Source organism: Flavobacterium tyrosinilyticum, from assembly GCF_023656565.1.
GTDB lineage: Bacteria > Bacteroidota > Bacteroidia > Flavobacteriales > Flavobacteriaceae > Flavobacterium > Flavobacterium tyrosinilyticum.
Genome location: NZ_JAMOKG010000002.1, coordinates 51,656 through 253,518, shown reverse-complemented (window position 1 = coordinate 253,518; position 201,863 = coordinate 51,656). Strand labels below are relative to the sequence as shown.

Annotated in this window: 169 protein-coding genes, 2 tRNA genes and 1 pseudogene; 119 read left to right on the top strand and 53 right to left on the bottom strand. The window is 33.6% G+C overall.

Annotation, left to right across the window (positions count from 1 at the left end; translation table 11 throughout):
• The first annotated feature begins 228 nt into the window (after positions 1 to 228).
• The 12 genes from NCC77_RS08810 to NCC77_RS08755 all read left to right on the top strand — a co-directional run bounded on the left by NCC77_RS08810 (position 229) and on the right by NCC77_RS08755 (position 11,325).
• Complete coding sequence (locus NCC77_RS08810) at positions 229 to 2,448, top strand: RelA/SpoT family protein (protein ID WP_248725963.1); 2,220 nt, start codon at positions 229 to 231, stop codon at positions 2,446 to 2,448.
• A 21-nt stretch (positions 2,449 to 2,469) separates the two neighbouring features.
• A complete protein-coding gene (locus NCC77_RS08805; protein ID WP_250835239.1) occupies positions 2,470 to 3,012 on the top strand; it encodes a hypothetical protein in 543 nt (180 codons plus the stop codon).
• Positions 3,013 to 3,195: 183 nt separating this feature from the next.
• Positions 3,196 to 3,660 (top strand): Fur family transcriptional regulator, encoded by a 465-nt coding sequence (locus tag NCC77_RS08800; protein WP_250835238.1) that lies wholly within the window; start codon positions 3,196 to 3,198, stop codon positions 3,658 to 3,660.
• Between the two features lie 97 nt (positions 3,661 to 3,757).
• Positions 3,758 to 5,029, top strand: coding sequence for an adenylosuccinate synthase (locus tag NCC77_RS08795; protein ID WP_095931407.1), 1,272 nt, complete (start codon positions 3,758 to 3,760; stop codon positions 5,027 to 5,029).
• Positions 5,030 to 5,085: 56 nt separating this feature from the next.
• The gene (locus NCC77_RS08790; protein ID WP_250835237.1) at positions 5,086 to 5,670 is read left to right on the top strand and encodes an NUDIX domain-containing protein; all 585 of its coding nucleotides are present in this window, start codon (positions 5,086 to 5,088) and stop codon (positions 5,668 to 5,670) included.
• A gap of 200 nt (positions 5,671 to 5,870) precedes the next feature.
• A complete protein-coding gene (locus tag NCC77_RS08785) occupies positions 5,871 to 6,080 on the top strand; it encodes a hypothetical protein (RefSeq protein WP_250835236.1) in 210 nt (69 codons plus the stop codon).
• A gap of 20 nt (positions 6,081 to 6,100) precedes the next feature.
• Positions 6,101 to 6,907, top strand: a complete 807-nt coding sequence (locus NCC77_RS08780) for a DUF4261 domain-containing protein (protein ID WP_250835235.1) — start codon at positions 6,101 to 6,103, stop codon at positions 6,905 to 6,907.
• 152 nt (positions 6,908 to 7,059) lie between these two features.
• Positions 7,060 to 7,944 (top strand): L,D-transpeptidase, encoded by an 885-nt coding sequence (locus NCC77_RS08775; protein ID WP_250835234.1) that lies wholly within the window; start codon positions 7,060 to 7,062, stop codon positions 7,942 to 7,944.
• Positions 7,945 to 8,202: 258 nt separating this feature from the next.
• Complete coding sequence (locus tag NCC77_RS08770; RefSeq protein ID WP_250835233.1) at positions 8,203 to 8,793, top strand: TetR/AcrR family transcriptional regulator; 591 nt, start codon at positions 8,203 to 8,205, stop codon at positions 8,791 to 8,793.
• Between the two features lie 56 nt (positions 8,794 to 8,849).
• On the top strand, positions 8,850 to 9,989 hold the full coding sequence (locus tag NCC77_RS08765; RefSeq protein WP_250835232.1) for an FAD-dependent oxidoreductase: 1,140 nt from the start codon (positions 8,850 to 8,852) through the stop codon (positions 9,987 to 9,989).
• 60 nt (positions 9,990 to 10,049) lie between these two features.
• Positions 10,050 to 10,421 carry a hypothetical protein gene (locus tag NCC77_RS08760; RefSeq protein ID WP_250835231.1) on the top strand — a complete coding sequence of 124 codons (372 nt, stop codon included), beginning with the start codon at positions 10,050 to 10,052 and terminating at the stop codon, positions 10,419 to 10,421.
• Between the two features lie 67 nt (positions 10,422 to 10,488).
• Entirely contained in the window at positions 10,489 to 11,325 is an 837-nt protein-coding gene (locus NCC77_RS08755) for a hypothetical protein (protein WP_250835230.1), read from the top strand.
• 58 nt (positions 11,326 to 11,383) lie between these two features.
• Here NCC77_RS08755 and guaB read toward each other — a convergent pair whose 3' ends face one another.
• From guaB to NCC77_RS08735, 4 genes are all read right to left on the bottom strand, one after another.
• A complete protein-coding gene (gene guaB / locus NCC77_RS08750) occupies positions 11,384 to 12,856 on the bottom strand; it encodes an IMP dehydrogenase (protein WP_250835229.1) in 1,473 nt (490 codons plus the stop codon).
• A gap of 205 nt (positions 12,857 to 13,061) precedes the next feature.
• A complete protein-coding gene (locus tag NCC77_RS08745; protein WP_250835228.1) occupies positions 13,062 to 14,456 on the bottom strand; it encodes a DUF5723 family protein in 1,395 nt (464 codons plus the stop codon).
• Positions 14,453 to 15,004 carry a hypothetical protein gene (locus NCC77_RS08740; protein ID WP_250835227.1) on the bottom strand — a complete coding sequence of 184 codons (552 nt, stop codon included), beginning with the start codon at positions 15,002 to 15,004 and terminating at the stop codon, positions 14,453 to 14,455. Before NCC77_RS08740 ends, NCC77_RS08745 begins: the two co-directional genes overlap by 4 nt.
• A gap of 77 nt (positions 15,005 to 15,081) precedes the next feature.
• Positions 15,082 to 15,948 carry a hydroxymethylglutaryl-CoA lyase gene (locus NCC77_RS08735; protein ID WP_095931395.1) on the bottom strand — a complete coding sequence of 289 codons (867 nt, stop codon included), beginning with the start codon at positions 15,946 to 15,948 and terminating at the stop codon, positions 15,082 to 15,084.
• A 211-nt stretch (positions 15,949 to 16,159) separates the two neighbouring features.
• On the opposite strand from NCC77_RS08735, the gene NCC77_RS08730 reads away from it, so the two are divergent.
• Together NCC77_RS08730 and NCC77_RS08725 are read left to right on the top strand one after the other, a co-directional pair.
• Complete coding sequence (locus NCC77_RS08730; protein ID WP_250835226.1) at positions 16,160 to 16,774, top strand: hypothetical protein; 615 nt, start codon at positions 16,160 to 16,162, stop codon at positions 16,772 to 16,774.
• Positions 16,771 to 17,487: a DUF3307 domain-containing protein gene (locus tag NCC77_RS08725; protein ID WP_250835225.1), complete on the top strand. Its 717-nt coding sequence runs from the start codon at positions 16,771 to 16,773 to the stop codon at positions 17,485 to 17,487. The genes NCC77_RS08730 and NCC77_RS08725 overlap by 4 nt, the downstream gene beginning before the upstream one ends.
• On the opposite strand, the gene NCC77_RS08720 is transcribed toward NCC77_RS08725, so the two are convergent.
• On the bottom strand, positions 17,473 to 18,507 hold the full coding sequence (locus NCC77_RS08720) for a quinone-dependent dihydroorotate dehydrogenase (protein ID WP_250835224.1): 1,035 nt from the start codon (positions 18,505 to 18,507) through the stop codon (positions 17,473 to 17,475). The two genes, NCC77_RS08725 and NCC77_RS08720, sit on opposite strands and share 15 nt — an antisense overlap.
• A 245-nt stretch (positions 18,508 to 18,752) precedes the next feature.
• Between NCC77_RS08720 and NCC77_RS08715 the strand changes: the two genes are divergently transcribed.
• The 5 genes from NCC77_RS08715 (at position 18,753) to NCC77_RS08695 (ending at position 24,247) form a co-directional block, all read left to right on the top strand.
• Positions 18,753 to 19,973, top strand: coding sequence for an OprO/OprP family phosphate-selective porin (locus tag NCC77_RS08715; protein ID WP_250835223.1), 1,221 nt, complete (start codon positions 18,753 to 18,755; stop codon positions 19,971 to 19,973).
• 72 nt (positions 19,974 to 20,045) lie between these two features.
• Complete coding sequence (locus tag NCC77_RS08710; RefSeq protein ID WP_250835222.1) at positions 20,046 to 21,035, top strand: DUF6515 family protein; 990 nt, start codon at positions 20,046 to 20,048, stop codon at positions 21,033 to 21,035.
• A gap of 98 nt (positions 21,036 to 21,133) precedes the next feature.
• Positions 21,134 to 22,264 (top strand): formylglycine-generating enzyme family protein, encoded by a 1,131-nt coding sequence (locus NCC77_RS08705; protein ID WP_250835221.1) that lies wholly within the window; start codon positions 21,134 to 21,136, stop codon positions 22,262 to 22,264.
• Positions 22,265 to 22,380: 116 nt separating this feature from the next.
• Positions 22,381 to 23,658, top strand: a complete 1,278-nt coding sequence (gene pepT, locus NCC77_RS08700; protein WP_250835220.1) for a peptidase T — start codon at positions 22,381 to 22,383, stop codon at positions 23,656 to 23,658.
• A 1-nt stretch (position 23,659) separates the two neighbouring features.
• Positions 23,660 to 24,247: a YdeI/OmpD-associated family protein gene (locus NCC77_RS08695; RefSeq protein WP_250835219.1), complete on the top strand. Its 588-nt coding sequence runs from the start codon at positions 23,660 to 23,662 to the stop codon at positions 24,245 to 24,247.
• 332 nt (positions 24,248 to 24,579) lie between these two features.
• Here the strand turns inward: NCC77_RS08695 and yajC are convergent, their stop codons facing one another.
• The 3 genes from yajC to NCC77_RS08680 form a co-directional block, all read right to left on the bottom strand.
• A complete protein-coding gene (yajC, locus tag NCC77_RS08690) occupies positions 24,580 to 24,855 on the bottom strand; it encodes a preprotein translocase subunit YajC (protein WP_053471036.1) in 276 nt (91 codons plus the stop codon).
• A 139-nt stretch (positions 24,856 to 24,994) separates the two neighbouring features.
• Positions 24,995 to 25,906 carry a transcription antitermination factor NusB gene (gene nusB / locus NCC77_RS08685; protein ID WP_250835218.1) on the bottom strand — a complete coding sequence of 304 codons (912 nt, stop codon included), beginning with the start codon at positions 25,904 to 25,906 and terminating at the stop codon, positions 24,995 to 24,997.
• Positions 25,907 to 26,143: 237 nt separating this feature from the next.
• The gene (locus NCC77_RS08680) at positions 26,144 to 27,250 is read right to left on the bottom strand and encodes a Glu/Leu/Phe/Val family dehydrogenase (RefSeq protein ID WP_284705088.1); all 1,107 of its coding nucleotides are present in this window, start codon (positions 27,248 to 27,250) and stop codon (positions 26,144 to 26,146) included.
• A 203-nt stretch (positions 27,251 to 27,453) separates the two neighbouring features.
• Here NCC77_RS08680 and NCC77_RS08675 point away from each other — a divergent pair, with 203 nt between their 5' ends.
• The 4 genes from NCC77_RS08675 (at position 27,454) to NCC77_RS08660 (ending at position 31,217) form a co-directional block, all read left to right on the top strand.
• Positions 27,454 to 29,232: an ABC transporter ATP-binding protein gene (locus tag NCC77_RS08675; RefSeq protein ID WP_250835217.1), complete on the top strand. Its 1,779-nt coding sequence runs from the start codon at positions 27,454 to 27,456 to the stop codon at positions 29,230 to 29,232.
• Between the two features lie 68 nt (positions 29,233 to 29,300).
• On the top strand, positions 29,301 to 29,669 hold the full coding sequence (locus NCC77_RS08670) for a PUR family DNA/RNA-binding protein (RefSeq protein WP_095931384.1): 369 nt from the start codon (positions 29,301 to 29,303) through the stop codon (positions 29,667 to 29,669).
• A gap of 154 nt (positions 29,670 to 29,823) precedes the next feature.
• On the top strand, positions 29,824 to 30,648 hold the full coding sequence (locus tag NCC77_RS08665; RefSeq protein ID WP_250835216.1) for an alpha/beta hydrolase: 825 nt from the start codon (positions 29,824 to 29,826) through the stop codon (positions 30,646 to 30,648).
• A gap of 23 nt (positions 30,649 to 30,671) precedes the next feature.
• Complete coding sequence (locus tag NCC77_RS08660) at positions 30,672 to 31,217, top strand: RBBP9/YdeN family alpha/beta hydrolase (RefSeq protein WP_250835215.1); 546 nt, start codon at positions 30,672 to 30,674, stop codon at positions 31,215 to 31,217.
• 226 nt (positions 31,218 to 31,443) lie between these two features.
• On the opposite strand, the gene NCC77_RS08655 is transcribed toward NCC77_RS08660, so the two are convergent.
• Positions 31,444 to 31,779, bottom strand: coding sequence for a tRNA-binding protein (locus tag NCC77_RS08655; protein WP_202000200.1), 336 nt, complete (start codon positions 31,777 to 31,779; stop codon positions 31,444 to 31,446).
• Positions 31,780 to 31,909: 130 nt separating this feature from the next.
• Here NCC77_RS08655 and NCC77_RS08650 point away from each other — a divergent pair, with 130 nt between their 5' ends.
• The 3 genes from NCC77_RS08650 (at position 31,910) to NCC77_RS08640 (ending at position 34,254) form a co-directional block, all read left to right on the top strand.
• Positions 31,910 to 32,803, top strand: a complete 894-nt coding sequence (locus NCC77_RS08650) for an alpha/beta fold hydrolase (protein WP_250835214.1) — start codon at positions 31,910 to 31,912, stop codon at positions 32,801 to 32,803.
• Positions 32,804 to 32,930: 127 nt separating this feature from the next.
• On the top strand, positions 32,931 to 33,485 hold the full coding sequence (locus tag NCC77_RS08645; protein ID WP_250835213.1) for a thioredoxin family protein: 555 nt from the start codon (positions 32,931 to 32,933) through the stop codon (positions 33,483 to 33,485).
• 373 nt (positions 33,486 to 33,858) lie between these two features.
• On the top strand, positions 33,859 to 34,254 hold the full coding sequence (locus tag NCC77_RS08640; RefSeq protein WP_095931379.1) for a GreA/GreB family elongation factor: 396 nt from the start codon (positions 33,859 to 33,861) through the stop codon (positions 34,252 to 34,254).
• A 106-nt stretch (positions 34,255 to 34,360) separates the two neighbouring features.
• Here the strand turns inward: NCC77_RS08640 and NCC77_RS08635 are convergent, their stop codons facing one another.
• From NCC77_RS08635 to NCC77_RS08600, 8 genes are all read right to left on the bottom strand, one after another.
• A complete protein-coding gene (locus tag NCC77_RS08635; protein ID WP_250835212.1) occupies positions 34,361 to 34,666 on the bottom strand; it encodes a cytochrome c in 306 nt (101 codons plus the stop codon).
• A 103-nt stretch (positions 34,667 to 34,769) separates the two neighbouring features.
• Positions 34,770 to 35,702, bottom strand: coding sequence for a peptidylprolyl isomerase (locus NCC77_RS08630; protein ID WP_250835211.1), 933 nt, complete (start codon positions 35,700 to 35,702; stop codon positions 34,770 to 34,772).
• 42 nt (positions 35,703 to 35,744) lie between these two features.
• On the bottom strand, positions 35,745 to 36,899 hold the full coding sequence (locus tag NCC77_RS08625) for an MFS transporter (protein ID WP_250835210.1): 1,155 nt from the start codon (positions 36,897 to 36,899) through the stop codon (positions 35,745 to 35,747).
• Between the two features lie 142 nt (positions 36,900 to 37,041).
• Positions 37,042 to 37,392: a cupin domain-containing protein gene (locus tag NCC77_RS08620; RefSeq protein ID WP_250836252.1), complete on the bottom strand. Its 351-nt coding sequence runs from the start codon at positions 37,390 to 37,392 to the stop codon at positions 37,042 to 37,044.
• Positions 37,393 to 37,402: 10 nt separating this feature from the next.
• Entirely contained in the window at positions 37,403 to 38,308 is a 906-nt protein-coding gene (locus NCC77_RS08615; protein ID WP_250835209.1) for an archaemetzincin family Zn-dependent metalloprotease, read from the bottom strand.
• An 11-nt stretch (positions 38,309 to 38,319) separates the two neighbouring features.
• Entirely contained in the window at positions 38,320 to 39,192 is an 873-nt protein-coding gene (locus NCC77_RS08610) for a sugar phosphate isomerase/epimerase family protein (RefSeq protein ID WP_250835208.1), read from the bottom strand.
• A 31-nt stretch (positions 39,193 to 39,223) separates the two neighbouring features.
• A complete protein-coding gene (locus NCC77_RS08605) occupies positions 39,224 to 39,760 on the bottom strand; it encodes an NADPH-dependent FMN reductase (RefSeq protein ID WP_250835207.1) in 537 nt (178 codons plus the stop codon).
• 68 nt (positions 39,761 to 39,828) lie between these two features.
• Entirely contained in the window at positions 39,829 to 40,167 is a 339-nt protein-coding gene (locus NCC77_RS08600) for a hypothetical protein (RefSeq protein WP_250835206.1), read from the bottom strand.
• Between the two features lie 197 nt (positions 40,168 to 40,364).
• On the opposite strand from NCC77_RS08600, the gene trmD reads away from it, so the two are divergent.
• Positions 40,365 to 41,045: a tRNA (guanosine(37)-N1)-methyltransferase TrmD gene (gene trmD, locus NCC77_RS08595; RefSeq protein ID WP_250835205.1), complete on the top strand. Its 681-nt coding sequence runs from the start codon at positions 40,365 to 40,367 to the stop codon at positions 41,043 to 41,045.
• 77 nt (positions 41,046 to 41,122) lie between these two features.
• On the opposite strand, the gene NCC77_RS08590 is transcribed toward trmD, so the two are convergent.
• Positions 41,123 to 41,863 (bottom strand): hypothetical protein, encoded by a 741-nt coding sequence (locus NCC77_RS08590; RefSeq protein WP_250835204.1) that lies wholly within the window; start codon positions 41,861 to 41,863, stop codon positions 41,123 to 41,125.
• A 256-nt stretch (positions 41,864 to 42,119) separates the two neighbouring features.
• Here NCC77_RS08590 and rplS point away from each other — a divergent pair, with 256 nt between their 5' ends.
• From rplS to NCC77_RS08510, 16 genes are all read left to right on the top strand, one after another.
• On the top strand, positions 42,120 to 42,470 hold the full coding sequence (gene rplS / locus NCC77_RS08585) for a 50S ribosomal protein L19 (protein ID WP_144214894.1): 351 nt from the start codon (positions 42,120 to 42,122) through the stop codon (positions 42,468 to 42,470).
• A 280-nt stretch (positions 42,471 to 42,750) separates the two neighbouring features.
• Positions 42,751 to 44,970 (top strand): NADP-dependent isocitrate dehydrogenase, encoded by a 2,220-nt coding sequence (locus NCC77_RS08580; protein ID WP_250835203.1) that lies wholly within the window; start codon positions 42,751 to 42,753, stop codon positions 44,968 to 44,970.
• Between the two features lie 143 nt (positions 44,971 to 45,113).
• Positions 45,114 to 47,495, top strand: coding sequence for a TonB-dependent receptor (locus NCC77_RS08575; RefSeq protein WP_250835202.1), 2,382 nt, complete (start codon positions 45,114 to 45,116; stop codon positions 47,493 to 47,495).
• A gap of 31 nt (positions 47,496 to 47,526) precedes the next feature.
• On the top strand, positions 47,527 to 48,348 hold the full coding sequence (locus NCC77_RS08570) for a DUF4249 domain-containing protein (protein WP_250835201.1): 822 nt from the start codon (positions 47,527 to 47,529) through the stop codon (positions 48,346 to 48,348).
• A gap of 2 nt (positions 48,349 to 48,350) precedes the next feature.
• Positions 48,351 to 48,833 (top strand): GyrI-like domain-containing protein, encoded by a 483-nt coding sequence (locus NCC77_RS08565; RefSeq protein ID WP_250835200.1) that lies wholly within the window; start codon positions 48,351 to 48,353, stop codon positions 48,831 to 48,833.
• Positions 48,834 to 48,855: 22 nt separating this feature from the next.
• Positions 48,856 to 49,434 (top strand): hypothetical protein, encoded by a 579-nt coding sequence (locus tag NCC77_RS08560; RefSeq protein ID WP_250835199.1) that lies wholly within the window; start codon positions 48,856 to 48,858, stop codon positions 49,432 to 49,434.
• A 13-nt stretch (positions 49,435 to 49,447) separates the two neighbouring features.
• Positions 49,448 to 49,894 carry a DinB family protein gene (locus NCC77_RS08555; RefSeq protein WP_250835198.1) on the top strand — a complete coding sequence of 149 codons (447 nt, stop codon included), beginning with the start codon at positions 49,448 to 49,450 and terminating at the stop codon, positions 49,892 to 49,894.
• A gap of 110 nt (positions 49,895 to 50,004) precedes the next feature.
• A complete protein-coding gene (locus NCC77_RS08550; RefSeq protein WP_095931363.1) occupies positions 50,005 to 50,667 on the top strand; it encodes a thiamine diphosphokinase in 663 nt (220 codons plus the stop codon).
• A 213-nt stretch (positions 50,668 to 50,880) separates the two neighbouring features.
• Positions 50,881 to 51,831, top strand: a complete 951-nt coding sequence (rlmF, locus tag NCC77_RS08545) for a 23S rRNA (adenine(1618)-N(6))-methyltransferase RlmF (RefSeq protein ID WP_250835197.1) — start codon at positions 50,881 to 50,883, stop codon at positions 51,829 to 51,831.
• An 80-nt stretch (positions 51,832 to 51,911) separates the two neighbouring features.
• Positions 51,912 to 52,148 (top strand): uroporphyrinogen decarboxylase, encoded by a 237-nt coding sequence (locus tag NCC77_RS08540; protein WP_111365373.1) that lies wholly within the window; start codon positions 51,912 to 51,914, stop codon positions 52,146 to 52,148.
• Between the two features lie 82 nt (positions 52,149 to 52,230).
• On the top strand, positions 52,231 to 53,172 hold the full coding sequence (locus NCC77_RS08535) for an alpha/beta fold hydrolase (RefSeq protein ID WP_250835196.1): 942 nt from the start codon (positions 52,231 to 52,233) through the stop codon (positions 53,170 to 53,172).
• Between the two features lie 156 nt (positions 53,173 to 53,328).
• Positions 53,329 to 55,320, top strand: coding sequence for an excinuclease ABC subunit UvrB (uvrB, locus tag NCC77_RS08530; protein ID WP_250835195.1), 1,992 nt, complete (start codon positions 53,329 to 53,331; stop codon positions 55,318 to 55,320).
• Positions 55,321 to 55,435: 115 nt separating this feature from the next.
• Positions 55,436 to 56,665: a hypothetical protein gene (locus tag NCC77_RS08525; protein ID WP_250835194.1), complete on the top strand. Its 1,230-nt coding sequence runs from the start codon at positions 55,436 to 55,438 to the stop codon at positions 56,663 to 56,665.
• Between the two features lie 41 nt (positions 56,666 to 56,706).
• Positions 56,707 to 57,717 carry a dipeptide epimerase gene (locus NCC77_RS08520; RefSeq protein ID WP_250835193.1) on the top strand — a complete coding sequence of 337 codons (1,011 nt, stop codon included), beginning with the start codon at positions 56,707 to 56,709 and terminating at the stop codon, positions 57,715 to 57,717.
• Between the two features lies 1 nt (position 57,718).
• A complete protein-coding gene (locus NCC77_RS08515) occupies positions 57,719 to 58,753 on the top strand; it encodes an aminotransferase class I/II-fold pyridoxal phosphate-dependent enzyme (protein WP_250835192.1) in 1,035 nt (344 codons plus the stop codon).
• A 96-nt stretch (positions 58,754 to 58,849) separates the two neighbouring features.
• A complete protein-coding gene (locus NCC77_RS08510; protein ID WP_250835191.1) occupies positions 58,850 to 59,317 on the top strand; it encodes a DUF1456 family protein in 468 nt (155 codons plus the stop codon).
• A 307-nt stretch (positions 59,318 to 59,624) separates the two neighbouring features.
• Here NCC77_RS08510 and NCC77_RS08505 read toward each other — a convergent pair whose 3' ends face one another.
• Together NCC77_RS08505 and NCC77_RS08500 are read right to left on the bottom strand one after the other, a co-directional pair.
• A complete protein-coding gene (locus NCC77_RS08505) occupies positions 59,625 to 60,338 on the bottom strand; it encodes a LytR/AlgR family response regulator transcription factor (RefSeq protein ID WP_250835190.1) in 714 nt (237 codons plus the stop codon).
• 3 nt (positions 60,339 to 60,341) lie between these two features.
• On the bottom strand, positions 60,342 to 61,382 hold the full coding sequence (locus NCC77_RS08500) for a sensor histidine kinase (RefSeq protein WP_250835189.1): 1,041 nt from the start codon (positions 61,380 to 61,382) through the stop codon (positions 60,342 to 60,344).
• A 221-nt stretch (positions 61,383 to 61,603) separates the two neighbouring features.
• On the opposite strand from NCC77_RS08500, the gene NCC77_RS08495 reads away from it, so the two are divergent.
• Both NCC77_RS08495 and NCC77_RS08490 read left to right on the top strand, forming a co-directional pair.
• The gene (locus NCC77_RS08495) at positions 61,604 to 62,401 is read left to right on the top strand and encodes a DUF5694 domain-containing protein (protein ID WP_250835188.1); all 798 of its coding nucleotides are present in this window, start codon (positions 61,604 to 61,606) and stop codon (positions 62,399 to 62,401) included.
• An 81-nt stretch (positions 62,402 to 62,482) separates the two neighbouring features.
• Complete coding sequence (locus NCC77_RS08490; RefSeq protein ID WP_250835187.1) at positions 62,483 to 63,280, top strand: DUF5694 domain-containing protein; 798 nt, start codon at positions 62,483 to 62,485, stop codon at positions 63,278 to 63,280.
• 224 nt (positions 63,281 to 63,504) lie between these two features.
• Here the strand turns inward: NCC77_RS08490 and sucC are convergent, their stop codons facing one another.
• Positions 63,505 to 64,698, bottom strand: a complete 1,194-nt coding sequence (sucC, locus tag NCC77_RS08485) for an ADP-forming succinate--CoA ligase subunit beta (protein WP_066035083.1) — start codon at positions 64,696 to 64,698, stop codon at positions 63,505 to 63,507.
• A gap of 416 nt (positions 64,699 to 65,114) precedes the next feature.
• On the opposite strand from sucC, the gene gltB reads away from it, so the two are divergent.
• The 18 genes and pseudogenes from gltB to NCC77_RS08395 all read left to right on the top strand — a co-directional run bounded on the left by gltB (position 65,115) and on the right by NCC77_RS08395 (position 84,272).
• Positions 65,115 to 69,632, top strand: coding sequence for a glutamate synthase large subunit (gene gltB, locus NCC77_RS08480; RefSeq protein WP_250835186.1), 4,518 nt, complete (start codon positions 65,115 to 65,117; stop codon positions 69,630 to 69,632).
• Positions 69,633 to 69,804: 172 nt separating this feature from the next.
• Entirely contained in the window at positions 69,805 to 71,259 is a 1,455-nt protein-coding gene (locus NCC77_RS08475) for a glutamate synthase subunit beta (protein WP_012024227.1), read from the top strand.
• Between the two features lie 627 nt (positions 71,260 to 71,886).
• Positions 71,887 to 73,113: pseudogene (gene lysA, locus NCC77_RS08470) on the top strand (diaminopimelate decarboxylase); the annotation flags it as partial.
• A gap of 258 nt (positions 73,114 to 73,371) precedes the next feature.
• Entirely contained in the window at positions 73,372 to 73,686 is a 315-nt protein-coding gene (locus NCC77_RS08465; RefSeq protein ID WP_250835184.1) for a GIY-YIG nuclease family protein, read from the top strand.
• A 274-nt stretch (positions 73,687 to 73,960) separates the two neighbouring features.
• Positions 73,961 to 74,470 (top strand): hypothetical protein, encoded by a 510-nt coding sequence (locus NCC77_RS08460; RefSeq protein WP_250835183.1) that lies wholly within the window; start codon positions 73,961 to 73,963, stop codon positions 74,468 to 74,470.
• Between the two features lie 65 nt (positions 74,471 to 74,535).
• Positions 74,536 to 74,928 (top strand): helix-turn-helix domain-containing protein, encoded by a 393-nt coding sequence (locus tag NCC77_RS08455; RefSeq protein ID WP_250835182.1) that lies wholly within the window; start codon positions 74,536 to 74,538, stop codon positions 74,926 to 74,928.
• Between the two features lie 911 nt (positions 74,929 to 75,839).
• Entirely contained in the window at positions 75,840 to 76,292 is a 453-nt protein-coding gene (locus tag NCC77_RS08450; protein WP_250835181.1) for a hypothetical protein, read from the top strand.
• A 268-nt stretch (positions 76,293 to 76,560) separates the two neighbouring features.
• Positions 76,561 to 76,926, top strand: coding sequence for a hypothetical protein (locus tag NCC77_RS08445; protein WP_095931341.1), 366 nt, complete (start codon positions 76,561 to 76,563; stop codon positions 76,924 to 76,926).
• 217 nt (positions 76,927 to 77,143) lie between these two features.
• Positions 77,144 to 78,304, top strand: a complete 1,161-nt coding sequence (locus NCC77_RS08440; RefSeq protein WP_250835180.1) for an acetyltransferase domain-containing protein — start codon at positions 77,144 to 77,146, stop codon at positions 78,302 to 78,304.
• A 123-nt stretch (positions 78,305 to 78,427) separates the two neighbouring features.
• Positions 78,428 to 78,991, top strand: a complete 564-nt coding sequence (locus NCC77_RS08435; RefSeq protein ID WP_250835179.1) for a hypothetical protein — start codon at positions 78,428 to 78,430, stop codon at positions 78,989 to 78,991.
• Between the two features lie 32 nt (positions 78,992 to 79,023).
• Positions 79,024 to 79,491: a DUF1572 domain-containing protein gene (locus NCC77_RS08430; RefSeq protein WP_250835178.1), complete on the top strand. Its 468-nt coding sequence runs from the start codon at positions 79,024 to 79,026 to the stop codon at positions 79,489 to 79,491.
• A 94-nt stretch (positions 79,492 to 79,585) separates the two neighbouring features.
• Positions 79,586 to 79,981, top strand: a complete 396-nt coding sequence (locus NCC77_RS08425; RefSeq protein ID WP_250835177.1) for a hypothetical protein — start codon at positions 79,586 to 79,588, stop codon at positions 79,979 to 79,981.
• A 10-nt stretch (positions 79,982 to 79,991) separates the two neighbouring features.
• Positions 79,992 to 80,357 (top strand): hypothetical protein, encoded by a 366-nt coding sequence (locus NCC77_RS08420; RefSeq protein WP_250835176.1) that lies wholly within the window; start codon positions 79,992 to 79,994, stop codon positions 80,355 to 80,357.
• 241 nt (positions 80,358 to 80,598) lie between these two features.
• Positions 80,599 to 81,786, top strand: coding sequence for a hypothetical protein (locus tag NCC77_RS08415; RefSeq protein ID WP_250835175.1), 1,188 nt, complete (start codon positions 80,599 to 80,601; stop codon positions 81,784 to 81,786).
• A gap of 155 nt (positions 81,787 to 81,941) precedes the next feature.
• Positions 81,942 to 82,268, top strand: coding sequence for an ArsR/SmtB family transcription factor (locus NCC77_RS08410; RefSeq protein WP_250835174.1), 327 nt, complete (start codon positions 81,942 to 81,944; stop codon positions 82,266 to 82,268).
• Positions 82,258 to 82,755, top strand: coding sequence for an SRPBCC family protein (locus NCC77_RS08405; RefSeq protein WP_250835173.1), 498 nt, complete (start codon positions 82,258 to 82,260; stop codon positions 82,753 to 82,755). The genes NCC77_RS08410 and NCC77_RS08405 overlap by 11 nt, the downstream gene beginning before the upstream one ends.
• A 47-nt stretch (positions 82,756 to 82,802) precedes the next feature.
• On the top strand, positions 82,803 to 83,306 hold the full coding sequence (locus NCC77_RS08400; RefSeq protein WP_250835172.1) for an SRPBCC family protein: 504 nt from the start codon (positions 82,803 to 82,805) through the stop codon (positions 83,304 to 83,306).
• A gap of 96 nt (positions 83,307 to 83,402) precedes the next feature.
• Positions 83,403 to 84,272: an alpha/beta hydrolase gene (locus tag NCC77_RS08395; protein WP_250835171.1), complete on the top strand. Its 870-nt coding sequence runs from the start codon at positions 83,403 to 83,405 to the stop codon at positions 84,270 to 84,272.
• 77 nt (positions 84,273 to 84,349) lie between these two features.
• On the opposite strand, the gene NCC77_RS08390 is transcribed toward NCC77_RS08395, so the two are convergent.
• Complete coding sequence (locus NCC77_RS08390; protein ID WP_250835170.1) at positions 84,350 to 85,885, bottom strand: YifB family Mg chelatase-like AAA ATPase; 1,536 nt, start codon at positions 85,883 to 85,885, stop codon at positions 84,350 to 84,352.
• Positions 85,886 to 86,031: 146 nt separating this feature from the next.
• Here NCC77_RS08390 and NCC77_RS08385 point away from each other — a divergent pair, with 146 nt between their 5' ends.
• Positions 86,032 to 86,730, top strand: a complete 699-nt coding sequence (locus tag NCC77_RS08385) for a DUF1963 domain-containing protein (protein ID WP_250835169.1) — start codon at positions 86,032 to 86,034, stop codon at positions 86,728 to 86,730.
• Here the strand turns inward: NCC77_RS08385 and NCC77_RS08380 are convergent, their stop codons facing one another.
• Positions 86,731 to 87,693, bottom strand: a complete 963-nt coding sequence (locus NCC77_RS08380; protein ID WP_250835168.1) for a Gfo/Idh/MocA family protein — start codon at positions 87,691 to 87,693, stop codon at positions 86,731 to 86,733.
• A 315-nt stretch (positions 87,694 to 88,008) separates the two neighbouring features.
• Between NCC77_RS08380 and NCC77_RS08375 the strand changes: the two genes are divergently transcribed.
• Positions 88,009 to 89,325, top strand: a complete 1,317-nt coding sequence (locus NCC77_RS08375) for an ammonium transporter (protein ID WP_095931329.1) — start codon at positions 88,009 to 88,011, stop codon at positions 89,323 to 89,325.
• Positions 89,326 to 89,509: 184 nt separating this feature from the next.
• Here NCC77_RS08375 and NCC77_RS08370 read toward each other — a convergent pair whose 3' ends face one another.
• The 3 genes from NCC77_RS08370 to NCC77_RS08360 all read right to left on the bottom strand — a co-directional run bounded on the left by NCC77_RS08370 (position 89,510) and on the right by NCC77_RS08360 (position 94,429).
• Positions 89,510 to 91,591, bottom strand: coding sequence for a protein-disulfide reductase DsbD family protein (locus NCC77_RS08370; protein WP_250835167.1), 2,082 nt, complete (start codon positions 91,589 to 91,591; stop codon positions 89,510 to 89,512).
• Positions 91,591 to 92,901 carry a tRNA lysidine(34) synthetase TilS gene (gene tilS / locus NCC77_RS08365; RefSeq protein WP_250835166.1) on the bottom strand — a complete coding sequence of 437 codons (1,311 nt, stop codon included), beginning with the start codon at positions 92,899 to 92,901 and terminating at the stop codon, positions 91,591 to 91,593. Before tilS ends, NCC77_RS08370 begins: the two co-directional genes overlap by 1 nt.
• A gap of 241 nt (positions 92,902 to 93,142) precedes the next feature.
• Positions 93,143 to 94,429, bottom strand: coding sequence for an anthranilate synthase component I family protein (locus NCC77_RS08360; protein WP_250835165.1), 1,287 nt, complete (start codon positions 94,427 to 94,429; stop codon positions 93,143 to 93,145).
• Between the two features lie 299 nt (positions 94,430 to 94,728).
• On the opposite strand from NCC77_RS08360, the gene NCC77_RS08355 reads away from it, so the two are divergent.
• Positions 94,729 to 95,103, top strand: a complete 375-nt coding sequence (locus NCC77_RS08355; protein WP_095931855.1) for a DoxX family membrane protein — start codon at positions 94,729 to 94,731, stop codon at positions 95,101 to 95,103.
• A gap of 55 nt (positions 95,104 to 95,158) precedes the next feature.
• Here the strand turns inward: NCC77_RS08355 and NCC77_RS08350 are convergent, their stop codons facing one another.
• Positions 95,159 to 95,701 (bottom strand): lipocalin family protein, encoded by a 543-nt coding sequence (locus NCC77_RS08350; protein WP_250835164.1) that lies wholly within the window; start codon positions 95,699 to 95,701, stop codon positions 95,159 to 95,161.
• A 180-nt stretch (positions 95,702 to 95,881) separates the two neighbouring features.
• On the opposite strand from NCC77_RS08350, the gene NCC77_RS08345 reads away from it, so the two are divergent.
• Positions 95,882 to 96,535, top strand: a complete 654-nt coding sequence (locus NCC77_RS08345; RefSeq protein ID WP_250835163.1) for a hypothetical protein — start codon at positions 95,882 to 95,884, stop codon at positions 96,533 to 96,535.
• Between the two features lie 58 nt (positions 96,536 to 96,593).
• Here NCC77_RS08345 and lpdA read toward each other — a convergent pair whose 3' ends face one another.
• From lpdA to NCC77_RS08330, 3 genes are all read right to left on the bottom strand, one after another.
• Positions 96,594 to 97,997, bottom strand: coding sequence for a dihydrolipoyl dehydrogenase (lpdA, locus tag NCC77_RS08340; RefSeq protein ID WP_250835162.1), 1,404 nt, complete (start codon positions 97,995 to 97,997; stop codon positions 96,594 to 96,596).
• A 696-nt stretch (positions 97,998 to 98,693) separates the two neighbouring features.
• The gene (locus NCC77_RS08335; protein WP_250835161.1) at positions 98,694 to 98,939 is read right to left on the bottom strand and encodes a hypothetical protein; all 246 of its coding nucleotides are present in this window, start codon (positions 98,937 to 98,939) and stop codon (positions 98,694 to 98,696) included.
• A gap of 140 nt (positions 98,940 to 99,079) precedes the next feature.
• Complete coding sequence (locus NCC77_RS08330) at positions 99,080 to 99,538, bottom strand: Lrp/AsnC family transcriptional regulator (protein WP_095931859.1); 459 nt, start codon at positions 99,536 to 99,538, stop codon at positions 99,080 to 99,082.
• 409 nt (positions 99,539 to 99,947) lie between these two features.
• Between NCC77_RS08330 and NCC77_RS08325 the strand changes: the two genes are divergently transcribed.
• Positions 99,948 to 101,192 (top strand): aminotransferase class I/II-fold pyridoxal phosphate-dependent enzyme, encoded by a 1,245-nt coding sequence (locus NCC77_RS08325; RefSeq protein WP_250835160.1) that lies wholly within the window; start codon positions 99,948 to 99,950, stop codon positions 101,190 to 101,192.
• Between the two features lie 238 nt (positions 101,193 to 101,430).
• On the opposite strand, the gene NCC77_RS08320 is transcribed toward NCC77_RS08325, so the two are convergent.
• Together NCC77_RS08320 and NCC77_RS08315 are read right to left on the bottom strand one after the other, a co-directional pair.
• Positions 101,431 to 102,525: a DUF695 domain-containing protein gene (locus tag NCC77_RS08320; protein WP_250835159.1), complete on the bottom strand. Its 1,095-nt coding sequence runs from the start codon at positions 102,523 to 102,525 to the stop codon at positions 101,431 to 101,433.
• Positions 102,526 to 102,816: 291 nt separating this feature from the next.
• Positions 102,817 to 104,751 carry an amino acid permease gene (locus NCC77_RS08315; protein WP_250835158.1) on the bottom strand — a complete coding sequence of 645 codons (1,935 nt, stop codon included), beginning with the start codon at positions 104,749 to 104,751 and terminating at the stop codon, positions 102,817 to 102,819.
• Between the two features lie 386 nt (positions 104,752 to 105,137).
• On the opposite strand from NCC77_RS08315, the gene NCC77_RS08310 reads away from it, so the two are divergent.
• Entirely contained in the window at positions 105,138 to 106,298 is a 1,161-nt protein-coding gene (locus NCC77_RS08310) for a Gfo/Idh/MocA family protein (RefSeq protein ID WP_250835157.1), read from the top strand.
• Positions 106,299 to 106,530: 232 nt separating this feature from the next.
• Here NCC77_RS08310 and NCC77_RS08305 read toward each other — a convergent pair whose 3' ends face one another.
• Positions 106,531 to 109,437, bottom strand: a complete 2,907-nt coding sequence (locus tag NCC77_RS08305) for an FAD-binding and (Fe-S)-binding domain-containing protein (protein ID WP_250835156.1) — start codon at positions 109,435 to 109,437, stop codon at positions 106,531 to 106,533.
• Between the two features lie 522 nt (positions 109,438 to 109,959).
• Between NCC77_RS08305 and NCC77_RS08300 the strand changes: the two genes are divergently transcribed.
• Both NCC77_RS08300 and NCC77_RS08295 read left to right on the top strand, forming a co-directional pair.
• Positions 109,960 to 110,562 (top strand): hypothetical protein, encoded by a 603-nt coding sequence (locus tag NCC77_RS08300; RefSeq protein WP_250835155.1) that lies wholly within the window; start codon positions 109,960 to 109,962, stop codon positions 110,560 to 110,562.
• A 357-nt stretch (positions 110,563 to 110,919) separates the two neighbouring features.
• A complete protein-coding gene (locus NCC77_RS08295) occupies positions 110,920 to 111,279 on the top strand; it encodes a hypothetical protein (RefSeq protein WP_250835154.1) in 360 nt (119 codons plus the stop codon).
• 4 nt (positions 111,280 to 111,283) lie between these two features.
• On the opposite strand, the gene NCC77_RS08290 is transcribed toward NCC77_RS08295, so the two are convergent.
• A complete protein-coding gene (locus tag NCC77_RS08290; RefSeq protein ID WP_250835153.1) occupies positions 111,284 to 111,724 on the bottom strand; it encodes a DUF6896 domain-containing protein in 441 nt (146 codons plus the stop codon).
• Between the two features lie 244 nt (positions 111,725 to 111,968).
• Between NCC77_RS08290 and NCC77_RS08285 the strand changes: the two genes are divergently transcribed.
• Together NCC77_RS08285 and NCC77_RS08280 are read left to right on the top strand one after the other, a co-directional pair.
• A complete protein-coding gene (locus NCC77_RS08285; RefSeq protein WP_250835152.1) occupies positions 111,969 to 112,313 on the top strand; it encodes a hypothetical protein in 345 nt (114 codons plus the stop codon).
• A 195-nt stretch (positions 112,314 to 112,508) separates the two neighbouring features.
• Entirely contained in the window at positions 112,509 to 112,742 is a 234-nt protein-coding gene (locus NCC77_RS08280; RefSeq protein ID WP_250835151.1) for a hypothetical protein, read from the top strand.
• Positions 112,743 to 112,805: 63 nt separating this feature from the next.
• Here NCC77_RS08280 and NCC77_RS08275 read toward each other — a convergent pair whose 3' ends face one another.
• From NCC77_RS08275 to NCC77_RS08265, 3 genes are read right to left on the bottom strand one after another with little or no spacing between them, the layout of a single operon-like run.
• Positions 112,806 to 113,999: a WG repeat-containing protein gene (locus tag NCC77_RS08275; protein ID WP_250835150.1), complete on the bottom strand. Its 1,194-nt coding sequence runs from the start codon at positions 113,997 to 113,999 to the stop codon at positions 112,806 to 112,808.
• 46 nt (positions 114,000 to 114,045) lie between these two features.
• The gene (locus tag NCC77_RS08270) at positions 114,046 to 115,002 is read right to left on the bottom strand and encodes a DUF3137 domain-containing protein (RefSeq protein ID WP_250835149.1); all 957 of its coding nucleotides are present in this window, start codon (positions 115,000 to 115,002) and stop codon (positions 114,046 to 114,048) included.
• Positions 115,002 to 115,559, bottom strand: coding sequence for a LemA family protein (locus tag NCC77_RS08265; protein ID WP_250835148.1), 558 nt, complete (start codon positions 115,557 to 115,559; stop codon positions 115,002 to 115,004). The genes NCC77_RS08270 and NCC77_RS08265 overlap by 1 nt, the downstream gene beginning before the upstream one ends.
• 208 nt (positions 115,560 to 115,767) lie before the next feature.
• On the opposite strand from NCC77_RS08265, the gene NCC77_RS08260 reads away from it, so the two are divergent.
• From NCC77_RS08260 to NCC77_RS08175, 18 genes are all read left to right on the top strand, one after another.
• The gene (locus NCC77_RS08260; protein ID WP_250835147.1) at positions 115,768 to 116,976 is read left to right on the top strand and encodes an anhydro-N-acetylmuramic acid kinase; all 1,209 of its coding nucleotides are present in this window, start codon (positions 115,768 to 115,770) and stop codon (positions 116,974 to 116,976) included.
• Positions 116,977 to 117,220: 244 nt separating this feature from the next.
• Positions 117,221 to 118,792, top strand: coding sequence for a glycoside hydrolase family 10-like protein (locus NCC77_RS08255; protein WP_250835146.1), 1,572 nt, complete (start codon positions 117,221 to 117,223; stop codon positions 118,790 to 118,792).
• Positions 118,779 to 120,050: an MFS transporter gene (locus tag NCC77_RS08250; RefSeq protein WP_250835145.1), complete on the top strand. Its 1,272-nt coding sequence runs from the start codon at positions 118,779 to 118,781 to the stop codon at positions 120,048 to 120,050. The genes NCC77_RS08255 and NCC77_RS08250 overlap by 14 nt, the downstream gene beginning before the upstream one ends.
• 21 nt (positions 120,051 to 120,071) lie before the next feature.
• Positions 120,072 to 120,413 (top strand): hypothetical protein, encoded by a 342-nt coding sequence (locus NCC77_RS08245; protein ID WP_095931751.1) that lies wholly within the window; start codon positions 120,072 to 120,074, stop codon positions 120,411 to 120,413.
• A gap of 189 nt (positions 120,414 to 120,602) precedes the next feature.
• Complete coding sequence (locus NCC77_RS08240; protein ID WP_250835144.1) at positions 120,603 to 121,052, top strand: GNAT family N-acetyltransferase; 450 nt, start codon at positions 120,603 to 120,605, stop codon at positions 121,050 to 121,052.
• Between the two features lie 2 nt (positions 121,053 to 121,054).
• Positions 121,055 to 122,668: a glycoside hydrolase family 3 protein gene (locus tag NCC77_RS08235; protein ID WP_250835143.1), complete on the top strand. Its 1,614-nt coding sequence runs from the start codon at positions 121,055 to 121,057 to the stop codon at positions 122,666 to 122,668.
• A 123-nt stretch (positions 122,669 to 122,791) separates the two neighbouring features.
• A complete protein-coding gene (locus NCC77_RS08230; protein ID WP_012024184.1) occupies positions 122,792 to 123,430 on the top strand; it encodes a peroxiredoxin in 639 nt (212 codons plus the stop codon).
• Between the two features lie 162 nt (positions 123,431 to 123,592).
• Positions 123,593 to 123,901: a thioredoxin family protein gene (locus NCC77_RS08225; RefSeq protein WP_007805605.1), complete on the top strand. Its 309-nt coding sequence runs from the start codon at positions 123,593 to 123,595 to the stop codon at positions 123,899 to 123,901.
• Between the two features lie 109 nt (positions 123,902 to 124,010).
• On the top strand, positions 124,011 to 124,268 hold the full coding sequence (locus tag NCC77_RS08220; RefSeq protein WP_008462029.1) for a DUF6952 family protein: 258 nt from the start codon (positions 124,011 to 124,013) through the stop codon (positions 124,266 to 124,268).
• A 692-nt stretch (positions 124,269 to 124,960) separates the two neighbouring features.
• Complete coding sequence (tpx, locus tag NCC77_RS08215) at positions 124,961 to 125,458, top strand: thiol peroxidase (RefSeq protein WP_095931755.1); 498 nt, start codon at positions 124,961 to 124,963, stop codon at positions 125,456 to 125,458.
• A 13-nt stretch (positions 125,459 to 125,471) separates the two neighbouring features.
• A complete protein-coding gene (locus NCC77_RS08210) occupies positions 125,472 to 125,846 on the top strand; it encodes a diacylglycerol kinase (protein WP_250835142.1) in 375 nt (124 codons plus the stop codon).
• Between the two features lie 18 nt (positions 125,847 to 125,864).
• A complete protein-coding gene (locus NCC77_RS08205) occupies positions 125,865 to 128,318 on the top strand; it encodes a DNA translocase FtsK (protein ID WP_250835141.1) in 2,454 nt (817 codons plus the stop codon).
• Positions 128,319 to 128,391: 73 nt separating this feature from the next.
• Positions 128,392 to 129,018, top strand: a complete 627-nt coding sequence (gene lolA1, locus NCC77_RS08200; protein WP_490019314.1) for an outer membrane lipoprotein periplasmic chaperone LolA1 — start codon at positions 128,392 to 128,394, stop codon at positions 129,016 to 129,018.
• Between the two features lie 8 nt (positions 129,019 to 129,026).
• The gene (locus NCC77_RS08195) at positions 129,027 to 130,481 is read left to right on the top strand and encodes an LptF/LptG family permease (protein ID WP_250835139.1); all 1,455 of its coding nucleotides are present in this window, start codon (positions 129,027 to 129,029) and stop codon (positions 130,479 to 130,481) included.
• A 2-nt stretch (positions 130,482 to 130,483) separates the two neighbouring features.
• On the top strand, positions 130,484 to 131,617 hold the full coding sequence (gene ribB / locus NCC77_RS08190) for a 3,4-dihydroxy-2-butanone-4-phosphate synthase (RefSeq protein WP_172426962.1): 1,134 nt from the start codon (positions 130,484 to 130,486) through the stop codon (positions 131,615 to 131,617).
• A gap of 1 nt (position 131,618) precedes the next feature.
• Positions 131,619 to 132,017, top strand: a complete 399-nt coding sequence (locus NCC77_RS08185) for an acyl-CoA thioesterase (protein ID WP_125721663.1) — start codon at positions 131,619 to 131,621, stop codon at positions 132,015 to 132,017.
• A 152-nt stretch (positions 132,018 to 132,169) separates the two neighbouring features.
• A tRNA-Ser gene (locus NCC77_RS08180) sits at positions 132,170 to 132,254 on the top strand.
• Positions 132,255 to 132,482: 228 nt separating this feature from the next.
• Entirely contained in the window at positions 132,483 to 133,550 is a 1,068-nt protein-coding gene (locus NCC77_RS08175; RefSeq protein ID WP_250835138.1) for a DUF4291 family protein, read from the top strand.
• Between the two features lie 28 nt (positions 133,551 to 133,578).
• On the opposite strand, the gene NCC77_RS08170 is transcribed toward NCC77_RS08175, so the two are convergent.
• On the bottom strand, positions 133,579 to 133,776 hold the full coding sequence (locus NCC77_RS08170) for a YqaE/Pmp3 family membrane protein (protein ID WP_250836251.1): 198 nt from the start codon (positions 133,774 to 133,776) through the stop codon (positions 133,579 to 133,581).
• A gap of 285 nt (positions 133,777 to 134,061) precedes the next feature.
• On the opposite strand from NCC77_RS08170, the gene NCC77_RS08165 reads away from it, so the two are divergent.
• Positions 134,062 to 134,149: transfer RNA gene (locus tag NCC77_RS08165), tRNA-Ser, on the top strand.
• Positions 134,150 to 134,294: 145 nt separating this feature from the next.
• On the opposite strand, the gene NCC77_RS08160 is transcribed toward NCC77_RS08165, so the two are convergent.
• The 8 genes from NCC77_RS08160 to NCC77_RS08125 all read right to left on the bottom strand — a co-directional run bounded on the left by NCC77_RS08160 (position 134,295) and on the right by NCC77_RS08125 (position 149,702).
• Entirely contained in the window at positions 134,295 to 135,194 is a 900-nt protein-coding gene (locus NCC77_RS08160) for an ROK family protein (RefSeq protein ID WP_250835137.1), read from the bottom strand.
• 22 nt (positions 135,195 to 135,216) lie between these two features.
• A complete protein-coding gene (locus NCC77_RS08155; protein ID WP_250835136.1) occupies positions 135,217 to 136,680 on the bottom strand; it encodes a glycoside hydrolase family 125 protein in 1,464 nt (487 codons plus the stop codon).
• A gap of 6 nt (positions 136,681 to 136,686) precedes the next feature.
• Positions 136,687 to 138,966, bottom strand: a complete 2,280-nt coding sequence (locus NCC77_RS08150) for a GH92 family glycosyl hydrolase (protein ID WP_250835135.1) — start codon at positions 138,964 to 138,966, stop codon at positions 136,687 to 136,689.
• A gap of 140 nt (positions 138,967 to 139,106) precedes the next feature.
• Positions 139,107 to 141,368, bottom strand: a complete 2,262-nt coding sequence (locus NCC77_RS08145; RefSeq protein WP_250835134.1) for a GH92 family glycosyl hydrolase — start codon at positions 141,366 to 141,368, stop codon at positions 139,107 to 139,109.
• A 100-nt stretch (positions 141,369 to 141,468) separates the two neighbouring features.
• Positions 141,469 to 143,460, bottom strand: a complete 1,992-nt coding sequence (locus NCC77_RS08140; protein ID WP_250835133.1) for a beta-mannosidase — start codon at positions 143,458 to 143,460, stop codon at positions 141,469 to 141,471.
• A 435-nt stretch (positions 143,461 to 143,895) separates the two neighbouring features.
• Complete coding sequence (locus NCC77_RS08135) at positions 143,896 to 145,410, bottom strand: SusD/RagB family nutrient-binding outer membrane lipoprotein (protein ID WP_250835132.1); 1,515 nt, start codon at positions 145,408 to 145,410, stop codon at positions 143,896 to 143,898.
• 11 nt (positions 145,411 to 145,421) lie between these two features.
• Positions 145,422 to 148,514: a SusC/RagA family TonB-linked outer membrane protein gene (locus tag NCC77_RS08130; RefSeq protein ID WP_250835131.1), complete on the bottom strand. Its 3,093-nt coding sequence runs from the start codon at positions 148,512 to 148,514 to the stop codon at positions 145,422 to 145,424.
• A 177-nt stretch (positions 148,515 to 148,691) separates the two neighbouring features.
• Positions 148,692 to 149,702, bottom strand: coding sequence for a LacI family DNA-binding transcriptional regulator (locus NCC77_RS08125; RefSeq protein ID WP_250835130.1), 1,011 nt, complete (start codon positions 149,700 to 149,702; stop codon positions 148,692 to 148,694).
• Between the two features lie 391 nt (positions 149,703 to 150,093).
• On the opposite strand from NCC77_RS08125, the gene NCC77_RS08120 reads away from it, so the two are divergent.
• On the top strand, positions 150,094 to 151,698 hold the full coding sequence (locus tag NCC77_RS08120) for a class I SAM-dependent methyltransferase (protein ID WP_250835129.1): 1,605 nt from the start codon (positions 150,094 to 150,096) through the stop codon (positions 151,696 to 151,698).
• Between the two features lie 180 nt (positions 151,699 to 151,878).
• On the opposite strand, the gene NCC77_RS08115 is transcribed toward NCC77_RS08120, so the two are convergent.
• The 5 genes from NCC77_RS08115 to NCC77_RS08095 all read right to left on the bottom strand — a co-directional run bounded on the left by NCC77_RS08115 (position 151,879) and on the right by NCC77_RS08095 (position 160,545).
• Positions 151,879 to 153,696 (bottom strand): alkaline phosphatase, encoded by a 1,818-nt coding sequence (locus tag NCC77_RS08115; protein WP_250835128.1) that lies wholly within the window; start codon positions 153,694 to 153,696, stop codon positions 151,879 to 151,881.
• A 250-nt stretch (positions 153,697 to 153,946) separates the two neighbouring features.
• The gene (locus tag NCC77_RS08110; protein WP_250835127.1) at positions 153,947 to 155,482 is read right to left on the bottom strand and encodes a RagB/SusD family nutrient uptake outer membrane protein; all 1,536 of its coding nucleotides are present in this window, start codon (positions 155,480 to 155,482) and stop codon (positions 153,947 to 153,949) included.
• 19 nt (positions 155,483 to 155,501) lie between these two features.
• Positions 155,502 to 158,882 (bottom strand): TonB-dependent receptor, encoded by a 3,381-nt coding sequence (locus NCC77_RS08105; protein WP_250835126.1) that lies wholly within the window; start codon positions 158,880 to 158,882, stop codon positions 155,502 to 155,504.
• A 71-nt stretch (positions 158,883 to 158,953) separates the two neighbouring features.
• Positions 158,954 to 159,874 carry a FecR family protein gene (locus NCC77_RS08100; RefSeq protein ID WP_250835125.1) on the bottom strand — a complete coding sequence of 307 codons (921 nt, stop codon included), beginning with the start codon at positions 159,872 to 159,874 and terminating at the stop codon, positions 158,954 to 158,956.
• A 113-nt stretch (positions 159,875 to 159,987) separates the two neighbouring features.
• Positions 159,988 to 160,545 (bottom strand): RNA polymerase sigma-70 factor, encoded by a 558-nt coding sequence (locus tag NCC77_RS08095; protein WP_095931264.1) that lies wholly within the window; start codon positions 160,543 to 160,545, stop codon positions 159,988 to 159,990.
• Positions 160,546 to 161,065: 520 nt separating this feature from the next.
• Between NCC77_RS08095 and NCC77_RS08090 the strand changes: the two genes are divergently transcribed.
• Positions 161,066 to 164,308 (top strand): YCF48-related protein, encoded by a 3,243-nt coding sequence (locus tag NCC77_RS08090; protein WP_250835124.1) that lies wholly within the window; start codon positions 161,066 to 161,068, stop codon positions 164,306 to 164,308.
• Positions 164,309 to 164,530: 222 nt separating this feature from the next.
• Positions 164,531 to 165,454 carry a bifunctional helix-turn-helix transcriptional regulator/GNAT family N-acetyltransferase gene (locus NCC77_RS08085; RefSeq protein WP_250835123.1) on the top strand — a complete coding sequence of 308 codons (924 nt, stop codon included), beginning with the start codon at positions 164,531 to 164,533 and terminating at the stop codon, positions 165,452 to 165,454.
• Positions 165,455 to 165,570: 116 nt separating this feature from the next.
• Here the strand turns inward: NCC77_RS08085 and NCC77_RS08080 are convergent, their stop codons facing one another.
• A complete protein-coding gene (locus NCC77_RS08080) occupies positions 165,571 to 166,254 on the bottom strand; it encodes a S24 family peptidase (protein WP_250835122.1) in 684 nt (227 codons plus the stop codon).
• Positions 166,255 to 166,563: 309 nt separating this feature from the next.
• Between NCC77_RS08080 and NCC77_RS22960 the strand changes: the two genes are divergently transcribed.
• The 4 genes from NCC77_RS22960 (at position 166,564) to NCC77_RS08065 (ending at position 168,022) form a co-directional block, all read left to right on the top strand.
• Complete coding sequence (locus NCC77_RS22960) at positions 166,564 to 166,698, top strand: hypothetical protein (RefSeq protein ID WP_256385529.1); 135 nt, start codon at positions 166,564 to 166,566, stop codon at positions 166,696 to 166,698.
• A complete protein-coding gene (locus NCC77_RS08075; RefSeq protein WP_250835121.1) occupies positions 166,695 to 166,970 on the top strand; it encodes a hypothetical protein in 276 nt (91 codons plus the stop codon). The genes NCC77_RS22960 and NCC77_RS08075 overlap by 4 nt, the downstream gene beginning before the upstream one ends.
• Before the next feature lie 12 nt (positions 166,971 to 166,982).
• Positions 166,983 to 167,699 (top strand): DUF3164 family protein, encoded by a 717-nt coding sequence (locus tag NCC77_RS08070; RefSeq protein WP_250835120.1) that lies wholly within the window; start codon positions 166,983 to 166,985, stop codon positions 167,697 to 167,699.
• A 122-nt stretch (positions 167,700 to 167,821) separates the two neighbouring features.
• The gene (locus NCC77_RS08065) at positions 167,822 to 168,022 is read left to right on the top strand and encodes a hypothetical protein (protein ID WP_250835119.1); all 201 of its coding nucleotides are present in this window, start codon (positions 167,822 to 167,824) and stop codon (positions 168,020 to 168,022) included.
• Positions 168,023 to 168,030: 8 nt separating this feature from the next.
• Here the strand turns inward: NCC77_RS08065 and NCC77_RS08060 are convergent, their stop codons facing one another.
• Positions 168,031 to 168,300, bottom strand: coding sequence for a hypothetical protein (locus tag NCC77_RS08060; RefSeq protein ID WP_250835118.1), 270 nt, complete (start codon positions 168,298 to 168,300; stop codon positions 168,031 to 168,033).
• Between the two features lie 129 nt (positions 168,301 to 168,429).
• Between NCC77_RS08060 and NCC77_RS08055 the strand changes: the two genes are divergently transcribed.
• The 20 genes from NCC77_RS08055 to NCC77_RS07960 form a co-directional block, all read left to right on the top strand.
• A complete protein-coding gene (locus tag NCC77_RS08055) occupies positions 168,430 to 168,675 on the top strand; it encodes a hypothetical protein (RefSeq protein WP_057119678.1) in 246 nt (81 codons plus the stop codon).
• 320 nt (positions 168,676 to 168,995) lie between these two features.
• Positions 168,996 to 169,283 (top strand): methyl-accepting chemotaxis protein, encoded by a 288-nt coding sequence (locus tag NCC77_RS08050; RefSeq protein ID WP_095931269.1) that lies wholly within the window; start codon positions 168,996 to 168,998, stop codon positions 169,281 to 169,283.
• Positions 169,280 to 169,732, top strand: coding sequence for a CHAP domain-containing protein (locus NCC77_RS08045; RefSeq protein WP_250835117.1), 453 nt, complete (start codon positions 169,280 to 169,282; stop codon positions 169,730 to 169,732). The genes NCC77_RS08050 and NCC77_RS08045 overlap by 4 nt, the downstream gene beginning before the upstream one ends.
• Positions 169,733 to 169,760: 28 nt before the next feature.
• Positions 169,761 to 170,261 (top strand): hypothetical protein, encoded by a 501-nt coding sequence (locus NCC77_RS08040; RefSeq protein WP_250835116.1) that lies wholly within the window; start codon positions 169,761 to 169,763, stop codon positions 170,259 to 170,261.
• Positions 170,262 to 170,481: 220 nt separating this feature from the next.
• On the top strand, positions 170,482 to 172,686 hold the full coding sequence (locus NCC77_RS08035) for a hypothetical protein (protein ID WP_250835115.1): 2,205 nt from the start codon (positions 170,482 to 170,484) through the stop codon (positions 172,684 to 172,686).
• A gap of 2 nt (positions 172,687 to 172,688) precedes the next feature.
• The gene (locus NCC77_RS08030) at positions 172,689 to 175,865 is read left to right on the top strand and encodes a hypothetical protein (RefSeq protein ID WP_250835114.1); all 3,177 of its coding nucleotides are present in this window, start codon (positions 172,689 to 172,691) and stop codon (positions 175,863 to 175,865) included.
• Between the two features lie 2 nt (positions 175,866 to 175,867).
• Positions 175,868 to 176,542, top strand: a complete 675-nt coding sequence (locus NCC77_RS08025; RefSeq protein ID WP_250835113.1) for a hypothetical protein — start codon at positions 175,868 to 175,870, stop codon at positions 176,540 to 176,542.
• 396 nt (positions 176,543 to 176,938) lie between these two features.
• A complete protein-coding gene (locus NCC77_RS08020; RefSeq protein ID WP_250835112.1) occupies positions 176,939 to 178,672 on the top strand; it encodes a hypothetical protein in 1,734 nt (577 codons plus the stop codon).
• Positions 178,673 to 179,151: 479 nt separating this feature from the next.
• A complete protein-coding gene (locus tag NCC77_RS08015) occupies positions 179,152 to 186,585 on the top strand; it encodes a hypothetical protein (protein ID WP_250835111.1) in 7,434 nt (2,477 codons plus the stop codon).
• A gap of 16 nt (positions 186,586 to 186,601) precedes the next feature.
• Positions 186,602 to 192,454 carry a vWA domain-containing protein gene (locus NCC77_RS08010; RefSeq protein ID WP_250835110.1) on the top strand — a complete coding sequence of 1,951 codons (5,853 nt, stop codon included), beginning with the start codon at positions 186,602 to 186,604 and terminating at the stop codon, positions 192,452 to 192,454.
• 89 nt (positions 192,455 to 192,543) lie between these two features.
• Positions 192,544 to 193,698 carry a DUF8818 domain-containing protein gene (locus NCC77_RS08005; RefSeq protein WP_250835109.1) on the top strand — a complete coding sequence of 385 codons (1,155 nt, stop codon included), beginning with the start codon at positions 192,544 to 192,546 and terminating at the stop codon, positions 193,696 to 193,698.
• A 26-nt stretch (positions 193,699 to 193,724) separates the two neighbouring features.
• Positions 193,725 to 194,093 carry a tail fiber assembly protein gene (locus tag NCC77_RS08000; protein WP_250835108.1) on the top strand — a complete coding sequence of 123 codons (369 nt, stop codon included), beginning with the start codon at positions 193,725 to 193,727 and terminating at the stop codon, positions 194,091 to 194,093.
• Between the two features lie 65 nt (positions 194,094 to 194,158).
• Positions 194,159 to 195,031, top strand: coding sequence for a DUF5977 domain-containing protein (locus tag NCC77_RS07995; protein ID WP_250835107.1), 873 nt, complete (start codon positions 194,159 to 194,161; stop codon positions 195,029 to 195,031).
• A 3-nt stretch (positions 195,032 to 195,034) separates the two neighbouring features.
• The gene (locus NCC77_RS07990) at positions 195,035 to 196,180 is read left to right on the top strand and encodes a DUF5977 domain-containing protein (RefSeq protein WP_250835106.1); all 1,146 of its coding nucleotides are present in this window, start codon (positions 195,035 to 195,037) and stop codon (positions 196,178 to 196,180) included.
• Between the two features lie 10 nt (positions 196,181 to 196,190).
• Positions 196,191 to 196,532 carry an SET domain-containing protein-lysine N-methyltransferase gene (locus NCC77_RS07985; RefSeq protein ID WP_250835105.1) on the top strand — a complete coding sequence of 114 codons (342 nt, stop codon included), beginning with the start codon at positions 196,191 to 196,193 and terminating at the stop codon, positions 196,530 to 196,532.
• A 20-nt stretch (positions 196,533 to 196,552) separates the two neighbouring features.
• Positions 196,553 to 198,415, top strand: coding sequence for a hypothetical protein (locus NCC77_RS07980; RefSeq protein ID WP_250835104.1), 1,863 nt, complete (start codon positions 196,553 to 196,555; stop codon positions 198,413 to 198,415).
• Between the two features lie 29 nt (positions 198,416 to 198,444).
• Entirely contained in the window at positions 198,445 to 198,906 is a 462-nt protein-coding gene (locus NCC77_RS07975; protein ID WP_250835103.1) for a hypothetical protein, read from the top strand.
• Between the two features lie 2 nt (positions 198,907 to 198,908).
• Positions 198,909 to 200,537: a fibronectin type III domain-containing protein gene (locus NCC77_RS07970; RefSeq protein WP_250835102.1), complete on the top strand. Its 1,629-nt coding sequence runs from the start codon at positions 198,909 to 198,911 to the stop codon at positions 200,535 to 200,537.
• A 62-nt stretch (positions 200,538 to 200,599) separates the two neighbouring features.
• The gene (locus NCC77_RS07965; protein WP_250835101.1) at positions 200,600 to 201,067 is read left to right on the top strand and encodes a hypothetical protein; all 468 of its coding nucleotides are present in this window, start codon (positions 200,600 to 200,602) and stop codon (positions 201,065 to 201,067) included.
• Between the two features lie 2 nt (positions 201,068 to 201,069).
• A partial coding sequence (locus NCC77_RS07960) for a leucine-rich repeat protein (protein WP_250835100.1) occupies positions 201,070 to 201,863 on the top strand: 794 nt, incomplete at its 3' end.

Here is a 201,863-nt window from a genome sequence, read left to right as displayed (position 1 = left end):
TTCTAAAAGTCGCTTTGCTCCTTTTTGGAATTTGGGATTTAAAAATTGTAATTTATTTTTAATCCCCTTTCGGCTGTCAGGCTGAGCGAAGTCGAAGCCCTTTTTTACAGACAAAAAACCAAAAATTGCACCTTCAAAAATCTAAAAACTTCACTCTAAAATCTACAATCATATAGCCTTGCGTATGTTCAAACTAATTCTTATTTTTAGTACTTGAACTATGCCGTTATGACAGAAATAGATATTGAAAAAGAAAACAAAGCTATTGCGCAGGAATACAAGGAATTACTTCGAATAAGTTACCAAACTTTAAGCCCAACAGACAAAAAATTAATTCGAAAAGCTTTTGATGTTGCCGTTGATGCCCACAAAGAACAGAGACGTAAATCGGGCGAAGCGTATATCTTTCATCCTATTGCAGTTGCAAAAATTGTTGCTTCAGAAATTGGTCTGGGAGCGACCTCTATCGCCGCGGCTTTATTACACGATGTTGTTGAAGATACTCCTGTAACTGTTGATGAAATAGAACGTCTCTTCAATCCGAAAGTAGCACAGCTTGTTGAAGGTTTAACAAAGATCTCATTAGTTCAAAAAGATTTGAACGCTTCCATGCAAGCTGAGAATTTCAGAAAAATGATTTTGACATTAAACGATGATGTTCGTGTAATTTTGATCAAATTGGCCGATCGTTTGCATAATATGCAAACCATGGATTCAATGGCGGAATACAAACAAACCAAAATCGCTTCTGAAACTCTATATATTTATGCTCCTTTAGCCCACCGTTTGGGACTTTATAACATTAAAACCAAACTTGAAGATTTAGGATTAAAATACACAGAACCGGCAGTTTACAATGACATTGTAAGCAAGATTCGTGAAACAAAAGAAGAACAAGATGCTTATATCAAAGATATTTCAGATGTTTTAAAGAAATCTTTAGATAGCGAAGGTGTAGACTATATCATCAAAGGAAGACCAAAATCTATTTATTCTATACGTCGAAAAATGCGTGCGCAAAACGTAACTTTTGACGAAGTTTATGATAAGTTCGCCCTTAGAATTGTATACAAAGCCGATCCGCATGAAGAAAAATTCATTGCCTGGAAAATATATTCTATCGTAACAGATCATTATCGCCCTAGCCCTAGCCGTTTGCGCGACTGGATTTCATCACCAAAATCAACTGGTTATGAAGCGCTTCACATTACTGTAATGGGACCAAAAGGACGTTGGGTTGAAGTTCAGGTTCGAAGCGAACGTATGGACGAAATCGCTGAAAAAGGTTACGCAGCACATTACAAATACAAAAACGGCGCAACAGAAGAAAGCGGTCTGGATACTTGGCTGAATCTTCTTCGCGAAGCGTTGGAAAATCCGGAAACCAATGCGGTTGATTTTGTGGAAGATTTCAAAATGAATCTGTATTCTAAAGAAATCTTTGTCTTTACTCCAAAAGGAGAAATCAAATCGTTGCCAAAAGGCGCGACTTCTCTTGATTTTGCTTTCAGCATTCACTCTGAAATCGGAATTAAAACTCGCGGAACTCGTGTAAACGGACGACTGGTTCCATTAAACTACGAATTAAAAAGTGGTGATCAGGTTGAAGTAATTACTTCTCCAAACCAAAAACCAACGGTAAACTGGCTAGAATATGTAACGACTTCGAGAGCTAAAAATAAAATTAAAAACGTTCTTAACGAGAACACTAAAAAGATTGCAGAAGAAGGAAAAGAATTACTTGTTAGAAAATTAAAACATCTAAAAGTTACATTTAACGAACAGGTAACAAACGAGTTAGTTAACTTCTTTAAACTAAAAACAAGTTTAGATTTATTTTATAGAGTTGGAATTGGCGCAATCGAAAATCAGCAGTTAAAAGATTATGCGGCACAGAAAAGCAATTCGTTTATCAATTTCTTTAAAAATAAAATTAAACGAACGAAAGATACCGCAGATGAGGATATTCACAAACCAGTCATTAGCAGTAACTATGACATGCTGGTTTTTGGAACCGAACATGATAAGTTAGACTATAAACTTTCGCAATGCTGTAACCCAATTCCTGGTGATGATGTCTTTGGTTTTGTTACCATCAACGAAGGAATAAAAGTGCATAAAAAAGACTGTCCGAACGCGATTGGAATGCAGTCGAATTACGCCTACAGAATTATGAGTGCCAAGTGGATTGATTCTTCGCAAGAGGAATTCAAAGCCATTATCAATATTACAGGAATGGATGTTTTAGGACTTACCAACCAATTGACAAAGGTAATTTCAAACAATATGAGCGTAAATATTCAAAGTATTTCGCTTAGTACCGATGCTGGAATTTTCCACGGACAAGTTGCCGTAATTGTTAAAAACAATACGATTTTGAAAAAAATGATTAGCGCCATCAAGAAAATTGACGGAGTTGATAAGGTTACTAGAGAGTATAGAACTTAAACTAATTCATAAACATTAATCATGGAAAATAAATCCTTAGAAATTCCTAAAATAGAATTTGATGAAAATGGAGAGCTTTTAATTACGGCATCTGAATCTTCATCAAAAGACGATTTTGATTTTTTTCAAGGAAAATCTGTTATTCGCAACAGAAAATTAAAATCCAGATTGACGAATTGCGATGAGTGGATTGAATTTCCTTCGACACAGGAAATGTACAAGATTTTAAATGGAATTGGAAACATTGATAATTTTCTAGCCACTTTTGATGGAGAACCTTTTGAAGGCATGACAGTAAGGTTATTTAATCCGATAACAAAATTGTGGAGCATATACTGGTCAGATTCTACTACGGGAACATTAGACAAACCTGTAGTTGGTTCTTTTGAAAATAAAGTGGGGCATTTTTTTTCTAAAGATGTTTTTGACGAAAAACCAGTTATTCAAGTATTCCGATGGGATGCTCGAGACGAAAAGAATCCTGTCTGGAGCCAAGCAATGTCTGATGACAAAGGAAAAACTTGGGAATGGAACTGGTATATGTATATGTCGAAATCAAGTTAACCATTGTTAGTTTTTTCATAAATTAAAAAAATTATGTTAATTAAGCTAAATTAACCTTTGAAAATATTTTTAACGTAAAAGCCTGTATTTAGTGCATTATAACTAATCAAAAACAAGTTTAAACGTTAAACTTTAAACCCGAAACTTTTATTCATTAAAAATAAAAAATTATCTTTGCCGGATATGACACTTATTTCAACTGACAACACTAAGAATCAAGAAATTGTAAAAAATGTTTTTACACTATATCTTGAACAAAAAGGGCATCGCAAAACTCCTGAGCGTTATGCTATACTTCAGGAAATTTACGATAGCGAGGAGCATTTTGATATAGAGAACCTTTACATCAAAATGAAAAACAAAAACTATCGTGTGAGTAGAGCTACTTTATACAACACGATCGAGTTATTGTTGGACTGCGCTTTGGTTAGAAAACATCAATTTGGACAAAATCAAGCTTACTACGAAAAATCATATTTTGATAAACAGCACGATCATATCATTATGACAGATTCTGGTGAGGTAATCGAATTTTGTGACCCAAGAATTCAAACCATCAAAAAGACTATCGAAGAAATTTTTGATATTGAAATCACAAATCACTCGCTTTATTTCTACGGAAACAAAAAGCAAAGCTCAAATTCATAGTCTTTAATATTAGACTTTTCAAAAAAATTAAAAAAAAGAAAATTAACTACATAATCAGTAGGGCAACTTAGATTGTCTCAACGCAAATTAAAACAGAATGACCGTAGATTTATTACTAGGATTACAATGGGGAGATGAAGGTAAAGGAAAAATTGTTGATGTACTTACCTCAAATTACGATATTATTGCACGTTTCCAAGGAGGACCAAATGCAGGACATACTCTAGAATTTGACGGAATTAAACACGTACTAAGAACAATTCCTTCTGGAATTTTTCATAAAAACTCGGTAAATATCATCGGAAATGGTGTTGTAATTGATCCAGTAGTTTTTCAAAAAGAAATTGAAGGTTTAGAAAAATTCAACCTTGATATCAAAAAGAAATTAATCATTTCTAGAAAAGCGCACTTAATTTTACCAACTCACCGTTTGCTTGACGCTGCTTCTGAAGCTTCTAAAGGAAAAGCAAAAATTGGTTCTACTCTTAAAGGAATTGGACCAACTTACATGGACAAAACGGGTAGAAATGGTTTACGTGTTGGAGATATCGAACTAGAAGATTTTAAAGAGCGTTACAGAGCTTTAGCTGACAAACATGAAGCAATGATTGCTTTTTATGATGTTGCTATTCAATATAATTTAGCTGAATTAGAAAAAGAATTCTTTGAAGCTATTGAAGAATTAAAAAAATTAGATTTCATTGACAGTGAAGAATACATGCACCAAGCTCAAAAAGCTGGAAAATCTATTCTTTGCGAAGGTGCTCAAGGATCTTTATTGGATGTTGATTTCGGAACTTATCCTTTCGTAACTTCATCAAACACTACTGCTGCTGGAGCTTGTACTGGTTTAGGAATTGCTCCTAACAAAATCAAAGAAGTATACGGAATTTTCAAAGCTTATGTTACACGTGTAGGTAGCGGACCTTTCCCTACTGAACTTTTTGACGAAGTGGGTGCTACAATGGCAAAAGTGGGTAACGAATTTGGTTCTGTAACAGGAAGACAAAGACGTTGCGGATGGCTAGACCTTGTTGCTTTAAAATATGCCGTTCAAGTTAACGGAGTTACTCAGTTAATGATGATGAAAGGTGATGTACTTTCTGGTTTCGAAACTTTAAAAGTTTGTACGGAATACAACTACAAAGGACAAAACATTTCTCACTTTCCTTACAACATTGAACCAGAAAACGTTACTCCGGTTTACAAAGAGTTTAAAGGATGGAAACAAGATTTAACTGGATTGACAACTTACGATCAATTACCTATTGAGCTAAAAGAATATATTGAGTTTATTGAAAAAGAAATCGAAGTGCCAATCAAAATTGTATCGGTTGGACCAGACAGAAAGCAAACAATAACAAAATAACATATTTAAACGCTCTGATAATCAGGGCGTTTTTTTTTATGAAATAATTTTTCCAAATGAGAAAGAATCCAGAAATCGAAATAACAGATACCAAATTACTCTCAGACAATTGGTACATATTAAACAAAGTAACTTTTAACTACAAAAAGGAAAACGAAAAAACAGAATCACATATTCGTGAAGTTTATGATCGCGGAAATGGTGCTGGGATATTATTATACAATACTGCCAAGAAAACAGTTGTACTAACGAGACAATTTCGTTTACCAACTTACCTTAACGGAAATAAAACGGGAATGATGATTGAGGTTTGCGCAGGACTTTTAGACAAAGACAATGCCGAACAAGCTATTATTCGCGAAACGGAAGAAGAAACAGGATATCGTTTAACAAAAGTTCAAAAAGTAATCGAAACCTATATGTCTCCAGGATCTGTAACAGAAATTTTATATCTTTTTGTGGGAGAATATGACGAAAATATGAAGGTAAGTTCTGGTGGCGGATTGGATGCTGAACAGGAAAACATAGAAGTTTTAGAATTTACTTTTGATGAAGCTTATGCCATGATCGAATCTGGGGAAATTTCAGATGCTAAAACGATTATGTTATTGCAATACGCTAAAATAAAAGGATTAATTTAATTTTTTTGAGTATTTTAGATTAACCAAACAGTCTAAAATGCTCAAATTTAAAATAGTATTCTTTTTCTGCTTTCCGATTTTATTATTCTCTCAAAAAGAAAAATTATCGGTTGAAAAACTAAAACAAAATCTTACCGTTTTTAGAGAAATAAGGGAAAAAGCCAATTCAGGACTTTATAAATACAGAACAAAGCAGCAGATTGACTCCTATCGAATACGAATTACCGAACACCAAAATCAAAACGCAGTTTTCTATTGTAAATCTAGAACAAGATGTTCCTAAAAAAGCAAATCAAATTTTTGGAAGAGGAATAATTCCGGATCATGAAATTTTACAGACTTTTGAGGATTTTATGAAAAATAGAGATACTCAATTGGAATATACTTTAAAACTAATCGAACAAAAATAACTTAACCTAAAACCTAAATCATGGGATTATTTGACCTATTCAAGAAAAAAGAAACTCCGCAGAAAGACGAAACTCCTCAAAAAGATGAAAAAGGAATCTTACTTGCAATGCCTTTGTTTAATAACAACGAAAGTTACAGTATAGACCTTGTAATTGATAACCTGAAAAATTTCTGGGGATTATCTATTGTCAATTTTTCAGGAAATGATACTTCGGCTGTTTTTAAATTGGATAATGAATTAGTAGCTGTAGCTTATGTTCCGGCGCAAATTCCTGGCGAAGAACTTTCAACAACTATTCAATATGCATACAATTGGCATACTGCAGGAGAAGATTTAAAAGACTACACGGGACATGCAATCGTTTCTGTTATGTCTTCTCAGGGAAGTCAAGTAGAACGATATACCCTTTTAAGTAAATTATTATGTTCAATTCTTGCTACTTCAAATTCAATAGGCATTTATCAAGCAAAACAAACCCTTTTGATACCTAGAGATCAATATTTAGAAAACATTCCTGATTTACAGCAAGGAAAATCTCCTGTTCAAGTATGGATTTATATTGGCATCAAAACCTCCGAGCAAGGAAACTACATATATACTTATGGATTGCCAGAATTTGAAAAACAAGAAATGGAAGTCTTACAGTCGCCTATGGAACTGCCAGAACTTTTTAATTTCTTTACTAGCATTATTTCATACGTTATTAATAGCGATGTTATATTGAGAAACGGAGAAACTTTAGGATATACCGAAGACCAGAAAATAAAAATTACAGCTTCGAAAGGATTTTTTGTCGAAGGGGAAACGTTAAGATTAGAAATATAGTTTCTTCAACTACAAAATCTAAAAGACAATTTAGTTATACGAGTTCTTCTCTTTCATCAATTTAAAATGAAAATCCCGAAACCTATTCCAAAAATTATGTAACCCTTTTCAGCTATCATAATCATAACTTTATATTCATAAAAATACGACCTATGAAAAAGTTATATTACACAGCAAACGCGATACTTTTATTAATGTTAATCTTATTAGGTTCTTGCAAAAAAACCGATACGATAACATTGACTGAAAACAAAAAAGAGAAAAAGAAAGTAATTGAATATAAAAAACCAGAAACCGTTTCTTACCAAGTTGAAAAAACAAAAGAATGGCTGAAGCTCAATGAAGCTGATAGTTCAAAAATGGATATTGTCTATGCTTTAAACAGAACAGATAAAGCTAATTTCAAAAAGCTGGATTCTGTTGTTATTCCAGCCGATTTCAGCGGGGATTTGGTTTATTATCTTCCCTTCCCTATTCATGTTTCGGCTTTAGAGGAGGTTTCAAAAATTATTCTTTTTTCGTATCCAACTCAAACTTTTGCGGCTTATGAAAATGGTGAATTAGTTAGAACAGGGCCAACAAATATGGGAAGAAAAAAAGATCCTACTCCAACAGGATTATTTTTTACAAATTGGAAGGCAGAAAAAACAACTAGCACTTTTAATGACGAATGGGATTTAAAGTGGAATTTTAATATTGAAAACAAATTAGGAGTTGGCTTTCACGAATATGATTTGCCTGGATATCCTGCTTCTCATTCTTGTTTGAGATTATTAGAAAAAGATGCTAAATACCTTTACAAATTTGCTGACGAATGGATTCTGAAAGACAAAGAAAATGTAAAAGTAAAAGGTACGCCTGTAATCGTTTTTGGAAGTTATAATTTTGATGGACCAAAACCGTGGCTTCAATTGGCATCAGATCCAGAAGCTTTAAATATCTCTCAAGGCGATATTGAAAATACTGTAAAACCATATTTAAAAGAAATCTTAGAAAATCAAAACCTAAGAGAAGCCGATCCCTCAAAAACTTTATAAAATATACTATAAATAAAAGAATCAGCTGAAATGATACATTATCGTTTCAGCTTTTTTTTGTTTGCTTTTAAACGTAAAATTTAACTAAAGCCCTTCTCTTTGTCCTTTCTTAAACCTCCAGCTAAAGCTGGAGGCAATTCATACTTTCAAGTCTTTGAACCTCTGCCTCTTTGCACCTTAGCATCTCAAAAAAAAAACTCATAAATAAGCGATCGTTCATTTATTATTTGTATCTTTGCATCATAATTAGTTAGAATTATGAGAACTAGAGATACAAATAAAGAAGAAACTGTAAAGCAAAAAGCAATAGAAATGATCGTCGCACAAGGTGTAGAAGGCTTTGGAATGAATCGTCTGGCTAAAGAATGCGGCGTTTCTGTAGCAACACTTTACATTTATTATTCGGATAAAGAAGATCTGATTCGCAAAATTGGAATTGAAATCGGTCAAAATTTCTTTGAAAAGATGTTTGATGGTTTTGCTACAAATATGTCTTTTAGAGAAGGATTACGAAATCAATGGGAAAATCGTATTTATTTCAATCTAAATTTTCCACTACAAACTACCTGTTTTGAACTTTTAAGACATTCTACTCACGGCGATGCAATCCTACAAGAAGTAACAGGAAAGTACAAGCAAATGATGACTGAATTTATGGTTTTGGCAATTGAGCGAAAAGAGCTCATTTCTGTCCCTTATGAAGTATTTTGGAGTATTGCTTACGGCTCACTTTATTCTCTTTTAGAATTTCATAGAGATGGAAAATCAATGTCTGGAAAATCTTTCGTTCTTAATGAAAAGATTAAAAATGAAGCTTTTAATCTTGTTCTAAAAGCATTAACTCCCTGATTAAAATTCAATAGCAATATCAATAACAGATTTAAACACAATATAATTTCAATAAAATGAAAACTTCAATTATAGAAAATAAAAAAATTGCCATTATTGGCGGTGGGCCTGTTGGACTAACCACTGCAAGAATTTTACAAATTAATGGTGCAGATGTTACGGTTTACGAAAGAGACATTAATGCACAAGCAAGAACATCTGGAGGAACTTTGGACATTCATTCTGATTCTGGTCAATATGCGATTCAGAAAGCGGGTTTAATGGAGGAATTTAAAAAATACGCACGACCAACTGGAGAAAAAATGGCTGACATGAACGGAAATATTACTTCTGACGAAATGCCTGATGAAACTAATGCTTTTTCACGCCCAGAAATTGATCGAAATGATCTTCGAAAAATTATGCTGGAGAATCTAACCGAAAATACTGTAGTTTGGGATAGCCAACTAATTAATATTGAAAAACTTGAAGACCAATATGTTTTAGAATTCAAAAATGGCACAACAGCAACTGCCGATTTTGTAATCGTTGCAAATGGTGGAAGATCGAACGCTAGAAAATTTGTGAGCGATCAAGAACCTCAACTTTCTGGAACTTATATTATTCAAGGAGAAATTGTGAATCCTGATCAAGATTATCCAGAATTTAAACCAAAATACGGAAACGGAAATGTGATGGCAATGGGAGAACACAAAATGTTTTACACCCATACCATGCGCGACGGTTCTGTTCATTTTGGAGTTTCTTTTAAAGCCGATGAAGATTGGGTTTCGAACCACGGGATTAATTTTGAAGATGATCAATCTGTGATTTCTTTTTTGAATGAAACTTTTGAAAATTGGGGAGATGATTACAAAAAATTCTTTGCCGCTTCTACGGAATTTTCTGGTTTGCCTTTAAGATTGTTTTCTTTGGAAGAATCTTGGAAAGAACATTCAAACCTTACACTTGTTGGCGACGCAGCACATTTAATGCCTCCATTTGCAGGCGAAGGTGTAAATATGGGCTTGTTTGATGCTTTCCATTTAACCCAAAATTTAACCAACGGAAAATTTAAAACAATAGATGAAGCAATCGCTGATTACGAGAAAAAAATGTTCGGTTATGCATTAGAAGCACAACGCATGACAAAGAAAATGGAAGATTTACTGCATTCGGATATTGTGGCTGAAGATATTTTGAATAGTAGGTTTTAGTAATTACAAAAAAATGAGTTTTTTCAATATCTTTAAAAAATTAAAACTACAAATAAGATTATGGAGTCAAAACAATCGCTTGATATTTTTGGAGAATTTTTAGTTAAAAATCTAAGAGATAAAGGAATTGGAAATGCTGAAACTCTTTTAAACAATAAATCTAAATCACCATCAAACTTAAAAATACAAAGTGAGATTGGTCAATTTAATCAATCCCAAAAAGATCTAATCAAAGAAATCGTAATTAAAAGCATAGATGTTGCAATTCATGATTTTCTTTTTTCATTACAAGAATTGGCTGATTTTGAAAACAATATTCAAATATCTGTAAATGCCAAAAATATTGTTGACCTTAGCGATGGTATTCATGGAGAATCTTATTCAGAAAATGGATGGAACGCTAAATTTAGTAAGTACGGAGCAAAAGAATAAAATGATAAGTTGTTTTAAATTCTTACTTTCGTTTTAGACAAGTGGAAAATCCACATTAAAAACAATTATGAAACAATTATTCTTCCTTCTTTTTATTTGCACAACGGCGTTAAGTTATAGCCAATCTAATCAAATTTTAGATTTTAAAATACGATTCTCACCTCAAACTATTTACAATCAGACAATGACAAATTCAGCTTCATATGAACTTACTTATGAAGGATCTGAAGAATTATTAAACACATTAAAATCTAGTGGAGTTAAAAATCCGACAATAACCAATTCGACCGTTGATATGGAATCTGTTTTTAAAACAGGAAAAGCTAATGCAGACGGAAGTTTCCCTGTTGTAATTAAGTATCTAAAATCTTTAGACAATAAAGGAAACACTATTATTCCGAATGGGACTTTAATCTACGGAAAAGGATCAATTACTGCTTTGCCAAAATTGGATTCTATTGTTGCAAAAGGTATTGATGACATCTCCAAAAACACCTTTTTTGAAATTGCAAAAAGCTCTTTTTCTCAACTTGCATTACCAGAAAAGAAATTAAAAGTTGGCGAAGCATTTTCTCAAGAAAGCCCACTTAATATTCCGATTGGACCACTTAACATAGATATGTCAGTTACCACAATCTATAGACTAACCAGTATTTTCGACAAAAATGCTTATTTTGATATCAATCAGATTTATACTGCAAATGTTTCATCAGAAAAATTAAATAATATCATTGTTTCAGGAATCGGAACAGGAAAAATGACTTATGATATTCCTAATTATTTTACAAGTGAAAGCTCCATAGACATGAAACTGATGTTTGATCTGAAACAAGATGAATTTAATATCAAATTAAACTCGTCCACAAGTATTAAACAAACTGCCAAAATAAGTAAATACAAATAAAAACAAAAGGCGTAAGAATTAAATCTTACGCCTTTTGTTTTATATGAAACCTCAGAAATTATCTAGAATAATTTGGAGCTTCTTTTGTAATAGTTACGTTATGTGGATGGCTTTCAGTGATTCCGCTAGAAGTGATTCTAACAAAACGTCCAGATTCTTGTAAAGTTGGAATATCTTTAGAACCACAGTATCCCATACCTGCACGAAGACCTCCAATAAACTGAAGCATGCTTTCGTTTAATTCTCCTTTGTAAGGAACACGTCCAACGATTCCTTCTGGAACTAATTTTTTAACGTCGTCCTCAACATCTTGGAAATAACGATCTTTAGAACCTGTTTGCATTGCTTCAACAGAACCCATTCCGCGGTAAGATTTGAATTTTCTTCCTTCAAAAATGATAGTTTCTCCTGGAGATTCTTTTGTTCCTGCAAGTAATGAACCCAACATTACACAGTCGGCACCTGCAGCGATTGCTTTAGGAATATCTCCTGTATAACGAATTCCACCATCAGCAATAACTGGAACTCCAGTTCCTTTAATTGCCGCAGCAACTTCTAAAACTGCCGAGAATTGAGGAAAACCAACACCTGCAACGATACGAGTTGTACAGATAGAACCAGGTCCGATTCCAACTTTTACTCCATCAGCACCATTTTCTACTAAATATTTAGCAGCTTCTGGCGTTGCAATGTTTCCAACAATTACATCTATTTGAGGGAATTTTGATTTTACTTCTTTCAGTACATTCACCACACCTTCTGTATGTCCGTGAGCTGTATCTATAATGATTGCATCTACACCTGCAGCAACCAAAGCTTCTGCTCTTAAAACAGCATCTCCAGTAACTCCAATTGCAGCAGCAACTCTTAAACGACCAAAACTATCTTTATTAGCGATTGGTTTTTGAGTCAATTTTGTAATATCTCTGAAAGTAATTAAACCAACTAATTCGTTTTTATCGTTTACAACTGGTAATTTTTCGATTTTATGACCTTGTAAAACTACTTCTGCCTGCTCAAGTGAAGTTCCTTCAGACACCGTTACTAAGTTTTGGCTTGTCATAACCTCAGCGATTGGTCTCGCACCGTTTTTCTCAAAACGTAAATCGCGGTTTGTAACAATACCTTTTAAGATTTTGTTTTCGTCAACGATTGGAATACCACCGATTCCGAATTCTTTCATGGCATTTTTTGCATCAGCAATTGTAGAGTTGGTTGGTAATGTTACCGGATCGATAATCATACCTGCTTCTGCACGTTTTACTTTTCGAACTTTTCCTGCTTGTTGTTCGATAGTCATATTTTTATGTAAAACACCTATTCCGCCTTCTTGCGCCATAGCAATTGCCATTGCGCTTTCTGTTACTGTATCCATAGCAGCAGATACAATTGGAACGTTTAATGTAATGTTTCTTGAAAATTTTGATTTAATGCTCACTTCGCGAGGAAGCACATTCGAGTAGTTAGGTACTAATAATACATCGTCGTAAGTTAAACCTTCGCCGATAATCTTGGAGTTGTGTGCTATCATGGTGCAATTTCTAGTTGAATTGCGTGCAAATATAGTGAATAAATTGGAAACTTGAATACTAACTTATTCATAAAATTGACTTTACACGAAAAACCTTACGGTTTTAAAATTTCAATAATTAAATTCCAAATTCCAAAGCTTAACCTAAATTCTAATACTCCATAGTTTGTATGTTGGAATTTGGAATTTAAAAAATTGAAATTTTCTATTCTTTATCTTGAAAAACAAAATTGATTCCGAGTTGGAAGGCGGCACTGCTGGCTTTAGAAATATCTTTATATTCTAAAACATTATTGACCAGAGCATAAATATTTACCGGACCAATTGTTCCAGCAAGTCCTAATCCGACATTTTTATTTGAAAAAGTATCTAAGGCGTAAGTTGCTTTAAAATCTAATTTTTTAAAAATATTTCTTCTATAAAAAGCGGTTATCGCAAACAAAGGTGTTCGAGGGGCAGACATTGCAAAAACTTGTATTCCTGTCGCATTTTTATAATATTTATTGACTTTTCCATGACAATTGCATTCGTCATCTGGACGCGCTTCTCCAAATGAATATTCGATAGAAGAATAAAGTTTTGTTGGGCGCCAAGTGGTGTATTTATTATAAAGCGTATCTCTTGGTATTGCTTTGTCAAATTCGTCAAAAACATTCTCAGGGTCATCTGTACCCATAAAATCCGGATTTGCACCATTGTAACGGTAAATTCCTTTATAGGTAAGTGTTTCGATATCTTTGGTCTGTCTCACAAAACCCAAATCTATAACACTTGCGGTAAATTGTAAATTGTCTTTTATATAATAGGTAATTCCAGCATCTATTCCAAAACCTAGACTTCCGTTAAAAAAGGTATTATTGGCAATATCACGAACTACATTTCCTTCGTATTCATCTTTTGTAAAACGAGAAAGACCAGATGTTTTTAATTCTAAATTGGAAGAAATGACCTGACTGTACAAGTTTGGTGTTCCTGGCTCCTCGCCTGTATAAATGTAGCCTGAGTTTTTTGTAGAAGTTGCATTTGCACCGCTTGAGTAGATTTTAGCGCGACCTCCGTAAACAAATTTGTCATTGAGTTTTTTATGAAAACCAACATGAAAAACAGAAAGCACTTCGGCTTTCATGCTTAAATCGCCTAGATTAAATGATTTTCCGATATAATCTCGATTTCCGTTTAAAGCTAGTAAAGCAAGATCTTTGGGAACAAACATAAAGAAGTCGAATTCTTGATATAATCCAAATGAAATATAAGAACGGCTTTCTCTGCCTCCAATTCTAAATCCGCCAGAAAATATTTCCAATTGCTGATTGGTTACTACTTTATCTCTGCTGGAAGATTTATTTACAACATCTCTAACCTTTTGATTAAAATCGACTCCATCATCTGAAAACAGATCATAGGCTGAGAAACTGCTAGATCCGACATTAGCTGAAATTCCAGACAAAACGGGAAATCCAAAATAGTACTTATACGAAACATCTGCTCCTGGATTTACAAGCGAAGACTGCGGAATTGAAGTAAAATTATACAGCAATTCTCTGTTTTGAGCAAAACAGAAAAGATGAAAAAACAAGCAAAGTAGTAGCGCCTTTCTCATTCGATTACTAAATAAGCCGTTGCACTTGATCTTAATTTTAAGTTTCCTTCACTCTGGCTATTTAATGGAGGCCCTGAGGCAATTACTACCACAAAACCAATTTTTTGAGTTTGTTTTAAAAGATCCAATCGAGCATTTTCAAAAACTTCTGTAGGATATTTTATAACATTTGGTGTTCCTTTATAAGACGGAACAGTAAAAGATATGGTTTGCAAAACCTCATTTTGATCATTAAGCAAAAGCATATTGAGAACGAAAGCACGATTTATGTTATTTTCGACTTCAAAATCAAACTCTGCTTTTTTAAGACGTTCATTAAAAAATTTCTCTTTAAAAACATCAAAGTCCCTAACATCTGGATAGACATTAGTTCCTCCATCGTCTATAAGTCTATTGGCCTGAATATTAAAATACGCTAGGTTAGCTACAAAAACAGGCTCTATCTTAAAATCGTTTACCTGATCGAAATTCAAATCGCTTGAACAGGAGAACAATAAAAAGACTGAAAATAGTATACTTGAAATCTTACTTAGCGAATTTGACCCCATGATAATAGTTATAGCAATACTAAATGTAACGCATTATACAAACAATCATTATCTAAGGTAAGAAAAATAACTATTTTTTAATGAAACTTTCCAAACAATTTTGAAGCTTCATTGTATGCGCTTTCAAAACTAAGAGAATTGAGTCCGGTTATTTTTTTATTGGCAGTAAAATAGGAAACCAGTTTTTCTGTTGGCATATTTCCTGTTAGTTTATCGGTTGCCATTGGGCAGCCTCCGAAACCTTGAATAGCTCCGTCAAAACGAATACAGCCTGCTTTTGCCGCGGCATCGATTTTTTCGAACCAGCTTTCTGGCGTGGTATGAAGATGCGCTCCAAACTCAATTTCAGGATATTTCGGAATTAAATCTGAAAACAAATACGTAATTACTTCTGGCGTAGAAGTTCCAACAGTATCAGAAAGCGATAAAATTTTTACACCCATTGCTGCCAGTTTTTCGGTCCATTCTGCTACAATTTCAACATTCCACGGATCTCCATATGGATTTCCGAAGCCCATGGAAAGATAGGTCACTACTTCTTTATTTTTCTTATCGGCAACTTCCAGAATTTCTTCTAAGGTAACTAAAGATTCTGCAATAGTTTTATGCGTATTACGCATCTGAAAGTTCTCAGAAATAGAAAAAGGAAAGCCCAAATATTGAATCTGCTCATAATTGGCTGCCGTTATCGCTCCTTGAGTATTAGCAATAATAGAAAGCAGTTTACTTGTTGTTTGAGACAAATCTAACTGCTCTAGAACCTCTGCAGTATCTTGCATTTGTGGAATAGCTTTTGGAGAAACAAAACTCCCAAAATCGATTGTATCAAAGCCAACTCGTAACAAAGCTTGTATGTAAGTAACTTTATTTTTTGTCGGAATAAAAGCCTTAATGCCTTGCATGGCATCTCTAGGGCATTCGATAATTTTGATTTCTTTACTCAAAGCGTATTCTTTTGTAAAGGCTAAGTTAGTTTCTTTTTTGATTATATAAAAGAGATTTTTATTTGAAGTCTATTATTACAAAATAGCATCATATTTTCAAATATTACCAAAAAGCGTAATAATTTAAATTATTACCGAAAAACGTAATAACAAATCTTATTACGTATATTTGTAATAGAAAATTTATAATTTTTTTACTTATATTTGAGTTATGACTAGTGTAATTACAGGGGACATAATTGGTTCAAGACAACAAGAATCTCAGCATTGGGTTGAGGATTTAAAGAAGATCTTGGCTCCATTTGGCAAAACTCCAAATCAGTGGGAAGTATATCGAGGCGACGAATTTCAAATTGAAGTCAGTAATCCCGAAGACGCTTTGTTAACCGCTATTTTGGTAAAAGCGCATTTAAGAGCCATAAAATCTGATGCCCGAATGAGTATTGGTTTTGGAGATAAAACACACAATGTCGAAAGAATATCAGAAAGCAACGGTTCTGCGTTTATTAATTCTGGAGAACTTTTTGAAACCTTAAAAAAACAGAAAGTAAATCTAGCCCTGCGAACAGGAGATTTAGATTTTGATGAAAAACTGAATTTAATGTTGCAACTGACTTTGACTTTTATGGACAGCTGGCTGGTACAATCTGCAGAATTTGTTGCCGCTGCTATTGAAAACCCAACTTTATCGCAAGAAGAATTAGGACAAAAATTAGGCATTAACCAAGCTGCTGTGAGCCGAAGACAAAAAAGAGCTCAGTTTGATTTGGTTATGAATTTAGATCGCTATTTTAGAAAACAAATAAAACAATATTCAGCCTCATGATTTTATTTATAAAACTGTTTCTTGCTCATTTATTAGGAGATTTTATCTGGCAGCCCAATTCTTGGGTAGCCGACAAAGAACTCAAAAAACATAAAAGTGTTTATTTGTATATTCATATTTTACTGCACGGAGTTTTAGCAGCGGTTTTAGTGGGCGAAATCGGCTTTATACCTTATGCTGTTTTAATTGCTGTGACGCACGGGATTGTAGATTTAATCAAATTAAATTTTCAAAAAAAGAAAACCAAACGAACGTGGTTTGTGGTTGATCAAATTGCGCATATTCTCATTTTAATTGGTGTTGCTCTTTTGTACGAAAATAAAACGATAATCCATTTTTGGCAGAATAATGAATTCTGGATTCTGCTTACAGGAATTTTATTGCTAACCAAACCCTCCTCTATTTTTATAAAAACTATCATTTCAATATGGGCTCCAGAAAGCAGAAACAGCCATCAGGACAATTCTCTCATAGCTGCCGGAAATTATATTGGTATTTTAGAACGCTTATTTGTTTTCGGATTTATCTTAACCGGACATTTTGAAGCGATCGGTTTTCTGCTTGCTGCTAAATCTATTTTTAGGTTCGGTGATTTAAAAGAAGCCAAAGACCGAAAACTTACAGAATACGTAATGATCGGAACTTTAATCAGTTTTGGTATTGCAATAATAGCTGGTCTTTTAGTCCAAGCGCTACTTTTACAACTGCCCTAAAAGCTTTTTGTTGATTGCTTTTATCAAAGCTGGACCTTCGTAAATAAAGCCAGTGTACAACTGCACTAAACTTGCACCTGCATTTAGTTTTTCAATTGCATCATCTGCAGAATGAATTCCTCCTACTCCAATAATTGGGAATGCTTTATTGCTTTTTTCAGATAGAAAACGAATCACTTCTGTAGAACGTTTCGTTAATGGTTTTCCAGATAAACCTCCTGTTTCTGTTTGGTTTCCAGATTGTAAACCATCTCTAGAAATTGTTGTGTTTGTTGCAATAACACCAGCAATTTGCGTTGTTTTTACAATATCAATAATATCTAATAATTGCTCATCTGTTAAGTCTGGAGCTATTTTTAAAAGAATTGGCTTTACTTTTTGAGTACTTGTTTTTTGTTTTTCGACATTTCTATTTTGTAAAGTCTGCAATAAAGCTGTCAAAGGCTCTTTGTCTTGTAAAGCTCTTAGGTTTGGTGTGTTTGGAGAACTTACATTCACCACAAAATAATCTACATGATTAAAAAGCGCATCAAAACAAATGATATAATCCTTAACGGCATCTTCGTTATCGGTTACTTTATTTTTTCCAATATTTCCACCAATTAAAACACCAGTATTCTTTTTCAAGCGTTCTACCGCTTCTAGAACACCGCCGTTATTAAATCCCATTCGGTTAATAATCGCTTGGTCTTCTTTTAAACGGAACAAACGTTTCTTCGGATTTCCTTCTTGTCCAACTGGCGTTACAGTTCCGATTTCGATAAAACCAAAACCAAAATCACCAAGTTCTTTGTATAGTTTTGCATCTTTATCAAAACCTGCCGCAAGTCCAACCGGATTTTTGAATTTAATTCCGAAGACTTCTCTTTCTAATCGAGCATCTTTTACCTCATAAATTGATCTTATAATCGCCGAAACTCCAGGGATTTTTGAAATGAATTTTACAAAAGAAAAAGTAAAATAATGCACTTTTTCAGGATCAAAACAAAAAAGTATCGGACGAATTATCAATTTATACATAAGAGTTGTGTTGTTGTTATTTTGGCTGCAAATTTAGATATTATAGTTTAAAAAGGTGTGTTTTTATAAAAACAAATAATTTCCTTTTTGTTTCAATTCTTCTATTTACAAATTAATCATTCTGCTTTTTCATGTTGCAAGTTATAATTTGAAACCAGTTCAAGCTTATCAATAATCAACTCTCGTTCATTTATTATTTAATTTTGAGATACTTAACAAAATCTTTTATACAAACCATCACACTTATGTATAAAGAAAAAATCGTAAATCTAAAATTTAAAAACGTCCTTTTAGCTCTGCTATTAGCAATTAGCTATAAAGGACTTTCGCAACAAGAAAAAGATACTACAAAACTAATGAATGTTCGGTATGGCAGTAAAGGAATTGAATTAGAAACCCGAGATAAAAAGTTCTTATTTCAACTACAAAGCCGATTCCAATTTCGTTTCTCCACTCCTTACGATACAGATCCTTTAACTTATGACGATTACAGTCAAGATGCTAAAACAACTTTCAAAATAAATCGTGCCAGATTAAAAATTGGCGGTCATGCTTTTGAACCTTGGCTGAAATATTATTGGGAATATGAATTGAGTCAGTCCAACTTACTTGACTTTAGAATAATGATTGAAAAGTGGGATTGGCTGAGTTTTAAAATTGGACAATGGAAAACAGAATTTACCCGCGAACGTTTCATAAGCAGTGGCGAGCAGCAAATGGTTGAGCGATCTTTAATTAATCGTCCCTTTACTGTAGACAGACAATTGGGAGTTGAAGTCTACGGACACTTAAAAGGAGCTGGAATTGCCGATTTTAATTATTGGGCCGCAGCTTTAACAGGAACAGGACGCGGAAGCACGTCTAATGACGATAATCATTTAATGTATTTTGGAAGAGCACAATGGAATTTTCTAGGAAGATTTCTAGATTTTGAAGGCTGTGATTTAGAATTTCACGAAAAACTCACTCCGATTATAGCCTTTTCAGCCATAACAAACCGAAGTCCTTACACCCGTTTTTCTCAAGCAGGAGGAGGTTCTCTCGACGGATTTGAAAATGGTTTACCGGGACAATACAGAGTCAATCAATGGAATTTTGAAACTGCTTTTATGTATCGTGGTTTTTCCTGGCAGAGCGAATGGCATACCAAAGAAATTATTGACAAGATAAATAATGATGACACAACCATAATGAAAGGATATTACGTTCAGGCCGGATATTTTTTTCATAATGTTTTCGAATGGTGGCCAAAACACTTAGAAATGGCTGGTCGTCATGCAGCTTATAGACCCGATAATTCGATAAGAGAAAATAGACAGGACGAATCTACTTTGGCTTTCAACTGGTTTTTTAAAGGACATAAAAACAAATTGACCTCAGAGGTGAGTTATTTTACTTTTCAAGACAAAACGCTTTCCTTACAGCAAGGATGGCGATTTAGAATACAATGGGATATCTCATTATAAATCAAACTTTTAATCCATTAATTCAAAACGGACATTTTTTTTCATAACTTTAAATCACATAAATTACTGAATATGAAAAGTATATCGAAAACAGTAAAAAAACTGGCACTTGTAATGTGTTTAACTGGAGCATTTTTCTTTATTTCAATTGACAGTTTAGCACAGCGTCACCGTGGTGGCGGTGGAGGCGGATTCAACAGAGGCGGCGGTGCAGTACAAAGTCGTCCGGCAAGACCTGCTACGCAATCTAGACCAAATGTGACAAGACCTAGCACAACAAGGCCAGCGGCAACAACTAGACCAGCAACGGTTAGACCTGGGGCAAATAACTCAGGAACTCAAATAACCAGACCGTCAAACAATTCTAATAGAAACAACACTATAAACAGAAATAACACTGTAAACAGAAACAATGTCGGTAACAGAAATACAAACATAAGTGGCAATACAGTCAATAGAAACAGAAATAACGTCAATATTAATGTTAACAATAGCGTTCATGTTCGCAATAATCGAAATACAGTAGTTCGTCCAGGATATAGACCATATACACGCCCGCCTTATGTGTATGGCGGTTATAGATACAACTGTTATCATCCGTATTATCCGCGTCCCTATGTGCCTTTTTATTGGGGACCTGTTTGGCATCCGTGGGGATTTTTTGTTGCAACTCTAGCAACTACAGCGATCATTGTCAGTGTAGAAAATCAGAAATACCACTACGATCAAGGAGTTTGGTATACCTCGACAAATGGCGGTTATACTGCTGTACCTGCACCAGTCGGCGGCACTGTAAATAACATTCCAAGCGGAGCAGAAACGGTTAATACCGGAACGGTAAATAATTACTATTATGGCGGAACGTATTATGAAAAAGATGGAGAAAAATATACTGTCGTTGCCCCTACTGCCGGAACAATAGTAGAGAAACTGCCAGAAGGCGGAGAAGAAGTGACCATAGGAGATGTAAAATATGTAAAATTTGGAGAAACCTACTATCAACCCGTACAAGTTGATGGTAAAGACAAATACGAAGTCGTTCAAGTTGAAAAAGATACTTAATTTTATTAATTCTATAAAATTACTATACTATAAAAGTAATTTTACCTAATTTTATGCCCACTATTGATAACCATTATAAGCTCAAAAATAAATAAACCATGAAAAACAAAACCTTTTGGATTTTTGCGTTACTCACATTATCCATTATTTCAATTGCTTACAGTTATACCAGATTTACAACTAAAGCTGAAACAACAGCAGCAGAATGTCATGAAATTCCAAGTAATGTTGAATCTGAATTTAAACCAACTGTCGAAAATAAATTTAAACCTGCAGAAAAAGCACCAAAAGGTATGGTTTGGATTCCTGGTGGCGAATTTTCTATGGGAACTAATGTTGAAGACGAAAGTCTTTGCAGCATTAAAGGCGTAACGAAAGATGCAGCTCCAATTCATAGAGTTTATCTTGATGGGTATTATATGGATGAAACGGAAGTAACCAATGAAGAATTCGAAAAATTTGTAAAAGCCACAGGATATGTAACTGTTGCCGAACAAAAACCAACAAAAGAAGAATTTCCATCAGCAAGCGAAGAAGATTTAGTGACAGGTTCTGTGGTCTTCACTCCTACACCCTCCGCAGTTAATTTGAATAATTTCTTGCAATGGTGGCGTTATGAACCAGGTGCAGATTGGAGACACCCTGAAGGCCCGCAAAGCAACATTATAGGAAAAGAAAAATACCCTGTTGTTCACGTGGTTTATGAAGATGCTCAAGCTTACGCAAAATGGGCCGGAAAAAGACTTCCAACAGAAGCTGAATGGGAATTTGCAGCAAGAGGCGGTAAAACTGGAAATTTATATGCTTGGGGAAATGATTTAAAACCTAAAGGAAAATTTCAAGCTAATATTTATCAAGGACATTTTCCAATAAAAGATGGCGATACAGGAGAAGATGGTTTCAAAGGAATTGCTCCAACAAAACAGTACGCTCCAAATGCATATGGTTTGTATGATATTGCTGGAAATGTATGGGAATGGGTACACGATTGGTATAGTGTAGATTATTACAAATCATTAGCAGAAAGCGGGAAAGTAACAAAAAATCCGCAAGGTCCAGACGCTTATTATGATCCAAACGATCCTACTGAAATAAAACGCGTTCACCGTGGCGGTTCGTTCTTATGTACAGATCAATATTGCACGCGATACATGGTTGGAACAAGAGGAAAAGGCGAAATCAGATCTGCTGCAAACCACGTTGGTTTTAGATGCGTAAAAAGCAAATAACAAGCTCAAATAACAAAAAGGGATTCAATTTAGAATCCCTTTTTTAATAATTCAGATATTGAAAGCTAAATTTCTTAGCAGAAAAATTTTTCTATATTTGCTAAAAATTCAAAAAAATGCAACATATCATAGATCGCTTTATCAGTTATGTAACGATTGATACGGAATCAGATCCAAATTCACAAACAACACCAAGTACGCAAAAACAATGGAATCTTGCCAATAAATTAGTTGACGAACTAAAAGCAATTGGACTTGAAGATGTAACAATTGATGACAAAGCTTATATCATGGCGACGTTGCCAAGTAATGTTGATCATGAAGTACCAACCATTGGTTTTGTTTCTCACTTTGACACTTCTCCAGATTTTAGCGGAGCGAATGTAAAACCTCAGATTGTTGAAAATTACGACGGAAAAGATATCGTATTGAATGCTGAGAAAAACATTATTTTATCTCCAAACTACTTTAAAGATCTATTATTATATAAAGGGCAAACGATCATTACGACTGACGGAACAACTTTATTAGGAGCTGATGATAAAGCTGGAATTACAGAAATTGTTTCGGCAATGGAATATCTTATTCAGCATCCAGAAATTAAACACGGAAAAATCAGAATCGGCTTTACTCCAGATGAAGAAATTGGCCGTGGTGCTCATCATTTTGATGTAGAAAAATTCGGAGCACAATGGGCTTACACAATGGACGGAAGTCAGATTGGGGAATTAGAATACGAAAATTTTAACGCTGCGGGAGCTAAAATTACTTTTAAAGGAAAAAGCGTTCACCCAGGTTACGCTAAAGGAAAAATGATCAATTCTATGCTTTTGGCAAATGATTTCATTAACGAACTTCCAAAGGGCGAAACTCCTCAGGAAACCAAAGGTTATGAAGGTTTCTTCCATGTACATCACATCAAAGGAAACATTGAAGAGACAGTTTTAGAATTGATTATTCGTGATCACAACAGAAAGAAATTCGAAAAAAGAAAAGAATTGATTCATAAATTGGTGAAACAATTCAATAAAAAATTCGCAAAGAAATTTGGCGAAGACATTGTAATTGCTGAAGTTAAAGATCAATATTACAATATGAAAGAAAAGGTTCTTCCTGTAAAACATATTGTAGATATTGCCGAAAAAGCGATGAGAGAATTAAACATCAAGCCGATCATTAAACCAATTCGTGGCGGAACAGACGGTTCTCAATTGTCTTTTATGGGATTACCTTGTCCGAACATCTTTGCTGGTGGACATAACTTTCACGGAAAATACGAATATGTTCCTGCAGAAAGCATTCAGAAAGCGACTGATGTAATTGTGAAAATTGCCGAGCTGACAGCTATTCCAGGAATTTTTGATACAACAGAAAAATCTAAAAGAAAAAGATAAAGTGGAACCGAATTCTGATAAAAAACACGTTTGGGATAAAGTCAATCAATGGGAAGAAGAACTTCTTTTTCTGAAATCGATTATTGATAAAACTGAGCTGGTTGAAACCATAAAATGGGGAGGACCTATTTATGTTTACAACAAAAAAAATGTTATCGGAATTGGAGGTTTTAAAAATTATTTTGCAATTTGGTTTTTAAATGGCGTATTTCTGAAAGATGAGAAAAAGAGATTAATCAATGCTCAAGAAGACAAAACAAAATCGATGCGCCAATGGCGTTTTACTTCTAAAGATGAAGTAAACGAAAAAGAAGTCTTAGAATACATTCAAGAAGCAATTGAAAACGAAAAGCAAGGAAAAGTAATAAAACCTTCTAAAAAAGAAGCTATAATCTCTGAACTTTTAGAAAACGAAATGACTCAAAATCCAGCTTTAAAGGAGGCATTTGCAAAATTTTCTCCATACAAGCAATATGAGTTTTTAGAATATATTGAAACGGCAAAACAGGAAAAAACAAAGCTTTCGAGAATAGAAAAAGTGATTCCGATGATTTTGGCGAATGTTGGATTGAATGATAAATATCGATAAATAAATTTCAATTTAGAAAATTCCAAATTCCAAACTATACGAGACTAAACCTTTGTCAAAGTTTAAAACTTTGACAAAGGTTTTTTCATAATAGAAAACACATCATCTTGCAAACATAGCCCCTGGTTTTAACCACGGGACGCAATCATTATCACAATCCGTTTCCCGTGGTTAAAACCACGGGCTATGTTTGCTTACAATCAATTAAAATCTTTGCGGAGCTACTTGCGAAGATTTCTCCCTTCGGTCGAAATGACAAAAATGGGTTCAAAAAAATCCCAAACTCCATATTTGGAATTTGGGATTTTAAATATTGTAATTTTTTAAAAAAATTAAGCTTTTTTATTCAAAGCAGCGCTCAATTCAAGAGAAATTGCAGAACGCTCTAATTTTAATTTTCCTGACATAGTTTCGATTACAACAGTAGTTTCTGCTAATTCAGCGATTTTACCGTGGAAACCACTTTTTGTTACTATTTTGTCACCTACTTTTAGGCTGCTTTCAAATTCTTTTTCGTTTTTAGCTCTTTTTTGTTGTGGTCTAATCATGAAGAAATAGATTACCACGAACATCAAAAGGAATGGCGCAAATTGAGTTAATTGTCCCATAATTTAAATTTGTTTTTGATTTATATTTAATATTTTTTTTTAGCTCTTCGACTTCGCTCAGAGAGACAAAGCAGTTGGAATTTGGACTCGAGCGATAGCGAATAGGCGAAGCAATTTAAAAAATTGATTATTTTAAATCTTACATCAAGCCTCTTCCCGCTTTTATCATCTTTTTATTGGCAGTAAGCTCTTTAACAAGATTATCTAAAATTCCGTTGATAAAAATACTACTTTTTGGTGTAGAATACTCTTTCGCAATTTCTAAATATTCGTTAAGAGTTACTTTTACTGGAATTGAAGGGAATTTTATAAACTCGCAAATTGCCATTTTCAAGATAATAGTATCGATTTCAGCAATACGATCACTGTCCCAATTTGGTGTTTTATCTTCATATTCTTTTGCAAATGCCGTTTCGTTTAGAATTGTTCTTCTAAATAAATCTTTTGCAAAATCCTTATCCTCAACATCTTTATACAATTTAGGCACTCTAAAATCGTCCGGATCTTCCGTTTTAATTGCTTTCAACTGCTTCACAATATGAGTATTTACAACAGGAATATCATCAACCCAAGTCAATTTATCATCTTCTAAGTACTCATATAATTTTTCATTTGGAACAATAACATTTTCAAACAAATCAATAATAAATTGTCTGTCTTCTTCAAACGTATTTACGTTATTGCTCATATATTTTTGGTAGATATCGCTTGCTTTAACATCATTTAAAAGCAAAATAATATAATCATCGTTTAATGACCAGTTATTGATTTTACGATTTTCTAAAGCGATACTAAGAGAATTGCTTTCAGCTAGAAGTTGAAAAATTTTATTCTTTACAAATTTTTCATTCGGATTACGTTCTGCGGCAGTTGCCAGGTGTTTTTTGCTTGACAGATGCAAATAGACAGCTTCTTTTTTGCAAATTTCTATCAATGAAGAAAGCATTATAAGATATAAGTCCTGAATATTATCAATGCTGTAGAAAAGAAATTTCTCTTCTTTTTCCATGTTATCAGAACCGCTTTGGTGCATTGCATAAATGGATTGCATTACTTTAACGCGTATGTGTCTTCTATTTACCACCTTGTAAGAACATTTAAAAATTAGTCTGCAAAAGTATAACTTTTGATACGTATTTTAAAATTAATTCGTAAAAAAGTAGTTGTTTCCGTGGTCTTTTTTATTTAGTTTTCACTCGCAGTCGCAGTTTTCAGTATTTAGCAAAAACAAAAAATCTCAGTTTCCAGTAAATCTGAAAACTGAGACTGAGACTGTAAACTTAAAAAATTACTTAGAAGCGTTCTCGATTCTTCTTTGATCGATACGATTTTGAGCAATAGTAAGAGCCGCTTTATGCGTTGTTATTCCGTTTTTAGCAGCGAAATCAATAATTTCTAAAGTTGTATTGTAGATATTCTCTGTTTTAGTCATGATTTCAGCTTTACCATAGTTAGCTAATTCAGCATAAACATTGATAATTCCACCCGCATTGATTAAGAAATCTGGAGCATATAAAATCCCTCTTTCTTGTAATCTTGCCCCGTGAACATTCTCATCGGCTAATTGATTGTTGGCAGCACCAGCAATCACTTTTGCTTTAATTTTATCTACTGTATTATCATTGATTGTTGCTCCCATCGCACATGGCGCGTAGATATCAACATCTGCAGTATATAAATCTTCACCAGTATAAATTGTTGCATTGTATTTTGAAGCAACTTGGAATAATTTCTCTTCGTTGATATCAGAAATAGTTACCTGCGCTCCTTCTTTAGTTAAATACTCAACCAAAGTTTCACCAACGTGTCCAATTCCTTGTACCAAAACTTTTTTACCCTCTAAAACATCAGTTCCAAACTGGCTTTTAGCGGCAGCTTTCATACCCAAATAGACACCGTAAGCTGTAATTGGAGAAGGATTTCCAGAACCACCTCTTTCTTCAGAAATACCAGTAACGTAAGGCGTTACATCTCTTACAGTATCCATGTCTTTCGTTTCCATTCCGACATCTTCTGCTGTAATATATCTTCCGCTTAATGAGTGAACAAACTCTCCAAACTTACGCATTAACTCAGGAGTTTTTTGCGTTTTAGCATCACCAATAATAACTGCTTTACCACCACCAATATTCAGTCCAGTAATAGCCGATTTAAAAGTCATACCTCTCGAAAGGCGTAAAACGTCATTTAAAGCTTCCCATTCTGTGTTGTAATTCCACATTCTGGTTCCTCCCAAAGCTGGTCCCATAACCGAATTATGAATACCAATAATTGCTTTTAAACCTGTATCTTTGTCATTGCAAAATACAATTTGTTCGTGATCGTCAAAAGATAACTGTCCAAAAACAGGATCCATTTTTTGAAGTTCCTTTCCAGTTGCGAAAGTTGCATCCATAGCGCTAGTATAAATTAGTTAAAATTATGAATTCGTCAAAAAGACTTCTCAAACATAATTAAAAAATACACATGTGCTAATTTTTTATCTTTAAAATAACAATATTACAATATAATTGTTTTGATTAAATCGCAAATTATTATAATTTTCTTTAATAATAATTCTTAAAAACAAATCAATTCAATATTAGATTTCTTAAAAAAATGAAAGAATTAAGCTATTTAAATAAATATTTCATTAAATATAAATACAGTTTCTCTGCAGGTATTTTAATAACCATAATCGCACAAATATTTTCTTTATTTACACCAAAACTTATTAGTAAGTCTTTAAATGCTATTGAAAATTTTGATAAACTTTCTGTTGCAGAGCAAAACTCCGAAGCTGTAATCGCCAGTTTCCGTCAGGATCTCATTCATAATGTGCTACTTATCATCGGAACTACGATTGTTGCAGGTTTTCTAACGTTCCTAATGCGCCAGACTTTGATCGTAATGTCACGACATATTGAATTTGATTTAAAAAATGAAGTTTTCAGACAATACGAGAATCTTTCGCAGAATTTCTACAAACAAAATAGAACGGGAGATTTAATGAACCGTATTAGCGAAGATGTTTCCAAAGTTCGTATGTATGTTGGGCCCGCAGTAATGTATACTATTAATACATTTATTCGTTTTGCAATCGTTATAATATATATGTATAATGTATCGCCACTTCTTACTTTATATACTATATTGCCTTTGCCAATTCTTTCATATTGCATTTTCAAGTTAAGCTCTGAAATCAATAAAAGAAGTACCACTTTCCAACAATACCTTTCTAAAGTTTCCAGTTTTACTCAGGAAATTTTTTCAGGAATTCGCGTAATAAAAGCCTATTCGTTAGAAAATCAACATCAAAACAATATGGTTGATTTGGCTGAAGAAAGCAAACGTAAAAGTTTAAGTCTTGCAAGAGTACAATCTTTATTTGGACCTTTAATGATTGCCCTTATCGGAATCAGTAATTTGGTTGTAATCTATTTTGGAGGTGTAATGTATATTAATGGAAGCATTTCTAATATTGGGACAATTGCAGAATTTATCTTATATGTAAATATGCTGACTTGGCCTGTTGCCTCTTTAGGATGGGTTTCTTCTATGGTTCAGGAAGCAGAAGCCTCTCAAAAACGTTTGAATGAATTTTTGAAAATTGAACCAGAAATCAAAAACAACAACGAAAACGAATCAGAAATTCACGGAAATATTACTTTCGAAAATGTTTCTTTTACTTATCAGGACACTAATATTGAAGCATTGAAAAATGTTTCTTTTACAGTAAAAAAAGGAGAAACATTGGCAATCCTCGGAAAAACAGGTTCTGGAAAATCGACTATTCTTTCTTTGATTTCGAGACTATATGATGTAACCGAAGGTGAAGTTAAAATTGATGAAAACGAAATCAGCACTTTAAACTTAAATGATCTTCGCAACAACATCGGAATCGTGCCTCAAGATGCTTTCTTATTTTCTGATACGATTAAAAACAATATCAAATTCGGAAACCAAAATGCAACTGATGATGAAGTAATCGAAGCTGCTAAAAACGCGGTGGTTCACGACAATATTATCGCCTTTAACAAACAGTACGACACCGTTTTAGGCGAAAGAGGAATCACGCTTTCGGGCGGACAAAAACAGCGTGTTTCTATTGCTAGAGCGATCATTAAAAACCCTGCAATCTTACTTTTTGACGATTGTTTGTCGGCTGTCGATACCGAAACCGAAGAAATGATTTTGAATAATTTATTTGAAATTTCTAAAGATAAAACCACTATAATTGTAAGTCATCGAGTTTCATCTGCAAAGAATGCAGACAAAATTATCATATTAGAAAATGGTAGGATAATTCAACAAGGCTCTCATAATCAATTAATAAATCAAGAAGGATACTATTCGGCGTTATATTTAAAACAACTTTCGGAAAAAGAATTACTTTAATTGTTGCGTAATAGATAATTTTTTATGATTTTTGAGTACTATTAATTCCAAAAATGATAGAACGTATTATGAGAGAAAATGACATGTTAGAAAAAGAAGAGATTTTTTCTAAAGTATTACGAGCAGGAAGAAGAACTTATTTCTTTGATGTGAGAGCTACCAAAGCTGATGATTATTACATTACTATTACCGAAAGCAAAAAATTTACTGAGGAAGATGGTTCTTTTCACTTCAAAAAACACAAAATTTACTTATACAAAGAAGATTTTAGTGCTTTTGCCGAAATATTAGAGGAAATGACTTCTTATGTTTTAAACCACAAAGGCGAAGAAGTAATTTCTGAAAGACACCAAAAAGACTTTAAAAAAGAATACAGTTCTGAAAAAACTGAAAGTCAAAGATCTAGTTTTACAGATATTGATTTTGACGATATTTAGTCAAAATCATCTACATAAAGTAGGAGTCCAATTTGTTCTGCATTTTGGACTTTTTTTATATATTTAGTTTTCTTATAAAGTTAAAAGTTATTAGGTTAAGAGTTAAACGTCATAACTTACACCTCATAACTTATAACATTCAACTTCCATAAAAATGAAAAAATTAATTCTTCTTTTAAGTTTCATCTTCTTCGGAATTTCTCTTTCTGCACAGAATATAGAATATGAAACGAAAAACAACATTCAATATTATAATGCATCGGTAAATAAATCAGACAAATATATCAACGAAAGATGTGTGCTAGATATTTACTATCCAAAAAATAAAACCGGATTTGCTACAATCGTTTGGTTTCACGGCGGCGGATTAACTGGCGGAAACAAAGAAATTCCTGAAGCTTTAAAAAATAAAGGCTTTGCTATTATTGGAGTTAATTATAGGCTTTCGCCAAAAGCAAAAGCTGCAAAAGCCATTGAAGATGCAGCTGCAGCAGTTGCATGGGCTTTTAACAATATTGCTAATTATGGAGGCGACAAAACAAAGATTTTTGTCTCTGGACATTCTGCTGGAGCTTATCTCGGTTTGATGATTGGGTTAGATAAAAAATGGCTTGAAAAGGAAAAAATTGATGCCAATCAAATCGCCGGTCTTATTCCGTTTAGCAGTCAATGTATTACTCATTTCGAAATAAGAAGAGAAAAAGGAATTCCAGAAAAACAACCAACAATTGATGAATTTGCTCCTTTATATCATGTTCGTGCAGATGCGCCACCATTATTATTAATTACGGGAGATCGTGAATTAGAAATGCTTGGCCGCTATGAAGAAAACGCCTACTTGGCAAGAATGATGAAATTGGTCGGACATACACAAACTAAACTTTACGAATTAGACGGTTACAACCACGGCATGACAGAACCTGCTTTTCCTCTTTTGGTAAATGAAGTAAACCGAATTTTGAAAGAAACTAAAAAATAATCACTAAATAAAATTCCACGGCAATGGAGACACAACTATTAATTATACCAGGACTTGGAGATTCTGGAGAGAAACACTGGCAAACCTTTTGGCATCAAAAATTCGAAAACTCAATTCGCGTTGTACAAGACAATTGGGACGAACCTATTCTAGAAGAATGGCTTGACCGATTAAACGAGAATATCTCTAAACTTAATAAACCAACTATTTTAGTGGCGCATAGTTTAGCCGTATCATTGGTTTTGCATTGGGCAGAAAAATACAATAATCAGAATGTTATCGGTGCTTTTTTAGTTGCTCCTGCAGATGTCGATTCGCCAGAACACACGCCAGAATGCACAAGAAATTTTTCGCCGATTCCGCTTTATAAATTGCCTTTTCCTTCGGTAGTTGTGGCAAGCGAAAATGACCCTTATGCTTCTTTTGAAAGAAAAAAATACTTCGCTGAAAAATGGGGAAGTGATTTTGTAAATGTTGGCCAGCAAGGTCACATTAATTCTGATTCTGATTTAAAATATTGGGAAGAAGGACAGGTTATTTTACAGAAGTTGATTGAAAAAATTTCTTAGTTTCAAGTCTCAGTCTCAGTTTTCAGTCTGATTGTAAAAAGTGGGCTTCATCATAGCGTAAAATTTAACTGCAAAGATCACAAAGATTTACGCAAAGATCGCAACGCTTTATGGAAAGTTTTTGCCGGTTAAAGTTCGCAAACCTTTGCGAACTTTAACTTTTTCTAAAAATATCACTTGCAAAAAAACTTTGCGTGCTTTGCGGTAAAATTTATTGATTAGAAAACTATCCGATACGCAAACCATTTTCAATTTTAAAATCGGGAGCCAATAAAATTACGTCTCCCTCCTCGCCTACGGCACCAAGAACAAGACATTCACTCATAAATTTTCCGATTTGCTTTCTTGGGAAATTGACAACCGCCACAATCTGACGATTTACTAAATCTTCCTTTTGATATCGTTTTGTAATTTGCGCAGATGATTTCCTAATTCCGATTTCCGAGCCAAAATCGATCGTTAATTGATAGGCAGGTTTTCTTGCTTCAGGAAAATCATTGACTTCAATAATAGTTCCTACGCGCATATCTGTGCGCTCAAATTCATTCCAGGTTAAATCCATTTTTAAATTGTATTATTTACAAACCTATAAATTTTGTAATTAATGCGCCTAATTCTATAACCTATTTCTTTTACTTACGAGCTAATTTTACTTGAAGAAAAACGAAAATACTCACGTAAAAAGATATAACATGGAACATACTGAACCAAATGCATGCATGTCAATTAAGGATTTTGAATCGAATTTAAAACAGATTCATACCGATAAATATATAGAAACTGCTCAAAATGTAAGACTTTATGTAAAGGATTACGGTCAAGGAAAACCTGTTATCCTAATTCATGGCTGGCCTCTTTCTAATGAAATGTGGGAATATCAAATTGATCATTTAGTACAAAATAATTATCGTGTAATTGCCTACGACCGACGCGGATTTGGAAAATCTTCTCAACCGTGGGATGGCTACGATTACGATACTTTAGCAGATGATCTAAAGGAAATTATTGAGCAACTAGAATTAGAAAACGTAACTCTTGTTGGTTTCTCTATGGGCGGTGGCGAAGTGGTTCGTTATTTCAGCCGTCATGGCGGAAAAGGAGTTACAAAAGCAGCTTTGATTTCGTCAATCATTCCTTTTCTGTTAAAAACGCATGATAATCCAGACGGACATCCAAAAGAAAAAAGCGAAAATACGGCAGCAGCAATAAAAGAAGATAGAATTGCTTTTATTGATAATTTCGGAAAAACATTTTTCGGTGTCAATATTATCAACAAACCTTTAAGCACGCCTTTATTAGAATATTACAGAGCTTTATGTTCAGCGGCTTCTCCACGAGCTACTTTAAAATGCGCTGAATCTTTTTCATTCACTGATTTTAGAGATGAAGTAGACTTCATAAAAGTTCCAACTTTAATCATTCACGGAGACGACGATAAAATTGTGCCGATTGACCTAACATCCAGAAAAGCAGCAAAATCTATAGCCAACAATACTTATATCGAATATGAAGGTGCACCTCACGGACTTTTTTATACCGATAGAGAAAAGCTAAATGAAGATTTACTGGCTTTTTTGAATTCATAAAAACTTAAAAAAGTATCCAAAGAAGCAAGCTGGATCAGCTAACTGCTTTCTTTGGGTATTTTTTATTATTGTGCTCTTTTATTTACAGATTTTTAAAGCTACTTTTGAAAATCAAATTTCGAATAAAATGGCACGAACTGAATCAACAATGCTTCCATTAGGAACAGTTGCACCTGATTTTTACTTAAAAGATACCAACTCGAACAATACTTTTTCTTTTGAAGATTTAAAAGGTTCGAAAGGCACTTTGGTAATGTTCATTTGTAATCATTGCCCATTTGTGCATCATGTAATAACCGAAATTGTAATGATTGCGAATGATTATCGCGTTCAAGGACTTGGAGTAATTGCCATTTCTAGTAATGATGTTGTTAAATATCCTGAAGACAGTCCAGAATTAATGACGGACTTTGCCATGGAAAATAAAATTGATTTTCCTTATTTGTACGATGAAAGTCAGGAAACAGCAAAAGCTTATCAAGCGGCTTGCACCCCAGACTTCTATTTATTTGATAATCAAGACAAATTATTCTATCGCGGACAACTTGACGATTCAAGACCTGGCAACGGAATTCCTCTTAGCGGAAGTGACCTTAGAGGCGCGATTGACGCCTTAATTTACAACAGAAGTTTAAAAAAACCACAGAAACCTAGTTTAGGATGTGGCATTAAATGGAAGTAAAACCTCACTAAATTCAAAAAGATTAACTATCTTTGCAAATCAATTTAATCCTCCTTATGGGAAATAAAACACCATTTACAGCTTCTATAAAGTCGTTTTGCTTAGCAAAACCGCTACCTGCTGTAATTATTTCACATAATAAGGCCTTTATTTTTTAGGCCTCCGTCTACTTCACTTTTCTTCTTTTTGACGGAGGATTTACATCAGCTTAAACATTTTATTATTTGACAAAAATCAATTTTTGATCAGATATTTTTTTGTTTTTCAGATTAAACATTTCGATTCTGTTAAAGTCAGAGAAATTTTTACTTGTAGATTATTCTAAGAAGAAAACATCAATTTAAAATTTTATAACAATAAATTCAATATAGATATGAAACCAACACCCACTTTCTGTAAATCAGATTATCAATTTTTAAGAGAATTGATTTTAAAAAGTAAAAACTCGACAAATACTAAAGAAGCCAATCAGCTTTCGCAAGAATTAGATCGCGCTGTAATTAGTAAAGAAAGCGAATTGGATAGTTCGGTAATCCGAATCAATTCATTTGTAACGATAGAAGATGTAAAAGCCAAGAAACAAATGAAAATTCAAATCGTTTTACCTTCAGCAGCAGACGTAAAACAATCTAAAATATCAATTCTAGCGCCTTTAAGTGTTGCTATTATTGGGTTTAAAGAAAATGACGAAGTTGATTGGGAATTACCAGCTGGCATCAAAACTTTAAAAGTAATAGCTGTAGATAACTCTGCAGTACATCATTCTTAAATTTAAAAACACCTCATTTTGTGACGGTGTTTTTTTTATATCTATTTGAAAACAAAAAAACTGTTCGATTGAACAGTTTTTTTTATTCTTATTACTTAAATCTAAATTACAATTGCGAATCAATATAATTTGTAATTGAAGCCATTTGAGTTTCGTTTAATTTTGCTTTTTTACCCATTTTTATCAAAATCGGCGTCCATTCTGTTTTTGTATACTCTTTTGGTTCATAGAGCTTATGACATCTCGCACAACTGTTCTCGTAAAGACTTTTCCCTTCTGCTAATTCTGGAGTTAATTCTTTTGTTTTAACTTCCTTTTCAACAGGAGCAGTTTCTGCGACAGCCGTTTTTTTAGTACCACATGCCGCTGCAAACAACATTATGGCCATTAAACTTAAAATCGTTTTTTTCATTTCTTGGTTTTGCTTTTTTTAATTCAAGTAAATATAAAAAAATCCCATAAGCTACAGCCTATGGGATATTTATTTAAAACAATACTAAATTGCTTTTAAAGTCTTATTTTACGTCCATTAATTCAACGTCGAAAATCAAAGTTGCGTTTGGTGGAATAACTCCTCCAGCACCAGCTGGTCCGTATCCTAAATCAGAAGGTATAACAAAACGAGCTTTGTCTCCAACTTGCAATAAAGCAATACCTTCGTCCCATCCTTCAATAACTTGTCCAATTCCTAATTTGAATTCGATTGGTTTTTTACGTGGGTAAGAAGAATCAAATACTTTTCCATTTTCTAGAGACCCTTCGTAGTGAACAGAAACTGTTTTTCCTGCTTCAGCTCTTTTTCCTTCTCCTTTTTGAATCATTTTATAACGTAAACCGCTTTCTGTTCTATCAAAACCAGCAGCTAATTGTTCCATTTTTGCTTCAGATTCTGCTTTTAAAGCTGCTTCTCTTTTTAGACGAGCACCTTTTAAACCAATGAAAGCTTCAATTGCATTCCATTTTTGAGCTTCTTCTCCAACTCTGATAATCTCAACTGACTCTAAATTGTCTCCTTGAGCAACAGCATCAACAACATCTTGTCCTTCAACAACGTTTCCAAAAACAGTATGTTTATTATCTAACCAAGGAGTTGCAACGTGCGTAATGAAAAATTGAGAACCATTACTTCCAGGTCCTGAATTTGCCATAGATAAAACTCCTGGACGATCGTGTTTTAAACTTGGGTGAAATTCATCATCAAATTTATAACCTGGATCTCCAGTTCCAGTTCCTTTTGGACAACCACCTTGAATCATGAAATCTGCAATTACTCTATGAAAAGTTAATCCGTCATAGAATTTTTGTCCTTGAGGCTTCACTTTATTTTCCATATTTCCTTCTGCAAGAGCTACAAAGTTACCTACAGTTCCCGGTGTCAAATCGTGCGTCAATTTTACTAAAATTGAACCTTTGCTAGTATTGAATTTAGCGTATATTCCGTTTTCCATGTTGTTATTTTTAATTTGAACGCAAATTTACAAATTAATTTTTTAATCAATTTGTGCTTTTACCTTTTTAGATTTTGATTTATAAGTAAGTCCATAGACTATTAATGACAAAGCAGATAAAATCATACAGCCAACGGTTACAGCGTGCCATCCGCCCCACTTCCACAACATTAAACCATAAGCAGATCCTGCAGCAGTACCTAGAAAAGTAAGCGACATAAACACTGTATTTAATCTGTTTCTAGCTTCTGGCAATAACGAATACACTCGTGTTTGGTTTGAAATGTGAACGCCTTGAATTCCAATATCAATAAACACAATTCCGATTGCAATACCGATTACACTTTCAATAGCAAAATAGAAAACTATAAAGCTTATTAAAACTAATAAACAGCCATAACCTACTGCAATTCTAGAGTTTCCTTTATCTCCTAATTTCCCCACCAAAGGTGCAGCCAAAGCTCCAGAAGCTCCAACAATTCCGAACAGACCAATTGTAGCACTATTAAAATTAAAAGGTTCGCCAGAAAGCAATAAAACCATTGTGGTCCAGAATGCTCCAAACTGAGCAAAACTGAAAACGTTGATTGCTGTTGCTTCGCGCAAAACGGGTTGTGTTTTGATTAGCGTAAACAAAGACTGGATCAATTGGCCATAAGTTCCTTGAAACTGTGGTTTATTCTGCGGAAATTTACTTTGAATGACAAAAAAGATCAAAAGACAAATTCCGGCCGCGATATAAAACATTGATCTCCAACCTAAAACTTGGCCGATAAATCCGCTTAACGTTCGCGAAAGCAAAATCCCAACTAAAAGTCCGCTCATAATAGTTCCAACCACTTTCCCTCGTTCTTCGGGCGCGCTTAAAGAAGCGGCAAGAGGAAGAATAAGCTGTGGCACAATCGACGTGATTCCAATTAGCAATGAAGCAATTTGCAAAACAAGAAAACTTTTGGCTGTAGCTGCAATTAATAAAGCAATTACAGTAGCAAAAGTGGTCATTAAAATTTGCCTTTTTCGTTCTATTTTATCGCCAAGCGGAACCATAAAAAACAGTCCAATCGCATAACCTGCTTGAGTTAAATAGGTTATCGTTCCGGCGCTGGCTTCAGGAATTTTAAATTCGTTGGCAATTAAAACAATCAAAGGCTGGCAGTAATAAAGATTTGCAACTATAAGACCAGTGCAAACTGCCATAAAAAGTACATTTGTTTTAGATAAATTCATGCTGCAAAAATACCGATCTAATCTTAATTGAATCTTTAAAAAAGTTATAAAATTTTTAAATTTAAGATTAGATCAGGATTTTAAAGCTAAAAATTAACTGATTTTAAAGCTGTTATGATTTTAAAAAATCTTCTCTCGCAGGGCCAAAAACATCCGTTAGCATTCCTGTTTCCAAACACACAACTCCATGAATTGCATGAGGCGGAATGTAAAAACTATCGCCTTCCTTTAACGTTTCGGTCACACCGTTTATCGTAACATCGAATTTTCCACTTGCTACGTAAGTAACTTGTGTATGATAATGTTCGTGTAAAACACCAATTCCACCTTTCTCAAAATGCACATTTACCAGCATTACTCTTTCGTCAAAAGCTAAAATTTTTCGTTTTATTCCTTCTCCGACTACTTCCCACTCGATTTCATCTCCTTTTATAAATTCCTTGCTTGTTCCTATACTCATAATCTTTTTATTTTTATTGAATGCTTTTAAGGTCTTTTTCCATTAACACAACACCGCTGGTTAATTGGTTGTCCTTAAAATATTTTTCTAATTCTTTTAATCTTTTTACATTATCGTATTTAAATCCCGAATTTAGTTTTCTTTGGCAAAGAGAACACAATCTAAGGGAATGTCTATCTGTTTCTACCATGCTATTTGTTCCATTCATAACGCAATTCGCTTCAATGCAATGATGCAAACCGAACATATGTCCTATTTCGTGTGAACAAATCTTCAATAATCGATCTAAACTCAAATTAAAGTCTGCTTCTTTTTGCATTCTGTACATCGAACTTACCGCAATTTTATCTCTATAAGATGCTAATCCAAACACATAATTCCATTCTGGCTTTGGGTACAAATCTTTTTCTGTTATAGCCATTAAAGCAACTCCTTTATCTGGCTTTTCTTTTTTTAATACATCGGTTAAAATATAACCTGCTAAAAATTGTTCCTGCCCAACATCTCCAATTCTTCTAGCATTATTCGGAATAATATCATTTGAAACATCTTTTAAAACTTTGGTTTCTAGCTGAAAAAATATTTGCAAATATTGACGAACTAATTCAATTTGTTTGACTTGCAACGAATTAAACTTTCCTATAGGCTGCAGATAAATAATATTTTCTTCTTTGGTTGGAACAACATGTTTTGTTTTAATAAACTGCTCAAAAGTTTGCCCTTTTTCTTTACGAGAATACAGCCAATCACCAAAAACTGGCTCAGCAAGCTTAATATCATTAGTTTTGATCGCTACAAAATAGGGATCTACCTTTAAATTAAGCTCCTGCTTTGGCTGGTGATTTGATTTTGATTTTTCTTTCTTATTTGATTCACAAGAACAAAGAATAACTAATAACACCAAAAAAAGTTTCTTCATAAATCAATTTACTAGATTAAATTTTTCGAAATAAAATCACAACTCGTTTTAATTGATTCAAAAGAATTGGAAGCAAAATTATTCTCCTGTTCTACAAAAAAATGAACCATTCCCGATTGTTTTGCTTCTTTGAAAATAGGTTTAAAATCGATTGTTCCAGAACCAACTTCGGTATTCAGTTCATTATTTATTTTGTCTTTATCTTTTACGTGCCACATTTTAAAGCGTCCAGGATTTTCTTTGAATAATTTTAAAGGATCATTTCCAGAATGAATTACCCAATACAAATCCAATTCAAAAAAGACTAAATCTTTGTCGGTTTCCTTTAATAAAATTTCATAACCCGTTACACTATCGTGCTTTTGAAATTCAAAATCATGATTATGATAGGCCAGTTTCAAACCTGCACTTTTACACATTTTTGCAGCTTCATTTACACGAGCGGCTATCTTTTTATAATCTTTAATATTTCTTCTGAAAGGTTCGTCAACCCACGGAACAGTTAGAAATTCGCTTTTTAGATTTTTTGCAGCTTCAATTGACGCAATTAATTCTTCGGTATTTCCATCGTACAAAAAGCTTCCTAAATTATAATGTCCGCTAACGGCTTTCAATCCATTATCATCTAAAATCTTTTTAAGTTCTTTTGGCGTTAATCCCCAAAACTGATCTTTTATCGAAAAACCGTATGTTTCGACATTGGTATAACCTGCTTGGGCAACTTTTTCTAAAGTTCCTTTTACATCTTTCGGAAGTTCTTCACGAAGCGTATACAGTTGTAAGCCTATTTCTTTTTTATTCATAGAAAATGCAAATGATGGTGAAGCCAAAACAGCTGTTGCAGCAAGACCTGTGGTTACGATAAAATTTCTTCTGCTAATCATTTTATGATTTAAATTTCAGAAAGTAAATATATCACAAAAATTGATTCTTAACGTTTTCTGCAAAATTTTGAAGTGCTTCTGCAGTTTGTTCTGATGTGATTTCGCCTTCAGCACTAACTTTTCCGCGAACTCCCTGAATTAAAAGCTGTGTTGCATCATCAAATTTAGCTTCAAGCGTTTTCATTACCAGCAAAAGCTGCTGATGTCCCATTTCTCCAGAGGCAGAAGCTGTAATCAGACCTATATTTTTGTTTGAAAAAATCGTGGTTGAAACACACCATTCTAAAGCATTTTTTAAACTTCCCGGAAGGCTAAACACGTATTCGGGCGTGCAAATAATAACGCCATCAGCATCTCTTATTTTATTTCTAAATGAAGTGATTGCTTGCGGAGGATTATCTGTATCTAAATCGGGATTAAAATGAGGAAGGCTTTCTAAATCTTCAAATATTTCTATTTCGAAATTAGATTTTAAGTAATTTGAAATGTATTTCAGAATTTTGAAATTACTGGAATTACTTCTCGTACTTCCAGATATGGCAAGGATTTTTATTTTTGGTGAAGTCATTAAATAAACAATTCGTATTTCTACATAAATCTAAAAATACGAATTGTTCAAAAATATTTCGGACAAACTTATTTAGATGTCAATAAATTTAATCCTTCCATTTTTGCAGAATCAATTGCTTGAGGCGGATAATTCTGTTTCTCTTGTCGTGTTGATGTAACTTTACCTTCTTTACTTATGTACACATAATTGTAGCGCCAGTAGTTTGATCCGGCCAATGAAGTTGTTCCATCTTCAGTAAAAACTTGATCTGCGTAAACAAGAATTTCACCATTTTGATTATTATCTAAAGTTCTTACCGGATTCCCTAAGGTTTTTAGTACTTTCGATTTAGCTTCTCCCACATCGACCGTAGCTGAGCTCGTACTTGCACAAGAGAGCACAAAGAGTGCAAGCAGTGGGAACATTAATATTGTTTTTTTCATAATAAGTATTTGAATTTACGTTTGGATTTGGTCGCTATACCATTGATAATTAAGAATGTAATGATAAATAAAGTTACAACATAAACTTTTACACAATTTAATAAGTATGTTATATAATTATTACCAAAAGACTCCATGCAATATTTGTATCTTTGCCGGCAAGAAATTATCGATTAAAGATGCGAATTGACATTATTACACTTTTACCCGAATTATTAAGAAGTCCGTTTGAGGCTTCAATTATGAAACGCGCCATTGATAAAGGTTTGGTCGAAGTGCATTTTCACAATCTTCGTGATTATAGCACAAATAGACAGAAAAGTGTAGATGACTATCCTTTTGGTGGAGGTGCCGGAATGGTAATGACAATTCAGCCTATTGATGATTGTATTACGCATTTGAAAAGTCAGCGAGAATATGACGAAATAATCTACATGTCTCCTGACGGCGAAACCTTAGACCAGAAAATGGCAAATAAAATGTCAATGTATGAAAACATTATCATTTTATGCGGACATTACAAAGGTGTTGACCAAAGAGTTAGAGATCATTTTATTACAAAAGAAATCTCGATTGGCGATTACGTTTTATCTGGAGGAGAATTGGGCGCCATAGTTTTATCTGATGCTTTAATTCGATTAATTCCTGGTGTTTTAAGCGATGAAACCTCAGCCTTGACAGATAGTTTTCAGGACAATTTGCTTTCAGGACCAATATATACAAGACCTGCAGATTATAAAGGATGGAAAGTTCCAGAAGTTTTAACCAGCGGACACGCAGCCAAAATTGATAAATGGCGTGAGGACATGGCGTATGAACATACTAAAAATAGACGACCAGATTTGTTGGAAGATAAATAGTAAGTAGTGTCCAGTGTTCAGTTTTTAGTGTTCAGTTTTCAGTGACTGAGACCGAAAACTGTGAGTGAAACTAAAATCTAACCATTATAATTCATAGACGTTATTTGATTACCGGATAGTTCTATATCCAGCAAATGATCTCGGTAAAAATCATCTCCAGCAGTAACAGATGTAAAAGTACCCTCATCATTAATAATTATTAAAACTCGATATAATTCTAAAGTATCATACCAATCAAGATCTGCTCTAATTTGCGAATCATATTGTTCTTTGTTATAAAAATCAATTAATTCGTTTTTACAATTTGAAAGCCAATTAATGTGCTCAACTATTTTATCAAAATACGCTTCAATATGATTATTTGGTAAGTAAATTGAAAATTTACCTTTTTCAAGAACCTTATTAAATACAACAATATTTTTGTTTTTAATTTTAAATTTCTTTTCGTCTTTTTTTGACTGTGAGAAATCACTCAGAACTAATTGCACTTTTTCTTTTTTCGCTTTAAGTTTCCTAAGATCCTTTATAATAAAATTGTTTTCATGCGATTTCGCTTTCTGCTCCAAAACATAAAGCTTAGAAATATCCTTTGTGTTTTTTGAATCTGCAGCTTCTTTAAAAGTTTCAAAAGCTGATCTATGAAAACCCAAAAGAATATAAACATTTGAAAGAACTAAACTTTCCTGTTTGTTTTTCTCAATGCTTTCTAGTTCATACAAAAGGTCATACATTTTCTCAACACTTTCTTTAGAACCATTCGATTTTCTAAATTCATTAGAAAACTCGATATATTCTTTCATATAATTTTTATTCATCATATTTTAATCAAAACCTATACAAATGTAAGATTTCACCTTAAATAACATAGCAAAATACAATTCTCATGTTCAAAAATTCATAATAACAAAAAACACAAATTAAAACTATAAAACACATTTTATCAAACAGTTAAAATAATTTACAATTTATAATTCATAATTTATAATTATTTTCTACATTTGCACCCGAATTTGACCAACCTCTGGCGAGATCCGTGAATGTTGCTCTAATATAAAAACCATAATTTAAATTATCATGGCAGATTTATTAAAATTCGTTCAAGACGAATTCGTTGCTAAAAAAGATTTCCCAGATTTCGGAGCTGGAGACACAATCACTGTTTTCTACGAAATTAAAGAGGGTGAAAAAACAAGAACTCAGTTTTTTAAAGGAGTTGTAATTCAAAGAAGAGGTTCTGGTAACACAGAAACTTTTACTATCCGTAAAATGTCTGGATCTGTTGGTGTTGAGCGTATCTTCCCAGTAAACTTACCAGCTTTACAAAAAATCGAAGTGAACAAGAAAGGTGCTGTACGTAGAGCTAGAATTTTCTACTTCAGACAACTTACTGGTAAAAAAGCTAAGATTAAAGATAAAAGAAGATAATCATTTATCAAAATGTTATAAAAAACTCGTTTCATATTCTTTGAAACGAGTTTTTTTTATGTTCTATTTCTACCACTAACAAAACCGTAATTTTTTAATACCAAAATCATCGATTTAGCAATTTAACGAGCTCGAAATAACAATCTGTTAATTTCGTCTTTTCTCATCAAAACTCAACCGTTTTCGTTGTGATTTTATTATATTTGCTCCGCTCATTTTGAGCCGAATATATCTTTTACATCGTTAACTCCTGACGATACGATTATAAAAAAAAAAGAAAATGAATAAATCAAAAATTTTTTACACCTTAACTGATGAGGCGCCGTTATTGGCAACTTACTCTTTGTTACCAATTGTTCAAGCTTTTACAGCAACAGCTGGAATTGAAATCGAAACCAGAGATATTTCGCTGGCAGGAAGAATTTTATCAAACTTCCCAGATTCTTTGACAGATGCTCAAAAAACTGGAGATGCTTTGGCAGAATTAGGTCAATTAGCAACTCAGCCAGAAGCAAACATTATCAAATTACCAAACATTTCAGCATCTGTACCGCAATTAAAAGCGGCTATTGCTGAATTACAATCGCACGGATACAACGTACCAAATTTCCCAGAAGATCCACAAAACGATGCTGAAAAGGAAATTAAAGCTAAATATGCAAAAGTATTAGGTTCTGCTGTTAACCCAGTTTTACGTGAAGGAAACTCTGATCGTAGAGCTCCAAGAGCAGTTAAAAACTTTGCAAAAGCAAACCCGCACTCTATGGGTGCTTGGTCTGCTGACTCAAAAACTAAAGTGGCTTCTATGTCAGGCGGTGATTTTTACGGAAGTGAAAAATCATTGACTGTAAATGAAGCTAATGATGTAAAAATCGAATTTGTTGCTAAAGACGGAACTGCAACTGTTCTTAAAGCAAGTACTCCATTAAAAGCTGGAGAAATTATTGATAGCTCTGTTTTAAGCGTAAGCAAATTAAAAGCTTTTGCTGCTGATGTAATTGCTGAAGCTAAAGCTGCAGGAGTTTTACTTTCTGTACACTTAAAAGCTACAATGATGAAAGTTTCTGATCCAATTATCTTTGGCGCTATCGTTGAAGTATATTTTGCAGATGTTTTCAAAAAATACGCTTCTTTATTTGCTGAATTAAACGTTGATACAAGAAACGGTTTAGGCGATATCTACGCTAAAATTGCTGGAAGACCTGAGCAAGCAGAAGTTGAAGCTGCTATTGATCAGGCAATCGCAAACGGACCAGCTTTGGCAATGGTAAATTCTGATAAAGGAATTACAAACTTACACGTTCCATCTGACGTAATTGTTGATGCTTCTATGCCAGCAATGATCCGTACTTCTGGACAAATGTGGAACAAAGAAGGTAAAGCACAAGATACATTTGCGGTTATTCCAGATAGATCTTACGCTGGTGTTTATACTGCAACTATCGATTTCTGTAAAAAACATGGTGCTTTTGACCCAAAAACAATGGGAAGTGTTCCTAACGTTGGATTAATGGCTCAAAAAGCGGAAGAATACGGATCTCACGATAAAACTTTCCAAATTAAAGGTGACGGTGTTGTACGTGTGGTTGACCAAAACGGAAATGTTTTAATGGAGCAAAATGTTGAAGCTAATGACATTTTCAGAATGTGTCAGGCAAAAGACGCTCCTATTCAAGACTGGGTTAAATTGGCTGTAAACAGAGCTCGTTTATCTAGCACTCCTGCTGTTTTTTGGTTAGACGAAAACAGAGCACACGATAGAGAATTGATCGTAAAAGTTCAAAAATACCTTAAAGACTACGATACTACAAACCTAGATATCCGCATTTTAAACCCAATTGCTGCTACAGAATTTACTTTAGACAGAATCATCAAAGGTTTAGATACTATCTCTGTAACTGGAAACGTTTTACGTGACTACTTAACAGATTTATTCCCAATTTTAGAATTAGGAACTTCTGCTAAAATGTTATCTATCGTTCCGTTAATGAATGGTGGTGGATTGTTCGAAACTGGTGCTGGAGGTTCTGCTCCTAAACACGTTGAGCAATTTACAGAAGAAGGATACTTACGTTGGGATTCATTAGGAGAATTTTTAGCTCTTGGCGCTTCTTTAGAGCATTTAGGACAAACTTTAGACAACTCTAAAGCAATTGTTTTATCTGAAACTTTAGATCAAGCTAATGATAAATTCTTAGCAAACGATAAATCTCCAGCTCGTAAAGTGGGTCAAATTGATAACCGTGGTTCTCACTTCTATTTAGCTTTCTATTGGGCTCAAGCTTTGGCTGCTCAAACTAAAGATGCTGAATTGCAAGCTATCTTTACTCCAATTGCTGCTGAATTTGAAGCTAACGAAGCTAAAATCGATGCAGAATTAATTGGCGCTCAAGGAAAAGCTCAGAACATTGGAGGGTACTACCAACCAACTCCTGAGTTAGTAAGCAAAGCAATGCGCCCTAGTGAAACTTTCAACGCTATTGTTGCTAAAATCAAATAATTCAGAATACATCTGTATTTCGAAATAAACAAAAAGGACAACCCGCAAAGGTTGTCCTTTTTTTATCTTAACTTATGTTTAACAAAAGTTCCGTAAGAATATTTAGTAAGAATTCATTATCTATGTAAATCAAAATCAATATAATGATTACAAAAAATACCTGCACATTTCTTCTTTTCATTTTAACGGTCTTCACCTCATTTGCGCAGGAAAAATTTACGCTAAGCGGAACTATTAGCGACAGTAAAAACAACGAAACTTTAATTGGAGTTAATATCTTTATTCCATCTTTAAAAATTGGAACCACAACCAACGAATACGGCTTTTATTCTCTTTCTGCACCAAAAGGCGAATATGAAATCGAAATTAGCTATGTTGGCTATCAAACCATTCAAAAAAATATTGTTTTAGATCAGAATATAAAAAGCAATTTCTCGATCAAAGAAGGTGGCGAAGAACTGCAGGAAGTCATCATTACGGAAAACAAAAGCAAAGCAAATATCAAATCGCCAGAAATGAGCGTGAACAAACTCTCCATTTCGACCATAAAAAAAATGCCTGTTGTTTTAGGAGAAGTAGACGTCTTGAAATCTATTTTATTACTTCCAGGCGTTACCAATGCAGGCGAAGGAGCTTCCGGATTTAATGTGCGCGGAGGCGGTGCAGATCAAAATCTTATTCTTTTAGATGAAGCGACTATTTTTAATTCGTCTCACGTTTTCGGATTCTTTTCTGTTTTTAATCCTGATGCGATTAAAGATTTAAAACTGTATAAAGGTGGAATTCCGGCACGCTATGGCGGAAGAGCTTCTTCTGTTTTAGAAATTTATCAAAAAGACGGGAGCAGTAAAGATTTTCATATGAATGGCGGAATCGGATTAATTTCGAGCCGTTTACTGGCAGAAGGCCCAATCGTAAAAGACAAAGGTTCTTTCTTAATTGGCGGAAGAGCTTCTTACGCGCATCTTTTTCTTAAACTTTCTGAAGACAACAAAGACAATGCTGCTTATTTTTATGATTTAAATACCAAATTAAACTATAAACTCAACGATAATAACAGTTTGTATTTATCTGGTTATTTTGGACGAGACGTTTTCAGACTAAATAAAAGTTTTACCAATACGTACGGAAATTCGACTTTAAATCTGAGATGGAATCATTTGTATTCTGATAAATTATTCTCCAATCTATCCTTAATTTACAGCGATTACTATTACGGATTGGATCTTGATTTTGTAGGTTTCAATTGGGATTCAGGAATCAAAAACTACAACATCAAATACGATTTCAAACATTATCTTTCAGACAAATTAAAACTGAATTATGGCGTTAACGGAATTTATTACAACTTCAATCCAGGAACCATAAAGCCAACTGGAGAAGATTCTGGTATTAATCCAGATCAATTAGACAGAAAATATGCTTTTGAGCCTTCTATTTATTTAGATGCCGAAAGTCAGATTTCTAAAAGACTTACCGTCGCTTACGGTTTACGCTACAGCTTATTTTACAGATTAGGCGCTTCTACTATTAATTACTACGATAACAATGAAGCCGTACTTTTTAATACCGACATGCAGATTTACGAAAAAGGCACGCCAACTTCAACACAATATTTTGGCAAAAACAAAGTCATTAAGAGTTACAACAATCTTGAACCACGCTTTTCTATTTCGTACCAATTAAACGAAGAACAAGCTCTAAAAGCGAGTTACAATAGAATGGCGCAATATCTTCAATTAATTTCTAATACTTCATCTCCTACTCCGCTAGATGTTTGGATGCCGAGCGATAATTACATTAAACCTCAACTTGCAGATCAGGTGGCGTTAGGTTATTTTAGAAATATTTATAATGATGCATATTCTCTAGAAGTAGAAACCTATTACAAAAAAATACAAAACAGACTGGATTATATAGACGGAGCCGATTTAATTGCCAACAATGCCATCGAACAGGTCATTTTAAATGGTCAGATGCGCTCATATGGTTTAGAATTGATGATAAAGAAAAACAAAGGCCGATTTAATGGCTGGATTTCGTACACACTCTCAAGATCGGAACAACAGACTCCAGGAAGAACTCCAGAAGAAATTGGCATTAACGATGGCAAATGGTATGCATCTGCTTATGACAAAACACATAATTTAGCGATTACATCTGCATACAATTTAAACGAAAAATGGTCATTTGGTGCTAACTTTGCATTGCAGTCAGGACAGCCAGTAACATATCCGAATGGACAATATCAATATCTAGGCATTATAGTTCCAAGTTATGGTTTACGAAACGAAAACCGACTTCCTTCTTATAATCATTTGGATATTTCTGCAACTTTAACGCCGCGCAACAACAAAAATAGAAACTGGAAAGGCGAATGGGTTTTCAGTATTTACAATCTTTATAATCGAATGAATGCCGCTTCAATCAACTTTAGGCAAAATGTCGATACAGGAGCAAATGAAGCAGTGAGATTATCCATTTTCGGAATTGTTCCTGCGGTAAGTTATAATTTCAAATTCTAAAAAAAACAGTTCAAAAACTAAAAATAAGCATATGAGAAAATTAGTTTTTTTAATCGTATTTTTTACATCATTGTTTTTCACTAGTTGTGAAGAAGTACTTGATGTTGACTTAGATACCGCTCCTCCAAAACTGGTGATTGAAGCCGCTATAACGTGGGAAAAGGGCACTACTGGAAAACAACAAGTTATCAGATTAACATCGACAACAGGCTATTTTGAGGATGTAATTCCTGCAGTATCAAATGCGGTGGTTTATGTGACAAATAGCAAAAATCAGAAATTTAATTTTGTTGAATTTAATAATACAGGGCGTTATATCTGTCCTAATTTCAGACCTGAAATTAATGAAGAATATACTTTAACCGTTATCGACAAAGGAAACACTTATACAGCATCTGAAGTTTTAAAATCGGTAGCGCCAATTACCCGAATCGAACAAAAAAATAACAGCGGTTTTACAGGAGAAGATATCGAAATAAAAGCTTATTTTACAGATCCTGCAGAGGAAGACAATTTTTATTTATTTAAATATGTTTATTCGAATAAAGTAACTTCAAATTATTATGTTTCTGAAGATAAATTCTATCAAGGAAATGAAATTTTCAGCAGCGCCATTGATGAAGATTTAAAAGCAGGAGATGAAGTCGAGGTAACGCATTACGGGATTTCTAAGCAATATTATAATTACATGAACATCTTGGTAAGTATAGCGGGAAGTAATGTTGGAGGTCCATTTCAATCGCCGCCAGCAACCGTAAAAGGAAACATCATCAATACAACAGACAAAAATAATTATCCGCTTGGGTATTTCTCTCTAAGCGAAACCAGTACACGGAAATACAAAATTGAGTAATTATGCTACCCATCATCAAAAAATTAACCGAGAAAAAACTCGTTGGACATTCTATCGAAATGTCATTTATCGAGAATAAAACTTTTCAATTATGGAGTGGTTTTATGTCCAATCGAAAAGAAATAAAAAATGCTATTGATGCCAATTTATATTCTTTAGAAGTGTATGCAGAAAACCATTTTGATAATTTTGATCCTAATGACAGTTTCCATAAATGGGCCGCAGTAGAAGTTTCAGATTATCAAACTATTCCAGAAGGAATGAAAACTTTAATTGTTCCAGATGGTTTATATGCGGTTTTTCTTCATTTGGGCCCAGCAACAGAAGCTCATAAAACATATCATTACATTTTTGCAGAATGGCTTCCAAATTCGGAATACACGGTAGATGACAGACCGCATTTTGCCGTAATGGATCATAAATACAAAAAAGACGACCCAACTTCTGAAGAAGAAATCTGGATACCGATAAAAAATAGAAATTAATCGCTCGAAATTTGTTGTTGATATGAATTACAAAAATTATTCTGACAAAGATCTTGAGGAAGCTTATAATACTATGGTTGATTACTCTGGAAAAGCTAGTAAGGAAATACTTTTAGAAATAAATAACAGAGGAGGAATTGATGTTTTTCTATCTACTTTGGAATCCAATAAAATTAATAAAAAAGAAATACAAAGAATAACAAAGGAAGTGTATGATTTGAGTAATGATTATTCTGATTTGGACTTCATAAAACAATTTGTAAAATCAGACATACTGGATTCCATTGAATTAAACAATTTAATCGATTCTAAATTTAATGAACATCAAGAAATTTTAAAAGATAGAGAAATTAATCAAAAAACAATTTACGGAAGTCTAGCCGGAATGAGTTTAGGAATTATAATCAGTTTACTTTTCTATATTCTGATTATTAATCTTTTAGGAAAATTTATATATTATCCTATTATAGCTGTATATTTCATTTGTTATCGAAGCATTAAGTTCATAACCAAACAAACAAGAGACAATACATTTGTGTTTCTAACATCACTGGCAGGAACAATACTGACATTGATTTGCCTTTTCTTTATTTACCGTTAATTCAAATACAAAAATGTCAATACAAACTTTAAAGACACTGTTCAACAGAGATTTAAACAAACTAAAATTTGAAATCGAATCTTACGAATTCGAAAAACAAATTTGGGTAATAGATAAAAACATCTCCAATTCAGCTGGAAATTTATGCCTGCATTTAATTGGTAATCTAAATACTTACATTGGCGCAGAAATAGGCAAAACCGGTTATGTGCGAAATCGTCCCTTAGAGTTTTCTTTAAAAGATATTCCAAGACCTGAATTGATTTCTAAAATCGAAGACACGATTGAAGTGATCAATAAAAGCTTGGATTCCTTAACTGAAAAAGATTTAGAACAGATTTATGCGCAGATTGTTTTTGAAAAAGAAATGACAACAGGCTTTTTCTTAATTCATCTTTCAACCCATTTAGCCTATCATTTAGGACAAATCAATTACCACAGAAGACTTCTTGATTTTTAATTTTTACCACAGGTAAGAATTAATCCTTTTAATCTGTGAAATCTGTGGCAAAAAACCAGAAATCTAAAATTCTAAGCTGTACTTTTACATCACATTCAAAAAAAACGCTTATGTCATCACACCATATAGTTCGCGACGATCAAGAACCGGCTTTAATAATTGCAAATGGCGCAGCCTGCGATCCCGAATTATTAGGACAATTATTAGAATGGTCGCCACTGGTTATCGTTTTAGATTCGGCTATTGAAAGAGTGATTGAATTAGGCATAAAGGTAGATGTTCTTTTAGGTGATTTTGACCGAGGATTTGATCCTGAAATTTATAAAACTTCGCAATTTCCAATCGAAATCGTTCATACGCCAGATCAAGATAAAACAGATCTAGAAAAGGCTTTTGATTATCTTATCGAAAGAAAAATTCCTGCCGTAAATGTGGTTTGGGCAACCGGAAAACGCGCCGATCATACGATTACAAACCTTACACAAATTGTTCGTTATAGAAATTTACTCAAAATTGTAATCTTAGACGATCATTCAAAAATATTTTTACTTCCAACAAAATTTGAGAAATGGTATACCGCTAAAACACCAATTTCACTTATTCCAATTGGTGTTGTAAACGGAATTTCGTCAGCCAATTTAAAATACGAATTAAACAACGATACACTTACAATGGGCTACAGAACCGGAAGCAGTAATTCTGTCGAAAAAGATGGCATTGTAACCATTACACATCTTGAAGGCGATTTGCTTTTAATGGAGTGTTTTGATTAGAAGCATTAGAGAATGAAAAGTCCCAGAGGGACGAAATATTTATAGATCAAAATATCGTGCTCTAATTGAAGCCCCAGCGGGGCGACACACTACGCATATGTCGCTCCGCTGGAGCTTTTTATTTAATCTTAAATTGACTGGCTATAAATATTAAGCTCCTCTGGAGCTTTCTTAAAAAAAGGAATATCTATCTTTGCTCTGAAATCAAGAAAAATGAAAGCAGAAAACAATTCACAAAAAGACAATTTACACCCAAGAAATCTTCATCGAAACCGATATGATTTTGAAAAACTGATTTCAAATTGCCCAGAATTGAAAGCTTTTATTTCTGTAAACAAATACGGAATCGAAACTATTGATTTCAGCAATCCTTCTGCTGTAAAAACATTAAACAAGGCTTTACTGAAAACCTATTACGGCATTCAAAACTGGGATATTCCTAAAAACTATCTTTGCCCGCCAATTCCAGGGCGTGCCGATTATATTCATTATATCGCCGATCTGTTGGCAGAAAGCAACAATAATCAAATTCCAGAAACTTCGCATGTTTTAGGATTAGATATCGGTACCGGCTCAAATTTAATCTATCCGATATTAGGGAATTCCATTTATAACTGGAGTTTTGTCGGAACAGATATTGACAAAAAAGCAATCGAAAATTGCAGTAAAATTATCCAGGCTAATCCAGAATTAATCGATTCTATCAGTTTGCAACAACAGACTGAACCCCGATTTATTTTTAAAAATATTATCACGCCCGAAGACCGTTTTACATTCACGATGTGTAATCCGCCTTTTCATGCCTCTGCTGAGGAAGCGAATAAAAGTACTTCCCGAAAAGTTTCTAATTTAAATCCGAAAGAAAAAAGAAATACAAATCCCATTTTGAATTTTGGCGGACAAAATGCCGAATTATGGTGCAACGGTGGGGAAATAGGATTCATCACGCAAATGATTTACGAAAGCGCTAAATATCCTTCGCAAGTTTTATGGTTCACAACTTTAGTTTCTAAAAAAGAAAATCTTTCTTCAATCTACAAAATCTTGAAAAAAGTAAATGCCGTTTCTGTCCAAACAATCGAAATGTCACAAGGACAAAAAAATAGCCGAATTGTGGCTTGGAGTTTTTTTGAAACCCCAAAATCACAAAAACAATTCTTTTAAAATACTGATTTCCAAAACAAAACCTTGATTTTATAATTAGCTTTTGCTACATTTATTGTAAACTATTTAAAATCAAGATCATGGCAGAATATATTGGTTATCTCGCGTCTGTGTTTATCGTTGGAGGCTTTTTGCTAAAAAACCTCAGAGCAATCCGATTTATTAATATGTTTGGCTGTATCTGTTTTGTCATTTACGGCATTTTTTTAAATGATTACAGAGATTTCAACCAATGGCTTTGGCCTGTAATTATTCCAAACGCCATTTTAGCTTTTGTACAGATTTATTATTTGACCTCCAAAAACGATAAATCTTAAAATTATGATATTTTAAAATAAAATTCTGATACCCTTTTCACCTACTCTAATCGTAACTTTAAGCTGAAAATTGAATTTTATTATGATATTAAAAATATATTCCCGCTTAGCAATTGTACTTTTTTTAGTGACAAGTTGTGCTTCAAAAAAAGTAAAATTTGACGATTACGTTTTTAAAAACAAAGCCGAAGAGACAAAATATCAAACTGCTTACGACAAAGCTTTAAAACTTTGGAACATTCCATACACTGAAGAAGACGTAAAAACAAGTTTTGGAACGGCGCACATTGTAATCGCAGGGCCACGGAACGGGAAAAGCCTAGTCTTACTTCACGGAATGGACGCCAGTTCTACTATGTGGTACCCAAATATTAAAGTTCTAGCCAAAAATCATCGCATTTACGCCATCGATTTTATCATGGAGCCTAACAAATCTAATTTAACTGCAAAACCGCTTTCATCTGATGATATTGTTGTTTTTTATAATGAAATTTTCGATCATTATAAATTAAAGAAATTGGATCTAATCGGCGCTTCACGAGGCGGCTGGATTGCTACATTATTAGCAACTCAAAAACCAAATTCAATAGATAAAATTGTTTTATTAAGTCCTGCACAGACTTTTAAATTTCTTGACAAACCTAGAAAAACAACTTCCGCATTAATGCTGAAACTTTTTCCGAGCGAAAAGAAATTCAGTAAAACATTAAACACCTTTTCAACTCATCCAGAAAACATAAGCCGTATTTACAAAAGACAGTTTTATTTGGCTAATAAATATGCAAAATCCAATTCTAGCATGCTTAAAATGATGCCTTTTTCAGATAAAGAATTAGAATCTATTCAAAATCCTGTTTTGGTCTTAATTGGAGATAAAGACGTTATTAATTCTGAAGAAAGTCTAGAAAGGGCGAAGAAACATTTGCCAAAAAGCGAAACTAGAATCATCAAAGACGCAGGACATTTTCTAACTATTGATCAGCCCAAGATTGTAAATGACGCTGTTATTAGTTTTTTAGATTAAGCGTTTTTTTGTCACACATTTTTACAAATAAACTTTGCATTTACATTGGTTTCATAAACAAAATTAGTGCAAATTAGTACAATTCGGGACAGACTTTAAACTACTTACTTACACAAACTTCGTATCTTTACAAAACCAAATTTTCAGTATACGCAAATGAAATTTCAAGTTTCTTCAGAATATAGTCCAAAAGGAGATCAGCCACAAGCCATACAAAAATTGGCGCAAGGCGTGGTTGACGGAGATAAATACCAAACATTATTAGGAGTTACCGGTTCCGGAAAAACGTTTACTGTTGCCAATGTTATCCAGGAAGTGCAAAGACCTACTTTGGTTTTGGCGCACAACAAAACTTTAGCAGCGCAATTGTATTCGGAGTTCAAACAGTTTTTTCCAAACAATGCGGTGGAGTACTTCGTTTCTTATTACGACTATTATCAGCCAGAAGCTTTTATGCCCGTAACGGGAGTTTTCATTGAAAAAGATTTATCTATCAATGAAGAATTGGAGAAAATGCGTTTAAGCACCACTTCTTCCCTACTTTCAGGAAGACGTGACGTTTTGGTTGTAGCTTCTGTTTCTTGTCTATATGGTATCGGAAACCCTGTTGAATTTCAGAAAAACGTAATTGAGATTAAACGTGATCAGGTTATTTCGAGAACAAAATTATTGCATAGTTTAGTTCAGAGTTTATATGCCAGAACTGAAGCCGATTTTAATCCTGGAACTTTCAGAATTAAAGGAGACACAGTCGAAGTTTATCCAAGTTATGCAGATGATGCGTATCGAATTCATTTTTTTGGAGATGAAATTGAAGAAATCGAAGCATTTGATGCGAAAACTTCTCAGGTAATAGAAAAATTCCAAAGATTAACGATTTATCCTGCCAATATGTTTGTGACTTCTCCAGAGGTTTTGCAAGGTGCAATTTGGCAAATTCAGCAGGATTTGGTGAAACAAGTTGATTATTTTAAAGAAATTGGAAAACATCTTGAAGCGAAACGTTTGGAAGAAAGAACCAATTTCGATTTAGAAATGATTCGCGAATTAGGTTATTGTTCTGGAATTGAAAATTACTCGAGATATCTTGACGGACGTGAAGCAGGAACAAGACCTTTCTGCTTGTTAGATTATTTTCCAAGTGATTATTTAATGGTTGTTGATGAGAGTCACGTAACCGTTTCGCAAGTTCACGCCATGTACGGAGGCGACCGAAGCCGAAAAGAAAACTTGGTTGAATATGGTTTCCGTCTTCCTGCAGCAATGGACAATCGACCTTTGAAATTTGAAGAATTTGAAGCGTTGCAAAACCAGGTGATTTATGTTTCTGCAACTCCTGCAGATTACGAATTGCAAAAATCGGATGGTATTTATGTCGAGCAGATTATTCGCCCGACCGGATTATTAGATCCCGAAATTGAAGTTCGTCCAAGCTTAAATCAGATTGATGACTTGATTGAAGAAATTCAGGTTCGCTGTGAATTAGACGAAAGAGTTCTTGTTACGACTTTGACCAAAAGAATGGCCGAAGAATTGGCCAAATACCTAACAAAAGTAAGCATTCGATGCCGCTACATACATTCTGAAGTTGATACTTTAGAACGTATCGAAATCATGCAAGACTTGCGAAAAGGTATTTTTGATGTTCTTATTGGAGTAAACTTACTTCGTGAAGGTTTAGATTTACCAGAGGTTTCTCTCGTTGCCATTTTAGATGCCGACAAAGAAGGTTTCTTGCGTAACCATAGATCTTTAACACAAACTATTGGTCGTGCAGCGAGAAACTTAAATGGTAAAGCAATTATGTATGCTGATAAAATTACAGCGAGCATGCAGCGAACAATTGACGAAACCAATTACAGAAGAACCAAACAGATTAATTACAACGTAGAAAATAATATAACTCCTCAAGCTCTAAACAAGAAAATCGAAAGCGCTTTCACCAAAAACCCATTGGTAGAATATGAATTAGGTCATCCAATTCCTGTTGCTGCTGAGCCAGAAACGGCCTATTTATCTAAAGCTGAACTGGAAAAAATGATTCGCGAAAAGCGTAAAACAATGGAAAAAGCCGCAAAAGAACTAGACTTTTTGCAAGCCGCAAAGCTTCGTGACGAAATTAAAAAATTACAGGAACAGCTGCCTTAAAAAAACTTTATTTCAAAACAATTAAACCCATAATAAAGAAATTCATTTTTTAAAAATTAACCAATCTAATCTTTTTAAAATTCATTAGATTTATCAAAAATTTTTAAATTCTAGAATGAAATATTATATACTCTTTTTTGTTTTTTTAATTTTTAGCCGCGTATCAACAGCACAATCAAATAAAAGTGATTTTTGGAATGAAGAATTAGAAAATTCATCCGACATTATAAAACCTAATACTCTTTCGACTCATCCATTTGGGATATTTATATCAAGATTAAACCATAATTTCAACGTTCGCTCGACTGAAAAATATTCGTTCGCATTTGAAGTTTCAAGTGGAAACGTGGTACTTCCTTATGTAAAATCATATGAATTGACTGATCCTAATGACCGCGAAATTTCCAAAAACCAGCCTTGGCATTCGCGCGAATTTTCATTTGATTTAGATAAAGTGCCATCCAAAATTAAAGAATTTGAGGCCGATGGCGTTATTCGATCGTATCGCTTTAATTTTACGTTACCGCTTACAGTTAATCACGAATTGAGTTTCAGCCTTCGAGCTAACTCGCTTGATCGGGGTAAATATCCGTATTCTATTTTTACTTCAGATGAATCAATCGAATGGTTTCATCGCAATATTGCTGGCGGAAAAGATCCATTTTCTAGATATCATTATGGTATAAACCAAGCTGGAATCGCTTATAAAGATGAGAATAATAAGGTCTTAACAATGGATAACAACGACTTTCTAATTTCCGGGCTTGATATAAATTATACGTATTACCCTAAACTAGAAATGAATGAAAAACATCATATTTACTTAAATTTTGGCGCTCAGCTGGGTATTAATACTTCAAAATATAATCCTGCTTCAGATTTCGGAATTTCTTCTTCCATCTTAAAAAAAATGATCATTAAGGATAAAAACATTTTAAGTTTTGGATTAAGTTTAGGCGTTTTACGTCAGCATATTTTTGAATATGGAGATGGCGTAAATCTTAGCAATCAAGATTTTTTATGCAGTTTTGAAGGTCTTATTAATTACAAAGTAAAACTTAAAAACAACAATCGCATTTCATACGGCATCAATTATAATTTCCAGAATTCTTACAACAAGAAAAAAGATATGGATTATATTGTTCTAACAGGCCAAAGAATAAATACGCACTGGCAAAAGACCATATCTCATTTATATGAAGATTTAGAAGGATGGAGTGCAATTTGTACTTATTCTACGAAGCGATTTTCTTATTTTGTGTATCTTCGAGAAGATTTAAATCTAGATAATGCACCAGATTTACAAACGGGCATTGGCATAAAAATGTCAATCAAAAAGAGTTAGAATTCTATTTTTTAAACAGAAACACAAAACAAGGATTAGCCATGAAACTAATTTTAAGAGAATACAATCTAAAACTAAAACACACTTTTACGATTTCTAGAGAATCTATAGATTTTCAGCCTTCCTTAATTGTAGAATTGCAAAGTGATGGTTTTTCTGGTTTTGGAGAAGCTACTTCAAATCCATATTATCATATTACGGTTCCAATGATGATCGCTGATTTGGAGAAAATCAGATCGATTATTGAAAACACAGAAAATGAAACGCCAGAAGTATTTTGGTCAAAAATTCATCCGTATTTAAAAGAGGATATGTTTGCTTTATGCGCTTTAGATTTAGCTTATAATGATTTGTATGCGCGCAAAAAAGGAAAGAAATTATACGAATTATGGAATTACAAAACCGATCATAATCCGTTGACTGATTATACGATTGGAATTGATACGATTGAAAAAATGGTTTTTAAAATGCAAGAACTGCCTTGGCCTATTTATAAAATTAAATTGGGAACAAAGGAAGATATTGCTATTGTAAAAGAACTTAGAAAACATACCAATGCCATTTTTAGAATTGATGCCAATTGTGGATGGACGGTAGACGAAACCATCAATAATGCCATCGAATTAAAAAAATTGGGTGTTGAATTTCTAGAACAGCCTATGAAGGCAGATAATTGGGAAGGCCACAAAGAAGTCTTTAAACATTCTGTCCTTCCTGTAATTGCTGATGAAAGCTGTATTATTGAAGAAGATGTGGCGAAATGTTTCAACCATTTTCATGGTGTAAATGTAAAACTCGTAAAATGCGGCGGACTAACCCCAGGAAAACGCATGATCGAAGAAGCCAAAAAACTAGGTTTAAAAACAATGGTGGGCTGTATGACCGAATCTACTGTTGGAATTTCTGCTATTGCACATTTGCTTCCTCAATTGGATTATGTTGATATGGACGGCGCCTTACTTTTGTCTGAAGACATTGCAACCGGTGTGACAATTGAAGACGGTGTAGTCAATTATTCAAATCTTAACGGAACAGGAGTTACATTGCTGTAAAATGATAGTCGAAAAATTTCCAGATCGAATTATTGAAATTGACCAAAAACAGTATCTGTATTTTGGAGGAACTGCCTATTTGGGACTTCCAACAAACAAGAAATTTCAAGATTTAGTAGTTCAGAACATTTTAAAATGGGGAACAACTTACGGAAGTTCGAGAACTGCAAACATTAAATTGAGCGCTTATACTGCTGGCGAAAATTTTTTATTTCAACATATTGGTTCTGAAGATGCTGTAACCGTTTCTTCTGGAATGTTGGCTGGAAAATTGGTTCTAGAAAAATTGAAAAAGCAAACCGATTGCTTTTATCATTTAAACGAAATTCATTCGGCTATTCAAATTGAGAATAGTTTTCCTGTTTTTATAAATGAAAAATTGAATGAGCGCTTATTAGATAGCAAATCAGAAAAAATAACCATTTTGACCGATGGCGTTCCTTCCTTCCAAACCAAACCTGTTGATTTATCTTTCTTAAAACAGATTTCAAATCATAAAGAAATTACCTTGGTTGTTGATGAATCGCATTCGTTGGGAATTATTGGCAAAAATGGTTCTGGAATTTATGCTTCAATTGAATTTCCAATTAAAAGAAAAATCTTGGTTTCGTCTCTAGGAAAAGCTTTCGGATTGACAGGCGGAGTGATTGCTTCAGATTCGGAATTCATCAAAGAAATAAAAGAAATTGAAACTTTTACAAGCGCCGCAGGAATGAATCCTGCTTTTGTACAAACACTCTTTGATGCTTCTGAAATTTATAAAATACAGCATCAAAAACTGAAAGATAATTTGAGTTATATCGATTCTATTTTAATTAAAAACAGCAATATACTATTTGATAAAAATTATCCTTTAATTTATCTTTTATCGAATGAATTAGTTGAAAAACTAAAAGAAGAAAAAATCATTATTGCGAGTTTTAGATATACAAAAGAATCCGAACCCTTAAATCGAATTGTCATTACAGCCAATCATCTCGAAGAAGACTTAGATAAAATTGTAAACGTTTTAAATGATTTTAATTCTCGTTTTTAATCATTTTAAAAAACTACCTTTGCAAAAAGTAAATAATGAGTTTTAGATTCAAGTAAAGATTTGAAAACTTGAAACTTTAAACATGAAACAAAAATTATGACAAATAACGATATACTTAAAAAACTTCGCGTGGCTTTGATGCTCCGTGATGACCAAATAATTGAAATTTTAGAATTAGTAGATTTTAGAATTTCAAAATCAGAATTGGGCGCTTTTTTTAGAGCAGAAGATCATCCAAATTACATGGAATGTGGCGATCAGGTTTTAAGAAACTTCTTAAACGGATTGGTTATTCATTTAAGAGGAACTAAAGAAAATCCTAAAAATCCTAATGATGTTTTAGCAAAACATAAATCTGAAATTCCGAAGAAGGAAACTTCTAAAGAAAGACCAGAATTTAAAGCTGCTCCAAAAGATTCAGAAAAATATAGAGGAGATCAAAGTTCTTCAAAGTCAGGTTCATCAGCTGGAAAGCCTAAAAAGAAAGCATTTCCGAAAGGAAATGGAAAACCAGTTGTGGTAGAAAAAGTGGTTTTCAAAAACGGCAATAAGAAAAAATCGTAATTGACGATTTTAACCGCTAAGAACGCTAAGATTTACGCAAAGTTCGCAAAGTTTTATTCACAAAGCTTTGCGAACTTTTCGTTTGAAAAAAAATCTAATTACGGTCTGACTCTCAAATATACCCAGCGGTTTCAATCGCTGAAACGCCCAGAAATACATTTTGTGAGATACGTTGCGTCCCCGTGGTTGAAACCACGGGCTATGCTGAAATAAAACTCTTAAAATTTTATTGATTTAGCTTAGCGAACTTTGCGTTTGTATTCTCAATCCTAAGTAAAAAATCCTTACGCACTTTGCGGTTAAAAATCTATATCTTATTCTCTTCTATTTTATCAAAAAAAGCATCTTTAAAAGTAGCTCCAATTGGCAATTCTTTTCCATTTATAAAAACCGAAAAATTATCTGTCGATTCTATATGCTGCAATGAAACCACATACGATTTATGTATTTGAATAAAATCTTTTTCTGGTAATGATTCAATAACATTTTTTAATGACGAATGTGTGATAATCTGCTGCTTTACAGTATGAATGCAAACATAATTCTGTAAACTTTCTACATACAAAACTTCGTTCAAAAAAACTTTCTGAAATTTATTTTTCCCATCTGTTTTTATAAATAAAAAATCTGGCGCAGTGTTATTATTGGTGCTCGAAACTTCCATTTTCGGTTCAGAATTTAGTTTAGAAACAGCTTGATAAAAACGTTCGAATGCAATTGGTTTTAATAAATAATCGACTGCATTTAATTCAAATCCTTCTAAAGCAAAATCTGGATAAGCCGTTGTAAAAATGACTTTTATATCTTTAGAAATAATTTTAGAAATCTGTAAACCTGTCAATTGAGGCATTTGAATATCTAGAAAAATAACATCTACAGATTGTGAGTTTAGAAATTCTAATGCTTTTAGCGAATCATTAAAAACGCCAACCTTCTCCAGAAAATTCACTTTGCCGATGTAATTTTCCAATATTCGAGTTGCAGGCGGTTCGTCGTCGACAATTATGCATTTAAAAGCCATAAATTATTTCTTTAGCGGTATTTTTAAGTAAGTTTTAAAGGTATTATTTTCTTCTGTTTTTTCCAGAATAAATTGGCCTTTATAGGTGTATTCCAATCTTTTTGTCAAATTATCAAAACCAATTCCCGTTGAAGAATAATTTTCTCCTTCAATGAAATAATTGAAAGTTGAAATTTCTAGAAAATCGTCCTTTATTCGAATAGAAATAATGGCTTTTTCTTCTTCATTATTAAATTTTCCATGCTTGAAAACATTCTCAACAAAGTGAACCAAAGCCGACGAAATGATTTTTTCGTTTGAATAATTTCCCTCAACCGAAAAATCTAAAAACAACTGATCTTCAAATCTTTTCTTTTGCAAATGAATATAGTTTTGAATGAATTGAATTTCTTTTGAAAGTATCGCTTCATCTTTGTCTGTTTCTGTAATAACATATCGAAGTAAATCAGAAAGAACCAAAATATCATCAGCCATTTCATCTTCTTTTAAAACCAACTGGCTATAAAAAGAATTCAGTGTATTAAACAAAAAATGCGGGCTAACTTGTGCTTTAAGCATTTGAAACTCTGCTTTTTTATTCTCCAGAAGCAATTCCTGATTTTGATGTTGCGTAGTATGAAACTGCCAAAACAAAAAAGTCAATGCACTTAAAAGTACAGCTGGCAATCCGAAGAAAAAATTGTCTTTTATATAATAACCTATTTCTCTGGCTTCTTCATAGTAGTTGTGCATTCCGGTAATATTAAACATAACAACTTCTTGCAAAAAATAGCGAACAGCCGCAAAAAGCAATAGCGAAACTGGAATTGTCAGAATATAAAAAAGTAATTTCTTCCTGTTTAAAAACCATTCGCAGAAGCAATAAAAATTGAGAATGTAAATACAAAATATTGATAACAAATGAGTTGGTGTAATTCCATAACATATTGCTTTGATTACAATTTCTATTTTTTGATCATTAAGTCCAATATCCCAGAAAATGTACGTTAGAAATAATAATAAGAAAAAGACAATGTGATAGTAAAAAGGGATTCTTGATTTCATAGTTTTATGATAATTGGCTCAAAAATACAATTAAGCCTTTAATCGAAAATGACATTTATTTAAAACATGCTTTTTTAGGGATGAACTATCAAAAACGTTACACGAAATTATTACTCTGCAAATTTCAGGTGTTTATAAAATGAAATCCTAGGTTCATCAAAAACAAAAAATAAAAGTGAAAAGACGGAATACATTTGTTATGAATTTAAAAACAAAACGTCATGCACAAAATCATTTTATTACTCGCAATTATTACATTAAACTTAACTTCTGCTCAAACTAAGAAAAAACAAATTTTATTAATTGGAACTTTTCATTACGCCAATCCTGGTCTTGATGTTGCTAAAGTAAAAACTTTTAATGTAATGTCTGAGAAAAGCCAAAAAGAGCTCGAAATTATGAGTGACAAAATCAAGAAATTTGGTCCAGACAAAATATTTGTAGAATGGAAATTTAGTAAACAAGCTGAGTTAGACAAGTATTACAATAAAAACACCGACAGTTTACTTAAAAAAGATCTAAATGAAATTACTCAATTAGCATTACGTACTGCTAAAAAACTGAATCACAAAAAGATGTATGGAATTGATTATCGTACCCGTTTTCCTTATGATAGCTTGATGATGTCAATGGAAAAAGCAAATCAGAAGGATTTAATGAAAAAAAATACGGAGTCAACAGAAAGGTTTGTAAAAGATAATAACGAAAGAATGGCTAAAAGCTCTTTAACAGATCTTATGCTTTACTACAATGAAAAAGCGTCTAATGAAGATAACATCCAATGGTATTTAGAAGTAGCAAACAGAACTGGAAATCCAGATGACTTTACTGGTGCTTCTTTAGTTTCAAATTGGTACAAAAGAAACTTATACATGTATTCTTTAGTTCAGAAATTAACCGAAAGCTCAGATAATAAAATCATGGTTTTACTTGGAGCCGGACACGCTGCAATGCTAAGAGAATTTCTAGCACATGACCCAGAATTTGAAATCGTAGAATTATCGACTGTTTTGAAATAATTCTTTTTAACCACATCATTAAACTTTGCGTAGACTGCAGTGTGCCTCTACGATATACATTATCCATAAAAACAAAAAATCATGCAAAAAATTATTCTATTACTAGCTCTTATAACATTTAACATGGCATCTGCTCAAACTAAGAAAAAGCAGATATTATTGGTTGGAACGTTTCATTACGCCAATCCTGGTCTTGATGTTGCTAAACTAAACAGTTTTGATATCTTGTCTGAGAAAAGCCAAAAGGAACTCGAAATAATGAGTGACAAAATCAAAAAATTTGGCCCAGACAAAATATTTGTAGAATGGGAATTTAACGAACAGGCCGATTTAGACAAATTTTACAATAAAAACACCGACAGTCTTTTTAAAACTAACAAAAACGAAATAACACAACTGGCACTTCGCACGGCTAAAAAACTGAATCATAAAAAATTATACGGAATGAATCTCTATACTTCTTTTCGTTATGACAGTTTAATGATGTCAATGGAAAAAGCAAACCAACAGGATTTATTGAAAAGAAATAATGAGTGGAAAAAAAGAAATGAAAAAGATCATAATGAAAGAATAACAAAAAGCTCATTACAAGAACTCATGCTGCATTACAATAAAAAAGAAACCGAAAATAAAAATATCCAATGGTATTTGGAAGTAGCCAATAGAGCTGGAAATCCAGATGATTTTACAGGACCGTCTTTAGTTTCAAATTGGTACAAAAGAAATTTATATATGTATTCTTTAATTCAGAAACTAACTGAAAGCACAGATAACAAAATAATGGTTTTAGTTGGCGCTGGTCATGCTGCATTGATAAGAGAATTTATAACACATGATCCAGAATTTGAAATTGTGGATTTGGCGACTGTTTTGAAATAACCTTGATGATTTAACCGCAAAGAGCGCAAAGAATTACGCAAAGTTCGCAAATTTTTTTTTAGCCACGAATTCACGAATTATTTTCAAAGATTGTAAAAATAAAATTCGTGAATTCGTGGCTATTTTCAACATACAGCTTTGCGAACTTTGCGGTTAAATAGGCTCCAAAAAAAATCCCTCCGAAGCACGGAGGGATTTTCTATATAAATTGATTTCTTATTTAATTAAGAAAGAGCAGCTTTAACTTGGTCAGCAGCTTCTTGGAATTGAACTGCAGATAAGATTGGCATACCAGAGTTGTCAATTAATTCTTTTGCAATTTCAGCATTTGTTCCTTGCAAACGAACGATAATTGGCACTTTAATAGCGTCTCCCATATTTTTGTAAGCATCAACAACACCTTGAGCAACACGGTCACAACGAACGATACCTCCAAAGATGTTAATTAAAATAGCTTTTACGTTTGGATCTTTCAAGATAATTCTGAAAGCTGTTTCAACACGTTTAGCATCAGCAGTTCCTCCTACGTCAAGGAAGTTAGCAGGCTCAAAACCAGCATATTTAATTAAATCCATAGTTGCCATTGCAAGACCAGCTCCGTTTACCATACATCCTACAGTACCGTCAAGGTCAACATAGTTCAAACCAACTTCTTTAGCTTCAACTTCGATTGGATTCTCCTCACGGATATCTCTCATTTCAGCATATTTAGGTTGTCTGTATAAAGCGTTATCGTCGATGTTAACTTTAGCATCAACAGCTAAGATTTTGTTATCAGAAGTTTTTAAAACTGGGTTGATTTCAAACATAGAAGCATCAGAACCAATGTAAGCATTGTAAAGTGCATCGATGAATTTAACCATTTCTTTGAAAGCATTTCCAGAAAGACCTAAGTTGAAGGCAATTCTTCTAGCTTGGAAACCTTGTAATCCAACAGATGGATCGATTTCTTCAGTAAAGATTAAGTGTGGAGTATGCTCAGCAACTTCTTCGATATCCATTCCACCTTCAGTAGAATACATAATCATGTTGCGTCCTGTACCTCTATTCAATAAAACAGAAACATAAAATTCAGAAGTTTCGCTTTCACCTGGATAGTAAACATCTTCTGCAACTAATACCTTATTTACTTTTTTACCTTCAGGCGGAGTCTGAGGTGTAATCAACTGCATTCCGATGATTTGTTCTGCTAACTCTTCAACTTGTTGTAAGTTTTTTGCCAGCTTAACTCCACCACCTTTTCCACGACCACCTGCGTGAATTTGTGCTTTTATTACATGCCATCCTGTACCAGTTTCGGCAGTTAATTGTTTTGCAGCAGCTACAGCTTCAACCGCGTTGTTAGCCACAATTCCGCGTTGTACGCGTACTCCGTAACTCGCTAAAATTTCTTTTCCTTGATATTCGTGTATGTTCATAATATAGAATTTGTCTGGTTCTGAATTTATTTCAGAATAAAAGTGCGACAAAAGTAACAAAATACAACTTAATAGTAAAATCTTTTTCAATTAAATAAATGTTATATATAGGTATTAGCCGTTGATAATTCTTCAAAGCAAACAAATCGTTAACGGAACAATTTGTTAATGTTAACACAATTCGCATAAAACGTTTGATATTTAACAAAAAATTCATTGGTTTTATTGGCCTACCGACGATTTTTCCTAATATATTTTAAGAGTAATTATATTTTTAGCAATTCGGGATGCTTTATATCATAATATTAATAATTAAGAATGCTTTTTCTAATATTACAGCAAAAATGAAAGCAAAAGCACTAATTCACTACATTATGTTTAACGAAATCTTTATTTTTGTAAAAAAAATATCAAGAATGAGAGTTAAAGAACAAGGGCTTTATCTGCCTGAATTTGAACACGACAATTGTGGTGCAGGATTTATTTGTAATTTGAATGGTATTAAGTCAAATGATATTATTCACAAAGCATTAGACATCTTAATTAAATTAGAACATCGTGGTGCCGTTAGTTCTGATGGAAGAACTGGTGACGGAGCCGGAATTTTATTCGACATTCCTCATGATTTTTTTAAGAAAGTTTGTGACTTTGAAATCCCAGAAGCGCGTGAGTATGCAGTAGGAATGGTTTTTTTACCAAAAAGCAAAAACCAAGTTTCTTTTTGTATCAATGCATTTGAAGCAACAATCAAAGACCAAAACTTAAAAGTTTTAGGTTGGAGAGATGTACCCGTTGACGTTGAAAATCTAGGTGAAATTGCCGCAGAAAAAGAACCAACTGTTAAACAAGTTTTCGTTTCTAAAAACGGACAGGATTTAACTGAACAAGAATTTAATGCAAAACTTTTTGCAGCTAGAAAAATTGCAGAACACGCCGTAAGAGGATCAAAAACTTCTGAAAGCCACATGTTTTATTTTACTAGTTTATCGACAACTACTATAATATATAAAGGTCTATTGATGCCAGAAGACATCAGCCGTTATTATATAGATTTGAAAGATCCAGACTTGGTGACTCGTTTAGCACTTGTACACCAGCGTTTCTCTACAAATACATTCCCATCTTGGGACTTAGCTCAACCGTTTAGATACATGTGTCATAATGGTGAGATCAATACACTTCGTGGAAACGTAAGCCGTATGCGTGCTCGTGAAGAGCTTATGCAGAGCAAAGTTTTTGGCGATGATATCAAAAAACTATTCCCAATTATCTTAGAAGGAAAATCAGATTCTGCTTCTATGGATATGGTGATTGAGCTTTTATTAATGACAGGCCGCTCTCTTCCAGAAGCAATGATGATGGTAGTTCCTGAAGCTTGGGAAAAACACCAGACAATGTCTCCTGAGAAAAAAGCTTTTTACGAGTTTAATGCTTGTATCATGGAGCCTTGGGATGGTCCAGCTTCTATTCCGTTTACAGATGGTAACGTAATTGGTGCTTTACTAGACAGAAACGGATTGCGTCCTTCTCGTTATACTTTAACAAAAAGCGGATTCGTAATTATGTCATCTGAAATTGGTGTATTAGACATCGATCCAGAAGATGTGATTCAGCACGGACGTTTAGAGCCAGGAAAAATGTTCTTGGTTGATATGAATGAAGGTCGTATCATCGAAGACGAAGAAGTTAAAAAAGCGATCGTTACAAAACGTCCATACAAGCAATGGGTTGAGGAAAACTTATTGCCATTGGCTAGCGTTCCTTACACAAACAACCCTACTCCTGTTGAAAAATTAGATTTCTTAACAAGACAGCGTTTGTTTGGTTATACTATTGAAGATTTAAAAACAATCATTAATCCAATGGGTAGCGACGGAGCTGAAGCAATCAGTTCTATGGGTAATGATACACCTTTGGCTGTTTTATCAGAACAACCACAGTTGTTGTACAATTACTTCAAACAATTATTTGCTCAGGTTACAAACCCGCCGTTGGATGGTATTCGTGAAGAAATCATTACTGATATCAGTTTAGCAATTGGAGGAGATTTCAATATTTTCGAAATTGAATCTAAACAATGTAAAAAATTAAAAATCCAAAATCCAGTTGTTTCTAACGAGGATTTGGATAAAATTAGAAATATCGATCACCCAGATTTCAAATCGGCTACTATTTCTACTTTATACAAAATAGAAAAAGGAGTTAACGGTTTGGAGCGTGCGCTTGAAAAATGTGTTCAGGCAACCTTTAAAGCGGTTGAAGAAGGATGCAACATCATTATCTTATCGGATAGAGGCGTAAGCGAAGAATTAGCTCCAATCCCAATGTTATTGGCTTGTTCTTACATTCACCACTCTTTGAACATTTTACAAGTTCGTTCTAAATTCGGAATCATCATCGAATCTGCTGAACCTAGAGAACCTCATCATTTTGCTTTATTGTTCGGATATGGTGCAAGTGCAATCAATCCATACATGGTAAATGAAATTATTCACGATCAAGTTGAAAAAGGTTTCATCACAAAAGTAAAAGCTGATTATGCTGTTGTTAATTACAACAAAGCGATTGCAAAAGGAATCGTGAAAATCATGAACAAAATCGGTATCTCTACTTTACATTCATATAGAGCTGCTCAGATTTTCGAGATTTTAGGTTTAAACAAAACATTTACATCTAAATACTTCCCTTACACTCCATCAAGAATTGAAGGAATTGGTTTAATGGAAGTAGAAAAAGAAGTGAAAAAACGTTTCCAAAAAGCTTTCCCAAATTCAAAAGTTGCTAGTTTACTTTCTCTTGAAATTGGAGGTATTTACAGATGGAGACGTGGTGGTGAAAAACACATGTTTAACCCAACCACTATTTCTAAATTACAACAAGCGGTTCGTTTAAACAGCCCAGAGAGTTATAAAGAATACTCAAATGCCGTTAACGAGCAAAGCTCAAACTTAATGACTATTAGAGGTTTATTTGAATTCAACAACTTAGATCCAATTTCTATTGACGAAGTAGAACCTTGGACAGAAATTGTAAAGAAATTCAAAACGGGTGCAATGTCTTACGGATCTATTTCTAGAGAAGCACACGAGAATTTAGCAATTGCAATGAACAGAATTGGCGGAAAAAGTAACTCTGGAGAAGGTGGAGAAGATCCAAAACGTTTCCAGAAAGAAATTAACGGAGATTCTAGAAACTCTGCAATCAAACAAGTGGCGTCGGGACGTTTTGGTGTTTCGATCAACTATTTGACAAACGCTAAAGAAATCCAGATTAAAATGGCTCAGGGAGCAAAACCTGGTGAAGGTGGACAGTTACCTGGAGAAAAAGTAGTGCCTTGGATTGCTGAAACTAGAAACTCTACACCTTATGTAGGTTTGATTTCGCCTCCTCCTCACCACGATATTTACTCAATTGAGGATTTATCTCAGTTGATTTACGATTTGAAAAACGCAAACCGTGAAGCTCGTATTAACGTAAAATTAGTTTCTGAAGTTGGAGTTGGAACCATCGCTGCCGGTGTTGCCAAAGCAAAAGCTGACGTTATCTTAATTTCTGGTTACGACGGAGGAACGGGAGCTGCACCATTAACATCTTTACAGCACACAGGTATTCCGTGGGAACTTGGTTTAGCTGAAGCACAACAAACTTTGATCTTAAACGATTTAAGAAGCCGTGTAGTTCTTGAGTGTGACGGACAGTTAAAAACAGGTCGTGACGTTGCCATCGCAGCTTTATTAGGAGCTGAAGAATTCGGTTTCGCAACGGCTCCGCTTGTAGCTTCTGGATGTATAATGATGAGAGCTTGTCACTTAAATACGTGCCCAGTTGGTATTGCAACTCAGGATCCTGAATTGAGAAAGAATTTCAAAGGAACTCCAGAGCACGTAATCAACTTCATGTATTTTATTGCTGAAGAGTTAAGAGAAATCATGGCTCAGTTAGGTTTCAGAACTTTAAAAGAAATGGTAGGTCAGTCACAAAAATTAAATGTGAACAAAGCCATCAAACATTATAAAGCAAATGGTTTAGACTTGTCATCAATTCTATACAAACCGGAAAAAGCGAAAACAGAGCCAAATCATAATACAACTACTCAAGATCACCAACTTGAAAATGTATTGGATTTTGACATCATCAAAGAAGCAATTCCGTCTATCTATAGAAAAGAGAAAACAAGAGTAACCTTTAAAATTAAAAATACAGACCGTTCTGTAGGTGCGATTTTGAGTAACGAAATCTCAAAAATCTACGGCGCACAAGGATTACCTGATGACACTATTTTAGTTGATTTTGAAGGTTCTGCCGGGCAAAGTTTTGGTGCTTTTGCAACAAACGGATTGTCATTTAAAATTCACGGAAACTGTAATGATTATTTAGGAAAAGGTCTTTCTGGAGGAAAATTAATTGTAAAAGTACCTCCTACTGCTACTTTCAAACCTGAAGACAATATCATTATCGGAAACGTTGCCCTTTACGGAGCTATTACCGGAGAGGCTTATATTAATGGAATGGCCGGAGAGCGTTTCTGTGTAAGAAATTCTGGAGCAACAGCAGTTGTTGAAGGAATTGGAGATCACGGATGCGAGTACATGACCGGTGGTACAGTAGTAGTTTTAGGAAAAACAGGAAGAAACTTCGCGGCTGGTATGAGCGGTGGTGTAGCTTATGTTTACGATCCAAATAAGAAATTCGATTCTACAGTTTGTAACATGGAAATGGTTGCATTCGACCCAATGGAAGAAGAAGATCTTACGAAACTAAGAAAACTGATCAAAAATCATTCATTGTACACAAGCAGTCCATTAGCAAAAAGAATTTTAGCAGACTGGGAAAACCAACAACAGCACTTCGTAAAAGTAATGCCAACTGATTACAAAAAAGCATTACAAAGAATTGCAGAAGAGAAAAAAATAGAAGAATTAATAGCGGGATAAATGATTTTAGAATTCAGATTTTAGATTTTAGATTGAAATCAACCTCAAAGCTTTGCGAACTTAAAACTCTCAAAGAATTTTAAAAAAGCCTTTGCGCTCTTTGCGGTTAAAAAAATTGGAATTTGGAATTTAGTAATTGGAATTTTAATCATTTAGATTTAATTAAAATGTCATGGGTAAAATAGGCGGATTTAAAGAATATAACAGAGCCGACGAAAGTAATTTAGCAGTAGCAGAACGTGTTTCTAACTACAACGAATTTACTATTCCGGTACCAAAAGATAAATTAAAAGAACAAGGATCAAGATGTATGGACTGTGGAATTCCTTTTTGCCACAGTGGTTGTCCGTTAGGAAATTTAATTCCTGACTTCAACGACATGGTGCATCAGGAAGAATGGCAGAGTGCATTAGAGATTTTACAATCTACTAATAACTTCCCTGAATTTACAGGACGCTTATGCCCTGCTCCATGTGAGAAATCATGTGTATTAGGAATCATCAAAGATCCAGTTTCTATCGAAAACATCGAAAAAAGCATTGTAGAAAGAGGTTTCGCTGAAGGATGGATTAAACCACAAGCGCCAAAAACAAGAACTGGTAAAACAGTTGCTGTTATTGGTTCAGGTCCTGCAGGTCTTGCAGCGGCTCAGCAATTAAACAGAGCTGGTCATACGGTTACTGTTTTTGAAAGAGACAACGCAATTGGAGGTTTATTACGTTACGGAATTCCTAATTTCAAATTAGAAAAAGGAATTATTGATCGTCGTGTAGCAATTCTTGAAGCAGAAGGAATCACTTTCAAAACTAACGTAAATGTTGGTGTTAACTTCAGTGTTGAAGAATTAAACCAATTCGATTCTATCGTTTTATGTGGAGGAGCAACTGAAAGAAGAAGCTTGCCAACTAAAGGAATCGAAAGCAAAGGCGTTGTTCAAGCAATGGATTTCTTGACTCAACAAACTAAAGTTTTATACGGAGAATCAATTCCAGATCAGGTTAAAGCAACTGGTAAAGATGTAATCGTTATTGGTGGCGGAGATACTGGTTCTGACTGTATTGGAACTTCTAACAGACATGGAGCTAAATCGGTAACTAACTTTGAGATTTTACCAAAACCTCCTGTTGGAAGAAGCGAATCAACTCCTTGGCCTTTCTGGCCGTTGCAGCTTAAAACATCTTCTTCTCACGAAGAAGGTTGTGACAGAAACTGGTTAATCAACACAAAAGAATTCATTTCTAACGATAAAGGCGAATTAACTGGATTAAAAACTGTTGAAGTGCAATGGAAAATGACTCCTGGTCAGCGTCCTGAATTAATCGAAAAAGAAGGTTCTGAGAAAATCTGGCCTTGCGATTTAGCTTTATTAGCGCTTGGATTTACTGGTCCAGAGAAAACGTTAAGCGAGCAATTAGGAATCGAAACTGATATGAGAAGCAATTACAAAGCGCATAACTATCAAACAAACGTTCCTCACATCTTCACTGCTGGTGATATGAGAAGAGGACAATCATTAATCGTGTGGGCTATTTCAGAAGGTCGTGAAGCAGCAAGAGAAGTAGATTTGTTCCTTATGGGATCTACAAACTTGCCTACTAAAGGAAAAGGAGATTTACCGAGCTTATAAATTAAGGTTCTGAGATACTAAGGTGCTAAGGTTTTAAGTTTTTTTCCTTGCATTTTATTAAATCTTTATTCCGATAAACAACATAACTACTAACAAACCCTTGGATTTAATATTCAGGGGTTTTGTTTTTTTTAGCCACATATTATATGGATTTTATTTCAGCCACTAATTACACCAATTTCCGCGAATTTTTATTTTTTGGCCGGTTTCTATTTCAATATAGCCCGTGGTTTCAACCACGGGAACACAATATGTGATTGCATCCAATCCGCAACGTTGCCCGTGGTTGAAACCACGGGCTATATTTTGAGCATTTTGCGAAAAATCTAAGATTAAAAATTCGTGGAAATTCGCGTAATTTGTGGCCAAGAAAAAAATCTATTTAATCTGTGAAATCTGTGGCAAAAAACAATTTTAACAGCATTTAAGAATAAGTTAATTCGCGAATTCGAGCCAAAAAAACTTAGTAACTTAGCATCTTAGAACCTCAGCACCTCTAAAAAGGTTATAAAATCTCAAAAACAGCAACTTTTTGTTTGAAATAAAACAATTTGTTATAATTTGTTATTTTTCTACAAATTATTTGCTGATAGATAAAAGTGTAATAACTTTGCCCAAAATGATTTAAAAATGCAAGCAAAAGATTTACTGCAGTTAGCAGACCAATTTGGAAGTCCATTGTATGTTTACGATGCTGAAAAAATCCAATCTCAGTACAACAGATTAACTAAAGCTTTCTCTAAGGTAGAAAACTTAAGAGTTAATTACGCCATGAAGGCATTGTCAAACGTTGCGATTCTACAGTTATTAAAGAACATGGGGTCTGGTTTAGACACTGTATCAATTCAGGAAGTTCAGTTAGGACTTCATGCTGGCTATGAACCCGAAAGAATTTTCTTTACACCAAACGGCGTTTCTCTAGAAGAAATCGAAGAAGTTGCCGCAATGGGTGTACAAATCAATATCGACAATTTATCTATTCTGGAACAATTCGGAACAAAACATCCACATATTCCGGTATGTATTCGTATCAATCCACACGTAATGGCAGGCGGAAACGCTAACATTTCTGTTGGACATATCGATAGTAAATTCGGAATTTCTGTTCACCAGATTCCGCATATCTTGCGAATTGTTGAAAATACAAAAATGAGCATTGTTGGAATTCACATGCACACAGGATCTGATATTTTAGATATCGAAGTATTCTTGTATGCTGCTGAAATCTTATTTGACACGGCAAAACATTTCAAAGATCTACAATTCCTAGATTTCGGAAGCGGATTCAAAGTTCCTTACAAAAAAGACGATATCGAAACAGACATCGAAGAATTAGGTAAAAAATTATCTAAAAGATTCAACGCTTTCTGTACTGAATACGGAAGAGATTTAACTTTGATTTTCGAACCAGGAAAATTCTTGGTGAGCGAAGCAGGTCATTTCTTAGTAAAAGTAAACGTAGTAAAACAAACTACCTCAACAGTTTTTGCTGGAGTTGACAGTGGTTTCAACCACTTAATCCGTCCAATGTTGTACGGATCTTCACATCATATTGAAAACATCTCAAACCCAAAAGGAAAAGAGCGTTTTTACTCTGTTGTAGGATACATTTGCGAAACTGATACTTTTGCAAACAACCGTAGAATTCAGGAAATTACTGAAGGAGACATTTTATCTTTCAGAAATGCAGGAGCATATTGTTTCTCAATGTCTTCAAACTACAACTCAAGATACAAACCAGCCGAAGTTCTTTGGATGAACGGTCAGGGAATCTTAATTCGCCAAGCTGAAACATTTGAAGATTTACTTAAAAATCAAATTCCGTTGCCAGAAGAAGTTGCTGCTACGGTTTAACAATAGAAAAAAAGAGAATATCACTTTAATCCCGTTTCTTAATTGAGGCGGGATTTTTTTATTTCAGATTTTTGAGTTTAGATTTTAGATTATTTTGCAAACGTATTGTCAGGCTGAGCGAAGTCGAAGCCCACGCAAAGTAACCACAATATTTGTCATTTCGACGTAAGGAGAAATCCTCGCAAGTAACTCCACAAAGCATATCAAAGTCAAAAAGAGAGAAAAATCTTAAAAATTATTTATCTTTAGCACCAAAAAATGCTACATCAAGAAGGCCATCACACCTACTATATATACATCCTAACAAACAAACACAAAACAGTTTTCTACACAGGAGTAACAAATAATTTAAGAATCCGCTTGAGCCAGCATAGAGAAAACAATACAGCTGGAAATAAAACCTTTACATCAAAATACAATGCTACTTATTTGTTGTACTACGAAAAATTCACTTGGATTCAAGAAGCAATTGCTCGAGAAAAAGAAATAAAAGATTGGCGGAGAGAAAAGAAAATTGAATTAATAAAAACCACTAATCCTGATTTGGACTTTCTAAATTATTTATTTGAATAATGGTTCCAATCTTTGTAGAGTTACTTGCGAAGATTTCTCCTTCGTCGAAATGACAAGATTGTGGATAATTAATACTTAATCTCTGTGTTTAATTTCTAATCTTTGTGGAGTTACTTACGAAAATTTGCTTTGCCTGTTCGCTATCGCTCGGGTCTCCTTACGTCGAAATGACAAAATTGGAAATAATTAAAAGTTTGATGACTACTAAAAACACTTATTTTTCAAGAAATATTATATTTGAAATAAAGAAGTAAATCGCAATTATTTGTAAACTATGAATTCCTTTGAGACTATTTATGATTTTGCATCCAGCGACGGATTCAAAAAGCTTCAAATATTATTTGTTCCAATTGGGTTTTTCTTATTCTCAAGATTTCTATTATTCTTGATTGAAAATGACAAGGATGAAGATTTATTTAAAAATCCCGAACAGCAGAAATTTAAAGTGTATATATTCCAATATATTTCTGTATTTATTTTTATACTTTTCGTAATAATGTTTGGCAGTAAATATTACAAAACTTATAACTTATATAAAAACTCTCTATTTGAAACTGAAGGATTTGTAACCAATTTTCACGCAATGCCTGAAGGTGGTCACGATAGCGAAAGATTTACTGTTAACGGAGTACAATTCCAATTCTCCGATTTTGACATATCAGGTTTTGGATATAATGATGCAAAATCACATGGTGGAGCAATAGACCAAAATAAATATGTTAAGATTGGCTATATCAAAATAGAAAATTCAAATCAGATTTTAAAATTGGAAGTCAGAAAATAACAATCAATTAAATCGTAAGAAAAACCGTATTTTTGTTTCCAAAAAAAATAAATACCTTTGAAATTATGAGCACAACATCAAAACCAAAACATATCGGCAGAAACATCAGCCGAATCAGAGAGCTTCGAGGTATGAAGCAGGAAGCACTTGCGCAGGCAATTGGTACAAATCAGCAGGCAATTTCTGGTATTGAAGGAAGTGAAACTATTGATGATTCTAAACTTTCAAAAATTGCAGAAGCACTTGGCGTTACGGTAGAAGCGATTGAGAGTTTTTCTGAAGAAAATGTATTTAATTATTTTAATACATTTAATGATTCCGTTTCAAACAGCAATTTTGGTCATAATAATATTTGCAATTTCAATCCACTTGACAAAGTTGTAGAACTTTACGAACGTTTGGTTCAGGCTGAAAAAGACAAAGTTGAATATTTAGAAAAATTACTAAAAGGAAAATAATTCCTTAGAAATATAAATTTTACAAAAGCACAGAGATTTACTTTGTGCTTTTTTTAAGCTCAGAAACAAAATGTCACATCTTCTTCTTGCTCTTTTTATTGTCCTACTAAATTGCTCCATTTTTTATTTTCTAAAACCTGAAAATGGGTTAAAAAAAATACTTTTCTACGCATTAGTCTATTTTGTAATTGCAATAGTTTTTACCAAAATTTATACTTTACTAAACATCGAAGGAATGCCAAATGGCTTTGCCTTTTTTATACTTTTAATGTTTAGCTGGTCAATCGTATTAATGCATTTCTTAAAAACCCTAAATAACAGAAGAGTAAATATTGCAAAACAATTACAGATAGAAAACAATAAACTTATTAATTCTTCTGCTTATCTCACACTTATTACGGTCTCTATAACTGCATTTCAATTGTATTTAATTTTATCAAAAACAATTAATGTTTTTAGAAGTTAGTTCGAATTGTAAAATCAAACAAATAAAAAAACAACTTTTGGACATTAAAAAAATTTATCGAAGATTCTTTTATATCAACACAAGATCAATAAACAGTTGGCAAGCCACCACTTCGATTTCAATACACGAATCATTATTAATATTTTTAATTTCACTAATTATTAAGAAAATTTTTCTACCTAATTTAAAAATTAGTGAGCCATTTGTTTTTATCGCTTTTCTTGTTTTCTTTTTTGTTTTTAAGTATTTTAATGATCAAACTTTTAAGAAAAAAGATAAAGAATATACAGCTGAATGGCTACAAGAAACCAAAAGAAGCAGAATGCTATATAGAACTAGTAATGTTGCATTTCAAATATTTCTTTTTTCTACATGCATTTTCATTTTAATGTATTTAGATAACAAATTATAACAATATACAAATCCAAATAAACCAAAAAAATTAATGAAACCTACAATCCTACTATCAACACTATTACTATTATTTGCAACCAATACATTCAGTCAAACCTTAGCCGATTTAAAACTAAAACCAAAAGAAATTCCAAAAGGCGGTTACATGGTAAGCGACGGTAATATTTGCATTACGCCACAGGCCTGCAGTTTTTATAATGATATTGAAACGTACAGCAATATTGTAGGAACTGTAAAAAGTAAAGCGATTCAGAGTTTTAAAAGTAAAGCAGATCGCGGTTCAATTATGTATTTTGAATTTGATCATGTTTTTAAAGGCGATAGATTCCTGCAAGGTTTACTTTGGGGAAAAGCTGGTGAACCAACGGCTGAACATCCAGAAGAATATATAGCAAAAGGTAGATTTCTAGTTATTTGGAGTCTGCAGCCAGATAGTCCGTTAAAAGAAAAATCGGAAACTAAAGTCGAGGCAATTTTAGAATAAAAAAAATCCCGTTTCAAGTAAAGAAACGGGATTTTTTAAATATATCTTAAAACAGTGATTATACATTTTTTCGCAAAAACTTGAACAACAAATACAACAGATAAAATAAAAAGATGCAAAATGCAATAATTAAAAACTGCCAAATAAATAACCCAAACTGAAAATCATTAATTAATTTATCCATAATTTTATCTTTTTAAAGCTTTACTTTTCTGATAAGCAAATAAACAAAAAAATCTTACACTTTTAAAAATAAAAATTACAAAAAATGAAACCTCAAGTACGAATCCTGATTTACTCTATTCTTTTCTTTTTATACCTTACTTCTACCCATTTTTTTCTTGAACTAAATGAGAAATTTAAAGGTGATGGTTTTGTAACTCTTGGAGTTGGCTTTGGTATCCTGAATCTTATTTATGCTTTTACAGCCCTAAAATGGAAACCTTTGCTTAATGTACTTTGCGCTGTCGGAATTGCGGCTTTGGCTATGTTTCTAGCTTTACAGTTTACCAATTTGCATCTGCTTGTAGATTATGATCCGTATCAGGTTAAAACGGCCATATTTGCGAATGCTGTTCTTTCTATTATTTTTTGGGAAATTGTATATCAGGTAAAGATTAGGAAATCTAAATAAATATATTTTTCAATTGCCTCCAGCTTGAGCTAGAGGTTAATAACAAAGTCTTTCTCATAGGGCTTTAGCCAAATCTTTTTTGGCTAAAGCCTTTTTACTTTTATCAAATATACCTCCAACTAAAGCTGGAGGCAATTCATTTACAATTACTAATATTGCTTAAATACTTAAAAAATAATTCATTAGATTTACTCTTAAGTATTTAAAAATCAAACCCATGAATCGACAGCCATCAATCGACATTGTCCGCGGAATTGTAATGATTATTATGGCGCTCGATCATGTTCGAGATTTGATGCATGTTGATTCTATTACGCAAAGTCCAACCGATTTAACAACTACTATACCTTTACTGTTTTTTACGCGTTTTATAACTCATTTATGCGCGCCAACCTTTGTTTTTCTGGCTGGAACTTCGGTTTATCTTTCGCTTCAAAACAAAAATAATGTTTCTGAAACCAGAAAGTTTTTACTCAAAAGAGGAATTTGGTTAGTTGTCCTTGAATTTACAATTGTCAATTTTGGTTTATTCTTCGATATTGGTTTTCATTCTCTTTTGTTTGAAGTGATTGCAGCAATAGGTTTTGGTTTTATCATTTTAAGTGCATTACTGAAAATCCGTTCACAGACATTAGGAATTATTGGACTTCTTATACTCTTTTTTCACAATCTCACACCGCTTATTCCATTTGCAGAAAATTCGATTTTAAAAACTGCCTTAGCACCGCTATTTAGTCCAATAGTATTTCCGTTTTCAGGAAGAGCTTTTATAATGGGTTATCCGCCGATTCCGTGGCTTGGAATTATGCTTGTTGGTTTTGCAACTGGTAAATTCTTTGAATGGATTGAAGAGAAAAGAAAACAACTATTTTCAAAAATTGGTTTAACCGCATTAGTCTTATTTATCATAATTCGTTTTGTAAACATTTATGGAGATCCAGCTTTATGGACCACACAAAAAAATGTCGTTTTTACTTTTTTGTCATTTATGAATTTAACCAAATACCCACCTTCTCTCCTATTTTGTTTAGCAACTTTAGGAATTATGTTTTTGCTGCTGGCATTTGCAGAACAATTCACAAACAGCATCAAAAAAGTGTCTTTGGTCTACGGGAAAGTACCTTTATTTTATTTTGTCGTTCATTTTTATGTTATTCATTTTCTAACACTTCTTATGCTTTTTGCGCAAGGTTTCAGCTTTTCGCAATTTGAATTTGCAACCGGAACATTTGGAAGGCCAAAAGGCATAGAAAGCGGTTTATCTCTTTGGTTAATTTATCTAATTTGGATTTTTGTTGTTGTCCTACTTTATAAACCTTGCCAATGGTTTGGAAAATATAAATCGGAATATAAATATTGGTGGCTACAATACATTTAAAATTCATCAAAAGTCAGCGCATAAAATTCATTGTGCCATTTAAGAACTACTAAAAACACTTTAGATTCTGTACGTATTTTTTTATATTAGCCTTGAATTTTTCAAAGCCAAAATAATAAAATAATGAAAATCCAAACTTTATTGCTTTTGTCCCTAATTGTAATTTCATGTAAAAATGAAACTAAAACCGAAACACCCTCAACTACTCAAAAAGATATTTTAGAAGTCTCATTAAAACCTAAAACTAATGCTGAAATTAACATTGAGGAAGCTGATACATTGGTAATTTCTAAAAAACATAAAACCAACCAAATAAGTTGCGATTTAGACGGAGACGGAAAAAACGAACTCGTAGAAATTATTAGAAGTACAAAAAGTGACAAAAGCGGTCTAAAAATAACTTTTGGAAATAACAAAAGAACAGATTATTTCGGATTTGGAAAAAATGTTTTAGGTCAAGGATTTGACGAAATTGACTGGGTCGGAACATTTGAGAAAGCACCCAAAGGAGAAATGGTCTGGAACAATGTAAACGATGACGGTGAAATTATGGCCGAAGAAGAAATAAAAGAAGAAGACAAAATAAAACTTCCAAATGATGGGATTTTTATTCATGCCGAAGAAAGCTGTGGAGGCGGAATTATTTATCTAAAAAACGGAAAATACGAGTGGATTCAGCAGGAATAAGTTCATAAATAAAATCTCCTAAATTATTGAATATGAAAAGTACAGTAGAAATTGCCAATCGTTTTAGAGAAGTCATTTTAAACGGAACTTGGATTGCGAACACCAATTTTAGAGATCAGCTCGAAAATCTAGATTGGAAAATTGCAGTTAGTCCCGTTCAAAACTTAAATACAATTGCGGTTTTGGCGCAGCATATTCATTACTACATAAACGGAATCAATCAGGTTTTTAAAGGCGGAACATTAGATATAAAAGACAAATTTAGTTTTGATTTTCCGTCAATTCATTCTCAAGAACAATGGACTTCTTTTCTAACTCGATTCTGGAATGATGCTGAAGAATTTGTGTCTTTAGTAGAACAAATGCCAGATGAAAAACTGGAAGAAGGTTTTGTAGATGTCCAATACGGAACTTACAAAAGAAATATCGAAGCTATGATTGAACACAGTTATTATCATTTGGGGCAGATTGTCTTGATTAAAAAATTATTGAAAAAATAAAGCGAAAGTAATTTTAATGGAAACTTTTAAAAAAAACTATTTCTTAGGATTTGCAATTTTAACAATATGCCTTTCATGTTCAAAAACAACTAATATGAACAGCGAAAACATAGAAAATAAAAACGAACGAATAGAAAAGTTAAGTCCTGAAATTAAAGTCCATTCTGAAATATTAGATGCAGAATTCAATCTATTTAATGTTAACGGATTTAACAACAATTTTTTTACTGTACCAGGAAGTTCTTCTCGCGATTATAAGTTTGTAATCAAAATTAAAAACGCTCATATTCCATTGTGGACAAAAGATTTAGAAAAAGTTAAAGGCAATCTTGAAACTGAAAAATGGATGAAATCTTTAGGAGAAACTAGACAAAATAATTGGAAAACCATTTCTGAACCTATTTTTTACAAAAGAAAAAATGAACCTAATGGTACTATTATAGTTTTTGAAAAAGAAGGAATAATTTACAAGCATATTAATCAACTTTAAAAATTTAAAAATGAAAAAATTAATCTTAGCATTTCTATTTTTAATTGGCTTATCTGCATCAGCGCAAACTTCTAAAGAACTTATTGGAAAATGGCAATTGGTGAAATGGACTAAAAACGGAAAAGAAAAAAGCATTGAAAAACGTTTTAAAACAGATCAGGTTTTTCAGGTTTTTAAAGAAAATGGCGATTTTGAAAGTGTTATTGGCGACGAATCGCACAAAGCAAAATGGAAATTATCTAAAGACAATTCTCAATTGACCATTGTTTCTGTTATTCTGCCGGTTGTGTTTACAATAAATTCTTTTGATAGTCAGAAACGTGTTATAACCAATCCTGAAGTGGGTACTTTTGAATATAAAAAAGTGGACGAATAGTTAGATTTTTTTTGTTTCCTCTGAAATACAAAAGCTGTAATCTAGCCCCGATGGAAGCGGTATCTCCCGATTTAGAAAAACAAGGCTATTTCAGCCGTAGTTTTTGTTGATCGGGAATTTAGCGGACAGCGGGAGTAAAAGTCCTTATGAAAATAGCTTTTTCTGCTCCTTAAATAAATTAGAAAAAGGCATAGTTGTTGAAAGTTAAATAAAATATATTTGCAACTTCAAAAGACACACTATGCAAAAAATTACTTTTCTCGTTTCTATATTGTTTTTAGCCCTTTCTTCTTGTGGGGTAAAAACAACACAATCAATGCTTAGCGACGGAAATTACGACGGTGCAATTGATCGCGCTGTTGAAGCTCTTCGCACTAAAAAAGAGTCTAAAGGAAAGCAAGATTATGTTTATCTGCTGGAAGAAGCCTTTGCAAAAGCCAAAGACCGCGATTTGCGTAATCTAGAAATGCTGAATAAAGAAAATAATCCGGCAAATGCAGAACGCATCTATAATACTTATGTACAGTTGAATAACCGTCAGGAAAAAATCAGACCGATTTTGCCTTTGCCTTTATTGAAACTGGGAAGAAATGCTAATTTTCCGTTTGATAATTATTCGAATGAGATTGTAAACAGCAAAAATGCACTTTCAAAATATTTATATGAAAACGCATCTACTCTTTTAAAATCAAATAATAAATTGGATTTTAGAAAAGCATACGACGATTTTGCCTATTTGGAAAGCATTAATCCTGGCTACAAAAACACCAAAAAACTGATGGACGATGCTCAGTTTAAAGGAACTGATTTTGTAGATGTCTATGCTAAAAATGAAACCGAAATGGTGATTCCGAAAATGCTTCAGGAAGATTTACTGGATTTTAAAACCTACGGATTGAATGACAAATGGACGGTTTATCATAGCGCTAGACAAAAAAATGTGTCTTACGATTATAGTTTGATTCTTAATTTCAGACAAATTGCGATTTCGCCAGAACAGATTAAAGAGAAAGAATTTGTTAAAGAAAGACAAGTTAAAGATGGCGTAAAAACACTTTTGGACAACCGCGGAAGACCTGTAAAGGATAGTTTAGGCAAAGAAATTAAAGTGGATAATTATAAAACACTTCGCGCAACGGTTTATGAATTCAGACAATTTAAGTCTTGTCTGGTAACAGCAAAAGTGGATTATATAGATTTGAAAAGCAATCAGCTGGTGCAGACTTTCCCGATAAGCAGCGAATATGTTTTTGAAAATGTGTATTCGACTTACAAAGGAAACAGAAACGCTTGCGATGATAATTATTTAGGGTATTTTGATAAACGCGCTATTGCGTTTCCAAACAACGAACAGATGGTTTATGATACAGGTGAAGACCTGAAAGCCAAGCTAAAAGACATCATTGTAAAGAATAAATTTAGAAGATAATTATATAACACGATTATAGAGAAAAAGGTGCATTTTTGATGCGCCTTTTTTTTTTGCTTTAAACTTTTTGAATAAAAAAATGTCTTTTTGAATTGCGCAACCAAAAAGTTGCGTATATTTGCAACTGATTAGTTGCGAATAAATATTCAAAAAAGATGAAAAGAGATATTTTTCAAGCTATTGCCGATCCGACAAGAAGAGCAATATTGGTTTTAATTTCCTCAACTGCATTAACGCCAAATGCTATTGCAGAGCAGTTTCAAACTACAAGACAAGCAGTTTCTAAACACATTAAAATACTGAATGAATGTGATTTATTGGAAGAAAAGAAATTGGGCAGAGAAATTTATTATCAGCTCAAAATTGATAAAATGAAAGAAATTGATCAATGGCTGGAGCAATTTAAGGCAATTTGGGAACAGCGTTTTAGTCAATTGGATCAAGTATTACTTAACTTAAAAGCTAAAGAAAATGAAAACTGATTTATTAATGAATTTTTCTGTAGACAAGGAAAATAAAAGGGTGAATGTAAAACGCGAATTCGATGCGCCATTGTCTAGTGTTTGGTCTGCGTGGACAGAACCTGAAATTCTAGATTTATGGTGGGCTCCTGCTCCGTTTAAATCTGAAACAAAAAGCATGGAGTTTAAAGAAGGCGGACGAAGATTGTATGCTATGGTTGGTCCTGATGGTGCTGAGCGCTGGAGTTATTTTGAATATTCTTCAATTTCTCCTAAAACAAACTTTAAACATTCTGCTACTTTTTCTGATGCCGAAGGAAATCCGAACTCTGAATTTGGAAGTTCGTATTGGGATATTACGTTTTCTGAACAGGGAACTTCGACAATTGTTGACATTGTAATAAAACGTGACAGTTTTGAAGAATTGCAAAAAATAATTGAAATGGGCTTTAAAGAAGGATTTACTTCTGCAATGCAAGGTTTGGACAAAATCTTAGCAGAAAAATAAAACCGTTTCAACCGAAATATTATTAACGAATTTAAAATCTTAAGAAAATGAAATCAAATCTTTTAATGAATTTTACTGTTGATAAGGAAACTAATACTGTCAATGTAAAACGTGAATTTAATGCATCGCTTCCTCAAGTTTGGTCTGCTTGGACCGAACCTCAGATTCTAGATTTGTGGTGGGCACCAGCTCCGTGGAAATCGGAAACAAAGAGTATGGAATTTAAAGAAGGCGGACGCAGATTGTACGCCATGGTTGGACCAGAAGGCGAAAAACATTGGGCAATTGCCGATTATACTTCAATAAATCCGAAAACAAATGTAAAATGGTTAGATGCTTTTAGCGATAGCGAAGGAAATTTAAACAAAGAATTTCCGCGTTCTGACTGGGATGTGACTTTTTCTGAAAAAGACGGTTCTACTTTTGTAGATGTTGTTATTAAACATGAAAAACTATCTGATTTGGAAATGATTATCCAAATGGGCTTCAAAGAAGGTTTTACTATTGCAATGGAAGGTTTGGATGCTATTTTTGCAGAAAAAGCAAAATAATCATCCAATTACATAAAAAAGGTCAAAACAAAAGAAGAATTTACTGATATTAAAATTGTAATTTCGTTTTACATAAACATTTTTACTTTACTATCAATGAACAATTTTTTTGCTCTGGCCTTTTTGCTTTTTTCTTCTACTTTAGCATTCAGCCAAAAGAATAAAACTAAAACCATAGAAACTTCAAAGCCTTTTGTTTTAGGCGTTATCGACGAAATTCAATCGAAAGAATTAAACGAAAAAAGAATTCTAAACATTTATCTTCCTGAAGGCTATAATCCAGCAGACGCTACAAAATACCCCGTAATTTATTTACTTGACGGTTCTGCCGACGAAGATTTTATTCATATTTCGGGATTGGTTCAGTTTAATAGTTTTGAATGGATCAATCAAGTTCCAAAATCAATAGTTGTAGGAATTGCAACAGTTGACAGAAGACGCGATTTTACTTTTCCTACTACTGTTGAAAATGATAAAACTCGTTTTCCTACAACTGGCCATTCTGATCAATTTATTGCTTTTATCGAAAAAGAACTACAACCTTTTATTGAAAAAAAATACAAGACAAACGATTCTAAAACCATCATCGGCCAATCTCTTGGCGGATTATTAGGCACTGAAATTCTGCTTAAAAAACCAGCTCTTTTTAATAAATACGTTATTGTAAGTCCGAGCTTATGGTGGAACAATGGTTCTTTGCTAGATTTAGATGCTGAAATGCTGAAAGAAAATTTTAAACAACCAACCGAAATTTATATTGCTGTCGGCAAGGAAGGATTAGCTCCAACAGCAATTCCGCATGTTATGGAAGTTGATGCTAACTTACTGGCAGAAAAACTAAAAGCATCTAAAAGTAAAAACGTGAAAACTTTCTTCGACTATTTCCCAGAAGAAAACCACGGATCGATTCTGCATACAGCTGTTTTTAATTCTTTCAAATTCTTTTATCCAAAAAATAAGGAATAGACTTTGTCATATTGTAAAATGTGAAATGTGAGATGCTAAACTCTTCATTTCACATTTCACATTTCACAATCAACAATTTACCCCAACCATCCTTCTCTATCCAGACTTCTATATTGAATTGCCTCAGCAATATGCGATGAAACAATATTTTCTGAATCATCTAAATCGGCAATGGTTCTCGAAACTTTCAAAATTCGGTCGTAAGCTCTAGCAGATAAGTTCAATCTTTCCATGGCTGTTTTCAGTAATTCTTTTGAAGCTTCATCTAAAACACAATATTCACGAATCAATTTACTGCTCATTTGCGCATTGTAATGAACATTTTCTACCGTTTCAAATCGTTTCGTTTGAATTTCTCTTGCTGCTGTAACTCGTTTGCGAATTTCTACACTGCTTTCAGATTTTCGTTCATCTGATAATTTCTCAAAAGGAACTGGAGTAACTTCTATATGAATATCAATTCTGTCTAATAACGGCCCTGAAATTTTACTCATATAACGTTGCATTTCGTGTGGTGAAGAAGTATTGGGCATACTTGGATCATTAAAAAATCCGCTCGGACTTGGATTCATACTTGCCACTAGCATAAAAGATGACGGATAGGTTATAGTAAATTTTGCGCGCGAAATAGTCACCTCTCTATCTTCCAAAGGCTGACGCATCACTTCTAAAACATCGCGTTTAAATTCTGGCAATTCATCTAAAAATAAAACACCATTATGAGCCATCGAGATTTCACCAGGCTGCGGGTAACTTCCGCCTCCGACCAAAGCGACATTAGAAATTGTATGATGTGGACTTCTAAAAGGCCTCTGATTCATCAATCCGACTTCTTTTAATTTTCCCGCAACACTATGAATTTTGGTAGTTTCTAAAGCCTCGCGCAAAGTCATTGGCGGTAAAATACTCGGAACACGTTTGGCCAGCATTGTTTTTCCTGCTCCTGGCGGGCCAATCAAAATGATGTTATGTCCACCAGCCGCTGCAATTTCCATACAGCGTTTAATGCTTTCTTGTCCTCGGACATCTGAAAAATCATGTTCAGGAAAATCGAGTGTTTTATAAAATTCCGCTCTTGTATCAATAACTGTGGGTTCAAGTGTTCCTTTTCCTGCGAAGAAATCAATTATTTCTTTTAGATTTTCAACACCATAAACATCTAAACCCGCTACGATAGCTGCTTCTTTTACGTTCTGAATCGGGAGAAAAAATCCTTTATAACCTTCCTCTTTGGCTTTGATTGCAATGGGTAACGCTCCGCGAATAGGTTGTAAACTTCCATCCAAAGAAAGTTCTCCCATAATAATATAGCGTTCAATTTCTGGCGCTTTAATCTGATCTGAACCGACCAAAATTCCCATTGCCAATGTCAAATCGTATGAAGAACCTTCTTTTCTAAGGTCTGCAGGTGCCATATTGACTGTAATTTTCTTTCCCGGAAAACTAAAACCGTTATTCTTTAAAGCAGCGGCAATTCTAAAACTGCTTTCTTTTATAGCATTATCTGGAAGTCCAACTAAATGATAACCAATTCCTTTATCCATATGAACCTCAACTGTAATCGTTGTGGCTTCAACTCCAAAAACGGCACTTCCGTAAACTTTTACTAACATAAATAAATTCTTATAAAAAAGTAAAAGTATTTAATTAAATGCGAGTAAAAAATATAATTTGTAAATATTTTATTACTATTTTTAATAGTGAAAAATTAAACTCTCAATTTTATATTCTTATTTTTGAATCAATAATTTTTTAAGTAATGAACGAAATAGAAAAATTAAAAAAAGCTCTATCAAAAAAGGCAACCACTTTCCAATCAGGTGGTTTTAAACAAACAAACTCCATTTCTGAAAGTTGGATTGGACGAGTTTATTTATATCTTGAACATGAAGAAATTCCATTAGATAATAATGGAGAAAAAATGTTTCCTTTATTTCAGCTCTGTTTTGATCATTTACCTTTTGTCCCTGACATTTTAAAAGCCACCAAAGTTATTACTATTTTTATTTCGAAGGATTTTCCAATGGACTTAACTTCTAATGGAAACAATTGGATTTTACGCGAATACAAGGACACAAGTGAAATTATAATTAAGGATTTAAAAAACGAAAAATCACATATAAAGCCTTTTCCTTTATCCCAAAACCTACTTGAAGAAGATTATCCTGTTTGGGAAGATGCAGACATGCCTAAAGAGATCGCAGACAGAATCAATGAACTAGAAGATTCGGGACAAATTGAATCTTACTACGACATTATCGAGAACAATTATGACCATAAAATTGGAGGTTATGCGACCTATTGTCAGTCAGGAATTGATTTTGGCGAAGATTATGAATTTGTATTCCAAATTTCTTCTGATGAAAAAGCAAACTTAAATATCATTGACAGCGGTAACTTCTATTTTGCTAAAAATAGAAAAACTGGTGAATGGATGTATTATATTGATTTTTATTGATTATGATTTATTCTTAACTTCCTCCACTATCCTACTCAAATCCAAACAATTTTGATGCGACCAAAGGTTACTTTCAATTTCATTGTTCAGAATACAATTTTGACATTCGATTATTTCATGAGAATATCCTTTTCCTAAAGCTGGCGAAGTAAATGTGGCTTCTTTTTCTTCATTTATATATAAAGAATAGCCATCGGCAATAAACCACGGAGCATTTAATTCTATTCGTCCTTTTGTTCCTGCAATAACGGCTTTCATATCAGATTCTGAAACTATGGAAGCATGCAAAACCGATTGAGCTGTTTCGTATTGCAAAATCATCGAAGTCTGTAGATCGATATCATTTTTATGTTTGATCGCTTTCGCGGCAATCTCTTTTGGATATCCTAATAATATATAGGACAGAAACAAAGGGTAAACACCAATATCAAACAAAGCTCCTCCTCCCAGTTCTTTATCAAAAAGCCTTTTATTTTCTGTTTCACTTCCGTGAAAGGCAAAATCGGCTTTTATATAATTTATGTCTCCAATTATTCCGTTGTCTATTTTCTGAAGAACATCTTGAACGGAGGGAATAAATCTTGTCCAGAATGCTTCCATAAAAAACCTATTGTATTTTTTAGAAGCATCTATTATTCTTTGCGTGTCTTTAAAAGATAAAGACATTGGCTTTTCGCAAAGCACATGCTTACCACTTTCTAAAGCTTTAATAGATAATTCGGCGTGCGAATTATGAGGAGTTGCAATGTAGACGATTTCAACTTCTGAATCTTCAAAAAGTAAATCATAAGAATTGTACATTCTTAAAGCATTAAATTTCCCTCCAAATTCTTCCGCTTTAGCTAAATCTCTTGAAGCAACTGCCGTAAGCTCAGCATTTTCTATCAATATTAAATCTGATGCAAATTGGGTTGCAATATTTCCTAATCCTACTATTCCCCATTTAATACTTCTATTTCCCATCCTTATATTATAATCATCAAAATTGTTAAAAAGATTAAAAAATATCCATTACAACATACAACAGACGTTTTTTAAACAACAAATATCTATTATCCTACAAAAAATAGCAATCAATTACCCCAAAAATTATCAAAAATGGTGGTAAGTGAAAAAAAAATGTTGCCAAATTGTAAATTTTAAGTTTGTTTTAAGAAATTCATGCAAAATGAAAGGGGTTTAATTTTAAATTTAACAAAAATAAAGCATACAACCCTATTTTTTTAGGGGGTATCAAATCATTTTATACTTTTATAAAAAATTTAAAACTAAATAACTATGCGAAAAATTATTTTAAGTGTGATTCTTATCACGATTTTGGTACTAACCTTTATTTCAAACTTTATTATTGCAGACAACCCAATTCCTGCAGAAGCTGTAAAATTTGATACTGGAGATACTGCCTGGATGATCGTTGCAACTGCTTTTGTATTGTTAATGACACCTGGATTAGGATTTTTCTACGGAGGTATGGTAGGTAAGAAAAACGTAATCAGTACTATGCTTCAAAGTTTTATGGCAATGGTAATTGTTACTATTTTATGGACAGTTGTTGCTTTTGGATTGGCTTTCGGACCAACAATTGGAGGAATTATCGGAAACCCGTCTGAGAATTTGTTCTTTGCTGGAGTTGGAACTAATACAGCATGGAGCCTTGCACCAACAATTCCATTTATATTATTCGCATTATTTCAGGCAAAATTCGCTATCATTACTCCTGCATTAATTACAGGTGCTTTTGCAGAACGTGTACGTTTCTGGGCTTATTTGCTATTCATGGTTTTATTCATATTATTAATATATGCTCCACTTGCTCACATGACTTGGCATCCTGATGGAGTTTTCTTCAAAATGGGGGTTCTTGACTTCGCTGGAGGAACTGTAGTACACATGAGTGCTGGATGGGCTGCATTGGCCGGAGCTATGTTCTTAGGAAAAAGAAAAGTGCAAAAAGTTAATCCTGCTAGAATTACTTATGTATTATTAGGAACAGGATTACTTTGGTTCGGATGGTTTGGTTTCAACGCTGGATCTGCTTTAGGAGCTAATGGTCTTGCTGCTCAAGCTTTAGGAACTACTACTGTTGCTGCTGCCGCTGCTGCAATGGCTTGGGTTTTCCTTGATAAAATTTTAGGACACAAATTATCTGCTCTTGGAGCTTGTATCGGAGCTGTTGTAGGTCTAGTTGCTATTACACCTGCTGCTGGATTTGTTAGCATCCCTCACGCAATCTTCATCGGATTATTCTCTGCAATTGTAAGTAACATCGTAGTAAGCAAATTCCCTAAAGGAAAAATCGACGATGCTCTAGATGTATTTGCTTGTCACGGTGTTGGTGGTATGGTAGGAATGCTTTTAACTGGTGTTTTCGCATCAAAAGCAATCAACCCTGCGGTTGGAGATAATCAAGGTTTAATCTTCGGAACTCCAACTTTATTCATCAATCAATTGACTGCTTTAGTTATTGTTTCAATCTTTGCTTTTGTAGCTTCTTATGCTTTATTCTTCATCGTAAATAAAATTACTCCTCTAAGAGTTACTGAAGAAAAAGAAGAACTAGGATTAGACATCTCTCAACACGGAGAATTCTTATAAGAATAAATTCCCTTCTCACATTACTTGATAAATAAAAAAGCACTCTAAATTTGAATTTGACTTAGAGTGCTTTTTGTTTTTGAATTAAATACCTTTTATAATTTTAGATTTTAGATTGCAGATTTTAGAATATAGATTATAGATTTTTCTCATCTCTATACTCTATTCTCTATCCTCCCAAGATTTACTTAAAATTCGAAATTCCTTCTTTTAACCAATGTAAATATTCATCTGCATTTACATAACTTATTGTTGGTTTAGAAGCATTCATATTTTTTCCTTCCAAATCGGTAATAACATATAAAGGCTGTGTATTGGTTTTATACTTTGAGATCATAAAATCGGTCCACTTATCACCTACTGTAATAATTTTATCTCCTGATGCAGTTGTAAATTGCTCTTCTTTTGGCAGTTCACGTTTATCGTCAACGTAAAGAGAAATTAAAACCACATCATTTTTAAGAATTGGTAAAATTGCTGGTTCTGACCAAACATTATTTTCCATTTTTCTGCAATTGACACAAGCATAACCCGTAAAATCAAGCATAATTGGCTTATTGATTTCTTTTGCATAAGCCAAACCATCTTCATAATCATGGAAAACCATAATTCCGTGTGGGCCCAATTCAGCTCCCTCTGGAAGTCCTTTAATAGATTCTGAAGAAACTGCTCCGTTTCCTGAACCTCCAACTCCAAACGGACTTTCGCTATATTGCGGCGGCGGCGGGAATGCGCTGATTAATTTTAAAGGTGCTCCCCAAAGTCCAGGAATTAAATACATGGTAAAAACAAATGTCAGTAATCCTAAATACAATCTTCCAACAGAAATATGATTCGTAGGACTATCGTGAGGCAAGGTAATTTTTCCGAATAAATATAATGTCATTGCTCCGAAAATAGCAATCCAGATTGCAATAAATACTTCTCTTTCTAAGAAATGTAATTGTAAAACTAAATCGGCATTTGATAAAAATTTGAATGCCAACGCCAACTCTAAAAACCCTAAAACTACTTTTACAGTATTTAACCATCCTCCAGATTTTGGCAAAGAATTTAACCATCCTGGGAACATAGCAAATAACATAAATGGAAGCGCTAATGCTAAAGAGAATCCAAGCATGCCGACAATTGGCGCAATTCCTCCATTTGAAGCTGCTTCAACCAATAAAGTTCCAACAATTGGTCCTGTACAAGAAAATGATACAATCGCCAAAGCCAAAGCCATGAATAATATTCCGATTAAACCGCCTTTATCTGCTTGCTGATCTGCTTTATTTGCCCATGAATTTGGAAGCATGATTTCGAAAGCACCCAAAAATGAAGTAGCAAAAACAACTAAGATTACAAAGAAAATCAGGTTAAACCAAACATCTGTAGACAAAGCATTTAAGGCATCAGCACCAAATATTTTAGTTACAATAAGCCCTAAAATTACGTAAATAGCAATGATTGAAAATCCGTAGATAATTGCATTTCTAATTCCTTTTGCACGGCTTTTACTTTGTTTTGTAAAGAAACTTACCGTCATCGGGATCATCGGGAAAACACAAGGCGTTAACAATGCTGCAAATCCTGATAAAAAGGCAATAAAAAAGATCGACCACAAACTTCTTGAAGGCGCAGGTGCAGGAATTTCTTCTTGTGCAGTTTCGTCTGTTTTCTCTACTTTTGGCTGTGCAACTTCTTCTTTTTTAACGGTATCAACCGCTAATCCTACTACTTTTGTTTCATCAGCTTTAGCTTCTGTTACAACTGGAACTTCATCCATTTTGAAAGTTGAAGGAACAGCAATCGAGAATTTCTTACTCGAATTGATGCAAACTTCTTTACAAACCTGAAAATCAAAATCTACATCAACCGTTTTTAAATTCGGGTTTATGATTTTTATTTCTTGCTCAATGTGTGCTTTTCCTTCAAAAAAAGTTTCATCTACACCAAAAACGTCATTGAAAGCTGTTCTAGTTTTACCTTCTTTAGCTTTTCCAATTAATTCGTAGTTTCCTTTCTGATTTTTAAAAGTTATCTCTAAAGCCAAAGGTCCGCCGTCTGGAGTAAACTGCGAATACATATGCCAGTCTTTTTCGATTGTTCCATCAAAAATCAAAACGGCATTGTTTCCTTTTTTCTCAATTTTAGAAGTCCATTTTACCGGCTCTAATATTTGCGCATTACCTTTTGCAAAAGCAAAGAAAAACACGAAAAGTAAAATGGTTTTAGTCCAAACATTTTTTGACAAATTTGTCTGAAGATTTCGAGTAAAGTTCATTATTGTAATTCTATTTTTAGTATTTGATTTGTGGTTTTCTCTATTTTAAAACGCTCGTCCTGTCTTATTCCAACAACCCAGACAATTTCATTTTCAGAACATAAAATCCAAGTTTTTTCTTTTTCGATCAATGATAATTTTTCGTCTTTAAAAAGCTTGCTTACTTTTTTAGATTTTCCTCTCATTCCGAAAGGCTGAAAAACATCTCCTTCTTTCCATTTACGCAAAACTAATGGGAAACGGATTTTATTGGAGTCGACAAATATAACCTTATTTGAACCGAATGTTGTGTGATCTACGTTACAAAGACTCATTTTTAAGGGAAAATTAACTTCTTTATCGTTTTCACTAATTTCATATTCTTCGTTTTCTGGCATTTCAGAAAACGGACTTAAAATAAGCGTTTCTCTGTTTTTTAGCAATCTAAATTCCTCCGAAAGAACTTGTTTCCCCGATTGTCCTTCAACCAAATCATAAATGTCATTCCAGGCAGAAAAACCAAATTCATTTAGCCATTGGTAGAGATACGATTTATAATTGGGAAGTTTTTTTAACTGATTTAAATCAAAATGAATATCGTCTCCTGCTTCTTTTGCCACTTGCTGATACACCATAATCGATGCATCTTCAACCATTTCTTTTGATTCTTGAAGAAAGGACTGGGTTTTCTGAAAAGCATCTAGAAAATTAGGATTGATTTCTTTTAAAACCGGAACTAAATTATGACGAATCTTATTTCTGAGATATTTTGTCGAAGCATTACTGCTGTCTTCACGCCATTCTATTTTATTCTCTTCTGCATACCTCAAAATTTCTTCTCTAGAAAAAGGCAAAAGCGGACGAATAATTTTATCGTTTTGTTCTGGAATTCCAGTTAAACCTTCTAAACCAGTTCCGCGAGTTAGGTTGATAATAAAAGTTTCAAGATTATCATCGGCGTGGTGTGCTGTCAGGATATAATCGAAGTTTTCTTCTTCCAAAAGTTCATAAAACCAGCTGTAACGAAGTTCTCTTGCTGCAACTTGTGTTGAAAGTTTATAATCTTTAGCGAAAGCTTCCGTATCAAAATGAGTGGTAAAAATCGGGATATTGTTCTGATCGCAATAGTTCTGAATAAATTCCTGATCTCCAAAACTTTCCAATCCACGAAGTTGAAAATTGCAATGTAAAACTGCAATTTCATAAGGCAGTTTATTTAACAAGTGTAACAAAACCATACTGTCTAATCCGCCACTTACAGCCAGAAAAAGCTTTTTTTCGGCTAAAAAAGGAAATCTTGAAACGATATGATTTTGAAATTTTGAAAACATCTGATAAAAGTAAAGAATTAAATTTGATCTATTTTTAAACGAAATGTTAAGCGTTGTTTTTTTCTGCCACGAATTCACGAATTATTTTTGACGCAGATTGAACAGATATTTTTTTGCCACAGATTAAAAGATTTTCACAAATTTTATGTATCTAATTTTCAAAATTAAGTCTGCCTAAATCCGCAAAATCTGCGTGAAAGAAAAAATCATTTTTAATCCTTTAATCTGTGGCAGAAAAAAATTACTGCAAAACTTCGTGCATTGCCTTTGCCTTTAGCAAACATTCTTCATATTCTTTTTCTGGAATTGAAAGCGATGTTATAGCGCTTCCAACGGAGAAAGAAACATATTTATTCTCTTGATTGTACAAAATACTTCTAATTACGACATTAAAATCAAAATCGCCTTCGGGTGTAAAATAACCAACCGCACCGCTATACAATCCTCTTTTGGTTTCTTCAAGATTTTCGACAATTTCCATCACCGAAATCTTGGGAGCGCCCGTCATACTTCCCATTGGGAAAGTCGTCTTCAAAACATCTACTGCCGAATATTGAGGATCTAATTTGGAAGTGATCGTAGAAATCATCTGATGCACTTGCAAAAACGAGTAAATACCGCAAAGTTCCTCGACTTCAACGGAACCTTTTTGCGAGGTATGCGACAAATCATTTCGCACTAAATCGGTTATCATGATATTTTCAGCTCGCTCTTTGGCGTCTGAAACTAAAACACTCTTTGATTTTTCGTCTTCAATTGGATCTTCAAAACGCTTAGAAGTTCCTTTTATGGGTTGAGAAATGATCTTATCTCCTTCTTTTTTCAAGTAGCGTTCTGGTGAAGCAGAAAGCAAATAGTGTTTGTAATTTTTAAAGAAAACTGAAAAGGGAGCTTGTGAAATCTCATTCAGTTTCTGAAATTTTTCTAACGGATTTATAACGGCATTTTCAGCGTAAAATTCCATACAGAAATTGGCTTCGTACATATCACCAACATGAATATGTTCCAGCATTTTATTTACTTTCTGAACATATAATTCTTTAGAAATACGTTGCTTCACTTCGACTCCGCTCAGTGTGACAAATGTTTCGGTCTGAACTTTTATTATTTCCTCAAAATCCTCTTCTACCTCATCATCGCAAAGCATTAAATATTGAATTTCAAGTTCATTTCCTTTCAGAATATAAACTTTTTTAGGCTGAAAAAAAAACAAGTCGGGAAAGTTCAAACCATCAAAATTATTGGAATGAAGATTTTCAATACCATTCTTTAAATCATAAGAAAGGTATCCAAAAAGCCAGTCTTTTGTATTTTGCTGATATTGTTTTAGATCTTCAAAAGCATTGTAATAATCTGTTTTTAAAGAAGTAAAAGCATCTACTGCCAATATGCAGTCAAAATTAGAATACTGCTGCGGATAAGAATTGCTGTCTAAAAAAACGACCTCGCGAAATTGCTGCGCCCAACTTAAAATCTGTTCTTTAAACAGTTTCGGATTGGCAATATTTTTACGGATGGAAACTCTCAAAAATGGTAATTTTAAAGGTCAAAATTACGACAAAATTCTTTCATGAGCGGAAAGCAAAAAAAACAATCAAATGATTTGAATTACATTGCAAAACTGTTAAAAATACATTCTTTTTATAAGAAAAAATTCGTTATATTTGATATACAATTAGAATAATCCTAAAACAGCATTAATTTGATTGTAAAATCCTTAAAAAAGAACCTCAAAAAAAATAATTTGTGATTCTCATTTGAGCTTTTAGATTGCATCTTTTCCAATAACTTAATTATATTTTTTAACCTTAAAAAATCCTAAGTATTATGAAAATTGCCACTATTATTGTCCGCGTTTTAATTGGCCTTTTGCTGCTTTTTGCCTCTATCAGTTATTTTTTCCATCTAATGCCAGAGCCTGAAACTACAGGAAACTTTAAAGCATTTAATGTAGGTTTAATGGCTTCGACGTATTTAATGCCACTGGCAAAGTCTATCGAATTACTTTGTGGAATTGCATTTGTAACTGGGCGTTACGTAACTTTAGCAAACATCTTGATCTTACCAATTACGGTAAATATTTTGTTTATCAATTATTTTTTAACTCCCGATGGTCTGCCAATTGCAGTACTTCTTTTTATAGGAAATTTATTTTTGATTTACAGATACTGGGATAATTATAAAAGTGTTTTTACTGCGTAAATCATTTTCAACCCAAAACAAAAGCCCGTCAAGTTTATACCTGACGGGCTTTTGTTTAATTCGCTTTATCCTGTTTTACCCAAACCAAATCGGTTACATTATATCCAATTTCCTGAGCTTTGATAAGATAATCTGCTTTTACACTTTCCGGAATTGTTTTTTCTCTAGAAAGTATCCACATGTATTTTAAACTTTCTCCAGCCACAAGCGCGTATTTATAATCTGGATCGATTGCTACTACGTTATAACCAGAATAAAAAGGACCAAAAAATGAGACTTTCAGCATACCAATATTGTCTTTTTTGACAAATCTAGCTTTCCCGACACTTTGTTCCCATTTGTCTTTTTTGACATTATAGCCCTTATTATCGACTTTTATAGTTTTATCTTCGTTTAAAGAATATTCGGCAGTTACATTGTTCAAATCTCTTTCCCATTTGTAATCTAATCTGGCAATTTCGTACCATTTTCCGAGATATTTATTGCTGTCAAAGTTTGTTACAGCCTGTGCATTTTTTGGAATTCCGCCTCCACAAGAGTACAATGCGATTCCAATTCCTGCTCCAATTAGAATCGGAGCGATATATTTACTTTTCATAATACTATCTTTTTAATAATCATAAAGATAACACCTGAAATACACATCTAATTTACAAAATTTTTCTTCAAGTTTATATTTTTAAGCAGCAAAAAAATAAGGGATTTTGAAAATTTCGATAAAGTTTTTACAACTTGAGTTACAAACCATTAAATTTGACACACAATCAATAACTCAAAAATGAGAATCCATCTATTACTATTCTTTATTTTATTTTCTCTTGCTAGCCAATCTCAAACTATACAAACAATAGATTCTTTAAATAACGAAATATGCCAGTCATTGGCTGAAAACAAAATTTTAAATAATGAAATAAGACTGCATAGCATTAATAAATCTCATGTCATGCCTTTTTTGGCAAAATTTAAAGATACGATCGCACAGCGAAAGGCTTTTGAAAAAATGATTTATCGTCTTCAAAAAAACTGTAACGAATTTAATGCGCTTTTCCCTAAAGATTCTATACAAAACGACTGGGGAATGCAAAACGAAAAACCTGTAGGTCATGTATCTAAGGAACAATGCAATACTTTTGACGAAAGCAAAAAATTTCACTACTGGGAAGAAAGAGGAAAAAAAGTCGAGGTAACTATAAATGGAAATCTTTGGATAGAAAAATTCGGCGATAATACTTTCTCGAAGTTGTTGTATAGAAAAAGAAGCAATTGCGAATTTGAACTTGAGTTTATTGAAAGCAATAATTTGTCACGAAAAAACCTAAGTGTAAAGGGCGATAAATATCGATATAAAATTTATGATGAAGAAGAAAACATTTATAGCGTTTACTCCAAAAACAAAGAAACCTATTATACTTTCAAATTAATAAAAGAATAAAAAAACCGTCAGAATCCATTTGGAACTGACGGTTTTTCTTTTATGATTAACGTAAAAATTATACGTGTAACGCTCTATTTTCTGTAGCTGCCAAAGCTGCTTCTTTTACCGCTTCCGCGAAAGTTGGGTGCGCATGGCTCATTCTAGAAATATCTTCAGCAGAAGCTTTGAATTCCATTGCCGTAACCGCTTCAGCAATTAAATCTGCTGTACGAGCACCAATCATATGAACTCCTAAAACCTCATCTGTTTTCTCATCAGCCAAGATTTTTACGAATCCGTCTAAGTCAGCACTTGCTCTTGCACGTCCTAACGCTTTGAATGGGAAACTTCCAGATTTATAAGCAATTCCAGCCGCTTTCAATTGCTCTTCAGTTTGTCCAACTGCGGCAACTTCTGGCCAAGTGTATACTACACCAGGAATTAAGTTATAATCGATATGTGGTTTTTGACCTGCTAAAATTTCAGCAACCATTACTCCTTCTTCTTCCGCCTTGTGTGCTAACATTGCTCCACGAACAACGTCACCAATTGCATAGATATTTGGAACACTAGTTTGTAAATGATCGTTTACTTCAACTTGTCCTCTGTCTGAAATTTTCACTCCAGCTTTGTCAGCGTTTAATCCGTCTGTGTAAGGACGACGACCAACAGAAACTAATGAATAATCTCCTTCAAGAGTAATCGTTTCTCCTTTTGCATTTTCAGCCTGAACTACAACAGCATCGCCGTTTCTTTCAACTGATTTTACTTTGTGAGAAACATAGAATTTCATTCCTTGTTTTTTCAACACTTTAGTCAATTCCTTAGACAATGAACTATCCATTCCAGGAATAATTCTGTCCATGAATTCAACTACAGAAACCTGAGCTCCTAAACGAAGGTAAACTTGTCCAAGCTCGATTCCGATAACTCCACCACCGATGATAACTAAGTGTTTTGGAACTTCTTTTAAAGCTAAAGCTTCAGTAGAAGTAATAATTCTTTCTTTATCAATTTTGATGAATGGTAAAGAAGATGGTTTTGATCCTGTAGCAATTACAGTATATTTTGCTTCGATAGTTTCAGATGTTCCGTCAGCTTTTGCAACTGCAATGTGCGTTGCATCTACGAAAGAACCTAAACCATTGAAAACGGTAATTTTATTTTTATCCATTAAGTAGTTGATACCACCTACAGTTTGATCTACAACGGCTTGTTTGCGCGCGATCATTTTCTCTAAATTGATTTTTACATCTCCAGAAACTTCGATTCCGTGATCTGCGAAATGAGCAATTTCAGCATAATGATGAGAAGAAGATAATAATGCTTTTGAAGGAATACAACCTACGTTAAGGCAAGTTCCGCCTAATGAATTATATTTTTCTACAATTGCAGTTTTGAAACCTAATTGTGCGCAACGAATTGCTGATACATATCCTCCAGGACCTGAACCTATAATGACTACGTCAAATGAACTCATAGTATTTTGTTTTTATTTTAGCGGTTACAAAATTAAGCAATAAAGTTCTGTTTGAGGTTTAATTTTCAATGTTTTTTGTGTGAAATTTTGGGATTAGTTTTACCGCAAAGAGCGCTAAGAATTACGCAGAGGTTCGCAAAGTTTTGTTTTTTTAATCTCACAAAGACGCAGAGGCGCAAAGTTTTTTTTACGGCAAAGATTACCACGTACTATTTGTCATTTCGACTGAAAGGAGAAATCTCCGCGAGAAGCTCGACAAAGATTGGAAATATGCTTTGCGGAGTTTCTTGTGCGATTTCTCCTTTCAGTCGAAATGACAAACTGGACGTTAGACGCACTGCTGTGCGTCTCTACAGAAAACCTTTGAAACTTTGTCTCTCTGTAACTTTGTCTCTCTGTAACTTTGTCCCTCTTTACTAAGGTTTTCTTTCTGGATTTCTTGAAGTATGAAATATTGAATAAATAATTATTTCGACTCCAATAATTTCATAAATAATAACAAATGGAAATTTAACCAAAGTCATTTCTCTATAACCTGGTTACTTTTTAATTTCAAATAATTCTGGATTTGTTTTTAAACTTTGAGATAAGATTTTAAATAAGTTAGAAATTGCTTTCCTAAACCTCTGCTTCTGCTTTCGTAAAATTCAATAGACTCTTCAATATATTTTTTCTGCTAATGGTAAAATTGTAATTTTAAAAACCATATTTTGCATTCAAACGTTTCTCTGTTTCTTCCCACGAACTCGCCTCTATTTCACCTGAAAGATATTTTTCTCTTTGTTCGGCAACTAAATTGTAATGCGAACCGGGAATAACTGACTCTTTCTCATCATGACTTATGGCATCAAAAACGCTTTCTAAGATTTCTAATTTTGAATCGTCGTCTATGAACTTTCCAAAATCTTTGATAAGCTTACGTCTTAATTCTTTCGTTTCCATTTCGTTTGTATTTAAACTCAAATTTAAGTTTTTTTAGCTTTGAATTTTGTTAATGTTTTCCGTTTGTGTATTTAACGTAATGTTAGACGCACTGCAGTGCGTCTCTACGAAAAATCTTAGAATCTTAGAACCTCAGTATCTCAAAAAGAAATTACCGTTGAGTTCTTCACTTCGCTAATCATAAACATACTTTGCGTGCTTCCAATATGCTGTAAACTTGTGAGTTTTGTAACCAAAAATTCCCGGTAGGCTTCCATATCCTTCACTAGAACTTTCAGAATATAATCGTAATCGCCACTTACGTGATGGCATTCTAAAACTTCGTTGAGTTTGATGACTTCACTTTCGAATTTGGTCAGGAATTCTTTGGTATGCTGAATCAATTTTAGGTGACAGAAAACTACAAAACCTTTCTCAATTTTGGATTTATCGACTAAGGCGACATAGTTTTTAATTACTCCTTCGCGTTCTAATTTTTTAATTCTTTCATATACCGCTGTAACAGAAAGATCCAATTTTAAGGATAATTCTTTGGTTGTTTTTTTACTGTCGGTTTGAAGCAAAACCAGCAGTTTTTTATCTGTAGCGTCTAAAGTCATTTTTGTTTGTTTTTAGAAGATGAAAGAAAATCTATTGATTGGGTATTATTATTTCAAATTTAGATTAAAAATCATTAAAAATCTATATTTATAGTTTTAAAATCTAATTATTTATTTTATAGTTGATTAATTTTCTTATTAGATCTTATTTTGGATGGAATTTCTTTTGAGAATGAGTGCCCTAGCCCTGATAGAAGTGGAAAGCCCGGAGTAAAAAAGGCATAAGTTTCTTGTTCTAAAAAAGCGACCAACGGAAGCTCTTTTTAGAACATTAGAAACTTTGACTTTTTTATGAGGACTTGAAACGGATAGCAGGAATAGCTCTTAAAAATTAGTTTCAGGTTTACAGTTTCAGGTTGCTGGAACTTGAAACCTGAAACTTGAAACAAAACAAACAAAAACTATCTATATGAACGATTTTAACCCAGCAGATAAAATTCAGGATTTGCAATATTTTGGGGAATTTGGCGGTGTGAATCCGTCCATTTCTGATTCTTCTACTTATACTTTTCTTTCAGCTAAAACTATGTTTGATACTTTCGAGGGAAACATGGAAGGCTGTTACTTGTATTCGCGCCATTCATCGCCAAGTAATTTGTATTTGGATCAGGCTTTGGCGGCGATGGAAGGAACGGAAACAGCAAATGTTTCGGCTTCGGGAATGGGAGCGATTACTCCTACTCTATTGCAATTATGCGGTGCGGGCGATCACATCGTTTCGAGCCGAACGATTTATGGCGGCACTTATGCTTTCTTAAAAAACTTTACGCCAAGATTCGGGATTGAAACAAGCTTTGTAGACATTACAAAATTGGATATTGTAGAAGCTGCGATTACGCCGAAAACGAAAGTTTTGTATTGCGAAACGGTTAGTAATCCACTTCTGGAAGTTGCTGATATTGCTGGATTGGCTAAAATTGCCAAAAAGCACAATTTGAAATTGGTTGTAGATAATACATTTTCGCCATTATCGGTTTCTCCTGCAAAATTGGGCGCCGATATTGTAATTCATAGTTTGACGAAATACATTAACGGAAGCAGTGATACCGTTGGCGGTGTGACTTGTGCGTCTAAAGAATTTATTAATTCGCTGAAGAATGTAAATTCTGGCGCAAGTATGCTTTTAGGGCCAACAATGGATAGTTTGCGTTCTGCAAGTGTAATGAAAAATTTGAGAACACTTCATATTAGAATTAAACAGCATAGTCATAATGCACATTATTTGGCGGATCAGTTTGAAAAAGACGGTTTAAAAACGGTTTATCCAGGATTGAAAAGTCACCCGAGTCATGAATTGTACAAAACGATGATTAATCCCGAATATGGTTTTGGCGGAATGCTAACGATTGATGTTGGAACTTTGGTAAAAGCCAATGAATTAATGGAATTGATGCAGGAACGAAACCTTGGGTATTTAGCAGTAAGTTTAGGTTTTTATAAAACGTTGTTTAGCGCGCCGGGAACTTCAACTTCTAGTGAAATTCCGTTAGAAGAGCAGAAAGAAATGGGATTAACAGACGGGCTGATTCGCTTTTCTATTGGATTGGATAATGATATTGATCGTACTTACGAAATGATGAAACAATGTATGGTTGATGTTGGAGTTTTAAATTCCGCAGAGATTCACAAAGAAGTTTTCACAGAGATTCGCTAAGCTTTTTCTCTCGCAGATTTGGCTGATTTTGCCGATTTATTAATAGGGTTATAAAAAGGAGCTGTTAATCTGCAAAATCTGCGCGAGAAAATTACTCGCAATAAAGGCAAACATTACTCTATAAATAAATTTGCACATTTTTTATTAGATTGTTTGAATCCGCTGGAGGTTTTCTCTAAGCGGATTTTTTTATCGAAAAAAAGCCGTTTTGAATAGTCTCAAAACGGCTTTTTGCACTTTATCTTGGCTCGTAATGTCTAAACGTTTGCCAGTATTTGTCTTTGTAGATTTCGTAACTTATTTCGAATGAACCAGCGTGTTTTTTAATTAATTCATCTGCTACTTTTGTTGGCTTTCTAAAGTCTTTACAGGCAAAAAATATTTCCCTTCTGTTAGCCAGTGTTTCCCTTCCTACATTTAAATACCCTTCCAGATCTTTAAGATCCAATACAACTTCATCTTCTATTTCGTTTAATAACTCATAAGTTTCTTTATCCGGCATTCCGTTATTATTGCTTCCATCAAAAAGAATGGTAATAATAAATACCCACGGATGCGATGCTTTTTTATCCCATTGCAAAAGATCCGTGTTCATTAATCCGATAATGCCACTTCCATCTTTTGCAGTTGCTTCAAAACCTGAATAGTTATCATTTTCGGTATTATGTCTTGTGCCTTCGTATTTTTCTACAAATTCTTTTTCTCTCCAGATCAAATAATCTTTTAATTTTTCGATCGGAATTAATTCTTCTGAAATACTATTTGGACCGTCTATTTTCATGTTATCAATCAAAGTAACAGAATGCAGTTCTCCTAAATAATTGTCTAAGAAAATATAAACACCGTTGGTTATTACTTGTTTTTTTTCTTCTACAAAATCATCGTAAATAACGGTTAAGTCAATTTCATCTGGATATCCGTCATGAATGTTTGGATAAAATTTTAGATTGTCCTTATTAAATTGGAATCCTTCATAATCAATACCAATATCCTGAATGTCTGATGCTGGTTTTAATGCCGTAATTTTCCAACCTTTAATTTGAGGAGCTGCGTTTACCAATTCTTCAATTGCATAAATATTTCTAACTGCTCCGTCTGGCGTTAAGATTAATTCTACTGTATTATCATCCAACATTCCTGTTAGAAAATAAATCCCGTTGTGAATTTCATCCAGTTTTGGAGCCAATTTTTCAAAAAAACCTTGGTGTATATTTTGTCTGTTTTTAACGATTGCAAAAAACTCTTTTTCATTTTTTAAAAACCAATTCCAGAAATCGGTATTAGATTGTATTGAAGCCTCTTTCTTGCCCAATATTTTATCAAGAAAACCCATGTATTACTAATTAAATTTAAAATTTTACTGAAAACAAACTTAAGGAAAAGTGTTTTTAAAACATAAGAATATTTTTATAAAATATTTAAAACATAAAACATATTGAAAGTAAAGAAGTTAAATCCAAATTTTATTTCACGCAGATTTAAAATGATTTAAGCAGATAAATGCAGATAAAAATTTTAATAGAAATCTGCTCTAATCATTTTAAATCTGCGTGAAATATTTTACCATACAGAAAAGCCGCTCTGAAGTACTCAGAACGGCTTTTTGTAGTATATAATTTTACTTTTAACCTATATTTTCAGTATTCAGCTTACTGTTTTTTCTACTGTATGTAAAGTAAATCAGCAACCCGATTATTAGCCAGATTGTAAAATAAATCCAGTTCCAAACGCTTAATTCGGCCATCATATACAAACAGCAGATTAATCCTAAAAGTGGAATTAAAGACAGATTTTTTCTGAAAGCCCAAACAGCTAATCCAACCAAAACGAATAGGAATATCCACATTGGGATTTTGTGTTTGAATAAACTGAAACCTGACTCATATTTAGCAGAATCTGCAATTGGCAATCCTTTTACCACTTCAGCATATTTAGCTTCATCATCTTGATATTGTCCTAATAAATGCTCTAAATCTGATGTTTCAGCGGTTTTATTGTTTGCTTCAATACTTTCTAAATATTTAAAAACCTGCTCTGATTCTGATTTATCTAAAGAAGTTACAATTGATGTTGCATCATAAATCTGGGGATCGTTATTGATAAATGCCATTGTTGCTTTATTGTTGAAAGCAAAAGCATAATACAATCCAGCGATCATTAAAACTGGCAGAATAAATTTTGAATTAATATAAGGCGTTTTGAATTTTCCTCTTGGAATTTCAGGTTTGTTTTGTAAAACCAAAACTCCAGCACAAACTAACACAAAGGCAAATAAAGTCCCGATACTGCATAAATCAGTTACCATTGTCAGATTCAAAAACAAAGCCGGAATTGCAACCACAAATCCTGTTACAATAGTTGCAAAAGAAGGTGTTTTGAATTTTGGGTGAACGGTTGAGAATTTCTTTGGCAATAACCCATCGCGACTCATGCTCATCCAAATACGAGGCTGTCCCATTTGGAAAACCAATAAAACGCTCGCCATTGCCACAACTGCACTTACGGCAATAATTCCTGACATCCATTTTAAGTCTAATTTATCGAAAACAAATGCTAAAGGATCTCCAACATTTAATTCGTGATATTTTACCATTCCGGTTAAAACCAAGGCAATTGCAATATAAAGAATGGTGCAAATAATAATCGCCCACATCATTCCGCGTGGTAAATCACGTTGCGGATTTTTACATTCTTCTGCGGTTGTCGAAATAGCATCAAAACCAATATAAGCAAAGAAAACTGCAGATACTCCTTTTAAAACCCCTCCAACTCCATTTGGAGCAAAAGGATCCCAGTTTGCTGTATCTACATAAAATACACCTACAGCGATAACCAACAGAACTACACAAAGTTTTACAACCACCATTAAATTACTCGCATTACGAGATTCTTTCATTCCTCTGTAAACCAAAGCAGTAATCAAAATAATAATGAATAAAGCTGGAATATCGGTAACAAAATGAAATGATCCTAATGTAGGTGCCGTTGTCCAAGCGGTGTGCGCTTGCTGTAAAGCTGTACTTAAATTTTCGAATGATTTTCCGCCGCGCATTAAAGCTTCAGCATCATTATATCCGTTTGAAGCGGTTAAGTAATCCATCTGAATCCATTGCGGTAAATGAATGCCGCCACTCTGGAGAAGTCCTGTAAAATAATCACTCCACGATATGGCCACGGTTATGTTTCCGACGGCATATTCCATGATTAAAGCCCATCCGATAATCCAGGCAATTAACTCTCCAAAAGCCACATACGAATACGTGTAAGCACTTCCAGAAACGGGAACCATTGATGCAAATTCGGCATAAGCAAAAGCTGCAAAACTACAGGCAAGAGCTGTAAAAAGGAACAAAAATATTACGGCTGGTCCTCCATCTGCACTTGCTTTTCCGATGGTGCTGAAAATCCCCGCACCCACAATTGCAGCAATTCCGAAAGCAGTTAAATCTTTGGTTGTAAGGTGCTTTCCTAATGCTCCATGTCCATCTGCCTCATTTTTTGCAACCTGTTTCAGAATATCCTGCACTGTTTTTTTTCGGAATAAACTTGAAAATGCCATATATGTTTTTGCTATTATTAATTGATTTAATTCAGTTGTTCTGGTTTTATTTTGCAAATAATGCAAAAAATATCCTGATTTCAAATATATAAAACCATTTTGTTTTTCTGGCGTTTTTTTTCGACACGAATTCACGAATTATTTTTTCAAATCTTTATCTTATAAATTTTCTCACGCAGATTTCACAGATAATGCAGATTTTTGTTGTGATGAAAATATTTATGCAGATTTTAAAATCAAATCTGCGAGAGAAATAAAATCTTTGTGAACTTTGCGTAATTCTTTGCTCTCTTTGCGGTTAAATCTATTTTTAAAACACAAATGTAACATTTATCAAAATGAGCTTACTAATACAAGTAGTATTTAATTTTTAAAGAATCATTTTTATGGAAAAAATCACAAGACGTTCTTTTGTAAATAAATTTGGACTTGGTGTTGGTGCTTCGGTTGTGATGACTACGCTTCCTTCTTTTATAACCGAAACAGAAAAGGTTCACAAACCTTACACCGGAAAAAAATTAAATATTGCTTTGTGCGGTTTAGGAAACTATGCTTCATTATTAGCTGAAGGTCTTCAGGTTTCTGAATATTGCCAGCTTACTGGAATTGTCACAGGAACGCCTTCTAAAGCTGAAAAATGGAAGAAACAATATAATATTCCTGAAAAGAATATTTACAACTACGAAAACTTCGATTCAATCATAAAAAACAAAGACATTGATTTAGTATACGTTGTAACTCCAAATGCACTGCACAAAGAATTTACCGTTCGCGCTGCAAAAGCTGGAAAACATGTTATTGTCGAAAAACCAATGGCTATTACTGCTGAAGATTGTGAAGAAATGATCAAAGCCTGCAACGATAACAATGTGCAATTGGCAATGGGATATCGACTGCATTACGAACCAAATCATCTAGAAATAAAACGATTGGGACAAGAAAAAGTCTTGGGACAAGTTCGTTATATTGAAACTGGTCTGGGTTATAGCACTTATGATGTTCGTGACATAAATAAACCTGTTGATCTAAACGCCCGCAACGAATGGAGACTGACTAAAAAATGGGCCGGCGGCGGTTGTTTGATTAATTTAGGAATTTATTGCATTCAGGTTTCGCGTTATGTTTTAGGCGAAGAACCAATTGCCGTTACTGCACAATTTGGACATGTCAATAACAAAAATATGTTTTCTCAAGTTGAAGAAAATATCACTTGGCAAATGGAATTCCCTAGCGGTGCCGTTGCGAATTGCAGCAGTTCGTGTGGTTTTGGAATTGATCGTTTTTACGCTGCCGCAGATGAAGGTTTCTTCGAAATGAGTCCTGCTGTAAGTTATGGCCCATTTGTAGGCAAAAGATCTGATGGAAAACCATTTAATTTTCCTGTGATAAACCAACAGCAAACCCAAATGGATGAAATTTGTAAAGTGATTTTAGTAAACCAAAAACTCCCAAATCATATTACTGGTGAAGAAGGAATTAAAGACGTTAGAATCATTAATGCCATTTATAAAGCCGCTGAAACTGGCAAAAAAGTTAGTTTGAAATAGTTATTTCGCCACAGATTAAAAAGGATTAAAACGATTTTTCCAATCTTTATCTAAATAATTTTTCACGCAGATTTTAAAGATTTAGGCAGATTTAATTTTAAACCAGAGATAACTAATTATCTGCTTAAATCTGTAAAATCTGCGTGAAATAAAATCTTTTTAATCCTTTTTAATCTGTGGCAAAAAAATCTTAGCGCTCTTTGCGTAATTCTTTGCGACCTTTGCTGTTAAATTACTTTAAACAGCTTCTTAAAATACTAACCGGATGCTGCGCTTCACGTTTTGTTCCATCATAAATTTGATGGCGACAGCTTGTTCCTGCGGCGGCGATTTTTACATTTTCGGCAGTGTTACGCACTTTAGGAAATAAAGTATCCTCACCCATTTGCATACTCACTTCGTAATGTTCTTTTTCATAACCAAAAGAACCCGCCATTCCGCAGCAGCCTGAATTGTAAATTGTAACCGTATTATTTTTTGGAAGATTCAGCATAGCAAAAGTTGCCTCAACAGAACTCAACGATTTTTGGTGGCAATGTCCGTGAATCTTAATTTCTTTACTTTCTTCTGAAAAAGAATCGGCTGTGATTTTACCATCTATGATTTCTTTTTTGAAGAATTCTTCAATTGTAAAAGCATTTCTGGATAATTTCTCCGCAGCTTCTTTATCATCGGCTAAACGAAGATATTCATCTCTAAAAGTCAAAATCGCCGAAGGTTCAATTCCGATTAAAGGTGCATTTCCTAAAACTAAATCTTTGAAAACACTTACATTATGATTCGCAATTTTCTTCGCTTCTTCCAAAAATCCTTTAGAAAGATACGTTCTTCCACTTTCTTCATGATCGACAACCAAAACCTGATAACCTAATTTTGTCAATAATTCAAAAGTATCGATTCCGATATTTACGTCATAATAATTCGTGAATTCATCTACAAACAAATACAATCTTCCATTCGGAAAATCTCTTTGTGACGGTTTATTATTAGCATACCATTTTCTAAAAGTCTTTTTCGCCAATAACGGAACTTGTCTTTCTGGCGCAATTCCCATTGTTTTTTTCACCAAAGACTGATTCGAAATAAAATTCGTAATCGACGGGAATTTACTTCCCATTTTGTTCAATTTGGCATTGTTGGCAAAAATCTTGTTTCGAGTAGAAAATCCGTTTGCTTTTTGATATTGGTATAAAAATTCTGCTTTCAAAGTTGCTACGTCCACGTTACTTGGACATTCACTTGCGCAGGCTTTACAGCTTACACACAACTCAAAAACTTCGTATAATTCTTTCTGGTCAAATTTGTTTTCTTTTTCAGAATACGTCAAATATTCTCGCAAAGCGTTGGCTCTTGCGCGAGTCGTTTCTTTTTCATTTCGCGTTGCACGATAACTCGGACACATTGCTCCTCCGCCAGACGGCAGTTTTCTACAATCTCCAGAACCGTTGCATTTTTCGGCTGCACGCAAAATTCCTAAACTATCTGAGAAATCCTGAAACGTTTTAATATCTGGTTCAACTCTTCCTGAAACTACACGATGATTTTCATCCATTTTCAAAGCATTGACAATCTTCCCAATATTCAAAACCGAATTTGGATCGAATGCCAATTTGATTCTTTTCAAAAGTTCGTAATTCTTATCGCCAATCATAAACGGAATAAACTCTCCACGCACAATTCCGTCTCCGTGTTCACCGCTTAGCGAACCTCTATATTTTTTTACCAAATGCGCCACTTCCGTCGCAATAGTTCTAAATAATTTTAAATCTGATGTTTTCTTCAAATTCAAAACCGGACGAAGGTGCAATTCTCCCGCACCCGCATGTGCGTAATAAATCGCTTCCTGTCCGTGTCTTAACATCATTGCCGAAAATTCAGCAATATATGCTGGCAAATCGCTCAATTCAACCGCTGTATCTTCAATCGAATCTGCCGCTTTATCGTCGCCTACAATACTTCCTAAAAGTCCAAGACCTGCTTTTCTCAATTCATTGGCTTTGTCAATATCATTTCCGTAGATTTTTACTCGCGCATAACCAAAATTGCTTTGCTCTAAATCGGCAATCAAAGCATCGGCTTGCTTTTCGGCATCTTCTAAAGTGTGCGATGCGACTTCAAACAACATAATTGCTTTTGGTTCTCCAACCAAAAAGAAACGGTTTTTAATGTGCTCCCGATTCGTTTTGGTACAATCCAAAATCGTGTCGTCGATCATTTCGCAAGTGTACAAATGATGTTTCATCGCCACCACAACCGATTCTAGAGATTCCTGAATGGTATGATAATGTCCGACAACCATAATGCTGTGAGGGGGTGGCAGATCATCCACTTTCAGCGTCACTTCGGTTGTAAAAGCTAGCGTTCCTTCGCTTCCGCAAAGCAATTTCCCAAGATTTATGGTGGGTTCAATTCCGCCAAATAATTCCGATTGCAACAAAATATCAACGGCATAACCTGTATTTCTTCTATGAATTTCAGGTTTCGGAAACTCTTTTACAATTTCTTCCTGAGCTTCTTTTGTAGTAAGCTCGTCGTAAATCGTTTTGTATATTTTATTTTCTAAAGAATCACCTTTAGTTTTTTCGATAAATTCAGCCGAAGTCAGATCTTTAAAAACCACTTCAGAACCGTCGCTTAAAAGTGCTTTTACTTCAGCAATTTTATCGCGCGTAACACCATATCGAATCGAAGTAGTTCCTGATGAATTATTTCCCACCATTCCGCCAATCATTGCGCGGTTTGATGTTGATGTTATTGGAGCAAAAAAAACGCCGTGAGGCTTTAAGAATAAATTCAGCTCATCGCGAATTACGCCTGGCTGAACTGTAACGGTTTTCTTTTCGGCATTATACGAAATAATTTTAGTAAAATGCTTTGACACATCAACCACCAATCCGTCTCCTACTGCTTGTCCTGCCAGCGAAGTTCCCGCTGTTCTTGGCGTAATCGACAGATTATGTTGTGCTGCAAATTGGATCAATTTAGCAATATCTTCAGTCGTTTTAGGAATTGCCACCGCATTGGGCTTAATTCGGTACACCGAAGCATCTGTAGAATAAAGCGTTTTATGAAGCTCATCGAATAAAAGTGTACCTTCGAGACTAGCGGCTAATTGCTCTAAATGAGATTGGGTCAACATGTAAATGTGCTTTTTATAAAAATATTTCCTGAAAAAACTCAGACCACAAAGATAAAAATATCACAGGGCAAAACGACTCTATTTTATGAATTTATCCAACAACTCAATCATATTTTATAAAATTCTGAGAGAATCCTACAATGAGTTTGCGTTGAAATAGATATTCAAAGATTTAGAATTTCAAAGATTTTTTTACTTATTTATTTTATTCGTAATATTATCTTCAAATTCAAAAACATATAGATGAAAGATCATTTTTTTGACATTCAAACAGACAAATTATTCAAAAGAATTTCTTTTTTTATTTTGTTTGGAATACTACTAAACCTGCTCTTATTTTTCGGAACCTCTTATCTTGAAAACAAAATAACAAATAGGTCATTTATTAATTCTTATGTAATTTATTGCACTTTTTTAGGCATTTTTCATTCTTGTATTTTTAGAAATTTTATTCGCAATTTTCTAATCATGACTTTTATGTTCTTTTTCATAGGTCTAGCATTTTGTCTCTTTTATTTCGTAATGCTAATATTCAGTTTCGGAATCGAAGTCTTTGCTTTTCTTGCAGTTTTAATTGTCTATCTATCCATTCAGCTAATCACTTTAAGACTATGCTTTAATCTAAAACCCACTCCTAGTCTAAGTTTTATAACCATTTTAATTTTCATCGCAAGTTTTAGCATAACCTACATAAAAAAAGACTATGACCTTTATTATTATGGATTTTCATTTATCTGTTCTGTCTGGTGTCTAAATATTATCTTATCTGCATTACTTTTCTCTGATTTTGTATTTGACAAAAAACAAGAAAATGCATCAAAAGATCTTTCTAATACAGGAGAAATAAATGTAGAAAATTTCAAGGATTACTTAAAAACCATATTTGGATCACAAATAACCTTTTATGAAGCCTTCAACGAATTTCAGATTTATGAAATTGATTGCTTTCCTGAAAATTTCGAACATAAATTAGCAATCGAATTTTCAAATGAAAACATCAAATTTGCAACCGTTACAAAAGAACCCAGTGTTGATTTTTCTTTATATGATTATGTAATCGAAACCAACAAAGAAGCCGAAGACTTTGTACAACATATTTTAAAATTTGGCTGGCCAATCAAATAAGATATTTTTCAGAAGCTATTCCTGCTGTCCGCTATATCTTTTGTGGTGAACCCCACCACAAAAGGATGCCGCTTCCATCAGGGCTAGGGCACTTTGTATCATTAGAAGTAATTGGTAAACATTTGTACCACAAATTCCCTCAATCTTGTCATTTCGACGAAAGGAGAAATCCCACGCGGGATTCCGTAAAGAGAATCGCCAATCTTTGTCGAATTTCTAGTTTGATTTTTCCTTTCGTCGAAATGATAAAACTATATTGAAATTAAAGGGATTTAACTTTTTTCAAAATAACGGTTTATATTTACCTATATTTTTTTGTCAAATTTTAGATTAGAAAATCAATAAAAAATAAAACAAATGAGTTTAAAACAACCTCATAAATTAAGAATTGATCTTAATCAAATTCAACATGGTGAGATGGATGATGACGGCTATGCAAAAATACTTTATAGAGGAGATTTTTATACTGGATATTTAGTATTAGATAAATTTCCAAATGAAGCAGTTCAAAATGAGATAGAATATAAAAATGGAAGTCATTTAGGTTGGGATAATGAATACAATGAAAATGGACAACTAATCAGAACTTCATTATCAGTTGGAGAAACTACATTATGCTTTTACGAGTATGACTCAGATAATAAAATAATTAATGGAGGAAAACTAACGGATGATGAATATTACCAAAAAATGGTAAAAAGATATGGACTAGATTAATTCTTCAAACAAAAAACGCTTCCTGAACAACTCTATAACATTTAAAAACACATCCAAAAGCTTTTCCTTCAATTCTTTCGATAGTTAACCATTCTAAAATCCCTTTATTTATAAGTTGGTAAAGTTCATACTCGATATAATCTTCACTATAATTTAATTTCTGATATTCTGGATGAGTTCTTATAAGTTCAGTAAGATTCCATTGAGAAAATTCGATTATATCCTTTTCAAAAATTGAAATATCGTAAGCATAAATAACTCCATCTTTTTTTGCAGTGCATCCACTTCCGTGAAAATAATATTCAATACCATCTATTGAACCTACTCTTTCAAAAAAAGTAATTGAAAACAAACATGGATTTATATCTTTTTGATATTTATCTTTTAATAAAGCTTCGAAGCTTCTGATAAATGTAATGTAGTCTTTTAAGATTTTTTCGATCATAATTTGTAGTTCAAATCTAAATCTAATAATTCTATTTTCAAAAGAAATTTCCCAATCTTGTCATTTCGACCGAAGGGAGAAATCACACTCGTAACCACATAGATTGTCGATTATGTTTACGGAATCCCGCGTGTGATTTCTCGTTCCTCGAAATGACAAACTGCGTGGAAATCTCTTTGAGTTTACCTTTTCTCAAAATATCATTTTATATTTAATCTATATTTGTAATGCTATTAATTAAATCATGGATATACTAAATCAATATGAAGTAAAATTCGCTAACACATTTGGAAAACAAATCCATAGTATTAATACTTGGCTATCCGCTTATATTAATGATCATTATACTATTGAAGAAACTGAAAGACTTTTAAACAAAAACATAAATAAAGTTCTTAATGGCGAAATAAAAAAAGGAGGAGGACAAACTCAAAGTTTATATTTTGCTGATATAACTATTTTAGAAACTAAAATTTACCAAGATATGGAAGCTTGGGAATTCGATAACACTATTAAGCCTGATTTTACTTTACCAACTTCACATTTTAAAATTATTGTAGAGGCTTGGAGGGATTATATATTGAAATGAGTCAATAAAAAAAAATAATCTTTTTCTTACTTAAAAATACTTTTTTGATATCTTTACAGTCCTAAACACAAAGAAATATGATATCAAAAAAACTTTTGCCCGTGCGGTATGGTGGCAGTATTGGAAACAACTGCAACGCACTTTGTGGCGTAGGACACCTTAGCTGCGCGGGTTCTTTTCCTAAACACAAAGATTATGAGTACCAACACAATTTCAAAACAAACCGAAATCAAGCTTTTGAATTTCTTCAACGACAGAATCGATCCTGATGAAATGGCTAAAACTTTAAGACAAGTTAATTTCACACTCGCTTTATGTGTTTTGAGCGAACATGAAACCTTTCAAAGCGAAATCATCAAATTAAGAGACAGCTTTTACTGGCTCAATGAATTAGCTGAAACTTTAAATCCTTATTTGGAGTTGGAGTAAGATTTTTAAATGAAAAAAACCTCGATTTTTAAGTCGAGGTTTCTATTTCGTTGTAATTGTTTTTTATTTTTTAATCATATAATTATCTAATCCTAACTTGCTTAATTTTCTACAATTTTTTACACACTCTAGCTTTTCATTAAAATAAATGCTCTGTTCATCTTTTGTGAATCTGTATTGCAGCGAAGGATAGCTGGCAATAAAATTATCTGATATAATTGCTTCATCAAAAATAAAGGGTAGTATTATTTTTCCATCTTTATCAATAGCTCCATATTTATCTTTCTGTTTTACAACAAAAAAATCAGTCGTGTTCATGAGAGCATCATCATATTTAAAATCAATTACTACATTGTTAGATTTATTAATATATCCCCATTTATCTTTCTTCTTGGCTGGTATATACTCCTTTAAACCTAGCTGAATTAAATCATACTTAAAAGGAATAATCACTTTACCAACGCTATCTAAAAGCCCTACTTTACCTTCTTTTTTTGCAACAATCTGATTAAAATCTAAGTTCGAAAGCATTTCATAATTATTTGGAATTACTGCTTTACCGCTTCTGTCAATCATTCCTATTTTCTTATTTAGCTTATATTGCGCTCGATTGTTATAGAATGAAGAGACAGCATCATAGACAAAAGGCGCAATTATTTTTCCTTTATTATCAATTAATCCCCATTTTCCATTTTTTGAAGCTACGGCCGATCCTGTCTCATCAAAGGCATACAAGTCACTAAGTTCAACAGGATAAATGATTTTGAGTTGCTCGTTAATAAGTCCAATTTTTTCATTTAGACGAATTCTCGATATTCCATCATAAAACCAGAGATCCTGGTCATATTGTATTGGAAGCAAAATCTGATTTGTTTTGTCAATCAAACCATATTTATTATTTTTTTTTACCGAGGCATAATTTTTATCCTGAAACCTAAAAAGTCCTTCATATTGTGCCGGAACTACCATTTTACCATCAGAATCTATCGCACCCCAGAAATCATTTTTTTTAACAGCTATTGGAAATTGCGTTTCAAAAACATCAACATCCTCATATTCTACTGGTATAACTATATTGCCTTTTTTATCCTTTAAACCAACTTTGCCATTTATTACTACTTTTTCAAATGAAAGTGCAGAATAATCTACCGATACAGTAGGACCTAGTTCTGGAACATTTTCTTGGGCATAAACAGCATTATTAAAAAGGACATTTATAAAAACTCCAAATAACATTGTAAATATTGTATTCTTCATAGATTAGTTTAAATAATCAAATAGTAATTGTAATTTATAGAACTTTTTACTCCTTCCCCCAAATCCTAGTATTCAAATCCAGTTCATGAACAATATCCTGCATAAACTGAACAATCGAAAGATCATCAGTAAGTAAATCAGACGCTAAAAGTGAAGAATGAATTGGTGCTTCAAAGTAATTGTGAGACAACGGAAAAGCGATATACATTTTAGAATGTATAAACGAGATCGAAATTGTTTCATCACATTTGTTATTTAAATCCAAAATTCTTTCCATCATGGCAGGCGTTAAAATGTATCGCGCTTCGATTTGATTTTTAGAATAAGTAACAAATATTTCGTCAAAGACTGTATTTTCTAATTGTACTAACTCGGAGTTACCGAAACTGAAAACGTTTTTCGAAAACCATGAACCAATTGCATCTGCTATACCTTTTGGACGTACAACAGTCGAAACATTAAAATTTTTATTAAAATCAGCTACAAAAACAATTCCTTTAAAAATCGTATGCCAAGTTGTTTTTGTTCCATTTTTAGTTCGAGTTTCCGTTTTATACTCGGCGTGGACTTCGGCAAACCAAAAAGAGGTTTTATCGACTATTCCGCTTATTAAATCCTGTGTTTTATAGCGATCTGGTCTTGTTGTAAAAAGTTCCGAACTTATAAATTCATATTCTGGAAGTCCGCTTTGTGGCGTTATAGTCAGCGTATCGTTAATGTCTTTTAACGCCGCTCCAACAACATTCATTTTATAAGTCAACTTGTATTTTATAGCATCGTCTTCTATTCTGAAATACATTACAATGGCAATAATTATAGGAACCAAACAGCCAATAATCCCCAAAGGAACAAATCGAATGATTAATCCAATAGCCAAAATCAACACTGCAAGTCCAATTAAAATGTAACAGGTTTGATAGGTTTCGGCTATTTTTTTTCGATCAACTTCTAAGCTATTCAGAATGTCTTGCAAGTTTGCTTTCGAATTTATTTCTGAATCCATTAATTATTAAATAGTTCTTTTGCACTAATATTTTTACGTTCTTCTTCTGGTGTTTCTAAAACATCAATTTTAGTGTAACCCAACATTCCCGCAAACATATTACCAGGAAACATCATAATAGCGTTGTTATAATCTGTTACAGAAGCATTATAAGTCCTTCTTGCTGCTGCAATTTGCTCTTCGCTTTCTGTCCAAGTTGTTTGAAGATTTAAGAAATTGGTATTGGCTTTTAAATCAGGATAATTTTCAACTGTTACCATTAAACCTTTTACAGCCGAACTTAATTCAGTATCCAAACTTGCTTTTTCTTCATCTGTTAAATTCCCAGAAGTTGCTCTAGCACGAAGCTCAACAATTTTAGTTAATGTGCTTTGTTCGTAATTTGTGTATTGTTTTACAACTTCAACAAGATTCGGAATCAAATCGAAACGTTTTTTCAGCATTACATCAATCGCCGAAAACGCATTGGTAACTTGATTTCTTTTTCCGATAAGTGAATTGTAGATTACGATTCCGATAATAAAAAGGAAAACAAAAAGTCCTATAATAACTAACATGATTTTATTTTTTTTGAATTGGTTATGAGCAAATATATAGAAAAGACGGTAAGTTTGAATTTTATTTTTTAGGATTTTTATCACAAATTCTAATTCTATAATAATGACATTCAAAAAATAAAAATTGTCTAAAATCTATAGTTTTATATCCGAAATAATCCCATTTTAGCGTTATCAATAAACTGACTACTATAAACCCTCATTTTAAATGAATAAAAATATAACCGCACTCTATACTATAGCTCAAAAAGAAACCCGAAAAATATTGGGTTTAATGTCTGGAACTTCTCTCGACGGACTTGATATTGCTTTGTGCGCTATTTCGGGTTCTGGCGAAAATACGAATGTGAAAATCCTAGAATTTGAAACGATTTCTTATTCTGAAGACATTAAAAACGAGATTAGAAAAGTATTTGCACAGAAAACTATCGATTTTCAGCATTTGGCTTTATTAAACGAGTGGATCGGAATATTGCACAGTGACATGATTAACGATTGTCTTTCTAAATGGAATATTTCTTCAAGCGAAGTAGATTTAATTGCTTCTCACGGACAAACCGTTTTACACGCTCCGAAGTTTTTGCATCAGCAGGAAAAATTTCCAAACGCAACTTTGCAAATTGGAGACGGAGATCATATTGCAGTAAAAACGGGAATTATCACGCTTTCAGATTTCAGACAAAAACACGTTGCAGCGGGTGGCGAAGGCGCACCTTTGGCTGTTTATGGCGATTACTTATTATTCGGAAAAAAAGGCGAAAACCGAATTATGCTCAACATGGGCGGAATCGGGAATTATACTTATCTCCCAGCCTCTCTGAACGCCGAGGAAGTTTTTGTAACCGATACGGGAACTGCAAATACCTTAATCGATATTTTTACCAAACATTATTTCCCTGAAAAAAGTTACGATAAAGATGCTGAAATCGCACAACAAGGAACTGTAAATCAAGAACTTTTAAACGAACTTAAAAAAGATGATTTCTTCCAAAAAAGCTTTCCAAAATCAATTGGTCAAGAGCTGTTTAATTTCGATTTTGTGCAGTCGGCTTTGGTAAAATGTGGCTTAGAAAATATTTCGGCATCAGATTTGCTAGCGACTTTAACACGTTTAAGTGCTGAAACTATTGCAGAAGCGATTTTTTTCACCATAAAAAACACTCCTATTTCAGCAGAAGATTTTCATATTTATATGTCTGGAGGCGGAACGAATAATCCGTTATTGGTAAAATGGCTAAAGGAATTATTGCCTTGCCAGTTTCACACTAGCGACGATTTGGGCATTTTAAGTGATGCCAAAGAAGCGGTTTTATTTGCGCTTTTGGCCAACGAAACCGTTTCTGGAGGAGATTACAATTTTGGAAACAGCAAAGGAATTCCATCGGTAACAATGGGGAAAATTTCGTTTCCTGATTAAAATTATAGCCACAAATTCACGAATTTAGCGCTAATCTATGCGAAATAAGCGCGATTAATTACACGGATTATACTGATTGGATTATTTTCAATCATTAAAAAATAATTCGTGAATTTGTGGCGGAAAAATACACAATCCTAAAAAAACAATTCGTGGCGGAAAAACACACAATCATTAAAAAAAATAATTCGTGAATTCGTGGCGGAAAAAAAACTATTTTTGATTCCTGTTAAAAAACATTGAAATGCATAAAAATCAGCACTTAATATTCTTTCTTTTAATTTCATTTTTCATTACTTCGATTTCTAATGCACAGGAAAAAAACATGCATCCTAAAAACGAATTCAGAGGTGTCTGGATTGCAACGGTTGTAAACATTGACTGGCCGAAAACAAGTACAGATAATGTAGAAAAAGAAAAAGCTGATTATCTTGAAATTTTAGAGGCTTATAAAAAACTGAATTACAATGCTGTAATTGTTCAGGTTAGAAGTGTTGGAGATGCTATTTATCCATCAGAATTTGCGCCTTGGTCTCGATTTTTGACAGGAAAAGAAGGTTTGGCTCCAAATCCTTATTACGATACATTGGCTTGGATGATTGAACAGGCGCATAACAGAGGTTTTGAATTTCATGCGTGGCTGAATCCATATCGTGCGACTTTCGATTTGAATAAAAATCTTTTAAGCCCAAATCATGATCTTTTTAAACATCCAGAATGGATGATTGAATACGGTGGAAAATACTATTACGATCCTGCATTGCCAGAAGTGCAGGCGCATTTAACCAAAGTCGTAAAAGAAGTCGTTGATAACTATGATATTGATGCAGTTCATTTTGATGATTATTTCTATCCTTATGCTGTTCCAGGAAAAGTGTTTAACGACAATGCTTCTTACCAAAAATATGGTTCAGGTTTAAGCCGTGCTGACTGGCGCCGCGCAAATGTGAGCAACTTTGTACATTCTATTTCAAATACAATTAAAGAAAGTAAACCTTGGGTTCAATTCGGAATTAGTCCGTTTGGGGTTTGGAGAAATAAATCTCAAGATCCAAAAGGTTCTGAAACACAATCTACATCTAACTACGACGATTTGTATGCAGATCCGATGTTATGGATGGATCAAAAATGGATCGATTATATTTTACCTCAATTGTATTGGAGTATGAATAATCCGAGGGCTTCTTATTCTAAATTGGTAAAATGGTGGTCTGAAAACTCCAATAATACCGCTATTTATATCGGTCACGCGACATACAAAATTAGAGCTGACGGAGATAAAAACTGGAATTATATGACCGAAATTCCAACTCAAATTGATTTTTTAAGAACTTTCAAAAATGTATCAGGAAGTGCTTATTTCAGCTCAAAATGGTTCATGGGGAAAAACTTCGATGTGGTTCGCCATTTAGAAGAAAATCAATATAAATATCCTGCACTTCCAGCAGCAGTTCCAAATTTAAGACACGTCATTATCGATACGCCAAAAGTATTAGAATACAGTAAAGACAGCATTAAATACAACTTTACATTCAAAAGTCCGCTGAATACGAAAGTTCGTTACATGGTGGTTTATGGAGGCGAACATGTTTCAAAAATTGACATAAACGATGCCACAAAAATCATCGAAAAAGTAACAATTAAAGAAGTTGACGGAAAAATCAACTTCGCGATAGCAGCCGGAAAACTGAATCTTTACAAAGCCTGCGCAGTAACTTTTATTGATTATTATGCCAACGAAAGTTCGCCAACTGCAATAGATTTAAAAAAGCCTTTAAAAAACTATATACCAGCTCAACCAAATGAAAACAGATAATAAACCGTGGTTTTGGATTCCGCTTCTTAACTTCGCTTCTGGATTACCGTATGCCATAATTATCTCTGTTTCGGTAATTATGTACAAAAATCTAGGTATTACAAATGAAGATATTGGTGTTTACACCAGTTTACTTTATCTGCCTTGGGTTATTAAACCGCTTTGGAGTCCGCTTATCGAATTAATCGGAACCAAAAGAAAATGGTTTCTGCTGATGCAATTAATAATTTCGATTGCCTTTCTGCTGGTTGGTTTCACCATTCCGCTCAACGGATTTTTTATCATGACACTTTCCATTTTCTGGGTTGCCGCTTTTGCATCGGCTTCTAATGATATTGCCAGCGATGGCTTTTATCTATTGGTTTTACCAGAAGACAAGCAATCTTTCTTTATTGGTATTAGAAGTACTTTTTACAGACTTTCAATGCTGGCAGGAAACGGATTAGTAGTACTATTTGCAGGTTATTTAGAACATAAATTTGGAGACAATACAAAGGCTTGGTCTTACACGATGATTTGTGTTGGTTTATTAATGGCTTTCATTACCGTTTATAATTTCATTTTCACACCAAAAAATGAAGTTAATGCAGTAAAAAACCACAAAGAAATACCAAATCAAAGTTTCGGAACCATATTTGCCAGTTTCTTCAAGAAAAAACAAATTGGCTTAATTCTAACTTTTATCTTGGTTTTCAGATTAGGAGAATCTCAATTGCTTAAAATGCTAAGTCCGTTTTTACTTGATCCAAAAGAATTAGGCGGAATGGGATTAGATACTGAAGCGGTTGGAATCATTTACGGAACTTGCGGAGTTGCAGCCTTAACAATTGGAGGTATTTTAGGCGGAATTGCAATCTCAAAACAAGGATTGACCAAATGGATGTTTCCTATGTTTTTGGCCATGCACCTTCCAATTTTAGGATTTATATTATTGGCTTTCTTTCATCCTACATCAATTTATTATATTTATGCCGTTGTAATTGTAGAGCAATTCGGTTACGGTTTTGGCTTTACCGCCTTCATGATGTATTTGATTCATGTTGCCGAAGGAGAATCAAAAACAGCACATTATGCACTGGCAACTGGTTTTATGGCATTAGGAATGATGCTTCCAGGAATGTTAAGCGGTTATATTCAGAAATTTTTAGGCTATCAAAACTTCTTTATTTGGGTTCTAATAGCTACAATTCCAGGTCTTATTTTATCACGTTTTTTAACTTTCCCAAAAGATTTTGGGAAGAAATCAGAAGAAGTTTAACCCCCAAATCAAACTTTACCTATGGAAATCAATGAGAATTTGCAGAACGAACGCAATCTGAAAGGAACTGAGTTCGAGAAAAATGGAAATCTAGAAAAAGCGATTGAGTTGTATGAAGAAAATGTTGCAGAAGGCTTTAAAGGAAATCACCCTTATGATCGATTGGCAACGATCTACAAAAACGAAAACGATCTGGACAATGAAATCCGCGTTTTAGAAAAAGCAATTGTGGTTTACGAAATAATCACCATTGAAGACCGATTAGAAGGACTACCAAAGCTTTTCCGTTTTAAAAACAGATTGGAAAAAGCGCTTGAAACCAAAAAACAATTGGCTAAACAAAAGAAGGCAAAACTGAAATAATTTTTACCATTAAGACATTAAGTAATTTAAGCCAAGCTTTATGAACTTTCTTATTGAAAAGAAGAGAATAAAGTAAAACTAAGGCGCTAAGCTTAATTTTTCTACCTCGAATAGATTAAGCAATTTAAGCCATAGCTTTATGAACTTAATGCCTTAATGGTAAAAACAAGATAACTAAATTTATTTGACATGGTTACTTTAAAACGTACGAATTCAGATGATATCGATTTTATAAATTTGGTTGCTTTACTAGATCAAGATTTAGCGATTAGAGATGGTGAAGATCATGCGTTTTACAATCAGTTCAACAAAACGGATAAGATAAAACATGTGCTCGTGTATTATGAAAACGGAATTCCTGTTGGCTGTGGCGCTTTTCGCGAAAAGGAACCAGGAACAACAGAAATCAAACGAATGTATGTTCATCCTGATTACAGAAAAAAAGGTATTGCATCGGCAGTTTTAGCAGCATTAGAGATCTGGGCAAAAGAAGTTGGTTATACGTATACCATTCTCGAAACTGGAAAAAATCAGCCGGAAGCAATCAACTTATATCAAAAATTAAATTATACCATAATTCCCAATTATCCACCTTACGAGAAAATGGATAATAGTGTTTGCATGAAAAAGACTTTATAATAATGAAAATCACAGCAGAAGCATTACGACAAAAAATAGGACAATTTTTCTTTCCAGCAGTATTCATCAACGATACCGAAGAAAATATTCAGGAAACGGAACGTTTAATCAAAGAATACAATATTGGCGGATTGACCTTTTTCCATAGCCGTGCTAGCGCTGCAACCAATTACGAGAGTAAGAAAAAAGTGGTTTTCAACGATGACAGTTACGAAAAAATCAAAGTACTTATTGCTCGTTATCAAAAAGCAGCTTCTACTCCACTTTTAATCAGTATTGATGCAGAATGGGGTTTAGCAATGCGTATCGAAAAAACACCGCAATATCCGTATGCCATTACGCTTGGCGCTTTACCAGAAAACAAAGCAAACTTAGTTTACGAAGTTGGAAAACAAATTGGTTTAGATTTAAAAGCAGCTGGAATTCAGTATAATTTATCGCCTTTGGCAGACATCAATAATAATCCAAACAATCCTGTAATTGGTTATCGTTCTTTTGGTGAAAACAAAGAAAAAGTAGCCGATTTTTCAATTGAATATTTAAAAGGAATGTCAGAAGTTGGCGTTTTAGGCTGTCTGAAACACTTTCCTGGACATGGGAACACCAATGTCGATTCGCATTTAGGTTTGCCGGTTTTAAAGGAAACGCTGGAAGAATTAATGGAAAACGAATTATATCCGTTCATTAAAGGAATTGAAAATAATGTTGATTCGATTATGATTGGACATTTGGCCGTTCCGAGTTTAAATGACGGAAAAGATACTTCTGCAACTTTATCAAAAGCCGTTATTCAAGATCTTTTGCGTGATCAATTAGGTTACGATGGCTTGGTAATTTCTGATGCTTTAAATATGCACAGCGTTTCGAAATTGTACGAAACAAAAGGCCAATTAGAATGGGAAGCTTTCAATGCTGGAAATGATGTTTTATGTTTCGCAGAAAACGTTCCCGAAGGAATTGAAGCGATTTATAAAAATGCTTCTCCATACCGTATTTTTGAAAGTTATAATAGAATCATGAAAGCGAAAGAAAAAGCAGGAATCCTTTCTGGAAATACAGCAATTTCAGGCGAATTAAACTTCGAAAAAACATCTCAATTAAATCTTGAAATCGCTCAAAATGCAATTACCAAAATCATTGATAATGGCATTTCAGATTTAGCGTTTGAAGCGCAGAAAAACAACAAATTAGCCAAACTGAGTGTATATAAAAATACCGAAAATACATTCTTCAAAACTTTAAATGCAAAATTAGCTTCACCAGAATTTGCCTTTGAAAGTTTAGAAACTTCAGACATCAATTTGATCAAAAGTGAGTTAGAGAAATTCGACACGATCATTATTTCCTTATTTGTTCCAAAAGCAAAACCATTAAATAATTTCGAAGTAAATGATGAAGTTTTAGAACTACTTTCTGATTTGCTGCAAACCCAAAAATGCATTGTTTACGTTTTTGGAAACCCGTACGTTTTACCTCTTATTCCGAATCTAAAAAAGGCTTCGGGATTAATTCAGGCGTATCAGGATTTTGAAGAATTTCAAAAAACAGCAGGAATTCAATTTTTAGAAAAAAATAGTTTCAATGGCATTTTACCAGTAAATATTGATATTCAATAACTTAAAATACTAAATAGTCAAAATTTATCAACTTATAAATTTTTATAATCACATCTTATTGTAAGAACCTGTACTTATGCCCTACTTTTGCACCAAATAAATTTTTAACGTAAAACGAATATTATGTCTTTAGTAGGAAAAAAATTCCCAAGTATTGCAGTAGATGCTATCTCAGAAATGGGTGACAATTTAAAAATCAACATTTTTGAAGAAGCAGTAAACAACAATAAAAAAGTACTTTTATTTTGGTACCCAAAAGATTTTACTTTTGTATGTCCAACTGAATTACACGCCTTTCAAGCTGCATTACCAGAATTCGAAAAAAGAAATACTATCGTAATTGGTGCTTCTTGCGACACAAACGAGGTTCACTTTGCTTGGTTAAATACTCCAAAAAACAATGGTGGAATCGAAGGTGTTACTTACCCAATCTTAGCTGATACAAACCGTAACTTAGCTAACATTTTAGGTATTCTTGATATCGAATCTACAAGCTATAGCGAAGATACAGATTCAGTTATCATCGAAGGTTCAAACGTAACTTACAGAGCTACTTACCTTATTGACGAAACTGGAAAAATCTTCCACGAAAGCGTAAACGATATGCCATTAGGACGTAACGTAAACGAATACTTAAGAATGGTTGACGCTTACACTCACATCCAAACTAAAGGTGAAGTTTGTCCTGCAAACTGGGAAGCTGGTAAAGAAGCAATGTCTGCAGACAGAATCAGTACAGCTGAATACTTAAGTGCAAACTAAGAAATAAAATTTCCAAATTTTTAAAATTCCAAATTCCAATTGGGATTTGGAATTTTTCTCTCTCAAAAAATCAATAATATTTTCAAAATTTAGATTTTCTAAGTTCGATCGTAAGATTTGGAATTTGGAATTTATAAACTTGGAATTTAAATACAGAAAACTATGTTAATCGACTTAAACGAAGATACGTTAGCAGATTTAGTTGCTAAAAACGAAAAAGTAGTAGTACAATATTCAGCTTCATGGTGTGGAAATTGCCGTATTATGAAACCAAAATTCAAAAAACTAGCGACAGAAAATGAAGCTATTACTTTTGTTTTGGTTGATGCAGAAAATTCTCCTGAATCAAGAAAATTAGCTAATGTGAGCAACTTGCCAACATTTGCAACTTTCGTAAACGGACAATTAGTTGGCGAAACGCAAACCAACAAACAAGAAGTTTTAATTGACTTGGTAAACGCAATTGCTTAATTTTAGATCGTTAGACTTACTTAGATTTTAAGACAACTTAGATGTTGTATAAAAATTATAGAAAGTCTAAGAAGTCTAAGCAAGTCTAAAAATCTAAGAAATCTAAACTATGAAATTACCAGTAATTAAACATTTAACGCAATTCATCGAAGAAAACGATCAGGATTACATCATTGAAACGATCGAAGTTCTAGAAGCGATGACCGAAATTCCCTCTCTTAAAGACGAAGAATTAGACGTAATTGGCGAATTGATTTCGAATATGTACGGCGCCCTTGAAGTGCAAAAATTGGTTGCTCAAGGAACAGATAAAAAAGAAGCTTTAAATACGTTCATGAAACGTGTTTTAGGATCAATCGATAAGTAAATCGGCTTCCTCCCAAAGGATAAATAAAAAAACAAAGCTGAGAAAGCGTTTCTATCTGGAGACGCTTTTTTTAGTTTACAGTGTTCAGGTTTTTAGTATTCAGTTTTTAGTGTTCAGTTTTTAGTGTTCAGTCGCAGTATTCAGTCACAGTCTCTCGAAATCTTTGTCAGGCCGAGCGGAGTCGAAACCCACACATAACAAAATCAAACCTTTGTAAAAGTTTAAAACTTTGACAAAGGTAAAATCGCAATCACACTAAATCTAAAATCTAAAATAATCAGGGCGAGACAGTATTTGAAAAAACGGGCAAACATACTTTATCTTAATTCGCCCGTTTTCCCAAATACTGTCGGGCTATCCGCGCTACTTCGGTAGCTTGCTCCTATCCCTCTCGCGACTAAACGGTTTCAATAGACACCATATAATTATTGAACAAAATTGTCAGGCTGAGCGAAGTCGAAGCCCTTCAATGTAATTCCGCAAAGATTATCAATTTAAATTGAAGAGTTACTTGTGTGGGCTTCGACTCCGCTCAGCCTGACAAGCGCAAAAAATCTAAAATATTTAAAAAAATTCGTGAATTTGTGGCCACCCAAAAACCTATCTTAATCTCTCCTTAAACCGATAACAAATACTTTTAGATTCAAATATTAATCCTTACTTTTGAGCCTCATTAATTTTAAACAAAAATCATGGCATCTATCACATTAGGAGGAAATCCAGTTCATACATCAGGCGAATTGCCAGCAGTTGGATCGCAATTAGCTGACTTCAAATTAGTTCAAAACGATTTATCAGTTGCTACATTAAGCACTTTTGCTGGTAAAAAATTAGTTTTAAATATCTTCCCAAGTGTTGATACAGGAACTTGTGCTGCATCTGTTAGAAAATTCAACCAAAGCGCAAGCGGATTAGAAAACACAACTGTTTTATGTATTTCTAGAGATTTACCTTTTGCTCAAAAACGTTTTTGTGGTGCTGAAGGTTTAGAAAATGTAGTAAACTTATCAGATTTTCAAACTGGTGCTTTTGGAAAAGCAAACGGATTAGAAATCGTTGATGGTCCTTTAGCAGGTTTACACTCAAGAGCAATCATTGTTGTTGATGCTGATGGAAAAATCGTTCACACAGAACAAGTTGCAGAAATTGCAAACGAACCAAATTACGAAGCAGCTTTAGCAGCACTATAATATTTTCCCTTAAATGGAGTTTCAAAAAGATAATACATTTTTTACAGGTAGGTTAAAAAGCATGACTTATGCTTTTAACGGAGCTGTAAAATTGATTAAGACAGAACACAGCATCATGGTACAATTCTCTCTGGGAATTATCATGACGATTGCTGGATTCTATTTTCATATTTCTCAAACCGAATGGCTGTGTCAGACACTGGCCATTGGTTTGGTTTTAAGCATTGAAGGATTAAATACGGCAGTTGAAAAAATTGCCGATTTTATCCATCCTGATTACAGCAAACGAATCGGTTTTATTAAAGATATTGCTGCCGGAGCGGTATTTTTTGCCGCAATGACTGCAATTGCAATAGGCTTGATTATTTATATCCCAAAATTTATTTAGGCAAAGGAAAACGCAAGAATGGCAAAAAATAAAAAAGAAACTGTAGATAAAAAAAACGAAAAACAGGAAGGAGTTAAAAGATCATTTAAGATGTCTAAACAGCAAAGATTTGTTTTAGGCTGTCTTTTGGTTCTTTTTTCTATTGCACTATTGGTCGCATTTATTTCTTTTTATGTAAACGGACAATGGCAAAATGACCAAAGTGTCGTAAATCAGCTCGGTGATCGTGCCGAAGTTGCTGAAAACTGGCTCGGAAAATTCGGAGCTTATCTTGCCGATTTAATTATCTATAGAGGTTTCGGACTTGCCTCTTTCATTTTTGTACGTTTGTTTTTCCTTACCGGAATGTTTTTAGCATTGGAGCTTTCGACCCAAAAACTAAAAAATACTTGGTTCTGGGACATTTTTGCTATTATTGTTGTTTCTGTACTATTTGGTTTCTTCGCTACTTCTGCACCAGAACTTGGAGGAACAATTGGTTACGAATTAAATTTATTCCTTCAAGATTATATTGGAAAAACAGGCACACTGCTTACACTGCTTTTTGGTTTAATTATCTATTTGATCTTCAAAATCAAATTATCGCCAGAAAAAATCCAATCGTATTTTGATTCTACTAAAAAAGAATTCAAATCAGAATTAGACAAGTTAAAACCAGCTGTAAACCAACCTGAAAGCGCTTATAATCTGGAAGAATTTGCTATTAAAGAAGAAGTTGAAAGTGATCCTGAAATAGATGATATTCACATCAAAACAGTTGACACGCAATTTGAACTTAACAAAGAAGCTTTAAAACCAACTATTTCTCATTCATCAGAAATTGAGCTAAATCCAGTTTTAAAGCCAATTACCCCAAAACAAGAATTACCATTAGTTTCTCCTGATGAAGCGTTTGTAATTGAAAAAGCAGAAGAAGAAGATATTATCGAAGAAAACTTAGCTTCTCGCTTAGTTGCCGATTTCGGATTATTTGACCCAACTCTGGATTTATCCAATTACAAATTCCCAACCATTGATTTATTAAAAGAATATTCAACTGGCGGAATTACAATCAATCAAGAAGAATTAGAAGAAAATAAAAACAGGATTGTAGATACACTTCGTAACTACAAAATTGAAATTGCACAGATTAAAGCAACCGTTGGACCATCGGTTACTTTATATGAAATTGTGCCGGAGGCAGGAATCAGAATTTCTAAAATTAAGAGTTTAGAAGATGATATTGCTTTATCATTATCAGCATTAGGAATTCGTATTATTGCGCCAATTCCAGGAAAAGGTACGATCGGTATTGAGGTTCCGAACAAAAACCCTACTATGGTTTCTATGAAAAGCGTAATTGGAGCTGCAAAATTCCAAGAGGCCGAAATGGAACTGCCAATTGCTTTAGGAAAAACCATCTCAAACGAAACTTTTGTTGTCGATCTTGCTAAAATGCCTCACTTATTGATGGCTGGAGCAACGGGACAAGGAAAATCGGTTGGATTAAATGCGGTTTTAACTTCGCTTTTATACAAAAAACATCCAGCTGAAGTAAAATTTGTTTTGGTCGATCCGAAAAAAGTAGAGCTTACGCTTTTTAACAAAATTGAAAGACATTATTTAGCTAAACTTCCTGACACTGAAGATGCTATTATTACTGATAATGCAAAAGTGGTCAATACTTTAAACTCACTTTGTACCGAAATGGACAATCGTTATTCTTTATTAAAAGATGCGATGGTTCGTAATATTAAAGAATACAACGATAAATTCAAGTCTAGAAAATTAAATCCAGAAGCCGGCCACCGATTCTTACCTTACATCGTTTTGGTTGTCGATGAGTTCGCCGATTTGATTATGACTGCAGGAAAAGAAGTTGAAGTTCCGATTGCTCGTTTGGCTCAATTAGCACGTGCCATTGGCATTCACTTGATTATTGCGACACAAAGACCATCGGTAAACGTTATTACCGGTTTAATTAAAGCCAATTTCCCTGCCAGAATCGCATTTAGAGTAACTTCTAAAATTGACTCTAGAACGATTTTAGACACACAAGGAGCCGATCAGTTAATTGGACGAGGAGATTTATTATACACAAACGGAAACGACGTAATTCGTGTGCAATGTGCTTTCATTGACACACCAGAAGTCGAAAAAATTACCGATTTTATTGGCGGACAAAAAGCATATGCCACAGCTTATTTGCTTCCAGAGTTCGTTGGAGAAGAAAGTGGCATTAATCTTGATATAGATATTTCCGAAAGAGATACTTTATTTAGAGAAGCGGCAGAGATTATTGTCAATGCTCAGCAAGGTTCTGCTTCTTTATTGCAACGAAAATTAAAATTAGGATACAACAGAGCTGGTCGTTTGATCGATCAACTTGAGGCAGCAGGTATTGTTGGTCCGTTTGAAGGCAGTAAAGCGCGCAGTGTAAACATCTTAGATTTAAATGCTCTTGATCAATTTTTTAATAATGAACAAAATTAATCCAATCATGAAAGCAAAAATTCAAGAAATCAACAACAATTCTATCACAAACATGACTAAAAAGTGTTTTCAAATGGCAATTATTTTGCTTTTGAGCTTCACTTCTGTTCAGGCTCAAGATAAAAAAGCGAAAGATTTATTGAACGAAGTGACTTCTAAAATAAAGAGCTACGACAATATTGTTATCGACTTTAAATATTCTTTGAATAATGCCAAAGAAAATATCAATCAAGACAGTAAAGGAAACGTAACGATGAAAGGAAATCAATATGTTTTGAATTTTATGGGCGTTACCAAAATTTTTGACGGTCAGAAAACCTACACTATTGTTCCTGAAGACGAAGAAGTTACTATTTCTAAAGTAAACGAGAAAGATGATAATGCTATCACTCCTTCAAAAATGCTTACTTTCTTCAATTCTGGCTACAAATACAACATGGACATTGTTCAGAATGTAAAAGGAAGAAAAATTCAATACATCAAATTAGTTCCTACAAGCGGAAAAGACCAAAGAAAAGAAATTTTGTTAGGTATTGACGTTCAGACAAAACACATCTATAATTTGATTGAAACTGGAAAAAACGGCACAAAAACAACTTTAACCGTTAATTCTTTTAAAACCAATCAGCCATTATCAAAAAATCAATTTACCTTTGTAGCGAGTAAATACCCGAAATACTACATCAATAAATTAGATTAATCAGAAGGTTGAAAATACTAGACAAATACTTATTAAAAACATTCTTATTTACATTTACTACGGTATTTGTAATCTTATTTTTCATATTCATACTTCAAACAGTATGGCTATTTATTTCAGAACTAGCAGGTAAAGATCTCGACTTAACATTGGTCGTGAAATTCCTGCTTTTTTCTATGCCACGAATTATACCGCTGGTTTTACCCTTATCGGTTTTATTAGCCTCTATTATGACTTTCGGAAATCTTGCCGAAAATTATGAGTTCGCAGCCATGAAATCTTCAGGAATCTCACTGCAAAGAGCAATGAGAGTACTGATTATTTTTATTTTCGTTCTAAGTATTGTGGCATTTTGGTTTGCAAACAACGTCATTCCGTATGCCGAATATAAATTTGTCAACTTTAGAAAAAACATCGCACAAGCCAAACCTGCGATGGCTATTGCCGAAGGTCAGTTTAATGATGTCGGCACTTACAACATTAAAGTAAACAAAAAATCTGGCGAAAATGGTAATCATCTAACTGGTGTAACTATTCACGAGAAAGCGAATAATATGGGGGAAAACAAAACCGTAATTAAAGCTAAAACTGGTGAATTAGTCAGTAACGAAAAATCTAGTATTTTAAAGCTAGTTTTAAATGATGGCTATTACTACCAAGATGTTACGCCAAAAAAATATGAAGATCGTGCAAAAATGCCTTTTATAAAAGGTAAATTTAAAACACAGATCATCAACATCGATTTATCTGAACTTAACAAAGTTGATGACAGCAAAGAAAGCATTGCAGGAACAAATGCAATGTTGAATGTTAATGAATTGCGCTATACTCTAGACTCCTTGAGTAAAAATTTAGATAACGAAATTGTTTCTTTTTCTGAAAACATTAATCAACGAGTTGGCTTTAAAAAGTTTTTTACAGATTCGCAAAAAAACATCAAGAAGAAACCACTTCCAAATGATCTTTTATCTATTTATTCCAACAAAGAAAAAGTAGATGTTTTAAAAATGGCCGGAAGCAATGTTACGAGCAGCATCTATTCAATCGAAACTACTCAAAGAGATTTAAAAGACAAACAGCGAGAAATCAACAAGCATTTGACTGCATTGTACGAGAAATTTGTAATTGCTTTTGCTTGTTTCTTAATGTTTTTTATTGGAGCTCCGCTTGGTGCTATTATTAGAAAAGGGGGACTTGGACTTCCTATTGTATTTGCAGTTTTAATCTTTATTACTTTCCATTTTATTAATACTTTCGGAAAAAGAGTATCTCAAGAAGGCGGTATGACTCCATTTTTAGGATCATGGATGTCCTCTTTTATTTTGTCGCCTCTTGCAATATTGTTAACCTATCGCGCAACAAACGATAATGGATTAATTAATTTTGATGCGATTACAACTCCTATTTCACAACTATTTCAGAAAATCTCTGAGCGGTTTTCACCTGCTCAAAAGCAAAAATAATTATGTCAACAACAAAAATACAACTGAATACCATTGAAGAAGCTATAGAAGATATTCGTCAAGGTAAAGTAATCATTGTAGTCGATGATGAGGATCGAGAAAATGAAGGTGATTTTTTGGCTGCTGCCGAAAAAGTGACTCCAGAAATGATCAACTTTATGGCTACTCACGGACGTGGATTAATCTGTACACCACTTACAGAAAGCCGATGCAAGGAGTTAGATCTTCGTGCCATGGTGACCAACAATACAGATCACATGGAAACTGCTTTTACTGTTTCTGTAGATTTAAAAGGTCAAGGAGTTACAACTGGAATTTCTGCAGCAGATAGATCAAAAACGGTTCAATCTTTAGTTGATCCTAATACAAAACCACACGATCTAGCTCGTCCTGGTCATATTTTTCCTTTAATTGCTAAACAAGGCGGTGTTTTAAGAAGAACTGGACATACTGAAGCAGCAATTGATTTTGCACGTTTGGCAGGATTTAAACCTGCTGGTGTAATCTGCGAAATTTTAAACGAAGACGGAACAATGTCTCGTTTGCCAGAATTGATTAAAGTGGCTAAAAAATTCGATTTAAAATTAGTTTCTATCGAAGATTTAGTTGCTTATAGAATGCAACACGATAGTTTGATTGTTAAAAAAGAAGATTTCGATATCGAAACTCGTTTTGGAACTTTCCGTTTAAGAGCTTACGAACAAACTACCAACAAACAAATTCATATTGCTTTAACTAAAGGAACTTGGAATCTTGGCGAACCTATTTTGACCAGAATTCACTCTTCTCAGGTAAACAACGATTTATTGGGCACATTAACTAATAATGCAGAACAGCAATTAGACGATATGTTTAAAGTGATTAATGAAAACGGAAAAGGTGCTGTTATCTTTATCAATCAAGATATGACTGCTGTAAATCTTTTAAATAGAATTTCTGAGCTTAAAACATTACAATCTAACGGAACTTTAAAAGCTCCGAAAGTGATTATTGACAGCAAAGATTACGGAATCGGAGCTCAAATTCTTCATGATATAGATATTTCTAAAATAAGATTGGTTTCGAATACAGAACAAACAAAACGTGTCGGTATGATTGGATACGGACTTGAAATTACAGAATATGTTAATTACTAATATGGGAACAGTAGAAGAAAGAATTCAGAAATCGGAAACTCGTATTTTTAAAGCCGTTTTCCCTAGTACAACGAATCATTATGATACTTTATTTGGAGGAACTGCTCTTCATTTAATGGATGAAGTTGCTTTTATCTGCGCGACTCGATTCAGCCGTAAAAAAGTAGTTACGATTTCTACAGGGCAAATTGACTTTAAAAAAGCAATTCCTGCAGGTACATTAATTGAATTAGTAGCAAAAGTAGACAGCGTTGGAAGAACTAGCTGTAAAATTCACGTCGATATTTTCATGGAACAAATGTATTCTGAACTTCGCGAAACGGTAGTTTCAGGAACTTTTTCTTTTGTTGCTGTTGACGAAAACAAAAAACCAACGCCAATTTTAGACGATTTAGATTAATTTTTCAAAAAACATCACTTTCGGAAATACTGATAATTAGACACTTGAAAATTATCTTAGAAAACTTCAAAAAAAAAGTCCGAAAAAAGTTTTTATAACCGAAAAACCGTCTTATATTTGCACCCGCAATCAGACAATGATTGCGACATACTGGAGAAATGGCAGAGCGGTCGAATGCGGCAGTCTTGAAAACTGTTGACTGTAACAGGTCCGGGGGTTCGAATCCCTCTTTCTCCGCAGAACTTTGAAACCCTTAACTTCGTTAAGGGTTTTCTTTTTTACTGCAACACCCTCCGACTTTAAATTTCAGTTATATATTCAAGACCTATTCTAAGCGGAACTTCCACCGTAAAATAAAGTTGTTCAAAAACCAAACTACTGAGCCAACGCAAATTGTTTATATTAGCTCAAGAAATAAACGAATACCAATCACCCGTTCCCAAAATCCAAATCTTAAATAAACGAATGACCCAAAGAGAAACTGATTTAATTGAAATAAAAAGGCTTTTAACAGAGAAAGACAGTGACGGTGTATATGAATATGCTCTTTCTTTTATTTACACTTATGAAAAAGATGAAGAAATTCTTTTGCTTCTTTGTCAACTGTTCGAATCGGAATGGCATGAAGCTCACGAAGATATGGCTAGCGCTTTTCAATATATTTCAAACCCTATTACAGCAGAAACTTTATTTAAAGTAGCATTCTCAGATTATGAATATATTAGTTGGAATGAGTACTTTCCTTTGCAGAGAAAATGTACTTGGGCGCTTGCAGATATTGGCACCAAAGAGGCTAAAAAGTATTTAGAACAAATAGAACAGCAAGCCAATGAAGTAATAGCTGCATACGCAACCAAAAGACTGGTGCAATGGGATTTTGAATTCAGAAGAAAAGTTCCCGTTTTAGGCGAATCAAGCTATAAGGGTTTTGCAATAGCTCTTGAAAATTATCCAGATAGATTAAAAGAGTTGCCTAAAAACGGGCAAAATATAATAGGTTATGTAATGAAAAACCTTGACATTCTTGACAACCCTCCATATGATGGTATAGTAAAAGAATTTGTCGTATTGTATCTACTTAACACGAAAACTATAGCTACCTCTATTATAGAAAACCAAGATCTTGGAAAGGCTGATTACAGCGGTTTGAAAGCAAATTCAATACATCTAAGTTTTCTATCCATAATGCATCATTACCAATTGAGCGAAAAAGAAAATCAGGAAAGCGCATTGGCTGTTTGGACAAGAAAAGAAGCTTTTGAAGAGATTTTAGAAAAAGTAAAACCGAAGTGGAATTCTGATTACGATTATTTTGGAAAAGAAATCGAAAGACAAACCATACAGCTGGATTTGACAGAAGAAGATTTTGAAAAATTGGTAAAAGAAAAAATTGAATTTGTATTAGACGCTTCTGATTTTATCAAAGAGCAAAAACAATACTTAGATCAAAATCAAATTGAAAAACTGATGATTCCTAAAGAGCGAATAATTGATTTTGAAAAACCTGGAATTATTGATGAGAAATGGGCATAAATTTCCATATACTTTGAAAATGAAAAAATCATCTTTTTCGCATGGCTCTTATTAGTTTTTCATTACGTCTGTCGGCTCTTGAATTCTGAAGTGATATGACAGCCCATATGGCAGCAGGCAACCAGCCGATTAAAGTAAGCTGTAAAATTAAACAAAGTAAAGATGTTAAAATTTTACCTCTTAAAAGAAAGGAGATACATGGAAAAAATATTGCTATAAGTGTCATCATTTTTATCTGGTTTAAGTTATATGTCGCAAATCTTCTGATTTGTTACTTAAAACCTCATCACAGATTAAAAATTATCTTAAATTGAAATATTTCACAAAGTAAACTAAGACGCCTTAATTTCATTCTTTCTGTTTTTGCCTCACTCTTAAATCTTTAGCTTTCTTAGGGATTTTCTTTTTTATGAGTCGATCATTTTCTTTGTAAATAGTTTCAAAAAAATTTTCACAATTCAAAAAACACCTTATCTTTGCACTCGCAATCAGAAAATGAGAGCAACATACTGGAGAAATGGCAGAGCGGTCGAATGCGGCAGTCTTGAAAACTGTTGACTGTAACAGGTCCGGGGGTTCGAATCCCTCTTTCTCCGCCAGATGAAGTTTCAGAAGAAACTTAAAAAATAAAGAGCCTTTAGATATTCGTATTTAAAGGCTTTTCTATTACAGTCAAAAAGATATGTAATACTAAATAAGTAAAACAAAAAAACGGATGAGTCCAATACTCATCCGTTTTTATTTTTAATCACAAAGGAAACTAACTGCACCTAACAAGGCTGCAATTTCATTATCATTCGAAATGGAAACTTGAATTTCAGAACCCGATTTCTGAATTGTTTTGTTAAATGAAGACAAAAACAAATCGCTTGCATTGGCAATTTTTCCTCCAATAATAATATGATCTGCTGTAAAGTTGATAATCCACGGAATTGCGACTGTTGCTAAATCCTCTCCCATTCTTTCAAATACCTGAATTGCCTTCTGATCTCCATTTTTTGCTAGATTATAAAGTTCTAAACCATTATTAAGATCGCAACCGCTTAAAGATTTGTAATGTGATAAAAGACCTCTAACCGAAACATAATCTTCGGCAATTCCATCTTTATAAGACAGATTGTATATTTCGCCATCAGTGGGAACAGAACTTCCTGAACTGATTGATGTTCCTTTGTCAATAAAACACGCTCCCAATCCAGTTCCTAATGTTACTGCCATTACTTTTTTAGAAAGATTTTCCTGCTGTTTAAAAACTTCTCCTTTTCCAAAACAAACAGCGTCATTTTCAAAAAGAACTGGAAAATCTGCAGGAAAATCTAGAGTTTCCAAAAGCAATTCTCGAATGTTTAATCCGTAAAAATGTTCGTATTTCGACTGATCTTTAATCCAGCAAATTCCGTTTTTATAATCAAAAGGTCCAGGCATGCAAATTGCAATTCCTTTAATATCTTTAATCTTAGAGTTTTCTATTGCGGTACTAATTACTTTTTTCCAGATACTCATAACCTGATCTGCTGGCATATTTGAATCGAAAGATTCTTTACAAATCGAAAAGTCAAGAACTTTCATTTCTGCTTTATCAATAACCGCAGCCGTAATATGCGTTCCTCCTATATCCAGCCCAATGGCGTGTGATGTATTCATTTTTAATTATTTAGCTTTAGTACTAGATATTTTTGTCTTTTAAAATTTGAGGATAATAAATACTGGTATGTACAATCATTTCGCCAAATAATGTATTCGCCCAGGCAAACCATTTACGGGTAAATTTGGTTACATCGTCTTTATGAAATGATTCGTGCATAAATCCTGTATCGGCGTTTGTTTTAATTAAATTGCTGATACAAGCCTTTATTTCTTTTTCGTCTACACTTGTAATCGCCCTCAAAACAATACTCATAGGCCAGATCGTATCAACTCCCGTGTGCGGACCGCCAACACCTTCGCCTGCTTTTCCTTTATAGAAAAACGGATTATTTTCAGACAGCACCACTTTTCGTGTATTTAGATATAAAGGATCATTTGGAGCAATAGCGCCTAAATATGGCAATGACAATAAAGACGGCACATTAGCATCGTCCATCATGTGGAAACTGCCGTATCCATTTACTTCAAAAGCTATAATTTTTCCGAATTTCGGGTGATTGATGATTCCGTGTTCATTAAGTCCATTTTGAACCTCATCTCTTAATTTTGTGGCTTTCGCAACTAAATCATTGTCTTTTAAAGCTGGCAGAGAGAAAATTTCAATCAGATAGCCCAATATTTCAATAGCGAACATATTGCTCGGAATCAGATAACCAAACAAAGTAGAATCGTCACTTGGTCGGAAAGTCGAGACAATTAATCCGCACGGTTTTACAGGATAGCCATAACCGCCTAACGGAACTCCGTCTGTCGCCCAAGCCGTCTGACGCTGAAAACTATAAGGTCCTCCTTTTCCATCCATTCGCTGCTGTTCTTTAAAAGTCAGCAAAATTAAAAGCATGGCTTCTTTCCATTTGGCATCAAATAAACTGATGTCTCCTGTTTCCTTCCAATATCCGTGTGCTAATCGAACTGGATAACACAAACTGTCAATTTCCCATTTTCTTTCGTGAATTCCGGGTTGCATTTTAGTAAGGTCATTTTTCCATTCGCTTTCCTTCGTAAAATCTTTATAAAAAGCATTCGCATACGGATCCAGCAGAATACATTTCGCTTGACGATTAATTACTCCTTTTACCAGTTCTGCCAGTTTCGGATCTTCTTTTACAAACGGAATATAAGGCCAAATCTGTGCCGTACTGTCTCTAAGCCACATGGCATCAATATCTCCTGTAATTACATACGTATCTGGTTTCCCATCAATAATCTCAAAATCGACTGTGGTATCTAATGTGTTTGGAAAACAGTTTTCGAATATCCACGCTAACTCAGGATTGCCGATTTGTTTTTTGATGCGTACGATAGCGGCTTCAATTGCTTTACTCGTAAATTTTCTTTCGGCAACAGGAGGTCTTTTAGAAACAAAATCTTTTAGTGGAAAGGGAAAAGCATCTGAATTAAATCCGAAAGCTTCTGTTTGAAGTGCCAGTAATCCTGCTGAAAAAATGCCTGCATTTCTTATAAATTTTCTACGTGACTGCATATATTTTTATTTTGAAGTTGAATAAGAATATGGGAATGATTCCTTTGTTGTGCCTCTTTTAAAATTAGGAGAACTTGTCATATCAAAATTTAATTCCCCTCCTTTTAATACATCAAAATGATTGATGTAATTTTTAGTATGAAGAGCATTATCCCATTTTAATTCGTTTACATATTTGTTGGTTTCTGAATTATTAGGCGCATTGATAATAAGCTGTTTTCCGTTTTCTAACTGCAAAGTTGTTTTCTTAAACAGAGGCGCTCCTAAAACATATTCTTCAGTTCCTGGGCAAACCGGATAGAATCCCATTGCTGAAAATATATACCAAGCAGAAGTTTGTCCGTTATCTTCATCTCCACAATAGCCGTCTGGAGTTGGTTTATATAAACGGTTCATAACTTCTCTTGACCAGTATTGTGTTTTCCAAGGTTCTCCTGCGTAATTGTACAAGTAAATCATATGCTGAATTGGCTGGTTTCCGTGAGCGTATTGTCCCATATTCATAATCTGCATTTCGCGGATTTCGTGAATAACAGCTCCATAATAACTGTCGTCAAAAATTGGAGGCATTGTAAATACGGCGTCTAATTTTGCTGTGAAATTTTTCTCTCCGCCCATTAAATCAATCAAGCCTTGAATGTCATGAAAAACACTCCAGCTGTAATGCCAGCTGTTTCCTTCGGTAAAAGCATCTCCCCATTTAAACGGATTAAAATTGGCTGGAAAACTGCCGTCTTTATTTCGTCCGCTCATTAATCCTATTTCCGGATTGTAGAGTTTTTTGTAATTCAGCATTCGTTTTTCATACAAACTGATTTCTTTTTTCGGGCGATTTAATGCTTTAGCCAGTTTCCAGATCGTAAAATCATCGTAAGCATATTCCAAAGTTCGCGCTGCATTTTCGTTGATATTCACATCGTACGGAACATATCCCAAAGTATTGTAATATTGAACTCCTTTTCTTCCAACTGCATCCAACGGGCCTTCATTATTGGCGCCATGAAGTAAAGCTTCGTATAAAGTATTGATGTCATAACCGCGTAATCCTTTCATATAAGCGTCTGAAACTACAGAAGCAGAATTGTTTCCTACCATTACATTTCTAAATCCTGGGCTTGACCATTCTGGCAGGAATCCGCCTTCTTTATAATCGTTTATCAATCCTTCCTGCATTTCTTTATTTATAGAAGGATAAACCAGATTTAACAAAGGATATAAAGCACGGAAAGTATCCCAAAATCCCGTTCCTGCATACATATAACCCGGAAGAACTTTTCCGTTGTATGGGCTGTAGTGTACAATTTCGCCCTCTTTATTTATTTCATATTGTTTTTGTGGAAAACAAACGGTACGGTATAAACAAGAATAAAAAGTTTTTAATTGATCTTCGTTTGTATCTTCAACTGTAATTTTTCCTAAGACTTTGTTCCATTCATTTTTAGACTGTGCTAGAGTTTTCTCAAAAGATGCTGCATCTAATTCGTTTTTTAAAGTTAGTTCAGCCTGTTCAGGACTTATAAAAGAAGAAGCTACTTTTACATTTATTTTTTCTCCTTTTTTAGTTTTAAATCCAACTATTGCGCCTGTATGAAGTCCTGTTGCTTCTAATTTATCTTTAATCAAAACTCTATCAATACAAGTATAATTTGTTGCAAATGGTTTATCAAATACTAAAACAAAATAGTTCTTAAAATTCTGAGGAACTCCGCCGCTGTTGCAAGTTGTATAACCGATTATTTTATTCTCTGACGGAATTATTTTGATATACGAACCTTTATCAAAAGCATCGATTACAATAGAAGATTTTTCATTTTCAGGAAATGTGATCTGAAAATGTGCTGCTCTTTCTGTTGTGGTAATTTCGGTCGTAACATCATAATCAGCCAAATAAACGCTGTAATAATATGGTTTTGAAATTTCTGCTTTATGGCTGAACCAACTCGCACGCTCGTCTTCGGTGAAAGCCAATTTACCTGTAACGGGCATAATCGAAAACTGACCGTAATCGTTCATCCAAGGTGACGGCTGATGCGTCTGCTTAAATCCTCTGATTTTTTCTGCCGTATAGGTATACGCCCATCCATCTCCCATTTTGCCAGTTTGTGGCGTCCAGAAATTCATTCCCCACGGTCTGCAGATAGCAGGATACGTATTTCCGTTAGAAAGATTATGCAAAGACTGCGTTCCCATTAACGGATTTACATATTCTACTGGCTCTTTAACTTGCGCATTTATAGAAATGCAGCAGTGTATTAATCCAAAAAAAATTAAACTTTTTATTTTCATCTCATGTATTGTTGTCCTGCAAGGTTTTTAAAACCTTGTAGGTATTTATTTTTGTGAAATCTGAATCTATAACTTATCTTAAAATAAAATCTTTAACTATGCCTACAAGGTTTTAAAAACCTTGCAGGAAATCCACAGTTCTAAAGCGGCCTGTCTTCTTTTTTTACTCCAAATGTTTGCGAAGGTTTGCTTCCCATATATAATTTGAGTTCTCCTCCTTTTACAATCATTTCTTGTGTGATGTATGATTTTGAGTATGGTTTTCCGTTATATTCTGCTTTTTGGATGTAGAGATTTGAAGCGCTGTTATTAACCGCATTTATCGTAAATGAAATACCTTTTTTATGATGAATTACAGCATTGTTTACTAACGGACTTCCCAAAACGTAAATTCCGTTCGCAGGATTAACCGAATAGAATCCCATAGAAGATAAAATATACCAAGCCGACATTTGTCCTAAATCTTCATTACCACATAATCCGTCTGGTTTTGTTGAGTAGAATTTATCGTCAATTTCTCGAATTAATTTTGCTGTTTTCCAAGGCTGTCCCACATACGCATACAAATACGGAATATGATGATTCGGCTCGTTTCCGTGAGCGTACTGTCCTATTAAACCGCTAATATCTGGCGAAACATCCTCTCCTTCTACTTTATCAGTCAATAGAAAAAGTGAATCTAATTTTGCAATAAATTTATCTTCGCTTCCAAATAAATCAATTAAACCGTACGGATCTTGAGGAACAAGCCAAGTATATTGCCATGCATTTCCCTCAACATAATCGTCTTTACGATGTGCTGACGAAAGCGGATTAAATGGCGTTCTCCAATTTCCATTTGTTAATTTACCACGCATAAAAGTGGTTTCTCTATCAAAATAGAGCTTATATAAATTGGCTCTTTTAGTGAAATAATTATAATCGTCTGTTTTGTTTAAAGATTTCGCCATCAAAGCAATACAGTAATCATCAATTGCATATTCTAAAGCATTTCCAACAGATTCTAATAGTTTATCAGCAGGAATATATTCTAGTTTCTGAACATAATCCATTCCGTCTCGCGTTTGCATGGCCGTTTTTTTAATGGCTTCATACGCTAAATTGACATCATAATCGCGATATCCTTTTAAATACGCATCAACGATAACGGCTATGGAATGATTTCCGTTCATGGTATTAGTTTCGTTGCCCATTAAATGCCAAACTGGTAATCTGCCCTGTTGCTGATAAATCGCTAAAAACGATTTTACAATATCATTGATTTTTTCTGGCTGCGTAATAGTGTATAATGGATGCAGCCCGCGGTAAGTATCCCAAAGTGAAAAAGTAGTGTAATTGGTAAAATTGGCTTTTTCGTAGACTTTTTTATCTGTTCCCAGATAATCTCCGTTGGCATCATTAAAAATAGAAGGTGCAAACATGGTGTGATACAATGAAGTATAGAAAACTTTCATTGTTTTTTCATCTGCTTTTATTTGAACTTTATTTAATTCTTTGTTCCATTTTGAATCTGCCAGTTTTACAACTGCGTCAAAATCCCAATTCGGAATCTCTGCTTTTATATTGGCAGATGCATTTTCGACGCTAACTGGAGAAATTCCGACTTTTACCAGAATCTGTTTATTTTTTAAAGTTTTAAAATCTAAAACTGCTTTTATTTTTAAGCCCTCACCTTCTGTTCCTTTAACTACGGCTGTACTGTCATAAACCATCATATTTGTGATAGGTTCAGAGAATTCCATTGCAAAATAAATGCGCTGATCTGCTGCCCAACCTGTCGAATAACGATAGCCTTCAATTTTAGTTTCGCTTACTTTTTTAATGAACGTTTTCACAGGCCTGTCCCAACCAATTCCATCGGCAAGATCAATCAAAATATGTGAATCGTCTGTGTTCTCAAAAGTATATTTATGAAAACCAACTCTTTCACTGGCCGTTAATTCGGCTTTGATTTTATATTTATCCAATAAAACGCTGTAATATCCTGGCTTTACCACTTCGTTTTTATGAGAGAAATACGAGCCGTAACCATTTGCCATATCTTCTTTTGTTCCTTTGGTCAAACCAACTTTTCCACTAACAGGAAGTACCAGAATATCATTTAAATCTCCAATTCCGGTTCCGCTTAGATGCGTGTGCGTGAAACCTAAAATGGTATTGCTGGCATAGTTGTAACCGCTGCACCAATCCCATCCTTCAAAAATATTTACAGGTCCCAACTGTACCGCTCCAAAAGGAACATTTGCACCCACAAACACGTGACCATGACCTGCCGAACCAATAAGCGGATCTACATATTGCGTATAATTTACATCTGTTTGTTCTGCCTTTTTTTGCTGCGAAATTATTGGATTGGCGAAAAGTAAGCTCAAAGCGAAAAAACCGCTAAATAGTATTCTCATATATTTTTATTTTTTAATCTGTATGTTAGACGCACTGCAGTGCGTCTCTACGGAAAACCTTTGTCCCTTTGTCTCTTTGTCTCTTTGTTACTTTGAACCTCTACTCGTATCTCTTTAAAACCTCAAACAAAGAATAAATCTTAATTTCAGGTTTTGCTATTTTCCCTTCAAACGAAATTGTTTTTTCTTCTCCTGGCTTTAGATCAAAATAATTATCGCTCCATTTTCCATTATAACCTTTCATCGAGATGCAAATGTATTTTGCCATTTTCTGAGCTTTTACAATTACGTCATTTCCTTTTATTTCCCAGCTGATTTTTGGATCTTCTAATGCCAAATCTTTTGGATGTGTAAAATCGGTTTCTGGTTTTATGTCATCTCTGTAGGCTTCTTTTATAGCGTACCAAGCCGCTTTGGGCTGTCGGTTGTTGTAATCGGTAATGCTCCAGCTTGCTACAGGCCAGCAGTCGTTCAATTGCCAGACTAGAGTTCCCATATTATAAGGCGCTTTCGAACGATGAATCCCAACAATATTTTTGATTGAATAATAATGCAGACATTGGCTCAAGTAGGCATAATCTTCTAGATTCATCTTTTTAATCTTAGAGGCATCGATGAAATATTTACCTAAATAGGAATCTAATTTCTCAAAACCTTTGCCTGCCTTTAAATGTAATTTTAGTATATCTGAATATAAATGACGGTCTTCTGGAGAAGTAAAACTTTCAACTGTAGAATAATTCGGTAAAGACAGCATTCCGTATTCGCTCACAAAACGTCCTGTTTTTTTCTGAACGGCTTCAATATCTTCCAATCCCCACCAAATTCCCCAATAGTGGCTGTCTCCTTCAGTAATGCTTTTAGCTTTCGACCAATGGTGTAAAGGCGAAGAACTTAAATACGGACGTTTATCATCCACTTCTTTTACCCATTTTGGTATACTGTCATGAAATAAACGTGTATAATCTTTCCACAAACGAATTGAATCTTGTTTTGAAATTTTGAAACTTTTCATCCAGCCCCAATTTTTAAAGGCTTCATCAGATTCGTTGTTTCCACACCATAAAACAATACTCGGATGATGACGCAGCCTCTTAACCTGATACTGAACTTCTTTTTTTACATTATCAAAAAAAGCATCGTCTCCAGGAACCATTGTGCCCGCGAACATAAAATCCTGCCAGACATTTATGCCGTATTTATCGCATAAATCGTAGAAATAATCTTCTTCGTAAATTCCTCCGCCCCAAACACGAAGCATATTCATATTGGCTTCTTTGGCAGATAAAACTATTTTTTCATATTCTTTTTTATCTACTCTAGAAAGAAAAGCATCTGATGGAATATAATTGGCTCCTTTCATGTAAACAGGTTTTCCATCAATTTTAAAATAGAAAGATCTACCCAAACTATCTGGCTCTTGTATTAATTCAATCTTTCGATTTAAAACATAAGGTTTCTCGGGATTTTTTTCGTTGTAAGATTCCAATCTTGGCGTTTTCCATATTCCGCAGGTTGTAAATTTTGGTCCCCAATCCCAGCCAAAATGGTATTGTGCTTTACGTACATAAGCACGCGGATTGTCTGGAATTACAAATGGATAATCTTTTTTTGCCAGCGAGTCAACCACGTTTTGTGCCGATTGAAATACGATCCTCAAATCGTTGTTTCCTGATTTCAAGACTTTTTTAATCTCAACACGCCATTGACGAAACATATTATCGGCTTTTAAAACCAACTGATTGTTTACATAAACAGATGCATAAGTATCTAATCCGTCAAAAACTAAATCTGTATTTTTCTTTTTCAGCATATTTGCTGTAACCTGAAAAGTGGTTTTGTATTCCCAATTCTTGTGTCCTATCCATTGCAGTTTTTCTTCATTATCTCGGTAAAACGGATCTGGTATTAATTTGCTGTTTAGCAAATCTGTGTGAATTTCTCCCGGAACAGTCGCCGGATACCATTTTTGCGTTTTCTCTTCACGGTATGCCCAATTGTTTTTTAAATCAATTTGCTGTGAAAAGGCAATTGATGTAAAACCTACCCAAAATAGGCACATGAAACAGTGAAGTTTTTTTTGATAATTCATTTTATGGAATACTATATTAATACCTTCTAAAATTAGTAAAAAGGCAACTAATTTGGCAGTTTAGAGAAGGAAAGAAATGACCAAGTTTATTCCTTCTCTTTAGAATCTATTCTTTGTTAGTAACTCTAAAATACAACTAGAAATATCTTCTTTACCACTGCCTTATGCTTATTTTGGTTTTGATAGGAATCGTTTTAAATTCAAATAATGAAACAAATTCTTAAATATCGCTTTTTGAAATCTTTTAAATCCAGAAAGTAAATCCATCTTTTTCAGCAGAATCTCTCTTAGTTTGCTGCGAAAAAAAAGGTATTTGAATCTGCAAAGTAACTTCTCAAATTACTTGATTTTTAGATCAATTTATTATATGATTTTAAAAATAAGCCGGGTATGCTCATTACCCGACTTATCTTAACTAACCAACCACTTTAAAAATTATTTATCCCACCAGATTCTTGTGGTCATTAAATCTAAACCTTGACGTTGAATTGCTTCTTTATAATTAGCCTCGTTTGTAATAAGTTCGGACTGATCATAAATTAATCTTCTCGGGATTGTTCCTTTTGTGTCTCCTGTTGGATCATTCACAGGAACTAAAACTGGATAACCTGTTCTTCTGTATTCTGAGAATGCTTCAAAACCGTTGAATAATAAAACAATCCATTTTTGAGTAATAATCTGCTCGATTTTTTCTGCTTCTGTTCCTCCAGCTTTAAATGGATATGTAGTAATATAAGTGTTGTATTCTGCTGGTGAAACCAAAGGCACTTTATCTCCAAAAATTGCTAAAATATTCATAGCGCCTCTTACTCCATTTTCATAATACGTTTGAGCAGATCCGCCAACGTTCCATCCTTTTACTGCCGCTTCTGCCAATAAAAACTGAACCTCAGCATATGACATAATTAATGTTGGAGCATCTAAGCGCAATACTGTAGAAGTATTTGGGTCTGAGAAAAGCTTTTTATCTCCTCCCGGAAATTCTTTTGCATCATTTGCCAACCCTTGCTGACTTGCTGGGCTATTATCTCCTGTAGCTTCTAGTTTTGCATAAATTCGTAAACGCGGATCGTTTGTATTTTTCAATAAATCGATGAAAGTTTTACTGAATTTGATGTTAGATTCTCCTCCATTCAAATCATTTCTAACCCAAGAAGAGGTAATCGGATTCGTTTTAACTCCCGCAGGACCGGCATCATGTTTTAAAACCAAACTATCATCATTTGAAGTAAATACACCTTTAGCATAGGCTTTTTCTACAAATTCTTTTGCTTTTGCAGGATTTACTTTAGACAAACGCATTGCTACTCTTAACATTAAAGAGTTTGCCAATTTCTTCCATCTTGCAACATCACTTTGGTAATACAAATCGGCATTTCCAACAAAAGGTTTTCCAGCATCTAGTGCCGTTCCAGCCTCGTCTAATTCTTTTAAAAGATCGTTGTAAATAGCTTCTTGCGTATCATATTTCGGAGAAAAAATGTTTCCGTTATATCCTTTTCCTGCGTCAAAATAAGGAACTTCACCATAAGTATCTGTCAATTTTTGAAACAAGAAAACTTTCATGATTCTACAAGCCTGAATCATATTTGTATTCTCTGGCGTATCCTCTACTACAGATAATAATTGGAAAATCTGATTTAAACCTTTTCCGTAAGTTTCACCAAAAAGGGCAGCCGAATACTCCGAAGAATAGGTGTATTTTGAACCTGGTCCTCCAAGGGAAGAAAATTGCTGTACAATTTGTGCTGCGTATAAGTTATTTCCTCTTGTGTTAGAGAAATCCTGTCCGTCTACATAAATCTCTGCAAGTGTAAACATTGATTTTACAGCTGGATCTGTTAAGGCGTTCGGATTCTTATTCATTTCTTCGAATCCTTTATCGCATGAAGCCAATGTCAAAGCACCAACAATTGCGACACAAAATATTTTGATATATCTATTTTTCATCTTTTTTAGAATTAGAATTTGACATTAAGTGCAAAACCATAGTTTCTTGTCAAAGGCATAGAAGCTCTTTCCATACCTTGCGCATTACTGTTTGAGTAATTTGACTCTGGATCGATGTTTGGAACTTTGTCATAAATAGTCCATAAATTATGAGCTGAGAATGCTAAACTAACAGACTGAAATGGTGTTCTTTTTAAATATTCTTTTGGGAAATTATAAGCAAATGAAATTGCTCTAAGCTTAACAAAATCAGCATCATAAACAAAGTTTGATGTCACATCACTGTAGCTTCTCCAGTAATCGTATGCCGAAACTGTCGTGTTTACAGGATTTCCGTTAACATCTGTTCCGCTTACTGCTACACCACCTTCACGACCAGGAAGCGTAATTTCAGATAATCCATAACGTGTTCCTAACTGATTTGTAGCTGAATAGATTTCTCCTCCAAATTTAGCATCAACAAAAACAGAAAGAGTGAAATTTTTATAAGAGAAATCATTTGAAAGTCCCATAGATGTTGGCGCAACACCTTGTCCTGCAATGATTAAATTTCCTCTTAAGAATTTTCCATTTGTATCTAATACAATGTTGCCATTGGCATCTCTTAAATAATCGTATGCTTTAATAACTCCAAAAGGCTGTCCTTTTTCTAAAACTACATTAGCTCTTCCGTCTCTATTTCCTTCTAATGTTTTTGTTGTGATTTTATCAGAAAGATTTAAAACTTCACTATCGTTATAAGCAAAATTATAACCTACGTTCCAAGAGAAATTTTCTGTCTTAATTGCTTTTACATTAATAGCAAACTCCACCCCTTTATTTAAGATTTCTCCAACGTTGATTTTTGTAGTTCTATATCCTGAAGCTTGAGAAACATCGGCATCGGTAATATCATTCGTTGTTTTTTTGCTGTAGAAAGTCAAATCTGTACTTACTCTGTTGTTGAAAAATGTGTTTTCAAAACCAAACTCAATTGTGCTTACATTGTATGGTTTTAAAGTTCTGTTTGGAATTGTTTCTCCATTTACACCCAAAATTGGCTGTCCTAAAGAATCTGTCTGTCCGTCTGGCGTTGTATAAGTCAATGCTAAAGCATAAGCTTCTGGCAAAGCTCCTCCAACGTTACCCCAACCCGCTCTAATTTTACCATAAGAAATCCATTCAGGAAGACCGATAACTTCTGAGTAAATAAAACTTGAACTTACAGAAGGATAAAAAGTGCTATTATTTGACGGATCTAAAGTAGAGAACCAGTCTTCACGTCCTGTTAAACTCAAAAACAAGTAGTCTTTGTATCCCAAATCTGCTGAATAGAAAAGAGAGTTTACTTCACTTTCAGAGAATAATTTTTCAGTCTTATCTGGCTGTGTATTTCCGTAGAAATATTTGAACGGAACAATGAAGTTATTTCCTTTCATTTTAATACCGCTGTATCTGTTATGCTGACGGTTTGCCCCAATAAAAGCATCCAAAGAAAGGTCTTTAGCAATATCTCCCTTATAGCCTAAAAAACCAGAAGCATTTACTTCAGAACGCGTTTCAATTCTGTTTTCGATAGATCCACCTGGACTATAGTTTATTCCAGTAGGCTCAACTTCAGTATATTCATAATTAATATCATCAATACCAATAACAGCTTTAGCATAAATTTTATCTGTAATGTTATAATTTACTTTTGCAGATCCTATAAAACGTTTTCTAAGGTCGTCGTTTAAAGGAGATTTGGTAGCAAAATAAGGATTTGTATGATATACGTTTGCTCCTAAAAAGTCTTCCTCTCCACCGTTCGCGTCATAAGGATTGCTTAACCATCTAATATCTGTTCCCGGAGTCATGAAAGTTGTTGGGAAAGATGGGTTTCTCGGCGAATCATTTAAATACGGGCGGTTATGGCTTTTCTCAGAAATATACTGAGCATTACTTTCTATACTGATTCTTTTATTTGGAGCCGAATTTAAACTCAAAGCCACGTTGTTTCTACCAAAAGTAGTTTCTGGCAAAATAGATTCATCCTTTGTATTTCCAAAAGATAATCTAAAGTTTGTTGATTCATTTCCGCCAGAGATTGCTAAAGTATTACTGAAAGAATATCCAGTTCTGTAGAAATTCTCCACGTTATCTTTTCCGTAAGCTTGATAAGGTCTTGTTTTACCATCAAGTGACAATGAAGGTGTTCCGTCATATTTATCTCCCCATGCAAAATAGTACGAATCTCTAAGTTCCTGTAAATTGTTAAACCTAGTTGGCACACCACTCGCATCTGGAGCACCAGCACCATATTGATCTTGCCATTTTAAAAGGCTTGCAGGTGTATTAAAAGAAGAATTGGTACTAAAATCTACTCCTATTCCTGTTCCGTTTTTACCTTTTTTAGTTGTAATTAAGATAACACCATTTGATCCTCTGTACCCGTAAAGAGCAGAAGCAGCACTACCTTTAAGCACAGAGAGCGAAGCAATATCATCTGGATTGAAAGAAGACATACCATCTCCTTTATCAGCTCCACCCCACATTCCTGCATTTCCTTGCTGTGTATTGTCAATCGGGATTCCGTCTACCACATACAACGGCTGGTTCAATCCAGATGCAGAAGTTGCACCACGAATAACCACTCGGCTTGAACCTGATGGCCCTGTAACTGGAGCCGAAACGTTTACACCGGCAATTTTACCTTGCAAAGCATTTCCTAAATTGATTTCTTTATTTTTTGTCAGATCATCGCCTTTTAGTTCTCCTACAGCGTAACCTAAACTTTTCTTCTGTTTTTTAACTCCAAATGAAGTTACCACAACATCCTTTAATTCCTGAGTATTCTCGGCAAGTGTAACAGCAACTCTAGTTTCTTTTTCTTGTAATACAACTTGTTTTGACTGAAACCCTATAGAAGAAATATTAAGGGTAATTTTACCTTCTGGAACATTCATTTTAAATCGTCCTTCAGCATCTGTAACAGCGCTAAATGGTTTTCCTTGAACTTCGATTGATGCAGCAACAACTCCCTTGTTTTCTGCATCTGTAACTATGCCGGTTATTAATCGATTTTGCGCGGCAGCACTTAAACTGCTAAGCAATATCACTCCTAACACTGCTAATATTCGTCTCATAAGCTTTTTTGTTTGGTTATTGGTTTTGATTTCGTTTGTGTTTTGTTGTTACGTGTTTGTTTTAAATAATTAATAAAAATTGGTACTCTACTTTCAATTATAGCAACAAGAAGCCTTTGCAAGTCTTGCTGTTTTTGGTTTTTACTAAATCGTTTTAGTGAACGGGTTAAAAAAATTTTAAACTGATTCTCTTATTATTAAAGAGCCTTTTTTGAGAATTTTTTCAATTTTATAGTCTTCAAAGTTGGTCATCTGACTCATTAGCAATTGTATGGACTTCACCGCTATATCTTCTATTGGCTGAGCAATTACAGATATTGTGGGCGTATGCAGTTTAAAACTGTCGTGATCATCAAAACTGATCACCGAAATATCGTCTGGAATTTTATATTTTAAATATCTAAAAGCTTGTAATCCCGCAAGTCCGAGGTAATTTGCTAAAAAAAGAACGGCATCTATATCCTTATTTTTCTCAAAGAAATTTATAATGGCTTCTACTCTGCTTTGTTCGCTTGCATGATAATCTAAATGAAGCGTATAATTTTCGTTATAGATTCCTTCTTCTTTTAACGCTTCTACATATCCTTTTTCTCGCAATTTCATCTGAATCATTCCAGACTCATTATTTACAACAGCAATATTCTTTCTTCCTTTATCAATCAAAAATTTGGTGGCTGAGTAAGCTCCCTCGTGATTGTCCATTACCACGTGACTTACTTTTTGATTGGCAAAATATCTGTCGATTAGCACTACAGGTTTTTGCATTTTTAAAAGTTGACTGATTGTTTTTTCCAGATTTCGAGTCGGCGTAATAATAAAGCCTTCAACATTTGCCTGTAAAAGACTCTGCACCAATTCTTCCGAACGATTGTTATCGTCTCCTGTGCTGCAATAAAAAACTCTATAATTAATGTTTTTTGCTTCGTCTTCGATCACTCTTGCCAAATCAGCAAAGAACTGATTGGATATATCTTCTACAATAAGTCCGATTGATCTTGTTTTGCCTGTTCGCAGACTGCTCGCAATCATGCTTGGTTTATACTGCAATTTTTGCGCTACATCCTGAACTTTTTTAATCACCGACGGACTAATAGCCATTTTTTCGCCTTTTCCATTGATAACAAAAGACACAGTAGAAATAGAAACTTCTGCCTGTTTAGCAATATCTCTAATTGTAATCTTTTTCATCTAGTAAAAAATTTATTGTTGAATATTTTAGTACATCACAAATATATGTAAGCAAAACTTACAAAAACGTTTTAGTAAAATTTTTTTTCAATAAATCTCTTTTTTAACAACAAAATAAAGCGAAATATTCAGCAAATAAAGCATTTTGATTAGTTATTGTCATTTTGACTTTTAATATTGATTTTGTGATTTTTATAAAGATTAAATTCAGTTTTGTGGTATTTATTAATCATTTTTCAATGTTATTTTTCAAAAAAAAAGTTGAAAAAAAACTAAAATTCTGTAAAAAGACTTTTTGAGAAAAAACAAGAACAAAACCTCAGCTAACCAAAACCAAGATGTCCTACGTAAGAAAAAAATCACTATTTTTAACTAACTTCATTTTTGCATTATGACCGATAAATCACAACTCTTAAGTTCCATCTTCAGGCATCTTGACGGCTTGGTTACTGCTCCTGTAGCAGTCGCACTTAAAAATAAGTCTGTATTAGAATTTATATTAAATAAAAAACAGACCTCGATAGCTGAACTTACTGCTGCTTTTAATGCTAACGAAGGATATCTGAACGTTGCTTTGAGAGTTTTGGCTTCTCAAGGATTTTTAGAATATGAAATTGATAATAAAACGCAGGTAATCACAATTGCTGTAAATGAGAAAACTGAAACCGCTTTTTCGCTGTTTCACCTCTACGAAGATGTTGTCGAATTACTTCAGTTATCTATACATTTTCATCCTCGTTTGTTTGAAGATACGCCGTTTGAAAAGCTCAATACTATTTTTGAAAAATATAAAAAAAGATACGGAATTGAGTCTTCCAGCCACCCTTTGACCAAGAACATTCAAGAGCAAATTCTAAAACATATTGAAGGTTACCTCATCGGGCCAACTATTGTTCGATTGGCGATGAACGGAATGTTTCACAAGTATTTTATGGAAACTTCTTTTAGACCCGAAGAGTTTCATAAATCACCCGAAAATTTTAAAAAGATATTAGACTTTTTTGTGCATTTGGGCTGGTTTCTAGAAAAAAAAGGAAATTATCAATTTACAGAAGCCGGTTTATTTTTTGCTAAAAGAGCCAGCGCATATGGTGTTACGGTTTCTTACCTTCCGACATTTGCCAAAATTGAAGAATTAATTTTTGGCAATCCAGACGCTTTAAGAACTGCAGAAGGCAAAAACGAAATTCATGTCGATCGCGAAATGAATGTTTGGGGAAGCGGTGGCGCGCACGATACTTATTTTAAAGTGGTTGATGAAATTCTTATTAAACTTTTTAATCTTCCTATCGAAGAACAGCCTAAAGGAATTCTAGATATGGGATGCGGAAATGGCGCTTTTCTACAGCATATTTTTGAAGTAATCGACAGGCAAACTTTACGCGGAAAAATGCTCGATGAATATCCGTTATTTTTAGTCGGTGCCGATTACAATCAGACGGCGCTGAAAGTAACAAGAGCCAATCTTATCAATGCAGACATTTGGGCAAAAGTAATTTGGGGCGATATCGGGCGTCCTGATTTACTGGCAGATGATCTGAAAGAAAACTATAATATTGATTTGAAAGATCTTCTAAATGTGAGGACTTTTCTCGATCATAATAGAATTTGGCAAGATCCGAAGCATAGTAACAAAAACAGAGTCAGTACCTCAACAGGTGCATTTGCTTACAGAGGAAAAAGAATTAGCAATAATCTGGTTGAAGATAATCTTTTGGAACATTTGCAAAAGTGGTCACCTTACGTACACAAATTTGGTCTGCTACTCATTGAACTTCATACTATAAACCCGAAACTTACGGCCAGTAATTTAGGTCGAACTGCAGCAACAGCTTATGATGCCACTCATGGTTTTTCGGATCAATATATTGTTGAAATTGACGTTTTTAATGCCATTGCCGCAGAAGCCGGATTATTTCCCGATCAATCCATTTTTAAGAGATTTCCTGATGCCGATACGGCAACGGTTAGTATTAATTTGTTGAAAGGAAAATAAATAAAATGTGAAATGCAGAATGTGAAATGTGAAAAGTAGGTAAACGATATTTTTTACCCCGCTGGGATTTTTGCAGAAACATTTTCAAGCTCTGGAAGAGCGAAATATTTATAGTTTTAGATAAAAGCAAAAAGGAGCTCCCTTTTTGGAAGCTCCTTTAATTTGAATTTATTTAAGAAATTATTTCTTTCCAATCAACTCCATAATCTTGTCGTAAATTGCTGTATTCTGATAAACTCCCATGAATTTTTCAGATCCTGGTCCATAAGCAAAAACAGGAACTGGAATTGCCGTATGATCGTTCGTGCTGAAACTTCCATGAACATATCCTTTTTCAATACTTCCATCAATTAATGATAATCCTCCCGTTTCGTGATCTGCGGTTACAATTAAAAGCGTTTCTGGATTTTTATCTACAAATTCCATTGCTTGGCCAACCAATTTGTCAAAATCAAGCATTTCTCTCACTACATATTCGACATTATTCTGGTGTCCGCCATAATCAATTTGAGCGCCTTCGGCCATAATAAAAAACGGAGTCTTTGTTTTTGAAAAAGTGTTGGTCGCTTTCGCTAAAGATTTCGTTAGAAAATCTCCTCTTCCATTTTTTATAGAAACTACCGCTGCGTCTTCTAAAACAACAAATTTGCTGTTTTTAATCGTATCTAAACTCGAGAATTTATCTGAGAAAGTGTATCCTTTTTCGATTAAAGTTTTAGACAAATCTTTGCCATCTTTTCTAGAAATAAATTCTTTCTGTCCTCCTCCAATTAAAATATCTGAAGGATTCGAAAGAAAATCGTTTGCAATTGGTTCACTTAAACTTCTTTCTGGCTGATGCGCATAAAACGCAGCTGGGGTGGCATCAGTAATATTTCCAGCAGAAATAATTGCCGTTTTATAGTTTTTCTTTGCCAATTGTTCTGCAATCGTCTGCAGCGGTTTTCCTTGTTCATCGACACTTATAAAACGGTTATTGGTTTTATGTCCTGTTGCCATTGCCGTTGCTCCTGCGGCAGAATCTGTAATATAACTATCTGAAGCTTTTGTGATCGAAAATCCTTGTGTAGGAATGTTAAATAAACTCAATTGCCCTTTGTTTGCTGTATAACCAGAATAGATTTGCGTTAACCCCATTCCGTCTCCAATTAAAAGAATAACATTTTTTGGACGTTTACTCTTGAAAACATTTTTAGGAACATAAGCTTGATGAAATTCTGTATTCTGATAAAATGTAGTTTTAATGCTATTAATAAATTGAGTCAATTCGGCTACTTTATCCGTTCCGATGAAATCAACTTTTAAATTCATCAAAGTCATATACGTATTCACGTTATCTTGCGTAGCCCAAAATCTTATCTTTTTGTTTTGATCGTGGACTCTTTTGATAATTGCCTGAATGTTTTCAGCATCTGGCTGCGTCAAAACACCTTTTCCGTTCCAAACTGTGATTTCATGCAAATCTTCGCTAATCATTTCAACTCTCGCCAATTGATCTGGAGTATAATTTTCATTCAATCTTCCATCAAAATAAATAAAATCTGGATACGTTGCCCAAAGCGATGGCAAAGGTCTGTTTCCAGAAATAACCACTTTTATATTTTTATTCGAAATGATATCTGGAAAAGTCTTTAGTTGCTGTGTAATTGCTTTCAAAGTCGAATCGGCATCTGACTTAATATCAATCATTAAAACCAAAGGCTTATTGCTCGGATACGCTTTTCCTTCCAATGTTTTTAATTTGTTAGAAAGCGGTTCCAAATACATGCTTTTAAGTGTATTGTGAGAAGCAATTTCTTTGGAAGTGTGTGCCACAAATAATTCGTTATTCACTAAAAAAACATCGGCTTCAATAACGCCAGTTTCGTTAGAATAAGCTCCGTAGAATGGCAACTTACTTTCGTAATCGTTATGCGAATGAATGTTAGACGAACTGTATTCCTGCGCTTGCGCGAAGAGGCAAAATTGAAGGCAAAAAAGGGTGATTATTTTTTTCATCGAAAATGATTTAAATTCTTTTAAAGCTGTAGGTAACTTTATTAGAAATGTTTTTTTGTAATTTATTTTTAACACATAGAAACATAGCTTTTCTTCATGTGTAAAGGCGTTTCACTTGTTTAAATGCACATAGTAAAAAGTAATCTTGTCATTCCTCGAAATGACAAACTTTACTGTTTTTTTTACAACTGCAGTCTCCTGAATAAGACTGCAGTATAAAAAACTAAAAAAACACAATGAAATTAACGTATTACCAGCCTTGGTTTTGAGTCAAAGCTCCTTTACTTACTGCGATTTCATCTGGCGGAATTGGCCAAACGTGATGAATCGCTGGATTGAAATTACGAGCAGGATAAATTACGCTTCCATTGTAATGGTGCAATGGTTTTGCGTATGTTTCTTTTGCATCTCCCCAACGCACTAAATCGAAATGGCGATCTGTCCATTCTCCTGCCAACTCGCATCTTCTTTCTCTTTTTAAATCTACCATTGTCGCACCAGCAATATCTGTAAGACCTGCGCGGTGGCGAATCATATTGATTTCTGTATCTGCGTTTTGCCCTTTCATTAATTTCGCTTCCGCTAACATCAAAATGACATCTGCATAACGTAAAAGAGGCACATTTAAAGCTGTTGAAGGTTTGTCTCCGTTTGCATTTACATAACGAATATCTACTCCGCCCGAAGTTGTTTTTGGATAACTGAATGGCTCCATATATTTCTTAAACTGATAACCTGTTCTGTTACTTGAACTTACTACGTGATTTCCTTCGTTAAAAGTTACTGTTTCTCCGAAATAAACAAATTTGTCTCCTTTTTGTAAAATCGTAGCGCTGCGTCTTTTATCATTAGCTACGTAAGTATCAAATAATTCTTTTGTCGGATAAAAATTTCCCCATCCGTTGTAAACTCCCCAACCTTTATCTTCTAAACAAACTCCAGGAAAAATAGAACCTAAAGAAGTGTTTTCTGCGCTTGAAGTTACCGACCAAATATATTCTGAAGACCAGTTGTTACTGATTTTAAAGACATCTTCAAAATTGTCTAATAATTTGTGCTTTCCGCTAGCCACGATCATGTTTGCATATTTGATGGCGTTATCCCAATCTTTTGCATACAAATACGTACGAACCAAATAAGCCCAAGCTGCAGTTTTGTGCGCGCGTCCGTAATTGTCTGGCGTAAGCTGATCAAAATACGGTAGCAAATCTGCCGCTTTGATTAAATCTGCTTCAATATAAGCGTAATTTTCGGCTACATTTTTAGCACGAGGCACAAAAACATTTGTTGGATCTTCTCTATCTTGAATCGGAATTCCGGCACGATCGTCTCCATAGTGGTACGCTAATTCTAAATGCATTACAGCATGGTTAAAATAAGCTTCTCCCAACATTCCGTTTCTTGTACTTTCGTCTAATGCAATCTTTGGAATATTGCGAATCACGTCGTTACAACGTTTCATGATTTCGTAGTGAATTCTCCAAATATCTTTAGTATCCGATTCTGATCCGTCTACAATAAAATTTTTGATTCTTTCTGCATTTTGTCTCGGTTTTGTTCCAATATCATCGCTGGCATTATTTAGCCAAAAGAAACCACGACCGTACATATTATCATCAGAATATAAAGCATAAATTGCATTTACTCCTGCTTTTGCATCTGCTGGCGTTTTCCAGAAATTTCCGCTTGACGGAGCTCCTTGTGGCACAACATCAAGTTCGCTTTCGCAAGCCGAAGTGCTTACCAAAAGCACGAAACTCAATAATAAAAGACTTATTTTTTTCATTTTAATTGTTTTTTATTTTTTAAAAAGTTGCGTTAACACCTGTCATGTAAATACGAGAAAGCGGATAACGTCCCAAATCCATTCCGAAGTTTTTAAGACCAACTTCAGGATCCATTCCAGAATATTTCGTGATTGTAAATAAGTTTTGTCCAGAAATAAAGAATCTCAATTTTGCTTTTCCGTTCAGCCAGCTTTCTTTAATCGTATACCCAATCGAAACGTTTTTCAGTCTTAAGAAAGAAGCGTCTTCAATGTATAAATCAGAAATACGTCCAAAGTTGTTATTGTTATCTGTTGAGGAAAGAACCGGAACATTGGTATTCGTGTTTGTTGGCGACCAAGCCTCTTTAGATTCAGACAATAAATTGTAACCTGGGAAAGAAGCATTTAAACCGGTATGTTTTACTGCATTGAAAACGCTATTTCCTGCAGCTCCGCTGAAAAAGACATTCATATCAAATCCTTTATATCTGAAATTGGCATTCAAACTATACGTTGTTTTTGGGAAAGGGCTTCCTAAAACTACTCTATCACTATTGTTGATTACGCCATCTCCATTTTCATCTTTAAATTTAATATCTCCAGCAACTGCATTTGGCTGATACATTACGCCATCTTTATTTACAAAAGCTTTTACCTCATCATTGCTTTGGAATAATCCATCGGTAGCATATCCGTAGAAGGCTCCAACTGGGCTTCCTACTTGGTAAATATTCGCCAATGGCAAACTACGAACTCTGCTTAAGCCAAGTGGTTCTAATGAATTTAAATCGTCTTTAATAGAAACAATTCTATTGCTTAAGAATCCAGCGTTTGCCGTAACATCAAATTTAAATTCTCCGCGAGTTTTTTGGTAGGTTAAACTCACCTCGATTCCTTTGTTTTCAACATCTCCCGAGTTAACGATTCTTCCTTGTGGCGTTCCCGAAACTCCTGGCAATTGGTCACGAACCAACATGTCTTTGTTTTTCTTTACATAAGCATCAACAGATCCTACTAAACTATTATTTAGCATAGTGAAGTCTAAACCAATATTGGTCTGCTCAGAGCTTTCCCATTTTAAATTCGGATTTGATAATTCGCTTTCAGCATAACCATAATTAATTGATGGTACAGCTCCAATTAAAGCCTGAGTTTGTACCAATGGCACGCTAAATTGGTATGGTCCAAGGTTTCCTAAGTTTCCAATTTGTCCCCAGCTTGCGCGAAGTTTTAAGTTGCTGATAATTGGCTCAATACCTTTCATAAAATTTTCTTCAGAAATTAACCAACCTGCAGAAACTGAAGGATAAACCTTCCAACGATTATTTTCTAATAATTTTGAAGTTCCGTCACGACGAACAATTCCAGAGATTAAATATTTCTGACTGAAATCGTAATTAATTCTTCCTACATAAGAAGAAATAATTTCATCTGATCTTCCTGCAGCCGTCTGCTGAATCAATTTTGCATTCAATAAATAACGCTGCGATGGATCTTCGTTATCAAAACCAGTTCCTTCAACAGTATAAAAATCTCTTTTAGTTTCTTGATACGTATATCCAGCCAGAGCTTTCATATTATGTTTTCCAAATGATTTCTCATAAGAAATAGTCTGTTCGCTCAATAAATCTGTAGTTGTTATATTTTTCAGCGTCAATCTGTTGAAATCGAAGATCTTTCCTGGCTCCGTAACTTTTACTGTAAAGTCTGATGCATTATCTTGAATTCTAGTATAACCCCAGTTCGATTTTACTTTTAACCCTGGAACAATTTCCCATTCTGCATACGGATTGATCAAAATGGTAGAAATTGGATTTTTATTGTCTAATCTTTTCAAATACGCTACCGGATTGATAACGTCTCCGTAAGAACCAATATATTTTTCTGGCACACCACCAAATTGGCCTGAACCATCTTCTCTGTAAATCGTTGCGTTTGGCGGATACAAAATTGCTGCTTGAATTGCTCCTGTATACGAACTTGACGTATTAGCAGTCTGACCATCAGTTAAGGAGTACGAAATATTTTCTCCAATTGTGAAATTATCAGCCAATTTAAAAGAAGAATTTGCTCTTACTGTATAACGTTCTCCATACGTATTTAACAAAATACCTTCGTTTTTTCTATAACTTCCAGAAAGAAAGAAATTAGATTTTTCTGTTTTTCCGTTTACCGAAAGCGATAGATCTTGAATTTCTCCTGTACGGAAAATTTCATCCATCCAGTTTGTTTTTGTTGTTCTTGCAGTTGGTTCAAATGCAGGATCGAAAGCAGGAATTCTAGGCAAACCTGCATTATCTCTTGCAAGATTCATAGCATCAGCATATTCTGCAGCGTTTAAAACCTCTAGTTTTTTGGCTACATTCTGAAAACCTCCTTGGTAGTTTACATTTACATTAATTTTATCTGAAACTCCTTTTTTAGAAGTAATTAAAATTACCCCACCAGAAGCTCTCGCACCGTAGATTGCTGCAGAAGCCGCATCTTTTAAAACGTTTATCGATGCTATATCATTTGGATTTATGGTATTTAAAGAACCGCTGTAAATAATTCCGTCCAAAACAATTAGAGGCGTTTCAGCATTCAAAGATCCAATACCACGAATGTTAATTGTTGGCGATGCTGTAGGATCTCCACCATCATTGATTACGGTAACTCCGGCCACTGTTCCTTGCAATAATTCGGCAGCATTGTTGTACGTTCTGCTTGAAGTTTCTTTCATAGAAACAGAACCAACAGCTCCTAAAACTTCATTTTTTTTCACGCTTCCGTACCCCATTACCACAACTTCCTGAAGCTGTTTTACATCGGCAGCCAATTTTACATTAATAGTTTGCGTACCCGTAACTTTTACTTCTTGCGTTACATATCCAACGTAAGAAAAAATAAGCGTTGCTTCAGAAGCGTTTACTTCCAATTTAAAAGTTCCGTCAAAATCTGTTGCTGTTGCGGCATCCGAACCTTTGTCTTTAATCCCGACACCTGGCAAAGGCATATTATCGTCTCCTGCTATAACAGTTCCCGAAACAATAATTTTATTTTGGTCTGCCGAAGCAACTTTCTGATTTTTCTTGATTACGACATTGTTGCTAACAATCTCATATCTAAGCACATTACCGCAAATTTTATCCAACGCCTGTTCTAGCGTTACATTATTCAGTTTTAAACTTAATTTCTGATTGGCATTTACTTGGCTGCTTTCGTACATAAAATGCACATCAACCTGATTTTCAATTTTTTGAAATATATTTTTTATACTCTCATTGTCAACTTTTAAAGTCACTCTTTTGTTAATGTCAACATTCCCGGCTTTTACTGTTAGTGCAGCAAAAAACAAAGTCATAAACAGGAATAATTTTGCTCCTATTGTCCTTATGCTCTGCCATTTTGCGGCATACCGCATTTGTTTTTCATTCATAGTTTTTAGATTTAGTGTAATTGTTTTGTTTATTAGTTTGCTACGTAGTTTTATTTTTATTGTTTAAAGAATTACTCGATTTTGTAAACCCCTGAGTCCATTTTGTATTGAGCATTGATGATATTGCACACCAATCCAATTACCTGATCGGCAGGCAGTTCTTTAAAATAGGCACTAATCTTTAAATCGTTTAAATTCTTGTTTTTGACTTCAATCGCAACATTGTAATTACGATTGATTGTGGCTACAACTTCAGAAAGAGGTGTTTCTTCAAAAACCATAATATTTTTTCGCCACAGCGAAATAGTATTTACTGGAACATCTTTAAAAGCTTGAAGCTTGTTGTTTTGCGATTTAAAAATCACTTTCTGTCCTGGAGTTACGTACACATTTTCTTCTGTAACAGTCGATTTCACGTTTACTCTCCCTGTTGCAACCGAAACTTCTTGTGTCGTTTGATCTGGATACGCTTGAACATTAAAACTGGTTCCGAGAACTTTGGTATCCATTTTATTGGTATGAATAATAAAAGGATGCTTTTTGTCTTTGGCTACATCAAAGAAAGCTTCGCCGCTTAAGTACACTTCTCTAGTATCTCCTTTAAATTCTTTTGGATATTTAAGTACACTTCCTGCATTTAACCAGATTTGTGTTCCATCACTTAATTCTATTTTAGCATGCTCTCCTAGTTTTACTGCAAATTGTTTGCTTTCGACTGCATTTGATGTTTGATAAAAAAACACCGATAATCCGATTAACAAAACCAATGAAGCCGCAATAGCCCAGTTTTTGTATGGAAGGGCAATAACTTTATGAGCATTCTTTATTTGTCTTAATTCCTTTTTAAGTTTGGAACGGTCTGATTGAACCATTTCCATATTATCAAAAAAATCATCTGTACGATCGTACCATTTATTCCACATTTCTTGTCCTTTCGGAGAATACTTTCCTTCTAAAAAATTTTTGATTTCGTTATTTGAATTTTCAGGCATTATAATTTCTTTATGTCTTTAATAGTATGTCTTGGGAATTGTAATTTTAGGTAGGCGCAAAAGGTTACGCTTCTGTTAAGAAAAAAGCTGAGTTCTTAATCTGAAGTTCACTTTTAATTGAATTCGCCCAAATAAGTTCGCATGAACTTCAGCGAATATGTAATATGGTATTTTACGGTTTCGATTGAGACGTTTAATTCTTCGGCGATTTCTTTATTGGTGTAATGTTTTACGCGGCTAAGAATGAAAACCTCTTTTGATTTTTTAGGAAGTAATGATGCCGCTTCATCAACCGCTTTTTTCAACTCGTCATAATAAATAGAATCCTCGATCGCATTATAACTGGTTTGCGAAACGGTATTTTTATCTAAAACTTCCTGAATGTATTGGTCGGTAACTTCGTGCGATTTGATGTAATCTAAAGTCATATAACGAACCGAAGTGTAGATGTATGCCGCAAAACTTTTCTGGATCACAATTGTTTTGCGTCTTTCCCAAATAGTGGTAAAAACTTCCTGCACAATTTCTTCTGAAATGGCAATCGATTTCATTCGGAGATATACGAATCGAACTAACAGATCTCGATATCTAAAATAAAGTTCATCAAAAGCTTTATCCTTGCCCGATTTTAATAATTCGACAAGTTCTTCATCTGTAAACTTCTTATACATGATTCATTATTTTATGATTAATCAAATGAAAAGCGTGAGCCAAAACACTTTTTCTGATTTTGTTTTGATAATGATCCTGCTGTTTAAAAATTGGCATATACAAAGTATTGGGTTCTTCTTATATGTCTCCAAAATTAAACCTAGGGGTAGGTTGATTAGGTTACGTTTACATTAATAAACCCCCTATAAAACGAAACATATTATTAACATTTGAAGTCGAAAATTAGCCACGAAATAAAGCTTTACAGCATTTGGAGCAAAAACTCAGAAACTTTGTCTGAGATAAACAGTCTTTCTCTTATAAAAAGCAGAATTGGAGCGAAAAAGTGCTTAACAAATAATTAATAGGAATGCCTTAAAATGAGTTTTATTCTATTGAAAATTCTTTTCAAAAAAATGAATGAAGAGAATAAAATTTTTATGTTCACAACTATTTTAACACCTCATGTAAAAAGCATCTAATTTTTTCTAAATTAGTCTGACATTTTTTATTTTCGATCAGCAAAAATAAATCCGAACTATGATTAAAAAACTACTCCTGATTTTATGTCTTTTCCTTTCTGCGAATACAATTTTATCCCAAACAAATTGGGAATTATTAAATCCTAAGCCAACTGTCAACACAGGAAAAAAAGTAAAATTTGTATCCTCAACCGTCGGCTACATACTTACATCTGACGAATTACTACAAACCGAGGATGCAGGTAATTCTTGGAAAAAAAAGCTTACACTTACCGCCTCAAGCAATGATATAAACTTTTTTAATAATCTTGGATTTATTGTTGGTGACCTTGGATATGTCTTAAAAACAGCAGACTCAGGAAATTCATGGACAAAAATTTCAACGGGTTTCAATGTTTCTTTCAATACCGTTAATGTAATTAATAACACTACCATCATACTATCAAGTTCTAATAGTATTGTTAAATCTACTGATGGTGGAATTACTTGGACGAGCTTAAGCATTCCTAATGCGGATGTGAATAAAACTTTTTTTAATTCTGAATTAATCGGACATGCTGCATGTAAAAACGGAAGAATGTTAAAAACCATTGATGGCGGACAAAACTGGTATGTTACCCAAAGTACAAATGTTTTTCCCTCAGATTTTTTCACCGTTTATTTTATCAACGAAAAAGTTGGTTTTTCATCACAGCAACATAGCAAAGTGTTTAAAACAACTGATGGAGGAGAAACATGGATTGAAATTACAGGAATTAGTCAGGCCATTTATGATTTCTATTTTTTAAATGAAAATATAGGCTTTGTAACAGGAGATAGTGGTGCAACATTTAGAACAGAAAATGGTGGAATTACATGGAGTCAGATATTTTTTCAGAAAGGATACATTTACAATACCTCGATGTATGGAATTTACTTTGAAAATAGCGATATCGGTTATGCAACTGGTGCCAGAGGTAGAATAATCAAAACGGTAGATGGCGGCAAAACCTGGAAAGAAAATTCTTTCACTTATAACCTTATCAAAAAAATTCAAATGTTTAATGATGGAACTGGATACTTTGAAACAGGTCAGATTTTTTATAAGACAGTCGATAACGGAAATTCTTGGTCACAAGTTGGAAGTGTAAAACATTATGAATATTGCAGTGGTTTTTACTTTGTTAACAAAAATGTAGGGTATTCTATCGGAGGAGGAACAACCAGCATTTCCGGAGACGTTTACAAAACTATTGATGGTGGACTTACTTGGAATAAACTAAGCATTTCTGTAGACGAAGGATTGAGTTCTGTTTTTTTTACAGATGAAAATACAGGTTTCATTTCTGGAGGCTTTAATAGAAAAATAGCATTAAAAACCATTGATGGCGGAATTACATGGAGTCAGGTTTCTAATAACGAATATGGTAAAATTCAGTTTGTTAATAGTCAGATCGGGTACGGAAACAGGATAGGTTATTCTACTGGATTTATGTACAAGACAACAGATGGAGGAAATACATGGAAGCAAAGTATAGAAGTAGAAGATGATATTGTAGATTTTGACTTTGTTGATGCAGACAATGGCTACTTTACAGGTGACCAAGGATTATTATATAAGACGAATGATGGTGGAAAAACATGGAAAAAACTAACTCTTCCTTTTGCATATTACACCATCATTAAATTTTACTCAAAAAACGTAGGTTATGTGGCAGAGGATTACGGAAAAATATATAAAACCGTTAATGGAGGGGAAAGCTGGGAACTATTAACTACCCAATTCGGAATCAGATCAATAGAAATTGCATCAGATAAAATTTTTAGGAGTGGTGAAAATGGAAGACTTTACAGAAGTGATGTAGAATATGATGATGTTTCTTTAGAGACATTAACTCCTGTTGTAAAAAATTCAATTGTTACTTTAAATGGAAATGTTACATCAAATAAAGGGGAAATTTCCAATATCCGTTTTGAATACTATAATGCTGATTATTCCTCTTACAAAATAATGAATGCAATACCAGAAAAAGTAGATGCAAATGAGTCGTTAAATGTATTCGCAGATATAACAAATTTTGCTCCTAATACAACATATTATTTTAGAATATTAGCAGACTACAACTCAAAAACTTACACTAGTAAAATTTTAAGTTTTACTACTTTGCCTAATTACACTATTACAGATTTATATCCTAACTGCACAACAAATTCAGCTCAACTTACTGCAGAAATTACTTCAAATTATAACGATATAAGTTCTATAGAATTTCAATATGGACTACAAAATAATGTTTTAGATAAAACAATTAGCGCCAATCCATCATTAGTCCATAAAGAATCAACAGAAAGCATTACGGGCAACCTAACTGATTTAAAACCCAATACAGCCTATTTTTACAGAATAAAAGCCAAACATCAAGGAGAAGTTATTTACGGAAATACCGTGTCTTTTACAACAAAACCTGAATATACATTCTTTTTGTATGGTCCTTATATACAAGAGAACACAGTTACTTTTACCAGTTATATTACTGCCAATACTTACGATATTACCGATCTTGTTCTTGAATATGGAACATTGAATTATGAAAAAAACGTACCTCTAAGTTTATCTAAAATTACAGCCAATAGTACAGAAACTGTAACTGCACAAATCTCAAATTTAGATCCAAATTCGTTCTATTATTTTAGACTAAAAGGCAATTATAATGGCAATACTATTTATAGTAATGAGGCTGTATTTAACATATCTGGTAAAGTTATAATGGCATCTGGAAAAATAGAGAACAAAAATGAATCGATAGTTTTAAAGGGGTTGGTAAATAGCAACGGATATTATTTAACAAATATACAATTTGAATATGGTCTTACGGATAGTTTTGGTAATTCAATTGCTACAAATCCATCCTTTATTTATGGAAACGGAACAACTATAGTGACCTCTTCTATTAATAATCCACTTCCAAACCAAACTTATTATTATAGAATAGTAGCAAATCAATATGGCACTAAAATTTACTCAGACACTTATCAATATAAAACTTCATCTTTAAATGTTGGTGATTTCTCTAATCAGAAAAATATAATTATTTATCCTAATCCTGTAGCTGACTTTTTAACCATAAAACTCAATAATGAAGAAAAAATAGATACTCTCGAAATGTACAATTTAAATGGTCAAAAAGTAATACTCAAAAACAAAGTCGTAAATCCTGATGACATTAAAATTGATGTTCGTCATTTTACAAAAGGTTTATATATACTCAAATTAAACTTTGAAAATAATAAAGTTTCTTATAAAAAAATAATTGTGAATTGATATGAGAAAAATGCTAGAGTATTACTAGGCTTTCATAATTATTTGATCCGCACTAAAAACTCCAAAAGTCAGATTTTGGAGTTTTTTTTTATAATATTCTTGCATGCTTTTTCAAAAATAGCTTCTAAAAAATTGGCGAACTCATAAAAAAACAAATCCAAAAATAGTTGACAAAAGCAACTAATTTTATATATTTGTACCTCAACAATACAATATCAAATCATGACTAGTACGACTTCAAAAATTAGAAGTTTCAATAGATTTTATACTGCGCATTTAGATATTTTAAGTCAGCATTATTTAGACAGCGAATATTCTTTGACTGAAATACGAATCCTTTATGAAATCAGCGAAAGCAAAACTATAACAGCTCAAAAAATCACTGAAATTTTAAATCTGGATAAAGGATATTTAAGCCGAATTTTAAAACGTTTTTTAAAGGAAAATTTAATTGTGAAAATCGCTTCAGAAGAAGACAAACGCGCTTTAAACATTAAACTGACCGATTCTGGCAATGAATTATTAAGTGTTTTAAATACTAAATCTGAAAACAAGATTGAAGGTAAAATTGAGAATCTGAATTCTTCGCAAAAAGAAATTTTGGTTGATGCAATGAAAACGGTTAGAAACCTGCTGACAGAAAATAAAATAGCTCGAGAAGCTATTACGTATCGTCATGAAATTACGCCTGGAGATGTTGGCTATATTATTCATTTACACGGCACGATTTATTGCAAAGAATACAATTTTTCGACCGATTTTGAAAAGTATGTCATCAAGACTTTTTACGATTTCTTAGAAAAATATTCCCCAGAAAATGACCGAATTTGGATGGCCGAATACAACAACAAAATTGTAGGTTGTGTTGCAATCGTACATCAATCCAACGAAGAAGCGCAATTGAGATGGTTTCTTCTAGATCCTGCTTTTAGAGGTCTCGGAATTGGCAAAAGATTATTGACTGATGCTGTAGATTTTTGTAAAGAAAAGAAATTTAAAAATGTTTTTCTGCTTACCACAAACATGCAAGACAAAGCGCTTCAAATGTATAAAATGATGGGATTCGAGCTCACAAAATCGGAACAAGTTCAGGAATGGGGAAAAACGTTTTATGAGGAGCGATATGATTTGAAATTTTCTATCTGATTAAGCAAACAGATTTTAAAAAAACATAAAGGCTTTAGCCAAACTTTTAAGTTTTGACTAAAGTCTTATTTTATTTGATAATCTCTTAAAACGGTTTGAAAACTTTTACTTGCAATTTACATCATCGTATTAATACGTATGCTTGCTTTTATTAATGCCAAAGCAGATATTTTTGAAATATGAATGTCTTTTGGCTGATGATGTGAATTCTGACTTACCAATTTTACATACTCCTGCCCTTGTTCAGACTTTTGAACATATTTTACGGTAATGTATTCTTCCCAATCATTTAGTTTTACACTTAAAAGGTACATTTCGCCAAAAAAGATATTTTCAAATTCTGTTTCCTTATACAATATAATATCTCCTGATTTCAATAAAGGATACATGCTGTCTCCTGTTACAGAAATTGCTCCATCACATTTTGGAAGATTTGGAATTTTTATTGTATCCAAAATTCTTTGCGGTTCACCGCTGCTAAAGAGTTCTCTTAAACCTGCAACGGCCTCCAAATCATACAACGGTATCTCTTGATTTGCATGAAGCGTATCAACTGTTTTTCTATCACTATTCATAACTACAACGCTAGTATTTTCTTCTTTAATCATAGGCCCGTTTCCTGTTAATAGCCACTCTGAATTGAGGTCTGGATAATAGTGTAATATTTTACACGCCTTATCGGTTCCCATATTACTACTATTATCTAAAAACTTATTAGAAAATCCTAAATCATTACAAAACTTATACTTAGTAATCCCTTTATAATCAAGATATTCCCGCACTCTTTCCGTTGACCCCATAAAAAGATGTATTATTTTACGTTAAAAATTTGTTTTAATGTATTATTTTACATTATATTTGCAAAGTAAAGAAAAATAAAATTGAAAAACAATAGGTTAAGCCAGAAAATATTAAGCAACAAAAAAATGAAGCAATTTTAAATTACACACAAATAACTGATTTACAAATAATAAATAATAAAAATTCGCAAAAAGAAAAATACTACCCTAAAATACAAAAAGAATGGAAAATACTACGAATCTAAAAATAGTTCTTTTATAAATAATCTGAAAACAAGAAAATATCATTAAATCTTAATCCAAATTGAAATGGGAACAAATCAAATCAAAGAAAAAATTCGGGAACTGGAAAATTGGCTGATTGAAAATCCAAATAGTCCCGAAAGAAGTTTAATCGAATCTGACATTAAAAAATTAAAAAATCAATTAGAAGAAAAATTATGAATAAAACACAAATCGAAGAACGTATCGCATTATTGTATCTGGCACTTCAATATTGCACAGAAAGAAACAAAACTTTTACAGCTGGAGAAAGAATCTGCATTAATCAGGAACGTTTTCAATGGATGCATATTCTGGATGATGAAACAGCGTCTCCCCGTCCTGTTACGCCAAATATTGAAAGTAAAATAAAAGAGGTTTCGAAACTTGCTTTGCACCATAATTTCAAACCTTATTATGCAGATCCATTTAAAGAAGAAATATTAATTTACTAAAAGCCCATTATTATGAACACTACAACTGCAAACAATTTTAAACCTGTTATGGACTTAACTCAATTTTCTGCCCAACAATTAAAAGAAGCGCTTCAACGAGTTGAAAACAAGAAGAATGAAGAAAGAGATGCTTATAAAAAACTAGTAGCAGAAACGATTCCAAAAGCACTTTCTAGATTACAGCAAACTTCTGAAATGATGCAAAATGCAAAAACGGAAACTTTTAGACTGTTTGAAACTATTCTGGACTTAAAAAATCAAGTTTACGGATTTAAAGAAAAACAGATGTCACACACTTTTTCTAATGACAAAGAAGAAATTACGATTGGATACCGCATTAACGAAGGTTGGGATGATACAGTAACTATTGGAATCGAAAAAGTGCAGAATTATATTTCGTCTCTTTCTACTAGTAAAGAAACTGCTTCGTTAGTCAAAATTGTTTTCAATTTATTAAAAAAAGATGCCAAAGGAAATCTAAAAGGTTCTAGAGTTTTGGAACTTCAAAAACTGACAAAAGAATTTAATAATGAAGAGTTTACAGATGGTGTAGAGATTATTGCTTCGGCTTTTAAACCTGTACGTTCAAGCTGGTTTATTGAAGCTTGCCGAATTGACGAAAATGGTGTAAGAACCAATATTCCGCTATCGATGTCTTCTGTAGATTTTTTACAAGGCTATGCTTTTGATTTCTTTAACCAACAAAACGAACAAAACAATGCAGCTTAATCACGACATTTATTTATCACTGTTATTAACGATTCTGTTAATTCTAACCAATTTAAAGCCGATCCTTTTATTTAGAGAATGGTTTTATTTCAAATTAAAAACAACTTTTAAACAATACCTAAATGAGCGTAAAAATAAAGCCAATTACAGATCATGAAAGCTACAAAGCAAACGAACATACGATTTTTAAAGACGGACTCGGAAACTGGAATTGCAGTAATGACTTATCCAAAAAAGAACGTCTGGCTTTTAATCAGTACGAAAGTATTGTGATCAAAAATCCAAGATTCAAAAAACACACAACAGCCACTTACAAAGGCTAAAACGACCTCTAAACTTGCAGCCGAAAAAAGCAGGTAAATAAAATGGTTCCTGTTTCTTCTTCTTTCTGAAGAGAACCAGGAACCGATAAACGGGCGATTTCTGCCCTTATAATAAACAGCCAAAACTCATTCTTTCTATTGGAATCCAAACCTAAAAAGGTTTTGGAAACAGGATTGTCATGCGGGGTTTGCTGACCTAAATTGTTAAATAAATCTTTAACAAATACAACCTCAGAACGAGGTTCAATATAAAAATGGCATCGGGAAGTAAAAACCATTTATTGAATATGATCAAATGGTTTGGCTGTCTTAAATATGATGTCTTTATAATTCAAACTATTAACTCTTTTTCAAACTTCGTTCTTCTTAAAATTTTCTTTTTTCTATCATTCAAAATATTATCTCTCATGCCTATATCCTCAAACAGAAGTCTCGGAATTCAAAAAAATAAATTAATGCGTTACAAACTCATTAAAGAACTGTATCAAAAACACAAAACGGAAGATATTCCAACTACTGTAGTGTGGCGCAAATACGTCTATCCGGTTTATCCGATTTCTAGAACTACTTTGTATGAAATTCTCTGTACACCTATTACTTCTGAACTAAAAAAAATTGAAGAACTTATGAGCAATCAGGAAAGGTCTTCTTAATTCATATTAAAGAAAAAAATCATTCTTTATTTATCTTCAAAAGCATCCTTATTGTGATGCAAAGATGAAGCATTTACTTCATCTAAAACGACTTCTGTTCGCTTTCCTTACAACTCTGTAAAGCCCTAGAATACAAATGTTCGCAGACCTTGCAATCATTTTTTTTAGGGCTTTTTTCACCCAATCTTTGCAATCTCAAAAGGAAACAACCGCGCTCAAAAACTAGAAAAATTTCCAGTTAAGCTTCCTCTCTAAACAACGCAAAGTTGTTTTTTGAACAAATCATTTTTAAACCCAACATTCAACTTTAAACACATTCAATGGAACAGTTTTTATACCCCACTCTAACCGCATTCTTTGCCGCTTTTATTACTTGGTTTTTCTCTATGCGAAAATCACTCGCAGAAGATCGCGCAGCCGAACTCGACAACGCCGTAAGTGCCGTAAAATATTACCGTGATCTTCTAGACGATATCACCGCTAGGCTTACCGCCGCCACAGAAACGATCAAAAAAATGGAAATACAGCACAAAGAACTCATGCTGATCAACCAGCAACTGGTTGACGAACTACAAAAATTTAAACAATTAAACGGAAAAAGCTCATGACACTAGCTCAAAAAACGATCGAAATCGCTACGGCACAGATTGGTGTCGAAGAAATGCCACGAAACAGTAATGCAGGACCCGAAGTTGAGATCTATCTAAGAAGCGTCGGACTTGGTAAAGGATATGCCTGGTGCATGGCTTTTATCTATTGGTGCGCACAGAAAGCTTCTCTTCAGATTAACGAAAAAAATCCTTTAAAGAAAACGGGAGGTGTTTTAGATCAATACAATTCTAGACCGCTTTTGGTAAAAAAAACACCTCAGCCTGGAGATGTTTTTATTATGGATTTTAATAACGGTACTGGTCACGCCGGATTTGTCGAGAAGATTGCCGGAAATACAATTTACACTATCGAAGGAAACACCAATGATTCTGGCGGACGCGAAGGCTATAAGGTAGCTAGAAGAAAACGCGATATCAAGAGTGTTAAAGGCTTTTTACGACTCTAAAAACAAAACTTACAAACCCAATTTAATTATGACTAAAAAACTAAAACGTCTTGTTTTTTCTCTTTTCATTATCCTGATCATGATTTCATGCCGAAGTCCTAAACCGGTGCAAAATGAAAACAAAACCCAGACCATTACCATTACCGAAACTTTACACGATACTGTTTTTAAAATTGCAGAAGACAGCAGTTCTTATAATGCATTATTAGAATGCCTTAACGGAAAAGTAATTCTTAAAAATGTTATTCAGGCCGAACCAGGGCGTACATTAAAAAGCCCAAAGGTTCGACTTGATAACAATAAACTTCAAGTAGACTGCAACCTAAAAGAACAGGAACTCTACGCGCATTGGAAATCGAAACAGGTTAAAGATGTCCAAGAAAAAACGATCACTGTTACCAAGTTTATCAACTATCTCACTTTTTGGCAAAAAGTACAAATCTGGTTAGGGAGATTACTGCTTCTTATTCTCCTCTTCTTTATTGGAAGATTCATCTACAAAATCTATAAACCTGAATGGTTTAGATAAAAGATTCCATTACTAATTCCGCATTAGAAATAACTTATTTTTTTAACACATAGAAACATAGTTCCTCTAGAATAAATTAAAGAATACCAAAGAGAAATATATTTCTTCCACATAGCTAATGATTGCTTGAAAACAAGTGAAACGCCTTTTTAGATCACTCTGCATCTATGTTTCTATGTGTTAAACATAATTATACCAACGAACAAATAATACTTAAAATATGTCCGCAAAATCCCATTTTTTTATAGAGTCGGGAGGTTTTCCCGCGCAGTTGTCAGGTCAGGGCTTTGGACCTCAATCTGAAACTGTTTTCAACCTGACTTCTAGATTTACTTTAGACGCGCCCAAAAAAGCCTTTTCGATTTGCAAAGGAGTTGTTTTGGTCCAGCCTCAAACCGGCAATCCCGATAAAGTGAATCTTATTCTTCGTCCTTACAAACAGCCGTTTCCTGGGTTGAATATCAAATATTTTGTTTACAGAGGTTTACAGAAAAGTGATTTTTTTACTAATGATGCAGATCCTTTGGTTATTAAGAATGAAGGATCGTATTCAGATTTCATCGACAAAATAAACATCGATTTTAATGCTTTTCATGAAGGACGTGTGAAAATAGAGAATAATACAACCACACCTATTCCTGTTCCTCCTTTCACAGCTAAATTTATTGGCTATGAAAAAGAAAAAGATGATGACGATACTGATGGAACTTTATTAATCCCTCTTTCTGACTTCTTCTTTAAAGAATCCAAATTTGTCGCGGCCGGCGATACTTTTGATGAAAAAGACGATTTCGAATTACCATTAATCGATATTGGAAAATCATTAGGAAACTTTGCACAAGGCGAATGCGGAATTGATGTTGTTCTAAATTACGGCGATTACAAACATGATTTTGACAATACTGAGTTTGCTTTCAATTTAGAATATGCCCGCAAACCTTTTGCAGAAATTACGGTAAATGGTTCAACAGATTTCATTAAGAAATTACAGCGCGAGCAAAGCACTCAATTTATTGATATTGCAGCTTTTTATGGATCGCATGTTGAAAATGGAGTTGTTACAGCAACTGCTTCTGGAGTTCAAACCGAGAAAAAAGGAACAGCTATTTTCACTGATTTGCTTAATAAGTTTTGGACGAAAAACAATTGGTACGTTTATATTCAAAGTGATCGTACTCGCAGTTATGATTTTTACGGAAACTATAAAATTGGTGAAGGTCCTGAAAATGTAAAAACAGGATTGTTGAAAGATACAGCAACCAATGAAGTTCCTATGACTGCTCTAACGTATGGAAATTCTGGATGGCCAGTTTTAATTAATACACAACAACAGGCAAACACGATTACGACAAATAACCTGTATCTGCAATTTCCAACAGACAACAATAACAACACTGCTTTTTACGGACAACTTGCCAAAGTTGCCAATGCACAAAAAGACAATTTTATTAATGCAGATGGTTTACGATTAGCTCCTGATGAAGAAGGAAATTACAGTGAGCTAACTTCTACAGTGCAATTAACTACTCCAGCTGTTGCAGGCGAAAACATTGTTGCATTAAGTCTTTTGATTTATCAGGGAAAAATAAATACATATAAAATTCGTGAGGAAGAAGACGAAAACGGAAATCCTATAGTCGCAAATGGTGTTGCAAACTTTTTTGATGATGTCTTTAATTTAATTAAAGCACAGCCTTTACTAAAATTAGGCAGTGATGAAAGTTATTCTAGAATGACTTCTGAAAAACTAAATCTAATTAATGAGTTTTATGATAAAAAACAGCAGGGTATTTCGATTGTTCAAACGCTTGCTGTAAACGATGTTATTGAAACTGGAATTGAAGAAACACCAACTGTTGCCCGCATTACTTACATAACAGAAGCAATTGATGTTATGAACAATGCTGTTTCTGCAACTGGAAGCACTTCACCTGATACTAAAACCACAGCTTCTGCCAGTGGTACAGTAACTAAAAATAAAACGTACCAGTTGCCTGATCCTTATTACTACAATTTAAAACTGTTCACAGACAGTACACAAACCGTTACAGGACTAAAACTAAAAACGCTAGATGGCTCTATACCCAACAAAATTATCCTAGGATTAACCAAAACTGAAAATGAAACTATAAAAGATTTGATTTCTAGTGACATGAAAAATCCTCGATTGTTTTTGATTGATCTTTTTGAAGATCGAAGTGAATTGGTTTCTCTTGAAAACATTAAGTATCAAAAATATAGGGTTGCTATTGTGATTGAAAATACGGAAGGCAACAATGAATTGATAGAAGAACTAGAGAATCCTGTTTTTGTGTATTCGCTTGATAGGAGATATCATTTTAGTAAAGGGTATAGTGAGTATATGCCTGATACAATTTTAACAAAGTTAGAATTAGATTTAAATATAAACTTAGAAACGGAATAAAAATGGAAAATGCCGTAATATTAAAAACAGGAAAAGTAGTTCGAAAATCCTCTTTTATTTCTGGTTCTTTAAAAATCGATTTGCAAGGTTTTGCCGATCAATTTGCAATTGGAAATTCAGACAGAATCTACAAACATGTTAATAAAGAGAATTTTAACCTCCAAGATTTAGATGGTTATGATAAACCAATTTCAGCAGGTTATTACTTACAAAGCGAATTTTTAAAGTATATAGCAAATATTATAACTCTTAAAAAATTAAATGAATATGTTTTAAAAGATTCTGACTTAATTTTTGCTAAGGATGGAGATCAAATTGAAGTATTTCGTTTGCATATTAAATCACCATATAATTATTTCTATAAACAAGAGAAGTTTAGTATTGGTTATAAAAAAAATATCCCTGTTGTAGACAGTAATCAAAATATTATTATTCCTGTTAATCAAGAACCCGCTGTTATAAACAGTGATAATGTAACCATTACTTCTCAACAATTCTATAATAAAAGAATTTCTATAGCTAATACTTTTAACGAAACTAAGGAAAAAGATTCTGCAGCATTTTTAATTACTAAAATTGCTATAATGATTAACAAAATTGAGCGCGAAATTTTCCCATTATTTGCTCAAAATGAAGATCTAATTTCTTATACAAACAATCAAATTACGGAATGGCTATCTGATGAAATTCTTATAAATCCTAGTTTGGAAACTCTTGCGGAGTTCTATCAAAACATAACCGATTATTACAAAGTTGCGTACTCAAATCAATTAAAAATATTAGAATCCTCAGGAACAGAAAAACTTTACTGGTTAGCAATGGGACTTAGTTCTCAATCACTATCTGGATTACCAGTTAATGAGAAATGGAAAATATTATATTATTTAATAAAAAATAAGTTAAATAATAATTTTGAAAGAATAAAAGAAGAAGAGCTTGTTATAAATTTAGTATATTCTTTTAACTTATCTAATATTAATGAAATAGATCAATTTTTAAGCTTCTTTCTATACCTATACGAAACTGGAACAGATAAAAAAGCAACATTCTATGAGATTCTTTATAATAGTATGAGTACAAGTACTAATATGAAGCAAGGTTTAATAGGTTTATCAAACTGGGTATTAGGCACTCAATACCAACCTACAACAACGAAAGGGCAATTTGTTATGGCACTTTATATGTTGTGGCAGTTTAGTAAATATAATCCTTATGATGACTATGGCAAATTAAAAAACTCAACAATTGACTTTAGAAGTTCTAATTCAATTGCAAGTTTTTCATCTGACAGCACCACTCATTCTTTATTTAATTATACTCATTATGTTGCTTATGATCCTGTTTATTGGACTAATTCATCAAAAGAAATAAAAGAATATAAAATTTCAAGACCAGATGCTTCTCCAATTTTGATGCCATATCAATCATCAAAAATTATAGGCATATACTTTGATAATTTTAATTTTAGTCTAAGTGGTGATAAAATAACTGCTTATCAATCTTTGCCCGTAATATCATCAAGGAGCGACGAAAACTTTACTCTAGTTGAACAAAATGAAGTACAATATGGAGTTTATGATCTTTTTCAACCAGTTACTTTATTAAACACAGATATTGAAACTAGGACTGCCTTATCCACTGTTAATGGACAAAACATTTTAATTAATGGTCAAAATATAAATGCTTTCATTCCTCTTTTCGTTTTGTCATTTATTGACAAAGATGGAGACAGTAGTGATGCTGAATCTATTTTAGGATATGTTGTTGATGTAGCTACAACTTTTACAGGTATTGGAAATTTAGCAAAACTAAAGCATCTCAAGTGGGGAGCATCTGGATTAAAAGCAGGTGAAGTCGCATTAAAATCATTAGAAGGTTTAAAGATTGTTGTTGGAGGAGTTGAATTTACAGCTGGGGTTCTAGGCTTTTTTGCCAACTTTGTGGAGTGCAGTGAAAATGATTCTTTCTGCCAAGGAATGAAAACTTTTATTGCAGTTTTCCAATTGGCATGTCTCACTACTAATGTTGGTACTGGAATCGCATCTTTAATTGCAAAAAGAGAAGCTGCTAAATTACTCAAAATTGCTGGTGAAGGTGCAAATGATTCCGAAACAATTGTTAATTTAAAATCAAAATTACAACAGTTAGGCTCTAACGCATCTCCAGAAATAATTGATGAAGTTTCTACTAGAATTTTATTATTAGGAAGGTTAAACTCATTACCTATTGACCTAATTGCAATAGTTCTTTATAGAAAATTAAAAAATACGTTATTACTTGAGCAAAATAAACTTTATCGTTCGACCGTTACTATATTAGAAGATGCACCTTTGAACGAAAATACTGTTTTTGGCAAATTACCGAGATTCTCATTATACAAGTACATAGAAGTTGTGCCCAATACCCTTTGGAAAAGAGTAACAGGAGGAGATGTGTATTTGCATACTGAAGCTGAGTTACAAGAAATGATTGATATTGGTAAATCTTTAGAAATAGATGAATTAACAGATATTCGTTTTAAAAACACAAATGATGTAACCGAACATTTTATCCTTAAAAGTTTTAGAACTATTAAACAAAAAACTAAAGCTGAAGTTATTGAACAAATGAGGTTTTACAAAACATTCCTTACAGAAAGAGAAAAAGTACCATTTTGTTTTAGTTTAGTAGATGACGCAAAACACTTTATTGATTTTAAAACCGAATTTTTAAGTATATTGAGTAAATATGATTATGGTGGAAATATAAAACTTCTAAATTATTTAGATGAATATCAAATTTCTGGTTCTGCTTTGTATAAATTAAATCCTCCTGACATGGATATTTCTGGATATATTAGAAGAAAACATATACGGAATTTAACTGAACAAAATATTGAGCTAATTGAAAAAAACAGAGCTATAATTATTAAGCAGTTTGGCTTCAAGAGCTTTAAAAAAATTGAAACAGCAATTTATAAAGCTAATGATAATAATAATCAAATTAAAGCTTACGCACTTTTAAGATATGAAACAAAAGTTGTAAATAATAAGGAAATTAAAATATTTTATACATTAGCTGATGATATTAAAAGTATGAAAAATAAACCTAACACACCAAACTCCACCGATTTTAATTTATTTGATGTTAATGAAACAGCTAGAAGACTACAACCAGATTTAACAATAAAAACAAAATAATTATGATAGTAACATATAAAAATTTTTTAAACGAATCTATTACAGAAATTCAAGCCCTAAAAATGGAGGGCTATAAAAAAGAATTTCAAGATAATAATGTAGTAAAAAAAATTGAAAACAAATATGCTAGTGGAAATTTTCATATAACTTATTACAAAGATAACAATGAAAGTAATGTTTTAGAAAATTTGTCTAAAGAATATCCTAACGCAAATGTTTTTAGAATTAGAACCAGACAAAATTCAGTCAATTATACTATCGAAAATGAAGATTATATTGAAGATGGAAACCTAGAATTAAAAAATACTCTGATAAGAGATAGTAGAGGAAGAGTAATAGCGTACAATCAAATTGATATCATTAACAACCAACCTTTACATAAAGATTCAGTTAAATATTTTTACAGTGAAGATATTTACAATAACTATTGTGTTCCAAATTTAGAACATGGTACAATTCTTGACAAAGATTTTCAAGTCTTCAGTGCTTCATACAATGAAGAAGGCAATTTAACTGAAATTGAGTTTAATTTTGCAAGTACATACGATACAGAATATTTCTTCCCAAATCAACCAGCTCCAAATGACATTGAAACATGCAGACAAATTTGTAATCTAACTAATGAACAAATGAATTATTTCCTCACAGACGAATTATTACCAATTCCTAATTTTTAGATCCCTGTCTTGTCCTAAAATAGATTTACAAAAAAAAACAACTCAAAGACCACAAATCCTTGAGTTGTTTTAAGATCAAAAGAGAAAACCAAATCTCTTAAAACTCCAAAAAATTACATTTTAAAAACTCTGGAAACTTAAAACCATAAGTTTCCCTACTCTACTATTGTCTATATCTGAGCCAATACAAACCTTACTTCTTTATTTTACAGCTCTGTAAAATAAAAACTATTGTGACGCCACTAACACAATTTTTAAACATTCAGATTACTTGCAATCATCCAAAATTAACAACTGTTTGTAAGTACCACATTTATCTGAATGAATTACGGTAATCCCCTATAAGCCTAATTAAAAGCCTGTAAATTATTTAAACCCGTAAAAAATTAATTAAAAATGAGTACAAATCACAACAGAATCAGAGTGGCGGACTTAGAAACAAATCAGCCAAACAAAATTTTAAAAACAAATCTAAATGGTGAATTAGAGTTTATTGATGCAAGTACATTGCAAACAGACACTAACAATGTTAAATTAACAGGTAACCAGACGATTAAAGGAGAAAAAGTTTTTTCGAATACCAATGGCAATCCCTCCTTAAATGCTACAGTTAGCTTATCGGGGACTGCTGCTACCAATTTTAGTAGTACAAATGATGGTCTAGCATTATATGTAGCTGGTTTTAATAACAAGAAAGAAATAGCAAGAATTATTGCTATTGACGGAAGCGCGACTGCTTTGAATTTATATAATCAAAACAGCGCAACTGGAGATTTTTTAAAGGCTATTGATTCGAGTAACAATACCGTTACAAAAGTAGATAAGGATGGAGTAGTTACTGCAAAATCCTTTGTTAAAACAGGAGGTACAAATGAGCAATTTTTAATGGCTGATGGATCTGTTAAGTCTGTTAATCTCCAAACCGAAAACTACAATGCACTTGATTGCACAACTGAAGGAAAAGCCTTAGATGCCAGACAAGGAAAAGTATTAAAGGATATGATTGAGAATGTTAGTACTTCACAAGTTTCTTTAGTAAATGATCTCACAACGGGAGGAACTACTGAAGCTCTAACTGCCGAAATGGGAAAAACTTTAGAAAACACTAAACTTACAGCCTCTCTAGCTACAGATGCAGAAACGCAAATAACCTCATCTATTTCAGAGGACAAAAAAGCAGTAAGCCGTTCAAAACTTTTTAATTGGTGGGAATGGTTAAAAACAAAAAGTCAAACAATTCTTGGAGACTGGACATTCAAATCTTCATTAATATTTGGAAATTCAGGATATTTTACTTCAGATAGCATTAGATTTTATATGCGTGCTTATACAGGAAAAAAACTTCAAATTGGTGTAGAAGGTGTACCAAATGATGCATTATCAATTGATGCAAATGGCGTTTCTCTTTATGACAAGCTAACCTTGTCTACTGGTACATCTGCTAAACCTGCTCTTATTCTTCCAAATGGTGTATTAAGTACTGTAGCTCAAAACGGAGCAATAGAACGTGACAGTTCTGGAAAACTTTGGACAACTAGAAATGGTGCAAGATATATGCTCACAGAAGATGATGGAAGCTATACTAAAATTTTATTAAATGGTGCCCAAATGATTTTGGACACGCCGCCTCCATACATCAGTACTAATTCGGTTAAAGACACTTTATTGGGTTCATTCCCTGTTGGTACTCTATCCAATAGTATATTAGCAAAATTGACAATGATTGCAGGAGCAGGTGATGCCGTTGGCGGTGGAGGCACTCTTCCTCCAACCACTAACAAATTTCAAATTGTTATAAAATTTTCTAATGCATTACTTAATTCCTCAGCTTGGGGTCCAGGATATATAAGTGAATTAGTTTTAATTGACAATGTTAACATAACTGGTACAACATCAATGATTTCCGGAACATACGCTGGTTGGGATTCAAATGTGGGTATATTTAATGGATATTACGTTTTTGATAATTTAATACCGTCAAATCCTAAAAACCTAAATACTGTATCGGCACAAATCTTTTGTAGAAGACTCATCGAATTTGAAGATGCAACAAACAGGAATGCCAACAATCAAGCGATACGCTCTTATACTTCTATTACATCAACTTTAGTTGAAAGGATTAGAATGTAACAAATTATAAAATATTAAATTCTAAGCAAGCTTATCAATTAAACAAAATCTTATCAGATCACTCAAAACATTTTAGTCTAAAAATAATTTTTTTTTTCTTCTATGTTAGAGTGATCAGATTTTGTAAAATAATTCAAAATTCTTTGCTGTATATTGACTTTTTTAAAAGTCAAACTCAAACCTCATTCACTCTCTTTACAACTCTGTAAAGCCCTAGAACACTCATGTTAAACCGCTAAGCAGCTTTTTTTTAAGCTCCCTTTTTAAGCTCATCTTTACACTGTCTAAAGAAAAAAAGAGAGTAAAAACCTCTAAAAAAACAAAGTCTTTTGAAAAAATTACTAGGCGAATAAATTGCTCAAACTGCTGAGAAAAATTCCTAAAAAGAGAGGCATTCACCCAAAAAGATTGGTTCGATCTAACTACAATTTAATCATTCTGAATACGAACAAAATTAAAGTCAAAAACAAAATTAGAATATGCCAACTAATCCAATTCCTGCGGTTCCAATTCCTACAGCGAGATATTATCCGAGATTATCCGAGATAATTACTGTAGACGATTTACCAGAATTCTTATCGTTTGTCGAAGATGGCTTGAACTCCATTTTTGATAAAATTCATTACAAAAATTTACAATATTCAAAAGGATATCGTGGTGATTCTGCCTTTTACAGTCTTGATATTGTTTCAAGTACAAAACTGGCGCTCCCTCTCCCTTTTGGTCTAGGTCTGGTTCTTAATCCAGATCTAAAAGACAATGATTCTTCTATATCATCATTTCCCATTACGTTAGAATATCAGTGGGAAATTCTGGCTTTCTTAAAAACATTCAGCGCCAGCAGCTTCTCTTTTTCTATGGAGGATTTTTATGCTGTAGGACTTCAGGTTTTCCGCATTAGCGAAGAACAGGTTATTGCTCACATGATGAATATTTTTGTGGAAGCGGAAGATGGAAGAACAAAATACGAACAGCTTTTAGCCGATATCAATACATTTGACGAAGTTACTAGTGACCCAACGTATCAGGAATTAGAATTTCCTGAAAATGTTGAGCAGTCTATTCAAAGCGTCATTGATGTTATCAATACTAATCCTCTTTTTACAAAATCAATTCCGTTATTACTTTTCGGAATTTATATCGCAAGAAAAGGCACTAGTGTAAACGAAATCAAGCAAAAATTGCAAGATTTCTACAACATTGTAGCTCCAGACGGAATTGAAGCTCACATTAAAAGAATTATTACTCCAAAAGCAAAAGCAACTTTAGCTTTAAGTGCCGGTATTGAGTTTCCAAGAAATATTTTAAAACCTGTCGAGCCTAATGGTTCTGATTATGGTACTGGAACTGAAAAATCGATGTTCGTATTTGCTCAGGCACAATTGTATGCTGATACCGAAGAAGGAATTGGTTATCAGTTAGAAATGGGAGGATCGCTCCAACCTAAAACTGCCATGATTGGCAATACGGGTTTACTTCTTCAATTGGACACTTTAAAAGTCGATTTAAGCAAAAAAACCAATATCTCAGAAGCCGATGCTGACGGACGTCCAAATGATTTCGTTGGAGTTTATGCTCGTGCTGTTTCAGTAACTCTTCCTTCAAAATGGTTTAATAAAGTTCCTGAAACTCCAGGAAGCACAACTCCAACACTACAAATTGGTGCTTCAGATTTGTTAATTGGTACTGGCGGACTTTCTGGAAATATTTATCTGGAAACAGTTCCGAGTACAAATGGTGCTTTTAATTATTTCAACGACAAATTCAATTTTAATTACCCAATCACCATGTTCGAAAAGGACGAAAATGGTGTGGCCAATAAAAAAGAAATTACTGATTACCAGTCTTTAATTGTCTTTTTACAAGAATTGAACAGTAAAAATCTACCGTATGCATTTGATTATCCTTTATCGTTAACGACACTTTCATCAATAAATTCATCAACTATTGATGCTTCAACAACCTATATTTTTACTGATGCTAAAGATTATCAAAGCTTTCTAGCAGAACTTTACGACAATACACTTTGGAAAACTATTGGTTCTGATAAAAAAGGATTCAAAGTAGGCTTCAATAAATTTGATATTACTTTCAAACAAAATAAAGTTACCAGCTCTAACATCAAAGGCGCATTAGAAATTCCTAAACTTAAAGAAAAAAATGGAGATCCATTAAAAGTTAATCTTGAAGGCCACTTAAATGATGATGGAGATTTTAATCTTACTGCTTCATTTCCAAAAGATAATAAGCCAAAAGCAAATCTATTTAATCTTGTAGATATTGATTTCCATAGTTTCGAACTCGGAAAACAGGATGAAGATTACTATTTAGGCACGTCTTGTTATGTTTCTTTTCCTGAAGGAACTTTAATGGGAAGTTTATTAAAAGGAAAAGGATTTGAAGTTGAAAAACTGCGTGTGTACAGCGATGGAAACATTGAAGTTGAAGGAGGATCTATTCCTATTCCGATCAGTCTTTCTGTCAATTTAGGTCCAGTCCAAATGGCAGTTACGAACATCAACTTTGGTTCAACCCAAATTAACGGCCGTAAGTATAATTTCTGGGGATTTGATGGCGCAATCAGTATTAATCCGCTTGGAGTTGATGCCCGTGGCGAAGGAGTTAAATTTTATTACTCTACAGATGGAGGTCCAAAAGATTCTTTTTTAAGAATCCAAACTATCGAAGTCGATTTAATCATTCCAGGAACTGCTACGGAGTCTTCGGCTATGGCGATTATTCACGGTATGATTTCGCTTCCTGAACCAGGAAAATCTAAGGAATTTATTGGTGAAGTTGGCTTAAAACTTCCAAAAGCAAAAATTTCAGGAAGTGTCGGCATGCGCTTTATGCCTAAATATCCTGCTTTTTTAATTGACGCAAGCATTGAACTGCCTGTTCCTATTCCTCTTGGATTTTTAGCAATTAATGCCTTTAGAGGTTTATTAGGATTTAGATATGTCGCCACCAAGGAAGCTGTAGGATTAACAAAAGACGATTCATGGTATAAATATTACAAACATCCAAAACCAGGTACCAATATTAAAAAATTCAGTGGGCCACCAGACTCTATGCAGTACAATTCTCCATTTTCTATTGGGGCTGGAGCCACTTTTGGAACCGTTGCCGATGGCGGACATGTATTGTCTCTAAGAGCCATGCTTTTACTGTCTCTGCCTACTCTATTTTACATTGAAGCAGGACTGAATGTTATTTCTTCAAGATTAGGTTTAATTGAAGATGATCCGAGCAATCCGCCGTTCTTTGCCATGGTTGCTTTTGGAGATGATTCATTAGAACTAGCAGCTGGAGCTGATTTTAGTATTCCGAAAGACAGCGGACAAATTATTAAGCTTCATGCCTTGTTAGAAGCCGGATTCTTCTTCAAAAATCAAAAGCCTTGGTATGTAAATCTTGGCTCTAAAAAAGATCCGATCACAGCAGAAGTTTTAACCTTATTTACCGCAAAATCTTTTATCATGATTTCTGCTCAAGGTATCGAAGCCGGAGCAAGATTAGATTTTAAATTACAGCAGAGTTTTGGCCCTGCCAAAGTCAAATTATGGGCTTATCTGGAAATGGGCGGAAAAATCTCGTTCAAACGTCCTCAAATGGGTGGTTACATTAGCGCGGGTGGAGGAATTCAGATTAAACTTTGGATTATTAATGTTGAAATTGCTTTAGATACTATATTCTCTGTAGAATCATTTAAGCCTTTCTTGATTTATGCCAAATTAGAATTGAGCGTTCGTGTAAGAATTGCTATGATTAAAGTACGTAAAAACTTTACCGTCGAACTGCAATGGGATATCAACCGAGTTATTGATCGTACACCATACAGTCCGCTTCCAAAAGGAACTGTCGGAGATGGTGAAGATGACAGAACATTGGAAAATGTCAAAGGGGTTCATATGTTGACTAATCAAGCTTTTTCTTTGGATTATTTCAAATCTGTTGGTGAAAAAAATTATGAAAGCAAAAAACTTTATCCAGATGGAACGCCAAGACCTGAGTTTATTACGTCAGTAATTCCTTTAGATACTTATATCGATATTAAAACGGCTAAAGGATTAGTGCCAAGTACTGAATTAGCCAAAAAAGTTGGCGGATATACGGGTGAGGCCAAAAACTATACTGATATGATGCCTCCTGAAGCAACATCGAAAGCAGGTAGAAAATTACGTCAGGTCAAGCATGAATACGGAATCAAATCGATCAATTTAAAATCTTGGAATGGCTCTGCTTGGGTAGACTACAATCCTTTTGAAGCAGTTGTAAAAGACACGGAAAGAACTCCTGAATTAAATAAATTACCTTGGGCACATTGGCAAAAAGCTATTGACCAATATGATTCTATTCGAGTATTAGCAACAAATCCTTTCTCATTTTTAAGTGCGGCAGAACCAGGATGGCATGTTCCTGAACAATTGGGAATTACATCTACAAAATTGTTCTGTGCTTCAACAGAAATTGACAAACAGCGTATGGATTTCCTTAACAAACAAATTGGAAAGCGCTACTATGTGCCTATGCAATATGAAGCTGACAAAATTAACAAATTGTTTTTTAGACTTATTGGAGAGCTTCCTTTAATTGTTGGTAACTACACTATGGAAGGAGGTGATTTTATGAGTATTACTGCTAATCAAAATAATTTTGGGTACCGTAGATCTTTAACTTTTAAAAACGAAAACGAACTAGAAATCATTTTTCCTGAATCTGCTATTGATCCTGAATTAAGGCTTACAACTCAGGCAAAAGAAGTAAAAATTACAGCTTATACTGCTACATTTAACGATGGTGATAAATTAGTATCATATATGCCTCTAAACTTTAGCAAAAATCAGACTGACGAATTTTCTGCAGAACAAACTTACTTGAAAGCGGAATTTTCAAATGCAATAACCTTATATACTGAAGAAGTTGATGGCCAAAAGAAAAAGATAGATAAAATTGTAATTAGTCCTGTTTCAGCAAATGCAAAACGTATTAGAGAAATTAGAAATGAGATCGCTGCTTTATTTGGTGATATTTACGATGAGGGAACAGGAGAGACTGAAATTGCACTAACAGATCCAATAAAAATTGCCAAATACAATTCGTTAATGACTGAATTGGCAAACCTAAAAATGGACGCAGGGAATGAAAACCCTAATACTGAAAGCAATCCAAATGCTTTGACTTTTACTCATTATTATGGTTATAATGGAAAGGCTCTATATGATTTTGATCAGGTAATTAAATTCAATGATTCGTATGTCATTGCATTCCATCCAAAAGAGGATGCTAAAACTACTATTCTATTACATGTCAATTCTGATGGTGGTATTATCAGAGAACGTTTAATTAATGGAGTTGTAACTTCTCTGCAGATTGTAAATGGCAATTTAATTGTAACTCAAGCTCTGAATGCAGAACAGTGTAAAGGAATTGGGGAAGCAACGATCGATCTTGATTTTATTGTAGGATGTGTCTCTCCAATTGCTGCGACAGCAATTGTTGAAATGGATGAAGAACTAAATCCGATTTTAGGAACACAGTATTTGAATACTTATTCTTTAGGCTTTAATAAAATATTGCCATTAGCAAACAATGATTTGCTTTGGATTAATACACTACCGAATGAAACACAAATCAGCTGGATTAAAGGAAGCGACAGAACTGTAGTGTATCGTTCTAAAATTAATGAAGAAGCAGTTAAAGTTCTTCAGCATAATGAGAATGAATTTAGTTTGATTACTAAGAATAAAAAAGTTATCCGTTTAAGTGTCAATAATGCATCAAAAGTAATTACAGTAACAGATACAAAAGCAATTTCTACAAATGAAGTAGTTGAAATTGTCGATGCCATAATTGCGAATAATAAAACGCTGCTTTCGGTTAAATTATCAAATGGCAAATTTGCCTTAGCACAGATTGATGGAAATACGCTTTCATTATTAAAAAATGATAACATTTTTGATTCGGTAATTTATTTATCTAATCAAACATTAAATGATCATTCGGTTGTAGCTTACAATACGCATTATTTGTTTGTATTGAATGAGACTTTAACCCAAGCAAGATTAATTAAAAGAGAAACAAATGTTACGGATGCTTCAATCACTCATATCCAAAATGAACCATCCGTAAATGAGATTATGATGCTTTCGAGCAAACCAAAAGAAAAGGGAGTTTATTTCTCATTGTTTAGTGATGCATTTGATAACTGTTCTTTACATCCTGCCGAACAAGTTTCTGTAACTGCTTCAACAGCTGCTTTAGCAAGCTCAAGTATCAATTATACAGTATTGGATTTAATTAGTGGATTAGATTTTAGAAGAAACATTAAAACTTCCAACATAATTACAACTGATGCTATTATTTGTTCAAGTCTAGTAAATGCTGAAGATCCAGAACTTGATTACACCACTTATATTCAGAGAATAGATTGGTTTAGCAAAGAAGAGTATTATCATAATAAAACGATTTTGGATATTCCTGCTGTAGCTGAGCAATTACAAGCGATGAAAAGTGCTGTCGAAACAACAGTACAGCCAATCTGGAGACCAAATACAACCTATTGTTTAGATTTTACTTTAACAGATACAGTTGATGACAATAAAAAGAATCCAACAGAATTTAAATATTATTATGGATTTAAAACACTTGGACCAATTGGACACTTCCCGGTTAAGGATCCTGAAGCAATTGATCCACAAAATCCGCCGGCTAAAAATGAATTGACAGCATTGTCCAAATCTCCGCTGACTTCATTAAGAAGTTATCTGGATTATAATCGTTCTTATCCAAATGCAGATGGAAGTTTATTACAATCTAAACCTTCATTCTACGGCAACGAACAGTGTGACATTTCTTTATTCTTTACGAGTACTTATACTTCACACATGTTTAAAGACTGGTCTCCATACGGAACTGGAAAACCTGAGATTCAGGGAAAACTAAATCTTTTCATCAAAGATCCGCTAACTGATCTTCTTATTGAATATCCAATAAAACCATTGGAAGAAGGAGAAGAAGAAATCGCTTATCCACAACCGATAGAAAAAGATAATAGCGAAGAATGGACTGATGATAATGATCCTAGAATTCCATTGGGTGTTAGACTATTAAACAATTTTATTAAAGACCCTTCTAAGACGCGATGTACTCTTGAATTAGGAGATCCTTTAAAACCAAAATCATTAAAATACAAAACAACTTTAACCAATTTAAAACCTTCTAAACTGTATACTGTTTTAGTCAATAACTTTTTTGATGGTGCACAAATAGGAATTTCAAGCGAAAGCAAAAATATCTTGGTGCATCAATTTGGATTCCAGACTTCACGCTACAAAGATTTTGAAGAACAAGTTCAGAGTTATTTTGTTGATAAAGAAAAAACTAAAGAAGCTTTATATGATGTGAATGTTAATCTGGATCAGGAACGTATTGATGCTCTGCATTACTTAATCGCTCCTAAAACTGATACTGCCACAAATGCATTGAGCGATTCAATGGCAACAAAATATCAACATTTATTTGATCGTGCAACCGAAGGAATCTTAAAACTTTCTCCTCTTGATCCTGCACAAGGTACTGAGATAAATAGAATTATTGATACAAATACTGGAGCAACGATAGCACTTTTAGTTCGAAATCCTGAGCCATTTAATATTCCGAAAATGCCTTTAGAAGAAATTCAGGATACTATTTCTGTTTTAGATCAACTAGAAAACCCAATATCTGGGTACAGTGTGCTGCATTCAAAAGACTACTCGCAAGCTTTGATTATGCATAACAGCAAAACCATTTCTGGAATAGAAAACTTGAAAATCAGGTTTAAATACAAAATGTGGAATAGCGAAGGAAATAGTCCTTTAACAAACATTATCGATACACAGATACTGCCATTATACAATACAAATCTTTAAAAAAATAAGAAAAAAAATGAGTTCTATAAATCTTCAGGAAAGCCAGCTCTCGGGCTGTGCAACTTATGTAGCAATTGTAGTCGACGAATCTGGTTCGATCAATGGAAGCGAAGCACAGCAAATCCGTGACGGGCTAACTTCATTTATCAATTCTCAGGCACAAAGTAATATTACACTTTCGTTAATCGGAATGTCTAACAGCGATACCGCTGTTAGACTCGATAACGTTATCCAGAAAAAAATTGCGAGTAATCGTCAGGATTTTATTAATTGGATTGATTTATATGGTCTTGGAAATGAAAGCATACAATCAGATTATTGGGCTTCTGGTTTAAATGTTGCCAAAAATTTATCTGTTACTCCAGATATCGTTTTTGTAGTCACTGACGGTCTGCAAGTCAATAATTCTGAGTTTTTAAAAAATCTGTTTACTGAGCTCAATCTTAGCTCGAAAGTTTTTGTGTACGGAGTAACAAGCTCGTTTGATACTATTGAAGAACTAACTACACCGCTGACAAACTTTTTAGGAAGAACACCAATTTTAAAAAATGATCAAACATCTGCTTTAGATTCAGATTACATTAGAGTACCCGATTTCAACACTTTAGGTATTGAATTGAATAGACTTGCAAAAAAATTATCCGATTTACAAATTGGCTGTTTCCCTAGCGTAAGCATTATTGATGACAAGTTAGCTTATCCCTCTTTAAAGAAAGGAATTAAAATTAGTAAACAATGCGGAACTTTAGTCCTAAAAAACAAAAGTCGAGTTGCACTGACTTTAAGTGGTGGAACAAAAATTCATAGAGAAAAAAATCTAAACGGTCTTACTTTTAAGCTTGACAATTCGGTAACAATTCCAGGAAAATCTGAAGTAGAAGTTCCAATTCGAATTGAGGGAAAAGCTTTAGCGCTTGGTCATTTTTCAGCTCTAGTAGATGTAAACAGTGTTTTTAATCCTTTAGGAATTAAGATTGATTTTAATGTCGGTAGAGAATCAGCAATCATTGATATTTCTTCAGAAAAAACAAACCTGCAATCAGCCTATTTACAAATCGCAGCAGCAGGTTCAAGAGGAATTGACAGTACAAAAGGAATTCATCTTCGATGGATGCTAAATGGTAAACTGGGAGAAAATCACCTTCCAAAAGGCGAATTGTTCGATGGAGAAAATTCTAATTCTAGTTTTAATAAACCTGATGACTTTGTAAAAGTCTACAGAGCACCTTACATAAAAATCAGCCAAACAGTAGATTTATCCCAAAATCCAAATGTTGTTGACAACAAAAAAGCACTTTGGATTTATAAAACAGGAAATCCGCAAAGATCTGTTTATGTTAATTTTAAAGATGATAAAAAATATAAATTAATTAAACTGGGCATCGATCCATTAACTAATCCTGTTGCTTTTATGCAAGCTTATGGAAATAGTTTGATTGAGATTGAAACGAAGACCGATTTATTTTTTGCGGCTGAATTAAGTTTTTCATCTTCAAATACTTCAAAAAGTGTAAAGTTGGAAACTTTATCTGTTGCTGAAAACAAAATCACAGCTTCTAAAAATGTTAGCAGTCGTAAAACATATAACTCAGAGCAATTAAACAATAAGATTCGTGTAGTTGCTGAAAATGGAAGAAGTATTCGATTTAAAGCCAATTATTGCCTTTTAAATGCTATTCAATTTGAGTTTTATTCGGATTTCATTACTAATGCGAATGCTAACGGAGACTGGATTTTAAAAGGAAAATATGGTCTTGACACAGATGATTTTAAAGTTTTTGAACAACTTGAACCAAAATTAAACGCTGTTCATGGAAAATGGTTGAAATTTAATGATGGTGAATATGTAAACATTAAAAACTATAAAGCAAAATGGAACAGACTAACTGCTGAAGATGATATTACTGACGAAAACATCAAAGATATTGTACTGAAATATATTGATTTAAGTAAATCAGGTAATTCTAGAGCAGAAAAAAATATTCCTTTTGGTGATCGTATCCCTATCAATGACCCAAAAGATGGAGAAGTTCAGGAATACGCTGATAATTTAACCGAAATATCGTATCTAGATCTTTTGAATATTGCTGCAAACGATTATCACGTTGCACGTATGTTAGGTTTGGGCTGTTTAGATCTTGATGAAGAAGTTTATAATGGCGAGTACATTTACTTAACAGAATACACCACTTTTGGAAGTTTAGAAGATGGCATAGAAGGAAAAGAAATGCAACATCTTTCAATGAGTATTCCAACTTCTGTCCATACAGAACGTATGCCTCTTCCTGTGCAGTTAAGCAAAATTGTTCCAGGATTAAATGTTGATTCTGATGAAAATCCAAATAACAGAATTACAACTCCTGAAGGCTACAGTTTTGACGGAAAAAAAAGGTACGTGAGCTTGTTTATGGATGATATCATGGATTATGATACTGTAACTACAAATCCTAATTCAAAAAATGACTTTTTCAAATCTTCTTTAGAATATGATGGAAGTACTTTTACTTTCCCTGTTTATTTAGGAATTGACCACAAAATTGCTTCTGAAACAACATGGAAAAATCCAGAATTGTCACATGATGTTGAATACAAAAGTGTCAATCAAAATCTAAAGGAATCAGAATTTGAAACTGTTCCAATTAACATTCCTGAGCCTGGAAAATCTGTTTTAAATGCTATTCAGGAACAAACTGGAGAAAACACCTATATCTATCAAGGATATGGAATTAATATTTTCTCTAGAGCCACATCTGGACGTCAAATTAGTATCAAATCTGATATCAAACCAGCCAATAATCTAATGCCTCCGAGCAATATGAATGCTCTTTTGGTTACAGAAGAAAATCCGTTATTGTTCACTTCTCAATCAGAACAACAACTATTAGGTAAGATTACAAGTGCAGACAAAACATTAATCAGAATCATGTTTGATTATTATTCTGGTCAGGAATTGTTAAGCTATTCTGTTCCGGAAGGAATGTCTGTTGATACAGCTGTGAATGATGCTACATCAATTTTTCCTGATGCTGAAGAAATATTGGCAGATCATTTTAAACTGTATTACAAAGACGGACTTCCAGAAGTTGAATATGGTGAAATTGAAATTATTGACAACGATACTGCCAATAACCTTACTGCAATTGTAAAAATAAGAGAGTATAAAATTATCAGTAGTGGTCAGCAGGTCAAAATTGGATTAGATAATGCAAATAAAACAAGATTTGCTGGAGGGATTTTAACTATTGGAGATCAAAATTATATCATTCAAAATATCGAAGTTAAACTTAAAAAAGATGAAAATTCTAAGGATGTTTTTGATTATGCTTTAATTGAAGTACTTAAAAAGGAAGTAACTGACAAACTACATGCTGATGGAGATGCAACGATAGATTCTGAGCAGATTCAAAATATTGAACTTCCAGAAAGCAGATTGTGTACACTAGTGCAAAATATGCAGACAGCTTCTAACTGGCATCAGCCTCAAATTGATTTTACTGTTCAATATCCTGAAAGTTTAAATGCCATTCATCGTGAAGCTGTTGATCACACTAACGAAAATGGAAAAAATCTACAAGTAGAAAAAACAAGAGGGCTTTGGAATAAAGCGGTAATTGAAAGAGTTTTTGAAGATTCTTATGAAATGGATGAAAATGGAGAATACAAAGTAAATGAAGAAGGCAATCTGATTCCGTTGCTAAGTGAAAGAAAACATTTAGGATTATATAAAGTTATTTTCAGAAACTTTAGTTTACCTCAGCATCCTCAATTCAAATCTGAGAAAGAAAACTCTGTGGAATGGTCAAATGGTATTGTCAGACTATTTACAAAAAGTGCTTTCAAAGAAGGAAATCCTGTTCCTGTAAAATCGAGAAAAGAGTTTAAGGTTTATAAAACCGAAAATATTGGTACAACTGGAAATCTAGTCTTATATATTGACGATCCTGATTTTAAACTTGGTAATTACGTCACACAAACCATGGCGGAGGACTATGATGAAATTTTAGGTGCAGAAGACGGCCCTCGTACAAAAAATGGTTCGTCAAGTTACCCTAACGATTATGTATCTCAGTCTGTAAACTACTATCCGAGTTACAAAGTTTATTTGTACGCAGATCCTCTTTCGGGAATTACAAAAGAAAATATTCAGCCAAGAGAAAATGAAAGTACGCACTACTCTAGTTTTGGAATCAGTACATATTCAAAACTAGCTATCGGTTACAAATCAAAAATTAGTATTCCTTGCCCAATGTATGCTGTCAAGGTTGAGAAAACTGAAAAACCTGAAGAGATTATTGGAGGCAGTTTGTATGCAACATGTCCAGATTTTTACAATCGTTCGACTTTTACTTTCACTACTAAGTATAATAAAGAACGAAAACCTTATGGGCTTTTACATTACAGAGCTAATGACGAAGATTTGTTGAATGTTTTATACCAACCGACAACCGTAAGTACAATTCGTGAAGAATTGAACAAATTGGGCGGTAATGATGAAATTGATTTCAACAAACGATGGGCAGACTTTTTAGATTTTAATGGACTTGCTACGAGAGGCGAATATGACGTTTTTCCAAAAAATAATCCTGAAGAAAATTATCAGTTTCCAATGCCTGACAATGATGAGTTTATAGCACTAATTAATGATTTTATTAACTGGCATAACAGCACTTTAGATATAAATGCAAAAAAAGCAGAAGTAATTACTTCAATAGAATCACTTAATCAGGTTCTTATTTCTAAAGACGAAGGAGTTCAGGAACCGATGCTAGCAGTTTATTTTATCGAACAAGCCATTTATAATGCTTTTGTTCCATTAACGGAAGTACCTGTAATTTATGAGTATATCAAGGATGATAAATATGTGCCTGTTAATAAAAAACAGACTATTAAAGATAAAAATGGAAATGCTTTAAAGCCAACTGACACCGATTTTGACATTGCACCTATGATGAAAATGGTTAACGAAAGTGAAAACAGAGTCCAATTTACTGATTTCAATTTAGATGGAAACTCGCAAAATATCTATTTCTATGCTGTTCGTGAAATGGACATTAAAATGAATTTTGGAGAGTTCAGTGACCTTTTAGGACCTGTAAAATTAGTAGCTTCTACTCCACCAAAAACTCCTGAAATAAAAAGGATTATGCCAATTCTTGAAAATCAGGTGTTAGGAATTAAACCTGCTGTTCAGATTGAATTAAATGCATATCAACCAGAGTACAAAATCAGGAAAATTAATATTTATCGCGCGAATACAATGCTTGATGCGCAATCGATAAGAACGATGAAATTGGCTAAAGAAATTGTAATTGATGAAGATACTTTATCTGCTGATTTTGAAAATGTATGGACTGTTTACGACGATTTGGAAGATTTGGAAGAAGTTCCTTTTGGCGATGGTCTTTTCTACAGAATCACAGTTTCTAAACAAATTGAGTATGCTGATCCAGAATCAACAACAGAAAATCCAATTATAAATATTGATTATACTCCGTCACAGCCTTCAAAAATTACAGCAACAGTTATTGTTGATAATGTTTCACCTGAATCACCTGTTTTAGAAGCCTCTGGAACTGTCTCAGGAATAAATGGAGAAATGTTTACTTCTGTAGTTTTCAACTGGGAGAAAACAGTTTATAATGGAAAATATCATTTATACAAAATGAACCGTCAAGGGAATTGGGAGAAAATTCATGAAATTTCAACAAATCTCAAAAATGTTGCCTTACCCCTTCAGCAGACAAAATTAAAAACGGATGAATTGATTATTAAAAATGAAGACGGAGACAGAATCTATCATCATTTTAAAGTACTCTCAGAAAACTCATCAGGCATGTTAAGCAACGATGAAAAAATCCTAACTCTTTAAAAATTAATAAATACCAATGAATCAAATCATTGGTATTTATTTCGGGTCTCATTAAAATATTTAAAAGCAAAGAAATAAAACTAAATAAAATGGCAACAAGCAGAAATGACTTTCACAACAAATTCAACAATGGAGATATTCCGTCGCACTTTGACTTTGTCGAAATTTTTGACAATTTCGTTCATAGAGACGATGACAAGGCCAATTTTCAAATGGTCGAAACAGGAACAGATAATCAGCATTATATTACTCCGGCACTTTTAAAAGCTGCATTTCAAAATGCAGGAATTATTGCGGGTAATTGTTATGTTCCTTACAAAGAATTTCAAGATAATTTTTCAGGATCATCTATTCAACTAGATTCTGCTCCTATTGCAGACAGTGCTAAAGTCTATAAAAACGGACAATTATTAAAGGAAATTGAAGATTATAATTTAAACTACGACAGTGGCGTACTTACTTTTACTGCTCCAATAAGCGGTCGAAATATTGAAATAAATTATTGGTCAAAAAATACGGATATTGAATCTGAAGGATCTGATTATAATCCGATTCTTGGAAGTTTATCAATTCCTTACAAAGAGAACTTTGACGAAGAAACTTTTAACAATGATAAAATCACTTTAAAAGAAATACCTGTAAAAGATAGTATTAGGATCTATAAAAATGGCCAGCTCCTTAGAGAAGGTGTAGGTAAAGATTATGCTGTAGATTATAATAATGGTAGTATCACATTCTCTGCCGTAATAAGCGATCGTAATATCGAAGTTGATTATTGGTACAAAAGCACTGTCACTTTATCAGATTTAGAACTAAACACCAAATACGTTGACTTAACAACATCCCAGACAATTGGAGGAAATAAAACTTTTACAGAAGCGGTTGAAGGTAAGAGCTTTATTAAAACTGGCGGAACTTCTAGTCAGTTTTTAATGGCAGATGGTTCTGTATCAACTTCTCCAGGTTCTGATTATGATGCAGGGCACTTTATTAGCATACTTTCTTCTGGAGGTTACCAAAAATTTAGTAATGGACTAATACTGCAATGGGCATATTTAACAAATAATTCCACTTCTTACACTTTTCCGTTAACCTGGCCTAATCGTGCTTTGAGCGTTGTTTTGTCTACCATTAGAGACAGTTCTGGAAGTAAAGGCTTTAACCATGTACACAAAATTACATCAACGTCATATTCTGCAGTGATTGATGGAGATAAGGGTTACATGTTCGCCATTGGGTATTAATCAAAAAATTAAAAAAATCAAAAATTATGTATAAAGGAACATATAACGAAAACGGAGATTACACAGGTTTTTATGTTGAAGGAATTCATGAAAATATTCCTAAACCCAATATTGAATTAACCGAAGAAGAATGGCAACAAGGATTGTCAAAAAATTATAAAGTAATTGAAGGCAAACATACTTATTCTCCTTTTGTTCAAAATAAAGAAGAACTTTTAATAAACTTAAGAACCACTAGAAATACGCTTTTAATGGATAGTGATTGGACACAAGTCGAAGATGCACCACTTTCTGAAGAGAAAAAAATGGCATGGAAAAATTATAGACAAGAACTAAGGGATTTAACAGATTTAGCCAGTAGTGCATCAATTGATTGGCCAGTAAAGCCAGTCTAAAAAATAATCATTTATAATTCTCAAATGATTATAAAATCCAATAACTATTCTTTATTAAAATAAATATGGAAGAAAATATAACATACAAACCTTTCGCTTATATCGATCAATATAGCCCAGCAGAAGGAACAACGGTTTATTATAATACTGAAAAGACTTTAGCCGTAAAAAAGAATGATTGCTCCTACGGAACATCTGGAAACCTAGTTACTTTAACAGCTCCCGCTAATAAATTTGCTTCAACTATAAGTGTTGCAGATGCAGATCTGCAAGCTCAATCATGGCTAAATGCAAATGCGCAAGCTTATGCCAATAATACTGGAATTTGTACTATTAGAAGTACAGCATGGCGAGGAGAAAACCCGTCTTGTGTATTAGAACCATCAACAGCTTTGTTGCCTTTTGATTATATGATAATCAGATACAAATGGGCATTGGGCGCAGGTAGTGATTTGGATACTTTTACTGGGTTTGTCAACACAGGAACAGAATGGGATAATAAATATATGGGATTTGGTCATGGCAATGGAACTGAATTACCACAAAACAGCACAGCTATGCAATCCTACATTATGTATGCTGGAGACAATAGAAAAGATAACGGAGTTGAAGCTTGCCTAATCAATTTCGATAAACTTCTCTCAGACTATACTTCTTTAAAATCAGTTCCCGTTAGGATGGCTACAGCTTGGTTTGGTGAAATCGGAACAGGTAATATCGATGTCGAAATTACAACATACTCTGGAGGAACAATGCAAAAGGTAGATGCAGACTATGATTTCATCAACATTGGAGGCTCACAGGTACAACAGCTTACCTTTTCTAAAAACATTCCTAAACCACCTTCTTGGGTAAATGATATTGATCAAGTACCAAACATTGGATATATAACTTACGATAAAGACACTTCTACAGCGAAGGTTGCAATAACTTATTAAAATATGGAAAATACAGGATACAAATCTTTTGAAACATTAGAAAGATACTACACAGATGATGGAACATCAACTGGTGAGACTAAACCAAATATCGTTACAGATCCAGATTATATTGCTCCTTTTTTAGATATTGAAAATTGTCCGCCAAGTACAAGATTTTATAATACCAAACAAACCAAAACTATAACTAGAAACAATTGCGGGCCAGGCTATTTGGGAAGCACAGTAACATTAACTGCCAATGCAAACCAATTTGTTTCAAATCAAAGTGAATTAGACGCAAACAACCAAGCAATTGCTTGGTTAGATGCCAATGCGCAGATATATGCTAATAATGTTGGAACATGTGAAATTATTGATAATTCAAACCGTCCTAATGCTCCCATAATTTATAGTACCCTTTTAAGTGATTTAGAAATTAAAGTATTTTGGACTATTCCTGATGATAATGCAGGAGTTACTGTGAACGGATATCAACTTTATAGAAAAGTCGGCTTGAATGGACAATGGTTAAGTCATAGAACCATAAACTCGAGAGATACTACATCATTCACAGACAACCTGTTAAGTTATGAGACCACTTATCATTATAGAATACAAGCCCAAAATACATTAGGAAATTGGTCTATTGATAGCGAACCAACTGCAGTAACAACAGCTGACAGACCTAACTGTTTTGTTGAAGGAACTTTAATTTCATTGTCAGATGGAACGCAATTGCCTATTGAGCAGATTACATTAAACCAAATGTTACTTTCTTCAGAAATTGATTCACTAAATGATACAAATAATGTAAACAATTTATATAAATGGTCTTGCAACTATTTACTAGAAAACCGAATTAAATCTCCTGTTACGGGTATCCTTCCTTTGACTACTCATAAAACAATCATTGTTAATGAAGGATTATTGGAAGCTACGCCAAGTCACTCTCAATTAATTCAGCGCAACGGAATTTGGAAATTTATTCCACTCGAAGATATTGTCGTAGGAGACAATTTGTATAACATCAACAAAGAAATCATTCCTGTGACTTCGGTTGTTATTAATTTAGAAAAGAGAAATATTTATCCTCTAAGTTTGGCTCCTTCTCACACTTATTTTGCAAATGGAATCTTGACTCATAACATAAAACCTATAGATAATTAATATAGGTATTATGCACCCCTTTCGAATAAATACAGAAGATCCTACTAACAACAAAATACATTCTGTAAAAAATATCCCAATCAATGAATTTATTGGAATCTGGGTTACTGACAAACCAACAAGTAAAAAATCGCGATGCTTGTTTCAACCTCAAATGCTAAAAAAGTGGTGGGAAACGGACGATTTAGGTAGATTTTGTAATCATTCTTTTGATCCAAATACAATTATAATACCTTATCCTAATAAGCTAATGTTAAAAGCTTGTAAAATGATAAAAAGTAATGAAGAGATAACTGTTGATTACAGAGAGATAACAAGATTTACGGGATACTTACCATATATGGATTTTTAAAATTAAAAAAATACCACAAAATGAACACAAACCATAATAGAATAAAAGTTGCTGATTTGGAAACAAATGAGCAAAATAAAATTTTAATTACAAACTCCAACGGTGAACTGGAGTTTAGTGACATTAAAGCAGACAGTTACAATGGACTAGATTATACAAAAGAAGGTAAAGCTTTGGATGCTAGGCAGGGGAAAGTTTTAAAAAATTCTTTAGACGATTTACAAAACACTTTTTCTAAAAAAGAAGATACTGCAAATAAAATTCAAGAAATTGAATCAAATAAAAATTCATCAAGTTCCTTTCCTAGTGTTAAGTCTATTTATGATTGGACGAAAAACATTTTTAAAACATGGCTAACAGATATTGAAAATGTTTCTTCTGCAACCTATACTCTGAATGTTGAAAATATTAACAAAAAAACTGTTTTCTCTTCTTCATCTGCTATTTCATTAATTGTTCCTTCTGATTCATCTTTACTATTACCAATCGGTACTAAAAAAGAAATTACAAATAGAGGAACAGGAACAATTACCATTGGAGGAACAGGAATTAATTTTATAACAAATATTCCATTAACTATCACAAATGGAGAATCAAGAGTCTTAACAAAAATCGAATCTGACACATGGGTTGTATCTGGTGGCACAAAAAATTCACCCATGGTAAAAGGCCTTTATTTTGTTTCTTCTACAGGAAATGATTCTACTGCTGAACCCGAGAATCCAAATAAGCCTTATTTAACTTTAGATAGTGCAATAACTTCCTTTTTGGCAGATTCTAATTCTACATACATACAGATTCTTACTCCTACGTCCTTTAATATTAATGTAGCCATGAATAATGGAACTACGAAAAAGTTTGATTTAAGAAGTGAAGTCGCATGTACAATAAATGTAAAATCTGTAAATGTTTACACCGTAAACAGTCAATATTTTAATGTTGACATACCATTGGGAAACATCTATTTTGCGCCACCTACTCTCTCGGCAATTGGTTTCAATAATGCATTTGTAAGTTTAAAATGTAATTTAGTTGAGTTTTCTCAAACCTATCAGTGTGGTGCAGGAAACTCTGCTGATTCTAGCATAATCTGCAATACTTTAAATATTAAAATAACTAATGCAGATGGAATTTTTACAGGAACAGGAGGAAGTCGAAAAATATACATAAAAACAACAAATTTAAATTTTCGCGGTAAAAGCTATTTGGTTGGCACATTTATGAAATTGACCTTAGATTTTGACAATCTGACCCACGATGATTCATTCTTACTTTTAAATAATTCTTTTACAGCTGGAAATATTAATCATGGAAGTATTTCATCAGTAGCCCCTTATGCGAATACAAACTTTAGCTATTTGTATGGCAATAATGTTAGCATTAATTTTAAAGGGAATGCGAATATAAGTTCAAACATAAGCATAAATAGATTTAATTGTAACGGAAGTTGTGTTATAACAGGAATTGCAAGTTTTCCAAATTCAGATCAATTTATTACAGGCAGAAACAACTATCCTGGACTAATGTTTATAGATGCAACAATTACTGCTAAAAATATAATTAAAGGAACTGCCTTAACTAAATTAATAATATTCTCAAATTCTACATTTACTATTCTAGGAGGTTATTTCATCTCATATTTAGAGTTCAACTCCACAACAACTTATGATGAAATAACAGCTGATTTTATAGGCAACAATTACATTATTATCCAAAATGACAATCAATATATCACTTTTGATGAACCATATTGGCCGTCTCTCAATCAACCTACATGGAATATAAAAAATGGTATTTTATTTACAAATGGATTAATCTCTTCTGGAGTAAATATCCTGCGCAGAAATTTAAACCAATATAATTCAGCAACAATTGTAGCCTAAAAACTAATACTCCACTAACAAAAACAAAAATGGATACAAATTATAACAGAATAAAAGTGGCTGATCTAGAAACAAATCAGCCAAATAAAACTTTAGTTACCAATGAAAAAGGTGAATTAACATTTAATGATATTTCCGAAAAAACTTTTAAAACTATCAATGGAGAGTCAATCCTTGGAAGTGGAGATATCGACTTATCCTACAAACAGGATATTTCGAACCAATTAGAAGTAAGTTCAAGTCAAACTATCTCACCCAATTGGCACGGAAAAACTGTATTCTTTACAGCTAACTGCACAATTACAGTACCCAATTCATTGCCTCAAAGTTTCATTTTTAATGGCATTACATTACCAGCAGTAAGCATAACTTGGGCAATTACTGCACCACATACTTGGTTATTTGGAACTCCATCTGTAACAGCCGAAAAGCAGATTTTTACTTTTACAAAAAGAGGAGCTACAAATAGTATTTTATTATTAGGTGTATAATTATGGGAAGCTTATTACTAAACACAGTTTTCGGAAGATCGAATTACAAAGTAAACACTTATATAGGTGGTATTGGTCCCACTATAAATACCCCAGCATTACTTGCTACTAAATTAGGAATTGCAGTTAACAGAATTAAGCTTTTCCGAGTTGTAGGTAATGATATTGAATGTGCTATAATTGGAGGAATGTATGAGGTTAAAGGTTTTAATCACTCGGATATAAGTCAAGTTACTTATTACCGAGATCCAACTGGAATTGTTTCAGGAATTGGCCCTCAAGGTTTTTACAACACTGGATTGATAGAAGGTTATTTTCCAAATGCTACCTACATTTCGTTAGCCGCTTTTGATCAAAATCTTTATCCTAGCGGAAGACCTAAAAATCTTTTAAAGAAATTATATATCCCAGCAGTAACAAGAATTGGTAATACAGCAATAAATGAAAATGTTTTTAGATCTGGAAATCTAAATTCAGGTAAAATATGGGCAAATCCTATATTACAAACAATAAATTCAGGAGGAGTTGAAGGCGATCTGGCATTTTTGGCAACAGGAAATACTGTCGTATATGTTAATGATTTTACAAAGCCAAATACCATTACAAATTTATCTGCAACGTCCATTTATAATACAGGAATCCAACTCAGTTTCACACCTCCAAATTCAATTAACGGGATCGATTTTTATGAAGTATATGTAAATGGCATTTATAAGCAGGATATAAAAAATAGTGGAGATATAATTTCGGGTTTAACTAAAAACACCAATTACAATATCAATTTAATTACAGTTGATAATTTTCATAATAAATCTGTTTTAAGCGCTACCATAAATTTTACAACTGATAATATAAATTTAGATGTAGATGCAGAAAATTTCATAATCGCCTCTCAAAATTACAATTACGTCGATACAATAAACAATTTAGTTGTTTCATTAAAAGTAAATAATCTTTGGAATAAAATACAGGCTGCTTATCCATTTATAGGTAGTACGCAAATTAATCACAAATTTAACCTAAAGAATCCATTAGATACTAATACGGCTTTTCGACTAGTGTTTAATGGTGGAGGCACTCACTCCACTAACGGATACCAAACTAATGGCAGTAATGCTTACGCAAATACTTTTCTAAATGTAAACACTTATCATACATTTTCAAATGCAGGTTTAACAATTGTTTGCGGAACAAATAATGTACCAGCTACAACAAATTCGTATGATTTTGGTGCACAAAAATCAAGCTCTCCATGGGAATGTTACCAAATACATTTGAATCATGGAGCATCAAAAAATAACAACGTATTTGTTCTTGGAACAATCGGTTTGTCAAAAACTGCAATAAATAATGCAAAAGGGATCCATACTATAAGTAAAACCACAAATACGGAGGCAAGTTATTCTAAAAATGGAAATTTTGATACCAGTATAGCAGGTACACAAACTGGAATAGTACCGGCGTTACCATATTTTATTGGTTGCTTAAATAACGGAGGATCTCCTTATGGTTATTCAAATCAAAGAATACAGTTTACGATAATCCATGAAGGATTAACCAATGAAGAAGTTAAAACTTTACACAATATCATTGATGCGTTCGAAAATAGCTTGGGTCGAAAAACTTGGTAAATATGTAAAATCTATTGCAAGAAATTATATATAAAGTAAAATAATATTAGACAAAATATAAAATGAGCACAAATCATAATAGAATAAAAGTAGCTGATCTAGAAATAAATGAGCCTTATAAAATTTTAACTACAAACTCCAATGGCGAATTGGAGTTTACTAACTTAACCTCAGCTCTAGATTTCAAAACAATCAATGGAGAGTCCATTTTTGGCAATGGAAATATCGATTTGTCGAACAAACAGGATGTTTCGAATCAAATAAATGTAATATTACCAGCAACCGTTCAAGATATATGGCATGGAAAAACTGTGAAATTTACTGGTACAGGAACATTAACAATACCAAATTCGTTTATTAACCCAGGAATGTGTTTTGAAGGAATCACAAAAATGGGCACATCATTAAACTGGTCTATTACTGCTCCAAAAACATTTGAATTTGGAACTCCTCCTACAATAACTGAAAAACAGATTTTTACATTTATGCAAAATGATGGCCAGCATTCAATAATGATTTTAGGACTTTAATTATGGGATTACGAAAAACAATATTTGGAAGGGTAAAATCAAAGCCTAATACTTTTATTGGAGGCATTGCTGGAACAATAAATACTCCTGCATTGTTAGCCACAAAAATAGGTGTATCTGCTAGCCAAATTAAAGACTTTAAAGTGGTTGGTAATGATATTCATTTTAAAATAAACATAATTTATCAAATACCATCTAACGCTTTTAATGGAAATACTAGTATTACATATTTTAACGATTCCGAAGGATATGTAAATTCATTAGGAACAAGGTCATTCTATAATTGCACTTCTTTAGAAAGCATTACATTTAATAATGTTACTTCTATTTTAGATTCAGCTTTCTACAACTGTACATCAATAACAAGTTACAATTTTCCTAAAGTTACGACTATTGACAGCCAGTCAAATTATACGCTTGGCACATTCAGGAGCAATACCTCACTGCTTACTTTCTCCGCTCCATTGCTCACCAGCATTACGGGAACTGGAAAATGTTTTGAGGATGCAAGCAAAATGACAGCCTTCTATGCGCCAAATTTAGCAGGAAGCATTGCTGGAGAAAGCTTTAAAGGATGCACGGCATTAAATGAATTTACAGTCGGTCCGATTGCAAGCATAGGTGTCAGCTGTTTTTCAGGCTGTTCTTCTCTAGCTTCTCTGACTTTTGACAGCCTGAATACATTAGCAGGAGTAAACGCATTTATCAACTGCTCAGGTTTAAAATATTTTTCAGCCAATAGCCTGAAAGATATTCCCGCCGGAACTTTTGCAGGCTGCATCAGTTTAGAAAATGT

Excerpts from the sequence above, each read along its gene's own strand:
- NCC77_RS08770 (WP_250835233.1), top strand. The coding sequence starts at position 8,203 with ATGAGAACTAGAGATACAAATAAAGAAGAAACTGTAAAGCAAAAAGCA.
- NCC77_RS08205 (WP_250835141.1), top strand. The coding sequence starts at position 125,865 with ATGGCAAAAAATAAAAAAGAAACTGTAGATAAAAAAAACGAAAAACAG.
- NCC77_RS08305 (WP_250835156.1), bottom strand. The coding sequence starts at position 109,437 with ATGTTGACCCAATCTCATTTAGAGCAATTAGCCGCTAGTCTCGAAGGT.
- NCC77_RS08035 (WP_250835115.1), top strand. The coding sequence starts at position 170,482 with ATGTCCGCAAAATCCCATTTTTTTATAGAGTCGGGAGGTTTTCCCGCG.
- NCC77_RS08320 (WP_250835159.1), bottom strand. The coding sequence starts at position 102,525 with ATGGGTTTTCTTGATAAAATATTGGGCAAGAAAGAGGCTTCAATACAA.
- NCC77_RS08780 (WP_250835235.1), top strand. The coding sequence starts at position 6,101 with ATGGGATTATTTGACCTATTCAAGAAAAAAGAAACTCCGCAGAAAGAC.
- NCC77_RS08395 (WP_250835171.1), top strand. The coding sequence starts at position 83,403 with ATGAACAATTTTTTTGCTCTGGCCTTTTTGCTTTTTTCTTCTACTTTA.
- uvrB (WP_250835195.1), top strand. The coding sequence starts at position 53,329 with ATGAAATTTCAAGTTTCTTCAGAATATAGTCCAAAAGGAGATCAGCCA.
- NCC77_RS08375 (WP_095931329.1), top strand. The coding sequence starts at position 88,009 with ATGCGAAAAATTATTTTAAGTGTGATTCTTATCACGATTTTGGTACTA.
- NCC77_RS08420 (WP_250835176.1), top strand. The coding sequence starts at position 79,992 with ATGAAAAAATTAATCTTAGCATTTCTATTTTTAATTGGCTTATCTGCA.
- pepT (WP_250835220.1), top strand. The coding sequence starts at position 22,381 with ATGCAACATATCATAGATCGCTTTATCAGTTATGTAACGATTGATACG.
- NCC77_RS08130 (WP_250835131.1), bottom strand. The coding sequence starts at position 148,514 with ATGAGACGAATATTAGCAGTGTTAGGAGTGATATTGCTTAGCAGTTTA.
- NCC77_RS08425 (WP_250835177.1), top strand. The coding sequence starts at position 79,586 with ATGAACAGCGAAAACATAGAAAATAAAAACGAACGAATAGAAAAGTTA.
- NCC77_RS08065 (WP_250835119.1), top strand. The coding sequence starts at position 167,822 with ATGAGCGTAAAAATAAAGCCAATTACAGATCATGAAAGCTACAAAGCA.
- NCC77_RS08115 (WP_250835128.1), bottom strand. The coding sequence starts at position 153,696 with ATGAAAAAAATAATCACCCTTTTTTGCCTTCAATTTTGCCTCTTCGCG.
- NCC77_RS08345 (WP_250835163.1), top strand. The coding sequence starts at position 95,882 with ATGAGAATCCATCTATTACTATTCTTTATTTTATTTTCTCTTGCTAGC.
- NCC77_RS08185 (WP_125721663.1), top strand. The coding sequence starts at position 131,619 with ATGGGAACAGTAGAAGAAAGAATTCAGAAATCGGAAACTCGTATTTTT.
- NCC77_RS08590 (WP_250835204.1), bottom strand. The coding sequence starts at position 41,863 with ATGATGAATAAAAATTATATGAAAGAATATATCGAGTTTTCTAATGAA.
- NCC77_RS08705 (WP_250835221.1), top strand. The coding sequence starts at position 21,134 with ATGAAAAACAAAACCTTTTGGATTTTTGCGTTACTCACATTATCCATT.
- NCC77_RS08150 (WP_250835135.1), bottom strand. The coding sequence starts at position 138,966 with ATGAAAATAAAAAGTTTAATTTTTTTTGGATTAATACACTGCTGCATT.
- yajC (WP_053471036.1), bottom strand. The coding sequence starts at position 24,855 with ATGGGACAATTAACTCAATTTGCGCCATTCCTTTTGATGTTCGTGGTA.
- NCC77_RS08535 (WP_250835196.1), top strand. The coding sequence starts at position 52,231 with ATGATATTAAAAATATATTCCCGCTTAGCAATTGTACTTTTTTTAGTG.
- NCC77_RS08380 (WP_250835168.1), bottom strand. The coding sequence starts at position 87,693 with ATGGGAAATAGAAGTATTAAATGGGGAATAGTAGGATTAGGAAATATT.
- NCC77_RS08250 (WP_250835145.1), top strand. The coding sequence starts at position 118,779 with ATGAAAACAGATAATAAACCGTGGTTTTGGATTCCGCTTCTTAACTTC.
- NCC77_RS07975 (WP_250835103.1), top strand. The coding sequence starts at position 198,445 with ATGGATACAAATTATAACAGAATAAAAGTGGCTGATCTAGAAACAAAT.
- NCC77_RS08265 (WP_250835148.1), bottom strand. The coding sequence starts at position 115,559 with ATGTTAGTTATTATAGGACTTTTTGTTTTCCTTTTTATTATCGGAATC.
- NCC77_RS08740 (WP_250835227.1), bottom strand. The coding sequence starts at position 15,004 with ATGGGGTCAAATTCGCTAAGTAAGATTTCAAGTATACTATTTTCAGTC.
- NCC77_RS08765 (WP_250835232.1), top strand. The coding sequence starts at position 8,850 with ATGAAAACTTCAATTATAGAAAATAAAAAAATTGCCATTATTGGCGGT.
- NCC77_RS08055 (WP_057119678.1), top strand. The coding sequence starts at position 168,430 with ATGCCTATATCCTCAAACAGAAGTCTCGGAATTCAAAAAAATAAATTA.
- guaB (WP_250835229.1), bottom strand. The coding sequence starts at position 12,856 with ATGATAGCACACAACTCCAAGATTATCGGCGAAGGTTTAACTTACGAC.
- NCC77_RS07985 (WP_250835105.1), top strand. The coding sequence starts at position 196,191 with ATGCACCCCTTTCGAATAAATACAGAAGATCCTACTAACAACAAAATA.
- NCC77_RS08155 (WP_250835136.1), bottom strand. The coding sequence starts at position 136,680 with ATGCAGTCACGTAGAAAATTTATAAGAAATGCAGGCATTTTTTCAGCA.
- NCC77_RS08060 (WP_250835118.1), bottom strand. The coding sequence starts at position 168,300 with ATGGTTTTTACTTCCCGATGCCATTTTTATATTGAACCTCGTTCTGAG.
- NCC77_RS08350 (WP_250835164.1), bottom strand. The coding sequence starts at position 95,701 with ATGAAAAGTAAATATATCGCTCCGATTCTAATTGGAGCAGGAATTGGA.
- ribB (WP_172426962.1), top strand. The coding sequence starts at position 130,484 with ATGTCAACAACAAAAATACAACTGAATACCATTGAAGAAGCTATAGAA.
- NCC77_RS08080 (WP_250835122.1), bottom strand. The coding sequence starts at position 166,254 with ATGGGGTCAACGGAAAGAGTGCGGGAATATCTTGATTATAAAGGGATT.
- NCC77_RS08525 (WP_250835194.1), top strand. The coding sequence starts at position 55,436 with ATGAAATATTATATACTCTTTTTTGTTTTTTTAATTTTTAGCCGCGTA.
- NCC77_RS08125 (WP_250835130.1), bottom strand. The coding sequence starts at position 149,702 with ATGAAAAAGATTACAATTAGAGATATTGCTAAACAGGCAGAAGTTTCT.
- lolA1 (WP_490019314.1), top strand. The coding sequence starts at position 128,392 with ATGGCAATTATTTTGCTTTTGAGCTTCACTTCTGTTCAGGCTCAAGAT.
- rplS (WP_144214894.1), top strand. The coding sequence starts at position 42,120 with ATGGCAGATTTATTAAAATTCGTTCAAGACGAATTCGTTGCTAAAAAA.
- NCC77_RS08720 (WP_250835224.1), bottom strand. The coding sequence starts at position 18,507 with ATGTATAAATTGATAATTCGTCCGATACTTTTTTGTTTTGATCCTGAA.
- NCC77_RS08400 (WP_250835172.1), top strand. The coding sequence starts at position 82,803 with ATGAAATCAAATCTTTTAATGAATTTTACTGTTGATAAGGAAACTAAT.
- NCC77_RS08230 (WP_012024184.1), top strand. The coding sequence starts at position 122,792 with ATGTCTTTAGTAGGAAAAAAATTCCCAAGTATTGCAGTAGATGCTATC.
- NCC77_RS08465 (WP_250835184.1), top strand. The coding sequence starts at position 73,372 with ATGCTACATCAAGAAGGCCATCACACCTACTATATATACATCCTAACA.
- NCC77_RS08430 (WP_250835178.1), top strand. The coding sequence starts at position 79,024 with ATGAAAAGTACAGTAGAAATTGCCAATCGTTTTAGAGAAGTCATTTTA.
- NCC77_RS08790 (WP_250835237.1), top strand. The coding sequence starts at position 5,086 with ATGAGAAAGAATCCAGAAATCGAAATAACAGATACCAAATTACTCTCA.
- NCC77_RS08435 (WP_250835179.1), top strand. The coding sequence starts at position 78,428 with ATGAAAATCCAAACTTTATTGCTTTTGTCCCTAATTGTAATTTCATGT.
- NCC77_RS08725 (WP_250835225.1), top strand. The coding sequence starts at position 16,771 with ATGATTTTATTTATAAAACTGTTTCTTGCTCATTTATTAGGAGATTTT.
- NCC77_RS08025 (WP_250835113.1), top strand. The coding sequence starts at position 175,868 with ATGATAGTAACATATAAAAATTTTTTAAACGAATCTATTACAGAAATT.
- NCC77_RS08300 (WP_250835155.1), top strand. The coding sequence starts at position 109,960 with ATGCTAATATTCAGTTTCGGAATCGAAGTCTTTGCTTTTCTTGCAGTT.
- NCC77_RS08565 (WP_250835200.1), top strand. The coding sequence starts at position 48,351 with ATGCTACCCATCATCAAAAAATTAACCGAGAAAAAACTCGTTGGACAT.
- NCC77_RS08015 (WP_250835111.1), top strand. The coding sequence starts at position 179,152 with ATGCCAACTAATCCAATTCCTGCGGTTCCAATTCCTACAGCGAGATAT.
- NCC77_RS08660 (WP_250835215.1), top strand. The coding sequence starts at position 30,672 with ATGGAGACACAACTATTAATTATACCAGGACTTGGAGATTCTGGAGAG.
- NCC77_RS08415 (WP_250835175.1), top strand. The coding sequence starts at position 80,599 with ATGCAAAAAATTACTTTTCTCGTTTCTATATTGTTTTTAGCCCTTTCT.
- NCC77_RS08335 (WP_250835161.1), bottom strand. The coding sequence starts at position 98,939 with ATGGAAACGAAAGAATTAAGACGTAAGCTTATCAAAGATTTTGGAAAG.
- NCC77_RS08390 (WP_250835170.1), bottom strand. The coding sequence starts at position 85,885 with ATGTTAGTAAAAGTTTACGGAAGTGCCGTTTTTGGAGTTGAAGCCACA.
- NCC77_RS07990 (WP_250835106.1), top strand. The coding sequence starts at position 195,035 with ATGGAAAATACAGGATACAAATCTTTTGAAACATTAGAAAGATACTAC.
- NCC77_RS07965 (WP_250835101.1), top strand. The coding sequence starts at position 200,600 with ATGAGCACAAATCATAATAGAATAAAAGTAGCTGATCTAGAAATAAAT.
- NCC77_RS08050 (WP_095931269.1), top strand. The coding sequence starts at position 168,996 with ATGGAACAGTTTTTATACCCCACTCTAACCGCATTCTTTGCCGCTTTT.
- tilS (WP_250835166.1), bottom strand. The coding sequence starts at position 92,901 with ATGTTTTCAAAATTTCAAAATCATATCGTTTCAAGATTTCCTTTTTTA.
- lpdA (WP_250835162.1), bottom strand. The coding sequence starts at position 97,997 with ATGAGTTCATTTGACGTAGTCATTATAGGTTCAGGTCCTGGAGGATAT.
- NCC77_RS08580 (WP_250835203.1), top strand. The coding sequence starts at position 42,751 with ATGAATAAATCAAAAATTTTTTACACCTTAACTGATGAGGCGCCGTTA.
- NCC77_RS08110 (WP_250835127.1), bottom strand. The coding sequence starts at position 155,482 with ATGAAAAAAATAAGTCTTTTATTATTGAGTTTCGTGCTTTTGGTAAGC.
- NCC77_RS07995 (WP_250835107.1), top strand. The coding sequence starts at position 194,159 with ATGGAAGAAAATATAACATACAAACCTTTCGCTTATATCGATCAATAT.
- NCC77_RS07980 (WP_250835104.1), top strand. The coding sequence starts at position 196,553 with ATGAACACAAACCATAATAGAATAAAAGTTGCTGATTTGGAAACAAAT.
- NCC77_RS08560 (WP_250835199.1), top strand. The coding sequence starts at position 48,856 with ATGAATTACAAAAATTATTCTGACAAAGATCTTGAGGAAGCTTATAAT.
- NCC77_RS08710 (WP_250835222.1), top strand. The coding sequence starts at position 20,046 with ATGAAAAGTATATCGAAAACAGTAAAAAAACTGGCACTTGTAATGTGT.
- NCC77_RS08385 (WP_250835169.1), top strand. The coding sequence starts at position 86,032 with ATGAACGAAATAGAAAAATTAAAAAAAGCTCTATCAAAAAAGGCAACC.
- NCC77_RS08145 (WP_250835134.1), bottom strand. The coding sequence starts at position 141,368 with ATGAGAATACTATTTAGCGGTTTTTTCGCTTTGAGCTTACTTTTCGCC.
- NCC77_RS08220 (WP_008462029.1), top strand. The coding sequence starts at position 124,011 with ATGAAATTACCAGTAATTAAACATTTAACGCAATTCATCGAAGAAAAC.
- NCC77_RS08245 (WP_095931751.1), top strand. The coding sequence starts at position 120,072 with ATGGAAATCAATGAGAATTTGCAGAACGAACGCAATCTGAAAGGAACT.
- NCC77_RS07970 (WP_250835102.1), top strand. The coding sequence starts at position 198,909 with ATGGGAAGCTTATTACTAAACACAGTTTTCGGAAGATCGAATTACAAA.
- NCC77_RS08225 (WP_007805605.1), top strand. The coding sequence starts at position 123,593 with ATGTTAATCGACTTAAACGAAGATACGTTAGCAGATTTAGTTGCTAAA.
- trmD (WP_250835205.1), top strand. The coding sequence starts at position 40,365 with ATGCGAATTGACATTATTACACTTTTACCCGAATTATTAAGAAGTCCG.
- NCC77_RS08655 (WP_202000200.1), bottom strand. The coding sequence starts at position 31,779 with ATGGATTTAACCTGGAATGAATTTGAGCGCACAGATATGCGCGTAGGA.
- NCC77_RS08640 (WP_095931379.1), top strand. The coding sequence starts at position 33,859 with ATGAAACCAACACCCACTTTCTGTAAATCAGATTATCAATTTTTAAGA.
- NCC77_RS08665 (WP_250835216.1), top strand. The coding sequence starts at position 29,824 with ATGAAAAAATTAATTCTTCTTTTAAGTTTCATCTTCTTCGGAATTTCT.
- NCC77_RS08240 (WP_250835144.1), top strand. The coding sequence starts at position 120,603 with ATGGTTACTTTAAAACGTACGAATTCAGATGATATCGATTTTATAAAT.
- NCC77_RS08410 (WP_250835174.1), top strand. The coding sequence starts at position 81,942 with ATGAAAAGAGATATTTTTCAAGCTATTGCCGATCCGACAAGAAGAGCA.
- NCC77_RS08100 (WP_250835125.1), bottom strand. The coding sequence starts at position 159,874 with ATGCCTGAAAATTCAAATAACGAAATCAAAAATTTTTTAGAAGGAAAG.
- NCC77_RS08135 (WP_250835132.1), bottom strand. The coding sequence starts at position 145,410 with ATGAAAAATAGATATATCAAAATATTTTGTGTCGCAATTGTTGGTGCT.
- gltB (WP_250835186.1), top strand. The coding sequence starts at position 65,115 with ATGAGAGTTAAAGAACAAGGGCTTTATCTGCCTGAATTTGAACACGAC.
- NCC77_RS08675 (WP_250835217.1), top strand. The coding sequence starts at position 27,454 with ATGAAAGAATTAAGCTATTTAAATAAATATTTCATTAAATATAAATAC.
- NCC77_RS08555 (WP_250835198.1), top strand. The coding sequence starts at position 49,448 with ATGTCAATACAAACTTTAAAGACACTGTTCAACAGAGATTTAAACAAA.
- NCC77_RS08085 (WP_250835123.1), top strand. The coding sequence starts at position 164,531 with ATGACTAGTACGACTTCAAAAATTAGAAGTTTCAATAGATTTTATACT.
- NCC77_RS08105 (WP_250835126.1), bottom strand. The coding sequence starts at position 158,882 with ATGAATGAAAAACAAATGCGGTATGCCGCAAAATGGCAGAGCATAAGG.
- NCC77_RS08760 (WP_250835231.1), top strand. The coding sequence starts at position 10,050 with ATGGAGTCAAAACAATCGCTTGATATTTTTGGAGAATTTTTAGTTAAA.
- NCC77_RS08030 (WP_250835114.1), top strand. The coding sequence starts at position 172,689 with ATGGAAAATGCCGTAATATTAAAAACAGGAAAAGTAGTTCGAAAATCC.
- NCC77_RS08775 (WP_250835234.1), top strand. The coding sequence starts at position 7,060 with ATGAAAAAGTTATATTACACAGCAAACGCGATACTTTTATTAATGTTA.
- NCC77_RS08730 (WP_250835226.1), top strand. The coding sequence starts at position 16,160 with ATGACTAGTGTAATTACAGGGGACATAATTGGTTCAAGACAACAAGAA.
- rlmF (WP_250835197.1), top strand. The coding sequence starts at position 50,881 with ATGAAAGCAGAAAACAATTCACAAAAAGACAATTTACACCCAAGAAAT.
- NCC77_RS08370 (WP_250835167.1), bottom strand. The coding sequence starts at position 91,591 with ATGAACTTTACTCGAAATCTTCAGACAAATTTGTCAAAAAATGTTTGG.
- NCC77_RS08020 (WP_250835112.1), top strand. The coding sequence starts at position 176,939 with ATGAGTACAAATCACAACAGAATCAGAGTGGCGGACTTAGAAACAAAT.
- NCC77_RS08310 (WP_250835157.1), top strand. The coding sequence starts at position 105,138 with ATGGAAAAAATCACAAGACGTTCTTTTGTAAATAAATTTGGACTTGGT.
- NCC77_RS08045 (WP_250835117.1), top strand. The coding sequence starts at position 169,280 with ATGACACTAGCTCAAAAAACGATCGAAATCGCTACGGCACAGATTGGT.
- NCC77_RS08550 (WP_095931363.1), top strand. The coding sequence starts at position 50,005 with ATGTCATCACACCATATAGTTCGCGACGATCAAGAACCGGCTTTAATA.
- NCC77_RS08575 (WP_250835202.1), top strand. The coding sequence starts at position 45,114 with ATGATTACAAAAAATACCTGCACATTTCTTCTTTTCATTTTAACGGTC.
- NCC77_RS08490 (WP_250835187.1), top strand. The coding sequence starts at position 62,483 with ATGCAAAAAATTATTCTATTACTAGCTCTTATAACATTTAACATGGCA.
- NCC77_RS08450 (WP_250835181.1), top strand. The coding sequence starts at position 75,840 with ATGAAACCTACAATCCTACTATCAACACTATTACTATTATTTGCAACC.
- NCC77_RS22960 (WP_256385529.1), top strand. The coding sequence starts at position 166,564 with ATGGGAACAAATCAAATCAAAGAAAAAATTCGGGAACTGGAAAATTGG.
- NCC77_RS08255 (WP_250835146.1), top strand. The coding sequence starts at position 117,221 with ATGCATAAAAATCAGCACTTAATATTCTTTCTTTTAATTTCATTTTTC.
- NCC77_RS08605 (WP_250835207.1), bottom strand. The coding sequence starts at position 39,760 with ATGACTTCACCAAAAATAAAAATCCTTGCCATATCTGGAAGTACGAGA.
- NCC77_RS08075 (WP_250835121.1), top strand. The coding sequence starts at position 166,695 with ATGAATAAAACACAAATCGAAGAACGTATCGCATTATTGTATCTGGCA.
- tpx (WP_095931755.1), top strand. The coding sequence starts at position 124,961 with ATGGCATCTATCACATTAGGAGGAAATCCAGTTCATACATCAGGCGAA.
- NCC77_RS08175 (WP_250835138.1), top strand. The coding sequence starts at position 132,483 with ATGACCCAAAGAGAAACTGATTTAATTGAAATAAAAAGGCTTTTAACA.
- NCC77_RS08645 (WP_250835213.1), top strand. The coding sequence starts at position 32,931 with ATGGCACGAACTGAATCAACAATGCTTCCATTAGGAACAGTTGCACCT.
- NCC77_RS08120 (WP_250835129.1), top strand. The coding sequence starts at position 150,094 with ATGACCGATAAATCACAACTCTTAAGTTCCATCTTCAGGCATCTTGAC.
- NCC77_RS08680 (WP_284705088.1), bottom strand. The coding sequence starts at position 27,250 with ATGGATGCAACTTTCGCAACTGGAAAGGAACTTCAAAAAATGGATCCT.
- NCC77_RS08440 (WP_250835180.1), top strand. The coding sequence starts at position 77,144 with ATGAATCGACAGCCATCAATCGACATTGTCCGCGGAATTGTAATGATT.
- NCC77_RS08800 (WP_250835238.1), top strand. The coding sequence starts at position 3,196 with ATGACACTTATTTCAACTGACAACACTAAGAATCAAGAAATTGTAAAA.
- NCC77_RS08140 (WP_250835133.1), bottom strand. The coding sequence starts at position 143,460 with ATGAATTATCAAAAAAAACTTCACTGTTTCATGTGCCTATTTTGGGTA.
- NCC77_RS08510 (WP_250835191.1), top strand. The coding sequence starts at position 58,850 with ATGACAAATAACGATATACTTAAAAAACTTCGCGTGGCTTTGATGCTC.
- NCC77_RS08475 (WP_012024227.1), top strand. The coding sequence starts at position 69,805 with ATGGGTAAAATAGGCGGATTTAAAGAATATAACAGAGCCGACGAAAGT.
- NCC77_RS08000 (WP_250835108.1), top strand. The coding sequence starts at position 193,725 with ATGTATAAAGGAACATATAACGAAAACGGAGATTACACAGGTTTTTAT.
- NCC77_RS08040 (WP_250835116.1), top strand. The coding sequence starts at position 169,761 with ATGACTAAAAAACTAAAACGTCTTGTTTTTTCTCTTTTCATTATCCTG.
- NCC77_RS08285 (WP_250835152.1), top strand. The coding sequence starts at position 111,969 with ATGGATATACTAAATCAATATGAAGTAAAATTCGCTAACACATTTGGA.
- NCC77_RS08090 (WP_250835124.1), top strand. The coding sequence starts at position 161,066 with ATGATTAAAAAACTACTCCTGATTTTATGTCTTTTCCTTTCTGCGAAT.
- NCC77_RS08745 (WP_250835228.1), bottom strand. The coding sequence starts at position 14,456 with ATGAGAAAGGCGCTACTACTTTGCTTGTTTTTTCATCTTTTCTGTTTT.
- NCC77_RS08500 (WP_250835189.1), bottom strand. The coding sequence starts at position 61,382 with ATGAAATCAAGAATCCCTTTTTACTATCACATTGTCTTTTTCTTATTA.
- NCC77_RS08170 (WP_250836251.1), bottom strand. The coding sequence starts at position 133,776 with ATGACACTTATAGCAATATTTTTTCCATGTATCTCCTTTCTTTTAAGA.
- NCC77_RS08495 (WP_250835188.1), top strand. The coding sequence starts at position 61,604 with ATGCACAAAATCATTTTATTACTCGCAATTATTACATTAAACTTAACT.
- NCC77_RS08650 (WP_250835214.1), top strand. The coding sequence starts at position 31,910 with ATGGAACATACTGAACCAAATGCATGCATGTCAATTAAGGATTTTGAA.
- NCC77_RS08260 (WP_250835147.1), top strand. The coding sequence starts at position 115,768 with ATGAATAAAAATATAACCGCACTCTATACTATAGCTCAAAAAGAAACC.
- NCC77_RS08355 (WP_095931855.1), top strand. The coding sequence starts at position 94,729 with ATGAAAATTGCCACTATTATTGTCCGCGTTTTAATTGGCCTTTTGCTG.
- NCC77_RS08210 (WP_250835142.1), top strand. The coding sequence starts at position 125,472 with ATGGAGTTTCAAAAAGATAATACATTTTTTACAGGTAGGTTAAAAAGC.
- NCC77_RS08270 (WP_250835149.1), bottom strand. The coding sequence starts at position 115,002 with ATGGATTCAGAAATAAATTCGAAAGCAAACTTGCAAGACATTCTGAAT.
- NCC77_RS08635 (WP_250835212.1), bottom strand. The coding sequence starts at position 34,666 with ATGAAAAAAACGATTTTAAGTTTAATGGCCATAATGTTGTTTGCAGCG.
- sucC (WP_066035083.1), bottom strand. The coding sequence starts at position 64,698 with ATGAACATACACGAATATCAAGGAAAAGAAATTTTAGCGAGTTACGGA.
- NCC77_RS08280 (WP_250835151.1), top strand. The coding sequence starts at position 112,509 with ATGAGTACCAACACAATTTCAAAACAAACCGAAATCAAGCTTTTGAAT.
- NCC77_RS08315 (WP_250835158.1), bottom strand. The coding sequence starts at position 104,751 with ATGGCATTTTCAAGTTTATTCCGAAAAAAAACAGTGCAGGATATTCTG.
- NCC77_RS08290 (WP_250835153.1), bottom strand. The coding sequence starts at position 111,724 with ATGATCGAAAAAATCTTAAAAGACTACATTACATTTATCAGAAGCTTC.
- NCC77_RS08515 (WP_250835192.1), top strand. The coding sequence starts at position 57,719 with ATGATAGTCGAAAAATTTCCAGATCGAATTATTGAAATTGACCAAAAA.
- NCC77_RS08010 (WP_250835110.1), top strand. The coding sequence starts at position 186,602 with ATGAGTTCTATAAATCTTCAGGAAAGCCAGCTCTCGGGCTGTGCAACT.
- NCC77_RS08715 (WP_250835223.1), top strand. The coding sequence starts at position 18,753 with ATGTATAAAGAAAAAATCGTAAATCTAAAATTTAAAAACGTCCTTTTA.
- nusB (WP_250835218.1), bottom strand. The coding sequence starts at position 25,906 with ATGCAATCCATTTATGCAATGCACCAAAGCGGTTCTGATAACATGGAA.
- NCC77_RS08630 (WP_250835211.1), bottom strand. The coding sequence starts at position 35,702 with ATGGAAAACGGAATATACGCTAAATTCAATACTAGCAAAGGTTCAATT.
- NCC77_RS08330 (WP_095931859.1), bottom strand. The coding sequence starts at position 99,538 with ATGACTTTAGACGCTACAGATAAAAAACTGCTGGTTTTGCTTCAAACC.
- NCC77_RS08670 (WP_095931384.1), top strand. The coding sequence starts at position 29,301 with ATGAGAGAAAATGACATGTTAGAAAAAGAAGAGATTTTTTCTAAAGTA.
- NCC77_RS08570 (WP_250835201.1), top strand. The coding sequence starts at position 47,527 with ATGAGAAAATTAGTTTTTTTAATCGTATTTTTTACATCATTGTTTTTC.
- NCC77_RS08805 (WP_250835239.1), top strand. The coding sequence starts at position 2,470 with ATGGAAAATAAATCCTTAGAAATTCCTAAAATAGAATTTGATGAAAAT.
- NCC77_RS08810 (WP_248725963.1), top strand. The coding sequence starts at position 229 with ATGACAGAAATAGATATTGAAAAAGAAAACAAAGCTATTGCGCAGGAA.
- NCC77_RS08235 (WP_250835143.1), top strand. The coding sequence starts at position 121,055 with ATGAAAATCACAGCAGAAGCATTACGACAAAAAATAGGACAATTTTTC.
- NCC77_RS08455 (WP_250835182.1), top strand. The coding sequence starts at position 74,536 with ATGAGCACAACATCAAAACCAAAACATATCGGCAGAAACATCAGCCGA.
- NCC77_RS08275 (WP_250835150.1), bottom strand. The coding sequence starts at position 113,999 with ATGAAGAATACAATATTTACAATGTTATTTGGAGTTTTTATAAATGTC.
- NCC77_RS08095 (WP_095931264.1), bottom strand. The coding sequence starts at position 160,545 with ATGTATAAGAAGTTTACAGATGAAGAACTTGTCGAATTATTAAAATCG.
- NCC77_RS08755 (WP_250835230.1), top strand. The coding sequence starts at position 10,489 with ATGAAACAATTATTCTTCCTTCTTTTTATTTGCACAACGGCGTTAAGT.
- NCC77_RS08795 (WP_095931407.1), top strand. The coding sequence starts at position 3,758 with ATGACCGTAGATTTATTACTAGGATTACAATGGGGAGATGAAGGTAAA.
- NCC77_RS08540 (WP_111365373.1), top strand. The coding sequence starts at position 51,912 with ATGGCAGAATATATTGGTTATCTCGCGTCTGTGTTTATCGTTGGAGGC.
- NCC77_RS08520 (WP_250835193.1), top strand. The coding sequence starts at position 56,707 with ATGAAACTAATTTTAAGAGAATACAATCTAAAACTAAAACACACTTTT.
- NCC77_RS08460 (WP_250835183.1), top strand. The coding sequence starts at position 73,961 with ATGAATTCCTTTGAGACTATTTATGATTTTGCATCCAGCGACGGATTC.
- NCC77_RS08600 (WP_250835206.1), bottom strand. The coding sequence starts at position 40,167 with ATGTTCCCACTGCTTGCACTCTTTGTGCTCTCTTGTGCAAGTACGAGC.
- NCC77_RS08610 (WP_250835208.1), bottom strand. The coding sequence starts at position 39,192 with ATGATTAGCAGAAGAAATTTTATCGTAACCACAGGTCTTGCTGCAACA.
- NCC77_RS08615 (WP_250835209.1), bottom strand. The coding sequence starts at position 38,308 with ATGAAGAAACTTTTTTTGGTGTTATTAGTTATTCTTTGTTCTTGTGAA.
- NCC77_RS08160 (WP_250835137.1), bottom strand. The coding sequence starts at position 135,194 with ATGAATACATCACACGCCATTGGGCTGGATATAGGAGGAACGCATATT.
- NCC77_RS08295 (WP_250835154.1), top strand. The coding sequence starts at position 110,920 with ATGAGTTTAAAACAACCTCATAAATTAAGAATTGATCTTAATCAAATT.
- NCC77_RS08405 (WP_250835173.1), top strand. The coding sequence starts at position 82,258 with ATGAAAACTGATTTATTAATGAATTTTTCTGTAGACAAGGAAAATAAA.
- NCC77_RS08325 (WP_250835160.1), top strand. The coding sequence starts at position 99,948 with ATGAACGATTTTAACCCAGCAGATAAAATTCAGGATTTGCAATATTTT.
- NCC77_RS08625 (WP_250835210.1), bottom strand. The coding sequence starts at position 36,899 with ATGGCAGTTTGCACTGGTCTTATAGTTGCAAATCTTTATTACTGCCAG.
- NCC77_RS08445 (WP_095931341.1), top strand. The coding sequence starts at position 76,561 with ATGAAACCTCAAGTACGAATCCTGATTTACTCTATTCTTTTCTTTTTA.
- NCC77_RS08505 (WP_250835190.1), bottom strand. The coding sequence starts at position 60,338 with ATGGCTTTTAAATGCATAATTGTCGACGACGAACCGCCTGCAACTCGA.
- NCC77_RS08070 (WP_250835120.1), top strand. The coding sequence starts at position 166,983 with ATGAACACTACAACTGCAAACAATTTTAAACCTGTTATGGACTTAACT.
- NCC77_RS08005 (WP_250835109.1), top strand. The coding sequence starts at position 192,544 with ATGGCAACAAGCAGAAATGACTTTCACAACAAATTCAACAATGGAGAT.